At 64.7% G+C, this 226,201-nt stretch carries 209 protein-coding genes, 6 tRNA genes and 1 pseudogene (1 of these 216 running past the window's edge); 108 read left to right on the plus strand and 108 right to left on the minus strand.

Translation table 11 applies throughout. The annotated features are described in order from the left end of the window. The 4 genes from ATF69_RS14255 to ATF69_RS14270 all read right to left on the minus strand — a co-directional run. Positions 1-379, minus strand: partial view of a Bug family tripartite tricarboxylate transporter substrate binding protein gene (locus ATF69_RS14255; RefSeq protein ID WP_056064424.1) — the 5' portion only. 611 nt of this gene lie to the left of the window's left edge; the window shows 379 of its 990 coding nt (coding positions 1-379); its start codon is at positions 377-379; its stop codon lies off the left edge, out of view. Positions 380-446: 67 nt separating this feature from the next. Next, positions 447-1,946, minus strand: coding sequence for a malonyl-CoA decarboxylase (locus ATF69_RS14260; RefSeq protein WP_116747442.1), 1,500 nt, complete (start codon positions 1,944-1,946; stop codon positions 447-449). After that, positions 1,943-2,611 carry a GntR family transcriptional regulator gene (locus ATF69_RS14265; RefSeq protein WP_056064427.1) on the minus strand — a complete coding sequence of 223 codons (669 nt, stop codon included), beginning with the start codon at positions 2,609-2,611 and terminating at the stop codon, positions 1,943-1,945. The genes ATF69_RS14260 and ATF69_RS14265 overlap by 4 nt, the downstream gene beginning before the upstream one ends. Positions 2,612-2,987: 376 nt before the next feature. Then, positions 2,988-3,905 carry a LysR family transcriptional regulator gene (locus ATF69_RS14270; protein WP_146871368.1) on the minus strand — a complete coding sequence of 306 codons (918 nt, stop codon included), beginning with the start codon at positions 3,903-3,905 and terminating at the stop codon, positions 2,988-2,990. Positions 3,906-4,023: 118 nt separating this feature from the next. Between ATF69_RS14270 and ATF69_RS14275 the strand changes: the two genes are divergently transcribed. After that, positions 4,024-4,941 carry a DMT family transporter gene (locus ATF69_RS14275; protein WP_146871369.1) on the plus strand — a complete coding sequence of 306 codons (918 nt, stop codon included), beginning with the start codon at positions 4,024-4,026 and terminating at the stop codon, positions 4,939-4,941. An 83-nt stretch (positions 4,942-5,024) separates the two neighbouring features. Here the strand turns inward: ATF69_RS14275 and lgt are convergent, their stop codons facing one another. After that, positions 5,025-5,852 (minus strand): prolipoprotein diacylglyceryl transferase, encoded by an 828-nt coding sequence (lgt, locus tag ATF69_RS14280; RefSeq protein ID WP_056064434.1) that lies wholly within the window; start codon positions 5,850-5,852, stop codon positions 5,025-5,027. Between the two features lie 258 nt (positions 5,853-6,110). Beyond that, positions 6,111-7,970, minus strand: a complete 1,860-nt coding sequence (gene ilvD, locus ATF69_RS14285) for a dihydroxy-acid dehydratase (RefSeq protein WP_146871370.1) — start codon at positions 7,968-7,970, stop codon at positions 6,111-6,113. Between the two features lie 246 nt (positions 7,971-8,216). Here ilvD (ATF69_RS14285) and ilvD (ATF69_RS14290) point away from each other — a divergent pair, with 246 nt between their 5' ends. Then, positions 8,217-9,920 (plus strand): dihydroxy-acid dehydratase, encoded by a 1,704-nt coding sequence (gene ilvD, locus ATF69_RS14290; protein ID WP_146871371.1) that lies wholly within the window; start codon positions 8,217-8,219, stop codon positions 9,918-9,920. Between the two features lie 110 nt (positions 9,921-10,030). Here ilvD (ATF69_RS14290) and ATF69_RS14295 read toward each other — a convergent pair whose 3' ends face one another. The 5 genes from ATF69_RS14295 to ATF69_RS14315 form a co-directional block, all read right to left on the minus strand. Further along, positions 10,031-11,197 carry a YncE family protein gene (locus tag ATF69_RS14295; protein WP_146871372.1) on the minus strand — a complete coding sequence of 389 codons (1,167 nt, stop codon included), beginning with the start codon at positions 11,195-11,197 and terminating at the stop codon, positions 10,031-10,033. Positions 11,198-11,226: 29 nt separating this feature from the next. Continuing rightward, complete coding sequence (locus ATF69_RS14300; protein WP_146871373.1) at positions 11,227-11,988, minus strand: ABC transporter ATP-binding protein; 762 nt, start codon at positions 11,986-11,988, stop codon at positions 11,227-11,229. Between the two features lie 26 nt (positions 11,989-12,014). Continuing rightward, the gene (locus ATF69_RS14305) at positions 12,015-12,845 is read right to left on the minus strand and encodes an ABC transporter permease (RefSeq protein ID WP_121942545.1); all 831 of its coding nucleotides are present in this window, start codon (positions 12,843-12,845) and stop codon (positions 12,015-12,017) included. 11 nt (positions 12,846-12,856) lie between these two features. Beyond that, entirely contained in the window at positions 12,857-13,978 is a 1,122-nt protein-coding gene (locus tag ATF69_RS14310; RefSeq protein ID WP_146871374.1) for a glycosyltransferase family 4 protein, read from the minus strand. Between the two features lie 532 nt (positions 13,979-14,510). After that, positions 14,511-14,753, minus strand: coding sequence for a TIGR04438 family Trp-rich protein (locus tag ATF69_RS14315; protein WP_100410999.1), 243 nt, complete (start codon positions 14,751-14,753; stop codon positions 14,511-14,513). Positions 14,754-14,868: 115 nt separating this feature from the next. Here ATF69_RS14315 and ATF69_RS14320 point away from each other — a divergent pair, with 115 nt between their 5' ends. Continuing rightward, entirely contained in the window at positions 14,869-15,174 is a 306-nt protein-coding gene (locus ATF69_RS14320) for a c-type cytochrome (RefSeq protein WP_056747133.1), read from the plus strand. 164 nt (positions 15,175-15,338) lie between these two features. On the opposite strand, the gene ATF69_RS14325 is transcribed toward ATF69_RS14320, so the two are convergent. Together ATF69_RS14325 and acs are read right to left on the minus strand one after the other, a co-directional pair. Next, the gene (locus tag ATF69_RS14325) at positions 15,339-15,812 is read right to left on the minus strand and encodes a LapA family protein (protein WP_146871375.1); all 474 of its coding nucleotides are present in this window, start codon (positions 15,810-15,812) and stop codon (positions 15,339-15,341) included. A gap of 276 nt (positions 15,813-16,088) precedes the next feature. Then, entirely contained in the window at positions 16,089-18,083 is a 1,995-nt protein-coding gene (gene acs, locus ATF69_RS14330; protein ID WP_146871376.1) for an acetate--CoA ligase, read from the minus strand. Between the two features lie 213 nt (positions 18,084-18,296). Here acs and ATF69_RS14335 point away from each other — a divergent pair, with 213 nt between their 5' ends. The 6 genes from ATF69_RS14335 (at position 18,297) to ATF69_RS14355 (ending at position 22,685) form a co-directional block, all read left to right on the plus strand. Beyond that, on the plus strand, positions 18,297-18,896 hold the full coding sequence (locus ATF69_RS14335; protein ID WP_015014830.1) for a TIGR00645 family protein: 600 nt from the start codon (positions 18,297-18,299) through the stop codon (positions 18,894-18,896). Positions 18,897-19,107: 211 nt separating this feature from the next. Then, the gene (locus tag ATF69_RS14340) at positions 19,108-20,016 is read left to right on the plus strand and encodes a dioxygenase family protein (RefSeq protein ID WP_146871377.1); all 909 of its coding nucleotides are present in this window, start codon (positions 19,108-19,110) and stop codon (positions 20,014-20,016) included. Between the two features lie 53 nt (positions 20,017-20,069). Then, complete coding sequence (locus tag ATF69_RS14345; RefSeq protein ID WP_146871378.1) at positions 20,070-20,348, plus strand: hypothetical protein; 279 nt, start codon at positions 20,070-20,072, stop codon at positions 20,346-20,348. Between the two features lie 6 nt (positions 20,349-20,354). Next, the gene (locus ATF69_RS23480; protein ID WP_425291779.1) at positions 20,355-20,738 is read left to right on the plus strand and encodes a hypothetical protein; all 384 of its coding nucleotides are present in this window, start codon (positions 20,355-20,357) and stop codon (positions 20,736-20,738) included. Continuing rightward, the gene (locus ATF69_RS14350; protein WP_425291780.1) at positions 20,650-21,978 is read left to right on the plus strand and encodes an ATP-binding protein; all 1,329 of its coding nucleotides are present in this window, start codon (positions 20,650-20,652) and stop codon (positions 21,976-21,978) included. The genes ATF69_RS23480 and ATF69_RS14350 overlap by 89 nt, the downstream gene beginning before the upstream one ends. Further along, the gene (locus ATF69_RS14355) at positions 21,975-22,685 is read left to right on the plus strand and encodes a response regulator (RefSeq protein WP_121942539.1); all 711 of its coding nucleotides are present in this window, start codon (positions 21,975-21,977) and stop codon (positions 22,683-22,685) included. The genes ATF69_RS14350 and ATF69_RS14355 overlap by 4 nt, the downstream gene beginning before the upstream one ends. Positions 22,686-22,817: 132 nt before the next feature. Here the strand turns inward: ATF69_RS14355 and fumC are convergent, their stop codons facing one another. Beyond that, positions 22,818-24,227, minus strand: a complete 1,410-nt coding sequence (fumC, locus tag ATF69_RS14360) for a class II fumarate hydratase (RefSeq protein ID WP_099732164.1) — start codon at positions 24,225-24,227, stop codon at positions 22,818-22,820. 170 nt (positions 24,228-24,397) lie between these two features. On the opposite strand from fumC, the gene ATF69_RS14365 reads away from it, so the two are divergent. The 3 genes from ATF69_RS14365 (at position 24,398) to murI (ending at position 27,899) form a co-directional block, all read left to right on the plus strand. Further along, positions 24,398-25,966: a fumarate hydratase gene (locus ATF69_RS14365; protein WP_121942538.1), complete on the plus strand. Its 1,569-nt coding sequence runs from the start codon at positions 24,398-24,400 to the stop codon at positions 25,964-25,966. Between the two features lie 174 nt (positions 25,967-26,140). Continuing rightward, complete coding sequence (locus tag ATF69_RS14370) at positions 26,141-26,842, plus strand: DUF6882 domain-containing protein (protein ID WP_146871379.1); 702 nt, start codon at positions 26,141-26,143, stop codon at positions 26,840-26,842. A 166-nt stretch (positions 26,843-27,008) separates the two neighbouring features. Continuing rightward, complete coding sequence (murI, locus tag ATF69_RS14375) at positions 27,009-27,899, plus strand: glutamate racemase (protein WP_099732165.1); 891 nt, start codon at positions 27,009-27,011, stop codon at positions 27,897-27,899. Positions 27,900-27,986: 87 nt separating this feature from the next. Here the strand turns inward: murI and ATF69_RS14380 are convergent, their stop codons facing one another. From ATF69_RS14380 to ATF69_RS14440, 13 genes are all read right to left on the minus strand, one after another. Next, positions 27,987-28,511, minus strand: coding sequence for a M48 metallopeptidase family protein (locus ATF69_RS14380; RefSeq protein ID WP_056064476.1), 525 nt, complete (start codon positions 28,509-28,511; stop codon positions 27,987-27,989). 152 nt (positions 28,512-28,663) lie between these two features. After that, positions 28,664-29,296 carry a DUF6806 family protein gene (locus ATF69_RS14385; protein WP_056064478.1) on the minus strand — a complete coding sequence of 211 codons (633 nt, stop codon included), beginning with the start codon at positions 29,294-29,296 and terminating at the stop codon, positions 28,664-28,666. Positions 29,297-29,309: 13 nt separating this feature from the next. Beyond that, a tRNA-Leu gene (locus tag ATF69_RS14390) sits at positions 29,310-29,402 on the minus strand. Between the two features lie 153 nt (positions 29,403-29,555). Next, positions 29,556-29,631, minus strand: a tRNA-Gly gene (locus ATF69_RS14395). 181 nt (positions 29,632-29,812) lie between these two features. Next, positions 29,813-29,886: transfer RNA gene (locus tag ATF69_RS14400), tRNA-Cys, on the minus strand. Positions 29,887-29,944: 58 nt separating this feature from the next. After that, positions 29,945-30,020: transfer RNA gene (locus ATF69_RS14405), tRNA-Gly, on the minus strand. Between the two features lie 85 nt (positions 30,021-30,105). After that, a complete protein-coding gene (lon, locus tag ATF69_RS14410; RefSeq protein ID WP_056064482.1) occupies positions 30,106-32,544 on the minus strand; it encodes an endopeptidase La in 2,439 nt (812 codons plus the stop codon). Between the two features lie 126 nt (positions 32,545-32,670). Then, entirely contained in the window at positions 32,671-33,936 is a 1,266-nt protein-coding gene (gene clpX, locus ATF69_RS14415) for an ATP-dependent Clp protease ATP-binding subunit ClpX (protein WP_056064485.1), read from the minus strand. Between the two features lie 102 nt (positions 33,937-34,038). Continuing rightward, on the minus strand, positions 34,039-34,647 hold the full coding sequence (clpP, locus tag ATF69_RS14420) for an ATP-dependent Clp endopeptidase proteolytic subunit ClpP (RefSeq protein ID WP_015014885.1): 609 nt from the start codon (positions 34,645-34,647) through the stop codon (positions 34,039-34,041). A 134-nt stretch (positions 34,648-34,781) separates the two neighbouring features. Further along, positions 34,782-36,095, minus strand: a complete 1,314-nt coding sequence (tig, locus tag ATF69_RS14425; protein WP_146871380.1) for a trigger factor — start codon at positions 36,093-36,095, stop codon at positions 34,782-34,784. Between the two features lie 75 nt (positions 36,096-36,170). Beyond that, positions 36,171-36,257: transfer RNA gene (locus ATF69_RS14430), tRNA-Leu, on the minus strand. A 90-nt stretch (positions 36,258-36,347) separates the two neighbouring features. Further along, positions 36,348-39,530, minus strand: a complete 3,183-nt coding sequence (locus ATF69_RS14435) for an efflux RND transporter permease subunit (protein ID WP_146871381.1) — start codon at positions 39,528-39,530, stop codon at positions 36,348-36,350. Between the two features lie 8 nt (positions 39,531-39,538). Continuing rightward, a complete protein-coding gene (locus ATF69_RS14440; protein ID WP_146871382.1) occupies positions 39,539-40,762 on the minus strand; it encodes an efflux RND transporter periplasmic adaptor subunit in 1,224 nt (407 codons plus the stop codon). A gap of 243 nt (positions 40,763-41,005) precedes the next feature. Between ATF69_RS14440 and hpnC the strand changes: the two genes are divergently transcribed. The 10 genes from hpnC (at position 41,006) to ATF69_RS14490 (ending at position 52,625) form a co-directional block, all read left to right on the plus strand. Next, a complete protein-coding gene (gene hpnC, locus ATF69_RS14445) occupies positions 41,006-41,914 on the plus strand; it encodes a squalene synthase HpnC (protein WP_425291781.1) in 909 nt (302 codons plus the stop codon). 316 nt (positions 41,915-42,230) lie between these two features. Then, a complete protein-coding gene (locus ATF69_RS14450) occupies positions 42,231-43,640 on the plus strand; it encodes an L-serine ammonia-lyase (protein WP_146871383.1) in 1,410 nt (469 codons plus the stop codon). A 66-nt stretch (positions 43,641-43,706) separates the two neighbouring features. Continuing rightward, positions 43,707-44,240 (plus strand): C4-dicarboxylate ABC transporter substrate-binding protein, encoded by a 534-nt coding sequence (locus ATF69_RS14455; protein WP_099730677.1) that lies wholly within the window; start codon positions 43,707-43,709, stop codon positions 44,238-44,240. Between the two features lie 24 nt (positions 44,241-44,264). Further along, entirely contained in the window at positions 44,265-45,776 is a 1,512-nt protein-coding gene (locus ATF69_RS14460; protein ID WP_146871384.1) for a TRAP transporter large permease subunit, read from the plus strand. A 111-nt stretch (positions 45,777-45,887) separates the two neighbouring features. Next, positions 45,888-46,727: a presqualene diphosphate synthase HpnD gene (hpnD, locus tag ATF69_RS14465; protein WP_056747120.1), complete on the plus strand. Its 840-nt coding sequence runs from the start codon at positions 45,888-45,890 to the stop codon at positions 46,725-46,727. 6 nt (positions 46,728-46,733) lie between these two features. Next, positions 46,734-48,074, plus strand: a complete 1,341-nt coding sequence (hpnE, locus tag ATF69_RS14470; RefSeq protein WP_146871385.1) for a hydroxysqualene dehydroxylase HpnE — start codon at positions 46,734-46,736, stop codon at positions 48,072-48,074. 168 nt (positions 48,075-48,242) lie between these two features. Beyond that, on the plus strand, positions 48,243-49,253 hold the full coding sequence (locus tag ATF69_RS14475; RefSeq protein WP_146871386.1) for a Bug family tripartite tricarboxylate transporter substrate binding protein: 1,011 nt from the start codon (positions 48,243-48,245) through the stop codon (positions 49,251-49,253). A 226-nt stretch (positions 49,254-49,479) separates the two neighbouring features. After that, positions 49,480-50,148 (plus strand): response regulator, encoded by a 669-nt coding sequence (locus ATF69_RS14480; RefSeq protein WP_146871387.1) that lies wholly within the window; start codon positions 49,480-49,482, stop codon positions 50,146-50,148. 3 nt (positions 50,149-50,151) lie between these two features. Beyond that, a complete protein-coding gene (locus tag ATF69_RS14485; protein WP_146871388.1) occupies positions 50,152-51,540 on the plus strand; it encodes a sensor histidine kinase in 1,389 nt (462 codons plus the stop codon). Positions 51,541-51,575: 35 nt separating this feature from the next. Then, on the plus strand, positions 51,576-52,625 hold the full coding sequence (locus tag ATF69_RS14490) for a tripartite tricarboxylate transporter substrate-binding protein (protein WP_244303732.1): 1,050 nt from the start codon (positions 51,576-51,578) through the stop codon (positions 52,623-52,625). A gap of 46 nt (positions 52,626-52,671) precedes the next feature. Here ATF69_RS14490 and ATF69_RS14495 read toward each other — a convergent pair whose 3' ends face one another. The 12 genes from ATF69_RS14495 to ATF69_RS14550 all read right to left on the minus strand — a co-directional run bounded on the left by ATF69_RS14495 (position 52,672) and on the right by ATF69_RS14550 (position 62,962). Continuing rightward, the gene (locus ATF69_RS14495; RefSeq protein WP_146871390.1) at positions 52,672-53,961 is read right to left on the minus strand and encodes a hypothetical protein; all 1,290 of its coding nucleotides are present in this window, start codon (positions 53,959-53,961) and stop codon (positions 52,672-52,674) included. Positions 53,962-54,104: 143 nt separating this feature from the next. Continuing rightward, positions 54,105-54,317: a DUF2788 domain-containing protein gene (locus ATF69_RS14500; protein ID WP_056064510.1), complete on the minus strand. Its 213-nt coding sequence runs from the start codon at positions 54,315-54,317 to the stop codon at positions 54,105-54,107. After that, the gene (locus ATF69_RS14505) at positions 54,314-55,177 is read right to left on the minus strand and encodes a DUF2189 domain-containing protein (RefSeq protein WP_146871391.1); all 864 of its coding nucleotides are present in this window, start codon (positions 55,175-55,177) and stop codon (positions 54,314-54,316) included. Before ATF69_RS14505 ends, ATF69_RS14500 begins: the two co-directional genes overlap by 4 nt. A 112-nt stretch (positions 55,178-55,289) precedes the next feature. Then, a complete protein-coding gene (locus ATF69_RS14510; protein ID WP_015014902.1) occupies positions 55,290-55,997 on the minus strand; it encodes an HAD-IA family hydrolase in 708 nt (235 codons plus the stop codon). 100 nt (positions 55,998-56,097) lie between these two features. Beyond that, positions 56,098-57,174, minus strand: a complete 1,077-nt coding sequence (locus tag ATF69_RS14515) for a LacI family DNA-binding transcriptional regulator (protein WP_146871392.1) — start codon at positions 57,172-57,174, stop codon at positions 56,098-56,100. Continuing rightward, positions 57,171-58,196 carry a 2-hydroxyacid dehydrogenase gene (locus ATF69_RS14520; RefSeq protein WP_146871393.1) on the minus strand — a complete coding sequence of 342 codons (1,026 nt, stop codon included), beginning with the start codon at positions 58,194-58,196 and terminating at the stop codon, positions 57,171-57,173. Before ATF69_RS14520 ends, ATF69_RS14515 begins: the two co-directional genes overlap by 4 nt. Continuing rightward, positions 58,193-59,143 (minus strand): sugar kinase, encoded by a 951-nt coding sequence (locus tag ATF69_RS14525; RefSeq protein WP_146871394.1) that lies wholly within the window; start codon positions 59,141-59,143, stop codon positions 58,193-58,195. Before ATF69_RS14525 ends, ATF69_RS14520 begins: the two co-directional genes overlap by 4 nt. After that, a complete protein-coding gene (locus ATF69_RS14530; RefSeq protein WP_121942522.1) occupies positions 59,140-59,886 on the minus strand; it encodes a sugar phosphate isomerase/epimerase family protein in 747 nt (248 codons plus the stop codon). The genes ATF69_RS14525 and ATF69_RS14530 overlap by 4 nt, the downstream gene beginning before the upstream one ends. 62 nt (positions 59,887-59,948) lie before the next feature. Beyond that, a complete protein-coding gene (locus ATF69_RS14535) occupies positions 59,949-60,728 on the minus strand; it encodes an amino acid ABC transporter ATP-binding protein (protein ID WP_146871395.1) in 780 nt (259 codons plus the stop codon). Between the two features lie 27 nt (positions 60,729-60,755). After that, a complete protein-coding gene (locus tag ATF69_RS14540) occupies positions 60,756-61,562 on the minus strand; it encodes a transporter substrate-binding domain-containing protein (protein ID WP_015014908.1) in 807 nt (268 codons plus the stop codon). A 63-nt stretch (positions 61,563-61,625) separates the two neighbouring features. Beyond that, on the minus strand, positions 61,626-62,279 hold the full coding sequence (locus ATF69_RS14545) for an amino acid ABC transporter permease (RefSeq protein WP_146871396.1): 654 nt from the start codon (positions 62,277-62,279) through the stop codon (positions 61,626-61,628). Between the two features lie 11 nt (positions 62,280-62,290). Then, positions 62,291-62,962 carry an amino acid ABC transporter permease gene (locus ATF69_RS14550; RefSeq protein WP_146871397.1) on the minus strand — a complete coding sequence of 224 codons (672 nt, stop codon included), beginning with the start codon at positions 62,960-62,962 and terminating at the stop codon, positions 62,291-62,293. Between the two features lie 202 nt (positions 62,963-63,164). Between ATF69_RS14550 and hemH the strand changes: the two genes are divergently transcribed. Next, entirely contained in the window at positions 63,165-64,277 is a 1,113-nt protein-coding gene (gene hemH, locus ATF69_RS14555) for a ferrochelatase (RefSeq protein WP_146871398.1), read from the plus strand. A 207-nt stretch (positions 64,278-64,484) separates the two neighbouring features. Continuing rightward, positions 64,485-66,977, plus strand: a complete 2,493-nt coding sequence (locus ATF69_RS14560; protein ID WP_146871399.1) for a Lon protease family protein — start codon at positions 64,485-64,487, stop codon at positions 66,975-66,977. A 169-nt stretch (positions 66,978-67,146) separates the two neighbouring features. On the opposite strand, the gene ATF69_RS14565 is transcribed toward ATF69_RS14560, so the two are convergent. The 5 genes from ATF69_RS14565 to ATF69_RS14585 all read right to left on the minus strand — a co-directional run bounded on the left by ATF69_RS14565 (position 67,147) and on the right by ATF69_RS14585 (position 73,899). Continuing rightward, positions 67,147-70,467, minus strand: a complete 3,321-nt coding sequence (locus ATF69_RS14565) for a metallophosphoesterase (protein ID WP_146871400.1) — start codon at positions 70,465-70,467, stop codon at positions 67,147-67,149. A 169-nt stretch (positions 70,468-70,636) separates the two neighbouring features. Next, on the minus strand, positions 70,637-71,512 hold the full coding sequence (locus ATF69_RS14570; protein ID WP_146871401.1) for an alpha/beta hydrolase: 876 nt from the start codon (positions 71,510-71,512) through the stop codon (positions 70,637-70,639). Between the two features lie 71 nt (positions 71,513-71,583). Further along, a complete protein-coding gene (locus ATF69_RS14575; protein WP_146871402.1) occupies positions 71,584-72,384 on the minus strand; it encodes an alpha/beta fold hydrolase in 801 nt (266 codons plus the stop codon). A 174-nt stretch (positions 72,385-72,558) separates the two neighbouring features. Further along, positions 72,559-72,984, minus strand: coding sequence for a hypothetical protein (locus ATF69_RS14580; protein WP_146871403.1), 426 nt, complete (start codon positions 72,982-72,984; stop codon positions 72,559-72,561). Between the two features lie 216 nt (positions 72,985-73,200). Beyond that, entirely contained in the window at positions 73,201-73,899 is a 699-nt protein-coding gene (locus tag ATF69_RS14585; protein ID WP_146871404.1) for a class I SAM-dependent methyltransferase, read from the minus strand. Positions 73,900-74,043: 144 nt separating this feature from the next. Between ATF69_RS14585 and ATF69_RS14590 the strand changes: the two genes are divergently transcribed. The 3 genes from ATF69_RS14590 (at position 74,044) to ATF69_RS23110 (ending at position 75,591) form a co-directional block, all read left to right on the plus strand. Next, positions 74,044-74,925 (plus strand): LysR family transcriptional regulator, encoded by an 882-nt coding sequence (locus ATF69_RS14590; RefSeq protein ID WP_146871405.1) that lies wholly within the window; start codon positions 74,044-74,046, stop codon positions 74,923-74,925. Between the two features lie 121 nt (positions 74,926-75,046). Beyond that, positions 75,047-75,295: a DUF2805 domain-containing protein gene (locus ATF69_RS14595; protein WP_208758733.1), complete on the plus strand. Its 249-nt coding sequence runs from the start codon at positions 75,047-75,049 to the stop codon at positions 75,293-75,295. Between the two features lie 128 nt (positions 75,296-75,423). Beyond that, positions 75,424-75,591 carry a hypothetical protein gene (locus ATF69_RS23110; RefSeq protein ID WP_156379521.1) on the plus strand — a complete coding sequence of 56 codons (168 nt, stop codon included), beginning with the start codon at positions 75,424-75,426 and terminating at the stop codon, positions 75,589-75,591. A gap of 43 nt (positions 75,592-75,634) precedes the next feature. On the opposite strand, the gene ATF69_RS14600 is transcribed toward ATF69_RS23110, so the two are convergent. The 8 genes from ATF69_RS14600 to ATF69_RS14635 form a co-directional block, all read right to left on the minus strand. Then, positions 75,635-76,660 (minus strand): phosphotransferase enzyme family protein, encoded by a 1,026-nt coding sequence (locus ATF69_RS14600; protein WP_146871406.1) that lies wholly within the window; start codon positions 76,658-76,660, stop codon positions 75,635-75,637. A gap of 134 nt (positions 76,661-76,794) precedes the next feature. Beyond that, positions 76,795-77,532, minus strand: a complete 738-nt coding sequence (locus tag ATF69_RS14605; protein WP_146871407.1) for an SDR family NAD(P)-dependent oxidoreductase — start codon at positions 77,530-77,532, stop codon at positions 76,795-76,797. A 47-nt stretch (positions 77,533-77,579) separates the two neighbouring features. After that, positions 77,580-79,142 carry a cryptochrome/photolyase family protein gene (locus tag ATF69_RS14610; RefSeq protein WP_146871408.1) on the minus strand — a complete coding sequence of 521 codons (1,563 nt, stop codon included), beginning with the start codon at positions 79,140-79,142 and terminating at the stop codon, positions 77,580-77,582. Continuing rightward, a complete protein-coding gene (locus tag ATF69_RS14615; protein WP_146871409.1) occupies positions 79,139-80,455 on the minus strand; it encodes a DASH family cryptochrome in 1,317 nt (438 codons plus the stop codon). Before ATF69_RS14615 ends, ATF69_RS14610 begins: the two co-directional genes overlap by 4 nt. Beyond that, positions 80,452-80,625, minus strand: a complete 174-nt coding sequence (locus tag ATF69_RS14620) for a DUF2256 domain-containing protein (RefSeq protein WP_146871410.1) — start codon at positions 80,623-80,625, stop codon at positions 80,452-80,454. Before ATF69_RS14620 ends, ATF69_RS14615 begins: the two co-directional genes overlap by 4 nt. Before the next feature lie 3 nt (positions 80,626-80,628). Then, on the minus strand, positions 80,629-82,200 hold the full coding sequence (locus tag ATF69_RS14625; RefSeq protein WP_146871411.1) for a cryptochrome/deoxyribodipyrimidine photo-lyase family protein: 1,572 nt from the start codon (positions 82,198-82,200) through the stop codon (positions 80,629-80,631). A 23-nt stretch (positions 82,201-82,223) separates the two neighbouring features. Next, a complete protein-coding gene (locus tag ATF69_RS14630; protein ID WP_146871412.1) occupies positions 82,224-83,231 on the minus strand; it encodes an NAD(P)/FAD-dependent oxidoreductase in 1,008 nt (335 codons plus the stop codon). Between the two features lie 11 nt (positions 83,232-83,242). Continuing rightward, positions 83,243-83,809 carry a lipocalin family protein gene (locus ATF69_RS14635; RefSeq protein ID WP_146871413.1) on the minus strand — a complete coding sequence of 189 codons (567 nt, stop codon included), beginning with the start codon at positions 83,807-83,809 and terminating at the stop codon, positions 83,243-83,245. Positions 83,810-83,925: 116 nt separating this feature from the next. Here ATF69_RS14635 and ATF69_RS14640 point away from each other — a divergent pair, with 116 nt between their 5' ends. Continuing rightward, positions 83,926-84,168: a glutaredoxin family protein gene (locus ATF69_RS14640; protein ID WP_056064575.1), complete on the plus strand. Its 243-nt coding sequence runs from the start codon at positions 83,926-83,928 to the stop codon at positions 84,166-84,168. A gap of 169 nt (positions 84,169-84,337) precedes the next feature. Here ATF69_RS14640 and ATF69_RS14645 read toward each other — a convergent pair whose 3' ends face one another. The 15 genes from ATF69_RS14645 to ATF69_RS14715 all read right to left on the minus strand — a co-directional run bounded on the left by ATF69_RS14645 (position 84,338) and on the right by ATF69_RS14715 (position 101,790). Continuing rightward, complete coding sequence (locus tag ATF69_RS14645; protein ID WP_146871414.1) at positions 84,338-84,805, minus strand: DM13 domain-containing protein; 468 nt, start codon at positions 84,803-84,805, stop codon at positions 84,338-84,340. A 41-nt stretch (positions 84,806-84,846) separates the two neighbouring features. After that, positions 84,847-85,713 carry an alpha/beta fold hydrolase gene (locus ATF69_RS14650; protein ID WP_146871415.1) on the minus strand — a complete coding sequence of 289 codons (867 nt, stop codon included), beginning with the start codon at positions 85,711-85,713 and terminating at the stop codon, positions 84,847-84,849. 175 nt (positions 85,714-85,888) lie between these two features. Further along, positions 85,889-87,055, minus strand: a complete 1,167-nt coding sequence (locus tag ATF69_RS14655; protein WP_056064584.1) for an ABC transporter substrate-binding protein — start codon at positions 87,053-87,055, stop codon at positions 85,889-85,891. 100 nt (positions 87,056-87,155) lie between these two features. Further along, complete coding sequence (locus tag ATF69_RS14660) at positions 87,156-89,312, minus strand: D-(-)-3-hydroxybutyrate oligomer hydrolase (RefSeq protein ID WP_082565061.1); 2,157 nt, start codon at positions 89,310-89,312, stop codon at positions 87,156-87,158. Positions 89,313-89,405: 93 nt separating this feature from the next. Further along, positions 89,406-90,479, minus strand: coding sequence for a branched-chain amino acid ABC transporter permease (locus ATF69_RS14665; protein ID WP_056640192.1), 1,074 nt, complete (start codon positions 90,477-90,479; stop codon positions 89,406-89,408). A gap of 16 nt (positions 90,480-90,495) precedes the next feature. Then, positions 90,496-91,482 carry a branched-chain amino acid ABC transporter permease gene (locus ATF69_RS14670; RefSeq protein ID WP_056064590.1) on the minus strand — a complete coding sequence of 329 codons (987 nt, stop codon included), beginning with the start codon at positions 91,480-91,482 and terminating at the stop codon, positions 90,496-90,498. A 115-nt stretch (positions 91,483-91,597) separates the two neighbouring features. Continuing rightward, positions 91,598-92,335 carry an ABC transporter ATP-binding protein gene (locus tag ATF69_RS14675; protein WP_146871416.1) on the minus strand — a complete coding sequence of 246 codons (738 nt, stop codon included), beginning with the start codon at positions 92,333-92,335 and terminating at the stop codon, positions 91,598-91,600. Next, a complete protein-coding gene (locus ATF69_RS14680; RefSeq protein ID WP_056064596.1) occupies positions 92,332-93,114 on the minus strand; it encodes an ABC transporter ATP-binding protein in 783 nt (260 codons plus the stop codon). The genes ATF69_RS14675 and ATF69_RS14680 overlap by 4 nt, the downstream gene beginning before the upstream one ends. Before the next feature lie 82 nt (positions 93,115-93,196). Beyond that, entirely contained in the window at positions 93,197-94,681 is a 1,485-nt protein-coding gene (locus ATF69_RS14685; RefSeq protein WP_146871417.1) for an extracellular catalytic domain type 2 short-chain-length polyhydroxyalkanoate depolymerase, read from the minus strand. Positions 94,682-94,874: 193 nt separating this feature from the next. Then, positions 94,875-96,068: a substrate-binding domain-containing protein gene (locus ATF69_RS14690; protein WP_056064604.1), complete on the minus strand. Its 1,194-nt coding sequence runs from the start codon at positions 96,066-96,068 to the stop codon at positions 94,875-94,877. A gap of 151 nt (positions 96,069-96,219) precedes the next feature. Further along, positions 96,220-97,731 carry a sigma-54 interaction domain-containing protein gene (locus ATF69_RS14695; protein ID WP_099730714.1) on the minus strand — a complete coding sequence of 504 codons (1,512 nt, stop codon included), beginning with the start codon at positions 97,729-97,731 and terminating at the stop codon, positions 96,220-96,222. Between the two features lie 118 nt (positions 97,732-97,849). Further along, complete coding sequence (locus ATF69_RS14700; RefSeq protein WP_146871418.1) at positions 97,850-98,488, minus strand: DUF2325 domain-containing protein; 639 nt, start codon at positions 98,486-98,488, stop codon at positions 97,850-97,852. Positions 98,489-98,710: 222 nt separating this feature from the next. After that, entirely contained in the window at positions 98,711-100,216 is a 1,506-nt protein-coding gene (locus ATF69_RS14705; protein ID WP_056064614.1) for a tripartite tricarboxylate transporter permease, read from the minus strand. A 12-nt stretch (positions 100,217-100,228) separates the two neighbouring features. After that, on the minus strand, positions 100,229-100,747 hold the full coding sequence (locus tag ATF69_RS14710; protein WP_056064616.1) for a tripartite tricarboxylate transporter TctB family protein: 519 nt from the start codon (positions 100,745-100,747) through the stop codon (positions 100,229-100,231). Positions 100,748-100,830: 83 nt separating this feature from the next. Then, a complete protein-coding gene (locus ATF69_RS14715) occupies positions 100,831-101,790 on the minus strand; it encodes a Bug family tripartite tricarboxylate transporter substrate binding protein (RefSeq protein ID WP_116747501.1) in 960 nt (319 codons plus the stop codon). Positions 101,791-101,919: 129 nt separating this feature from the next. Here ATF69_RS14715 and ATF69_RS14720 point away from each other — a divergent pair, with 129 nt between their 5' ends. From ATF69_RS14720 to ATF69_RS14730, 3 genes are read left to right on the plus strand one after another with little or no spacing between them, the layout of a single operon-like run. Continuing rightward, positions 101,920-102,603: a response regulator transcription factor gene (locus ATF69_RS14720; RefSeq protein WP_056065161.1), complete on the plus strand. Its 684-nt coding sequence runs from the start codon at positions 101,920-101,922 to the stop codon at positions 102,601-102,603. Next, positions 102,600-104,039: a sensor histidine kinase gene (locus tag ATF69_RS14725; RefSeq protein WP_146871419.1), complete on the plus strand. Its 1,440-nt coding sequence runs from the start codon at positions 102,600-102,602 to the stop codon at positions 104,037-104,039. Before ATF69_RS14720 ends, ATF69_RS14725 begins: the two co-directional genes overlap by 4 nt. 17 nt (positions 104,040-104,056) lie before the next feature. After that, positions 104,057-104,488 carry an RNA-binding S4 domain-containing protein gene (locus ATF69_RS14730; protein ID WP_146871420.1) on the plus strand — a complete coding sequence of 144 codons (432 nt, stop codon included), beginning with the start codon at positions 104,057-104,059 and terminating at the stop codon, positions 104,486-104,488. Between the two features lie 86 nt (positions 104,489-104,574). Here ATF69_RS14730 and ATF69_RS14735 read toward each other — a convergent pair whose 3' ends face one another. The 7 genes from ATF69_RS14735 to cysS all read right to left on the minus strand — a co-directional run bounded on the left by ATF69_RS14735 (position 104,575) and on the right by cysS (position 112,419). Continuing rightward, a complete protein-coding gene (locus tag ATF69_RS14735) occupies positions 104,575-105,261 on the minus strand; it encodes a hypothetical protein (protein ID WP_146871421.1) in 687 nt (228 codons plus the stop codon). Positions 105,262-105,659: 398 nt separating this feature from the next. Continuing rightward, a tRNA-Ser gene (locus ATF69_RS14740) sits at positions 105,660-105,752 on the minus strand. Positions 105,753-106,094: 342 nt separating this feature from the next. After that, entirely contained in the window at positions 106,095-107,045 is a 951-nt protein-coding gene (tilS, locus tag ATF69_RS14745) for a tRNA lysidine(34) synthetase TilS (protein ID WP_146871422.1), read from the minus strand. A gap of 162 nt (positions 107,046-107,207) precedes the next feature. Beyond that, positions 107,208-109,058 carry a methyl-accepting chemotaxis protein gene (locus tag ATF69_RS14750; RefSeq protein WP_056747209.1) on the minus strand — a complete coding sequence of 617 codons (1,851 nt, stop codon included), beginning with the start codon at positions 109,056-109,058 and terminating at the stop codon, positions 107,208-107,210. 199 nt (positions 109,059-109,257) lie between these two features. Beyond that, positions 109,258-110,235, minus strand: a complete 978-nt coding sequence (locus ATF69_RS14755) for an acetyl-CoA carboxylase carboxyltransferase subunit alpha (protein WP_056747083.1) — start codon at positions 110,233-110,235, stop codon at positions 109,258-109,260. Positions 110,236-110,314: 79 nt separating this feature from the next. Next, complete coding sequence (locus ATF69_RS14760) at positions 110,315-110,989, minus strand: DNA-3-methyladenine glycosylase family protein (RefSeq protein WP_056747082.1); 675 nt, start codon at positions 110,987-110,989, stop codon at positions 110,315-110,317. 47 nt (positions 110,990-111,036) lie between these two features. Next, positions 111,037-112,419 carry a cysteine--tRNA ligase gene (gene cysS / locus ATF69_RS14765; protein WP_146871423.1) on the minus strand — a complete coding sequence of 461 codons (1,383 nt, stop codon included), beginning with the start codon at positions 112,417-112,419 and terminating at the stop codon, positions 111,037-111,039. 218 nt (positions 112,420-112,637) lie between these two features. On the opposite strand from cysS, the gene ATF69_RS14770 reads away from it, so the two are divergent. The 12 genes and pseudogenes from ATF69_RS14770 to ATF69_RS23490 all read left to right on the plus strand — a co-directional run bounded on the left by ATF69_RS14770 (position 112,638) and on the right by ATF69_RS23490 (position 128,830). Next, positions 112,638-113,708, plus strand: coding sequence for a YybH family protein (locus tag ATF69_RS14770; protein WP_146871424.1), 1,071 nt, complete (start codon positions 112,638-112,640; stop codon positions 113,706-113,708). Positions 113,709-113,778: 70 nt separating this feature from the next. Further along, on the plus strand, positions 113,779-115,086 hold the full coding sequence (locus ATF69_RS14775; protein ID WP_121942492.1) for a L,D-transpeptidase family protein: 1,308 nt from the start codon (positions 113,779-113,781) through the stop codon (positions 115,084-115,086). Beyond that, a complete protein-coding gene (locus tag ATF69_RS14780; RefSeq protein WP_146871425.1) occupies positions 115,083-115,664 on the plus strand; it encodes a peptidylprolyl isomerase in 582 nt (193 codons plus the stop codon). The genes ATF69_RS14775 and ATF69_RS14780 overlap by 4 nt, the downstream gene beginning before the upstream one ends. Before the next feature lie 29 nt (positions 115,665-115,693). After that, complete coding sequence (locus ATF69_RS14785; RefSeq protein ID WP_056064668.1) at positions 115,694-116,200, plus strand: peptidylprolyl isomerase; 507 nt, start codon at positions 115,694-115,696, stop codon at positions 116,198-116,200. Positions 116,201-116,282: 82 nt separating this feature from the next. Next, a complete protein-coding gene (locus ATF69_RS14790) occupies positions 116,283-117,083 on the plus strand; it encodes a UDP-2,3-diacylglucosamine diphosphatase (RefSeq protein WP_208758735.1) in 801 nt (266 codons plus the stop codon). Between the two features lie 46 nt (positions 117,084-117,129). Further along, complete coding sequence (locus ATF69_RS14795; protein WP_146871427.1) at positions 117,130-117,975, plus strand: M90 family metallopeptidase; 846 nt, start codon at positions 117,130-117,132, stop codon at positions 117,973-117,975. Between the two features lie 269 nt (positions 117,976-118,244). Beyond that, complete coding sequence (locus ATF69_RS14800) at positions 118,245-120,350, plus strand: SBBP repeat-containing protein (protein WP_146871428.1); 2,106 nt, start codon at positions 118,245-118,247, stop codon at positions 120,348-120,350. 194 nt (positions 120,351-120,544) lie between these two features. Continuing rightward, positions 120,545-122,560: an NHL repeat-containing protein gene (locus tag ATF69_RS14805; RefSeq protein WP_158641489.1), complete on the plus strand. Its 2,016-nt coding sequence runs from the start codon at positions 120,545-120,547 to the stop codon at positions 122,558-122,560. A gap of 696 nt (positions 122,561-123,256) precedes the next feature. Further along, complete coding sequence (locus tag ATF69_RS14810) at positions 123,257-125,422, plus strand: NHL domain-containing protein (RefSeq protein ID WP_158641490.1); 2,166 nt, start codon at positions 123,257-123,259, stop codon at positions 125,420-125,422. A 148-nt stretch (positions 125,423-125,570) separates the two neighbouring features. Continuing rightward, complete coding sequence (locus ATF69_RS14815; RefSeq protein ID WP_146871431.1) at positions 125,571-127,793, plus strand: NHL repeat-containing protein; 2,223 nt, start codon at positions 125,571-125,573, stop codon at positions 127,791-127,793. 216 nt (positions 127,794-128,009) lie between these two features. Further along, positions 128,010-128,578: pseudogene (locus ATF69_RS23485) on the plus strand (pyridoxal-phosphate dependent enzyme). A gap of 57 nt (positions 128,579-128,635) precedes the next feature. Continuing rightward, positions 128,636-128,830: a hypothetical protein gene (locus ATF69_RS23490; protein ID WP_425291782.1), complete on the plus strand. Its 195-nt coding sequence runs from the start codon at positions 128,636-128,638 to the stop codon at positions 128,828-128,830. A gap of 133 nt (positions 128,831-128,963) precedes the next feature. Here the strand turns inward: ATF69_RS23490 and ATF69_RS14825 are convergent, their stop codons facing one another. Together ATF69_RS14825 and mdeB are read right to left on the minus strand one after the other, a co-directional pair. Beyond that, complete coding sequence (locus ATF69_RS14825; RefSeq protein WP_146871432.1) at positions 128,964-129,197, minus strand: hypothetical protein; 234 nt, start codon at positions 129,195-129,197, stop codon at positions 128,964-128,966. Positions 129,198-129,339: 142 nt separating this feature from the next. Then, the gene (mdeB, locus tag ATF69_RS14830; protein WP_146871433.1) at positions 129,340-132,006 is read right to left on the minus strand and encodes an alpha-ketoglutarate dehydrogenase; all 2,667 of its coding nucleotides are present in this window, start codon (positions 132,004-132,006) and stop codon (positions 129,340-129,342) included. Between the two features lie 102 nt (positions 132,007-132,108). On the opposite strand from mdeB, the gene ATF69_RS14835 reads away from it, so the two are divergent. After that, positions 132,109-132,576 carry an Lrp/AsnC family transcriptional regulator gene (locus ATF69_RS14835; RefSeq protein WP_146871434.1) on the plus strand — a complete coding sequence of 156 codons (468 nt, stop codon included), beginning with the start codon at positions 132,109-132,111 and terminating at the stop codon, positions 132,574-132,576. Positions 132,577-132,600: 24 nt separating this feature from the next. On the opposite strand, the gene ATF69_RS14840 is transcribed toward ATF69_RS14835, so the two are convergent. The 6 genes from ATF69_RS14840 to ATF69_RS14865 form a co-directional block, all read right to left on the minus strand. Further along, positions 132,601-133,491, minus strand: coding sequence for a DUF3014 domain-containing protein (locus ATF69_RS14840; protein ID WP_146871435.1), 891 nt, complete (start codon positions 133,489-133,491; stop codon positions 132,601-132,603). 161 nt (positions 133,492-133,652) lie between these two features. Then, entirely contained in the window at positions 133,653-134,324 is a 672-nt protein-coding gene (locus tag ATF69_RS14845; protein WP_056064687.1) for an alpha/beta hydrolase, read from the minus strand. 58 nt (positions 134,325-134,382) lie between these two features. After that, positions 134,383-135,213, minus strand: coding sequence for a DODA-type extradiol aromatic ring-opening family dioxygenase (locus ATF69_RS14850; protein WP_146871436.1), 831 nt, complete (start codon positions 135,211-135,213; stop codon positions 134,383-134,385). Positions 135,214-135,383: 170 nt separating this feature from the next. After that, complete coding sequence (gene arfB, locus ATF69_RS14855; RefSeq protein WP_056747066.1) at positions 135,384-135,797, minus strand: alternative ribosome rescue aminoacyl-tRNA hydrolase ArfB; 414 nt, start codon at positions 135,795-135,797, stop codon at positions 135,384-135,386. Positions 135,798-135,824: 27 nt separating this feature from the next. Then, a complete protein-coding gene (aroQ, locus tag ATF69_RS14860; RefSeq protein ID WP_015014979.1) occupies positions 135,825-136,298 on the minus strand; it encodes a type II 3-dehydroquinate dehydratase in 474 nt (157 codons plus the stop codon). 193 nt (positions 136,299-136,491) lie between these two features. Further along, positions 136,492-136,827 (minus strand): hypothetical protein, encoded by a 336-nt coding sequence (locus ATF69_RS14865; RefSeq protein ID WP_056064701.1) that lies wholly within the window; start codon positions 136,825-136,827, stop codon positions 136,492-136,494. Positions 136,828-136,998: 171 nt separating this feature from the next. Between ATF69_RS14865 and ATF69_RS14870 the strand changes: the two genes are divergently transcribed. The 6 genes from ATF69_RS14870 (at position 136,999) to ATF69_RS14895 (ending at position 142,924) form a co-directional block, all read left to right on the plus strand. Then, positions 136,999-138,834, plus strand: coding sequence for a glutamine--tRNA ligase/YqeY domain fusion protein (locus ATF69_RS14870; protein WP_146871437.1), 1,836 nt, complete (start codon positions 136,999-137,001; stop codon positions 138,832-138,834). A gap of 162 nt (positions 138,835-138,996) precedes the next feature. Then, positions 138,997-140,724, plus strand: a complete 1,728-nt coding sequence (locus tag ATF69_RS14875) for an AAA family ATPase (RefSeq protein WP_146871438.1) — start codon at positions 138,997-138,999, stop codon at positions 140,722-140,724. Next, positions 140,714-141,589: a DNA adenine methylase gene (locus ATF69_RS14880; protein WP_146871439.1), complete on the plus strand. Its 876-nt coding sequence runs from the start codon at positions 140,714-140,716 to the stop codon at positions 141,587-141,589. Before ATF69_RS14875 ends, ATF69_RS14880 begins: the two co-directional genes overlap by 11 nt. An 87-nt stretch (positions 141,590-141,676) precedes the next feature. Beyond that, positions 141,677-141,994 (plus strand): DUF924 family protein, encoded by a 318-nt coding sequence (locus ATF69_RS14885; RefSeq protein WP_425291786.1) that lies wholly within the window; start codon positions 141,677-141,679, stop codon positions 141,992-141,994. A gap of 235 nt (positions 141,995-142,229) precedes the next feature. Next, entirely contained in the window at positions 142,230-142,556 is a 327-nt protein-coding gene (locus tag ATF69_RS14890) for a nucleotidyltransferase family protein (RefSeq protein ID WP_146871441.1), read from the plus strand. Between the two features lie 77 nt (positions 142,557-142,633). Further along, positions 142,634-142,924, plus strand: coding sequence for a nucleotidyltransferase family protein (locus tag ATF69_RS14895; RefSeq protein WP_146871442.1), 291 nt, complete (start codon positions 142,634-142,636; stop codon positions 142,922-142,924). 196 nt (positions 142,925-143,120) lie between these two features. Here the strand turns inward: ATF69_RS14895 and ATF69_RS14900 are convergent, their stop codons facing one another. Continuing rightward, on the minus strand, positions 143,121-143,870 hold the full coding sequence (locus tag ATF69_RS14900) for an NYN domain-containing protein (RefSeq protein ID WP_244303734.1): 750 nt from the start codon (positions 143,868-143,870) through the stop codon (positions 143,121-143,123). Between the two features lie 46 nt (positions 143,871-143,916). Here ATF69_RS14900 and ATF69_RS14905 point away from each other — a divergent pair, with 46 nt between their 5' ends. Both ATF69_RS14905 and ATF69_RS14910 read left to right on the plus strand, forming a co-directional pair. Continuing rightward, entirely contained in the window at positions 143,917-144,456 is a 540-nt protein-coding gene (locus ATF69_RS14905) for a DUF924 family protein (protein WP_146871444.1), read from the plus strand. A gap of 115 nt (positions 144,457-144,571) precedes the next feature. Then, on the plus strand, positions 144,572-144,871 hold the full coding sequence (locus tag ATF69_RS14910; protein ID WP_146871445.1) for a hypothetical protein: 300 nt from the start codon (positions 144,572-144,574) through the stop codon (positions 144,869-144,871). 55 nt (positions 144,872-144,926) lie between these two features. On the opposite strand, the gene ATF69_RS14915 is transcribed toward ATF69_RS14910, so the two are convergent. Next, on the minus strand, positions 144,927-145,868 hold the full coding sequence (locus ATF69_RS14915; protein WP_146871446.1) for a M14 family metallopeptidase: 942 nt from the start codon (positions 145,866-145,868) through the stop codon (positions 144,927-144,929). 224 nt (positions 145,869-146,092) lie between these two features. Between ATF69_RS14915 and ATF69_RS14920 the strand changes: the two genes are divergently transcribed. The 5 genes from ATF69_RS14920 to ATF69_RS14940 all read left to right on the plus strand — a co-directional run bounded on the left by ATF69_RS14920 (position 146,093) and on the right by ATF69_RS14940 (position 149,992). Beyond that, on the plus strand, positions 146,093-147,520 hold the full coding sequence (locus ATF69_RS14920; RefSeq protein ID WP_146871447.1) for a S1 family peptidase: 1,428 nt from the start codon (positions 146,093-146,095) through the stop codon (positions 147,518-147,520). After that, positions 147,517-148,515 (plus strand): FHA domain-containing protein, encoded by a 999-nt coding sequence (locus ATF69_RS14925; protein WP_146871448.1) that lies wholly within the window; start codon positions 147,517-147,519, stop codon positions 148,513-148,515. Before ATF69_RS14920 ends, ATF69_RS14925 begins: the two co-directional genes overlap by 4 nt. 37 nt (positions 148,516-148,552) lie before the next feature. Beyond that, positions 148,553-148,882, plus strand: coding sequence for a hypothetical protein (locus ATF69_RS14930; protein ID WP_015014990.1), 330 nt, complete (start codon positions 148,553-148,555; stop codon positions 148,880-148,882). 151 nt (positions 148,883-149,033) lie between these two features. Continuing rightward, positions 149,034-149,351 (plus strand): DUF2322 family protein, encoded by a 318-nt coding sequence (locus tag ATF69_RS14935; protein WP_146871449.1) that lies wholly within the window; start codon positions 149,034-149,036, stop codon positions 149,349-149,351. A gap of 167 nt (positions 149,352-149,518) precedes the next feature. After that, the gene (locus ATF69_RS14940) at positions 149,519-149,992 is read left to right on the plus strand and encodes an SRPBCC family protein (protein WP_056640307.1); all 474 of its coding nucleotides are present in this window, start codon (positions 149,519-149,521) and stop codon (positions 149,990-149,992) included. Positions 149,993-150,030: 38 nt separating this feature from the next. On the opposite strand, the gene ATF69_RS14945 is transcribed toward ATF69_RS14940, so the two are convergent. Further along, positions 150,031-150,816, minus strand: coding sequence for a transporter substrate-binding domain-containing protein (locus tag ATF69_RS14945; protein WP_208758736.1), 786 nt, complete (start codon positions 150,814-150,816; stop codon positions 150,031-150,033). Between the two features lie 353 nt (positions 150,817-151,169). Here ATF69_RS14945 and ATF69_RS14950 point away from each other — a divergent pair, with 353 nt between their 5' ends. Then, positions 151,170-151,418, plus strand: a complete 249-nt coding sequence (locus ATF69_RS14950) for a hypothetical protein (RefSeq protein WP_056064732.1) — start codon at positions 151,170-151,172, stop codon at positions 151,416-151,418. 152 nt (positions 151,419-151,570) lie between these two features. Here the strand turns inward: ATF69_RS14950 and ATF69_RS14955 are convergent, their stop codons facing one another. Beyond that, a complete protein-coding gene (locus tag ATF69_RS14955; RefSeq protein WP_146871572.1) occupies positions 151,571-152,833 on the minus strand; it encodes a phospholipase D-like domain-containing protein in 1,263 nt (420 codons plus the stop codon). A 174-nt stretch (positions 152,834-153,007) separates the two neighbouring features. Here ATF69_RS14955 and ATF69_RS14960 point away from each other — a divergent pair, with 174 nt between their 5' ends. Beyond that, positions 153,008-153,949, plus strand: a complete 942-nt coding sequence (locus ATF69_RS14960; RefSeq protein WP_146871450.1) for a M23 family metallopeptidase — start codon at positions 153,008-153,010, stop codon at positions 153,947-153,949. A gap of 88 nt (positions 153,950-154,037) precedes the next feature. Then, positions 154,038-154,574: a pseudouridine synthase gene (locus ATF69_RS14965; RefSeq protein ID WP_146871451.1), complete on the plus strand. Its 537-nt coding sequence runs from the start codon at positions 154,038-154,040 to the stop codon at positions 154,572-154,574. Positions 154,575-154,593: 19 nt separating this feature from the next. Here ATF69_RS14965 and ATF69_RS14970 read toward each other — a convergent pair whose 3' ends face one another. Both ATF69_RS14970 and gstA read right to left on the minus strand, forming a co-directional pair. Continuing rightward, positions 154,594-155,304: a glutathione S-transferase family protein gene (locus tag ATF69_RS14970; RefSeq protein WP_146871452.1), complete on the minus strand. Its 711-nt coding sequence runs from the start codon at positions 155,302-155,304 to the stop codon at positions 154,594-154,596. Further along, the gene (gene gstA / locus ATF69_RS14975) at positions 155,304-155,912 is read right to left on the minus strand and encodes a glutathione transferase GstA (protein WP_146871453.1); all 609 of its coding nucleotides are present in this window, start codon (positions 155,910-155,912) and stop codon (positions 155,304-155,306) included. Before gstA ends, ATF69_RS14970 begins: the two co-directional genes overlap by 1 nt. A 141-nt stretch (positions 155,913-156,053) precedes the next feature. Here gstA and ATF69_RS14980 point away from each other — a divergent pair, with 141 nt between their 5' ends. Next, a complete protein-coding gene (locus ATF69_RS14980; RefSeq protein ID WP_146871454.1) occupies positions 156,054-156,944 on the plus strand; it encodes a LysR family transcriptional regulator in 891 nt (296 codons plus the stop codon). Positions 156,945-156,957: 13 nt separating this feature from the next. On the opposite strand, the gene ATF69_RS14985 is transcribed toward ATF69_RS14980, so the two are convergent. Further along, a complete protein-coding gene (locus tag ATF69_RS14985; RefSeq protein WP_146871455.1) occupies positions 156,958-157,983 on the minus strand; it encodes a saccharopine dehydrogenase family protein in 1,026 nt (341 codons plus the stop codon). Between the two features lie 93 nt (positions 157,984-158,076). Here ATF69_RS14985 and ATF69_RS14990 point away from each other — a divergent pair, with 93 nt between their 5' ends. Continuing rightward, positions 158,077-158,715: a TetR/AcrR family transcriptional regulator gene (locus tag ATF69_RS14990; protein ID WP_146871456.1), complete on the plus strand. Its 639-nt coding sequence runs from the start codon at positions 158,077-158,079 to the stop codon at positions 158,713-158,715. 127 nt (positions 158,716-158,842) lie between these two features. Continuing rightward, complete coding sequence (locus ATF69_RS14995) at positions 158,843-159,412, plus strand: dihydrofolate reductase family protein (protein WP_146871457.1); 570 nt, start codon at positions 158,843-158,845, stop codon at positions 159,410-159,412. A 49-nt stretch (positions 159,413-159,461) separates the two neighbouring features. On the opposite strand, the gene ATF69_RS15000 is transcribed toward ATF69_RS14995, so the two are convergent. Beyond that, complete coding sequence (locus ATF69_RS15000) at positions 159,462-159,899, minus strand: Lrp/AsnC family transcriptional regulator (RefSeq protein WP_146871573.1); 438 nt, start codon at positions 159,897-159,899, stop codon at positions 159,462-159,464. A gap of 139 nt (positions 159,900-160,038) precedes the next feature. On the opposite strand from ATF69_RS15000, the gene ATF69_RS15005 reads away from it, so the two are divergent. Continuing rightward, positions 160,039-160,584, plus strand: a complete 546-nt coding sequence (locus tag ATF69_RS15005) for an RBBP9/YdeN family alpha/beta hydrolase (protein ID WP_146871458.1) — start codon at positions 160,039-160,041, stop codon at positions 160,582-160,584. A 62-nt stretch (positions 160,585-160,646) separates the two neighbouring features. Here ATF69_RS15005 and ATF69_RS15010 read toward each other — a convergent pair whose 3' ends face one another. Further along, positions 160,647-161,141 (minus strand): DUF2242 domain-containing protein, encoded by a 495-nt coding sequence (locus tag ATF69_RS15010; protein ID WP_056747050.1) that lies wholly within the window; start codon positions 161,139-161,141, stop codon positions 160,647-160,649. Positions 161,142-161,628: 487 nt separating this feature from the next. Between ATF69_RS15010 and ATF69_RS15015 the strand changes: the two genes are divergently transcribed. The 4 genes from ATF69_RS15015 to ATF69_RS15030 all read left to right on the plus strand — a co-directional run bounded on the left by ATF69_RS15015 (position 161,629) and on the right by ATF69_RS15030 (position 166,519). Further along, positions 161,629-162,063: a thermonuclease family protein gene (locus tag ATF69_RS15015; protein WP_146871460.1), complete on the plus strand. Its 435-nt coding sequence runs from the start codon at positions 161,629-161,631 to the stop codon at positions 162,061-162,063. A gap of 148 nt (positions 162,064-162,211) precedes the next feature. Then, positions 162,212-163,504 carry an MFS transporter gene (locus tag ATF69_RS15020; protein WP_146871461.1) on the plus strand — a complete coding sequence of 431 codons (1,293 nt, stop codon included), beginning with the start codon at positions 162,212-162,214 and terminating at the stop codon, positions 163,502-163,504. Positions 163,505-163,673: 169 nt separating this feature from the next. Continuing rightward, complete coding sequence (locus tag ATF69_RS15025) at positions 163,674-165,281, plus strand: DUF1800 domain-containing protein (RefSeq protein ID WP_146871462.1); 1,608 nt, start codon at positions 163,674-163,676, stop codon at positions 165,279-165,281. A gap of 11 nt (positions 165,282-165,292) precedes the next feature. Then, positions 165,293-166,519 carry a DUF1501 domain-containing protein gene (locus ATF69_RS15030; protein WP_146871463.1) on the plus strand — a complete coding sequence of 409 codons (1,227 nt, stop codon included), beginning with the start codon at positions 165,293-165,295 and terminating at the stop codon, positions 166,517-166,519. 98 nt (positions 166,520-166,617) lie between these two features. On the opposite strand, the gene ATF69_RS15035 is transcribed toward ATF69_RS15030, so the two are convergent. Then, entirely contained in the window at positions 166,618-167,535 is a 918-nt protein-coding gene (locus tag ATF69_RS15035; protein ID WP_146871464.1) for a DHH family phosphoesterase, read from the minus strand. Positions 167,536-167,659: 124 nt separating this feature from the next. On the opposite strand from ATF69_RS15035, the gene ATF69_RS15040 reads away from it, so the two are divergent. Further along, entirely contained in the window at positions 167,660-168,139 is a 480-nt protein-coding gene (locus ATF69_RS15040; protein WP_146871465.1) for a tellurite resistance TerB family protein, read from the plus strand. A 79-nt stretch (positions 168,140-168,218) separates the two neighbouring features. On the opposite strand, the gene ATF69_RS15045 is transcribed toward ATF69_RS15040, so the two are convergent. Next, positions 168,219-168,554, minus strand: a complete 336-nt coding sequence (locus ATF69_RS15045) for an ankyrin repeat domain-containing protein (protein ID WP_146871466.1) — start codon at positions 168,552-168,554, stop codon at positions 168,219-168,221. Between the two features lie 106 nt (positions 168,555-168,660). On the opposite strand from ATF69_RS15045, the gene ATF69_RS15050 reads away from it, so the two are divergent. Continuing rightward, positions 168,661-169,455: a pseudouridine synthase gene (locus ATF69_RS15050; protein WP_146871467.1), complete on the plus strand. Its 795-nt coding sequence runs from the start codon at positions 168,661-168,663 to the stop codon at positions 169,453-169,455. Positions 169,456-169,525: 70 nt separating this feature from the next. Beyond that, positions 169,526-170,476 carry an NAD(P)H-dependent flavin oxidoreductase gene (locus ATF69_RS15055; RefSeq protein WP_146871468.1) on the plus strand — a complete coding sequence of 317 codons (951 nt, stop codon included), beginning with the start codon at positions 169,526-169,528 and terminating at the stop codon, positions 170,474-170,476. A 34-nt stretch (positions 170,477-170,510) separates the two neighbouring features. On the opposite strand, the gene ATF69_RS15060 is transcribed toward ATF69_RS15055, so the two are convergent. Next, complete coding sequence (locus tag ATF69_RS15060) at positions 170,511-171,101, minus strand: NAD(P)H-dependent oxidoreductase (RefSeq protein ID WP_146871469.1); 591 nt, start codon at positions 171,099-171,101, stop codon at positions 170,511-170,513. A 96-nt stretch (positions 171,102-171,197) separates the two neighbouring features. On the opposite strand from ATF69_RS15060, the gene ATF69_RS15065 reads away from it, so the two are divergent. The 3 genes from ATF69_RS15065 to ATF69_RS15075 all read left to right on the plus strand — a co-directional run bounded on the left by ATF69_RS15065 (position 171,198) and on the right by ATF69_RS15075 (position 173,307). Next, the gene (locus ATF69_RS15065) at positions 171,198-171,821 is read left to right on the plus strand and encodes a DUF7482 domain-containing protein (RefSeq protein ID WP_146871470.1); all 624 of its coding nucleotides are present in this window, start codon (positions 171,198-171,200) and stop codon (positions 171,819-171,821) included. 212 nt (positions 171,822-172,033) lie between these two features. Then, entirely contained in the window at positions 172,034-172,963 is a 930-nt protein-coding gene (locus tag ATF69_RS15070) for a DMT family transporter (RefSeq protein ID WP_146871471.1), read from the plus strand. A gap of 128 nt (positions 172,964-173,091) precedes the next feature. Beyond that, the gene (locus ATF69_RS15075) at positions 173,092-173,307 is read left to right on the plus strand and encodes a hypothetical protein (protein WP_056064801.1); all 216 of its coding nucleotides are present in this window, start codon (positions 173,092-173,094) and stop codon (positions 173,305-173,307) included. Positions 173,308-173,350: 43 nt separating this feature from the next. Here the strand turns inward: ATF69_RS15075 and ATF69_RS15080 are convergent, their stop codons facing one another. Beyond that, a complete protein-coding gene (locus ATF69_RS15080; RefSeq protein WP_146871472.1) occupies positions 173,351-174,286 on the minus strand; it encodes a M14 family metallopeptidase in 936 nt (311 codons plus the stop codon). Between the two features lie 104 nt (positions 174,287-174,390). On the opposite strand from ATF69_RS15080, the gene ATF69_RS15085 reads away from it, so the two are divergent. Then, positions 174,391-177,519, plus strand: a complete 3,129-nt coding sequence (locus ATF69_RS15085) for a polymer-forming cytoskeletal protein (RefSeq protein WP_146871473.1) — start codon at positions 174,391-174,393, stop codon at positions 177,517-177,519. A gap of 384 nt (positions 177,520-177,903) precedes the next feature. Here the strand turns inward: ATF69_RS15085 and ATF69_RS15090 are convergent, their stop codons facing one another. Continuing rightward, entirely contained in the window at positions 177,904-178,926 is a 1,023-nt protein-coding gene (locus ATF69_RS15090) for an OmpA family protein (protein ID WP_146871474.1), read from the minus strand. Positions 178,927-179,234: 308 nt separating this feature from the next. Here ATF69_RS15090 and ATF69_RS15095 point away from each other — a divergent pair, with 308 nt between their 5' ends. Together ATF69_RS15095 and ATF69_RS23160 are read left to right on the plus strand one after the other, a co-directional pair. Beyond that, on the plus strand, positions 179,235-180,521 hold the full coding sequence (locus tag ATF69_RS15095) for an MFS transporter (RefSeq protein ID WP_146871475.1): 1,287 nt from the start codon (positions 179,235-179,237) through the stop codon (positions 180,519-180,521). An 80-nt stretch (positions 180,522-180,601) separates the two neighbouring features. After that, complete coding sequence (locus ATF69_RS23160) at positions 180,602-180,745, plus strand: hypothetical protein (RefSeq protein ID WP_167514358.1); 144 nt, start codon at positions 180,602-180,604, stop codon at positions 180,743-180,745. 142 nt (positions 180,746-180,887) lie between these two features. Here ATF69_RS23160 and ATF69_RS15100 read toward each other — a convergent pair whose 3' ends face one another. Then, a complete protein-coding gene (locus ATF69_RS15100) occupies positions 180,888-183,164 on the minus strand; it encodes a putative bifunctional diguanylate cyclase/phosphodiesterase (protein WP_146871476.1) in 2,277 nt (758 codons plus the stop codon). Positions 183,165-183,354: 190 nt separating this feature from the next. After that, positions 183,355-184,326: a ribosome biogenesis GTPase YlqF gene (gene ylqF / locus ATF69_RS15105; protein ID WP_146871477.1), complete on the minus strand. Its 972-nt coding sequence runs from the start codon at positions 184,324-184,326 to the stop codon at positions 183,355-183,357. Between the two features lie 85 nt (positions 184,327-184,411). Between ylqF and ATF69_RS15110 the strand changes: the two genes are divergently transcribed. From ATF69_RS15110 to ATF69_RS15135, 6 genes are all read left to right on the plus strand, one after another. Next, entirely contained in the window at positions 184,412-184,663 is a 252-nt protein-coding gene (locus ATF69_RS15110; RefSeq protein WP_121419482.1) for a hypothetical protein, read from the plus strand. 56 nt (positions 184,664-184,719) lie between these two features. Continuing rightward, positions 184,720-184,890: an oxidoreductase-like domain-containing protein gene (locus tag ATF69_RS15115; protein WP_121422635.1), complete on the plus strand. Its 171-nt coding sequence runs from the start codon at positions 184,720-184,722 to the stop codon at positions 184,888-184,890. 352 nt (positions 184,891-185,242) lie between these two features. Then, the gene (locus tag ATF69_RS15120) at positions 185,243-186,748 is read left to right on the plus strand and encodes a flavin-containing monooxygenase (protein WP_146871478.1); all 1,506 of its coding nucleotides are present in this window, start codon (positions 185,243-185,245) and stop codon (positions 186,746-186,748) included. A 49-nt stretch (positions 186,749-186,797) separates the two neighbouring features. Further along, positions 186,798-187,709, plus strand: coding sequence for an SDR family oxidoreductase (locus tag ATF69_RS15125; RefSeq protein WP_146871479.1), 912 nt, complete (start codon positions 186,798-186,800; stop codon positions 187,707-187,709). A 48-nt stretch (positions 187,710-187,757) separates the two neighbouring features. Further along, positions 187,758-188,741, plus strand: a complete 984-nt coding sequence (locus ATF69_RS15130; RefSeq protein ID WP_146871480.1) for a Bug family tripartite tricarboxylate transporter substrate binding protein — start codon at positions 187,758-187,760, stop codon at positions 188,739-188,741. 44 nt (positions 188,742-188,785) lie between these two features. Further along, positions 188,786-189,655, plus strand: a complete 870-nt coding sequence (locus ATF69_RS15135; RefSeq protein ID WP_146871481.1) for an alpha/beta fold hydrolase — start codon at positions 188,786-188,788, stop codon at positions 189,653-189,655. Positions 189,656-189,726: 71 nt separating this feature from the next. Here the strand turns inward: ATF69_RS15135 and ATF69_RS15140 are convergent, their stop codons facing one another. The 3 genes from ATF69_RS15140 to ATF69_RS15150 form a co-directional block, all read right to left on the minus strand. After that, positions 189,727-190,404, minus strand: a complete 678-nt coding sequence (locus ATF69_RS15140) for a Crp/Fnr family transcriptional regulator (RefSeq protein ID WP_146871482.1) — start codon at positions 190,402-190,404, stop codon at positions 189,727-189,729. A gap of 195 nt (positions 190,405-190,599) precedes the next feature. After that, positions 190,600-192,126 carry a glutamate--cysteine ligase gene (gene gshA / locus ATF69_RS15145; protein WP_146871483.1) on the minus strand — a complete coding sequence of 509 codons (1,527 nt, stop codon included), beginning with the start codon at positions 192,124-192,126 and terminating at the stop codon, positions 190,600-190,602. 240 nt (positions 192,127-192,366) lie between these two features. Next, positions 192,367-193,269: an SDR family oxidoreductase gene (locus ATF69_RS15150; RefSeq protein ID WP_146871484.1), complete on the minus strand. Its 903-nt coding sequence runs from the start codon at positions 193,267-193,269 to the stop codon at positions 192,367-192,369. 316 nt (positions 193,270-193,585) lie between these two features. Between ATF69_RS15150 and ATF69_RS15155 the strand changes: the two genes are divergently transcribed. The 11 genes from ATF69_RS15155 to tolA all read left to right on the plus strand — a co-directional run bounded on the left by ATF69_RS15155 (position 193,586) and on the right by tolA (position 201,642). Next, complete coding sequence (locus ATF69_RS15155) at positions 193,586-193,867, plus strand: DUF427 domain-containing protein (RefSeq protein ID WP_146871485.1); 282 nt, start codon at positions 193,586-193,588, stop codon at positions 193,865-193,867. A 566-nt stretch (positions 193,868-194,433) separates the two neighbouring features. Continuing rightward, on the plus strand, positions 194,434-195,072 hold the full coding sequence (locus ATF69_RS15160) for a DUF938 domain-containing protein (RefSeq protein WP_146871486.1): 639 nt from the start codon (positions 194,434-194,436) through the stop codon (positions 195,070-195,072). A 12-nt stretch (positions 195,073-195,084) separates the two neighbouring features. After that, positions 195,085-195,381 carry a 2Fe-2S iron-sulfur cluster-binding protein gene (locus ATF69_RS15165; RefSeq protein ID WP_056064834.1) on the plus strand — a complete coding sequence of 99 codons (297 nt, stop codon included), beginning with the start codon at positions 195,085-195,087 and terminating at the stop codon, positions 195,379-195,381. Positions 195,382-195,606: 225 nt separating this feature from the next. Next, on the plus strand, positions 195,607-196,728 hold the full coding sequence (gene ribBA / locus ATF69_RS15170) for a bifunctional 3,4-dihydroxy-2-butanone-4-phosphate synthase/GTP cyclohydrolase II (protein ID WP_099730764.1): 1,122 nt from the start codon (positions 195,607-195,609) through the stop codon (positions 196,726-196,728). 19 nt (positions 196,729-196,747) lie between these two features. Next, positions 196,748-197,212: a 6,7-dimethyl-8-ribityllumazine synthase gene (ribH, locus tag ATF69_RS15175; RefSeq protein WP_056064840.1), complete on the plus strand. Its 465-nt coding sequence runs from the start codon at positions 196,748-196,750 to the stop codon at positions 197,210-197,212. Next, a complete protein-coding gene (nusB, locus tag ATF69_RS15180) occupies positions 197,209-197,748 on the plus strand; it encodes a transcription antitermination factor NusB (protein WP_056064843.1) in 540 nt (179 codons plus the stop codon). The genes ribH and nusB overlap by 4 nt, the downstream gene beginning before the upstream one ends. Positions 197,749-197,866: 118 nt before the next feature. Continuing rightward, positions 197,867-199,051: a pyridoxal phosphate-dependent aminotransferase gene (locus ATF69_RS15185; RefSeq protein WP_146871487.1), complete on the plus strand. Its 1,185-nt coding sequence runs from the start codon at positions 197,867-197,869 to the stop codon at positions 199,049-199,051. Between the two features lie 20 nt (positions 199,052-199,071). Continuing rightward, positions 199,072-199,491 (plus strand): tol-pal system-associated acyl-CoA thioesterase, encoded by a 420-nt coding sequence (gene ybgC, locus ATF69_RS15190; RefSeq protein WP_146871574.1) that lies wholly within the window; start codon positions 199,072-199,074, stop codon positions 199,489-199,491. Next, positions 199,488-200,201 carry a protein TolQ gene (tolQ, locus tag ATF69_RS15195; protein ID WP_015015035.1) on the plus strand — a complete coding sequence of 238 codons (714 nt, stop codon included), beginning with the start codon at positions 199,488-199,490 and terminating at the stop codon, positions 200,199-200,201. The genes ybgC and tolQ overlap by 4 nt, the downstream gene beginning before the upstream one ends. Positions 200,202-200,216: 15 nt before the next feature. Further along, positions 200,217-200,639: an ExbD/TolR family protein gene (locus tag ATF69_RS15200; RefSeq protein ID WP_056064849.1), complete on the plus strand. Its 423-nt coding sequence runs from the start codon at positions 200,217-200,219 to the stop codon at positions 200,637-200,639. A 31-nt stretch (positions 200,640-200,670) separates the two neighbouring features. Then, positions 200,671-201,642, plus strand: a complete 972-nt coding sequence (tolA, locus tag ATF69_RS15205; RefSeq protein ID WP_146871488.1) for a cell envelope integrity protein TolA — start codon at positions 200,671-200,673, stop codon at positions 201,640-201,642. A 279-nt stretch (positions 201,643-201,921) separates the two neighbouring features. Here tolA and ATF69_RS15210 read toward each other — a convergent pair whose 3' ends face one another. After that, positions 201,922-203,262 carry an MFS transporter gene (locus tag ATF69_RS15210; RefSeq protein WP_056065185.1) on the minus strand — a complete coding sequence of 447 codons (1,341 nt, stop codon included), beginning with the start codon at positions 203,260-203,262 and terminating at the stop codon, positions 201,922-201,924. A gap of 260 nt (positions 203,263-203,522) precedes the next feature. Here ATF69_RS15210 and cyoA point away from each other — a divergent pair, with 260 nt between their 5' ends. From cyoA to ATF69_RS15245, 7 genes are read left to right on the plus strand one after another with little or no spacing between them, the layout of a single operon-like run. Next, positions 203,523-204,581 (plus strand): ubiquinol oxidase subunit II, encoded by a 1,059-nt coding sequence (gene cyoA / locus ATF69_RS15215; protein WP_116747559.1) that lies wholly within the window; start codon positions 203,523-203,525, stop codon positions 204,579-204,581. An 8-nt stretch (positions 204,582-204,589) separates the two neighbouring features. Beyond that, on the plus strand, positions 204,590-206,593 hold the full coding sequence (gene cyoB, locus ATF69_RS15220) for a cytochrome o ubiquinol oxidase subunit I (RefSeq protein ID WP_056064859.1): 2,004 nt from the start codon (positions 204,590-204,592) through the stop codon (positions 206,591-206,593). Continuing rightward, entirely contained in the window at positions 206,586-207,221 is a 636-nt protein-coding gene (cyoC, locus tag ATF69_RS15225) for a cytochrome o ubiquinol oxidase subunit III (protein WP_015015041.1), read from the plus strand. The genes cyoB and cyoC overlap by 8 nt, the downstream gene beginning before the upstream one ends. Next, on the plus strand, positions 207,222-207,644 hold the full coding sequence (cyoD, locus tag ATF69_RS15230; protein WP_056064862.1) for a cytochrome o ubiquinol oxidase subunit IV: 423 nt from the start codon (positions 207,222-207,224) through the stop codon (positions 207,642-207,644). Further along, a complete protein-coding gene (locus ATF69_RS15235) occupies positions 207,644-208,462 on the plus strand; it encodes an SURF1 family protein (RefSeq protein ID WP_146871489.1) in 819 nt (272 codons plus the stop codon). The genes cyoD and ATF69_RS15235 overlap by 1 nt, the downstream gene beginning before the upstream one ends. Further along, the gene (locus tag ATF69_RS15240) at positions 208,437-209,768 is read left to right on the plus strand and encodes an ATP-binding protein (RefSeq protein ID WP_146871490.1); all 1,332 of its coding nucleotides are present in this window, start codon (positions 208,437-208,439) and stop codon (positions 209,766-209,768) included. Before ATF69_RS15235 ends, ATF69_RS15240 begins: the two co-directional genes overlap by 26 nt. Positions 209,769-209,787: 19 nt before the next feature. Continuing rightward, entirely contained in the window at positions 209,788-210,333 is a 546-nt protein-coding gene (locus tag ATF69_RS15245) for a response regulator transcription factor (RefSeq protein WP_056064872.1), read from the plus strand. Positions 210,334-210,437: 104 nt separating this feature from the next. Here the strand turns inward: ATF69_RS15245 and ATF69_RS15250 are convergent, their stop codons facing one another. From ATF69_RS15250 to ATF69_RS15275, 6 genes are all read right to left on the minus strand, one after another. Further along, a complete protein-coding gene (locus ATF69_RS15250) occupies positions 210,438-211,427 on the minus strand; it encodes a putative transporter (protein ID WP_146871491.1) in 990 nt (329 codons plus the stop codon). Positions 211,428-211,577: 150 nt separating this feature from the next. Then, a complete protein-coding gene (locus ATF69_RS15255; protein WP_146871492.1) occupies positions 211,578-214,133 on the minus strand; it encodes an ankyrin repeat domain-containing protein in 2,556 nt (851 codons plus the stop codon). A gap of 144 nt (positions 214,134-214,277) precedes the next feature. Next, positions 214,278-216,869 carry a bifunctional aconitate hydratase 2/2-methylisocitrate dehydratase gene (acnB, locus tag ATF69_RS15260; protein ID WP_146871493.1) on the minus strand — a complete coding sequence of 864 codons (2,592 nt, stop codon included), beginning with the start codon at positions 216,867-216,869 and terminating at the stop codon, positions 214,278-214,280. Between the two features lie 87 nt (positions 216,870-216,956). Beyond that, the gene (locus ATF69_RS15265; protein WP_146871494.1) at positions 216,957-217,598 is read right to left on the minus strand and encodes a hypothetical protein; all 642 of its coding nucleotides are present in this window, start codon (positions 217,596-217,598) and stop codon (positions 216,957-216,959) included. Positions 217,599-217,630: 32 nt separating this feature from the next. Then, positions 217,631-218,698 (minus strand): HpcH/HpaI aldolase/citrate lyase family protein, encoded by a 1,068-nt coding sequence (locus tag ATF69_RS15270; RefSeq protein ID WP_244303735.1) that lies wholly within the window; start codon positions 218,696-218,698, stop codon positions 217,631-217,633. Between the two features lie 20 nt (positions 218,699-218,718). Beyond that, positions 218,719-219,705 (minus strand): malate dehydrogenase, encoded by a 987-nt coding sequence (locus tag ATF69_RS15275; protein WP_015015052.1) that lies wholly within the window; start codon positions 219,703-219,705, stop codon positions 218,719-218,721. Positions 219,706-219,941: 236 nt separating this feature from the next. On the opposite strand from ATF69_RS15275, the gene ATF69_RS15280 reads away from it, so the two are divergent. The 7 genes from ATF69_RS15280 (at position 219,942) to ATF69_RS15310 (ending at position 226,014) form a co-directional block, all read left to right on the plus strand. Continuing rightward, the gene (locus ATF69_RS15280; protein ID WP_056064891.1) at positions 219,942-220,730 is read left to right on the plus strand and encodes a GntR family transcriptional regulator; all 789 of its coding nucleotides are present in this window, start codon (positions 219,942-219,944) and stop codon (positions 220,728-220,730) included. Between the two features lie 133 nt (positions 220,731-220,863). Further along, on the plus strand, positions 220,864-221,298 hold the full coding sequence (sdhC, locus tag ATF69_RS15285) for a succinate dehydrogenase, cytochrome b556 subunit (protein ID WP_146871495.1): 435 nt from the start codon (positions 220,864-220,866) through the stop codon (positions 221,296-221,298). A gap of 63 nt (positions 221,299-221,361) precedes the next feature. Continuing rightward, entirely contained in the window at positions 221,362-221,727 is a 366-nt protein-coding gene (sdhD, locus tag ATF69_RS15290; protein ID WP_015015055.1) for a succinate dehydrogenase, hydrophobic membrane anchor protein, read from the plus strand. Positions 221,728-221,749: 22 nt separating this feature from the next. Continuing rightward, positions 221,750-223,558: a succinate dehydrogenase flavoprotein subunit gene (sdhA, locus tag ATF69_RS15295; protein ID WP_008906046.1), complete on the plus strand. Its 1,809-nt coding sequence runs from the start codon at positions 221,750-221,752 to the stop codon at positions 223,556-223,558. Positions 223,559-223,579: 21 nt separating this feature from the next. Then, the gene (locus ATF69_RS15300) at positions 223,580-224,284 is read left to right on the plus strand and encodes a succinate dehydrogenase iron-sulfur subunit (RefSeq protein WP_015015057.1); all 705 of its coding nucleotides are present in this window, start codon (positions 223,580-223,582) and stop codon (positions 224,282-224,284) included. 33 nt (positions 224,285-224,317) lie between these two features. Then, entirely contained in the window at positions 224,318-224,644 is a 327-nt protein-coding gene (locus ATF69_RS15305; protein WP_056064900.1) for an FAD assembly factor SdhE, read from the plus strand. Between the two features lie 59 nt (positions 224,645-224,703). Next, entirely contained in the window at positions 224,704-226,014 is a 1,311-nt protein-coding gene (locus ATF69_RS15310) for a citrate synthase (RefSeq protein ID WP_056064903.1), read from the plus strand. Positions 226,015-226,201 lie beyond the last annotated feature (187 nt).

The following is a 226,201-nucleotide window of genomic DNA, read 5'->3' on the forward strand; positions in this document are numbered from 1 at the left end:
GCAACGCCAGGGGAATGAAGTCTTTCTCGATGTCGTAGTCGAGCTTGGGGTACATCGCAGGGGCAATCGCGTGGTGCACGGCGCCCATGAACAGCGTGTAGCCATCGGGCGCCGCCTTGGACGCAATGCTGGCACCCAGCGTGCCCCCGGCGCCACCCCGGTTGTCGATCACCAGCGTCTTGCCCGTGCTTTTGGAAAACTGCGCAGCCAGCGGCCGGGCAAACGCATCGGTGCCGCCACCGGCAGGGAACGGCACCACCACCGTCACGGGCTTGCTGGGCCAGGTGCTTTGGGCCCAGCTGTTGCTGCTGGCCAAGCCCAGGCCTGCAGCCGCCGCGCCGAGCAATACACCCCGGCGTTGGATTCGCAAATCAGTCATTCCTTGTCTCCTGTCGTTGTAAAAATACGCGGTCACTGGTCCGCCCGGCATCTTGCCGGTCGCCCCGTCAGTCGCGGCAAAGGCTGTCGATGTCCCCCGACACTGGCACCTTGCCCTGCGCAAGCAAGCTGCGATGCTTGTCGATGCGCTTCAAGTCGTACAGGTAGTTCACCATGAGCCCGTACGATTGTTTCTGCCCCTTGCTGGACGGGTCACCCGCCCAGTTCAGGCGCTCTACCCGCGCGCCGTTGCCCAGGTGGAAGCGGGCCACAGGGTCTGCCGGTTTGCCCTCTTGCAGCTCGCGGCCCAGATAGTACGCGGCGCATTCCAGCAGCATCTGGCGCACGGGGGATTTGGCGTCCAGCTCCAGCGCTTTGTCCACCGCCCCGAGCAAATGCGTGGCCTGCGGCGGCTCGAAGCCCACCGCGCGGCCCAGCTCGCTGCGGCGCTTGTCGTCCAGGCGGTCCAGCATGGCCCCTGCATGTTTGCCCAGCCAAGCGCGGAAACCCGGAATGGGCGACAGCGTGGCGAAGGTGCGCAGGCGCGGGAACTCGGCCGTGAGCGTTTCCACCACATGCTTGATGAGCGAGTCGCCAAAGCTCACGCCGCGCAGGCCTGTTTGCGTGTTGCTGATGGAATAGAAGATGGCCGTGGTGGCCCGTGTGATGTCCACGGGCGCAGCGGCCTCGTCCAGCAGCGGCGTGATGCTGGACGAGATCTTGTCCACCAGCGCCACCTCCACAAAGATCAGCGGCTCGTTGGGCAGGCGTGGATGGAAGAAGCCATAGCAGCGGCGGTCGCTGTCCAGGCGGTTCTTCAGGTCGGCCCAGCTGCGGATGTCGTGCACGGCCTCATACTTGATGAGCTTTTCGAGCAGCGAGGCGGGCGAGTCCCACGACAGCCGGCGCAGCTCCAGAAAGGCCACGTCGAACCAGGTCGAAAACAGGTGCTCCAGCTCGGCATCGAGCGGCAGCAGGCGCTTGTCGGCCTTGAGCAGCGGCAGGATTTCTGCGCGCATGTCCACGAGAAAACGCATGCCCTCGGGGAACGCCGAAAACCGCTGCAGCAGCCGCGTGCGGGGCGATACCAGCGCACGGCGCAGGCTGATCTCGGCCTGCCCTTCTTCGGCCGTGCCCGCCGCCGCTTCGTAACGCTGGCGGGCCGACTTGAAGCGCGTGGCATCCGGTGCGAACTGCTCGCACATCAGCAGCCACATGTCGCGCCTTTCCTCGGGCTCGGCCTTCGCATACCAGTCGGCCACGGCCTGGGCGCGGCGGCCGCCTTCGATCTCGCTCACCTGGGGCGCCACCACCTCCTGCAGGTCGGCCAGCAGACGGCGCAATGCGCGGGGCGACAACGCCTCCTGGCCGCGCCGCAGGGTGGCCTGCAGACGCTCGTTGGTAGAACGCGGCACCGCGACCTTGGCGACCACATCGGTCACGGTTTTGTCGAGTGAGGCCTTGGCAGACTTGTCGGCGGTCTTGTCCCCCGCCTTGTCGGCGGCAGGCGCGGCAGTGCGCAGGCGTGACACGCTGCGGGTGATCCATTCGGGAGTGCTGTTGATCATGGGGTCAACCTCGATTGCTGGTTGCGGGCTACATCGCGCAGCGCATCGCGCTGGCGCAACAGATGGGTGCGCATGGCCTCCTCGGCCGCGTCGCAGTCGCGCGCCTTGAGCGCGGCAAACACGGCCAGATGCTCTGCCAGGCTTTGCTGCATGCGCCCGGGGGCATGCAGCGTCTTGTGGCGTGCCAGCCGCAGGATCTTGCGCAGGTCGCCAATCACCTGGGCCAGCCAGCGGTTGTCCGCCAGCGTGATGAAGGCCTCGTGGATGGCGTAGTTGGCTTCGTAGTAGTCGGTCATGCGCCCATCGGCCGCGCACTGTTGCAGGCGCTCGTGCAGCAGCTCCAGCGCGGCAATGTCGGCCGCCACGGCCTTGCGCGTGGCCTCGTGTGCGGCACGCCCCTCCAGCAACGCGATGACGGGAAAGATGTTGTCCAGATCGCTCTCGGTGACCTCGGCCACAAAACAACCCCGGCGCGGCTCATGGCGCAGCAGCCCCTCGGCCACCAGCACCTTGAGCGCTTCGCGCAGCGGGGTGCGCGAGATCTCCAGCCGCTCGCACAAGGCAGCTTCGTCCAGAAAGCTGCCGGGCGGCAAGGCGCCCGCAAAAATCTGCTCCCGCAGCCGGGAGGCGACTTCGTCGTGCAGTGAATTCGGGACAGGACGCATGTAAAACAAGGCTCCAGGGCACCAACCCGCGAGGCATCGGCTGTCAGCGGCAGAAGCACGGCGCAGGCCGATTGCCTGCAACACACCATTAACAGCTGACAACAGAGGCGATTGCCTCGCCATGTGTGTAATTTCTCATAATTACGCAAAATGACAAGGTGTAAACCCTGATTTGCAGGCTTTGGTTACACAAAAGACGGCGACTGCGGTGGTTGCGCAACGCTGCGTGCCAAATAGCAGCAAGGGTGGCGAACTTTGCTGCTGGACCCAAGACACCGTCGTTGGGTGATCAGCCCCGGGCCAGATGAGCTGCCGAGGGCGCAACACCCGCTGCGCCCACCGCACGGTCGCCCCGCCCTCGCGCCCCTCCCCCGCTTCACTCCACGCCCGCAAAACCTTCCACCAGGTGGTCGATCCACACCCGCAGCTTGGCGGGCAGAAACCGGTGGGACGGGTACAGCACCCAGGCCGTGCCCGCGTACGAGGTCTTGTGCTCCCAATCGGGCAACACGGTCACCAGATCACCCCGCGCCAACGCAGCGCGCGCAGTAAAGCCCGGCAGGCTGGCAATGCCCAGGTGGCTCAGCGCAGCCTCCAGTCGCACCTCGCTGTGGTTGGCCACATAGCGCCCGCGCACGGCCACCGTGGCGGATTCGCCTGCGCGCTCGAAGCGCCAGTGCCGGTCGCGCTCGTCCTCGCCCAGTGTGATGCAGGCGTGGTGCTCCAGGTCGCGCGGGTGCTGGGGGTGGCCCCGCTCAGCCAGGTAATGCGGGCTGGCGCAGGCCAGGTGGCGCAGGGTCGCCAGCGGCCGCCCGGCCAGGCCCGGGGGTGGCGTGTCGGTCACGCGCAGGGCCAGGTCGATGGGTTCCTCGAACAGGTCCACCGTGCGGTCGGTGATGAGCAGTTGCACATCGACCTCGGGGTATTTCTGCAAAAACGGCAGCACCAGGGGGTGAACGAGTTGGCGCCCCACCGCCTTGGCCATGCTCATGCGCACCATCCCCGATGGCGCGGCAGAGTGGGTGTCGCTCAGCGCCCACACCTCGCGCGCGGCAGACACCATGTCCTGGCAGCGGCTGTAGACCGCCGTGCCTGCATCGGTCAGCCGCAGCTTGCGGGTGGTGCGCTCCAGCAGGCGCACGCGCAGCGCCCCTTCCAGCCGAGCCACCTGGCGGCTGACCGCCGACGGGGTGATGCCCAGCTGCCGCGCGGCGGCCGAGAAGCTGCCCGCATCCACCACACGCGCAAACACCGCCATGTCGGGGAGGCTGTCCAGGGGTTGATTGATGCGCATGGGGAACAAGTGCAGTTCTTTGGCAGCGATTATCAATGCATGGACGCAAATTGATAATTTCCCCAGCCCATCGCCGCCACGCGCGGCGCCCCACAGCCTCCCCCCCAATCTGCGTCCCATGTCACACACCCTGCCCCTGTCCGCCCCTTCCCCGCTGGCCCCGCGCCTTTCTGACCTGGCCTTGCTGCTGGTCGCCGTGGTGTGGGGCACCAGCTATGGCGTGGCCAAGGGGGCCCTGGTGTTCTACCCGGTGCTGGGTTTTTTGGCCGTGCGCTTCCTCCTGACCTTTGTGGTGCTGCTCCCGGCCCTGCTGCGCGCCACTGCGCCCGAGCGGCGCGATGCGTTGGTGGCCGGCCTGCCGCTGGGTGGGCTGATGCTGGGCATCTTTCTGTGCGAGACCTTTGGCCTGGCGCTCACGCAGGCCAGCAATGCCGCGTTTTTGATCAGCCTGTGCGTGGTGTTCACACCGTTTGCCGAGTGGTGGCTGCTGCGCCAGCGGCCCGAGCGTGCGATGTTTGGTTTTGCCGCCGTCTCGCTGCTCGGCGCAGCCCTGCTCAGCGGGGGGTACACCGGCCAATGGGGTTGGGGCGACGCCCTGATGCTGGCGGCCGCCGTGCTGCGTGCCATCACCGTGTGCCAGACCACGCGGCTCACCCGTCGCCGCAACGCGCCCGTGCTGGCCCTCACAGCGGTGCAGTCGGGCGTGATCGGGGTGGGCTGCCTGGTGCTGGCGCTGGCTTTGCCGGGCAAGCTGCCCCCGCTGCCGTCGCTCACCCAAGCCAGCGCTTTCTGGTGGGCCTGCATTTACCTGGTGGCAGGCTGCACGGTGTTTGCCTTTGTGGCCCAGAACTGGGCACTGCGCCACAGCTCACCCACGCGGGTGGGCTTGCTGACCAGCAGCGAGCCCGCCTTTGGCGCGCTGTTTGCGGTGTTCTGGCTGGGGGAGCAGCTCAGCGTTACGGGCTGGGTGGGCGGTGCGCTCATCGTGGGCGCCGCCCTGTGGACGATGGCGCGGCGGGGGGATGCACAGCGTTGATCGCCTGCTTTCCCGCCACTCCATCCAATCACTACCAATTTGATAGCTGCTTGGAAATTAAACACCGGCGCTATCGCCCGTTTTTACCTTGAAACCAACGCCCCCACCGGCTGCCGCTGCGCCCACAGCCACATCGCTGCGCCACCCACGATCATGGGCACACACAGCCACTGTCCCATGCTCATGCCCAGCGACAGGATGCCCAGGAAGGCGTCGGGCTCGCGGAAATATTCGGCAATGAAGCGGAACACGCCGTAGCCGAACAGGAAAGCGGCCGCCACCTGGCCGGGGCGACGCTCCTTGCGCGCATACAACCACAGCAGGATGAACAGCAACAACCCTTCCATCAGGAACTGGTAGACCTGCGAAGGGTGGCGCGGCTGCATGGAGCCGCTGTGCGCAAACACCATGCCCCAGGGCAGATCAGGGCTGGCAAAGCGGCCCCACAGCTCGCCGTTGATGAAGTTACCCACACGCCCTGCCGCCAACCCCGTGGGCACGCAGGGCGCCACAAAGTCGGCCACCTGCAGCCAGGGGCGTTGGCGCGAATGGGCAAACCACAGCATCGAAACCACCACACCCAGCAGCCCGCCATGGAAGGCCATGCCGCCCTGCCACACGGCAAAAATTTCCAGCGGGTGGCTCAGGTAGTAGCCCGGCTTGTAGAACAGGCAGTAGCCCAGCCGCCCGCCAATGACCACGCCAGCCACCCCCAGAAAGAGGATGTCTTCCACATCCTTGCGCGTCCAGGCACCAGGCCCCGTGATGGAGGCAAAGGGCGGGTGCCGCAGGCGCCGGATGCCCAGCAACATGAACAGGCCAAAGGCCGCAAGATAGGTCAGGCCATACCAGTGCACAGCCAGCGGGCCGATCTGCAGGGCGACGGGGTCGATGTGGGGATAGGTCAACATGGTGGCGGGTATTGTGCCCGCGCTGGCGATGACCCCGCACGCAGGGTCGCCTGCCCCGGGCAGGACCACCGGGCGACCGCAGCCGCGCCAGGGCGATCCGCTGGAACTATACACCACGTTTCTGAGAAAAAAGCCGAGCAAGCGCTAGTCCGTCATGTGCCGACAGCTATCAAAAGTGGAGCAAAAAACAAAAAAGCCGCGCCCTCCAGGCGCGGCTTCGGTGCGGCGGCAGGGCTCCTGGCCCTGCAAAGCAACTCGTCAGTCGTCCAGCAGCGACAAATCGCGCACGGCGCCCTTGTCGGCAGACATCACCAGCTTGGCATAGGCCTTGAGCGCGGCCGACACCTTGCGCGGGCGAGGCTGCGCAGGCTTCCAGCCCTTGGCGTTCTGTGCTTCGCGGCGGCGGGCCAGCTCTTCATCGCTCACCAGCACGTTGATCGTGCGGTTGGGGATGTCGATGCGGATGCGGTCACCGTTCTGCACCAGTCCGATGGCGCCGCCCGCAGCGGCTTCCGGCGAGCAGTGGCCAATCGACAGGCCCGAGGTGCCGCCCGAGAAGCGCCCGTCCGTCAGCAGCGCGCAGGCCTTGCCCAGGCCCTTGGACTTGATGTAGCTGGTGGGGTAGAGCATTTCCTGCATGCCGGGGCCGCCCTTGGGGCCTTCATAACGCACGATGACCACGTCACCGGCCTTGACCTTGTCGGCCAGGATGTTGGCCACGGCCTCGTCCTGCGACTCGGTGACATGGGCCGTACCCTCAAACACCAGGATGCTTTCGTCCACACCGGCCGACTTGACCACGCAGCCGTCCACCGCAATGTTGCCGGTCAGCACGGCCAGGCCGCCCTCTTTGCTGAAGGCGTGGTCGTACGAGCGGATGCAGCCCTCGGCGCGGTCCAGGTCCAGGCTGGGCCAGCGCGTGTTCTGGCTGAACGCCACCTGGGTGGGGATGCCTGCGGGGCCCGCCATGTAGAAGGTGCGCACGGCGTCGTCCTGCGTGCGCACGATGTCCCACTGGTCCAGCGCCTCCTTCAGTGTGGCGGTGTGCACGGTGGGCACATCGGTGTGCAGCTTGCCCGCACGGTCCAGCTCGCCCAGGATGGCCATGATGCCGCCTGCGCGGTGCACGTCTTCGATGTGGTACTTGTTGGTGTTGGGCGCCACCTTGCACAGCTGCGGCACCACGCGCGAAAGGCGGTCGATGTCGGCCATGGTGAAGGGGATCTCGGCCTCTTTGGCAATCGCCAGCAGGTGCAGGATGGTGTTGGTGGAGCCGCCCATGGCAATGTCCAGCGTCATGGCGTTTTCAAACGCCTTGAAGCCCACCGAGCGGGGCAGCACGCGTTCGTCGTCCAGCTCGTAGTACTGCTTGGCCAGGTCCACGATGCGGCGGCCTGCGCGCTTGAAGAGCTGCTCGCGGTCGGCGTGGGTGGCCACCACCGTGCCGTTGCCGGGCAGCGACAGGCCCAGCGCCTCGGTCAGGCAGTTCATGGAGTTGGCGGTGAACATGCCCGAGCACGAACCGCAGGTGGGGCAGGCCGAGCGCTCGACCTCGGCCACATCGGCGTCGGAGTAGTTGGTGTCGGCGGCAATCACCATCGCGTCCACCAGGTCGAGCTTCTTGAACTCCATGACCTTGGTGACCGGGTTGGCCAGGCGGGTCTTGCCCGCTTCCATGGGGCCACCCGAAACGAAGATCACCGGGATGTTCAGGCGCATGGCGGCCATCAGCATGCCGGGGGTGATCTTGTCGCAGTTGGAAATGCAGACCATGGCATCGGCGCAGTGCGCGTTGACCATGTATTCGACCGAGTCGGCAATGATGTCGCGGCTGGGCAGCGAGTACAGCATGCCGTCGTGGCCCATGGCGATGCCGTCGTCCACGGCAATGGTGTTGAACTCCTTGGCCACGCCCCCAGCGGCTTCGATCTCGCGGGCCACCAGCTGGCCCAGGTCCTTCAGGTGCACGTGGCCGGGCACGAACTGGGTGAACGAATTGACCACCGCGATGATCGGCTTGCTGAAGTCATCGTCTTTCATGCCGGTGGCGCGCCACAGGGAACGCGCGCCTGCCATGTTGCGACCGGCGGTGGAGGTTTTGGAACGGTAGATGGGCATCGTGCTGGCTTCTGATAAATCGCTGGAAGGGAAGCGGGCCGGACTCATAAAGGCCCCTCGCGCGCCCGTGCAGACAACCTCTTGAGCCGTGCCGGGGGCAAACCTGTCAATTATCGCCCAGCCCCACCGGCCCGCCCGGGGCGGTGGCGTTGGGGATTGCGGGGGCAGCCCCCACGCGCTGCGACGGCGCTGGCAGAATGACCCATTCCGCTCCAGCCCCCAACCCCGAGACCAGGACGCCCCACGATGACCGACTCCAGCAAGCCCTCCGCACCCATCAACCGCCGCAGCGCCAACATCACCCAGGGCAAGTCGCGCGCACCCAACCGCTCCATGTACTACGCCATGGGCTACGAGGAAGGCGACTTCGTGAAACCCATGGTGGGCGTGGCCAACGGCCACAGCACCATCACCCCTTGCAACAGCGGCCTGCAGAAGCTGGCCGACGCGGCGATTGCCGGAATCGAAGAAGCGGGCGGCAACGCCCAGGTGTTCGGCACGCCCACAATCTCGGACGGCATGGCCATGGGCACCGAAGGCATGAAGTACAGCCTGGTGAGCCGCGAGGTCATCAGCGACTGCATCGAAACCTGCGTGGGCGGCCAGTGGATGGATGGCGTGCTGGTGGTGGGCGGCTGCGACAAGAACATGCCCGGCGGCCTGATGGGCATGCTGCGCGCCAACGTGCCCGCCATCTATGTCTACGGCGGCACCATCCTGCCCGGCCATTACCAGGGCAAGGACCTGAACATCGTGAGCGTGTTCGAGGCCGTGGGCGAGAACGCTGCGGGCAAGCTCAGCGACTTTGACCTGAAAGAAATCGAGAAACGCGCCATCCCGGGCACGGGCTCGTGTGGCGGCATGTACACCGCCAACACCATGAGCAGCGCGTTCGAGGCCCTGGGCATCAGCCTGCCCTATTCATCCACCATGGCCAACCCGCACGACGAGAAGATGAACTCGGCCAAGGAGTCGGCCAAGGTGCTGATCGAGGCCATCAAGAAGGACATCAAGCCGCGCGACATCGTGACCCGCAAATCCATCGAGAATGCCGTGGCTGTGATCATGGCCACGGGCGGCTCGACCAACGCGGTGCTGCACTTCCTGGCGATTGCCCACGCGGCAGGCGTGGAGTGGAGCATCGACGACTTCGAGCGCGTGCGCGTGAAGACGCCTGTGTTGTGCGACCTCAAGCCCAGCGGCAAGTACCTGGCGGTGGATCTGCACCGCGCAGGGGGCATCCCTCAGGTCATGAAGATCTTGCTCAATGCGGGCCTGCTGCATGGCGACTGCCTCACCATCGAAGGCAAGACGATTGCCGAGGTGCTGAAGGACGTGCCGGACGAGCCCCGCGCCGACCAGGGCGTGATTCGTCCTATCGACAAGCCTATGTACGCGCAAGGCCACCTGGCCATCCTCAAGGGCAACCTGAGCCCCGAAGGCGCGGTGGCGAAGATCACGGGTCTGAAGAACCCCGTCATCACCGGCCCGGCCCGCGTGTTTGACGACGAACAATCGGCACTGGAAGCCATCCTGGCGGGCAAGATCAAGGCCGGTGACGTGATGGTGCTGCGGTACCTGGGCCCCAAGGGCGGCCCCGGCATGCCAGAAATGCTGGCACCCACCGGTGCGCTGATCGGCGCCGGCTTGGGTGAGAGCGTGGGCCTGATTACCGATGGCCGCTTCTCCGGCGGCACCTGGGGCATGGTGGTCGGCCACGTGGCGCCCGAGGCCGCAGCCGGAGGCACGATTGCTTTCGTCAACGAAGGCGACAGCATCACCATCGACGCACGCCGGCTGCTGCTGGAGCTGAACGTGCCCGAGGCAGAAATCGCCAAGCGCCGCGCCGCCTGGACCGCCCCGTCCCCACGCTATACCCGTGGTGTGCAGGCCAAGTTTGCGTTCAACGCATCCAGCGCCAGCAAGGGAGCGGTGCTGGACGCCTATTGATTGCCGAGGCAAAAGACTGAAGGCCTGCGACGCAGCGGCCTGTTCTGCCCCAGCGAGGAATCGGCTGCGCCCTGACCCGCGTCTGACTGCAGCCGGGGCTGGAGCTCCCTTTAAATTGGGTGCTGCTTGGATCGCCACCGAATCCATTGGTCAGTCACCATCCGCAATGGTGCAGTCAGACGCCACGACCAGCTCATACGCATCAGCTCCACCTCTTTTCGGACGGCAGCAGTCACCGCGGCCTCGCGCGCGGTGACATCGCGCACCAGCCGAAGCGTGTTGACGCGCATCCGGTCTGCAGGCGTCGAATCACAGGCGTTTTCATGCCCCTGCCCCCGCGCGCCGTCTACGATCTCGCCAATATCGAAAAAGGCCAGCGGCTGCTCCGCGCAGGTGACGACCATCAAGCCCCAGGGCTCGTGCACATCAATGCCTTTGGGACCACCTTCGCGGGGGTTGTGATGGCCTTGCTGAAACACTGCGTCGTCCAGCACTCGTATCGAACGGTGCGGTTCCGGCAAATCCTGCCACCCCGGCGCAGCACGGTAGAACACCGCCACGGTGGGAGCTCCCGCGTCCGCAACAAGCAAGATGCGACCGCCCGCAACAAAGCACAGGCCATGGGGATAGTGGACTCCACCGAGTTGCACTGCCGGCTCCTTGCCGGGATCAAGAAACTCGTCATTGCGGTAGAGCGCTACTGCGTGATGATCGTGATTGCTGACGGCCACCCACTCCCCATTGGCGTCTAACGCTATCCCGTCCGGCAACTCCAGCCCCTTGTGCATGAGCTGTTGGGCGTCCAGATGGGCAAAGCCGCTCGCGGCATCCAGCAGATGATGGGTTACGTAATGGGAAAAGCCGTTGCATACCCAAAGTTCGTGTAGGTCCGCGCCCAGATCACGTACGCACAAGCTTCCAGGAGTGCTGAGGAGTTCTGTCTCACGCTTACCGATCACCGCCACCGGCCGAAGGTCGCATGCCGAGGTCAGGCCATCTGCCTCAGGCACTTTGAATAGTGAAACATTGCCCTCTCGGCTGGCTACTGCGATGACACTATTGCCCACCCAGCAAACGCCGTGGGGGCGTCTAAGACTGGTGGAGGATATCTCCACCGCATCCGTCAGACAAACCACCTGCCGACCACTCTCGAGCTGACAGTCCAGCCCCACGACAAGCAAACGATCCAGAGTGATTGCAGCAAGTACCAAGCGGCGTCCATCGGGCGACCAGCTCACATCTTCGGTTCGCCCCATCGACAGCACGGCATCGAGCAATTCTTGAGGGCCCGTACATGCTACTCTCACTACAGCACTCCTTGCTGCTGGTTATGAAAAGCCAGGGCTTCATCCACGGGCCCGTCCATCACGATGCGTCCATCCTTCATGACCAATGCGCGATTGCAGAAGCTCTTGAGAATGACCTCGTTGTGGGACGCCAGCACCAGGATGGAAACCTGCTCAATCAGGCCATTGATGCGCTCCTTGGCCTGGCTGAAAAATTGTGCGTCACCGGCACCAATCATTTCATCCATCAGCAAAATATCGGGAACGACGCTGGTGGACACAGCAAATGCCAACCGCAAGAGCATGCCCTGGGAGTACGTTCTCACAGGCAACTGCAGATGTTCTCCAAGTTGGGTGAACGTCTCTACTGAAGGGATGAGATCCATGGCCTGCCTGCGCGTCAGCCCCATGACGATGCCCCGCATGATGATGTTGTCGTAGCCGGTGGCGTCGACATCCATGCCCAGCATGATGTCGGTTAGGGCTGCCACTCTGCCACCGAAATTCAGTTCGCCTTGCATGGGCTCGTAGACACCGGATAGGACGCGCAGCAGCGTGGTCTTGCCAGCGCCATTGGATCCGATCAGGCCGACACGGTCGCCAGGTCGCAGAGACAGATTCACGTCGCGCAGCGCATGCACACTGACCTGTCGCAAACCACTGGATTCCACGCGCGCCTTCTCGCGCCGGGGCAGCCCCAGCACCGTGTTTAGCGACCCCCGAGACCTTGCGGTGAACACGGGAAAATCAATCGATACGCCAGTCAACTGGATATGGGCCATATTTGGATGCTGCAAGGGAACGGGGATTACAACCAGTACACAATCCGCCGACGGATCGCCACGTATTGCCAGAAGAAAATCAAGGCCAGCAGCAGAATCACCCCCAACGCGGCGCCCCAGCTGCTGGGACTTGGGACGGATCCCATGAGGGGGCTACGCATCAGCTCCAGAAACAGCGCCAAAGGGTTGAGATGCACCACCCACTGTGCGCGCTCAGTCAGCTGGTCGGGCACCCACAGAACAGGTGTCACAAAAAAGCTCACCTGCATCAGGCTGCCGAGCGCCACCGTCACATCACGAAAACGAGCCGCCAATCCCCCAAGGATGGCGACGGTGAAAGTGGCTGCCAGCAGAGTCATCAAGGAGGCTCCCAGCAATGCTCCCCACTGCACGTCCCCCAAGCGTCCCGCCCACAACAACACTGCAAGCACAATCACTGCACTGTGCAGCATCAAGATGGTGCATCGGAACACGGTGCGAAAGACAAAGGCCATCTTCGGGTAGGGCGTCTGCTTCAGGAAGGCATCCGACGCGATGTACGTTAGAGCGCCTTCATTGATCAGGGCGCTGAAATACCCGAACAGCACATGCCCCGCACAGAAATATGGCAGGTACCAGTCAGCCGGATACTTGAAAAGCTGCGCGCCAATCAAGCCGAATGCCACGATGAAGAGGGCCGTATTGAACGTAATCCACACTGGCCCCAGAAACGTCCGCCGATACTGCTTGGCAACATCATTCCAGCCCATGAAACACCAAAAGCGCCACGCCAACATGGCATTCCAGACATCTCGCCCAAGCAGTTGAATCTGTCGCTGGCGCGTAGATACGTTAGGTGTAGTAGTGTGTTTTGTCATCACAGAAAAACTTAAATCATCGACTCATAGACCTGCAGAGTCTTTTGAGCGCACGCTTGCCAGGTAAATCCACGCACCCTGTCACGCCCGCGAGCCCGCAATTGGCCTGCTAGTGCAGAATCTTCAATAATTCGGCACATCGCGTCTGATAGCTCATCGATACGAAGTGGGTCGACCAGGAGCGCCGCATCACCTGCGACTTCCGGAATGGAGGTTGTATTGGAAGCCACCACAGGCACGCCTGCTGCGAAGGCCTCCAGCACTGGCAATCCAAATCCTTCATGCAATGACGGAAACACCAACGCCGTCGCACGCTTTATGACTACCTGAAGCTCGGTGTCTGGCAGATGCCCCAGCCATCTAACATGCTTCAGCTGTCCGCTGGAAAGGCGTCCCACGACGTCCTCACACCCCCAGCCGGGTTTGCCGACGACGATCAGTGGACACGCCCTCTGCACGTGCTCCGGGAGGCTGGCGTGGGCAGACAAGAGTCGTCCGATATTCTTGCGCGGCTGCAACGTGCCCACACTCACCAAATAGCTTTCTGGTAGCGAATGCCGAGCCCGCACAGCAGCCCCCTGGGCAGCATCAACAGGCTTCAGCCATTGAGCCCCCACGCCCAACGGGATTGCAGTGATTCGCTCCTCCGGAATGCGAAAGTGGGTCGCAATTTCTTGTCGGGAATAGTCGGATATGGTGATGACATGCTGCGCCCATAACGCAGTCCGCCGCCACAGTTCGTTCTTTAAGCTCTTCAAACGGTATCGCACCCATTCCGGATGGGACAGCGGTATGGCATCGAAAATCGTGGCTACCGTGGGTACACCTCGCAAACGAGGGACGAGATGGTCTGTGGCATGTATCAGATCCACACCAGTACCCACCGCACGGCGTGCGTGGGCAAAGTCCATCCACGGCAACATGGCAGCCAGCGCTTGGTAACGAAACGAACCAAAGGACAGCGGAGCCGTTACGCCAGTCCAGCTGCTTTCAGGAAGATCGAAAAGATAGGGCGTCAGTTGGGCAGATTGAGGCATAGCAGCCATCAATTCGCGGGTGTAGGTACCAATCCCGTCTACCCCACCCTGCTGCATACATCGCGCCAATACGCTTACACCAAAAGCAACCTTCATCAGACTCTCTTTCTTAACCCCAACAGAACAAACCGCATACGACTACGGTTCACAGTGAGACGAAGCGCCACAGGTCGATTTTTTTCCATGTGCTTTATCTGGTCAGATACTCCTTTTCAAGCCTTCAAGGAATACGCAAAAGATCAGACGGATACGCGGCCTGCGCCGCGAAGAGCGCACCAGCGCCAATAGCCTCACCGCTCTAGTTTGTCCAAGGAATTTCGCTCGGCGAAGGATCGCTGATACCTGGATACTCAGAGGAGAGACTCCAGGCTATCTAACCACCTCGCAGATGCTGCAGGTCAATTGCAGACCCATGTGTGATTCACAATTGCCTGACGCTAACCCAGCCCCCAGCAAAGAGTAACACTCACGCTAGCGACGCGAGATTGTCGAGCGTTCGACAAGCCAGTAAAGAACGGCGAACATTCGCTAACTGGACAACAGCCGACTGACTAGCTAACGATGGACGAAGGTTAAATCGCCCTTGGCGGTGAACCCCACGGAAAACTGCTGCCAAGGCGTGACGGCTTCAACGCGGTTTGCGCGGCTGAATGCCCAGTGCTTCCTTGTTCTTGTTGATGCGGTCCTTCTTGCGCTGATCCATCTTTTCCATGGCCTTGCGCTTGGTGTAGCCGGTGGAATCAGCCCAGGCCCACCACAGCGCTGTAGCCGCGAAAGGCGCCAGCACCCACCACCACGACCACGTGGCCACGGGGCCGATCTCGAAATATTTCAGTGCCAGCATGAGAAGGGACAGACCCAGCAGATACATCGCTCTCTCCAAAGAATGCCGCGAAAAGCGGGATTGACCAGGGACAACTGCGTGTCAACCCAAGTCACTACAATCGCATTAAAAGCACTGTAACTCAACCACAGGAATTCCCACCATGAAGCGTTCCCTGATCACACTCGCCTTGACGCTGTCGGTTGCGGCACCCGCGATGGCCGACTTGGCCTTGGCCACCTCCAAGAACTGCATGGCTTGCCACGCAGTGGACAAGAAACTGGTGGGGCCGGCCTACAAGGACGTGGCAGCCAAATACGCTGGCCAGAAGGACGCCGTGGACAAGCTGGCTGCCAAGATCGTCAAGGGTGGCTCTGGCGTGTGGGGCCCAGTACCCATGCCCGCCAATGCGCAAGTGAGTGACGCCGAAGCGAAGAAGCTGGCGGCCTGGGTGCTGACGCAAAAGTAATTTGCCGCCCTTGTGGTGGCCGCGGGTTCTACCGTCCCGGCCCCAGCAAAAAGCCGCGCACGATCAGTGATGCGGCTTTTTTTATGCCTGCGGACGACGCCCGCGCCCCTCTGAGTGCGCAGACAGTACCTGCGCCTTCCAGGACATCACCCACAGGATAGGCCCTACACGATGGGGGTCACCAGCGAATTGCGGGAGCGCAGCTGCTGCTCCAACTGACCCACATAGGCCGCCGTGGTGTTGTCAGACTCCTCGGCGCGCGCGGCGAGGCGGGCCTCCAGGTGGTCCAGCCGCGCCAGAACCGCCGCATGGGCCTGACTGTGCTGGATTTCAAGGAATGTACGCAGCTCCGTGAAGCGGGACGCCTCGGCCTTGTCAGCCAGCTCGCGCTGGGCCTGCATCTCTTTGGTGTGGCGGCGGGTTTCGAGCAGTACCGAGCCCTGCAGCGACAACACGTAGGCCACGAAGAAGATGCCCAACACGGCGGTAAGCGCCAGCATGAGCAATCCGAGCGGCGCTTCAAATGACACCACCCCCAGCGATACCAGGGAAGGGGCGGCCAGCGCAGGCCAGTTCAATGCAGCCAGTGCGGCAATCACCAGCACCGTCAACAGCAAAACGATGGAACGCAAGTGCATGGGAAATCTCCGGTCAGCAGCGCCCGGCCAGGGTGGCCGGTCACGCCATGCTGCCGTTGTAACGCATACACGGGCAATTGCTGCCGGCGCAGGACTGATTGGAGATCACGTCCTACAACGCGCGCTGCAGGCCCGCCGGGTGAGCGGGCCCGCTGCTTCGATCACGTACCGGGGTGATCAACGAGTTTTGTGGCCACATCACATCGCTGCGCGATATGAGTGTCCCCGAATCCGGCAAGCGCTGCGCGCTGGCGCCGTTGCACGGCGCCTTCTTGATCAGTTGGTCTGGGCCAACTGATCCAGAATTGCCGGATTCTCCAGCGTGCTGGTGTCCTGGGTGATGGCCTCGCCCTTGGCAATGCTGCGCAGCAGGCGGCGCATGATCTTGCCGCTGCGGGTCTTGGGCAGGTTGTCGCCAAAGCGGATGTCCTTCGGCTTGGCAATGGGGCCAATCTCCTTGGCCACCCAGTTGCGCAGTTCGTTGGCGATCTGCTTGGCTTCCTCGCCGGTGGGGCGCGAGCGCTTGAGCACCACAAACGCACAGATAGCCTCACCGGTCACGTCGTCAGGGCGGCCCACCACAGCGGCTTCGGCCACGAGGTCGGTCTTGGCGACCAGGGCGGATTCGATCTCCATCGTACCCATGCGGTGGCCCGACACGTTCAGCACGTCGTCGATGCGGCCCGTGATGCGGAAGTAGCCCCGGTCGGCGCTGCGCACCGCGCCGTCACCCGCCAGGTAGTACCCCTTGAGTTCTTCGGGGAAGTAGCTCTTCTTGAAGCGCTCGGGGTCGTTCCAGATGGTGCGGATCATGCTGGGCCAGGGCTTCTTGATGACCAGGATACCGCCCGAGCCATTGGGTACGTCGTTGCCCATTTCGTCCACGATGGCGGCCGTGATGCCGGGCAGCGGCAGCGTGCAGCTACCGGGCACCAACGGTGTAGCACCCGGCAGCGGGGTGATGACGTGGCCGCCGGTTTCGGTCTGCCAGAAGGTGTCCACGATGGGGCAGCGCTCGCCGCCCACGTTCTTGTGGTACCACATCCAGGCTTCTGGGTTGATGGGCTCGCCCACGCTGCCCAGGATGCGCAGGCTCGACAGGTCGGAACGTGCGGGGTGCACCGCCTCGTCGGCTTCGGCGGCCTTGATGAGCGAGCGGATGGCCGTGGGGGCAGTGTAGAAGATGGTGCACTTGTGGCGCTCGATCATCTGCCAGAAGCGACCCGCGTTCGGGAAGGTGGGGATACCTTCAAAGATGATCTGTGTGGCGCCTGCCGCCAGCGGGCCGTAGGCCACGTAGGTGTGGCCGGTGATCCAGCCGATGTCGGCCGTGCACCAGAACACATCATCGGCGCGCAGGTCGAACGTCCAGTCCATGGTCATCTTGGCCCACAGCAGGTAGCCGCCGGTGCTGTGCTGCACGCCCTTGGGCTTGCCGGTGGAGCCGCTGGTGTACAGGATGAACAGCGGGTGCTCGGCACCCACGGCCACCGGAGCGCATTCGGTGCTTTGGCCTGCCAGTGCTTCGGCAAAGGTCTTGTCGCGCCCCGCCACCATGTTGCAGGCCGTGGCCGTGCGCTGGTAGACGAACACGTTGCGGATGGTGTCGCAACCGCCCATGGCCAGGGCTTCATCAATGATGGCCTTGAGCGGCAGCTCCTTGCCGCCGCGCATCTGGTAGTTGGCAGTGATGACGGCCACGGCACCGGCATCGATGATGCGCTCGTGCACGGCCTTGGCACTGAAGCCGCCAAACACCACGCTGTGCGTGGCGCCAATGCGGGCGCAGGCCTGCATGGCAATCACGCCCTCAATGGTCATGGGCATGTAGATCAGCACGCGGTCGCCCTTGGCCACACCATGGGCCTTGAGCGCGTTGGCAAACTGGCTCACTCGGGCCAGCAATTCCTTGTAGGTGATCTTGGTGACCGTGCCATCGTCGGCTTCAAAGATGATGGCCGTCTTGTTCTCGGTGGCGGTGCCGATGTGGCGGTCCAGGCAGTTGGCCGAGGCATTGAGTTCGCCATCGGCAAACCACTGGAAGAACGGCGCGTTGGACTCGTCCAGCGTGCGGGTGAAAGGCTTGGTCCACTGCAGATTGCCGCGTGCCTGGCGCGCCCAGAAGCCCTCGAAGTCCTTTTCGGCCTCGGCACACAGTGCGTCATACCCAGCCATGCCGGACACGCGCGCGGCTTTGACGATGGCGTCCGAGGGCGGGAACACGCGGTTCTCAACCAGCACGGACTCGATGGCGGATGTGGGCGCACTCATGGTGTTGTCTCCTGGATCTAATGGGAATTGGAATTGGGCGGTACTGTCGGGCGCGGCACTTACAGGCCACTGACTGGCGCGAAGCTTACAGAGTACGCCATTGCGGCGCGCCTGTCGCCAAGGGCCGGGCCACCGGCTGCGCAGACCCACCTGCCACCGCAGAGACATGCTGCCCCCCTAAAATCGCGCCTCCTGCAACCCTTTGCGAGTGCCATGTCCTCTCCCCAACACAAGCCCCCAGCGCCACTGCGCCCCCTGCCTTCCATGATCTTCGCCAGCCGGTGGCTGCAACTGCCCCTGTATCTGGGCCTGATCCTGGCGCAGGCGGTGTATGTGTTCCATTTCTGGGTGGAACTGGTGCACCTGATCGAAGCCGCGTTTGGCAACACGGCGGCCCTGCAGAGCCTGGTGTCCAGCATTGGCTACAAGAGTGATTTCCAGGTCACCGCGCTCAACGAGACCATCATCATGCTGGTGGTGCTGGCGCTGATCGACGTGGTGATGATCTCCAACCTGCTGATCATGGTGATCGTAGGTGGCTACGAGACCTTTGTCTCGCGCCTGCACCTGGAAGACCACCCCGACCAGCCCGAGTGGCTGAGCCATGTGAACGCCTCGGTGCTCAAGGTCAAGCTGGCCACCGCCATCATCGGCATCAGCTCCATCCACCTGCTCAAGACCTTCATCAACGCCGCCAACTACGACCTCAAGGTGCTGATGTGGCAGACCATCATCCATGTGGTGTTCCTGCTCAGCGCCCTGGCGATCGCGCTGACCGACCGGCTGATGTCGCACTCGTCCGACAGCCACTGAGCACGGCGGGAGTCCCTGGGCGGCCCTGCGCCGCTGCGCCTGCCCAGGGCAAAATATCAGTCAAAACTGCCCATAGCGCTAGTGGAATATGCGCTGGCAGCTATCAAATTTGAAGTAGGCACACTTCAGCAGGCAGCGCCCGGCGGCGCTCCCAGATTTCTCCTCAATCGGTAGGCACAGTGCGGAGCAGACCCACCCGAAGGAGAAATCCATGCCCCCTCTGTCCTCTATCGCTCCGACCGCCGCCACGGCACCTGCACCCGCCGCTACGGACTCCCCCACCCCACCCACCGCCACCAGCCGCCGCCTGGCATTGAGCGCGCTGGGCTCCCTGGGCGTTGCCACGCTGTGGGGCTGCGGCGGAGGTGGCGACAGTTCCAGCGCCGACGCTGGCACTGGCACAGACTCCGGCTCGGGCACGGGCAGCGGTACCGATTCAGGGACCGGCACGGGAACGGGCACCGGCACAACCACCACCTGTTCCGTCGTGCCCGAGGAAACCGCCGGCCCCTACCCTGCCGATGGCTCCACGGCCAGCAACAACACCTACAACGTGCTCGCGCTCAGCGGCATCGTGCGTTCGGACATCCGCAGCTCGGTGGGTTCGTCCACCCAGGTCAGCGGTGTGCCGCTGTCCATCACCATCACTTTGACCAACACCAAGGCCAGCTGCGCACCGCTGTCGGGGTACGCCATTTACCTGTGGCATTGCACGCAAGACGGCAACTACTCCGTCTATTCCTCCAACAACATCGCCGACAACTACCTGCGCGGCGTGCAGGCCACGGATGCCAACGGCACCGTGACGTTCACCACCATCGTGCCGGGCTGCTATGCGGGCCGCATGCCCCACATGCACTTGGAGATTTACCCCACGCTGGCGTCGGCGACCAAGGCCGCCAACAAGATCAAGACCACGCAGCTGGCGTTCCCCACCGCACTGCTCAGCAGCATCTACAGCAGCAATTCGGGCTACAGCGCCAGCGTGCGCAACCTGGCCTCCATGTCGTTTGCCACCGACAACGTCTTCAGCGATGGCACCACGCTGGAGATGACCACCATGCAGGCCAACACCGGTGGCGGCTACTCGGCCAGCATCACGATTTCGATCGCGGTCTGAGCCCCTCGTTTCTTCCATTCACCCTGTTGTTTCGATCTCCAGAAAGACGTCCGATGTTCAAGATCCACACCCTTTTGGCCGCACTGGCCCTCGCATCCATCGCCGCAGCATTCCCCAGCCACGCCCAGCCATCCCGCGGCACGCCGCCCGCCCCGCCACCCGAGGCCTACGCCGCCTGCAAGGGCAAGACAGAAGGCGCCTCCGTCACGCTGACCATGCCCGACGGCAGAAGCCTCGCAGGCACTTGCCGCACAATGGACGGCACCCTGGTGGCCATGCCCGCTGGCGGGCCCGGTGGCCCCGGCGCAGGTGGCCCGCCCCCCGCCCGCTGACCCACCATGCCGCCCCTGCGCTCCCTCGTCTCCGTGCCCCATCTGACGCTGCACCGCAAAGCCTTCATCGCCCTGGCCGCCCTGCTGCTGGCGTTGTTGCTGATCTTTGTGGGGTTCTCGCGCCTGGGCCTGCAGCGGGGCCTGGGGCCGTATGTGGCCGAGATCGAGCTGGCCCGCATGGACTGGCTGGCCGAGCGCCTGCAGGCCCACCACACCCAGGCAGGCGGCTGGGACAGCCTGCGGGGGCAGTCGTCCCTGTGGGGACGGCTGACCCACCCGGGCGGCGGTCCACGCGGGCCGGGTGGCGCCCGCCCCCCCCAGCGGCTCGCCGCCCGGCCTCCCGTCGGAGCCTCCTGGCACGACCACCCCCCCTCCTTCCAATGCCAGTGACAGTGGCCGTGGCGCCGACCTTGGCAACAGCCCGCCCCCACCTCCACCCGGCGACCTGCGCCCCCTGGACCGGGACCCAGCGCCACCCCAGCGCCACCCGGATGACATCTACCCCCGCCTGGGCCTGCTCGATGCACAAGATCAGCTGGTCGCAGGCACACCGCCCCAGCCGGGAGGCGCACGCCTGGCGTTGCGTGGCGCCGGTGGCCAGACCATCGGGCACCTGGTGCTGGCACCCCCGCAGGGCGTGCGCAGCGAGGCCGACCAGGCCTTTCTGGCCCAGCACCTGGGCTTCGTGGCGTGGACGGGCCTGGTCGGCCTGGCCCTGGCGCTGGTCCTGTCGGGCTGGCTCGCACGGCGCTGGCTGGCCCCGGTCGAGGCCCTGGCCACTGGCGCACGCGGCATTGCGCAGGGCCACCTGCACACCCGCGTGCCCGTGCACGGCAATGACGAACTGGCCCAGCTGGCCCGCACCTTCAACACCATGGCCGAACAACTGGGCAGCATCGAAGCCAGCCGCCGCCAATGGCTGGGCGACGTGGCCCACGAGCTGCGCACGCCCCTGGCCGCCATGCGCGCCGAGATCGAGGCTGTGCAGGATGGCATCCGCCCCTTTGACGACAAGACCGCGCTGCGCCTGCACCGGCAGGTGATGCGCCTGATCCAGCTGGTGGGCGACCTGCGTGCCAGCCTGGATGCAGTCGGCACCAGTGCACCCTCGGCCCAGGTGCCCGTGCACCCGCTGTCGCTGCTGAACGAAGCGCTGACCTCCATGCGCCCCCGCCTGGCGCAGGCGGGCATCGATGTGGACACCGGCGGCCTGGATGCCCTGGCCGCACCAGGCGCCGCCCAGCCGGCCCCCCTGGTGCGCGGCGACGCGCAGCAGCTGCACCAGGTGTTTTTGAACCTGCTGGAAAACAGCCTGCGCTACACCGACGCGGGCGGCCTGCTGCGCATTGCGGCGCGCCTGCTGCCACCGGCCGATGGAGACCCCCAGCTGCAGGTGCAGCTGGACGACAGTGCGCCCGGCGTGCCCGCGCACGAGCTGCCCCGTATCTTTGAGCGCCTGTACCGCGCAGAAACCTCGCGCAACCGCGACCACGGCGGATCAGGCCTGGGCCTGGCGATCTGCCGCGCCATCGTGCTTGCCCACGGCGGCACGCTGACGGCCGAGGCATCGCCCCTGGGCGGGCTGCGCATCACACTGAACTTGCCCCTTCTGGACAACCCGGCACCATGAGCCCACGCATCCTTGTCGTCGAAGACGAACCCGACATCGCCGCCATCGTGGTGGATTACCTGCGCCACGCGGGCTATGCGGTGGAGCACCAGGCCGAGGGCCGCGCCGCGCTGGCGAGCATGCTCACCACGCCGCCCGACCTCACGCTGCTGGACATCATGCTGCCCGGCATCGACGGGCTGGAGATATTGCGCCAGGCGCGGCGCCACACGCAGCACCCCATCATCATGCTCACCGCCAGGGTGGAAGAGGTGGACCGCCTCATCGGGCTGGAGCTGGGCGCCGACGACTACATCTGCAAGCCGTTTTCGCCGCGCGAGGTGGTGGCCCGTGTCAAGGCCGTGCTGCGCCGCACCGCCGCAGCGCAGGAGGTTTCCTCCGCCAGCACACCACTTGCCGCCTTGATGCTGGACGAGTCGCACTGGCAGGCCATGCTGCATGGCACGCCGCTGGGCCTCACGCGGCGCGAGTTCAAGCTGCTGCAGGTGCTGGCGCGCCAGCGGGGCCGCATCTTCTCGCGCGCCCAGCTGCTCGACCAGGCCTATGACGACACGCTGGACGTGAACGAGCGCGCCATCGACAGCCACATCAAGAACCTGCGCAAGAAGCTCAAAGCCGCCAGCACGGACGGCAGCGACTGGATCCGCTCGGTGTATGGCGTAGGCTTTGCGCTGGACCCGAACCACGAGGGCCCGCCAGCGGCCTGACGGGCAGGCTGCCAGCGACACCCCCGGGGCCGACAACTATCAATTTAATAGCTACCCAGGCATGTAGTACTAGCGCTACCGGCGCATTTGACTCAAAAACGCCACGGTAACCCCCCAAACAGCCCTGCAGACTCAGCGCCCCACCATCTGCGCAGGCACCACCCACTGGTCAAACTGCTCGCCCGTCACATGCCCCGAGGCCACGGCGGCGGCGCGCAGGCTGGTGCCCTCCTTGTGCGCCTTCTTGGCAATGAAGGCGGCCTTGTCGTAGCCGATGTGGGGGTTGAGTGCCGTCACCAGCATCAGCGACTGCTCCACCAGGTCGTTGATGCGCGCCTGGTTGGGCTCGATGCCCACGGCGCAGTGCTCGTTGAAGCTAGCCATGCCATCGGCCAGCAAGCGCACGCTCTGCAGGAAGTTGTGGATCACCATCGGGCGGAACACGTTCAGCTCGAAGTTGCCCGAGGCCCCGCCGATGTTGATGGCCACGTCGTTGCCCAGCACCTGCGCGCACAGCATGGTCAGCGCCTCGCACTGCGTGGGGTTGACCTTGCCCGGCATGATGGACGAGCCCGGCTCGTTCTCGGGGATGGTGATCTCGCCCAGCCCACTGCGCGGGCCGCTGGCCAGCCAGCGCACGTCGTTGGCAATCTTCATCAGGCTGGCCGCCAGGGTCTTGAGCGCGCCATGGGCATGCACCAGCGCATCGCAGCTGGCCAGGGCCTCGAACTTGTTGGGGGCGGTGACCAGCGGCAGGCCGGTCAGGTCGGCCAATTCCTTGGCCACGGCCTGCGCATAACCGGCGGGGGCATTGAGCCCGGTGCCCACGGCCGTGCCTCCCAGCGCCAGTTCGCCCAGGTGGGGCAGCGCGGCACGCACATGCTGCTCGCCATGCTGCAGTTGCGCCACCCAGCCCGAGATCTCCTGGCCCAGCGTGAGCGGCGTGGCGTCCTGCAGGTGGGTGCGGCCGATCTTCACGATGCCGTCAAACGCCTTGGCCTTGGCCGCCAGTGTGGTGCGCAGGCCGTGCAGCGCGGGCAGCAGGCGGTGCATCAGTGCGTCCACCGCCGCCAGATGCATGGCTGTGGGGAACACGTCGTTGCTCGACTGGCTCTTGTTCACCTCGTCGTTGGGGTGCACCAGCCGCGCTTCGCCGCGCGGGCCACCCAGCAGCTCGCTCGCCCGGTTGGCCAGCACCTCGTTCATGTTCATGTTGGTCTGCGTGCCCGATCCGGTCTGCCACACCACCAGCGGAAACTCCTGCAGGTGACCGCCTTCGATCACCTCGTCTGCCGCCGCCACGATGGCCGTGGTCTTGGCCGCGTCGAGCAGGCCTAGCGCGTTGTTCACATAGGCGCTGGCCCGCTTGACCTGCGCCAGCGCCCGGATCAGCTCCGGCGCCATGCGCTCGCCCGAGATGGCGAAGTGGTGCAGCGAGCGCTGTGTCTGCGCCCCCCACAGGCGCTGGGCAGGCACATCGATGGGGCCGAAGGTGTCTTTTTCGGTACGGTATGCGGTCGCGTCGGGGGTAGAGGTCTTCACGGTGGGGCCTTGCGCGCTCGGTGAGCGGATGGGAATGAATGAAACACCAGCCCGCAGCATACCCACCGAAGGCCATGGCGCGCTACCACCCCCCATCGCCCCTGACAGGCCCGCGCAAGCCCGCCGGGAGATAATTCGGGGTTCGCGTTTTCCCTAAAACCCCCACCGCCATGACCACGACGACCATTCGCCAAGAAGACCTGATCGAATCCATTGCCGGCGCACTGCAGTACATCAGCTACTACCACCCCACCGACTACATCGCCCACCTGGCCCGCGCCTACGAGCGCGAGAAGAGTCCGGCGGCCAAGGATGCGATCGCCCAGATCCTGACCAACAGCAAGATGAGCGCCACCGGCCAGCGCCCCATCTGCCAGGACACCGGCATCGTCAACGTGTTCCTGAAAGTGGGCATGGACGTGCGCTGGGAAGGCTTCAGCGGCAGCCTGGACGACGCCATCAACGAAGGCGTGCGCCGGGGCTACAACCACCCCGACAACACGCTACGCGCCTCGGTCGTGGCCGATCCGCAGTTCGCCCGCAAGAACACCAAGGACAACACCCCTGCCGTGATCTTCACCGAGATCGTGCCCGGCAACACTGTGGACATCACCGTGGCAGCCAAGGGCGGCGGCTCGGAGAACAAGTCCAAGATGTACATGCTCAACCCCGGCGACAACGTGGTGGACTGGGTGCTCAAGACCGTGCCCACCATGGGCGCTGGCTGGTGCCCGCCCGGCATGCTGGGCATCGGCATTGGCGGTACGGCCGAAAAGGCCGTGCTCATGGCCAAGGAAAGCCTGATGGACGACCTGGACATGTACGAACTGCAGGCCAAGGCCGAAGCCGCCAAGACCGGCGGCCCCGCGCTCGACAAGGTCGAAGAGCTGCGCCTGGAGCTGTTTGAAAAGGTCAACGCGCTGGGCATTGGCGCGCAAGGCCTGGGCGGCCTGACCACGGTGCTGGACGTCAAGATCAAGATGTACCCCACACACGCAGCCAGCAAGCCGATTGCGATGATCCCCAACTGCGCCGCCACACGCCACGCGCACTTCGTCATGGACGGCTCGGGCCCCGTGTACCTCACGCCCCCGAGCCTCGACCTGTGGCCCAACGTGAACTGGGCGCCCGACTACAACAAGAGCAAGAAGGTCAACCTGGACACCCTGACCAAGGAAGAAGTGGCCAGCTGGAAGCCCGGCGACACGCTGCTGCTCAACGGCAAGATGCTCACGGGCCGTGATGCTGCGCACAAGCGCATCCAGGACATGCTGGCCAAGGGCGAGAAACTGCCTGTGGACTTCACCAACCGCGTCATCTACTACGTGGGCCCTGTGGACCCCGTCAAGGGCGAGGCCGTGGGCCCTGCAGGCCCCACAACCGCCACGCGCATGGACGGATTCACCGAGATGATGCTGGCCCAGACTGGCCTCATCGCCATGGTGGGCAAGGCCGAGCGCGGCCCGGTCGCCATCGAGGCCATCAAGAAGCACCAGAGCGCCTACCTGATGGCCGTGGGTGGCGCCGCCTACCTGGTCTCCAAGGCCATCAAGACCGCCAAGGTCGTGGGCTTTGAAGACCTGGGCATGGAAGCCATCTACGAATTCGACGTGGTGGACATGCCCGTGACCGTGGCTGTGGACGCCGGTGGCACCAGCGCCCACATCACGGGCCCTGCCGAGTGGCAAAAGCGCATCGCCTCGGGCGAGTTCAAGGGCATCGGCGTCGCCGCAGCCTGATGCGCGTTGGTGTGGCAGGGCCCGCGAGGTGCCCGCCACAACACAAGGTGCAATGACAAGGAACCGCCTTCGGGCGGTTTTTTTGTGGCCGCCCCGACGCACATCCCTGCATACTGTTCGGCAAAAATACGGGCTCGGCCCGACTCCTCTTAATCGGCGTTTGCCGCCCCCACCATGCTTTTGAACCACGGGTTTGCACAGACCCTTCGACAGCCCCTCTACGCCCTGCTGCTGGCCACGCTGATCGGCGCCCTGCCCCTGTCCGCCAGTGCCAACCCGCCCATGGTTCCGCAGCGCGACGCACAGACCGCCTTTGGCGGTGCACTGCCTGCCCGCGACGCAGCGCTGCTGGACGCCAGCCTCGCATCCCACATCGAACGCCAACAGCTGCTGAACAGCCAGCACCTGGTGGGCAGCCAACTACGCACGCTGGACTTTTTCCACAAGACCTTCACCGTACTCCGTGGCGGCAAACGCACGGTGTTCGATGCGGAGCTGCTGGGCACGTGGTGGCCCGAAAGCCGGCGCTGGGCATGGGAGGCCGTTGAACGCGTTCCCGACCTGAAAGACCCGAAGCGCAAATCGTTCGCCACGGGCAGCGCGCTCACGCGCCTGTATGGGCGCGAGCACAGCATCGACATCCTGCAGACCGATACCGCGCAGTTGGCGAGCGAAGAGGCTGCCTGGTATCTGTGCGCGTTTGCCGCGCAACTCAACCAGGCCACCGGCGTGCTGGTGAGCATCGGCAGCGAGCTGGTCGCCGGGGGCCAAGAGGGTCAAAAGGCCGTGGTCAAACGCTACTACCTGCTGTCGCACCCGAAAGTTGCAGAAGCAACGCCCAGTGGCAACGGCAAGGCCAAAGCACCCGCGCGCTGATCCCTCCGGTTTCTCTTGTGCTCTGCAGCGACGTATGTGGCGGCACAGCACCGGACTCATGGTCAAAATCCATGGTCTTGTCCCAGCGCAGCGCCCCCGGTGCACACGCTACAGACATACGCTCATTTCCTACAATCCAGCCTTTTGTCCAACCATGGGCTCCCTGATGCAGTCGGCCTCTTCTCCTATCGGTGTATTTGACAGCGGCGTCGGGGGGCTGAGCGTGCTGCGCGCCCTGTTGGCCGCGATGCCCCACGAGCGCTTCGTGTACCTGGCCGACAGCGGCAACGCTCCCTACGGCGAGCGTGGCGACGCCTATGTGGCCGCCCGCACCCATGCCATCACCCAGTACCTGTGCGAGCAGCACCACATCAAGGCCCTGGTGGTGGCGTGTAACACGGCCACTGCGGCTGCCATTCATGAGGTGCGAAGCAGCCACCCGGAGTTGCCCCTCGTGGGGCTGGAGCCGGCCGTCAAGCCCGCTCTTGCAGTGACAAAAACAGGGCATGTGGGTGTCATCGGCACGCGGGGCACATTGACCAGCGCCAAGTTCGGCAAGCTCATGGCCTCACTGGCCGATCAAGCCCACTTTGTAGTGCAGCCCTGCGATGGTCTGGCGCACGCCATCGAGCGCAGCGTGGCCCTGCCACCTGCCGCCCCCGGCAGTCCTGTCGGTGCCACGGAGACTGGCGCACTGTGCGAACGTTATCTTCAGGCGATGGGCAGTTTTGGTACAGGCCCTGGGCAGATGGACACCCTGGTGCTGGGCTGCACCCACTACATCTTTGTGGCCCACGAGTTGCGCGCACTGGTGGGGCCTGAGGTCCAGGTCATTGAGACTGGAGAGCCCGTGGCGCGCCAGACGCGGCGGCTGCTGGAGACCGCAGGTCTGCTCGCTGTGCCCGAGCCATCCAAACCATGCAATCAACCGCCGCCCCTCCAAAGCAACCCATCGGTGCAATTGCTCACCACGGGGCCGGTGTCCATGCTGGAGGCAGCAGCCCAGCGGTGGCTGGACCTGCCCCCCAGCCAGTGCCGGAGCGTTTCAGTTCCCTGATTCAGCCTCTATCTGCTTCTGGCGCATGATCCATATGCGCCAGTCGCTATCATTTATGAAGCAACTGGGTGTGGCGGCTCTGTGCCGTCAGGACGCGTCGCTGCCCCAGAGCCGGGTGCCTGCCTGCTCCACGTGGGTGAGGTACAGGCGCAGGTCGAACTCGTACTGGTGGTACTGCGGCTCCATGTGGGTGCAGAGCTGGTAGAAGGCTTTGTCATGGTCCTTCTCGCGCAGGTGGGCCAGCTCATGGACAACGATCATGCGCAGGAACTCTTCGGGCGCCTGCTTGAACATCGCGGCAATGCGAATCTCATGCTTGGCCGCCAGCCGGTTGCCCTGCACACGCGACACCGCCGTGTGCAAGCCCAGCGCGTGGCGCACCACGTGGATCTTGTTGTCGAACAGCACCTTGTTGACCGTGCCCGCATTGCGCAGGTAGCGTGCCTTGAGCTCCTGCGCATAGTCGTAGAGCGCCCTGTCGCTGCGCACGGCGTGCGCCTGCGGATACTTGCGCTGCAGAACCGCACCGAGCTTTCCCTGTGCCAGCAGATCGCGCGCCTGGTCCTGCAACGAAGCGGGGTAAGAACGCAGATACGGAAGATCAGTGCTCATAGGCAACAAGGCAGCGACGCGCAGGGCATGGAGTGGCGCGACCACACAGAGGCATCGAAGCGTTTGGAGAGTTGACCCAATGCATGAGAGATATCGGAGGGCGATGCGCGGAATGGCGCGCACCACCACTCAGCGCAGCACGCTCACGCAGGTCAGTGCAAGTGGCGCGGACGACGGCCACCACCACCGCCGTGACCACCACCTGGGCCGCCGGGGCCACGCGGGGGCTTGCCGATCTCCAGGGAGTTCACCAGGGCATCAAAACGCTGACTGAACAGCTTGTCGATCTCTGCGACCACGCCCCCTAACTCGGCGCCATCAAAGTGGCGCTCCATCATGTTCACCACGTCTTGCACCAGCAGATCACGCTGCACCTGCATGATGGCAGCGGGCGTGGGGCCGACGAAAAGCATCACAAAGTCATCGCGCGACTCGGCACCCTGCTCTTCTTCGTCTTCATCAAAGTCGGTGTCGTAGAAGGTGACCTCGATGGCCGCGCCTTGCTCCGCCAGCTCATTGAGGCTCATGCACATCTCGTCGAGCGACTGGCGGAAATCCTCGTCACCCCGTACCGTCCAGCACATCTGCAGCAAGTGCTCCTGCGCGTCGTACTTGATACCAGGTTCTTCCTCATAGGCACTGGCCGCGCCATCGGCCAGCGAACGGGCTCCAGCGTACTTCCACAGGGGTTTGAGCGCCTCCTGGAGCTGGTCAAAACTGACATCAGCGCGCAAGAGAACCTGTCCGTGGACGTGGATTTCGAAGGGAGCGTTGTAACTTGACATGATTGAATCGTAGTGGTGCCCCGAGCCGGGGTCGAACCGGCACGCCCCTTTTCAGGAAAGCGGCGGATTTTAAGTCCGCAGTGTCTACCAATTTCACCATCGGGGCGCCGGCTGCTGAGCGCATACCTGCGTTGCAGCGTAACCCGGGCAGCGCGTGCGCGCAATGCCCTGTCGCATCTCTGGTCGGGGCCGCAGTTTGACAACAGCACGCGCCGTACCACCAAGAAAAAAGGGAAGCCTAAGCTTCCCTTTTCAAATATGGAGCGGGAAAAGAGTCTCGAACTCTCGACCTCAACCTTGGCAAGGTTGCGCTCTACCAACTGAGCTATTCCCGCATTTTCTGATTTCCCTAACGTTTCCGTTAGTGCTTATCAGCAAGCCTCAAATTATATAACTATTTTTGGCCGTATTCGATTGCGAGCCAAAAAATTTCCATCCAACTACCATCCATCGACACGATCTCTGCGAGCGTCTCGGCCCAGAGGCTTTCATCGCTTCACTGCGGCAGACCATATCTGGAGGCGCGGTCCGGAGTCGAACCGGACTAACCGGATTTGCAATCCGGGGCATAACCGCTTTGCTACCGCGCCAGGAACTCTCATTCCTCTGACAAAAAAGGGAAGCGACTGCTTCCCTTTTTGTGGAAATTGGAGCGGGAAAAGAGTCTCGAACTCTCGACCTCAACCTTGGCAAGGTTGCGCTCTACCAACTGAGCTATTCCCGCATTTACCGAAGCCTTACATTGTACAACGTTTGCTGCGATGGAGTGAATTGTAGCGCATTTTTTGGGAGTTCCCAAAAAAATTGCGTCAATGTTTCAATCCATCGGCCGTGGCGGACGACACCGCTGCCTTGTCCGTCGACACAGGCACCGCAGCAGCCACTGCAACCTCTTCATCCGTCAGCGGCACGGGTTTGCTCTCCAAAGCAACTTCCAGCACCTTGTCGATCCACCGCACGGGCACGATCTCCAGGCCGCTCTTCACGTTGTCCGGAATCTCGGCGAGGTCCTTCACGTTCTCTTCAGGGATCAGCACGGTCTTGATGCCACCGCGCAATGCGGCCAGCAGCTTTTCCTTGAGGCCACCAATGGCCGTCACCTCGCCACGCAGCGTGATCTCGCCTGTCATGGCCACATCGCCGCGCACAGGGATACCCGTGAGCGCAGAAACAAACGCGGTAGTCATCGCAGCCCCCGCGCTGGGGCCGTCCTTGGGGGTGGCACCGTCTGGCACGTGAATGTGGATGTCGCGCTTTTCGAAGGTTTCATCCTTGATACCCAGCATGCGCGCGCGGCTGCGTACCACCGTACGGGCAGCCTCCACGGATTCCTTCATCACATCACCCAGCGAACCCGTGCGCGTAATCACACCCTTGCCCGGCATGATGGCCGCCTCGATGGTCAACAGATCTCCACCCACCTCGGTCCAGGCCAGGCCCACCACCTGCCCCACCTGGTTTTGCAGCTCCGCACGGCCATAGGTGTACTTGCGCACGCCCAAAAAGTCCGGCAGATTGTCAGCCGTGACCACCACCTGCGGCTCCAGTTTCTTGAGCTGCAGGCCCTTGACCACCTTGCGGCAAATCTTGGACAGCTCGCGCTCGAGCGAACGCACACCCGCTTCACGGGTGTAGTAACGCACCATGTCGCGCACTGCAGGCTCGGTGATGAGCAGTTCTTCGTCCTTCACGCCATTGTTCTTGAGCTGCTTGGGCAGCAAGTACTTCATGGCGATGCTGGTTTTCTCGTCTTCGGTGTAGCCCGACAGGCGAATCACCTCCATGCGGTCGAGCAATGCAGGCGGGATGTTCATCGAATTCGATGTGGCGACGAACATCACATCGCTCAGGTCGAAGTCCACCTCGACGTAGTGGTCGCCAAAGGTGTGGTTCTGCTCAGGGTCCAGCACCTCCAACAGAGCGCTCGACGGATCGCCCCGGAAGTCAGTACCCAGCTTGTCGATCTCGTCCAGCAGGAACAGCGGATTGCGCGTGCCCACCTTGGACAGGCTCTGCAGCACCTTGCCCGGCAGCGCACCGATGTAGGTGCGGCGATGCCCGCGGATCTCGGCCTCGTCGCGCATGCCGCCCAGGGCCATGCGCACGTACTTGCGGCCGGTGGCCTTGGCGATCGATTGCCCCAGCGAGGTCTTGCCCACGCCAGGAGGGCCCACCAGGCACAGGATGGGCGCTTTCACCTTGTCCACGCGCTGCTGTACCGCGAGGTATTCAAGGATGCGGTCCTTGACCTTGTCGAGGCCGTAATGGTCTTCGTTGAGGACGCCCTCGGCATTCACGAGGTCGTGCTTGATCTTGGTCTTCTTGCTCCAAGGCAGCGCGGTGAGCACGTCGATGTAGTTGCGCACCACCGTCGCCTCAGCCGACATGGGCGACATCAGCTTGAGCTTCTTGAGTTCGGCGTCAGCCTTCTTGCGTGCCTCGGCCGGCATCTTGGCGAGCTTGATCTTTTTCTCGATCTCCTCGATGTCGGCGCCTTCGTCGCCCTCACCCAGTTCCTTCTGGATGGCCTTGACTTGCTCGTTCAGATAGAAGTCGCGCTGGTTCTTCTCCATCTGGCGCTTCACGCGGCCACGGATCTTTTTGTCGACGTTCAGGATGTCCACTTCGCGATCGAGCTGCTCGAACAGGTTTTCGAGGCGCGCCTTTACATCCGAAAGATCCAGCACCACCTGCTTGTTCTCGAGCTTGAGAGGCAGGTGTGCAGCAATGGTGTCTGCCAGTCGACCTGGATCGTCAATGCTGGAGATGGAAGTCAGGATCTCGGGCGGGATCTTCTTGTTGAGTTTGACGTACTGGTCAAACTGCTGCATCACTGCGCGACGCAGGGCCTCGATTTCGCTGGGCTTATTGGCGTCGGGGGTTGCCTCCACCGGTGTCACGGTGGCCATGAAATGCGTTTCGGCATCTTCAATGGAAGCCACCAGAGCACGCTGCTGGCCTTCCACCAGCACCTTCACGGTGCCGTCGGGCAGCTTGAGCATCTGCAAGATGGTGGAGACACAGCCCACATCGAACATGTCAGCCACCGAGGGCTCATCCTTGGCGGCAGCTTTTTGGGCCACCAGCATGATGCGGCGATCAGCCTCCATGGCCATCTCAAGGGCCTTGATGCTCTTGGGGCGGCCCACGAATAGCGGGATCACCATGTGAGGGAACACCACCACATCGCGCAAAGGCAACAGCGGCAGGTCAATAGGGGTGGCTGGCAGGGGGGTATGTCCGGACATGGAAATCCTCAAAGTGCTCTGTGGAAGTGGGTCCACATGTGGGGATTTTCAACCCTTGCACGCAGCCGTACTGGCGCAAGGGTTGATGGTTCAAAGGGCGACAACATGGCGCCCGCTCCGGTCTTCTCAGGCCTTCTTGGCCGCTTCGCGGTACACGAGCAGCGGCGGCTTGTTTTCTTCGATGGTGGATTCGTCCACCACCACCTTTTCGACGTTGCTGGTGTTGGGCAGGTCGAACATCGTGCCGATCAGCGATTGCTCCAGGATGGAACGCAGACCTCGCGCGCCCGTCTTGCGGGCCAGCGCCTTGCGGGCAATGGCTTTCAGGGCAGCGGGGCGAATTTCCAAGTCCACGCCTTCCATGGCCAGGAGCTTGCTGTACTGCTTGACCAGCGCGTTCTTCGGCTCGGTCAGGATCTGCACCAACGCATCTTCACTCAGTTCAGCCAAGGCAGTCACCACAGGCATACGGCCCACCAGTTCAGGAATCAGCCCGAACTTGATCAGGTCTTCGGGCTCGATCTCGGTGAACACTTCGGTCAGCGAGCGCTGCTTCTTGCTTTTGACCGATGCGCCAAAGCCGATGCCTGAGGCCTCGGTGCGGTTCTCGATGACCTTTTCCAGCCCTGCAAACGCGCCACCGCAGATGAACAGGATGTTGGTTGTGTCGATCTGCAGGAAGTCCTGGTTCGGGTGCTTGCGCCCGCCCTGGGGCGGCACGCTGGCCATGGTGCCCTCGATGAGCTTGAGCAGCGCCTGCTGCACGCCCTCGCCCGACACATCGCGCGTGATGCTGGGGTTGTCGGATTTGCGCGAAATCTTGTCGATTTCATCGATATAGACAATACCGCGCTGGGCGCGCTCGACTTCGTAGTTGCAACTTTGCAGCAGCTTCTGGACGATGTTTTCCACGTCCTCGCCCACATAGCCGGCTTCGGTCAGCGTGGTGGCATCGGCCATCACAAAAGGAACATCCAACATGCGTGCCAGGGTCTGCGCCAGCAAGGTCTTGCCCGAGCCCGTAGGGCCGATCAGCAGGATATTGCTTTTGGACAGCTCCACATCGTCCTTGTGGGCCTTGTCCTTGTGGCGCAGGCGCTTGTAGTGGTTGTACACCGCCACCGCCAGCGTGCGCTTGGCAACATCCTGGCCAATCACATAGTTGTCCAGATTGGCCTTGATCTCGACCGGCGTGGGCAGGTCACTGCGGCCTTCGCGGGCCAAGTCCCCAGCAGGCAGTTCGTCGCGGATGATCTCGTTGCACAGGTCAATGCACTCGTCGCAGATAAAGACCGACGGACCGGCGATCAGCTTCTTCACTTCATGCTGGCTTTTGCCGCAAAAAGAGCAGTAAAGGGTTTTTTCGCTGGAAGAGCCTTTTTTCTCGGCCATGGGGGCAATGCCTTGCTTGTTTCGGAAAGTTGTCGGGATGATAACCAAATAAAAAACGGCGTCTTCCCCTCGGGAAAACGCCGCTTCGTCGCCCTCGGGCGATCAGGCGCGTTGGCTGATCACTTGATCGACCAAACCATAGTCCTTGGCCTCGTCGGCCGAGAGAAAATAGTCACGCTCGGTGTCTCGCTGGATCTTCTCCAGCGGCTGTCCGGTGCGCTCAGCAAGGATCTTGTTGAGCTGCTCGCGGGTCTTGAGGATCTCGCGGGCGTGGATCTCGATCTCGGTGGCTTGGCCCTGCATGCCGCCCAATGGCTGATGGATCATGACCTTGGAATTGGGCAGCGCAAAACGCTTGCCCTTGGCGCCCGCCGCCAACAGGAACGCACCCATGCTGGCCGCCATGCCCGTGCAAAGGGTCGAGACATCGGGCTTGATGAAGTTCATGGTGTCAAAAATCGCCATACCGGCGCTCACCGAACCACCGGGCGAGTTGATGTAGAACGAGATGTCCTTGTCCGGGTTTTCACTTTCCAGGAACAGCAGCTGTGCCACCACCAGGTTGGCGGTCTGGTCATTGACCGGGCCCACCAGAAAAATCACGCGCTCCTTGAGCAGGCGCGAGTAGATGTCATAGGACCGTTCGCCACGGCCCGACTGCTCGATGACCATGGGGACCATGCCCAGGCCTTGTGTTTCCAATGCGCTCATGTATTTCTCCAGTCAAGCAGGTACTGTACCCAGAAATGAATTGGGGCTTGTGCACGAAAGCACAAGCCCCTGGTGTGTCTTGACAACCAGAACCAGGCAGTTGCACGAGGCAGGCCACCCGGCCCGAGGGCCTATCAGCCCTGCTGCGCCATCAGGTCGTCGAAGGAAATGGCCTTTTCGACCACCTTGGCCTTGGACAGCACGAATTCGGTCACGTTGTTTTCGATGACAACGGCTTCGACTTCGGCCAGGCGCTGGCGGTCGCCGAAGTACCAACGCACCACGTCTTCGGGCTTCTCGTAGCTGGCGGCCAGCTCGTCGATGTGGGCCTTGAGCTGCTCGGGCTTGGCCTGCAGCTCATTGGCGCGCACCAGCTCGGCCAGCACCAAGCCCAGGCGCACACGGCGCTCTGCCTGGGGACGGAACACATCTTCAGGGATCTCGGCATTGTCGGCGTCCTTGATGCCGCGTTGCTTGAGTTCAGCGCGGGCACCTTCCATCAGGCGGGCGATTTCAGCCTGGATGCTGGAATTGGGCAGATCCAACTCGGCCTTGGACACCAGGGCGTCCATCACGGCAGCCTTGTTGCGAGCCAGCAAGCGGAACTTGACTTCGCGCTCCAGGTTCTTCTTGATGTCGGCGCGCAGGCCATCGACGGAACCGTCGGCAATGCCCAGCGACTTGGCCAGAGCGTCATTCACTTCGGGCAGGTGGGCCGCTTCGATCTTCTTGATGGTCACCAGGAAGTCGGCGGTTTTGCCAGCGACGTCCTTGCCGTGGTATTCGGCAGGGAACGCCAAGGGGAAAGTCTTGCTTTCGCCGGACTTCATGCCACGCACCGCGTCTTCGAACTCCTTGAGCATCTGGCCTTCGCCAACCAGGAACTGGAAGTCTTCGGCCTTGCCGCCGTCAAAGGGTTCGCCGTCGATCTTGCCTTCGAAGTCCACGGTCACGCGGTCACCGTCTTGGGCAGCGGCGTCAATGGCGCGCTGGGCGAAGCTGCGGCGCTGCTTGCGCAGGATGTCGATGGTCTTGTCGATGGCGCTGTCGGTCACTTCGGACGACAGTTTTTCAACTTCGGCGTCCGACAGGTCAGCGATCTTGACTTCGGGGAACACTTCGAAGATGGCGTCAAAAGTCACCTGGCCTTCGGGAGCGCCTTCCTTTTCAGTGATGCGGGGCTGGCCAGCAACACGCAGGTTGGCTTCATTCGCAGCCACAGCAAAGGCCTCACCCACCTTGTCGTTCAGCACTTCGTACTGCACCGAGTAGCCATAACGCTGGGCCACCACGTTCATGGGCACCTTGCCGGGACGGAAACCGTCCATCTTGACCGTGCGGGCCAGGCGCTTGAGGCGCGTGTCCACTTCGGACTGGATCAGGGTGACGGGCACGCTCAGCGTGATCTTGCGCTCGAGCTTCTCAAGGGTTTCAACAGTAACGGCCATGGCTATTCCTCTTATGAATGTGGATCGTGCTGGCTGCAGCGCAGCAGCGCCGTGTTCCGCAAAGTCTCACATGGGTGGTGCGCGGGGGGGGACTCGAACCCCCACACCATTGCTGGCGTCAGGACCTAAACCTGGTGCGTCTACCAATTTCGCCACCCGCGCGGTTCTACAAACAAACAGGCGGCAACCTCAGCTGCCGCCTGTGTGAAATCGGTCAACCTTCTATTTTACCTGATGCGGACGCCCTGTCGGTCAAGCAGCACCAGGAACCTCTGGCGCAGGTCGTTTGACACGGAACCAGGCCGCATACATAGCAGGCAGTGCCAGCAGCGTCAGCACCGTGGCCACCACCAGCCCGCCCATGATGGCCACAGCCATCGGGCCCCAGAACACGCTGCGCGACAGCGGGATCATGGCCAGCACGGCAGCAGCGGCGGTGAGCACGATGGGGCGCAAACGGCGCACGGCCGATTCCACAATGGCATCCCAGGCGGGCACGCCCCGGGCGCGGTCCTGCTCGATCTGATCGATCAGGATCACCGAATTGCGCTGGATCATGCCCATGAGCGCGATCACCCCCAGCAGCGCCACAAAACCAAAGGGACGATTGAGCAGCAACAGCGCCGCCGCCACACCCGCCAGCCCCAGCGGCCCGGTCAGGAACACCAGCATGGCACGGCTGAAGCTGTGCAGTTGCAGCATGAGCAGCGTGAAGGTGATGAACAGCATGATGGGGAGACCCGCCGCGATGGACGCCGAGCCCTTGGAGCTTTCCTCCACGGCGCCTGCCACCTCGATGCGGTAGCCCGTCTGGCCCGCCAACCGCCACTTGGCCTCAATCTCCTTGAGGGATGGCAGCAGCGCCGCCGTCACCGTGGCGCCCTGCAGGCCCTCGGTCACGTCGCCCTGCACGGTGATGGCGTAGTCGCGGTTCTCGCGCCACATCACGCCGGGCTCCCAGGTGAACACGGGCTTGGCGATCTGCGTGAGCGGGATCGACTTGCCCGAGGCCGTGGGCAGATAGGCGTTGGCGATGTCGGTGATGGCGTTGCGCTCATCCAGCGGCTGGCGCAGCAGGATGTCGATGAGCTTGTCGCCCTCGCGGTACTGGCCGACCTGCGTGCCCGACAGAATGGTCTTGGACGCCTGTGCGATGGACTGGCTGGTCACGCCCAGGGCGCGTGCCTTGGACTGGTCGACTTCCAGGCGCAGCACCTTCACGGACTCGTTCCAGTTGTCGTTCACCCCGCGCATGTTGGGGTTCTGGCGCAGCTGGGCCTTGACCTCATCCGCACGCTCGCGCAGTACCAGCGGATCGGGTCCCACCACACGGAACTGAACAGGATAAGGCACGGGCGGCCCGTTGGGCAGCAGCTTGACGCGCCCGCGCACTTCCGGGAACTCCTGCGCCAGCAGCGCAGGCAGCTTCACACGCAGCGATTCGCGCACCTTCAGGTCTTGGGGCACCACGATGAACTGCGACACGTTGCTCTGCGGGAACACCTGATCGAGCGGCAGATAAAAACGCGGTACGCCAGAGCCTACCCAGGTGCTCACCGTGTTCACGCCTGGCTCGGACAGCAGGCGCTGCTCCACGCGTTTGGTGACGGCCTCGTTGCCCGCAAAAGAAGTGCCTTCCGGGAACCAGATGTCCACCAGAATCTCAGGCCGGCTGGAATCCGGGAAGAACTGCTGCTGCACCTTGCCCATGCCGACAATGCCCAGGGCAAAGGTCAGCACCGTGGCGCCAATGGTCAGCCAGCGGTGCTGCACGCACCAGTCCACCAGACGGCGGAAGCTGCGGTAGAACGGGCTGTCAAAAACCTCGTGCGGGTCGTCCGTGATGCCCTTGTTGGCCTGAGCGGCCAAGACGTGAGGCGGCACCTTGAGCAGCAGCGTGCCGAGGTAAGGAACGAAGTAGACCGACACGAACCAGCTGAGCACCAGCGCAATCACCGTCACGGCAAAGATGGCAAAGGTGTATTCACCCGTGGTGGACTTGGCCAGGCCGATGGGCAAAAAGCCCGCCGCCGTGATCAGCGTGCCCGTGAGCATGGGCATGGCCGTGATCTCGTAGGCAAAGGTGGCGGCGCGCACCTTGTCATAGCCCTCTTCGAGCTTGAGCACCATCATCTCCACCGCAATGATGGCGTCGTCCACCAGCAGGCCCAGCGCGATGATGAGCGAGCCCAGCGAAATCTTGTGCAGCCCGATGCCCCAGTACCACATGGCCAGGAACGTGACGGCCAGCACCAGCGGGATCGTGATGCCCACCACCAGCCCCGGGCGGGGGTCGATGTACCAGCGCTTCCACAGCGGGTTGTTGCCGGGCCGCTTGTGGACGCCCAGGCTGATGAAGCTCACCGCCAGCACGATGACCACGGCCTCGATCAGCACCTTGACGAACTCGTTCACCGAGGTGGACACCGCCTTGGGCTGGTCTTGCACGTTGACCAGTTTCACGCCCGCCGGCAATGTGCCAGCGATGCGGTCGGTGGTGGTGTGCAGGGCCTTGCCCAGCGCAATGATGTCGCCGCCCTTGGACATGGAGACGCCCAGCGCAATCACCTCGCGCCCCTGGTGGCGCACCTTCACGCCCGGTGGGTCCACATAGCCGCGCTGCACTTCGGCAATATCGCCCAGGCGCAGTTGCGCGCCCGAGGGGCCACGGATCGGCATCGCGCGCAGGTCCTCGATGGCGTTGAACTGGCCTTGCACACGCACCTGCACCTGGTCTTGCGGGGTCTGGATGGTGCCCGCGCTTTCCACAGCGTTCTGCTGGCCCAGCTGGGCCAGCACCTGGTTCATGTCCAGGCCCAGTTGCGACAGGCGCTTTTGCGAGATCTCGATGAAGAGCTTTTCGTCCTGCACGCCAAACAGCTCGACCTTCGCCACATCGGGCACGCGCAGCAGCTGCTGGCGCGCGTCATCGGCAAACTGCTTGAGCTCTGCGTAGCTGAATCCCTCGGACTCCAGCGCGTAGATCACGCCATACACATCACCAAAGTCGTCATTGAAGAACGGGCCCTGAATGCCCTGGGGCAAGGTGTAGCGCATGTCGCCCACCTTCTTGCGCACGCTGTACCAGACGTTGGCCACGTCGCCAGGCTTGGAGGAGTCCTTGATCTGGAAAATGATCTGCGACTCGCCGGGCTTGGAGTAGCTGCGGATCTTGTCGGCGTACGGCACTTCCTGCAGCGTGCGCTCGATCTTGTCGGTGACCTGCTCGGCCACCTGCTGGGCCGTGGCACCGGGCCAGTAGGTGCGCACCACCATGGCACGGAAGGTGAACGGCGGGTCCTCGTCCTGCCCCAGCTGGAAGTAGGCCGCAAAGCCCAGCAGCATCAGCACCACCATGAGGTAGCGGGTGAGCGCGGGATGGTCGAGCGCCCATTTGGAGAGGTTGAACCCCTCTTTGGGTTGGATTTGCGTCATGGCGGGCCTCAGTTGGCGGCAGAGGCCGTGGCGGTGGCGGGTGCAGCAGCGGTTGCAGGAGCCGATGGCACCGCCGGAATTGCTACAGATTCAGGAGCTGTCTGTGCTTTATTCACTGGCGCCTGGGCCACTTTTGGCTGGTATACCGTCACTTTTTGGCCGGGAGACAGCACATGCACGCCGGTGGCCACCACCTGCATGCCGGGGGTCAGGCCCCCTGCCACCACCGCATCGTTGCCGTCGGCCGTGGCGATCTGCACCACCTGCGACTTGACGGTGCTGGTCGCGGGGTCGTACACCCACACGGCGGTGGACTGGCCCTCCTGCCGCAGCGCGCTGGTGGGCAGCTTGATGGCGGCAATGCCAGCATGGCTCAGTGCCTTGGGCGTGGCGTACACGGTGGCGCCCAGCGCTGGGGCGTCCGCAGCGTCAATGGCCACCTTGACCTGGAAGGTACGGGTCGCAGCGTCGGCGCTGGCAGCCACTTCGCGCACGCGGCCCGTCAGGGTCGCGCCGCCAGACCAGCCGCGCACAGCCACCTCGGAGCCCGCCGTGATCTGCGCCACCTTGTCCTCGGGCACGGCAAACACCACGTCGCGCGGGCCGTCCTGCGCAATACGCGCCACCGGCGCACCGGCCGACACCACCTGGCCCGGCTCGGCATCGATGCCCGTCACCACGCCCGACACGTCGGCCACCAGCGTGGTGTAGGCCGCCTGGTTGCCCTGCGACGACAGCTGCGCGCGCGCCTGGTCCAGCGTGGCCTGGGCCGCTTTGAGCGTGGCCTCACGGCGTTCCAGCTCGGCACCGCTGATGAAGTTCTGGTCCTTGAGCGCCTGGTAGCGCTTGAGGTCCGCCGCCGCCAGATCACGCTGCGTGGTGGCCGATGCGAGTTGCGCACGCGCCGCATCAGCCGCCAGTTGGTAGTCCTTGGGGTCCAGTTGCGCCAGCACCTGCCCGGCCTTCACGCGCTGGCCCAGCTCGGCCTGGCGCTGAACGATCTTGCCCGCCACGCGAAAGCCCAGGCGCGACTCCACCCGCGCGCGCACCTCGCCCGAATACTCCAGGCTGGACTGCAGCGCGCCCACGCCCACCGTCATCAGCTTGACGGAGCGCACGGGCTCCTCAGGCGGTGCGGGACGCGAACAGGCGGCCAGCACGGTAGCGGTGGCCAGCACCAGCAAAAGCCTGGAATGCCGTGAAGAGGGCCGCAGGGCGGAGGATGTGCGCATGGGAAATCCGGTGAAAAAAGAAGGGGCCACAAGGATCAGCAAGCAAGACGCAGGCCGGAGCGCCCGCGCAGCGACAGTACACCAGACACCCGCCAACCAGCCACCCGCAGCCATGCAGGGCGCTTGTGAACAGATGCAGGGGCCAGCCGCCTTGTCCCCCACTGGATTGGTCTTTATGATTACTGACTGACCGGTTAGTAATCTATGAGAAGCCCTTGAGCTTGTCAAGCGACAATCCGGGGTGTGAACGACCGTCCCAGCCCCTCTCCCCACCCCGGCGCAGCCTCCGCGCCACAGCCCACTGCGACTGATGCGGTGGCGCCTCCTGTCACCCATTACGAAAACTTCCCCGTAGCATCCCTGCTGTGCCCGCCCCACCTGCGCCAGCCTATTGCCGCCATCTACGGCTTTGCGCGCACGGCGGACGACATTGCCGACGAAGGCGATGCCCTGCCCGCCGCCCGGCTGGCGGACCTGGCGGCCTACCTGGCCGATCTGCGCGCGATTGCCCAGGGCCAGGCGCCCTCGCCCCGCTGGGCCAGCGTGTTTTTGCCGCTGCAAGGCGTGTTGCGCAGCCACCATCTGCCCGTGCCCCTGCTGGAAGACCTGCTGAGCGCCTTTGCCCAGGACGTGGAGAAAACCCGTGACGGCGAGGGCTACGCCGACCGCGACGAGCTGCTGGACTACTGCCGCCGCTCGGCCAACCCCGTGGGCCGGCTGCTGCTGCACCTGTATGGCGTGCACGACGCCGAGGCGCTGCGCCAGAGCGACGCCATCTGCACGGCGCTGCAGCTCATCAACTTCTGGCAGGACCTGTCCGTGGACATTCCCCGGGGCCGCCACTACCTGCCGCGCTCCGACTGCGTGGCGTATGGCGCCTGCCAGTTCGAGCTGCTGGCGCTGCAAAGCACCCGCGAGAACGCCCGCCTGATTGCCGACTGCGCCCACTGGGCGCGCACCACCATGCAAAGCGGCGCCCCCCTGGTGCACCGCCTGCCCGGCCGCGCCGGCTGGGAGCTGCGGCTGGTGGTGCAAGGCGGCCTGCGCATCCTCGACAAGGTCGAGGCCCTCAAAGGGGGCAGCCTGCACACCCGGCCCAAGCTCCGTGGGTGGGACTGGTGCGTGATGCTGGGCCGCGCGCTGGTGATGTAAGAAAGATTCATGGGCCACAAGGCGGGCTCACACATTGGCCTGCCAGCGCACCACGCAGTGCCCAAACGGCCTGTAGCGCATGATTCATGTGCACCAATAGCTACTTAATTGATAGCAAATTATTGGGATGCCTCTCGCCCTTGACCCGGCAGGGGCAGGGATTGCGAGCATGCCCCGGCCACCGCACCCGGTTAGCCTCGCGGCCACCGTGGCAGGGTGGCGGCCAACACCCCCACCCTGCCGGCCCGTGCCCGCGCGCCACAAGCGCAGGGGCACCTTTAAAACTGGTTCTCAGAGCCCAGGGTCACCCCCCACTATGTCCGTCAGCGTTTTCGACCTCTTCAAGATCGGCATCGGGCCGTCCAGCTCCCACACCGTGGGGCCCATGATTGCGGCGCGGCAATTTGCCTGCCATGTGCGCGACACCGTAGGCCTGGCGGCGGTGCACCAGGTGAGCGTGGAGCTGTTCGGCTCCCTCTCCGCCACCGGCGTGGGCCACGGCACCGACCGCGCCGTGCTGCTCGGTCTGGCCGGGCACGAGCCAGACCACATCGACCCCGACCAGATCGCACCCGCCATCGCACAGATCCGCCAGAGCGGCACGCTGGCGTTGCTGGGCGAGCATGCCGTGCCATTTGTCGAAAAGGACCACCTGCTGTTTCGACGCAAAAGCCTGCCGCTGCACCCCAACGGCATGGCGTTCCATGCACTGGATGCGCAGGGCAACGACATCGCCATGCGTGAGTACTACTCGGTGGGCGGCGGCTTTGTGGTCGATGCGGCGGGCCAGCGCGTGCTCAACACGCCCGCCAGCGCTGGCGCCGATACCGCAGGCCATGGCCAGGGCCTGCCACACCCGTTCCGCACCGGGGCCGAGCTGCTGGCGCAGTGCCGCACTACGGGCCTGAGCATGGCCCAGCTCATGGCCGCCAACGAACAGCACTGGCGCAGCCCGGCCGAGGTGCGGCGCCAGCTGCTGGCCATCTGGCAGACCATGGCGGGCGCCGTGCAGCGCGGCTGCGCCAGCACCGGTACGCTGCCCGGCCCCATGCATGTGCGCCGGCGTGCGGCCGAGCTGCACAAGAACCTGAGCCGCTCGCCCGAGGCCGCCCTGCGCGACCCGCTCTCCATGCTGGACTGGGTGAACCTGTACGCCATGGCCGTGAACGAAGAAAACGCCGCGGGCGGCCGCGTGGTGACGGCGCCCACCAACGGTGCGGCAGGCGTGATCCCGGCCGTGCTGCACTACTACGTCAACTTTCTGCAGGGCCCCATCCCGGCCAACGACGACGGCATTGCCACCTTTTTGCTCACCGCAGGTGCCATCGGCATCATCTACAAGGAAAACGCATCGCTCTCCGGCGCCGAGGTGGGCTGCCAGGGCGAAGTGGGCGTGGCCTGCTCCATGGCCGCTGGCGCGCTGGCCGCCGTGATGGGCGGCACGCCCGAGCAGGTGGAGAACGCGGCCGAGATCGGCATGGAGCACAACCTGGGCATGACCTGCGACCCCGTGGGCGGGCTGGTGCAGATCCCCTGCATCGAGCGCAACGCCATGGGCGCGATCAAGGCCATCAACGCCGCCCGCATGGCGCTGCGTGGCGACGGGCAGCACGTGGTCTCGCTCGACAAGGTCATCAAGACCATGATGCAGACCGGCGCGGACATGAAGGTCAAGTACAAGGAAACGTCCCGCGGCGGGCTGGCGGTGAATGTGGTCGAATGCTGAACCGAGCCGCCCAGCGGCCCGTTGTGCAGCCTGTTTCGCAGCCCATTCCGCCGCCCCTTCATCTGCATGCATTTGCCGCCTGACCTGCCCACCCCCTTGCCACTGGAGCGCTGGCTCAACCGCCTGGGCGCACTGGTGATGCCGCTGGCGCTGCTGGTCGTGCTGCTGCTGTTTTTGCAATGGCCGTTGCGCGACGGGTGGGGCGCGGGGTCCAGCCAGGCCAACGACCTCGCGCAGGTGCTGTTTGCGCTGTATGTGGCCGTGGCCCTGCGCCATGCCGACCGGCGCGGCGCCCACCTGGTCAGCCGCCCCGATCTTGCCCATGCGGGCCGGGGCCCGGTGCGCGCCATGCGCCTGCTGGGCGCGCCCCTGGCCGTGTTGCCGTGGGCGGTGTTTGTGTGCATCAACGCCGCGCCCACGGTGTGGCGGTCGGTGCGGGGGCTGGAGAGTTTTCCTGAAACCGCCAACCCCGGCTACTTCGCCATCAAGCTGGCCTTGCTGCTGCTGGCCGTGCTGCTGGCTCTGCAGGCCCTGGCCGACCTGTGGCGGGCCGTGCACACGCTGCGCGCGCCCACTGGCGCACCGGCGGACCCTGCATGAGTCCCGTCCCATGAGCGCCATACCATGAACGCCATCGGCCTGTTGCTGCTGGTGCTGGCCCTGGTGCTGATGATGACCACCGGCTGGGCCACCTACGCCGTGCTGCTGGGCGTCAGCACCCTGGGCGCGATGGCGGGCCTGGCGCTGGGCGCGTTTGATGGCGCGGTACTGCGCAGCCTGCCGGAGCGCGTGGTGGGCCTGCTCGAACACGATCTGCTGCAGGCGCTGGTGCTGTATGCCGTGGTGGGTGCACTGCTCAACCACCTGGCACTGGTCAACGGCCTGTACAGCGGGCTGCGCAAGCTGCTGGCGCGCGTGGTGGGGCTACGGGCCGCGCCCGACATGGCGGGCCTGGGCGTGGGCATGCTGATGGCGCCCATGAACGGATCGGTGGGGGCCAGCCTGGTGACCCTGTCGCACACCGCCGGGCAGGCCTGGGCCCGCGAAGGCATGCCGCCCGCCCGCCGCACCGCCCTGGTCGCCGTGGCCAGCACGCTGGGCATCATCGTGCCGCCGTCGCTGGTGCTGTTGCTGCTGGGCGATGCCATGCTGCGCGCCCACACCGAGGGCCTGACCCTGGCCACGCAGTTGGGGCTGGCCAGCGCCCGCGCAGGCACCCGCATCATCAATACCCAGGATGTGCTGCAGGCCGCCCTGGCCCCCGGTGCGCTGCTGCTGGTGTTGTGGATGGGCGTGACCTGGTGGCTGGCCCAGCGCCGCGCTGTCGGCATCGCCGATCAAGGGGTCGCGTCCACAGCACCCGCGCCGCTGACCCGCAGCGAGCGCTGGACGTTGGGCGTGGTGCCCACGCTCATCGTGGCCCTGCTGGCACTGGTCACCACCGGCCGCGTGCGGGCGGTGGAGGCCGCCGCCACCGCCGGGGTGCTGCTGCTGGTGTGGGGCATGGCGTCGCGCCAGCTCACACTACGGCGGCTGGCGCAGGTGCTGGACGACGCCATGGCGCTCACCGGCGCGCTGTTTGCGCTGCTGGTGGCGGCCGTCACGTTCTCGCTGGTGCTGCGCGCCTACGGCACCGATGTGCTGGTGGCCGAATGGATGCGTGCCCTGCAGGGCCAGCCCCTGCTGGCCATGGGGGTGGTGCTGGCCGTGCTGCTGGGGTCGGCGTTTGTGCTAGATGCGTTCGAGCTGATCTTTCTGATCATTCCCATCGTCATGCCCCCTTTGCTGGCACTGGTGGACGACGCGGCCTGGGTGGCCGCGCTCACCTTGCTGGTTCTGCAGGCGGGGTTCCTGCTGCCGCCGCTGGGCTACGCGCTGGTGCTGTCCCGCGCCCAGGTGGCTCCCCGGCCCGCCATGGGCGCGGTGGCGCGTGCGCTGGCGCCCTACCTGCTCTGCCTGGCCGGCGTGATCGCCCTGGTGATGGCCGTGCCCGCCACCACGCAGTGGCTGCGCAGCACGCCCGCCACGCTGCCCGAGATGTCGATCCAGGGCGACGACCTGGACGCGCTGATGCGCGAGATGTCGCAACCCGAGGCGCCAGCCCTTGCACCCGCCGCCTCCGCAACACCTCCCTGAAGCTATCATTTGAATAGCAACCAGGGCATGCGGCACTAGCGCATCCGCCCGAAAACACCTCAAACCCCGACAACCGGCCCGCCCCGGTGCGCCATGGGACAATCTCGCCCCATGACACCGCAGCAGTACGTACAGCAAAAAGCCGTGGCCTCGGGCAGCAGCTTCTATTACGCCTTTCTCTTTCTGCCTGCCCCGCGCCGCGCGGCCATCACGGCGTTCTATGCGTTTTGCCGCGAAGTGGACGATGTGGTCGATGAAGTGAGCGACCCTGGCGTGGCCCGCACCAAGCTGGCCTGGTGGCAGGCCGAAGTGACCAAGGCCTACGCGGGCCAGCCCACGCACCCCGTGATGCTGGCGCTGATGCCGCTGGCGGCCGACTACGGCATCGAACAGCGCCACCTGCAGGCCGTGATCGACGGCTGCCAGATGGACCTGGAACAGACGCGCTACCTCGACTTTGCAGGTCTTCAGGGCTACTGCCACCTGGTGGCGGGCGTCGTGGGCGAAGTCGCAGCGCGCATCTTCGGCCAGACCGACCCGCGCACCACCGAATACGCCCACCGGCTGGGCCTGGCGTTCCAGCTCACCAACATCATCCGCGACGTGGGCGAAGACGCCATGCTGGGCCGCATTTACCTGCCGGTCAGCGAGCTGCAGCAGTTCGACGTGAAGGCGCACGAGATCTTGAAGCGCCAGTACTCCGACCGGTTCACCGCACTCATGCGTTTTCAGGCCGAGCGTGCGCACCGGCTGTACGACGAGGCCTTTGCCATGCTGCCCGACGCGGACCGCCGCACCCAAAAGCCCGGCCTGATGATGGCCAGCATCTACCGCACCTTGCTGCGCGAGATCGAGCACGAAAACTTCCAGGTGCTGCACCAGCGCATCCGCCTCACGCCGCTGCGCAAGTTCTGGCTGGCCTGGAAGATGCAAGCCCTGGGCAGGATGTAGCCCGGCGTGGCACCGCAGAAAGTCGCCGTCATCGGGGCTGGCTGGGCCGGCATGGCTGCGGCCATCGCCCACCGGCAGGCCGGCCGCCAGGTCACCGTGTTCGAGGCCGCACGCACGGTGGGCGGCCGCGCCCGCGCCGTGCCGGGCGTGCTGCCCGATGGCACAGTGGCCACGCTGGACAACGGCCAGCACATCCTGATCGGTGCCTACACTGAGAGCCTGCGCCTGATGCGCCTGGTGGGCATGGACCCTGCCACCGCGCTGCTGCGCCTGCCGCTGACCCTGCAGTTCCCCGATGGCCAGGGCCTGCAACTGCCCGACCTGCCCCCGCCGCTGGATGCGCTGCTGGGCATCGCGCGCGCCAAAGGCTGGGGCTGGCAAGACAAGATCGCTCTGCTGCGCACGGCCACGGCCTGGCAGCTGCGCGGCTTTCGCTGCGCGCCCCACACCTCGGTGGCAGACCTGTGTGCCCCGCTCACGCCCCGGCTGATGGCCGAGTTCATCGACCCGCTGTGCGTGTCGGCACTCAACACCCCCGCACGCGAGGCCAGCGGCCAGGTGTTTTTGCGGGTGCTGCAGGACAGCCTGTTCAGCGGGCGCGGTGGCTCCAACCTGCTGCTGCCCCGTACCGACCTGGGCGCGCTGTTCCCCGAGGCTGCGGTGCGCTGGCTGGTGCAGCAAGGCGGCCAGGTGATCACCGGCCAACGCATCCAGCGGCTTGTGCCTCTGGCCAGCGGGCGCTGGCAATTGGTGGGGGCTGTGGGCGCCGTCGGTACAGCGCAGGGCGCCGAAGCAGCCGAACCCTTCGACCACATCACCCTGGCCTGCCCCTCGTGGGAGGCCGCGCGCTTGGTCGAGGGCCTTGCCAGCACGGCGGGCCTGGCCGCTGCCGCCCGCTGGGGCGCCACCGCCAGTGCCTTGCGGTTTGAGGCCATCACCACCGTTTACGCGCACGCCAGTGGCGCGCGCTTGCCCCTGCCCATGCTGGCGCTGCGCAACACGGCCGAGCACCCTGCGCAGTTCGTGTTCGACCGGGGCCAGCTCGACGGCCAGCAGGGGTTGCTGGCCTTTGTGGTGAGCGCCAGCGATGGCGACCGGGCGCTCATCGAGCAACAGGTGATGCAGCAGGCTGCCGCGCAGCTGGGCCTGCCGGGCCTGCGCCCTGTGCAGACCGTGGTCGAAAAGCGCGCCACGTTTGCATGCACCCCCGGCCTGCAGCGGCCCGCCATGCAGGTGCTGCCGGGGCTGACGGCCTGCGGCGACTATGTGGAGGGCCCCTACCCGGCGACGCTGGAAGGCGCGGTGCTCTGCGGCACCGCAGTGGCGGCCTGCGCAGCAGCGGGCTGACACAACACCACCCGGGCCAGCAGGCCACCCCCGGGTAACTACCAAGCCCGCTGACAGCATTCCGAAAGCACGACCCAGGCACCATGGCGCCACTCGCATACCGCATGCGCCTTGTTCGCCTTTGGGCGCGCTGGCCTTTCGGCCTTTTGTTTTGACGGAGACACCCCCATGCTTTCACACGAACACCCCGCCCTCTGGTCCCCCACCCGCCGCCATCTGCTGGGAGCCAGCGGCGCACTGGCCCTGGGCGGTCTGCTGCCCGCTAGTGCCTCGGCCCAGGCGGCCTGGCCGTCCAAGTCGGTGCGGTTTGTGGTGCCGTTCGCGCCGGGCGGCAGCTCGGAGATCGTGGCCCGCTCCACCGCTGCCGAGCTGGGCAAGACGCTGGGCCAGAGCGTGTATGTGGACAACAAGCCGGGCGCCGCAGGCAACATCGCCATGGGTGAAGTGGCACGCTCGGACGACCAGCACACGCTGATCCTGGGCCACATCGGCACACTGGCCGTCAACCCCTTCATCTTCGACAAGCTGCCCTACGACGCCAACAAGGACTTCAAGCCCGTGAGCCTGCTGGCCAAGGTGCCCAGCCTGTACGTGGTGCACCCCGACGTGCCCGCCAAGAACCTCAAGGAGTTCATCGCCTACGCCAAGAAAAACCCGGCCAAGCTCAGCTATGGCTCGGCGGGCAACGGCAGCGCAGGCCACTTGGCGTTTGAATACCTCAAGATGACCGCCGAGATCTTCATGCTGCACGTGCCATACCGTGGCACCGGCCCCATGATGACCGACCTGCTCTCGGGCCGCCTTGATGCCGCTGCCGTGGGCGCTGCCGCCCTGCTGCCTTTCATCAAGGCCGGCAAGGTGCGCTGCATTGCCACCGGCTCGGCCAAGCGCCTGCCCCAGCTGCCCGACGTGGCCACGGTGGCCGAACAGGGCTTTCCGGGCTTTGAGATGACGCAGTGGTACGGCATGCTGGCGCCCGCCAACCTGGCCCCGGCCAACCTCGACAAGCTGGCGGCCGAGACCGCCAAGGCCGTCAAGGCCCCCGGCTCGCTGGAGCGCCTGAATGCGGATGCTGCCGAGGCCATTGGCGGCACACCAGCGCAGTTCGCGCAGTTCATCGCGTCCGAACAAGAGCGCTGGAAGAAGGTGCTGCTGCGCGCGAAGGTGAAGCCAGACTAACCCCCTGAGCCGCTTCGCGTCTTCCCCCTTTCTCTCGCCCCGCTGCGCGGGTCGGGATGGGGGACGCAGCCAGTGCGGCGGGGCGGCCCTTGCACGGCTGCCTGGCCTGGGCAGTGCGTGCTCGCAAGCTGACTGCTGGCGCTTGCGCGCCGTGACCGCTCCGCGTTGAATGGCTCAATGCTGAAGGCAAGCCCTGCGCCTTCCGCACAAACGGTAGCATCCCTCCATGCGCATCCTTCTGGCCGAAGACGACCACAACCTGGGCACTTGGCTGAGCCGCGCGCTGGAGCATGCGGGCATCCAGGTCGAATGGGTGAACGACGGCCGCCTGGCCGACCGCGCGCTGCAGCAGCACGACAACTACGACGCACTGGTGCTGGACCTGGGCCTGCCCGGGCTGGACGGGCAGGCAGTGCTGCAACGCCTGCGCGACCGCGACCAGCGCCTGCCCGCGCTGATCCTGACGGCACGTGATTCGCTGGACGAGCGCGTGCGCTCGCTCAACGCGGGGGCCGACGACTTTCTGGCCAAGCCCTTCGAGCTGGCCGAGCTGGAGGCACGCCTGCACGCCCTGGTGCGCCGCGCGCGTGGCAACGAGCACCAGCGCCAGGCCTGCGGTGCGCTGGTGTACGACAGCGCCCGCAAGCAGTTCAGCCTGCGCGGCGAGCCCCTGGCCCTGTCCCCGCGCGAACATGCCGTGCTGCGCGTGCTGGTGCAGCGCAGTGGCGAGCCGTTTTCCAAGCAGCAGATCCTGGACCGCGTGTTCACCGACGATGACGATGTGCACCCCGAAGCCGTCGAGGTGTTTGTGCACCGCCTGCGCAAGCGGCTGGACGGCAGCGGTGTGCGCATCACCACGCTGCGCGGCCTGGGCTACGCGCTAGAGGCTGACTGACCGATGGGCCTGACCGCACGCCTGCGCCGCGCCAGCCTGTGGCGGCTGCTGGCCATGCTGTTGCTGCCACTGCTGGCCGTGGTAACGGGCGTAGAGCTGTGGATGACTCGGCACGATGCGCTGGAGGCCGCCAACGCGGCCTACGACCGCTCGCTGCTCGGCGCGCTCAAATCCATCGACGCCAACATCTCCACCGCCTCGGGCGGCCTGTCGGCCGAGTTGCCGTACAGCATGCTGGAATTCTTTGAACTCACGGCCAGCGGCAATGTGTACTTTCGCGTGGCGTCGTCCGACGGGCTGGTGGAGCTGGGCAATGCCGACCTGCCCCTGCCCGCTGGCTCGCTGGAGCCCGGCGTGCCGCGTTTTTATGACGCCACCTACTTTGGCGAATCCGTGCGGCTGGCGGCCTACCGCCGCGCGCTGGACCGCGCGGAGCCCGCATCCACCGTGCTGGTACAGGTGGCCGAAAGCACGCGGTCGCGCCAGGACTTCACAGCCCGCTTTGTGCGCCGCGCAGTGCAGCGCGATGCGCTGGTGCTGGCCCTGATGGTGCTGGGCACTGCGGCACTGCTGGCTGTGGCGCTGCGCCCGCTGGCGCGGCTGGCGCGCGAGGTGCAGGCCCGCAGCGGCGACGACATGACCCCGCTGGCATCCAACGACCTGCCCGCAGACATCCGCCCGCTGGTGGACGCGGTCAACCAGCAGATGGCGCGCACGCAAGACCTGGTGGCGCAGCAGCGGCAATTTCTGGACGATGCCTCGCACCAGCTGCGCACCCACCTCACCACGCTGCAGATGCAGATCGACTACGCACGCCGCGAGGGCGACACCACGCAGGTGCAGCACACGCTGGCAGCCATCGGAGGCGAGATCGCCCGCGCCACGCGCAGCACCCAGCAACTGCTGGCGCTGGGCCGCAGCGACACAGCGGCGGTGGAGCTGACGCCCTTTGACCTGGCCGCGCTGCTGCGCACGGTGGCGCTGGAGCTGCTGCCCCAGGCGCGCGCCAAGCAGATCGACTTTGGCATCCATACGCCCTCCGCTGGCATCGAGGCCGTGGGCGACAGTGGCCTGCTGCGCGAGGCCCTGACCAATCTGGCAGCCAATGCCATCGCCTACACCCCCGCGCAGGGCACCGTCACCGTGTCAGCCGCGGGTGACAGCCTGGGCTGGAGCATCTGCGTGGAGGACAACGGCCCCGGTCTGCCCGCCGAGGAGCGCGACGCACTGGGCCAGCGCTACCGGCGCGGCTCGCAGGCCACGGCAGGCGGCTCCGGCCTGGGGCTGGCGATTGCCCGGTCGATTGCCGAGCGGCACCGGGGCAGCCTGCGGCTGCAGGCGCGCGCTGAAGGGCCAGGGCTCCTGGCAATACTCTGGTGGCCCCGCGCCTGACACAGTCTGTTGAACAAGTGAACGCTCCACACCCCATGCCGCAGCCCTTGCCCACCACAGACCGCCCGCTGACAGCGCCTTGCAGCCGCCGCCAGCTGCTGCAGACGCTCGCGGCCGCCGCCAGCGCTGGCGCGGGCCTGGCTCCCTTCCCGGCGGCGGCCGACGCATCCCGTGAGCCGGCGGAATGCATTGCACCTTCACGCCCCGGCGGCGGATTTGACCTGACCTGTGGTCTGGCCTCGCAGGCACTGCAGGCCGTGCGCCCTGGCCGCACGCCGCTGCGCACCCGCTACCTGCCCGGCGGCATTGGCGCGGTGGCATTTGACCAGGTGGCCACCGGCCGCCTGGGAGGGCCCGGCACGCTGGTGGCGTTCTCCAGCGGCTCGCTGCTCAACATGGCGCAGGGCCGCTTCGGCCCACACCCGGTGAGCGCCGTGCGCTGGATAGCGACGCTGGGCAACGACTACGGCGTGGTGGCTGTGCACCGCGACGCCCCCTACCAGCGCTTGCAGGACGTGGTCACCGCCTTGCAAAAAGATTCGGGCCGCGTGGTGTTTGGCGCCGGCGGCACGCTGGGCAGCCAGGACTGGGTCAAGGCCGCGCTGCTGGTGCGCGCAGCGGGGCAAGACCACAAGCGCATGCGTTTTGTATCGTTTGAAGGCGGCGGCGAAGCGCTCAAGGCGCTGGGCGGCCGGCACATCGACATCTTCACCGGCGACGCGGCCGAGGCCACCCGGGCCGCTGCAGAAGGCCTGCCGGTGCGCATCCTGGCGGTGCTGGCACCCGCGCGGCTACCCGGTACCCTGGCCGCCCTGCCCACGGCACGCGAGCAGGGCATTGACCTGCAATGGACCACCGTGCGCGGCCTCTACATGGCTGCCAGCGTGCCGGACGCGGCTGCCCACGCCTGGACGACCGCCCTGCAGGAAGCCCAGGCGGCGCCCGGGTATGCCGCGTTGTGCGCCCGCCATGGGCTGTACCCCTTTGCGCTGAGTGGCACGGCCCTGGACGACTATGTGCAACGCAGCCTGGCCGACTATCGCCGCCTGGCGCAGGATCTGGGGCTGCGGTCCTGGCCGCGTTGATCTGCGCTGCGCACCACCTCCTGAGCGATTGGTCCGCTGACCGTCCCTACGCGGGCAGGGCACCCACTCCTTGTAGTCCGGGCAACCCAGCAGGCCGGTCATCGGCAGGTAGCACTGCTGTGCGGCGCTCGGCCTCGGCGTCTCCCGCTGCGGGCAAGGAAGACTGCACCACATAGGCCGTCAGGGTGTTGCGCCACTCTTCGTTCGATGCATCCATGGCGTGTCGCATGCGCGCCAGCAGCCAGCCTGCTGCCCCGACCGTCAAGGCCAGCATAGCCAGAAGCCCATACACCAAGGACGCCGGGAAATGCCCTGCATTCAGCTGTTCCACACGGGCCAGCAATGCGAGCGTGGCCTGATGGTCTTGCTCGGCCTGCGCGCGCATGCGATCCACTTCCACCTGCAAGGCCTGCATGCGCGCGCCGGGGGATCCCGCGCCGTCCGGCGCGTTGACCTCCGCAGCCGAAGCCGCCACCGGCATCAATGTTGCGCCGTCGGACGGAGCCCCTTCGCCCGAGGCGGGCGGCGTGACCAGCGCCGTCAACGGCTCCATCACCAGCCGGGGCTTGGAAGGTCCAGGCGCAACAGATGCCGCTGCTGGAGCCACCGAGGCGGTGGACGATGCCGACGCCTGTGCGGGGGGCGCTGCTGCGGCCTCAGGCGCCATGCTGGGCGCGGTGCTGGCTGGCTCCTGAGGCGCCGTCTGCGCAGTGCTGGTCGCGGAAGCCACTGCCGCTGTGTCAGCGGACCGGCTGCGCGCAACGGGAGCCCCGGCAGACTTTGCGGCCAGTTTCGTGCCCTTGCGCTCTACCCGGCTGGCGGCCGACGCCTTGCGCGGCCGCGAGGGGCCCATTGCGGGTACAGACGACGCTTCTCCGGCAGCCACCCCAGCCGCCCGTGAGGGGGAGGCATCCGCCAACGGCACCTCCCAGGGAATCGCCACTGGCTTCAGCCCGGCCGCAACGGTGGCGGGCAGATCGGCCAGAAAGGTGTATTCGCGCGTCACCCGGCCCGTGCAATGCACGGAGACCTGGGCTGTCAGCACCGGCTCGTCGGCCAAGTGGGAGGACTGCACCCGCAGCACCGGGTTGCGCTCTTGGTCGCCCGGCCGCACGCTCAACTGGACACGGCCCGCCGGCACAGCCACATCGCCGGACACCAGCCGCACTTGCGGGCACAAGGCGTCTACCGACATGCCAGGGTCCAGCTGGACTTCAAAGCCCAGGTCGATGGGCTGCCCCAGCCACACCTTGCCTTGCGGCGCGCCCAGGGACAGGGCTTCCGCCGCCTCGGCCAGCAGCCCCAGCAGGGCGACGATCAGGGAGTTACGCAGCATCACAACCACCTCCTGCCATTGCAATTAGTTTCTACATGAAACAAAACACAACGGAAAGAAATGAATGCGCAGGTCTCAGTGCCAGACCCCGGACAGATCGCGGTTGGGTGCGCCTGGCGTTGAGCAACGGGCCGTGTAGCCCGCTACCGCTCCAGCCACCACTGAATCACCACCTTGGCCAGGAAACCCAGAAAACCCACGCCAAGGCCCAGGAAGAGCACGAAGGTGCCAAAGCGTCCGGCCTTCGATTCCCACGCGAGCTGCCCGATGATGAACAGCATGTAGGCGATGAACGCCCCCACCCCGTAGGTGAGGAAGAAGCCCGAGATCTGCGCCTCGGTAAATCCAAAAATCACGATGTCCCTCCTGGCCGACGCACAGGGGCCGCCGGTACAGCAGGGGCCACCAGGTCACGCTCGGGCAGGCTGGATGCATCCACCAGGTCGCGGTACGCGTGCCAGCTGGCGTGGCCCAGCATGGGCATCACAGCGATCAGGCCCAGCAGCAGGGAGCCCAGGCCCAGTAAGGTAAAGCCCAGGATGATCGCGGCCCAGAACGCCATCGGCAGCGGGTTGGTGATGACCGCCTGCCAGCCGGTGAGCACCGCCTGCAGCAGCGTGGCGCGGCGGTCCAGCAGCAGGGGCATGGCCACCACGCTGGACGCAAAAATGGGCGCGGCCATCAGGCTGCCCAGCGCCAGCCAGATTTCAAACAACCAGCCGTCACGCGCCATGACCACGTGGCGCAGAAAGTCGAGCGGCGTCTCGATGGGCACGGGCGCCAGCAGCGTGATGAGCGCCGCAGATGTCATGACCCAGCCCGAGGCGGCCAGCGCCAGCAGGGCCCCGAACTGCAGCATGCACCAGTAGTCGCTGCCCCATTTGTTCACATGGCTGTTCTGCCAGTTGAGCCAGGTCTTGAGCACCACGCCCAGGTTGGCGGCTTCGCCACGCTCCAGCGCGCGGCTCAGCGCATACAGGCTGGTGGCCAGCACCGGCGCCACCACCAGAAAGCCCGACAGAGCCCCCGCCAGCAGCCAGAAGCGGTGGTGTGCCACTGCAAAGATGGCGGCCCCAAACAGTGTGAGCGCCAGGCCATGCGCAAAACTGATCCAGCCCGCCCGTGCCATGTCGCGCCAGGCCAGCACCAGCCAGGTCATGGGCTGCATCAGGCCGATGGTGCGGATGGCGGGCAACGGGGGGGGAGTACGGGGCATGGTGGGAGGGGTCGCTGAGCGACGATGGAGTGTGACCTGATCAGGCAGCGGCTTCAACCGCCGCGCGCCCAAACCTTGACCTGAGGCAAGAAACCGAACCCAGCGAAACCGGTCAGGCCAACAGCCGGCACAGCGCGGTAAGGCTGTCCACCGTGGCATGGGGCGGTGTGTCGTCGTGCGGCCAGGGGTGGTTGGCACTGTTGATCCACACCGCCTGCATACCCGCGTTCAGCGCGCCCTGCGCATCCAGTGTGGCGTCGTCGCCCACGTGCAGCACCTCGTGGGGCAACACATCCACGGCCGTGGCGGCCGCATGGAAGATGCGCACATCGGGTTTGGCGATGCCAAAGTCCGACGCGCTGATGCTGTGGCGAAAGTAGTGGCCGATGCCGATGCGGTGAATATCGGCATTGCCGTTGGACACCGCCACCACCGGGTAGCGCGCTGACAAGAAAGCCAGCGTGTCGTGCGCATCGTCAAACAGCTCCACCCGCTGGCGCTCTGCAAAGAACAAATCAAACGCCGGTTCGGCCAGCGCGGGCTCGTCACCGGCCTGCGTCAGCGCCAGCCGGATGGACTCGCGCCGCAGCGCGCTCAGGTCGCCCTTCAGGTCAGGGCGCAGGGTCACCATCTGGTTGCGGATGGCGCGCAGCGCCTCGGTGTCCGAGAAGAGTGCCGCCGTGGCAGGCGCGTGGTGGGTCAGCCAGTCCAGCAGCACACTCTCGGCCCGCGTGATGGTGGGCCAGATGGGCCAGAGCGTGTCGTCCAGATCGATGGAGATGGCGCGGATGCGGGAGGTGTCCAGAGAGGGATTTGGCACAGGGCGCACCTGAAGGATGAAGGCGAAAAAAGAGGCCCCGGCGATGCACCGGGACGAGGGCCGCAAAGCATACCGCAGGCCTTTGCGGAATGCAGTGCGTTCAACCCGGGTCTGGCGCGCCCCCAGGCCCCAACGAAGATCCGCGCACCACCAGCAGCCCGGGCAGCAGGCTCTCGCGCGCAGGGCCTTCCAGGCCGTTGATACGCTCCAGCAGGCACTGCGCAGCACGTTGCCCGATGGCATCGGTGGGCTGGGCCACCGCGCTCAGGCCAGGCCGGATCAGCGACGCCCATTCGGGGTCGTCAAAGCCCACAAAACCCAGCTGTTGCCCAAACGTCCACCCCAGGCGCGAGACGGACGCTGCCACCCGCAGCGTGACCACCGAATTGCCCGCCACCACCGCGCAGCGCTCGCCGGGCCGGGCCTGCTGCAGCAGATCGGTGAGTGCCTGGTCCAGCACTTCGTCACCCTGCTCGGCCGCCAGCTGCAGCACCGCGCCGCGCACCGCCGAGCCCTTGGAGGACACCAGCGCACGGAAGGCCTCCGTGCGCTCGATGCGGGAACTCACGCCCAGCAAGGGCTGGCTGATGTAGAGCAGGCGCTGCCAGCCTTGCTGCTGCAGGTGGGCACAGGCTTCGCGCATGGCGCCCTGGTTGTCCAGCGAGACGAAGTCTGCCGCCAGCCCGGCGTGGCGCCGGTCCACCAGCACGGCGGGCTTGCCGTGCAAGGTGTTCACATCCGCCTGCCCCTCGCCCTGCCCCAGCGTGTTGAGGATGAAGCCATCCACCTGGTAGCTGGCCAGCGCGTCGATGGCCGCGCGCTCGCGCTCGCGGTCGTTGCCCAGGTTGAACAGCATGACCAGGTAGCCCGCGTCCTGGCAGGCTTTCTCGGCGCCCCGCAACACGGCCACCGAATAGGGGTTGGTGATGTCGGCCACCACCAGACCAATGAGCCGTGAGCGGCCATGGCTCAGCGCCTGGGCCATGGGGCTGGGCACATAGGCCAGCTTGGCGATGGCCGCCTCGACCCGCGCTGCAATGTCGGGGCTGAGCAGGCGTTCGCGGTGGTTGAAGTAGCGCGACACCGTGGCCTTGGACACACCGGCCTCGGCCGCCACATCTGCGATGGTGGGGCGGGCGCGCAGCGTGGCGGAGGGTGGGGGTGTCGGCGGGCTCATGCGGGTACGGCGTTGTACACGGCGGCGGGCCGTTCGCCCGCCAGGGCCTGCAGCAGGTTGGTGGTGGCCAGCGCCGCCATGGCATGGCGCGTGTCGTGCGTAGCCGAGCCGATGTGGGGCAGCGGGGTCACGCGCGGGTGGGTGCGCAGGGGCGACGCCAGCGGCAGCGGCTCGGTGGCAAACACATCCAGCCCCGCTGCGCGCAGCGGGCCATGGTCCAACGCGTGCAGCAGGTCTTGTTCCACCACGGTGGCGCCCCGGCCGCCGTTGATGAAGATGGCGCCGGGCTTCATGGCTGCAAACAGTTCGGCGTTGACCATGCCCCGTGTGCTGTCCGACAAGGGCAGCATGGCCACCACAAAGTCCGACTGCGCCAGCAACGCGGGCAGAGGCTTGTGGATGGCCTTGCCCTGCAACTCAGGGGCCTGGGTCGCCAAGTCCACCGGGCGGCGGGCGTGGTACATCACGGGCATGCCAAACCCCAGTGCGGCGCGGCGCGCCACGGCCTGGCCAATGCGGCCAAATCCGAGCAGGCCCAGCGTCTTGCCATGCACATCGCTGCCAAACAGGTCTTCTCCAATATTCTTGGTCCACCGGCCCTCGCGCACCAGTTGCGACAGCTCCACCAGCCTGCGGCTGGTGGCCATGATGAGGGCAAACACCGAGTCTGCCACCGTTTCGTCGAGCACTCCGGGGGTATGGCACAGCATGATGCCGCGCGCCTGCAGCACGTCCAGCGCGTAGTTGTCCACGCCCACCGAAATGCTGGACACCACCTGCAGCCGGGGCGCACGCGCCAGCACGGCGGCATCGATGGGAAAGCTGGAGCCGATGAGCCCGTGCGCCTGTGCCAGCGCGGCATCGAACCGCGCGCGCTCGTCAGGCTTGCGCGGGTCGGCCACGGTCACGTCGTGCATGGCGGTCAACCGCGCGAGCTGGTCGGGCGGCAGCTCGCGAAACACCAGCACTTGCTTGCGCGCTGGGCTTGTGCTGCCGTCTGCTGAAGGTAGCGCCAGGCTCACAGGCCCGCCTCCTGCAGTTGTGCCCGGGTGGGCAACCCCTCGGTGTCGCCCAGCACCTGCACGGCGCGGGCACCAATCCAGGCGCCACGGCGCACGGCGGCGGGCACAGTCAGGCCTTCCAGCAGCGCGCTGATCACGCCCACCGCAAAGCCGTCGCCCGCGCCCACGGTGTCCACCACCTGGGCCACGGGCACGCCGGGCACGCGGCCGGTGCCGGCCACGTCGCTGTCGTAGTACGCGCCCTCGGGCCCGAGCTTGACCACCACCAGCTTGGCGCCCCGCTCACGGTAGAACCGCGCCACACCCTCAGGGGTGGTTTCGCCGGTCAAAAACACGCCCTCTTCCATGCCCGGTAGCACCCAGTCGGCATAGGTGGCCAGGGTGTTGATCCAGTGGCGCATGGTCTCGGGCGACGACCACAGCGTGGGACGCAGGTTGGGGTCGAACGAGATGGTGCGGCCTGCAGCACGCATCACCTCCAGCGTGCGGATGGCAGCCTGCAGGCTGGTGTCGGAGATGGCGGCAAACACGCCTGTGGCATGCAGGTGGCGCGCGGACCGCAGCCAGGGCTCGTCCACATCGGCGGGCACCATCTGGCTGGCGGCAGAGCCCTTGCGGTGGTATTCGACCTGCGGATCTCGCCCGTCGGTCACGCGCTCCTTGAACTGGAAGCCCGTGCGCTGCGTGGCATCGCACACCACGTGCGAGCAATCAATGCCCTCCCCCTGCATGGCGGCCAGCAGCGCGCGGCCCATGGAGTCGGTGCCCAGGCGGCTGGCCCAGCCCACCTTCAGGCCCAGGCGCGCCAGGCCAATGGCCACATTGGTCTCGGCCCCGGCCGTGCGCTTGTGAAAGCCGGTGGCGTTCTCCAGCGGACCGGGCTCGTTGGCCACCAGCAGCAGCATGGCCTCGCCAAACAATGCAACGTCGAAGACTGAATCGCTCATGCAGCCTCCCGTGCAGCGCGGATAAAGGCCACTTGCTCGCGCGTGACAGCCACCAAGTCGTCGCCCACCAGCGGGTATTCAATGGCATGCGGTACATCGGCAGGCAAGGCACGCAGCACGGCGCGCCAGGGCGCCACCGAATCGGCCAGCGGCACCGCCACCCACTTGGCGGGCAGGCGCTGCACGCCCTTGCAGTGCACATAGCGCACATAGGGTGCCAGTGCCTGCGCGGCCTGCAGCGGGCATTCGCCCTGCCAGTGCCAGTTGCCCATGTCAAAGGTCATGCCCAGGTCGAGCCCGGCCTGCGCCTGAGCTGCAAAAAACGCCTGCATGGCGGCCAGCGTGCCAGCGGTGGCGGTCTGGTCGTTCTCGATCACCAGCTCCACCTGCGGGGCGGCCTGCAGCACGGCCTGGAGGCGGTGCAGCGAGGCATGCGACGGCGAGCCAAAGCCGCCAATCGACATCTTCAGGCGCGGCGCACGCAGCACCTGCGCAGCCTGCACGCCGCGTGCCAGGGCTGCTTCGTCCAGTTCGCCCTGCGCGGTCCACAGGCCTTCGGGGCTGGAGTACACCGCCGCCCGGCCCGCCAGCGCTGGCAGCTCGGTGGCCGCATCGCGCAGCAGTTCGCCACGCACCTCCACGCCATCCGCGCCCGCTTGCTGGGCCAGGTCGGTGCACCACAGCTGGCCGTGGCGACCGGTTTCGGCCGCGCCGAAGGAGGACAGGGAAATCAATACCTTCATGTGTTTCTTTCAGGCCGCGCCCCCACGGGGCAAAGGCCATCAACCGCACGACCTGCCAGGTCTCAATGTGCGTGGTGGGAAGTCAGGATCTGGCCCAGGAACTGCCGCGTCTTGTCGTGCTGCGGCTGGCCAAAGAACTGCTGCGGTGGCGCCTGCTCCAGGATCTTGCCGTCGGCCATGAAGATCACCCGGTCGGCCACGCTGCGGGCAAAGCCCATCTCGTGCGTCACGCACAGCATGGTCATGCCGTCTTCGGCCAGGCTGATCATGGTGTCCAGCACTTCCTTGACCATCTCGGGGTCGAGCGCCGAGGTAGGCTCGTCAAACAGCATCACCTTGGGCGCCATGCACAGCGCCCGCGCAATGGCCACGCGCTGCTGCTGCCCACCCGACAACTGGCTGGGGTGCTTGTGCGCCTGCTCGGGGATGCGCACGCGGGTCAGGTACTTCATGGCCACTTCTTCGGCCTGCGCCTTGCTCATGCCGCGCGATCGCATGGGGGCTAGCGTGCAGTTTTCCAGAATGGTGAGGTGTGGGAACAGGTTGAACTGCTGAAACACCATGCCCACTTCGGCGCGCACGACATCAACGTTCTTGCCGCCAGCGGTCAGGTCGATGCCATCGACCTCGATGCGGCCCTTTTGCACCGTCTCCAGCCGGTTGATGCAGCGAATCAGCGTGGACTTGCCCGAGCCCGATGGCCCGCAGATCACGATGCGCTCGCCGGGCCGCACCGACAGGTTGATGTCGGTGAGCACCTGGAAGCTTTCGTACCACTTGTTGACCCCTTCCATGCGGATGATCGGCGGTGTGCCGGGGGCGGTCGTGACTGCGTCGCTCATCAATGGCTCCTTATCGTTCAGGCAGGCTTACTGCAGCTTGGGCAGGTCGGCGCCCAGCCACTTCTGGTACAGCTTGTTCAGCTCGCCATTGGCGGTGTTGCGTGCCACAAAGTCGTTCACGGCCTTGGTCAGCTCGTCCTGGCCGGGGCGCAGGGCAATGCCCATGGCCTGCTGCAGCAGGTTGAACTTGTTCTCAAACGTGTTGGCGGGCACGCGCTTGGCGATCTGCGCCGCCACCGTGACCGAGCAGCCAATGGCATCGACCTGGCCCGAGATCAGCGCCTGCATGGCCGATGCATCGTCGTCAAAGCGGCGGATCTCGGTGCCCTCAGGCGCGGCCTTGGTCACGGCCACATCCTGCGTGCTGGCGCGGGCCACGCCCACGCGCACGGTCTTCAGGTCTGCCGCGCTCTTGATGTTGGCGCCCGTCTTGCCGTACAACACGATGGTCGCGGCCGCATAAGGCTGCGAGAACTGCACCTGCTTGGCACGCTCGGGCGTGATGGCCAGCGAGGCCACCAGCACATCAACCTTGTTGGTCAGCAAGAACGGGATGCGGTTGGGGCCGGTGACGGGCACGATGTTGGCCTTCACGCCCAGGTCCTTGGCCAGCAGCTTGGCCACGTCGGCGTCGTAGCCGTCGGGCTGGTTTTGCGCGTTGGTGGTGCCGTAGGGCGGAAAGTCCACCAGCATGCCGATGGTGATCTCACCCTTCTTCTTGATGTCCGCCACGGACTGGGCCGAGGCCAGCGGCGCAAAGGCCGTGAGCGCGGCACCCAGGCCCAAGGCAGCCAAAGCGGCGGTGGCGGTGCGGCGTTGCAAAGAAAAAGTCATCGCATGTCTCCTGGTGGTTGGTGTGAACGAGAACAGAAAGAAAAGAGGACGGCGGCGCGTGGGTCAGCGCGCCAGAGCACGTGCGCGCTTGCGCTCCATGCGTGCGGCCAGCAGCGACAGCGGCCAGCAGATCACGAAGTACAGCGCAGCCACGGTGGTGAACACATGCAGCGGCTGGAAGGTGGCGTTGTTGATGATCTGCCCCGCCCGCGTGATCTCGGTGAAGCCGATGATGGCCGCCAGCGATGTGCCCTTGATGATCTGCACCACGTAGCCCACCGTGGGCGGCAGCGCAATCTTGAAAGCCTGGGGCAGCACCACAAACCGCATGCGGGCCACGTACTTGAGGTTCAGGGCCTGTGCCGCCTCCCACTGTCCACGTGGCACCGCCTCGATGCAGCCGCGCCAGATCTCGGCCAGAAACGCCGCGCTGTTCAGCACCAGCGCCACACCCGCGGCCACCCAGGGGTTGATGTCAAACCCCAGCACCGGCGCACCAAAGAAGATGAGGAACAGCTGCAGCAGCAGCGGCGTGCCCTGGAACACCTGGATGAACACGCGCGCCGCATTGCGCGCCGCCGCGTTCTCTGAGGTGCGCGACAGCGCCACCACCAGCCCCAGCAGCGCACCGCCCACGAAGGCAATGGCCGACAGCGCCAGCGTCCACTGCGCGGCCTGCACGATGAAAAGGAACTCGGAGAGTCCGAAGGTACGCATGGTCGGTCTCCTTATCGGCGGTCTGGGTAGTTAAGGACGCGCTGATAAATCAGCTTGAACAGCGCCGAGAAACTCAGCGCCAGCGCCAGATAAATGGCCGTCACCACGATGTAGATCTCAAAGCTGCGGAAGGTCTGCGACTGCAGGTTGGCCGCCACCGAGGTCAGGTCGTCCGCCGAGATCACCGACACCACGGCCGAGCTGAGCATCAGCAAGATGAACTGGCTGGTGAGCGCCGGGTAGATGGCCTTGAGCGCGGGCTTGAGGACCACAAACCGGAAGATCTCCCACGGCTTGAGGTTGAGGGCCTTGCCCGCCTCGATCTGCCCCTTGGGGATGGACTCGATACCCGCCCGCACGATCTCGGCCGCATACGCCCCCAGGTTGACCACCATGGCTGTCAGCGCCGCCGTGTAGGGCGACCAGCGCAGGCCGATGGATGGCAGCGCAAAGAAGAAGAAAAACAGCTGCACCAGAAACGGCGTGTTGCGGATGACCTCGATGTACGCGTTGATCAAAAACCGCAGCCAGCCCGGCCCGCCGGTCTTGCCCCAGGCGCAAAAGATGGCCACCACCAGCCCCAGCAAAGTGGCGGTGAGCGACAGCTGCACGGTGATCCAGGTGCCCTTGAGCAACAAGGGCCACGCGGCAAACACGGCATCGAACTGGAACTGGTAATTCACGGTGAACAGCGGTTATTCCAAAGTGGCGTCAGTTTATGAAACCGGTTTCATAACCACATCAGGGAATACCCGATGCACCCCCAAAAGGGGCTGAAAACACCTGAAGACGCCATGCCCGGCGCTGATCTCGCAGGCGGTGGTGTGCCGGGCGGCAAATAGGCTCCCAGCCCGCACTGGCCCGGCGCGTGGGTGAAAATGCCGCATGCCTTCCTTCCACCCCGAACCCCCTTTCACCCACGGCCAGGCCGACCGCACCGCTGTGCTGCTGTGCAACCTGGGCACGCCCGACGAACCCACGGCCCCGGCCGTGCGCCGCTATCTGGCGCAGTTTCTGGGTGACCACCGCGTGGTGGAGATCCCCAAACTGCTGTGGATGCCTATCCTGCACGGCATCATCCTGCGCACGCGCCCGGCCAAGTCGGCCGCCAAATACGCCAGCATCTGGACGCCCGAGGGGTCGCCCCTGGCGCACTGGACGGCCAAGCAGGCCACGCTGCTGCGCGGCTGGCTGGGCGAGGCAGACCACGCGGTGCTGGTGCGCCACGCCATGCGCTACGGCAACCCCTCCATCGCCAGCCAGCTCGATGCGCTGAAGGCCGAGGGCGCCACGCGCATCCTCATCCTGCCGCTGTACCCGCAGTACTCCGCCACCACCACAGCCAGCGTGTTTGACGCCGTCTACACCTGGGCCGCCGCCACCCGCAACGTGCCCGAGCTGCGGTTCGTCAACCACTACCACGACGCCCCCGGCTACATCGACGCGCTGGCCCGCACCATCGAAACGCACTGGAAGCACCACGGCCAGCCCGACCAGCTGGTGATGAGCTTTCATGGCGTGCCCGAGCGCACCCTGCACCTGGGCGACCCCTACCACTGCGAGGCCCGCAAGACCGGCCGCCTGCTGGCCGAGCGCCTGGGCCTGCGCGAGGAGCGCTACCGCATCACCTTCCAGTCGCGTTTTGGCAAGGCCAAGTGGCTGGAGCCCTACACCCAGCCCACCATCGAGGCGCTGGGCAAGGCGGGCACGCGGCGGGTGGACGTGGTGTGCCCCGGCTTCACCAGCGACTGCCTGGAGACGCTGGAAGAAATCAACATGGAAGTGCGCGAGGCCTTCTTGCACGCGGGCGGCAAGGAGTTTCACTACATCCCCTGCCTGAACGACAACCACCACTGGATCACCGCGCTGAGCCGCGTGGCACAGCAGCACCTGGCGGGCTGGCCCACCGAGGCCCCCACCGCCGCCGCACTGGCCGATGCGCGGAGCCACGCGCTGGCCGGTGGTGCGCCTGCCGGGGTTTGCCCGGTGGCGCACTGATACGCATGCCCATGCCATTACGCATGCGAACGCAAAAGCGAATGGCACTGGGCGGCCTGCGCGCCCATGGTCATTCACTACATTATTGATAGCACCCAGGGCATATTGCACTAGCGCATCAGCCCGTTTTGGCTCATATTTTGGTCGCCAGGTGCTGCATGGCTGCCTGCCACGCACTCCGCACCGCCCCCTCCTACACCCACATCAATGCCCGCTTTTGCCCTTGCCCCCCACCAGTTGCGTCTGACCATTGACCCCGCCACGCTGGGCTTTGCCAGCACCGCCGAGCTGCAAGACCTGCCCCTGCCCTGGATCGGGCAGGAGCGTGCCCAGGCCGCCGCGCAATTTGGCCTGGCGATGCAGCAGCCGGACTACCACCTGTTTGTGCTGGGCGAAGTGGGCAGCGGGCGGGCGTCACTGCTGCGCCAGGCCATGCAGGCCGAGGCCGCAAAACGCGCGGTGCCGCCCGACCTGTGCTACCTGCACCACTTTGACCAACCCGACCGCCCCCGCGCGCTGCGCCTGCCCGCAGGCGAGGGCCGCATGCTGCGTCAGGGTCTGGCCGACATGGCACGCAGCCTGCAGGCCGACATCCCCAAACGCCTGACCAGCCCCGACTTCAAGGCCGAGGCCGAGCGCATCGAGAAGACCTGGCAAACGCAAGAGAGCGAAGCCTTTGCAACGCTGGACGCATTTGCCGAGGCCCGCCAGTTCCGCCTGAGCCGCGAGGCCGGGCACATGGTGTTCACCCTCACCGGCCCCAAGGGCCAGCCGCTGACCGAAGGCGAGGCGCGCGCCCTGCCCCGCGAGCGCCGCGCCGAGATCGACGCCGCCGAGCAGGAGCTGCGCGCCGAGATCGCCAAGTTTCTCGAAACCACCCGCCCGCTGGAGCGCGCGCGCGACGACGCCCTGGCCGCCCTGCGCCGCCAGACCATCAAGCCGCTGGTGGAGCACGCGCTGCACGGCATCCGCCAGGGCCTGCGCAAGCAGATCAAGGACACCGTCAAGCTCACGCACTGGCTCGACCAGGTGGAACAGGCCGTGCTGGGCGACATCGACCTGTTCGAGCCCCTGGACGCTGAACGAGGTAGCGACCAGGGCGCCGATGCCGAAGACGACCGCAAGGACGCGCTCGACGACCTGCTGGCCCGCTGCCAGGTGAACCTGGTGGTGGACAACCACGGCCGCACCGCCGCGCCCGTGGTGGTGGAAGACAACCCCACCCAGCGCACGTTGTTTGGCAGCATCGAACATGGCTCGGACGCCGATACCGTGCAGGCCGACCACACCAGCATCCACGCGGGCAGCCTGCTCAAGGCGCACGGCGGCTTCATCCTGCTGCACCTGCACGACCTGGCCGCCGAAGAAGGCCTGTGGCAACGCCTGCGCCGCTTTTTGCGGTGCGGCCGCCTGCAGATCGAGGAAGGCGGCGGCGGCCCAGGCCATGGCCCCGGCGGCGCCGTGGCGCTGCAGCCCGAGCCGGTGGATGTGGACGTGAAGATCGTGCTGATCGGATCGGTGGACGAGTACTACGCCTTGCAAGACGCCGACCCCGACGCCGCACGCCGCTTTCGCGTGAAGGTGGATTTTTCAGACCACTTTGCCGCCACCCCCGCCACCCACCACGCCACCGCCATCCTGGTGGCCCAAGTCTGCAAAAAGCGCGGCCTGCCCCACTTCGGCCCCGACGCCGTGGCCCTGGTGCTGGAGCAGACCCACCGCGAGGCCGACGACCAGCGCCGCCAGAGCGCACGCTTTGCCCACACCGAAGCGCTGGCCATTGAAAGCGCCGCCCTGTGCAAGGCACACGGAGGCACCCTGGTGCAGGCCGCCGATGTGTTGGCCGCCCTGGCCGCCCGCACCCAGCGCCACAACCAGCCCGAAGAAGAGCTGCACGACTCCATCACCGAGGGCGAGCGCCTGATCTCGCTGGCAGGCTCCATCACCGGCCAGATCAACGCCATGACGCAGATCGACCTGGGCGACTACCGCTTCGGCTTTCCGGTGCGCATCACCGCGCGCACCTTTGCCGGGCAAGAGGGCCTGCTCAACATCGAGCGCGAGGTCGATATGTCCGGCCCCATCCACGACAAGGGCGTGCTCATCCTGCACAGCTACCTCACCGCGCTGTTCAGCCACGTGGCGCCGCTGGCACTCAACGCGTCCATCGTGTTCGAGCAGGAATACAGCGGCGTGGAAGGCGACTCGGCCTCGTGCGCCGAGCTGTACGCGCTGCTGTCCAGCCTGTCAGGCCTGCCACTGCGCCAGGGCATTGCTGTGACCGGCGCACTGAACCAGCACGGCGAGGTGCTGCCCGTGGGCGGTATCAACGAAAAGATCGAAGGGTGGTTCCGCGCCTGCGCGACGGCGGGGCTGGACGGCACCCACGGCGTGCTGATCCCCGCCCGCAACCAGCGCCACCTGATGCTGGACCGCAGCGTGCTGGACGCGGTAGAGCGCGGGCTGTTCCACGTCTACACCATGGTGCATGTGAGCGAGGGGATTGCGCTGCTGACGGGGGAGGCGTCGGGGATGAGCCCGGCAGAGTTGCTGCAGGCGCAGGCGGATGAACTAGCCGGAGGCGCGGCCACGGTGGAGGACACGGTGATGCAGCGGGCAGAGGTGACGCTGCGGGCGTATCGGAGGGCTTGTCAGGTGGCGGGGGGTGCGCGGAGAGGGCAAGGGGCTCGGGGGCGATAGGTGGCGCAGCGGCCCCCAAGATTGAATTCTCTAAGTCCCGCTGCTTGACAGCGATTTCGGTCATACGCGTCTCGGATATGGACGCGTACTATCGGCCAAAAGCGGTCACCTATGCAGCCTGATGAAAATCATGTGTTTTCATTTCTAGAAAAATAATCTATATAGGTCATTAGGATATCTCTTGAGGATTTTCCCCGGAATTTCCTATCTCGCGTGTGAGTTCGCCTCCTCGGGCAATGAAATAGGCAATTTCGCGACTAGTGAAGACGGTCAGCTTCTCACTATTTTCCGCAATGAATTTTCCCAGTTTTCTAAAATAGTCAATTTCCATTTTTTTCTCATCCCGAAGTCTCCATACAAGCGAACTGTGACGAAAGAGACTGAACAAGTTATCGTTATGCTCAGTTCTTGAAAATTCTTTCCACAACACGGCCGTACATTGATCAAACAAATTCGGCAAAGTTTCGTTGTACAAATAATGATAGGCTTCAATCAACTTGTTTAGGTCGCGAACATCCATTGCATGCCCCTCGCCATCGTCAATCTGAGCAATTTGCAGCATTGCCCGCATAATATTATATTCATTACCAACGGCATTTCCATCAACGATTTCCTGAAGTATTTTTTTCTTTTCATTGGATTCCGTTGTACGTGTTGCACGGGCCAATGCTAACGTACTCGCTAGATTGTGATGCTTCTTCGTTCTTGCAGACATTTCCAGCTGAAGAAGCTTTCCATCTTTGTTTTTCTCTGTGTCGTCAATCGAAACATATATGGATTTTGCCTGCAGTCCCGAGGAAGTTTTTGTGGAAATATCCATGCACTCTTTTGCAGCATCCATCGCCTTATTTTTTTCCTCTAGGCGCTCGTAACACATTGCAAGATTTAAGAGATATTCTTGCCTTGAGGGGCCCGGAATAGATGTTTTTGACCCCATCAATTGCACATAAATATTCTTAGCCTTCTCCGCCTCGCCTGTCATTCGAAGTGCTTTTGCATACAGCCCATTTATAACCCAGAGATCTGAGACATCAACTTGGTAATCATCAAAGATAGGCATCAAATCACCACAGAGGGAAACTATATCGCTCCAGCGATCCCCCGACATTAGTGCCGCACAGAATGATCCAGCCAAATCGATTGCCTTTTTTTCTTCGGCCTTTCTTCTCCCCGCCAGTGCATTTCTAATATACCTCAACACTAAGACGGAAGCATTTCCAAGCCTCCATGCACCAAGATTTCTATCATCGAATTTGAAGCCTTTTTTTGATGATATTCCTTTTAATGACCAGTTATCTCCAAAATATAATGAAAAGGCTTTTGTATTTAATTTCTTTAGTTCCGTCGCGCTTAAAATGCTTGTTAAATAATCTCTGACCAGTCTTTTGACAACTAACGCACTACCCTCAGCCGCAACCTCACTTCCAACATTGGGAACCTCAACGGAGTCAACAAATGCCGATTCCACCAATATTATTGCGTGCTGCATGAAGAAGGGCGTTGCTCCATTAAATCTTTTTACCGAACTTAGCAATTCGCCTCGGGGAAATTGAGCAAGTGCTTTGAGAAGTTCGAATGATCTTTTGACGCTTGGATCTGGAGACATGCGCAATTCGTCTATGGCATCTACAAGTCCCTGAGGGGCTAAATCCGACGAACTCCGCTTACCCGCCACATCCGCGTCCAAACTTAAGAGCTCATTGGTCCCAGTGAACTGCAAATTTCGCAAAGCTGCGTCAATTCGAGACGGCAGTCCATCTGTGTGGCGATGCAACTTCGCTATCAAGGCTGCCTGCGAGCCTTGTCTAGCCCAAGCCGCGTGGGTTGAAACATATGTGGCCGTGTCTGCAAGATCTAGTGCCTGAAGTCTCACACACTTAATAGTGCTAGATGGCGGCTGTATTCTAGATTTCACAACTATGCGGAGGTTCGGACAATATTGAAGCAACATGGCGCACATTTGCTCAACATCACCTTGAAGTTTTTTCCCCTCTTTGTCTCGCCCCTCATTTAAAGGCACATCGGCAAGCAGCAATATGCAGTCGAGCTCTGCTGAGAGAAGGTCGAAAAATTTGGTAAATGAAACACCGATCTGCTCTTCGACAGCCACCCGAATATCGCTAGTTTCATAGCAAGCCTGCAAATCGAGTTGATAAACTGAAGCGGTGTCCAGGCGAGTTTTTATGAGAATAGATCTTAAAAATTCATCAGAACCCTGACCCCAATCAGCACTAATCCATACTGGATGGCGTTGTTCAAGGCTTGCAATACATATTGCCTGCTCAGTCTTCCTAACTCTAGCATGAGCAGCACTTTCAGGAAGAATTTTCCTTATGATTTGCAAAGCGCCAGATGAGTTTTCGGAATGGATTTTTTCACTTAAATTCACAGCTGCGTATTTTGAATCACCCGCAGTTGAATCGAAATCAAAATCAACAGCGCCGGTCTCATGGTCTATATTCATTTGAAAATTCGGAACGATTTTCAAAGTGCCATCTTGACCCTTAATAGCAATTCTAGGCCACTGCCTAAAACATTTTCTTGAATTATTCTCTTCAATCCTAAAAACAGAATAGCCATGCAGTCGAGATGTTCCATTAGCGATCTCTTCTAGACCAAAGAGGGATGCAGATTGAATAAACCGGCGCGATGCTGAACCGCCCTCTGAAGTGGATACTAGTGCAGTGTCATGCATATGACCAAACATATGAGCATCGAAGCGGTGCGGCAAATAAATCTCAGAGCGCCACTCCGACTGACTTCGATGACTCAGCCAGTCCAATGGGTGGTGGGTCACCAACACATTTGAGGAATTTTTTGCCGCCCACTCATCGGGCTGATTGTCAGTTACTGCAAGTAGTTGCCGTATATCAACATCCAGCTTACCCTTATAGTCGCCTCCGCGAAGTTGAAGCCATGCAGAGTTAAGCCCGACTAGGCCGATATGCCTTTCGCCCATCGGAACGCGCAGAGAGATATCTCCAGGCAGAAGTCCATGTTTGGCATCGCCGGTAGAAATTCCGATCTCTGCAAGGCCTTCAAACCAATTTTTATAATTTTCAAAAGCCTTTGCAATGCAATCAAAATACTGTGGTGGCTTCTTGCTCCAAAATGCCTCGCGCAACAAACCATCTTCTTCCCAATCTTTAAATGCACGCACAGAAGGGTCCATTGATTCCGGCCGTTGCAGATCATGGTTCCCGGGGATGGGAAAAAACAGAGGTTCGGATCCAAGAGACTTTAGCTCTGAAAATATTTTTTTCAGTATTTCATTTAGTCTTGAGTACTCTCCGCCAATTGCCTGCTGGACTAAGTCGCCAGAAAATATGACGACGTCCCAATTTCCTGTCTTGCCATGCAAGCGACGAATGTCTCTAAAAAATTCTGTCTCCAGTGTTGGCCACAACCAAGATTGCGAGTGCACCCCTACATGCAAATCACTAAGATGAAGAATATTAATGCCATTAGAAAAATTTTCTTTGCCCCCCATGCCGACTCCCTATTGCGAAATTATTGAAATTCGCTAATTAACTGACTATGATTTATCTCATCCCAGCATGAATATGCTGCCGGTAAAATTTTATAAATCGCTTGCGCTACCTCTAGCCACTGCATTTGCGCTGAACTGACTGCAGGGCAGAGGGCCGGTGATGCATTAACTACGCCACACGCCCCCGCAACCAAGCCACAACATCCCCCGTCACCTCATCCCGATTCGTCTCATTCAAGATCTCATGCCGCGCCGCCGGGTACAGCTTGACCGTCACATCGGCCACACCGGCATCCCGATACCGCTGCCCCAGTTGCTCCAATAAGACCCCGCCTGCGGCCAGCGGGTCCGCATCGCCGGATGCAATCAGGATGGGCAAGTCACTGCGGATGCGCGCGAGCAGCGCGGGATCGGCCAGCCGGGGCGCGGGTGCGAAGAGCGAGGGGATCACGTCGTCCGGCATGTCCCAGCCGCACCACGGGTCGGCCACGTAGGCATCGACCTCTGCGGCGTCGCGCGACAGCCATTCGTAGCCGGTGCGGTGCTCAAAGCCAGCGTTGAATGCCGCGAGCCCGGCGGGCGCGTCGGCCGGGGCGTTGGCCATGGCGGCGGCAAACAGGTCGAGGGCGGTGGAGCCTGACAGGATGACGCCGGACCAAGTGGAAGAGTGGTCGAGGATGGCCGCCTGCGCTGCGAACGAGCCCATGGAGTGGCCGAACAGGAAGAGCGGCAGGCCGGCGTGCTGCGCACGCAGCAGCGCGCCGAACTGGGCCACATCGGCAATGAGTCCGCTGAAACCAGCGCTGCCAAAGTCGCCCAGCTTGCCACCGGCGGTGCGCCCGTGGCCGCGATGGTCCACGGCGTGGACGATGAAGCCTGCGGCGTTCAGCGCCCGCGCAAAGCGGTCGTAGCGCTCGCCATGCTCGGCAAGGCCGTGGGAGATTTGAACGACGCCCACTGGTTGACCCGGGGTTTGGGCCCAGGTGTAGGTGGTGACCTGGGTGCCGTCTGCGTTGGACTTGAAGGAGGAGGTGGTGGTGCTCATCGTTTCATTCTGGCACGGGGTTTGGTTGCCACGCCACGATGAAATTGCCACTGGCGTGGCCGCCACCGCTTTCAGCGTGGCGCGCGGGCCGCCTGCAATGCTGCGCGAATTGCGCTGACCACGGCTTCGGGCTTCTCCAGCGGAATGCCGTGCCCACTGTCCACCCACACCTGGGTGGAGCCGGGGTAGAGGTGGGCGAAGTCGGCGCGTTTTTGGCGCACCTCTTCGGCCAGCGCAGATGACGCCCCCGGGGTTTGGAGTGCGCTGAGCACAAACACGGGCACAGCGGGATCAACCGGCAGGCTGACAACGCGCTGCCCCGTGGCGTCCAGCGCTGCCAACTCTTGTTTGACCACGTCAGAGGTGCCCAGGCGGAAGGCCACTTTCAGCCATGTCGGCCACAGGTCGGGGTTGCCAGCCCCGCGCATCTGCTCGGGGTGGGTGGAGTCCACCAACACCAGTGCCGCCACCTCTGCGGGGTATTGGCGCGCATACAGCTGCATGTACAGGCCGCCCAGCGAGTGGCCGACCAGCACATAGGGCGGCGGTAGCTGGCGGGCCCTGAGCAAGGCCCGCAGCTCTTGCACTACCTGCGCCCCATCGCGCGGCTGGGGGGACGCGTCGCTGCGGCCATAGCCCGCGCGGTTGTAGGCCAGCGCGCGGGTCTCTGCCACGGTGTCGGGCCAGACCTTGGTCCACCAGTCCAGCCGGGCGCCCAGCCCGTTCTCGAACACCACCACCGGGGTGCCCTGCCCTGCCTGCACGTATTCCACCGTGCGCCCGTCCACCGTGTCGGTGGTGGCGCCGGGCAAGCTGGCGCAACCGCTCAAGCAGACTGCCAGCAGCAAGCTGGCCCAGTGCCATCGGTTCATGGTCTCAAGTCCTTTGCATTCAGGTTCGTGGCCCGAAGGCCAAAGCAGCGCGGTGCCATTGAGAGCGGCTAACAAAACTCAGCGAAGCGGTTCTGGCCAGGCGCTGTGTCGCATGCAGTACGAGCAGTACGACAAGACACAGCAACGACGCCAGAAGAGTTTTGTTAGCCGCTCTTAGCAGCGCCCCGCCGTGCGCAGCAGCGCATTGCATTCCTTGGGCGCAGCGCGGCCCTGTGGCTGAGCGGCTGCTGCCGGCGCCTGGGCGCCACCATTGCTCGCGCCGCCCACCATGGCGGTGCAGACGGCGTCGGAATGGGGTGTCTGGCCGAAGCTCATGGCTTTCTGAAAGCCCGTTGCACCGTACAGATAGCACCGGTAGCTGGCGCCGTCACGGGTGTTGACGGTGTAGTTGATGCGGCCGCCGGTTTCCTCCTGCCGGTCGGTGATGGTGAACTGGCCTGCCGTGCGGCCAATGGCTTGCGCCGTGCGCTGCTCCAGGCCCGCCTGGTCGAGGGTGGACGCGCAGCCGGTGAGGAATGCCACGGCTGCGACAAGGCCAGCGGCGGAAGTGAGAGACAGGGGGTGGTTGCGATGGTTCATGGTGTGAGTGGCAGTGATGGGGGGTTGTGGGTGAGCGAGCGAAACAGTGTGTGCAACAAGATGGGTGATGACGGCAGGACCGCAGCAAATCGAATATCTGGGGACCCTTCTGCGGCGCGTGGGATGAACGCAGTGGACCGGCAGCACATCCGTGGGCAAAGCTCCGCCCGGCGGCCTTGTAAAGCCGCCAGCCTGTGTGAAGTGGGTGGGTAAAACTCAGCCCGGTTTGCGGGCCACGATGAAGGCGCGGATGTCCTTGCCGCGCGTGCCGTGCCGCTCGGTGCAGACGATTTGCAGGCCCTGCTGCACCATGGCCGAGCGGAGCCGCTGTTCGTCAAAGGACAACACCGGAGGGGCCTTGCCGATGGCGCGCATCAGGGGCACGGCCAGGTAGGGGATCAGCGGGTTCATCTCTGCGATGCAGGCGGTCTTGGAGATCAGGAGCCCACCCGGGCGCAGCACCTTCACCAGTTGCCTGAGCGCGTCGTCCAGATCGCTCATCAGGTGCAGCACATTGAAGGCAAGCACCGCGTCGTACACCTCTGGCCCTGGGGCCATGGCCTCTGCGTCGGCCACGGCGAAGCGTAAGGCGGCAGAGGGTTGCGCGGCCAGCCGCTGGTGGGCGATGGTGATCATCTGCGACGACACATCGGTGGCCAGCAGGCTGCGGGTGAATGGCGCCAGCCGCAGCGCCGTGCTGCCGGTGCCGCAGCCAATCTCCAGCACGTCATGCTGGGGCGACAGCAGGCCTTGCACGCGCTGCAAGGTGGCCTCGTACCCTGCCAGGTCGGCAATGGGGTCGGCGGCGTACTTGGGTGCAATGCGGTCCCAGAAGCGCGCTTTGGCTGACGCAGCCGGCGGGGTGGCGGCGGAGGGCAATGCGCGGGAGACGGGAGCAATGGCAGAAGACGACATGGTGTGCAAACCGGGTGAAGTGCTGAAGCAGCGAGGTACAGAGGCAGTTTGTGGAGGTAGGTCCAATGAGCAACACCCAGATGCTATCCATGCATTGAAGCTCAGGAAACTGCGGTAAATTGCAGTGAACATATACGTTTACGCATGGATAACCTCGACTGGAACCAACTGAAGGCGTTTTTGCAAACGGCGCAGACCGGCTCGCTGTCGGCCGCCGCGCGCAAGCTGGGCCTGACCCAGCCCACCCTGAGCCGGCAGGTGGCGGCCATTGAGCAGCAGATGGGCGTGACGCTGTTCGAGCGCGTGGGCAAATCCATGGTGCTCACGCCCACCGGGCTGGACCTGCTGGAACACGCCCGCGCCATGGGCACTGCTGCAGAGGCCCTGGGCCTGGCCGCCAGCGGGCGGTCAGAGGCGGTGGGGGGCGTGGTGTCGGTGTCAGCCACCGATGTAGTGGCGACGCACTTGCTACCCCCGATCTTGCAACGCCTGCGGGCACAGGAGCCAGGCATTGCCGTGGAAGTCATTGCCTCCAACGCGCTCAGCGACCTGCTGCGCCGCGAGGCCGACATTGCCATCCGCCACGTTCAGCCCGAGCAGCCCGAGCTGATCGCGCGGCTGGTGCGCGAGGCCCGGGCTTGCTTTTACGCGTCGGAGAGCTGGGTGCAGGCCCACGGCCACCCGCGCAGCGCGGAGGACGCTGTGAATGCGGAGTTTGTGGGTTCAGACCGCAACGGCCAGTACCTTGCGTATCTGCGTCAGTACGGTTTGAGCCTGAGCGAAGACAACTTCACCTGCTACGCCGACCACACCGCGGCCCACTGGGCGCTGGTGCGCCAGGGCATGGGCATCGGCGCCATGATGGACGAGATCGCCCGCGAAACGCCGGGCATCGTCCGCGTGCTGGACGAAGTGGCGCCGGTGCGTTTTCCCGTCTGGCTGGTGTCGCACCGAGAGCTACGCACATCACGGCGGATTCGATTGGTGTTTGAGGCGCTGGCCGAGGGGCTGGCGTTAGATCGCTGAACGCCCGCACCAAGTGGTCGTGGAGGGCTTGCATGACAAGGGTGAAGGGATGAAAGGGCCACCGCAGCGCAAGGTGAAAGCAGGCGCACTACCCTCGCGTCACCACCTGAACACACTGACCATGACCACACCGCGCGCCGCCGACTTGCCGAGCACCCACCCGAGCGCGCCGCTGGACGCCGCGACCGTGGGCGAGATCATCCAGATGGCGCTGAGCGACCACGTGAGCTTTGCGCAGATCCGCGCCGTCCACGGCCTGCACCATGATCAAGTCAAGGTACTGATGCGCACGCACCTGGCGCCGGGCAGCTACAAGGCGTGGCGCAAGCGGGTGAGGGAGTTTGGAGAGCGCCGGGAGAACTACAAGTAGGCGGTGGGCAAGCGCCGCCCAGCACCTGTTCAGCACCCGTTCAGCCTGGTACCGGCAACATGGCGGCAAGGGTCAAGGCGGCATCTGACCCCGACCCTTCTCCACCTCTAGCCGCTGCAGGAACCACCATGAACACCGACCTCAAGAACTTTGTGCTCCCCATCGCCCGGGCCGTGTCCGCCACGCTGTTTTTTGTGTTCAGCGTGGCCTTTCTCTCGGTCCCTTACAGCCTGGAGCAAGACCCCAGCGATGCGCAGCAACTGACGCACCCAGTGGCCCCACGCCACATGACCTGAGCATGGGTGCCTGCGCAACGCATGAGGGCTCAGTGCAGGCCCATCAAGCGGGCAAATCCAGGCGGGCCCAGGCGGCCATCACATCCGGCTGCTTCTTGATCCAGTCGGCAGACATCATGTTGGCGCCCCAGTGGTGGATACGCGCCACGCCCTCCCCCATGTTCCACAGGTGCCTCAATTGCACGAAGAGCGGCAGGGCGGCGAGGTCAGCATCGGTGACATGGCCGCCGCCTGCGCGGTAGCCAGCCAGGTACTGCTGCCAACGCTTCAGCAAGGCTTCGTCGGGCTCCATGGGGGCCTTGCGGGGCAGGTTCGACCACAGCCACACACACAGGTCATAAGCCAGGAACCCCGGCCCGGCGTCGTCAAAGTCGAAGAAGGCGGCCCGGCGCACTCCCTCGGCATCGGTGTACACATGGTTGTTGAAGCCATGGGTGTCGCCGTGGCACATCACACGGGTCAAGGTGCTTTCAACATCCGCCAGCTCACCCAGAAGGCGGTGGATCAGTTCGCGGTAGGCATCCAGCACGGTGGGGGCCAGCTCGGGATGGGCGGCAAGGTAGTCCAGCGTGCGGCCCGCCAGATGGTGGCCGTCCAGCACGTAGAGGCTTGCGGGGCCGGTGTAGCTTTGCGCGGCGCTGTGAATCTGGGCCAGCGTGGCGCCGGTCAGGTGCAGGTCTTCGGGGGTATCGGGCACAGCGCCTTCGCAGTGGCGGAACAGGACCAGCACACGAGGGCCCTCCGGGAACGAAAGGATCACGCTGGTCGTGCCGTTCGCAGCCAACACCGGAGAGGCCACACCCACGCCCTGCGACTCCAAGTGGGCCAACAATGCCAGCTCAAAATCCACGTTGAACGGACCGCGCGGTCGGATGGCGCAGAGCCTTGCCACGTAGCGGCTGCCGTCCGCTGTTCGCACAGCGTAGTTGTCATTGAGGTTGCGGCGGATCAGGTAGCACTGCTGCACGGGCAGGCCGTAGTGGCGCTCTACCCACTGCGCCACAGACGCGGCTGCGGCCGTGGTGTGGGAGGCAACCAGTGTTGTGTCGGGCGATGGGGTTGAATGCATGCGGCATTCTGCATGCAAGCAATACGGCGGTCGCGCACGGACAGTGGCACATGGCATGCCTTTGAGCAAAAGGCCCGACAGCGCTTACTGCTGGTACGCAAGCAGTATCAAAACCATAGCACCGCGCGCCACGCTTACCAGGGGAGTGGCGCGCCACTGTAGGCGTAGAAGCTGCCCGTCTCCTCGGGCGCGAGTCCATCCAGCACCCGCAGCATGTCGCCCGCTGCATCCGCCGCCGGGCGGCCTATTTCTGCGCCATTGAAAGGGGCCGACAACGCCGAGTTAACGGTGCCCGGGTGCAGCGCCACCAGCACGGCCTGCGGGTGGGTGCGGGCCACTTCGATGGACGCCGTTTTGACCAGCATGTTGAGCGCGGCCTTGCTGGCGCGGTAGCTGTACCAGCCGCCCAGGCGGTTGTCGCCAATGCTGCCCACCTTGGCCGAGAGCACGACCAGCAGGCCACGGCCCTGCTTGGGCAACAGCGGTGCAAAGTGGGCCAGCACCAGCGCGGGGCCCAAGGTGTTGATGCGGAAGGTGGCTTCCATCTGCGCGTAGTTCAACTGGCCCAGGCGCTTTTCAGGCATGCCGTGGGGCCCGTGCAGCAGGCCTGCGGCGTGGATGATGCAGTGCCACGGCCCCTGGGCCTTGAGCTGGTGGGCGGCGGCGGCAATGGTGGCTTCGTCATCCAGATCGACCGCTGGACTGGTGTGGCGGCCCAGGCCCACGGCCAGGGCGCAGCGCGGATCGGCCTGCAGGTGGGCGAGGAAGGCACTGCCGATGGCGCCGGTGGAGCCGATGACCAGGGCGCGGTAGCCATCAGGCAGCGACTGCAAAGAAGTGAACGACGTTGCGGTGGGTTGTGCTTGAGACATGGCGCGGTCCTGCGGTGAGGGTGTCGTGGGGTGGTTCGGCAAGCGGGCTACAGCGCATCCAGCCGCGTGCGCAGGCTGGCCGCATGCTCGCGCAGCGCATCGAGCTGCGGGCCCTGCATCTTCTGCAACTGGCGGAACACCATGCCAAGGCGGAAGTTGTTGCCCAGCGTGCCTTCGTTGCGCGCAAAAAAGTCCCAGTACAGCGCGTTGTAAGGGCAGGCCCGCTCACTCACTTTTTGCTTCTTGTCGTAGTGACAGCCGCTGCAGTAGTCGCTCATGCGGTCGATGTAGGCAGCGCTACTCACATAGGGTTTGGTGGCCAGCAGGCCGCCGTCGGCAAACTGGCTCATGCCCACGGTGTTGGGCACTTCTACCCATTCAAAGGCGTCGATATACACACCCAGGTACCAGCGGTGCACGGCGGCAGGGTCGAGCCCCGCCAGCAGCGCAAAGTTGCCGATGACCATGAGGCGCTGGATGTGGTGGGCGTACGCATGCTCCAGCGACTGGCCCACGGCGTGCTGCATGCAGCGCATGCGGGTGTTGCCCGTCCAGAACCACTCCGGCAGCGGCGTGCTGTGGCCCAGGGCGTTGCGCTCGTCGTAACCGGGCATGTGGGCCCAGTAGATGCCGCGAACATATTCACGCCAGCCAAGGATCTGGCGGACAAAGCCCTCCACCGCAGGCAGGGGCGCAGCGCCTGCGTGGTACGCGGCCTGGGCGCGCTGCACCACCTCGTGTGGGCGCAGCATTTTGGTGTTGAGCGCAAAAGACAGCAGGGAGTGAAAGAGCCGCGCGCTCTTTGTGCTCATGGCGTCTTCATACGCGCCAAAGTGCGGCAGCGTGGTGGTGATGAAGTGATCGAGCCACGCCAGTGCCTCGGCCCGGTTCAGCGGCCAGCGCAGCGCGCGGGCCTGCGGGTTGCCAAAGCTTTGCACGCCCGCGGCCTGGATGGTGGCCCACAGGGCGCTGTGGTCGTGCGTGGGGCGCGCGTCGGGCGGCAATTCGGGCGTGCCGGGCCAAGGCTTGCGGTTGTCGTGGTCGTAGTTCCATTGGCCGCCTTCAGGCTCTCCGGCTTCATCGATCAGCACGCTGTGGCGCTGGCGCATGCGGCGGTAGAAGTGCTCCATGAGCCATTGCTTACGGCCTTGGAACACCTCGGCCATTTCGGTGCGGGTGGTGTAGAAGTGCTCGCTGCTGACGGCCTGCACGGCAAAGGCTTGCTTTGCGCCCCAGGTGCGCAGTTGCTCGTCCAGCCGCCATTCGTCGGGGTGCTGGTATTGCAGCGTGTGCGCACCGTAGTGGGCCATGAGGGCGGCCAGGTTGTCGGGCATCGACTGGCGGTTGCTGGCGTCGTCAATCGCCACATAGCGCACGCGGTGCCCGGCCTCGCGCAGGTGGCGGGCCAGGTCGCGCATGCCGGCAAAGATGGCGAGGATTTTTTGCGCGTGGTGCAGCACGTAGTCGGTCTCTTGCCGCACTTCCATCAGCACGTAGACCACGCCTTCGTCCGGCGTGGCAAACCATGAATGCTCGGGGTTGAGCTGGTCGCCCAGCAGCAGGCGAAGCGTGTGGGCACGCTGTGGGGTAGAGGGTTGTGGCGTGCTCATGCCGTGCCCCATAGGCGGCGGTAGCTGCCGTCGGCATCGTGGTCTTGCGCCTGCTTGGTGGGGTTGAAGCGCCGCCCCCCGCGCGGGTCGGTGCCGCGCCCGGCGATGTAGAGCCAGTTGGCCTGGTTGCTGTACACGTCGTAGTCCACCAGTTGCGATTCAAACCACGCAGCACCCGCGCGCCAGTCGCTGTGCAAGTCGTAGATGAGGTAGCTGGCCACCACCTGGCGCAGGCGGTTGCTGAGGTAGCCGGTCGCAGCCAGCTCGCGCATGGCGGCATCGACCAGGGGCTGGCCCGTATCGCCCCGGCACCAGCGATCAAAACCGCGCGGGTTGTGCGGGGCGGGCGGCAGTTCTGACAGCCCGCGCGCCCGGTACAGCGCTGCACCGTATTGCAGGTGCAGCAGCCGGAAGTAATCGCGCCACAGCAGCTCAAACCACAGCCAGTAGGTGCCGTCATTGGCGCCGTGGTCGCGCTCGAAATTTTTCAGATCGGCATAGATCTGGCGCGGAGACAGCGCGCCCGTAGCCAACCAGGGCGAGAACTTGCTGGAGTAATGAAGCCCCGTGAGCCCGTTGCGCGTGTCCTTGTAGCTGTGGGGCAACTTGCGGGCCAGGTACTGCGCCAGGTGGGCCAGCGCAGCGGCCTCGCTGCCATCACAGGCAGCGGTGCCGTAGGGGAAGGACGAGCGGGCATCGCTGCCCTGCGGCGGCGCGGGTTGCAGGATGGCTGCGGTGCCCTGCTCTGCCCCTAAGGCCTGCCGCACATGCGCGGGCACATCGGGTGGCGGCGGCAGTTTGGTCGGTAACGGCAATGGTGCGGCGGGGGCGATGCCCGCGCGCTCTACCTTCTGGCGAAAGCTGGTGAACACGCCGGGCAACTGGTCCACCGGCCAGGGCATACGCGCCGGAGGCAGCAAGCTGCTGTGCCACACGGTACGCACCTGCAAGCCAGCGGCGCGCAGTGCGGCCACCTCGGCCTGTTCGTAGGGGGCGGCAATGTCTTCACACACCACGGTGGTGGCACCCACGGCCTGGGCCAGTTGGGGCAAGGCGGTGGCAGGCGGTGCCTGGCAGATGAGCAGTGGGTTGCCCAGCGCGCTCGTTTGTTGATGCAGCCCGCGCAGCGCAGCGGCGGTGAAGGCGCGGCGGTGCGCGCCCACGCGGGCAAACCCCCACGGTGCGGATTCATCAGGCGCAGGCAGGCACACCACGGGTAGCAGGTGGGTGGCACCGCTGGTGAGGGCTGAACGCAGCGCGGGTTGGTCGTGCAGGCGCAGGTCGTTACGAAACCAGAACAGCACGGTGCTCATGCAGCGCCCTCCCCTGAGGCCTTGTCAGTGCGTTTGCGTTCGCTGCGGCAGCGGTCGGAGCAGTACTTCACCTCGTCCCATACCTTCTCCCACTTCTTGCGCCAGGTGAAGGGTAGGCCGCAGTGTTGGCAGGTCTTTTGCGGAAGGTCGGATTTTTTGCGCATGCGCATGGTTCAAAAGTCCAGGGTTTGCTGCTGGGGATGCTGGGCGGCATTGCGTGCGCGAGCCCGGGCGCGTGCCTGGGGGCTGCCGCCATCGCGAAACTGGCGGGAGCCGTGCTTTTCCACAATCGCAGCCTGGGCGGCGCGCACGGCGGGCTGGGCGCGCAGGCTGTGCACGCGGCCCTTGGCGGTGCGGGTGGCGGTGTCCAGGTCTACCAGCGGCACGGCAATGTCGTGGCCCACGCGCACGCCGCAGCGGGCCTGCACATCGGGCGGCATGCGCCAGGGCTCCAGCAGCCAGGCATCGGGCACGCGGCGCAAGGCGGGCAGCCACTGGCGCACAAAGTGGCCGTGGGGGTCGTGGTCTTGCGCCTGCTTGATGGGGTTATAGACGCGGGTGGTATTGATGCCGGTGGTGCCCGCCTGCATTTGCATCTGACTCCAGTGGATGCCGGGCTCATAGTCCAGAAACTGGCGGGCCAGCCATTCGCCCACGGGCCGCCAGTGCAGCCACAGCGGGTACGAGGCCACCGACACCAGCATGGCCCGCATGCGGAAGTTGACCCATCCCGTCTCGCGCAGCATCGCCACGCAGGCATCCACCATGGGCCAGCCGGTGCGCCCGGCCACCAGGGCCTCGAAGTGAGCGGGGTTCCATTCCGCTTCGCGCAGACCGTTGTAGCCCCGGTGCAGGTTGTGGTGCTCCAGCGCGGGTTCCGATTCAAGCTTCTGGATGAAATGGCAATGCCAGTGCAGGCGGCTCATGAAGGCCGTCAAGCCTTTGCGCTGCCACGCAGCTCCAAAGTCGGTGCTGGCCTTGAGTTGCTGCTGGCGCCGCTGGGTGGCCTGCACCACCTCGCGCATGCCCAGGCAACCCAATGCCAGGTAGGGCGACAGGCGCGAGCAGGCGCTGGGCGCTGTCAGCGGCGACGAAATGCCGCCCCGGTAGCCCTGGCTGCGCTCCGCCAAAAAGTCTTGCAGCACGCGCAGGCCTTCTTTGCGCCCCCCGCGCTGGCGCTGGGGTGGGTCATGCGCGGGCAGGCCCAGTTCAGCCCCGCTGGGCCAGGGCTGTGCAGGCCACGGCAACGTACGGGCCTGCAAGAGATCAGGCCCGGGGGCGAGCACCACCGGTGCGTGCATGTGGGCCTGCCAGTGTCCCTGCCAATCATCGCGTGAGCGCAGGCGGCGCACCACGCCGTGCTGCGGCCATTCGCGCCATGCCACGCCCTGCGTGCGGCACCACCGGACCACGGCCAAGTCGCGGGAATAGGTGTGGGCGTTGCCGGTTTCCTCATGCACCGCCAAGGTGTGAAAAGGGGCCAGCGCATGCAGGCGGGCCAGCACGTCCACCACCTCGCCCACGGCCACCTGAAGCGTGGCGCCGCGCCGTTGCAGGGCCAGGGCCAGGTCGTGCAGGCTTTCTTGCAGAAAGTGGTAGTGCTGCAGGGCGGCATCAGGCTGCGCCCACAGGCTGGGCTCGACGACGTACAGACACAGCACCGGGCCCTGGGCGGCGGCGTGCTGCAGCGGGGCGTGGTCGTGCACGCGCAAGTCACGCTTGAACCAGACCACGGTGTAGCTCATGGCACAAGCCCTGTGCGCACAGATCAGGCGGCTGCGACCTGTCGCGCCAGCGCCAGGCCGCTGAGCCAGGCGCCCTCGACCTTGCCGCCATTCAGCCAGTCACCACACAGCCCCAGGCGGGCATTGGCGTCCCACCAGCAGCCCAAGGTCAGTGCGGGTTCGGTATCCGCATAGCGCCAACGGTGCGCCGTGGCAGCCAGGGGTGTGGGGCCGCCCAGGGCCGCAAAGGCGGCGAGCAAGGCAGCGGTGACGCTGTCCGCGCTGTCTTCGATATGCGCCTCGCTCCACTCGGCACTGGCGTGCAAAAGCCACGTTTCTGGCCCCGTACGGCCGGGCTTGCTGCTATCACGCGCCACCCAGCGCAGCGGGCCGGTGTTGATGAAGGCGCCGTCCCACGGCAAGGCCACAGGCGAGGCATAACGCAACATGACGGCCCAGCTGCCCCGCATGCGGGCACTGACTGCGACCGCAGCGCCGACGGGGGCCACCTGGGTCAACAGCGGCGGCACCTGAGGCGCGGGCACAGCCAACAGCACAGCGCGGTAGCGCTGCGCATGCAGCCCCTGCTCTGCGCAAGTGATGGCCCATCCTTCGGGGTGCCTCTCCAGCCGCTGCACGGTGGTCTGCCACTGGGTGTGGGTGCGCTCGCCGGCCTGTGCCAGGCCCTGCACCAGCCAAGCAGCGGGCGATGTCATGCGCGGTGTACCCACAAAACGCTCAAGGGGCGTGTGCGGGGTGGTCCAGCCAGTGCCATCAAAACTTGCCAGGCGTGCACCCCACGGGGCGGCCACACCGGCCTGCTGCCACCGGGCAACTTCTGAGCGAAAAGCGGCGTCACGTGCGGTGAAATACTGCGCGCCGTGGTCGCACTGCCAGGGGCCGCTTTGGTCCTCCGCGCGCCGAGTGCTCATGCGGCCCGACGGCCCCCGGCTCTTGTCGAAAACATGCACCGTATGTCCCGCCTGCAGCAGCGCCTGCGCACACGATAGGCCCGCCAGACCTGCACCGATGACGGCGATGGGTTGTGACATCGTCAAAACACTCATGGCTGCGGGTCGGTGCGTTCTTGGGCTACCCAGATCAGCGCCTGGGTATCGATGCCCAATGCCTGTGCGCGGGCCAAAAGTTGCTCGCGCACAGCAGGCTGAAGCTGCTTCGTCCGTGACAGGATCCAGCAGTAGCTGCGGTCCGGCCCCACCACCAGCGCCCATTGGTAATCGGCATCCAGCGCGGCCACGTGGTAGCCGCCGTAGAACGGGCCAAAGAACGAGACCTTGAGCGAGGCGGTGTTGGTGTCGCCGGTGAACTTGGCTCTACCTTCCGCCTGACGCCAATCGCCCTTGCCCGTATCAAAACCGCGATTGAGCACACGCACGCTGCCATCTGCCTGGCGCTGGTAGGTGGCGCTCACGTCCGTCATGCCGCGCTCGAAAGAATGGTCGAGCCGCGCCACTTCGTACCAGCGGCCTTCGTATCGGGCCATATCAAACGGGGTGACGGGGGTGACACCGGGAGGCGGCGAGGTGGATGAGCAGCCCACCAAGGCCAACACAAAAGCTGCCGCAAAAAGCAGCACCGAACGGCGGACCCAAGGAAATAGCAGAGCCATAAATTACCAATCAGTCACAAAACAAACCGAATAGTAAACTACTCCACTACAGCAACGGTACAAGCCTGAGGTCGGCGCGGTCTCATGACCCACTCCACGCCCCGTAAACTCGCACCATGACCCTTCAAATCACCGTGTATTCCAAGTCTGCCTGCCCGCAGTGCGAGTCGGCCAAGATGCTCCTCAAATCCCGCTCCCTGCCCTACGAGGAAATCAAGATCGATGACGAAGCCGAGCGCCTGGCGTTCTATGCCAAGTGCGGGCCATCGGTGCGGCAGATGCCACAAATTTTCATCAATGACCAGCGTGTGGGCGGACTCGCCGGGTTGCAAGCCGCGCTGGCGCAGCTGGGCGCCTGAACGCCTTTTCCGACATCAGCGGGCAGTGCAATCGGGGGGCGTGGATGCCCTGGACGCCCCGCATGGGCTGATGCACATGCCACTAGCCGGGGCGCCCATTACCCCTTCGTGGCTCCACGCCTTCCGGCAGAGCACTTGCACACACCTGGCATGACCTTGAACAGTCGTTCTACCGGTACTGCGCGGCCGTGATGAACTGGCCGAAGGTCTCACACCACACGATCACGGTGTTGAACCGTGCGGGGTCCACGCCCTGCGGCACCGGAACGATGAAGTTGTTAAACGTCTTCACATCCCCCACCCGCAGCATTTGTGGCTTGAGGCGCTGAAAGTCCGCCTCTGTCTCCACAAACGCAGGCGACAGGTACAGCTTGTAGTCGGGCCCCGGTGCCAGCTTGCCTGCCAGGCTGATGGCTTGTGGGCCAACGGACACCACGCCCTCGCCCCAGTGCAGGGCGTCGCTGTCCTTCAGATCGCGGCGAAAGGTGGCTTTCCATGCTGCCGTGGGCAGGCTTGCCTGCACCTCCTGCAGCGTAGGGGCTGCGGGCGCGATCAGGATCGGCAACCAGTACACACCTGCAGCGAACCCCACAGCCAGGGTGAGCAAATGCGAGGCGATCAACAAGAACGGTTTCATGGCGGTAGGCAACAGTTGGAGCCAATGTACCGCCAGTCGCGTCACCCCGCCCGAGCCAAAAACCCGTCTACCAGTGCGTAATGCTCGGGCACGTTCAGTGCTGGCGCATGGCCGCAACCGGGCACCTCGACCACCTGGGCCAGCCCCCGGGCACCCGGGCCGCGCGTGAGCATTTCGGCGGTGACATCGGGGAGCACCAGGTCAGACTCCGCCCCGCGCAGGCACAGCACTGGAATGCTGAGCGCGTCGTAGTGGTCCCAGATCAGGTAGTCATTGGCATGGTGCGTGAACTGCTGCACCATGGCGGGGTCGTAGTGCGGCGTCACACGTCCGTCGACAAGGCGGCGCGTGCTGCTCTCGGTCAGCAGACGCCACTGCGCGTCGCTCAGCCAGCCGTAAGGCTTGTACACCTGCCTGAAGAACGCCTCCAACTCCATCACCGTATCGAACGCGGGTGGGTGGCCCGCGTAGGCCTTGATGCGCTCCAGCGCGGCATCGGCCAGGCGCGGCGCGTTGTCGTTGAGCAGCAGGCTGGTGATGCGGCCCTTGAGTTGCGGCTCGAACAGACCCGATGCGCACACCGTGCCGATGGCTCCACCCATCGACGTGCCCACCCAGTGCGCTTTCTCGATCCCCAACTGGTCAAACAGGCTGGCCGCAATGCGCGCGTAGAACGACAGGCGGTACTCGTCCTGCGGCGCGCGCGCCCACTGGCTCAGGCCCCGGCCCAGGGTGTCGGGGCAGATCACGCGGTAGCGCGGTGCCAGGTGTGCGGCCAGCTCGTCCATGTCGCGCCCGGTGCGCGCAAGACCATGCCATGCAATCACCACGGGCGCGTCACGCGCACCCCACTCCATATAGTGGATTTCATAGCCAGCACAGGTGGCGTAGCGCGATAACGGAGTCATGGTGGACAACCTTGTGAGTCGGTGGAGGGATGCAGGCTGCGTACATAACAACCTGAGGACGGGTAGCGGCTCACAAAACTCAGCGAAGCGGTCCTGGCTAGGCGTTGCGTCGCAGACAGTACTGCAAGTACGGCAAGACGCAACAACGACGCCAGGAGAGTTTTTTGAGCCGCGCTCATTTCATGAGGCGGCCGTTGCTGCCGATAACGGTAACCTCGACATAGCGCGAGCCGATGCGGTTGGTGGGCGAATAGCCCAGCGTGATGCCGCCGAGGTCATAGCTTTGCAATGACTCCAGCGCCTTCACCACCTTGGCGCGTGTGGGCGCAGGCCCGGCGCGGCGCAGGGCCTCGACCAGCACCTTGGCACCCAAAAACTGCTCGAAGCTGGTGTAGTTGACCTCGGCCTCAGGCGCGTACTTCTTCAGCAACGTCTGGTACTCGCGCACCACGGGCAGTTGCGGGCGGTAGGGGTACGGCACCACCTGACTGATGCCCAGGCCGTGGGCGTTCTTCAGGCCCGCGAGCTTGACCAGCTCCGTTGGGTCCACCACCGAGATGTTGTACAGCTGCGCGCCGCCGCCCTGCTCGCGGTAGCGCTGGATGAAGGCCGCCGCAGGCTTGTTCACCGCAATCATGATGACCGCATGCACATCGGCGGCCTTGATGGCCTTGACGGCGTCATCTACCTTGTCGGTATTGCGCTCATAGCCTGCTGACACCACGAGCTTGAGGCCACGCTTGGCCAGTGCCGCCTCCACGCCCGCCAGGCCCGCCTTGCCGAATCCGTCGTCCTGGTACATCACGGCCACGCGGTTCATGCCCAGGGTGGTGAGCTGCTGCACCATGTGCTCAGTTTCGTCCACATAACCCGCACGCACATGAAAGATCCAGGGGTTGAACGGGCTGCGCAACGATTCGCCACCGGTGTACGGCGCCACCAGCGCGGCGCCGCCCTGCTCCAGCACGCCATCGGACAGCAGCTGGGTGATGTTGGCCGTGCCTGCAAAGCCGTAGAGCGCCACCACCTCGGGCTTGGCCAGCAGCTCGCGGGTGCGGGCCACCGTGTCTGCCACCTTGTAGCCATCGTCGGCCACCGCCTGGCGAATGCTGGCGCCGTGCACGCCACCCTGTGCATTGACCCAGTCAAAATAAATCTTGCCGCCCAGCACCATCTGCGCGCCGGTGCTGGCCAGCACGCCAGACAGCGGGGCCACCTGCCCCACCACCACATCGGCAGCCCTCGCTGGCACCGAAACGCCTGCGGCCAGTGCCACCATCAGCGCGCCACTCCACCTCAGGGCGGCCGACGCGCGGCGTGCCCAACTCTTCACAGTGTTCATTGGTTTCATCCTTGTGATGACTGCGCCTTCAATGACCCGGGCGGCATGCACCGGCAGTGCACGAGTCCCGGGCTTCCACATAGGTCGTTCAGCGTCCCGGTCAGTCGGGGATGGAAATGGCGCCCGCCGTGATGGCAATGGCGTTGGCGGCAGCGGGCGTGGCGGCCAGCGGCGGCACGTTGGCGGCGGTGATGGCCGGGGCGCTGCCCGGTGTGCCGCCACGTGGCACCGTGCGCACCACCTGGCTGGCGGGCAGCGCCTTGCCGTTGGCGAGGTGGTCGTACACGGCGTCGAGCGCGTGGTTCAGGTACACGTGCAGCGGTACGTAGCGGCTGTCATAACCCGGCAGCACGGTGGGCAAGCCGATGAAGCTGTCGAAGTGCTGGGCATTGGCCACTTCCACATAGCTGAGCTTGCTGGCGGCGCCTTCGACCTTCTTGTTCAGCGCAGCGTAGGGGCGCGACGTATGGCTCACCGGCAGCAGTGCGTCGGCACGGCCATGCACGATCACAGCGGGCTTGCCGCGCAGGTTGCCGTTGCGGCGGGTTTCGTCCACACCGGCCTGCAGCTTCTTGGCAGCAGCGTCGTTGCCGGTGACGAGGTTGCGCAGGCACTGCGCACCGCTCAGGTTCCAGTCGGCCACGCCAGCGTCCGACACCGACAGGAAGTCGCGTGCCGGCCCCAGTTTGCCCAGGTTGTTGACCAGGTTGATGCCGCCCGATGGAGGCACACCATTGCCGGTGGCAAACATGCCAGCCAGGGCTGCGGGTGCCAGTGATGTCACCGCGCCCGTAGCCGCTGTGGCCGCGTAGCTGAAGCCGCACAGGTGGTCCTTGACACTGGCACGCGACAGGCTGTTGGCGAACGTGACGGCCACCGCCGGAGCGACTTCAAAAGCAGCCAGCGATGCATGCAGGTCGTTGGACTCCGGCTCCCAGCCGTAGGCGCGCAGCTTTTGCAAAGCCTCTTCGGCCTGCGTGGCCGTGGTGGAGGCCGTGAGCAGGCCTGCCGCCTTGAGCGACGCACAGCGATTGGGCGCAATCGGCAGGGCCGCACTGCCGAAGCCCGCTGCAAAAGCGGCTGCGTAGGGGCTGGTGCTGACCGAGGGCGCGAGCGATGCGCAGGCCTGGTACAGATTGGCGTAGGTCGTGAAGTCCACCAGCGTCTTGCCGGTGACGGCCACATCGGCGCTGCCACGGCGCACCGTGATGCCGGGGTTGGCGGGCATCTCGATGGCAGGCTCGGACACGGCCACGCCGCTGATGAGGCCCTGGGTGTCCAGCTCGGCCGCAGCAATCGCGGAGCCGCCACCGTTGGAGATGCTGGACGCTATCACGATGGTGTTGGCCGGGGTCAGCGTCTTCAAGCGCTGGCCCGCTGCATCGGTGGCGCCATAGCGCTGGTTGAGCACGTAGTAGCCAAACTCCACCGCCTGCAGGGTGGTGGTGCCCCAGTCCTTCTCGGCATTCTGACCCGAGTGCGCGTGTTTGAAGGCAAAGCGGTTGGGGGTGGCGGTGTTGAAGGCTGCCAGCTCGGTAGCGGTGAGCCCTGCGTTGAAGGCCGCCGCCTTGCCCGCTGTCGTGGCTGTGGTGCGGGTGCCGTCGATCAGCGGCACGGTGTCGTTCTGCAGGTCGTGCGGAGCACCGCCCGTGCCCTTGTCAGAGTACGCCACGGCGCAGCCCTTCTTCAGGCCCCACTCGCCCGTGGAGATGCCGCCGTACACGCCGCGCGACCCCGAAGCCGTGGCGGTGATCATGCAGGGTTTCTTGGGGTCGAAGATGGCAGGCACCTGCACCATGAGGGTGACGTTCTTGCGGCCCGTGCCGTCGTCGGCAAACGCGATGTATTCGGTGCCCGCCACCTTGCCCTCGCCGGTGGTGACCTTGCCCTGCGCATCCACATTGGGGCCATACAGCGTGCCGTAGCCGCCCGCCGCCGTCATGTCGAGCATGGCGCGGTAATTGGTGTGGATGGCGGTGCGGCGCAGCTCGGCCGCCGTGGGCTTGAGCGGGTCGGCGTAGGCCGGCGGCACGGCGGCGGCCAGGCCCGTGGCGCCCAGACCCGCGGTGAGCAGGTCGTTGCTGCTGCCGTCGTACGTGGCCTCGCTGATCGCACCCAGGTAAGCGGGCTTGGTGTTGAGTGCGGCGCTGTCGCCATCACTGCCGCCGCAGGCGGCCAGCACGGCTGCAGCCAGCACGGCGGGAACGAACGGACGAGAAAAGGGACGAAAACGCGGGTTCTTCATGCTCATCTTCATGTGCTTGTCTCCTGGAGTTTTTTCTTTGCGTCTTTGTTGCACAGCTCACCCACACACCCAGGCCACGCCAGTCAAGCGGCGCGGCTGGGCCACTCACCCCACCTTGCGCGCAGCTGCCGCGCGCAGGCGCCCCACCACACCGGTGGGGAAGTAGTAAACGGACAGAACGAACAGCACGCCCAGCCACAGCAGCCAGCGGTCGGGCGACAGCAGGGCCGACAGCCAGGGCAGGCCCGACGTGGCCTCGCTGCCCAGGCGCAGCAGATCCTGCAGGTAGCTTTGCGCCACCAGGAAGAGCACGGCCCCAATGGCCGAGCCGTAGATGGTGCCCATGCCGCCGATCACCACGATGAGCAGGCAGTCCATCATGATTTCGAAGCTGAGCGAGGTGTCCGGCCCGTTGTAGCGCAGCCAGAGCGCCAGCATGGCTCCTGCCATGGTGGCAAACAACGCCGACAGCACGCTGGACGTGGTGCGGTACACCACCACGCGGTAGCCAATGGCCTCGGCGCGGAACTCGTTCTCGCGGATGGCCTGCAGCACGCGGCCGAAGGGCGAGTTGACGATGCGCAGCAGCGCCAGCACCAGCGCCACGGCCGTGACGAAGAGCAGGTAGTAGCAGATCAGCCGCCCATCGATGCTCACGCCCAGGAAGGGGTCGTCAAACGGCTCGAAGCTGGGCGACAGGAACTCGGGCACCTTGAAGGTCAGGCCGTCTTCGCCGCCGGTGATGTCCGACAGCTGGGAGGCCAGCGTCTGGAACGCAGCCGCCACGGCCAGCGTGATCATCGCAAAGAAGATGGCCCGCACGCGCAGCGAGAAGAGCCCCACCGCCAGCGATAGCAGCAGCGAGAGCACCAGCGCGCCGGCCAGCCCCACCAGCAGCGCAGACCAGGTGGGCCCCATGCGCGTGGTGGCCACGGCAATGCCGTAGGCCCCGATGCCAAAGAACATGGTGTGCGCAAAGCTCACGATGCCGGTGTAGCCCAGCAGCAGGTCAAAGCTGGCAACCAGCACCACAAAGATCAGCACCTTGGCCGCCACGGACAGCGCCTTGACCCCGGGGAAGAGGAAAGGTGCAAAAGCAAGGCCCACAAAGATGGCCACCAGAATCACCGCCAGCACCTTGCTGCGCGGATAGTCGCCGGAGAGAAGTCGGTTCAGCATGTCAGTCGGCTCCTCATCAGCGGTTGGCCACGGGATAGACGCCCTGCGGGCGCCACAAGAGAATGGCCACCATCAACGCGATGTTGGAGAACAGCGCCACCTTGGGCACCAGGAAGCCGGTGTAGTTGGCCATCAGCCCCACCAGCAGCGCACCGATGAGCGCGCCGCCGGTGCTGCCCAGGCCGCCGATGATGATCACGATGAAGATCAGCACGTTGACCTGCGCGCCCATCTGGGGCACCACGTTCTGCTGGTACAGGCCCCACATCACACCGCCCAGGCCCGCCAGGGCCGAGCCCACCACGAACACGCCCACAAACAGGCGGCGGATGCGGTAGCCCAGGCTTTCGACCATCTCGCGGTCCTGCACGCCAGCGCGGATCAGCAGGCCGACCTTGGTGCGCGACAGCGTCCAGGCCAGCACGCCAAACACCAGCAGGCCCACGGCCACCGCGACGAGGCGGTATTTTTCGATGGCAGCATCGCCCACCAGCAGCGAGCCGCGCATGCCCTCGGGCAATGGCAGCGGGATCTGCGCGGGGCCCCAGATGACCTTGATGAGCTCTTCACCAATGATCATGCCGCCCATGGTGATGAGGATCTGCTTCAGGTGCTGGCCGTACACGGGCCGCACGATGAAGCGCTCGAACGCCAGGCCCACGGCCCCGGCCACTGCCATGGCCACCACCATGGCGGGCAGCACGGCCATCAGGTTGCGCCACAGCTCGGCACTCTGGGTGTAGTCGCCCATGGCGCCCAGCACGCTGGTGGCCACAAACGCACCCAGCGCAATGAACACGCCATGGCCAAAGTTCAGCACATCCATCAGGCCAAACACCAGCGTGAGGCCGGAGGCAATGATGAAGATGATCATGCCCATGGCCAGCCCCGCCACCGTGAGCGTGAGCCAGGTGCTGGGCGAGCCGATGAAGGGCAGCACCAGCAGCGCCAGCGCCGGCACCAGTGCCAGGGGCTTCCAGTCGAAATCGCGGGTGACGCTCATGCCCGACCTCCAGCGGCAGTCGCCGCACTACGTACATCAGCTACACATTTGATAGCTATCAGGGCAATAGATACCTGCGCTACCGCCCGAAAACATCTGAAATTGCTCACACAACTCATAGCGCCAACCCCAGCAGCGAGCGCTGCAGTTCTTCGTCTTGCGCCAGCGCGGCCATGCTGCCCGCATGCACCACCTGGCCGTTGTCCATCACGGCCACGGTGTCACCCAGCCGCTTGGCAAAGTTGATGTTCTGCTCGACGAGCAGGATGGTCACGCCGCTCTTCTTGAGCTGGTCGAACGCGTCGATCATGTTGTTGATGATGGCGGGCGCGAGGCCCTTGCTGGGCTCATCCACGATGAGCAGATCGCGCGGCTCAACGATGGCGCGGCTCACGGCCACCATCTGCTTTTGGCCGCCGCTGAGCTTGCCGGCGGGGTGGTTCCAGAACTTCTCCACGGCGGGGAAGAGCTTGAAGATCCACTGCAGCCGCGCCTCGTCCATCTGCGCGGCGTTGCGCGCGCTGCGTGCGGCCAGCAGCATGTTTTCCTTCACCGTGAGGTCGGCAAAGATGCCCATGTTCTCGGGCACATAGGCGATGTTCAGGCCCGCGATGGCAGGCGTATTCATCGCGGTGATGTCTTTGCCACCAAAGTGGATGGAGCCCTGCGACGCACGCCACAGGCCCATGATGGTGCGCAGCGTGGTCGTCTTGCCTGCGCCGTTGCGGCCCAGCAGCATGGTGAGCTGCCCTTTGGGCACGGCCAGGTCCACGCCGTGCAGGATGTGGTACGCCCCGATGTGCGTGTGCACACCCTTGAGTTCGAGCAGGTTGGTCGTTGGCGTCGTGCTCATGCTGCCTCCTTCTCTGCGTCCTTGGAGACGCCCAGGTAAGCCTCTTGCACCACGGGCGATGCGATCACCTCGGCTGGCGGTCCATCGGCCACCAGCGTGCCGTTGGTCAGCACGATGATGCGGTCGGCCAGCTCGCGCACCACGTCCATCTTGTGCTCCACCAGCAGGATGATCTTGGTCTTGTCCTTCTTCAGCTCGCGGATCAGGTTCAGGATCACGGGCGCCTCGTCGTGGCTCATGCCGGCCGTGGGCTCGTCGAACATGTAGACCTGCGGCTCCAGCGCCATGAGCAGCGCCACTTCGAGCTTGCGCTGGTCGCCGTGCGGCAGGCTGGCCACGGGCGTATCGGCCCGGTCGGTCATGGCCACGGCCTGCAGGATCACGCGGGCGCGCTGGGTCAGCGCGCTGTGGTCGCTCCAGATGCTCCACAGGTTCATGCCCCGGCGGTGCTTGCCCTCCTGCGTGGCCTGCACGGCCAAGCGCACGTTCTCCAGCACGCTGAGGTTGGGGAACAGGTTGGTGAGCTGGAAAGCACGGCCCAGACCCGCGTGTGTGCGTGCCGAGACGGACTGGCCCGTGAGGTCCTGCCCGCCCAGCGTGACGCTGCCGCTGGTGGCCTTGAGTTGCCCCGAGATCAGGTTGAAGTAGGTGGTCTTGCCCGCGCCATTCGGGCCCACGATGGCGGTCAGCGTGCCGGGCTCGAAAGAGCAGGTCACGCCGTTGACCGCCACGTGGCCGCCAAAGCGGATGGTCAAGTCCTTGGTGGCCAAGGTGCTCATGGGTGGGGGTTCACTTTCACGGTCTGAGTCAATCGATGGAATGGGTGGGGCGCCCTGCCCTGCGGCAGCGCGCCCCGGCACTTTAGGGGCAGGTGCCGATCACGTAGTAGTTGGTGCTGGTCTGCTTCAAGGTGTTGGTGACGAACACGTTCCACAGGCCCATGCTCTGGTTGGAGCCCAGCGCATAGGTGTAGCCCCCGGCGGCATACGCGCGCCCGGCCAGGGTGTGTGCATAGTTGCTGGCGGTGGTGCAGGTGGCCGTGCCGCCGCCCGATGCGGCCAGCGTAGTGCCCGAAGCTGCGGCCGATGTGGCGCCCTCGGCCCCGTTGGCATCGGCCGCGCGCACCGTCCAGCTGTAGGTGGTGGACGCGGCCAGGCCGGTGTCGGTGTAGCTGGTGGCAGTCACAGGCAGCGCGTTGACCTTGTTGGCATTGCGGTACACGTTGTAGCTGGCCGCGCCCGTGACGGCGGCCCAGCCGATGGCCATGCTGCTGGCCGTGGCGCCCGACGTGCTCACGCCCGTGGGGGCGGACAGGGCCACAGGGTCGGGGGGCGTGGTGCCGCCCGTGCCGCTGGAGACGCGGTCCACCATGGCCTTGACGGCCGCCATTTGCGGGCCCGACTTCTTGGAATAGTTGGCGCTGTCATACCCCCACCAGTCCCAGCAGCTGTTGGTGGCTGCGGTGCTGGTCTGCGGGTACAGCATCACGATGTTGTTGGTGTCAGCCCAGCGGTTGTAGCCGGTGTTGCGCACGTACTGCTGCTGCACATCGCTGATGTTCTGCTTGCAGCCATGCAGCACCACATGCAGCTTGCAGGTGGCTGTGCCGCCAGCCTGGCAAGCCTGGGGCACATAGGCCCAGCCCGTGGTGGCCATGCCATGGTTGGTGATGAATTCGCTCTGGTTGAACTCGATGTAATTGCCGGCGGGCAGGGTGGCGTTGTTGCGGGCGTTCAACGTGCCGTACAGGTGCTGCAGCACGGCACCGGCGAGGTCGAAGTTGCAGTCGCTGATGTAGGGCGCGCCCTTGGTGGAGCAGCCGTTGCCGTAGTCGTCCGTCACCATGGCGTGTTCGGCCGCGATGTCCTTCTTGTAGACCACGTTGGCGGCGGGCACGAAGCTGTTGTAGTAGGTGCGCAGCGCGTCCATCACCCCGGTCTTGACCACACTGTCGAGCGAGCCCGAGAACAGGTAGACCTTGGAGTTCTGCAGGTTGGCCACGGGGTCGATCACGCCCTGGCTGGCCCAGGTGTTGGTGGTGCTGACCAGCGTGCTGGTGGGGATGCCTGCGGGGCTGGCCATGCAGCGCCCGGTGGCGTTGACGACCGAGCCCTCCGCGCAATAGAACGGGCCGCCCGCGACCACGCCGGCGCCCTTGGCAAACGTTGCCGAATACGCCACGTGCAGCTGCACGGCCATGAAGCCGCCCGAGGACAGGCCCGATACCGTGGTCTGTGTCTTGTCGATCTTGAGTGCTGGCAGGTTGACAGCAGCGTGAACACTGCCCACGCCACACAGTGCCATCGCAGCCCCTGCTGCTGCCGCCCGGATGAAATTGAAAGCCATGTTGTCTTGTCTCCAAATAATTTTTGAGAAAAACCGACCCAGCCCCCGTGTACACCCGGGGGTTCATGCATCAATTCACTGGAAAAAGAGGGGCGGCCGCCCCTGCGGGATGGACCCCGAAGGAGCAGGACGGTGGTCCTGTCCGACGGGCCTCGCTAACTCGCCAACTCGCTAGCGGAGTCGAAAGACCGGCTTATCGCTTGTTGCGAATCGGCACGTTCATTTCTTCAGGCTTGATCTCGCGCACCAGTTCGGGCACGCCCCAGGCAAAGGCCGGATCCACCTTGATCTTGAAGTGGTACATGCTCTGCATGGCCTGGTGGTCTTCCTTGCGGAACGTCATCTTGCCCTTGGGCGTCTCGAAGCTCATGCCCTCCATGGTCTTGATGAGCTTGTTGGTATTGGTGTCGCCGTTCGTGGCCTTGAGGGCCGTGACCAGCGCCATGGCAGAGCTGAAGCCGCCGGCCGTGAAGAAGTCTGGCGGGGTCTTGAACTCCTTGTAGTGCGCAGCCACCATGGCTTCGTTCACGGGGTTCTTGGGGATGCCGAAGTAGTAGTACGTGGCGCCTTCCATGCCCGGGAAGTTCTTGTAGGCCGCCATGGCGGGCAGGATATTGCCGCCGGTGGCGATCTCGATGCCATAGCGCTTGAGATCCATGTCAGCGATCTTGAACGGGTTGCCTGCACCGGCCCAGATGATGAAGATGACCTTGCGGCCCGGCACGTCCTTGAGCTTGTCGATCAGGCGCTGGGCACCGGCGGTGAAGTCGGTGGTGGTGGTGGGCAGGTATTCCTCGTGCACCAGCTTGGCGTTCTTGAGCGCGTCCTTGAAGGCCTTCACGCCATCGCGGCCGAAGGCATAGTCCTGCGCCAGCGTCGCCACCGTCACGCCCGCCTTGTCGATGGCCACGGCGTTGGAGATCGCGTCCTGGCTGCTGTTGCGGCCAGTGCGAAAGATGTACTTGTTCCACTTGTCGCCGGTGATGGCGTCGGCCACGGCGGGCTCCACCAGCAGGATCTTCTTGTATTCCTCGGCCACGGGCAGCAGGGCCAGGGCAACGCCGCTGGAGGTGGGGCCGACGGCAATGTCGGCCTTGTCATCCGAGTAGGCCGAGGCCAGCAGGCTCTTGCCCAGGTCAGGCTTGCCCTGGTCGTCCTTCTCGATCACGACGAGCTTCTTGCCATTGACGGTCATGCTGCCGCCGGTGGCGTAGTTCAGGCCCATCATCAGGCCGGTCTGGGTCTGCTTGCCATAGGCCTCCAGCGGACCCGTCTTGCTGTACACGTGGGCAATGCGGATTTCACCGGTCTGCGCGAACGCGGGGGCAGAAAGTGCGGCGGCGGTAACGGCTGCGGAAGCGAGGGCGACCAGAGTGCGACGGTGCATGGCGATGTCTCCTGTTGTGATGCTTCTTTATTGCACAGTCTGTGCCAGCAGCCAAGTGCTTGATTTCAAAGATACTTTCTCTGACACCCTGGCGACACTGCCTGATTTCAATACACATTGAATGTCTAATTTTCAGACATTTGCCTGATTTTTATTCAGGGTTTTCCAGACGTCCATAGAGCGTGGCGCGCGAGATGCCCAGCTGGCGAGCAGTGGCCAGCTTGTTGCCGCCATGGGCTTTGAGCGCAGCCGCGATGGCCTTGCGCTCCAGCTCTGCCACCTGCTCGGCCAGCGGGCGCAGGTATCGGCTTTCGTCCTCGGCATCGGGGCCGTGGCCTGGGTCCTGCACCGGGGCAGGGGCGGCGGGCTCCACGCCCGCCTCGCGCAGGATGCGTTCGAGCTGCGCGGCGTCGATGGACTGCGAGTCGCTGCGCATCACCGCCTGCTCCAGCACATTGCGCAGCTCGCGGATGTTGCCGCGCCAGGGCTGGCCCGCCAGCAGGGCCATTGCATCGGGCAGCAACTCGGGCGGCGCGGTGCCGTTGCGCAGGGCCAGGTCTTCGCCCAACGCTTCGACCAAGGCAGGGATGTCGCTGCGCCGCACGCGCAGCGGCGGCACACGCACCGGCAGCACATGCAGGCGGTAGAACAAATCCTCGCGGAATTTGCCCTCGCGCACCAGGGACGCCAAATCGCGCGACGTCGCGGCCAGGATGCGCACATTGAAAGGCACGAGCTTGTTGCTGCCCAGCGGCTCGATCTCGCCCTCTTGCAGCGCCCGCAGCAGCTTGGCCTGCAGGCTTTGGGGCATGTCGCCAATTTCGTCGAGGAACAGCGTGCCGCCATCGGCCAGCTTGAACTTGCCGTCGCGGCCCTTGCGGTCGGCGCCGGTATAGGCGCCAGGCGCCACGCCGAAGAACTCGGCCTCGAGCAGCGTGTCGGGCACGGCGGCGATGTTGACGCTGACGAACGGACCACTGGCGCGGCTGGACGCTGCGTGGATCGCGTGGGCCAGGAGCTCCTTGCCGGTCCCCGTCTCCCCCAGCAGCAGCACAGGGCTGCTCGACTGCGCCGCACGGCGCGCCTGGCGCTTGACCTCGGCCGCAGCGGGGCTGGAACCGATGAAGCTGGCAAAGGTGTACTTGGACCGCCGCTCGCCGTCGCCCGCCACTGCCAGGCTGCGGCGGCGCTGGCTGGCCAGCTCGCGCCGGGCGTCATCGAGATCGCGCTGCAGCAGCGCAAACTTGCTGATGAGCGGCTGCAGCGTGGTTTCGGGATGGTCGAACAGCACGATGCCAATGGCGCCGATCACGCGGTCCGCGTCGTCGCGCAGCGGAATGCGGCTGACCACAAAGGTGCCCGCCTTGTTGGTCAGCAGGTCGATCAGCACGGGCTGGCCCGTTTCGAGCACGCGGCGCATCTGTGTGTTGGGGATGACCTCTTCCACCGTGCGGCCCACGAACTGGTCCACCGACGAAAAACCCAGGTCCGGCAGAAAGCGCTGGTAGCCCTCATTCACCCACACGATGCGCCCACTGCGATCCACCAGGAACATGCCCTGGCTGACGCTGGAGAACAGCTGGAACATGGAGCGTGCCGCCAGTTCCAGAATGCCCTGGGCATCCAGCGGCAGTGCGGGGGCGTCATCAGCGAGCAAAGGCATCCGCGGATGGTAGCGCGCTGGCGGGGCGCAGGATCTGCCCCCACAGGCAGCAGACGCCCGGCATGGAGCCATGACGCTACAAATTGGATAGCTACCTAGGCAAATGGCACTAGCGCTATCAGGCGTTTTTATCCAAAACAGGAGTCAAAGAGGTGTACAGGGACGCCTCACATGCTGCCAGCGGCTGGTCCACCAAGATGCAGGGCTTGCCCGTGCGGCGGCACTGGTCCTGCACCCGCCAGTAGGCGTCGTGGCTGATGCAGCCCGTCTGGCAAATCACCAGGTCAGCGGCGGCCAGGCTGGCGTCAAACGTCGCACCCGCGTCTGCGTCCGGATGGGCCTCGACCACCACCGGCACGCGCACCCTGCGGGGGTGTGCCGAAGCATCCGTAGGCGCGGTGCTGGTTACCCCACCCTGCTCCGGGTGGCTCACTGCCCTGGTGTCTGACTGCGCCGCCAGTCGCCAGCGCAGGCATTCCCGCGACAAGGTGGCAATACGCTCCGCCAGCACAGCGATGTGGCGTGCCATGGTCTGACGGCGGGATAGCCCCGGCACAGCAGCCCGTAGCTGCGCCAGCTCGTCGTACGCCATGGCCAGCCGCGTATCGCGCACCACCAGCGCTCCACGCAGCCGCACCACCTCGGCCTGCAGCGTCTGGATCTCGGCGGCCTGCGCCGTCAGGGCCGCGCTGCAACGCCGCTGGGCTTCGCCCCACTGACGACAAAGCACCAGAAACTCCTGCGGAAATGAAGACATGCGCCATCCTGCAAATAAGAACTATTCGCATTTTATGGTACGATTCAGCCCGAGTTCACAGCAAGCCACCTGGTGGGGAGGGCTCCGGGAGCACAGCGCCTGGGGGTCTGGCTTGCCAAGAAAATCGTCGGCACGGATCTGCCCGCGCCGTCTGGACGAAAAAAAACCGCGCCCGATGGCGCGGTTTTTTTATGGGTGCGAGCCTGGGGCCTCGCCACGGTTTCAGGCCTCTGCCAGCGCCATCTTGCGGGCAGCCCAACGGCGCAGCAGGCGCGGAACGATCAGCACGGCCAGCACGATGACGATCAGGGTCACCGAACCGGGGCGCTCCAGGAAAATCGTCCACTTGCCTTCGCCAATCGACACCGCATTGCGCATCTGAGCCTCAGCCAAGGGGCCCAGGATCATGCCCACCACCACCGGCGCGGCGGGGAAGTCAAAGCGGCGCATCACCACACCCAGCAGGCCGATCGCGTACAGCAGCACCAGGTCGAATGCGCTCTGGCGCATGCCATACACACCCAGGGTGGAGAAGACCAGAATGCCCGCGTACAGGTACGACTTCGGGATGTTCAGCAGTTTCACCCACAGGCCCACCAGCGGCAGGTTCAGGATCAGCAGCATCACGTTGCCGATGTACATCGACGCGATCAGCGCCCACACCAGCGCGCCGTTGGTGTCGAACAGCTGCGGGCCGGGCTGGATGCCATAGTTCTGGAACGCGCCCAGCAAAATGGCCGTGGTGTTCGACGTGGGGATGCCCAGCGTCAGCAGCGGGATCAGCGTGGCCGTGATGGCCGCGTTGTTGGCGGCCTCGGGGCCTGCCACACCTTCGATGGCGCCCGTGGTGCCAAACTCTTCCTTGTGCTTGCTCAGTTTCTTCTCGGCGGCATAGCTCAGGAAGGTTGGAATCTCGCTGCCACCGGCAGGCACGGTGCCAAACGGAAACCCGATGGCCGTGGCGCGCAACCATGCGGGCCAGGAGCGCTTCCACTCTTCCTTGGTCATGTGGGTGCTGGTCAGGCGGTTCTGGGTTTCGTCGGACTTGCCTTCGTACATCACGTTGTACAGCGCCTCGCCCACCGCAAACAGGCCCACGGCGATCAGCACCACTTCGATGCCATCCATCAGCTCAGGCACCCCCCCGGTGTAGCGCGCCTGGCCCGTGATCTGGTCAATGCCAATCAAGCCCATGGCCAGGCCCACAAACAGCGCCACCATGCCACGCAGCGTGCTCTTGCCCAGCACCGCACTCACGGTGGTGAAGGCCAGCACCATCAGCATGAAATACTCAGGCGGGCCAAGGCGTATGGCGTATTCGGCCACCAGCGGCGCGCAGAAGGTCACCAGCACCGTGGCGATGGTGCCCGCCACAAACGAACCGATGGCGGCCGTGGCCAGGGCCGCACCGGCGCGGCCATGCTTGGCCATCTTGTTGCCCTCCATGGCCGTGACCATGGACCCGGCCTCACCCGGGGTGTTGAGCAGGATGGACGTGGTGGAGCCGCCATACATGGCGCCGTAATAAATGCCTGCAAAGAAGATCATCGAGGCCGTGGCCTCGACCTTGACGGTGATGGGCAGCAGCATGGCCACTGCCACTGCGGGGCCGATGCCTGGCAACACGCCCACAGCGGTGCCGATCATGCAGCCCACAAAGGCCCACATCAGGTTGATGGGTGTTGCCGCGGTGGCAAAACCCTGCATCAAAAGGTTTAAGGTTTCCATGGCGTGCAGGCTTTACAGCCACCCCGTGTTGGTCAGGCCGGGCAGGTTGATGGCCAGCAGTTGCGTAAACATCCAGTACACCGGGGCCGCTACCGCGATGCCGATGAAGGAATCCTTGATCCAGGCCTGCAGGCGCAGGTCGAGTTCACCTTCCGAGCTCTTGAAACCCCGCACCGACAGCACGAAGCACAACGCACAGCTCAGGATGAAGCCCAGCGTGGTGATGAGCAGGGCGTTGAGCAGCAGCCCTGCCGACACCCAGATGAAGCCCTTCCAGTGGGCGCGCTCGTCGCCGGAGCCCTCTTCCAGCTCCCGAAACCCTCCGCTCAGCGCATGTGCCACGCACAGCACGCCGCAGATCAGGATGGCAATGCTGACCACCCAGGGAAAGAAGTTGGGGCCCACGCCACCGTAGCCCGCTTCTGAACTGACCGAGCTGGCCCCCCAGGCCAGACCCAGCGCGAGCACCACCAGCCCGACCCCGATCAGGGTCTGCAAGGGCTTGGAGCGCGATGAATGTTGTTGTGTCATGTTTTTTCCTTCGCACCAACCAATGCACGGCCAGGCCGCCTGCCCAGAGGCAGAAATGACGGCTGCCGCGCCTTGCTTCGGGATCAGATCATTCCGGACTTAGCCATCGTGGCGCGCATGCTGGCGAACTCGGCATCCACGAAATTGCCGAACTCGTCGCCGGCCATCCATGCGGGGGTCCAGCCGTTCTTTTCCATCGCGTCCTGCCAGGCCTTGTGCTTGAAGGTCTTGGCCAGCGCATCGATCAAGGCCTTGCGCTGTTCTGGCGTGATGCCAGGCGCGCCGTACACGCCGCGCCAATTGCCGATTTCCACGTTGATGCCCTGCTCCTTGAGCGTGGGCACGTTCACGCCCTTGAGGCGGGTGCCCGAGGTCACGCCCACTGCGCGCATCTTGCCGGCAGAGATGTACTCGGAGAACTCGCTGTAGCCGCTGCCACCCACCGTCACGTTGCCACCCAGGATGGCGGCAGTGGCCTCACCGCCCCCACGGAACGCCACGTAGTTGATCTTGGCGGGGTCCACGCCCACTTCGCGGGCGATCATGGCGGCGGCAATGTGCTCGGTAGAGCCGCGCGAGCCGCCACCCCACTTCACGCTGCCGGGGTCCTTCTTAAGCTGTTCCACCACGTCCTTCATGGTCTTGAAAGGCGAGTTGGCGGGCAGCACAAACACGTTGTATTCGCTGGTCAGGCGCGCCAGGGGCGTAACCTTGTCCAGGCCCACCGGTGGTTTGCCGGTGATGATGCCGCCCAGCATCACGGCGCCCATCACCATCAGCGCGTTCGGATCGCCCTTGCTGGCGTTGACGAACTGGGCCAGGCCAATCGCGCCCGCTGCGCCGCCCTTGTTGTCGTAGGACACCGACGATGCGGCGCCCGCATCCTGCATCGCCTTGCCCAGCGCGCGACCGGTGGAATCCCAACCGCCCCCAGGGTTGGCGGGAATCATCATCTTGAGGGCCGCTGCCGACTGGGCCGACACGGGCAACGCACCCGCAGCGGCCAGGGCGGCCAGTGATTTCAGAAAGGTATCGCGACGCATGGTGTCTGTCTCCTGATAAGGTTTGCGAACCGCCCGATGATGCGCGCGCTGCCTGTCAAACGGCTGTCCTCAGACTCAGGGAAAACACTCATGCACCCGGCCCAATGAGACGGTGCTATGGTGCCGCGCATGCAATTGCTCCTTGTAGAAGACGACCCCACCATGCAGGCCACGCTGCACCGCGCACTGACCCGGCGTGGCATGGAAGTGACCGCAGTGGGCGACGGACGCGCAGCGCTGAGCCAATGGACCGCCCTGCAGCCCGACGCCGTCATCCTGGACCTCACCCTGCCGGGTCTGGACGGCTTGCAGGTGCTGCAGCAGGCGCGATCACGTGGCCTGCGCACCCCCGTACTGATCCTGACGGCACGTGGCACCGTGGGCGACCGCGTAGTGGGGCTGAACGCTGGCGCCGACGACTACCTGCCCAAGCCGTTCGATCTGGACGAGCTGGAGGCACGCCTGCGCGCACTGGTGCGCCGCAGCGCAGATCCCGCCGTAGCGCCGCTGGCACCCAGCACCGTGCAGATCGGAGCCATCCGCTACGACAAGGACAGTGGCGCGCTGTACCTGAACGGCGAGGTGATGGAGCTGACCCCGCGCGAGCTGGCACTGATGCACGCCCTGCTCGCGCAGCCGGGGCATGCCGTGACCAAGGAGCGACTGTATGAGCTGGTGTTTCCGGGCCAGCTCGACGTGCAGTACGAAGCCATCGAGGTCGTGGTGTACCGGCTGCGTAAGAAGCTGGCGGGCACAGGCCTGACCCTGATGACACTGCGCGGCCTGGGCTACCTGCTGCGGGCCGACGCATGAGCGAGCATGGCGTGCGCCACCACTCGCTGCGGCGGCGCCTGCTGCTGGGCATCTTGCTGCCTGTAGCCCTGTTCATCGGCTTCAACACCTGGAGCCTGTACCACCAGACGCTGGCATCGCTCAACACCGCGTATGACCGCACCCTGCTGGCATCCGCCAAAAGCATCAGCGAACAGCTCGATGTGAAAGGCTTTGACGACGCAGCGCAGCTGCGCGCCATCGTTCCTTATTCGGCCCTGGAGGCCTTTGAGGCTGACAACCAGAGCCAGATGTTCTACCGCGTTTCGACCCTCAAAGGCGAGATCGTGTCGGGCTTTGAGGACCTGCCGGTGTGGCACGGCAGCATCCCTGCCCGCCCTCCCTATGCGGCTCTGGTGGACTTTTACGATGACCGATTTCGTGACCGCGATGTGCGCGTGGCGGTGCTGCTGCAACCGGTGGCCAGCTCCGAAGGCCGGGCGATGGCCGTGATCCAGGTGGCGGAGACGCTGGAGGTGCGCGAAACCCTGGCACTGCAGATCCTGTGGAACACCCTGTTGCGACAGGCGCTGTTGATCGCCGTGGTGGCCTTTACCGTGGTGTTGGTGGTGCAGCGCGCCACCCAGCCCGTGCGGCAACTCAGCCAGCAGTTGCAGGCCCGGCGCGAGGGGGATCTGAGCCCCATCGCAGCCCCGCTCGCCCCACGCGAGCTGCAGCCGCTGGTGGACGCCACCAATGAGGTCATGCAGCGCCTGCGTCACCTGCTGCGGCACCAAAAGCGCTTTGTGCGCGATGCCTCCCACCAGCTGCGCACACCGCTGGCCGTGCTCAAGACCCAGGTGCAATCGGCGCTGCACGGCGACGTGGAGCCGCAACAAGCCCTGCACGAGATCAGCGACACCGTGGACCGCGCCACCCAGCTCGCCAACCAGATGCTGGCCCTGGCCAAGGTGGAGCAGCTGCGCCAACAAAGCGCTCCACCAGCCACCCGCTTTGATGACATTCTGCGTGCCGTTGCGCTGGAGATTTCGCCACTGATTGCTCAGCGCGATCTGGACTTTGGCATCCACACCGAGCCAACCCTGGTGCAATCGCATGAATGGATGCTGCGCGAACTGAGCCGCAACCTGCTGCACAACGCCGTGCGCCACGCACCGCCCGGCAGTGAGTTGACCGTGGACTTGCGCAGCGACGGGCGGCATGCGGCGCTGACGATCAGCGACCACGGCCCCGGCATTGATGACGAGCTGGCGGCACGCCTGTTCCAGCCCTTTTCTGCAGGAGACGTGCGCACCGGCAGCGGCCTGGGCCTGGCCATTTGCCATGAGATCGTGCAGGCCCTGGAAGGCAACATCACACTGACAAACCAGGTGCAAGGCCACAAGGTGACAGGGCTGGACGCCGTGGTTCGCCTGCCACTGCCTGCGCCCTTGACCGACAGCACACCCGCGGCCTAGACGGCACAATCTCGCCCATGAATACCTTGGAGACGATGCGCCTGGACAAGTGGCTCTGGTGCGCCCGCTTTTACAAGACCCGCAGCCTCGCCACCGAAGATATTGGCAAGGGTCGGGTCACTGTCAATGGCCAGCTGGCCAAACCTGCACGCGACCTGCGCTGCGGCGACACCGTAGCGCTGCGCCAGGGCCCCGTGGCACGCACCGTGCTCGTACGGGGCCTGAGCGGTGCCCGGGGCCCCGCGCCAGTGGCCCAGCAACTGTACGAAGAAACCCCGGACAGCATCGCCGCCCGCGAAAAGGCCGCAGAACTGCGCCGCTTGGCCCCCGAGCCAGCGGCGACATTGCAAGAAGGTCGCCCAACCAAACGCGACCGTCGCGAGATTGACAAGGTGAGCAACAAGGGAAACGATTGGGGCAGCCGGTGGAGTGCTTCGATCGACGAGTGAGTAACGAAGGCGCCGACCATTTCACGGCACCGAGATAGGTGCTTGCGCGTGTCCATGCTGAGCCACTCACGCCTGCGATTTACTGACTAGGGGGCCGTACTGGGTGGATGTATCCTGAATTTGAAACGGGACATCACCAGCGCAGCATGAGACGCACTGCGTGGCAGCAATTCTTCCACGCAACCGGTGGCAACTGGAGGCACAAAGCCGGCAGCGATGCCCCCCATGGCAGCCTTGGAGCCGCCCCTCCAACTCAACCCCCACGCGGCCCCGTCAATGCCTCCAGCAAACAGCAAAGCGCCCTTTGCTGATTCACCCAAGCGGATCTCAATCCGCATGCTGTTCGCAAAAGCACCGCGCCGATAACCTGCGGTGATGCGCAGCGTAAACACCGGGTGTCGAACTGGATCGAAACCCGCGCCTACGGTATCGGCAATGACGGCCAATGCCGGCATGGCGGTACCGTTCCACCCCTCCGCCATCACCGCACCATCGCCAAAAATGATGAAACCACGCGCAGCCGACCACAGGTTCTTGCCGTACCGCAAGATGGGCCCGCAGTGGGGGTTGTAGCCGCCCTGCCCACCCTCGCAATCGAGCGCAAAAACGATGTGATGGCCTCCGTTGGAAAAAAACCTGGAAGCATCGACCGTGCACAAAAAATCGGCGCAATGAGAAGGCGCGGAGCCCGCAGCCCTGGGTAGATAACAAAAGTCGAGATCGTTGAATGCCAGGCTGAGCTCGCGAACTTGCACGTCACGATGGTGAGTCATGGGGGCCCTTCTTCCCTGTAGGCATCAGTACCAGTGTCAGCATACAGGGCCACTGGCCAGCACTTGCGCGCTCCATGTCGGCTTTGGGCCGATATCAAGGCGCAGCGCCCTCGGCCTGAAGTAAACAATAAAAAAAAAGCCCGCACAGGGCGGGCTGAAACCTTGCCAGAGTTCACCAGGACACAGGCCCTCCGCAATCCAAACAGCGGGCGGAATCTAATCCATGTCCCCAAGAAAGCGAGCAAGGCTCTTAGGACCCTCCGATTGGGCGCGAAACATGATCGGTTGGGTATTCGGGAATCACCTATGCGCAAGGCAATTCCTCAACCGAACTGCGGCGAACAGACAGATTTGACAAAGAAAAAGCCCCAAGCGCGTTGAGCGCTTGGGGCTTATCTTGGCGGAAACGGAGGGATTCGAACCCTCGATGAGGCTCTACACCCCATACTCCCTTAGCAGGGGAGCACCTTCGGCCACTCGGTCACGTTTCCAATCCCGCTATTATGCCTCATTTCAGGGGCTGTTCCGCTGGTTAAAGCAGCATAGGTGGGCTGGTCCAAAGTCCTCGTGCACGCCGGGCGCTGATAGCTGGAGTCACTTATTCGCCGATTGCCGCCCAGGTTTTGATGTCGCATATGGAGGCCATCCGAGCGCGGATGGCTTGTGTGTTGAGCCTGTTGGACAGGGGGCAAGGACGGACTCGGGCTTTCTATTGGACGCACCGAGCGCATAGAGCTGGCAATCTTCGCGATTGGCCAACGTGCCGGATACGGCGGTTTACTCCCGTGTTTGTGGGCGTCGTCCCGTGACGCGGGCAAAAAGACACCTGAGAGCTACTGCCTGAGCCATTCCAGCGTAAGACCAGACCGCACGACAAAGCCGCTTCCTACCTTGATGCGGATGTGGTGACCCCGTGTGGTGCAGGCCTGGATCTGATCCAGCAGCTCGCCCAATTGCGCGGCTCCCGGGGTGGTTTGGTGGGCATGGCGCAGCCAGTGGCGCACCACGTTGGCCTGGCGCGCGCGGGTGAGCCCCTGCAGCGCCTTGATACCGGGGGGCACGCCCACCAAGGACAGGTCCTGCTGTGCCATCTCGTTCAGCAGCTCGGCAGCCTGGGCTGCATTGGCGGCCGACCGTGCAAAGGTATCGCGAAAGGACGGGAATGCGGCATGCAGCGCAGGCAGCAGTTGCGCCCGAATGCGGTTGCGCGTGAAGCGCTCATCGGAGTTGGTGGGGTCTTCCACCCACGCCTGGCCTTGTGCCTTCAACCAATCGCGTACGTCCGCCGCAGACACCTGCAACAAGGGGCGGTGCCAGACCAGACCAGCACGCGTCCACTGGGCGGGCATGGCGGCCAGGCCGGCCACTCCCGCTCCGCGCGACAGGGCGAGTAGCAGGGTTTCGGCCTGATCGTCGGCGTGCTGTGCAATTGCTATGGATTGAATAGCACCCAAAGCATGATCCTCTAGCGCTACTGCCGTCAAAGCCTGGTATCTGGCTTGCCGAGCGGCATCCTCGGGGCTCTGGCCGGGCGCGGGGCGCGCGTCCAGCCGCTGCACACGCAAGGGCACGCCCAGCTTGCCACACAAGGCCACGCAATGCTGCTCAAACCCATCGGCGGCCGCCTGCAGCCCATGGTGCACATGGACCGCCAGCACCTGCCCGGGCCAGCGGCGTGCACAGCCCAAGAGCAATGCGGTCGAGTCTGCGCCCCCGCTCAACGCCACAGCCATCGGTAACGCGGGCGCAAAGGCCCGCAGGGCGGCGTCCATTGATTGCGTCATCGCATCCGCCCTTCAGGCCCTGCATCTGGACCCGTCGCAACCGCCGGACGTGCCCGGAGGGCGTAGAGAACAAGGGAGAAATGGCGGCGCATGGGCGCCGATTATCACGGTGCCCCGCACTCCGGCAGTAAGGTGCATGGGGGGCGCGCCGCCCCTTGCAACTTAACCGCCCGGCGATGACAGCCGCGGCGCAGCGTGGGCAGGGTCGGTGGACAGGCGGAAGGTGCCCACCACCTCCGACAGCCGCACCGACTGGTCCTTGAGGCTCTGTGCCGCGGCAGCGCTCTCCTCCACCAGCGCTGCGTTCTGCTGGGTCATCTGGTCGAGTTGGGCCACGGCCTGGCCGACCTCGTTGATGCTGGTGCTTTGCTCATTGGTGGACGCCGTGATCTCGGCCATGATGTCCGTCACACGCTGCACCGAGGTCACGATCTCGGTCATGGTGGTGCCCGCGTCGTGCACCAGCCGCGAGCCGTTTTCCACCTGCTCGACCGAGGTATTGATCAGGGTCTTGATCTCGCGTGCGGCCTCGGCGCTGCGCTGGGCGAGGCTGCGCACCTCGCCTGCTACCACCGCAAAGCCCCTGCCCTGCTCGCCCGCGCGGGCGGCTTCCACCGCAGCATTGAGCGCAAGGATGTTGGTCTGGAAGGCAATGCCGTCGATGACGCCGATGATGTCGTTGATCTTGCGCGAGGCCGCATTGATCTGGTCCATGGTGGTCACCACATTGCCCACCACCTGTCCACCATGTTGCGCCACGCTGGACGCCTGGGCCACCAGCTGGTTGGCCTGGCGTGCCGAGTCTGCGTTGTGCCGGACGGTCTCGGTCAGCTGCTGCATGGAGGCTGATGTCTGCTGCAGGCTGGATGCCGTGAGTTCGGTGCGCCCGCTCAGGTCATGGTTGCCGGTTGCAATCTCTTCGGCGGCCACGCGTACCGAGCTGCTGGCGTCACGGATCTGCGAGAGCACACCGGAGAGCTTGCCCGCAAAGCTGTTGAAGCTACCGGCGATCTGGGCCAGCTCGTCCTCACCGTGGGCGTCGATGCGGCGCGACAGGTCGCCGTCACCGGCGCCGATTTCATGCATCGCGTCACGCACCAACGTGAGCTGGCGCAGGCGCCGCGTCAGAACCACGCCCAGCAGCCCTACGGCCACCACCAACACCAAAACGCTGGAGATCAGCGATGTGGCCAGCATGGCCCGGATCGGTGCCATGGCCTCGCTTTCATCCAGGGCCACCACCAGCATCCATGAGGTGCCCGCGATCGGCACCACGCTGAGTAACCGGCTGCGCGACGCAATGTCCGCCTGCAGCAAGCTTTTGTCCTTGGATGCAGCGAGCAGCTTGTCGGTCACGAGGTCCTTGGACAAATCGGCAATGGGCTTGAGGGTCAGCGCCTGGTCGCGGTGGGCGATGATCTTGCCGTCGGCAGACACCAGAAACCCGAAACTCTGCGGCGTGGGCTGGATGGAAGCCACATTGGCAACCACTGACTCCATGTAGACATCACCAGCCGCCACGCCTTTGAGCGCTGCGCCGGCGCCCACCGGGGTCGCAAAAGTCACCACCAGTTTCTGGTCGGACGCCGAGATGTAGGGCGGCGTGACCACAGACCCGCCCGCTTGCGCGGCCTGCTTGTACCAGGGACGTGCGGTGGGGTCGTAGTCGGCGGGCAGGCTACGAGTCTCTGAAAATACGTACTTCTTGTCCGCGTAGCCAAAATACGCCGTGCTGAACTTGCCCGCGTCGCGCAGCATGGCCAGTGACTTGGCAGGTTCGGGATCTTCAAAGGCGGCGACGGAGGCCGCAATGATCGTGGCCTTGGCCCGCGCCCACTCCTCGATGGTTTCTGCATGGCTCTTGGCGGTCGCCATGCCCTCTTCGGCCAGTGAAACCTGCGCCTGTGCACGCGCCGACAGGTAGTTGACCAACGTCAACACCATCAGGGCAGCCACCATGCAGGTGGCAGAGAGGACCAGGATCTGGCCCTTGAGCGTCTTCAGAAGCGACATGAAGCCCTCCTTGAACCGCCCGCGCAGGCGGTCTGCAGGCATGTTACATCCGGTAGCAGTCCATGCGCCAGTGCGGGTTTGTGCGCCCCTGCAAGGCGTCGGCCAGAAAAACAACAACGGCCCCGAAGGGCCGTTGGAACCGCACCAAGCTGGTGCATTTGGTGCCAGCAACGACAGGCCTGAACCTGCCTCAGCGGGCTTAGCGGGCGTCCGCCTTGGTGTCGCTGAAGCGGCCGTAGCTCTGCAGACGCTCGTAGCGACGGTCCAGCAAGTCTTTGGTCTTGAGGTCTGCCACCTGGCGGAAGGCATCGCCCAAAGCGCGCTTCAAAAATGCGGCCATCTGCTTGTGGTCGCGATGGGCGCCGCCCACGGGCTCGCTCACGATCTTGTCCACCAGGCCCAGGGCCTTGAGGCGGTGGGCGGTGATGCCCAGGGCGTCAGCGGCCTCTTGCGCCTTGTCGCTGGTCTTCCAGAGGATGGACGCACAGCCTTCTGGGCTGATGACCGAGTAGATGGCGTATTGCAGCATCACAACCTGATCGGCCACGCTGATGGCCAAGGCGCCGCCGGAGCCGCCTTCGCCAATGATGGTGGTGATGATGGGTACTTCGAGCTGCGCCATCTCGAAGATGTTGCGGCCAATGGCCTCGGACTGGCCGCGCTCTTCGGCGTCAATGCCCGGGTAGGCGCCGGGCGTGTCCACAAAGGTGAACACGGGCAGCTTGAATTTCTCGGCCGTCTTCATCAGGCGCAGGGCCTTGCGATAGCCTTCGGGCTTGCTCATGCCAAAGTTGCGCATGGCGCGCTCCTTCGTGTCGCGGCCCTTCTGATGGCCCAGCACCATGCAGGCGTGGCCGTTGAAGCGCGCGAGGCCGCCCACGATGGACAGGTCGTCCGCGTAGTGGCGGTCGCCGTGCAGTTCGACGAAGTCGGTGAAGATGTCGCGCACGTAGTCGAGCGTGTAGGGACGCTCAGGGTGGCGGGCGATCTTGGTGATCTGCCAGGGCGACAGTTCGCTGTAAATGTCTTTGGTGAGCTGCTGGCTCTTCTTGCTCAGCTGGTCGATCTCTTCCGAGATATCGACGGCACTCTCGGTCTGCACGTAGCGCAGTTCTTCAATTTTGGACTCCAGCTCGGCAATGGGCTGTTCGAAATCCAGAAAGGTCTTTTTCGCCAACGTTTTTCTCCTAGGGGGATCGCACCCGGCGGGGTTGCCACGAATGGCACGCACTGTAACCGGCGTGCCTGCAGTGGTGTCAATAGGTTACAGGCAGGGGGTCCAGAGACCGCCAAATATACCAAGTCGCGACGCTGCACCAGGGCTTCCAGGCCTCGGCCACCTCGCGGGCGTCACTGCGGCTCACGGGGTCGCCAGAGAAGTAATTCTGGCTGATCCCGCTGATCAACCCTACGTCGTCGAGGGGCAAAACATTGGGCCGCATCAAATAGAAGATCAAAAACATCTCGGCCGTCCATCGGCCGATGCCACGGATGGCCACCAGCTCGGCAATGATGGCCTCATCATCCATGGCGGCCCAGTCCTTGACGTGCAGCTTGCCGCCTTCAAAGTGCATGGCCAGGTCCACCAGGTAGTCCACCTTGCGGGCAGACAGGCCTGCGGCCCGCATGTCGTCGATCTTGAGCTTGAGCACGCTGGCGGGCTTCATGCCGCGCGGCAGCAGCGCCACAAAACGCTCCCATACGGCCTGTGCTGACGCCACTGACACCTGCTGTCCCACGATGGAACGCGCCAGTGTGATGAAGGGGTCGCCCTTGGTTTGCAGCGCGGCGTCGCCAAACTGGGGGATCAGGCGCTTCATCACCCGGTCTTTTTTCACCAGGTGCTTGCAGGCCTCGGCCCAGTAGTCGGGCGTGGCCAGCACCAGCGACGGCGCCACAGCGTCACCCGCTATCTTTTTAGAAGCTGCCACCGCTTATTCCACCTGCACTACTGGCATATTTGGCATCAAAACCATGCTCATTGGGCAGCTTCCCATGTGGTGCCGGCGGCAGAGTCCTTGAGCACAATGCCCTGGGCCAGCAAGTGGTTGCGGATGCGGTCGGCCTCGGCAAAGTTCTTGGCCGCCTTGGCTGCGGCCCGGGCAGCAATCTGTGCCTGAATCTCAGACTCATCCACACCGGCGGCCCCGGACTGAAGAAAAGCCTTGGGGTCACCCTGCAAGATCCCCAGGCAGCCACCCAGCGCCTGGAGCAACCCCGCCAGCTCGACGGAGCGGGTCTTGTTGACCTCACTGGCCAGGTCAAACAGCACTGCCACGGCCTCGGGAGTGCCAAAGTCCTCGTCCATCGCGGCCTTGAAGCGGGCCGCGTAAGGGTTGGTCCAGTCGATGGAAGCCGCTTGTGAGGGAGTCACCAGGCTCAGCGCGGTGTACAGCCGCTTGAGCGCCTGGCGCGCGTCATCCAGATGCGCATCGCTGTAGTTCAGCGCGCTGCGGTAGTGGGCGCGGACGATGAAAAAGCGCACGGTCTCTGCGTCATACGTCTTGAGCACGTCGCGGATGGTGAAGAAGTTGCCCAGGCTCTTGGACATCTTCTCGTTGTCCACGCGCACAAAGCCGTTGTGCACCCAGAACTTGGCCAGCGGCTTGCCCGTGGCACCTTCACTCTGGGCGATTTCGTTCTCGTGGTGGGGGAACTGCAGGTCCGCGCCGCCGCCGTGGATGTCGAAGGTTTCACCCAGCGTGGCGCCGCACATGGCCGAGCACTCGATATGCCAGCCGGGTCGGCCCGAGCCAAAGCTGCTGTCCCATTTGGCCTCGGGGGGTTCCTCGGGCTTGGAGGCTTTCCACAGCACGAAGTCGAGCGGGTCTTCCTTGCCGTCCAGCACTGCTACGCGCTCGCCGGCGCGCAGCTCGTCGAGCGACTTGCCCGAGAGCTTGCCGTAGCCATCGAACTTGCGCACCGAGTAGTTCACGTCGCCGTTGCTCGCACGGTAGGCCAGGCCCTTGCCCTCCAGCTGACCGATCAGCGAGAGCATCTGCGGCACGTATTCAGTGGCACGCGGCTCCACCGACGGTGGCTCGATGCCCAGCAGGCCGATGTCCTGGTGCATGGCGGCAATCATCTCGTCAGTGAGCTGGCGGATGGTGATGCCACGCTCCAGCGCACGCTTGATGATCTTGTCGTCGATGTCGGTGATGTTGCGCACGTAGGTCACGCGCAGGCCGCTGGCCTTGAGCCAGCGCTGCACGACGTCGAACGCCATCATCATCCGGGCGTGGCCGATATGGCACAGGTCATAAATGGTCATGCCGCACACATACATGCGCACATGGCCAGGTTCGAGCGGGGAAAAGTCTTCCAATGCACGCGACAGCGTGTTGTAGATGCGCAAACTCATGGGATTTCAGTAACGGGAGACTTGATGGGGTGGGCGAGGCAAAGAAACTCACCCGGCAGCAGCGGAACTCGGCCCTTGACAGGGGGTGGCCCGGCAAGGGGCGTCCAGCAAAATCACCAGCGGCAACAGCGTACCGTCATGACAACCCCCTCAGCTACAATCCGCCGCAGTATAAGCCCCCGCCCGGGCTGGCTGCCGCCCAACTCCTTTGTACCCCCATGAAGCAAGTCCGACGCACACTCCCACGCCTACTGCGCCTTCTGGCACTGACCGCCCTGATGGGCACGGGCGTGGTCCACGCGGACGACTATGCCGACATCACCCAGTTGCTCAAGGCTGGCAAGGCGTCCGAGGCGCTGGCCAAGGCCGAGCAGCGCCTGGCCGCCAACCCACGTGACCCGCAGCTGCGCTTCTTGCGCGGCGTGGCCCAGACCGACTCGGGCAAGCAGGCCGACGCCATCGCCACCTTCACCAAGCTCACCGAAGAGTACCCAGAGCTGCCCGAGCCCTACAACAACCTGGCTGTGCTGTACGCCAACCAGAACCAGCTGGACAAGGCCCGCACGGCGCTGGAAATGGCGATCCGCACCAACCCCAGCTACGCCACCGCGCAGGAAAACCTGGGCGACATCTACGCCAAGCTGGCCAGCCAGGCCTACAACAAGGCGCTGCAACTGGATGCCAACAACGCCAACTCGGTCAAGCCCAAGCTGGCGCTGATCCGCGAATTGTTCTCCAACGAACCCGGAAGCAAAACCGGTCGCCCTGCCGCCGCAGCGCCCGCGCCCGCGGTGGTGGTAACCCAGCGCCCTGCACCCGCTCCAGCGCCCGCCGCTGCGCCAGCAGCTGCAGCCCCGGCGCCAGCGCCTGCCGCCGCTCCAGCTGTCAGCCCCGCTCCCGCTGCAACGGCTCCGGCACCTGCCCCAGCTCCTGCAGCTGCCAGCGACGCGTCCACTCAGGCCGTTACCTCCGCCGTACAGGCCTGGGCTGCGGCCTGGTCGTCCAAGGACATGAAGGGGTACCTGGGCGCGTACGACAAGTCGTTTGATCCACCTGGTCGCCAAGGCCGCGCTGCCTGGGAGAAGGAACGCGAGGCGCGCATCGTCGGCAAATCCAAGATCAGCGTGAAGCTTTCTGACATCACCGTGTCCGTACAAGGTGACAAGGCCACGGCCCGGTTTCGCCAGGCATACAGTGCCGACTCGCTCAACGTGAGCAGCCGCAAGACGTTGGACCTCGTCAATAACAACGGCCGCTGGACCATCGTTCGCGAATCCACAGGCGGTTAACCATGGCCCCCGATGCGGCGCCTGCGCCTTCCGCGCGGGCTTTTTTTTTGCCCTGACAGTCAGCTGATAGATGGTTTGCATGTTTGTGCCCCTGACCAACGCAGGCCGCAGGGCAGCATCGGCGGTGCTGTTGCTGCTGGGCCTCTCGTTGGCCACGCCAGCCCTGCCGCAGGGTGCCAAGGCCCGCCGGGCGGCTGCTGCGCATGCGGCATCCACCACGCCCCCAGTGGCGCCCACACCTGCTGAGCTGCGCGACGGCCAAGCAGAGACGCGCCTCATGGCGGTGTACAAGCTGGTGGCCGAAGGCCGGGGTCGCGAGGCGCTGGCCCAGGCCGAGAGCCTGGCGCGCGACTACCCCAATTTCCAGCTGGCGCAACTGGCGGTCGGTGACCTGCTCATGTCGCGAACCCGGCCACTGCGGCATATGGGCGATGTGGCCCCTGAGCCGGACTCGGCCCGCAGCATCCAGGCCGCTGCGGCACTGGCCGAACTGCGCACCGAATCGCGCCAGCGTGTGGATGCACAACGCAGCCGCCCCCCGGTCAATGCCATCCCCGCACAGTTCCTGGAGCTATCCCCTCGCTCGCGCCACGCGATTGCGGTAGACACCTCGCGCTCTCGCCTGTATCTCTTTGAAAACACCGCCCAGGGCCTGCGGCTGGTGGCCGACTACTATGCCTCCGTGGGCAAGCTCGGCATCGAAAAAGAGGTGGAGGGTGACCAGCGCACACCGCTGGGGGTGTACTTCATCACCAGCCGCCTGGACCCGGCCAAGCTCAAGGACTTCTACGGCGCGGGCGCCCTGCCCATCAACTATCCCAACCCCCTGGACCAGAGCCGGGGCAAGACGGGCAGCGGCATCTGGCTGCATGGCACGCCGCCCGACCAATTCTCGCGCGCGCCACTGGCGACCGACGGTTGCCTCGTGCTGGCCAACCCCGACCTCGAACGCATCCTGCGCACGGTGGAGCCCCGCTCCACCCCCGTGGTCATTGCGCGCCAGTTGCAATGGGTGCAGCCTCACAGCGTGGCGGCCGACCGCAAATCGTTCGAAGCGGTGCTCAACGCCTGGCGCACCGCCAAGACCGAGGGCGACATGAAGCGCCTGCTGGGCTTTTATGCGCCCGACTTCCAGAGCTACCGCAAGAAGCCGCTGGAGGAATGGACCCAGGTGCTGCAGGCCGAGGCCCGCGCCCTCAAGGGCCGGGAACTCCAGCTCAAGGACAAGTCTTACCTGCGGTGGACAGACTCGGCCGACACCATGGTGGTAACGTTCGGCGAAGTCGCCGAAGGCGCCCGCACGGGCCCGGTCAAGCGCCAGTACTGGACGCGCCGCGGCCAACAATGGCAGATCTTTTTCGAAGGAGTGATTGGATGATTTCCAGAAGAAATTCGACGGTAGCGCTTGCAAGTATTGCCCTGGCTGCTATGTTTACAGTAGCACCCGTACAGGCGCAAGATGCCCCCAAGGTCAAGCTGGCCACGTCGATGGGCGACATCGTCGTGCAGCTCGACGCCGCCAAGGCCCCCAAGACGGTCGAGAACTTCCTGGCCTACGTGAACAGCAAGCACTACGACGGCACGATCTTCCACCGCGTGATCGACGGCTTCATGATCCAGGGCGGCGGCTTCACGGCTGACATGCAGCAAAAGCCCACCAAGGCCCCCATCCCGCTTGAAGCCAAAAACGGCCTCAAGAACGACACGTACACCATCGCCATGGCGCGCACCGGCGATCCCAACTCGGCCACTGCGCAGTTCTTCATCAACGTGAAGGACAACGGCATGCTCAACGCTCCCAACCCCGATGGTCACGGCTACGCCGTGTTCGGCAAGGTGGTCGAAGGCACCGCCGTGGTGGACAAGATCAAGGCCGTGGCCACCGGCAACAAGGGCGGCCACCAGAACGTGCCCACCACCCCCATCACCATCAACTCCGCCACCGTGGTGAAGTGAAGAGCCCATTTTTTGAAAGAAGCAAAGCCATGAGCAACCCACAAGTCGAACTGCACATCGCCGGCTACGGCGTCATCACCCTCGAACTCGACGCCGCCAAGGCACCCAAGTCGGTCGAGAACTTCCTGGCCTACGTGAACAAGGGCCACTACAACAACACCATCTTCCACCGCGTGATCCCCGGCTTCATGGTGCAAGGCGGCGGCTTTGAGCCCGGCATGACCCAAAAGGGCACCGACGCGCCCATCGAAAACGAAGCCAACAACGGCCTGAAGAACGCCAACTACACCGTGGCCATGGCCCGCACCAGCGACCCGCACTCGGCCACCGCCCAGTTCTTCATCAACGTGGCCGACAACGGCTTCCTGAACCACACCGCACCTTCGGCCCAGGGCTGGGGCTATGCCGTGTTCGGCAAGGTCGTGTCGGGCACCGACGTGGTGGACAAGATCAAGGCCGTGAAGACGGGCCGCAAGGGCTTCCATGACGACGTGCCGAAGGAAGACGTGATCATCGAGAAGGCCGTCGCCCTCTGAGCATGGCATCCCCCTGTGGCGCTGCGCGCCCCGCTGAGGCCACACCAATGTCGGCCGCCCATTGCAGGCCGCAGCGCAAGGGATGAACCACCCAGCCTCCCCCGTGACCACGACCGTGCCCCGGTTCGAGGAGCTTGTCGCTCCCTCGCATTGGCGCACGGTCGATTTCATTTCAGACCTGCACCTGCAGGCCAGCGAGCCCGCCACGGTGGCCGCATTCCAGCAGTATCTGGAAGGCACCACGGCAGACGCCCTCTTTATCCTGGGCGACCTGTTCGAAGTGTGGGTGGGCGACGATGCCATGAGCGAGCCCAGCAGCTTCGAAGCCCGGGGCTGCGCCCTCCTTCGGGCCGCCGCGCAGCGCCTGCCGGTGTACTTCATGCATGGCAACCGCGACTTCCTGGCGGGCCCTGCCTTCCTGGCTGGGTGCGGCATCACCGGCCTGGCAGACCCCACAGTCCTGGTCTTTGGCGGCCAGCGGTATGTCCTGAGCCACGGCGACCTGCTGTGCCTGGACGATGTGGACTACCAGCGTTTTCGCCTGCAGGCCCGCAGCGCCGCCTGGCAGCAGCAATTTCTGACCCAGCCTTTGGCCACGCGCCGCGTGCAGGCGCGCGGCATCCGCCAGGAAAGCGAGGCGCGCAAGCAGTCTGGGGCCACGTACGCCGATGTGGACAGCCCCGCCGCCATCGCCTGGATGCAGGCCGCAGGCGCCCACACCCTCATCCACGGCCACACCCACCGGCCAGCCGACCATGTGCTGGCTGCGGGTCTGCAACGCGTGGTGCTGAGCGACTGGGATGCTGCAGCATTGCCCCCCCGGCTGGAAACACTGCGTTTGTCCAGCGCGGGCTTGGAACGGCTGCCCCTGGCCCCCAAGTAACAGCGGTCATGAACTGAGCGGGCCCACCTCCCGCAGCCCGATCGCCATGCCCCCCTTGCTCAACCGCCTCTGGCGCCGCGTGCGCGCCACCGTGGCCCCGGTGCCGGACATCTCCGCCACGCTGTGGCTGCAGACCGTGCAGCGCTACCCATTTCTGGCCGCACTGTCGCTGCACGACCAGGCCAAACTGCGTGTGCTGAGCGCGCTCTTTTTGCATCACAAGGAATTCCACGGTGCCCACGGCCTCATGGTGACCGACGCCATGGCCATCGACATTGCCGCGCAGGCCTGCTTGCCCCTTCTGCACTGGGGCGACCCCGCCAAGGCACTCGACTGGTACGACGATTTTGTGGGCATCGTGCTGCACCCCGGCGAGGCCGTGGCCCGCCGCCAGACGATGGACGAAGCGGGCGTGGTGCACGAGCACACCCAGGTGCTGCTGGGCGAGGCCATGGAGCGCGGCCCCATCATGCTCAGCTGGCAGCATGTGAGCAACGCCACCGAGAACACCGCGCGGGGCCACAACGTGGTGGTGCACGAGTTTGTGCACAAGCTGGATATGAAGAACGGCCAACCCAACGGCTGCCCTCCTTTGCCCGCAGGCTTCATGGGCACACGCACCGGCCGTGCGGCGTATGAAGCCTGGTGGGCAGCCTGGGAGCCCGCCTACGAACAGTTTCGCGAAAGCGTGATCATGGCCGAGCGCTTCGGCGCCGAACGGCCCTGGCTGGACGCGTACGGCGCCACCTCGCCCTCCGAGTTCTTTGCCGTGGCCTGCGAGGCGTACTTTGTGAATCGCGAACGGTTTGCCCAGGAGTTTCCGGGGCTGATGCCGGTGCTGGATGCGTTCTTCGCAACGCAAACAACGCCAACCCATAAGACCATGTCTTGACCCGTTCCCCTCCCATTTGCGCAGTCTGTTGCACTTGCATTTCGTTACCTCCAACTGCGCCCACTCGTGGACTAGACTGGGGCGGCTTTCAATGGGTCCAAACAATAGTCCTGACACGCAAGGAAGGGAAAACGGAGTTTATGCAACGTAACGTTTTCAAGAGTCGGCCTGCGCTGCCCCTGCTGCCCGTCACCGTCGCACTGCTGGTTTTGTCTGCGTGTGGAGGAGGCTCCTCCGATACGCCAGCCCCCCCAACCCGCCCCGCGACCATGTCGCTGCTCGCAGGCAGTACCGATGGTCTGGGTAACCAAGACGGTGCTGCAACTGTTGCACGCTTTAGCAAAGACATCAAAGGACTGGCTGTGTCGCCGTCCGGTGATGTGGTGATCGCTGACGCGGGCAACAACGCCATCCGCAAGATTTCCACAACGGGGCAAGTCAGCACGGTCGCGGGCGGCGGCGTGACAAACATCAGCATCTATGCCACCCCCATCGTGAACTACGCGGATGGCACTGGCACGGCAGCCCAGTTCGGCGCGCCCGAAGCCGTGGCAGTGGACAGCGCAGGCAACACCTACGTAGCGGACACGAAAAACCACGTGGTGCGCAAGATCGATGCTGCGGGCAAAGCCACAACCCTGGCCGGCCAGCCGGGAAAATGCGGCAATGCCGATGGGTCGGCACCGGCCGCGACCTTCTGCAATCCATCAAGCATCGCCGTGGATGGCGCAGGCACCGTGTACGTGGCCGAGATGGGCAGTGCCAATGGTCGAATTTCCCAAGTCTCGGGCAATCCCATCCGCAAAATCAGCGCTACCGGGGAAGTGACTACGGTGGTCTTCAAAGCCAGCCAGATGCCAAGCCGGCAACACTTTTCGGGCGGTGCCTACGTCTACTTCTACATACCCGTGCGCCTTGCCGTCGATGCCGGTGGGACGCTCTACGTAGCGGATCCCAACGATCACGTCGTGCGCAAGTTCGAACCGAATGGCCAGGTCACAGTGCTGGCTGGCACAGTGAGTGAAAACAACGCGGGCTACATGGACGGCGCGGGGACAGCCGCCAAGTTCCACGGCCTGGACGCCATTGCGCTGGACCGCCAGAACCAAGCGTATGTGTTGGACGGCGATGGCGTCAACAAACGGATCCGCCGGGTCGGCAGCGATGGCACTGTGTCCACAATCGTGCAGTCCCCCCGATGCAGCATGTTTGAAACCCTGGGCCAAAGCCCCTGCTCGGCAACTCACCTGGCCGTTGATGCTGCCGGCGGCCTGCTGGTGAACGAATTCGGTTCAATGGACGGCAGCGCCTACGTTACCTACTCCTCGGTCCGGCGGTTTACCGCCGACGGGCTTACATCCAGTGTGGTGGCAGGTTCACTCTCCGGCTTTGGAGCCCTCGACGGCACGGGCGGCGCTGCGCGCTTTGCACTGCCTACCGGACTGGCCTTCGGCAAGGGCGGCACGCTGTACGCGGCGGACAGCCTCAACCACACCCTTCGCACCATCTCTGCCGAGGGGGTGACGCGCACTATCGGTGTGCCGACCCAATCCTGCTATCGCGCTGAGCCCGGCAGGGTCACCGAAACCAGCTTCTGCTACGTAACGACGCTGGCGCTGGACGGTGCTGAAAACCTCTATGTACCCACCGGCAACAGGATCATGAAGGTCACGCCCGCCGGGGACGTGAGCCTCCTCGTCGACCTGACGGCCTGGGTCTACAGCCCGGGCGGGGCAGGCTACGACCAGGTGCAGGGCATCGCCTTGGACAGTGCCGGCAACGTGTATGTCGCGATGGAAACCAGCGGGGTCATCTTCAAGATCAGCCCCACCGGGCAACCTGTGGTGTTCGCGGGCAGTCTGCATGTACGAGGGCATGCGGACGGGCAAGGCAGTGCCGCACGGTTCTCGGCCCTCGGCAACATGACGACCGACGCTAGCGGCAACTTCTACGTGGTCGACGGCAAGGACTACCCAAGCCAGGGTATCGGCCCGACCGTGCGCAAGATCACGCCCGAAGGCGTGGTCAGCACCATCGCGGGCAAGGCGGACGCCGCCCCCGGCTGGGTGGACGGTGCCAGGGACGTTGCACGTTTCAGGGTTGCCGACGAACCTCTCATATCTTCGCTGCAGAGCGCCCAGTTGGCGGTGGACGGCTCAGGCAATGTGTATATCACCGACCCGATCACCAGCGTCATCCGAAAGATCGCGGCGGCCGATGGCCAAGTCAGTACGCTGGTGGGCCAGCCGGGGCGCTACGGTTTCACCGCAGGCCCCCTCCCAGGTATGGTCAACCGCCCCGTGGGTATTGCGGTGCGCAACTCCACGCTGTACATCTCGATGCCCAACGCTGTGGTGCAGGTGCACTTGCCGTGAACGCACCGCATGTCCGATGAGAGGTTGGTATTCGCTGTGACTGCGCAATCAGCGAGCATTTGAGGCCCCAGCACGTTTCTATCCATGGCACCGCTCTGGCGATCCCGACACACGTCTTCAACGGGCTGATGGCCATCCTTGCCAAACTGCGATCCAGGCGCAGATTTGTAGGGAAGTTATATGCAAAGCAAACCATGCACTCCAGACCGAGGTCGCTGGAGGCTGCTGGCCTCGCTGGCAATCCCTGTGCTTGGATCCTGCGGCGGAGGTTCCAGCGATACACCAGCCCCGCCACCGCCGCCCGCTTCAGCCTCTCGGTCCGCGGCCTAGCTGTTGCACCTAATGGAGACTTGGTAATAGCGGATGCCGGCAACAACGCCATCCGCAAGCTGTCTACCGCAGGGCAGGTGAGCACACTGGCCGGGGGTAGCGATGTATTGCCACAGATACCCGTTGCAACGCCCGCCGCGAACCACGCGAACGGAACGGGTGGAGCTGCAAAATTCAAGGCGCCTCAAGCGGTGGCTGTGGACGCAGCGGGCAACACCTATGTGGCAGACACAGACAACCATGTCGTACGCAAGATCGATCCGGCTGGCAACACATCCACCCTCGCAGGTCAGCCAGGGGTGTGCGGCAACACAGATGGATTCGGCTCTTCGGCAACGTTCTGCCTACCAACAAGCATCGCAGTAGACGGCTCAGGCAACGTGTACATCTCTGAGAGCATGGGGCTCAACGGCATCACCGGCAACCCCATTCGAAAAATCACGGCGGCGGGTGCCGTCAGCACCGTGACTTCCAAGGCAAGCCAAAAGACAAGCCGGATTCACTTTTCAGCAGGTACATACATTTATTTTTATGCGCCTGTTCGCTTGGCCATCGACACCTCAGGCACCCTTTACGCAGCAGACCCAAACGACAAGGTCATACGTAAATACTCTCCTCAGGGATCGGCAACAATCGTCTCCGGCACGGTGGCCGAAGACTACGGATACCACTATGCCGATGGACCGGCCAACGTCGCCAAGTTCGGGACCATGGACGCCATTGCCCTTGACAGAAAAGACCGGCTGTACGTGCTGGACGCAGGAATCGGTGGAAAGCGTATACGCCGCATAGAAAGCGATGGCTCCGTATCCACCGTTGTGGGTCCGACCCCCTCCTGCGACGATTCAAATGCACCATACTTATGCTGGGGTCAGGATCTTGCAATCGACGCTTCTGGTAATTTTTTGGTGAACGAGTCGCCATCCATCACTGGAAGTCCGATTCAGCAATACTCGCTCATCCGCCGTTTCACCTCCGATGGAGCATCTTCCAGTGTGGTAGCCGGTTCCACGACGGGCGTCGGCTTCGCTGATGGCACAGGCGCGGCGGCTCGGTTCTATATGCCATCGGGACTTGCCGCAGGCAAGGCAGGCAAGCTGTATGTAGCGGACACTGGGAACAATGTGATCCGCGTTGTTTCACCCACAGGGGTCACTCGTACCCTGGGAGCATCGGGCAAGCCTTGCGCGTCATCGGGTGGTAAGGTTTCCGAATTGAGCTTCTGCTTTGTTCAAATGCTGGCGGTAGACGCCGCTGAAAGCCTCTATGTGCCCAATGCCGCCCGCATCGTCAAAGCGACACCGGCCGGCGATGTCGTTTTGGTAGCAGATCTTGCTGCCCTGATGTACGACCCGCAGATGCGAGCCAACGACAACATCGCAGGCATCGCTGTCGACAGCGTTGGTAACGTGTACGCGGCGGCCGCTTCGGGGAGTGCCATTGTCAAGATTCCCCTGGTTGGCGAGCCTGTGGTGTTTGCAGGGGCCCTGCGCGCATTGGGGCACGCCGATGGACAAGGGAACACCGCCCGTTTTTCCAGGCTCGGCAACATGGCCATCGACTCCAAAGACAACCTGTACGTCATCGACGGCATGGGTGACGATAACAGTGTTGGCCCCACCGTGCGCAAGATCACGCCTGCCGGAGTGGTCAGTACCATCGCTGGCTCTGCGACCGAAGCACCGGGCCTGGTGGACGGGAGCCGGGCAGATGCCCGCCTGACGGTATCTCAGCCTGGCTTCGGTTCAATGCAAAGTGCTCGCCTGAGACTAGACGACCAAGGAAATGTGTACGTCAGGGACTCCGTTCATAGTGTGGTGCGTAAAATTGCCGTCGCGGATGGCAGTGTGAGCACGCTGGCGGGGCAACGGACTCGTTAGGGTTTTACCCCCGGCGATTTGCCAGGCATGGTCAACCGGCCCGTTGGGGTTGCGGCGCAAGGCTCCACACTCTACGTGACAACGTCAAACGCGGTGGCCGCTATCAAGCTGCCCTGATGCCATTGCGGGGCCATACCGCCATCAGGAAGCGGGCTTGGCGATAAGCGAGCAGACAGGCCACAGTCGCCTGCCTCATCGACTCCCACGCGGCCGCCCATGCACAGCTTTGACACCAGCCTCCGGTGCCTAAGGTTATGCGAGGGCGACCTTCGGGTACCAGTGGCCTCATCTCCTCGGGCATTGCCCGTGCGCATCATGGATGCGTTGGGTGGGCCAGTCGCAGACGCAACCGACGCAGGCATGACACAGCTGCAAACGCTACCGATAGCCACTAGCCCCTGGGCTGGCCCGTTTCAGCGCGCTACGCGAAGCCTGCACCGTTGATGGCACATAGGGCAACGACCCGCTGCAGGCATGCCAAGTCTTGGTGAACGATATGCACTAACCAACTGTTACTTGGCAGTAGTAATACAAGCCCCATAGACTCGCTTCATTACATTTTTTCAGCAATCAATATTCATCCACGGGAGTTTCATGGGGCACATCAGATCCAACGAACGACTGCGACGCGTCAGCCTGCTGGTTGCGTTGGTAGCCACCACTGTCACCGCTTGCGGGGGGGGCTCTGGCGGCTCCGTGGAAACGCCTGCACCGCCGCCATCGCCGCCAGCCGTTCCGGCTACAGCCCTATCAGTCCTGGCTGGAGATCCCAATGGCGACGGCAATCAGGATGGCGCAGCGCTCAGCGAAGCCCGTTTCAACGTCGACATGGGTGGGATGGCGGTGACCACATCAGGCGACGTCGTCATAGCGGACACAGGTAACCATCGCATCCGCAAACTGAGTGCCACCCAGGACCAGATCAGCACCTTGGCCGGTGGTGGAGGTCCAGCACCTGAGGTTGGCGTCAATTTTGCCGACGGTAACGGCCCTGACGCACGTTTCCGCAGACCCATGGCAGTCGCCGTCGATGGGGCAGGAAACACCTATGTTGCAGATACAGGAAACAATCTGGTCCGCAAAATCAGTGCAGCGGGCAAAGTCACCACGCTGGCCGGTAAACCGGGCGTCTGCGGCAACCAAGATGGCCCCACTGGCATCGCGACCTTGTGCAATCCCAGCAGCATCGCTGTGGACAAGGCTGGCAATGTATTTGTGGCACAAGGTAACTCCGCAGCCAACGCCATTCGCAAGATTACTGCCGCAGGGGAAGTGAGCACGTTGGTCAGCAAAGCCAGTTTGTACGCAACCGCCCGGCCCGGTCCTTGGGGACCGACCTACTACTACGACCCTGTGCTCTTGGGGACCGACTCGACGGGAACGCTGTACGCCGCAGACCCCAACGACCACGTAATCCGGAAGTACACAGCCGACGGGCAAGCCACCTTGGTATCTGGTAACGCAACTCAGAGTAATGAAGGGGATTCGGACGGCACGGCTTCTGCCGCGCAGTTCCGCACCTTCCGCGCCATGGCATTCGACGCCGCAGACCGCCTGCACGTCCTGGGCCCCGACAACACGGGCTACCCGACCATCCGTCGTATTGCAAGCGATGGCGCTGTGACGACGCTCTTTCGTGCGAAGTCTTGCACCACCCAAACTGGTTTAGCTGTGGGCGCCCCAGGAACTCTGTGTACTGCAGCCCAACTGGCCGTCAAGGCCAGCGGCGAGTTTCTCGTCACCGAATATGGGTACCACGATGGCTCGTACAGGTACGCACAGCTGCGCAGCTACACACCGCAAGGCACTTCAACCATGGTCGCGGGACGGCCTTCCGCCGAAGGTTCTGAAGATGGACAGGGTAGTAGCGCTCGCTTTGACCGGCCCGGTGCGCTGGCCTTCAACCCATCTGGGTCTCTGTACGTGCGGGACAACGGCAACATGTGGACGCGGGACAAAGGGAACAACACCATCCGCACAGTGCAAGCAGACGGCCTGGTGCGCACCTTGGGCAAGCCGGGCGGGCATTGCACGGCAGTCACTGGTATGGCCAGCGAATTTCTGGCTCTTTCGGGCCCGACCAGTGGGTACTTGCGGTACAACGGTGGCCCGCTGGCCACCGACAGTGCTGGAAACCTGTATACCGTCCATGAGACGCTCGTCCTCAAGATGCGCAATTGCGAGGTCACACTCCTGGCGGACTTGACGTCGCTGCTGACCACGTCCACTTACATATTCATGGGCAACAATGCGTCCGGTATTGCAGCGGACAGCAAAGGCAATGTCTACGTTTCCACGCTCAAGGGCGCAATTTTCAAGATTGACACGAATGGCGCCCTCACGCTGTTTGCAGGTACCGTTGCCACGATAGGCCATGTTGACGGGCAAGGGGCCGCAGCACAATTTGCGGCGCCGGGCTACATGACCATCGATGCAGCAGACAACCTGTATGTGGTCGACGGCCTGTCTGCTGTCAACGTCAAAGTCGGGCCCACCATCCGCAAGATCACGCCAGCCGGGATGGTCAGTACGTTGGCGGGCAATCCCAACACCGCTGCTGGCTACGCTGATGGCCCCGCGGCAACTGCGCAATTCACGGTGGGCTCCACATCGTCCGGTGAGACAGCCAGCCTCGCAGTGGACAGCAAGGGCAACGTGTATGTCACAGATCCGGTCAACAGCGTGATCCGCAAGATTGCCCCTGACGGTCAGGTCAGCACACTGGTGGGGCAGCTGTGGAAGAACGGGTTTGCAGCAGGCGATCTGCCCGGCATCATCAATCGCCCGGCCGGAATCGCGGTGCGCAATTCAATGATGTACATATCGATGCCGAACGCGGTGGTGCAGGTGCAGTTGCCGTGATCAACCCGCAGCCAGCTGCCGTGCACCGCGCTAGCGCTGGGCGTGCCGCAGCCATGGCGCCACCGCCAATCCTTGTGCAGTATCGCTGCGGCACGCTAGCCAGCGGCGGCACCCCACCCGTTCATTGTTATTCCTGAGGTACGCAACCATGCCCGATTCATCCACGTGCAGCCGCCGTCGGCTGTCCCACTCGCTCTGGACCTCGCTGGCCATGTCTGCGCTGGTATCGTGCGGTGGAGGGTCAGGGGGTGATGCGCCGCCGCCGCCGCCTCCGCCTCCGCCCGCCACGCCCCTGGCGTTGCTGGCTGGCACTACCGAGGGGCCAGGAACGCAGGACGGCCTGGGCACTGCGGCCAAGATCAGTACCGAAAGCGGCGGCATGGCACTGGCACCCAACGGCGATGTACTGATTACCGACCCGGGAAACCAGACCATTCGCCGGCTAGCGCCCACCGGGCAGCTCAGCACCTGGGCGGGCGGAGGTCCCACCCGCAGCGACGCCAGCAGCGAAGGGCCGCGCTACCTGGATGCCGCGGGCACTGCAGCCCGCTTTAATGTCCCTCTGGCCGTGGCGGTGGATGCGGCCGGCAACGCCTATGTGGCAGACGCCAGCAACCACCTGGTGCGCAAGATCGATGCCGCGGGCAACGTCACCACGCTGGCCGGTAAGGTGGGCGTGTGCGGCAACGCCGATGGCACCGGTACGGCGGCCACGCTGTGCAGCCCAACCAGCATTGCGGTGGACCGGGAGGGCAATGTGTTTGTGTCCGAATGGGCGCCAACCTTGCAAGACATCTCCCTGACGCCGACAGGCAATCCCATTCGCAAAATCACGCCCGCAGGAGTGGTCACAACGGTCATCTTCAGGGCCAGCCAGTACGCAACTCCGGGCTTCGGGAGCTACAACCCAGACCGCCTGTACCCCGTCAACCTGGCGACCGACTCTGCAGGAACCCTGTACGCTGCAGATCCCAACGATCATGTGGTGCGCAAGTACGCGCCCAACGGTCAGGCCACAGTGCTGTCGGGCACGGTGGCTCTCAATAACGCCGGCTACGTGGATGGAGCGGCTAGCGCGGCCAAATTTGGTGCATTGCAGGCCATCGCGATAGACCGCTCCAACCGAGTGTTCGTCCTGGACCGCTATGAGGGCACGCCCGTGCGCGAGATCGCGGCCGATGGCTCCGTCACAACCGTGCGGCGCGCGGACAACTGCAGCTTTGGACCCAACATGCTGCCCCAACCCTTCTGTGCGGGCAAACATCTGGCGGTGGACGCCGAAGGCCGCTTCCTCATCACGGAAAACGGTCCCTCCGACGCCTATCGAACGTATGCGGTTGTCTACCGCGCTCCGCGCGCCGGCGCGCCCGACCTGCAGGTGGGCACCGCCTCGCTGGCAGGGCACACCGATGGCCGCGGCAGCGCCGCGCGCTTTGACAGCCCTGGCGCGCTGGCGGTGGACAAGGCAGGCACGCTGTACGTGCGCGACCGCAACAACGCCGCGCTGCGCACCGTCACATCCGATGGCACGGTGGCCACCCTCGGCCGCGCCAAGAACCCGTGCGCACAGATGACAGGTCCGATCAACGACGTGGCCTTCTGCGGCTCGGCTCCGCTGTCCATCGATGGAGCGGGCAACATCTATTCTTTCGACTTCAAGCGCATCCTCAAGACAACCCCTGCAGGCAACGTTACTGTGCATGCCGACCTCTCCGCCCAGCTAGACGCGATACCGGGCTTTCTGCTGCAGGGACTGACTGGCATGGTCGCCGACATTGGCGGCACCGTCTATGCGGTTTCCCTGCAGGGCGTGGTATTCAAGGTCACCCCGGCCGGCGCCGTCAGCGTGTTTGCGGGGAATCCCAACGCGCGCGGACACGCGGATGGTCCGGCAGCCTCGGCGCAGTTCTCGGCCTTGGGCCAGATGACCATCGATGCCGCGGGCAACGTCTATGTGGTGGACGGCCGCTACCACAACATCACGGGCATCGGCCCCACCGTCCGCAAGATTACGCCCGCCGGGGTGGTGAGCACGATTGCGGGGCGCCCGGACCTGCCGCCAGCGCTGGTGGACGGTCCGGTGGCCTCGGCGCAGTTGACCGTGGACACCGGCGCAGCCATCTCGGACTCCCACGCCTGGCTGGCCGCCGATGCCAGCGGCAACGTTTACGTGACCGATCCGCGCAACCGCGTGGTGCGCAAGATCGGCGCCGACGGCCAGGTGAGCACCCTAGTAGGCCAGCGCTGGAACAAGGGCTTCGCGGCCGGCCCGCTGCCGGGCTTCATCGACGAACCCACGGGCATCGCAGTGAATGGGTCTACGCTGTACCTCTCCACCTCAAACGCATTGGCGGCCGTGAAGCTGCCCTGACACGCTAGGCGCGGCCGCCAACGCCTTCTTCACTCGCACTGAGCCCCCTGAACGAAGACTCCCATCGCGCCCCCACGGCCCTGCACACCTACGTCGACGTGGTGGCCACAGCCGGCCGCATCGCAGGGCACGCCCACCGCCCCATGCTCGCCTCGCGCAGCATCGACGCGGAATGGGGTGCGCAGGTGCTCTCCAAGTGCGAGAACCATGCCGCGCATGGGCGCCTTCAAGTTCCGGGGGGCGTTCACCGTGCTCTATCGCATCGATGCAGCCCGGCGCAAGGCGAGTGTGGTGGCGCTTTCGTCCGACAACCGCGCCCAGCGCATCGCTCTCGCAGCGCGAGAGCTGGGCATTCCGGCCACCATCGTCATGCCGCGGGAGGTGCCCGCCGCCGAGGTCGCCACCACTCAGGGGTATGGCGCCACGGTGGTGCTCTATGGCCGCTACATCGAGGACCGCGAACAGAGCACCCGCGCCGTGGCGCCGCAGTACGGCCTCAAAGTGATTCCCCCGTTCGACCATGCCGACGTGCTGGCAGGCCAGGGCACGGCACGGCGGCGAAGGAGCTGTTCGAGGCAGTCGGCGCACTCGACGCGCTGTTCGTGTGCCTGGACAGCGGCGGGCTCCTGTCGGGCGCGGCACTGGCCACGCGGGCCCTGCCGCCCCGCTGCAAGCTCTACGGCGTAGTGCCCGCTGCGGGCAACGACGGCCAACAGTCCTGGCGCACCGGGGCCATCGCGCACATCGATAGGACCAAGACGATTGCCGATGGCGCGCAGACGTAGCACCTGGGGCAAATCAGTTTTGCCATCATCCGGCGCGATACGGACGACATCCTCACGGTGACGGACGAGCAACTGGTGGACGGCATGTCCATTTTTTGCCGAGCGCATGCACCCGGTGGTGGAACCCAAGGGTGCCTGGGCTTTGCAGCGGCAAGCGAGATGCGCGTCGAGCTGCGCGGCCAGCGTGTGGGCGTGGTCATCAGCAGCGGCGGCGTGAACCTGGCACGCCTCGGCGCGTTGCTGGTCGGCTGAAGGCAACACCATGCCTCACGCGCCATACTTTGGCAATTTTCAGCCTCCAGCGCTTGCTGGTATTGCGCAATAAGCTATCAAACAAATAGCATTGATTCACACTGCGGCACCCTGGCCGCAGCCGTGGCCAATTTCAGGCTGCCAGCACCTGCTCTACCGCCAGCTTGGCTTCTTCAAGGCTGCCAAAAAAACGCGTGGGCTGCGGCGTCGCCCTGGGCAGGTGGGTGGGCGCGGGCCACAGACGGTCGTCCGTCCAGGCAGCCGTCCACCCGCCAATGTCCTTGCGTTTGACAGAGCACACGGCGTGGCCGTTGACCATGGCGTTCCAGGTGGTCGGGGGACTGTGGTCCCAGGTGATGTCGGCCATGGCGCCCTCCAATCAGTATGTAACCCATTGTAGGAAGGGGATGCCGCTGCGCAACAGGGACATCACCTGGCAGCAGCGCCAGCGCCACACCGTGGGCCTGCAAGGTGGCGCCGGCGCGGCGCGCGGGTGTCCCGTGCGGCCGTCAGCCCGCAGACAGTGTGCGTCGCGCTGCGTGCGCCACGGCCTGCGCATCTACGTCAAAGAACTGGCGCAGCGCCGCGCGGGTGTCGCTGCGGCCAAAACCATCGGTGCCGAGGGTGACGAACCGCCGCCCCTCCGGCACCAAGGCGCGCACGGTTTCCGGCACGGCGCGCACGTAGTCGGTGGCGGCGATCACTGGTCCACGGGTCGTGGCCAGTTGCTGAGTCAGCCATGCGGGAGCAGGCTGGGCATCGCCCGCCAGCCAGCGCTGCTCGCAGGCCACGCCGTCGCGGGCCAGTTCGCTCCAGCTGGTGACGCTGAGCACGGTCACATCCACGCCCTCGCTGGCAAGTTGTTCTGCGGCCTTGACCACCTCGGTCAGGATGGCGCCAGAGCCCATTAGGGTGACGCTTTTGGACGAAATCGCGCTGTCGCGCTGGTGTATATTGCCTGGATAGCTCCTGAAAATATAGCATCCACGCAGCACACCCTCTGCTGTACCGGCGGGCAGGTCGGGCTGGGCGTAGTTCTCGTTCATCAGCGTGACGTAGTAGAAGACGTCGCGCTGCTCGGTCACCATCTCGCGCATGCCGGCGTCGATGATGACGGCCATCTCGCCCGCATAGGCCGGGTCGTAAGCCTTGCAGTTGGGAATAGTGGCGGCCACCAGGTGGCTGCTGCCGTCCTGGTGCTGCAGGCCCTCGCCGCCCAGTGTGGTGCGGCCCGAGGTCGCGCCCAAGAGGAAGCCGCGCGCACGCTGGTCCGCCGCAGCCCAGATGGCATCGCCCACGCGCTGGAAGCCGAACATCGAGTAGTAGATATAAAACGGTAGCATGGCCAGGCCGTGCACGCTGTAGCTGGTGGCGGCCGCCGTCCAGCTTGCGATGGCGCCGGCCTCGCTGATGCCTTCTTCCAGGATCTGGCCGTCCAGCGCCTCGCGGTAGCTCAGCACCGAGCCGATGTCCTCGGGCGCATAACGCTGGCCCACGCTGCTGTAGATGCCCACCTGCTTGAACAGATTGGCCATGCCGAAGGTGCGCGCCTCGTCGGCCACGATGGGCACGATGCGCGGGCCCAGCGTGGCGTCTTTGAGCAACGTGCCCAGCATGCGCACGAAGGCCATGGTGGTGCTCATCTCCTTGCCATCGGCCTGCAGCGCGAACTGCGCGTAGCTATCGATGGATGGGACGGGCAGCGCGTCGCACGCCGTCTCGCGGCGCGGTAGGTAGCCGCCCAGTGCGTCGCGGTGGCTGCGCAGGTAGCGCATCTCCGAGCTGTCTTCGGCGGGCTTGAAGAAGGCCAGGCTGGTGGCCTGCTCGTCGCTGAGCGGCAGATTGAAGCGGTTGCGGAATTCGATGAGGTCGGTCTCGTCCAGCTTCTTCTGGCTGTGCGTGGTCATCTTGCCCTGGCCGGCAGTGCCCATGCCGTAGCCCTTCTTGGTGTGAGCCAGTATCACCGTGGGCTGGCCCTTGTGCGCAGCGGCTGCGGCGTAGGCGGCATGGATCTTCACCAGGTCGTGCCCGCCGCGCTTCAAGCGGTCGATCTGCTCGTCCGTCATGCCCTGGGCCAGGGCCGCCAGCTCAGGGTTCTGACCGAAGAAGTTGTCGCGGTTGAAGCGGCCGTCCTTGGCCGCGAAGGTTTGCATCTGGCCGTCCACCGTGCCTTCGAGCGTGCGCACCAACGCACCGGTCAGGTCGCGGGCGAACAGGCCGTCCCAGTCGCTGCCCCACACCAGCTTGACCACGTTCCAACCCGCGCCGGCGAACAAGCGCTCCAGCTCGTCGATGATGCGGCCGTTGCCACGCACCGGGCCATCCAGGCGCTGCAGGTTGCAGTTGACCACCCAGACCAGGTTGTCGAGGCCCTCGCGCGCGGCCAGGGTCAGCGCGCTCATGCTCTCGGGCTCGTCCATCTCGCCGTCACCAAACACGCCCCACACCTTGCGCCCCGCGCAGTTGAGCAGGTTGCGGTGCGTGAGGTAGCGCATGAAGCGTGCGTGGTAGATGCTGCTGATAGGGCCGATGCCCATCGAGCCCGTGGGGAACTGCCAGAAGTCGGGCATCAGCCAGGGGTGCGGGTAGCTCGACAGGCCCTGCGCGCCTGCACCCGGCGCCGTCAGTTCCTGGCGGTAGTGCATCAGGTCCTGCTCGGACAGGCGCCCTTCCAGGAAGGCGCGGGCATACACGCCGGGCGCGCTGTGCGGTTGAAAGAACACCAGGTCGCCCCGGTGCTGCCCTTCGCCCAGGCCTTCACGGGCACGAAAGAAATGGTTGAACCCGCTTTCGAAAAGATCCGCAGCACTGGCGTAGCTGGCAATGTGCCCACCCAGCTCGCCATACGCCTGGTTCGCGCGCACCACCATGGCCAGCGCGTTCCAGCGCACGATGGAAGCCACACGCTCCTCGATGGCTAGGTCACCCGGGAACACAGGCTGGTCCTGCACCGCCACGGTGTTCACGTACGGCGTGTTCAGGTCGGGCTGCCAGCCAATGCGCTGCGCACGCGCCACCCGCACCAGCTCCTGCAGCATGTGCCGCGCTCGCTCGGGGCCTTCGGTGGCGACGAGTGCCAGGAAGGCATCGCGCCACTCGGCGGTTTCTTCGGGGTCGGCGTCCAGGGGGGCGCCGGTGGCTTGTTGCAGCAGGGCGTGGGGTGTGAGGGCGTTCATGGATGCCACTGTAGCGAGGCTGGCTCCAAATGAGTTGCCGTTTTGCCTTTCGTGCCGCACACCTATAGCACTTTATGCCGCCAAAGCCATAAACTGCGGCATATGAAACTGGATACCCTCGATTTGCGCATTCTGGCCGAGCTGCAGGCCGATGGATCTTTGTCCAACGTGGAACTGGCGCGGCGCGTGCACCTGTCGCCCTCGCCCTGCCTGGCGCGGGTGAAAGCACTGGAGGCAGCAGGCGTCATCAGCCGCTATGTGGCGCTGGCCAATGCAACGGCGCTGGGACTGGGCCTGAATGTGTTCATCAGCATCAGCCTCAAGGCGCAAAGCAAGGAGGCCCTGGCCGACTTTGAACGCCGCATTGCCGAACACGATGAGGTGATGGAGTGCTACCTGATGAGCGGCGACAGCGACTACCTGATTCGGGTAGCGCTTGCCGACATTGGGGCGTTGGAGCGTTTCATTCTGGAGCAGCTGTCGCCCATTCCGGGCGTGGAGAAGATCCGGTCGAGCTTCGCACTCAAGCAGGTGCGCTACAAGACCGCCCTGCCTTTGCCCAGCGCCTAAGCATGCACGGCAGCGCAGCGAACGCTATTTGCGCGCCACGCCGCTCGTGGCCACGCGCTTGCGCAGCTCGCGGATCAGCGCCTTGGCACGCGCCTCGTTGGCGGGACCCATGCGCAGCAGGATCTTCTGACCGCTGGGCAGCGCCTCCAGCGCGGGGTCCACAAACTCGTAGCGCACCCAGGGCCGCAGGTTGGGCACTTCGGTGTTCACGGGCGTGAGCTTGACCTGCAACGGGCCCGCAGGCTCGGGCGCCAGCAGCAGTTGGTCCAGCACCGCCACCAGGCGGTCGTTGAAGTAGCGCCGGGGGTAGCCCAGCTCTTCATACGCTTGCTGAAACAGCGGGTACAGCCGCGCGTACAGCGCCACGGCGGCCTCCATCGGTACCGCTTCAGCAAACGCCAAGAAGGTGCTGTAGCGTGCGGCATTGCCCGCCGCAACGGTGGTGGGCGCGTCGCCAGTGCCATCCACCACAAACCGCTGCGGCGTAGGTTGCACCGGCCACATGCTTGATGGCGCGTGGGCACGCCCCAGGTTGTCTACGGTAGCCACCACGCGGCGAACAAAACCATCGGTCTGCAGAAACACCGCCAGCTTGTCGCGGCCCAGCAGCTGGGCCAAAAGTTCTGCCACCCGGGCGTCGGACTCGGCCAGCGCAGGCAAGGCAGCGTCGGGCGGTGCCAGCGCATCCACCGGGTTCTGCGGCCCCGACGCCTCGGGAGCGGGCGTGGGCGCTGCCGGTGCTGGTGGAGCGGCCACCACAGGGGGTGGCGCCAATGCGAGCTCCACCGGCCGCAGCCAGAACCACCATGCCGCGCCAGCCGCCACGGCGCACACCAGCGCGGCCAGCAAGACCCAGAGTGCGGCGGAGGTGCGCTCTGGCGCGGGGCGGAATTCTGCGGTGTCTTGATCGGGCATGGGCTCTCCTTCAACACGGGAACAACCCTTGTCCGAGCCTCCATGGCGTCAGTCGTTCCCTCTCAGTCCCACATGGGGCGTGCACGATTGGACAACCGCACACCCAGACCCCGGTAACGCGATGTAGCCCGCCCCGGGGCCGGCCCGGGAGAATGCCCTGCTTAAAACGCCGTCGGTGTGGTGGACAGCGACTCCAGCCAGGCCACGGTGGCGGCCAACTCGGAGGGGCGAATCTCGTGTGCGCTGGGGAACTCGCGGTACGTCACCGTCACCGGCAGTGGCGCCATGTGGTGGGCGATGGCCTGGGCGTTGGCCAGCGGGATCACGTTGTCGTGGGTACCGTGGCTCAGCCACAGTTGCTTGCCGCGCAGCGCATCTGCAGGTGCGGTGAGCGGCACCACCTGCGGCAGCAGGCGGCTGTGCCACACCAGGCCCGCATGCATCAACGCGGGCCGGGTGAGCAACAGCGACAGCGCCATGATGCCGCCCTGGCTGAAGCCGCCCACCACCACCCGCTCGGGCGGAATGCCCAGCTGCTCGGCGGCAGACTCGACCGCCTGGGCCACCAGGGCGCGGCTTTGCGCCTCCTGCTCTTCGTTGATGGTGCGCTCGCCGCTGGGCTCGATGGAGAAATCAAACCACGCGTGTGAGCCCGGCCCCATGCGAAACGGCGCCCGCAGGCTCAGCACATGAAACCGGTCTGGGATCTGCGGGGCCAGACTGAACAGGTCCTGCTCGTTGCTGCCCACGCCATGCATCAGCACCAGCAGCCAGGGCCGAGGTGCGGTGGCGGCAGCGGGACGCTGCAAAAATGTGAGCGGCAAGGTAAGCATATATGTGCGCCTCGAATGGTTTAGGGCCAAAAACGGGTGGAATGCAAGGAGTTCCGTGTCAGTGCGCCGGCTCCAGGGCAAAAGCGTCCATCGACAGCATGCTGTACATCACCTCGCGGCTCAAGTAGTTTGCGTGCAGGTCGTCGCCTGCTGCACCCAGTGCAAAGAAGATCGGCAAAAAGTGGTCTTCGGTCGGATGTGCGCGGTGGGCGTGAGGCGCCTGGCTGCGGTAGTTGAGCAGTGCTGCCATGTCCCCACGGGCCAGAGCGTCCTCGATCCAGCGGCTGAACTCCAGCACATAGGGCGCGGGCGCGCGCTCGCCGCCAAAAAACTCGGCCAGGTTGTGCGTCATGCTGCCCGACCCCACCACCAGCACGCCCTGGCTGCGCAGGCTGCGCAAGGCGGCTCCCAGTGCATACACATCGGCCGGGCCCGCGCCCACGGGCAGCGCCACCTGCACCACAGGCACGTCGGCCTGCGGGAACAAGTGCATCAGCGGCACCCAGGCGCCGTGGTCAAAGGGACGCGCGGCATCGCCCTGGGCCGCCACACCAGCGGCCTGCAACAGACCCAGAACTTCCTGCGCCAAAGCGGGTGAGCCTGGAGCGGGGTACTGCAGCTGGTACAGCGCGGGAGGGAATCCGCCAAAGTCGTGCCAGGTGGCAGGCTGCGGCCCGGTCATCACCTGCACCGAGCGCGCCATCCAATGCGGCGACATGACCACCACGCCACGCAGGCCGGGGTACTGCGACTTCAGGCTCTGGCCCCATTGCGTGAGCGCAGGGCCGGTGGTGCCCGCATCCAGCGCAAACAAGGGCGCACCATGCGACACAAACAGCGCGGGGACTGCGGCAGAAACAGGAACGGGGGCTTGGGCAGAGGCAGACATGACAACTCCAACAAGGAACACCATGAATGTAGGACTGATAGCCCGTGATACCAAGCCCTGCAAGGCAGACAGATTGTTCTACGGATGATGCCAATCAAACATTGACAGCGCCTTGGCGCACAGCGCGCAACGCCCGCCAGCCCCTACGCAGGCCTGCTCTGGCCCGCAGGTCAGGAGCCGTCGCGCACCCTGCCCCGCAGTGCCTTGGTCTCGCCCCGCTGCGTTTTGCTTTGCAAGCGCCGCTGTTTCGACCCATAGGTGGGCTTGGTGGCCCGGCGCACGCGGGGCGGCACGGCCACGCTGTTGACCAGCGCATTGAGCCGCTCCAGGGCATCGGCACGGTTTTGCTCCTGGCTCCGGTACTGCTGGGCCTTGATGACCAGCACACCGTCTTGCGTGATGCGGGTGTCGCGCAGGGCCAGCAGGCGCTCCTTCACGCCCTCGGGCAGCGACGACGCCACCACGTCAAACCGCAGGTGGACGGCACTGGACACCTTGTTGACGTTTTGCCCGCCCGCGCCCTGCGCGCGCATGGCGGTGATTTCAACCTCGTCCTCAGAAACTTGCAGGGGCAGCGGGGCCATGGCCGTGGAATCCCCCGCGCCCAGCCATCAGGCCGCTGGCTGCTGGGCCAGCAACTGCGCCAGCCCGTCAATCGCCAGGCCATAGCCCAGCACGCCAAAGCCACACATCACCGCCTTGGCGGCGGCTGCCATGTACGAATGGTGGCGGTAGGCCTCGCGCGCATGCACATTGCTGATGTGCAGCTCGATCAGGGTGATGCCCGTGCCCTTGATGGCATCGTGCAGTGCAATGCTGGTGTGGGTGTAGGCCCCGGCGTTGATGACCACGCCCGCCAGCTCGCCCGCTGCGTGCAGGCGGCCCGCCTCGTGAATCCAGTCCACCAGCGCGCCTTCGTGGTTGCTTTGGTGAAAACGCAGCGCAAAACCGTGGCGGTTGCAGGCGTCGGTGCAGAGCTTTTCCACATCGGCCAGGGTGGCCGCGCCGTAAACGGCAGGCTCGCGCGTGCCCAGCAGGTTCAGATTGGGGCCATTGAGGACAAAAACGGTTTTATTGGCAGTCACAGACAAAGTCTCCGGGGCAATGCGCCTGCCACGCTGGCAGGCCAGAGTGCGGGATTATGCGGCGCCCCAGCGCAGGGTCCGCCCCAATAAAAAAGCGGCCCCGAAGGACCGCTGTAAAAGGCAGCCTGTGCAACGCTGCCTGTGAGCGACTCGCGCCCAAGAGGTTGGTGACAAACCAGCCGTTGGGGGCTGATCAACGGTCCCAGTGGCGACCGTGGCCGTGCCCGTGGTGGCGGTGGCCGTAGCCATAACCGCCGTAATACACCGCTGGGGGTGGCGTGTAGTACACCGGGGGAGCGTTGTAGTACACAGGGCGTGGAGGGGGAGCGTAGTACACCGGTGGGGGCGGTGCCACATACACCGGGGCGGGGGCGTAGTAGCCATTGCTGGCACCCACCACCACGCCGGGCACGCCAATGCCCACAGACCAATTGACATCGCGGGCCTGGGCGGAGCCAGCACCGGCCAACAGGGCCAGCGCCACACCCGCCACAGCGGCCGCAGTAGAAACAGAACGGGTTTTCGTCATGGAAATCTCCTAGTGAATGAGGGCGGCCAGCCAAAAGGACACGCCTCACCGGTACACAACGCACCAAGTGCCTAAAAGGATGGCACAAAATCGTCTTTACGTTGTGTCTGAACGTACACGCGCTGGTTTTAATGCGTAAACCGTCACGAAACCGCCGCCTAAAATGGCTGGATGAGCACCCCCTCCCCCGCCAATACCGCCGCCACTGCCACTTCTGCGGCCCCTGAAACCGTCAAGCCCAGCAATTTTTTGCGCCAGATCATCGAACACGACCTGGACAAAGGCACCTACGCCACCCGCCGCTGGGCTGGCACCCCCGGCGACGCCGCCCACCACACGGCCGGCCAGCCCGACCCCGCCAAGATCCGCACCCGCTTCCCGCCCGAACCCAACGGCTACCTGCACGTGGGCCACGCCAAGAGCATCTGCATCAACTTTGGCCTGGCGCGCGACTACGGCGGCGTGTGCCACCTGCGCTTTGACGACACCAACCCCGAAAAAGAAGACACCGAATACGTCAACAGCATCATCGACGCCGTGAAGTGGCTCGGTTTTGACTGGACACAGATCGGCCAGGCACCCGGCAGCGCTGCCCCCTACCAGGCCAGCGACTACTTCGGCTTCATGTACCGCGCGGCCGAATACCTGATCGAAGCTGGCCACGCCTACGTGGACGAACAGACCGCCGAACAAATGCGCGTAAACCGGGGCGACTTCAGCAAGCCCGGCGTGGACAGCCCCTTCCGCAGCCGCACCCCGGCAGAGAACCTGCGCATCTTCCGCGAGATGAAGGACGGCCAGCACGAAGACGGATCGATGGTGCTGCGCGCCAAGATCGACATGGCCAGCCCCAACATCAACATGCGCGACCCGGCCATCTACCGCATCCGCCGCGCCACGCACCACAACACGGGCGACACCTGGTGCATCTACCCCATGTACACCTACGCGCACCCCATCGAGGACGCGCTGGAGCAGATCACCCACAGCCTGTGCACGCTGGAGTTTGAAGACCAGCGCCCCTTCTACGACTGGTTGCTGGAACGTTTGACCGAAGGCGGCCTGCTGGCCAGCCCGCCCCCCCGCCAGTACGAATTTGCGCGCCTGAACCTCACCTACGTCATCACCAGCAAACGCAAGCTCGCCCAGCTGGTGTACGACCACAAGGTCAGCGGCTGGGACGACCCCCGCATGCCCACCATCGTCGGCCTGCGCCGCCGTGGCTACACGCCCGCCGCCATCCAGACCTTTGCCGAACGCATTGGCGTGACCAAATCCGACAGCTGGATCGACTACAGCACCCTGGAAGGCTGCCTGCGCGAAGACCTGGAGCTGAAGGCCCACCGCGGCATGGCCGTGCTCAACCCCGTCAAGCTGGTGCTGACCAACTGGGACGACGTGATGGGCGCAGGCCACCTGGAGCCCTGCAGCCTGCCCGCCCTGCCCCACCCACCCGAAGGCGTGGAAAGCCCCGTGCGCCACTTCACCATCGGCAAGGAAGTCTGGATCGAGCGCGAAGACTTTGAAGAAGTGCCCCCCAAGGGCTACAAGCGCCTGTTCCCCGGCAACAAGGTGCGCCTGAAGGGCGGCTACGTTATCGAATGCACCGGCTGCACCAAGGACGCTGACGGCACCATCACCGAAGTGCTGGCCACCGTGGTGCCCGACACCAAAAGCGGCACCCCCGGCGCCGACACCGTGAAGGTCAAAGCCGCCATCACCTGGGTGGGCGTGGCCGACGGCGTGAACGCCGAAGTGCGCATGTACGACCGGCTGTTCCTGGACGCCCAGCCCGACGCGGGCGGCAAGGACTTCATCGAAAGCCTGAACCCGAACAGCCTGAAGGTGGTGACGGCCATCGTGGAGCCGTCATTGGCCAATGCCAAGCCAGATGACAAGTTTCAGTTTGAGCGGCATGGGTACTTTGTGGCGGATCGTATGGACCACTTGGTAGGGAAGCCGGTGTTTAACTTTGCGGTGGGATTGAAGGATTCTTGGGGGAAGTGATTTCCCGTGAAGTAATAAAAAGGCCAGCAAAGCAAAAAGTTTGCTGGCCTTTTTGATTTGGAATGTTGACGGAGTTCGACCCGAAGCGGACTTAGTAGGCAATCAAACACGTCCTTCGTGCATGATTGAACGGAAATTTCAATAAGACCAAGGGGAGGCAGCATGGCAGGGACACAACTCAAAAAAATAACAATCGAGAAATTTCGCGCGCTAAATGGCGTCGAAGTTGAGTTCGGTAACTACATCACTGTTATTTGCGGAAAAAATGGGACATCCAAGTCCTCAATCCTTGGGATCGCGGCGCAAATTTTTAGTTTTGAAAAAAACTATGTCACCGGCGCAAGTCTTCGCGATTTCAAACAAATCAGCGGTCAAGGTTTCAAGTCTCAGTACAAAGAACATATCAGAATTTCTGAGAAATTTGACGTACCGGGATCGCTGTCCGCCGTCATCCATATGCATGATGGTTACACCAACCAAGCCGCAACAGCCAATTTGGAACTGATGACTCGCGGCGTTACCGAAAATGAAACGAAGAAAATACTGCCACGCCCGGTCATCAGGAAAAACAGTATCGCCACCGGGAACACCAGTAGAAATTTCACACATCCTGTGATTTTCTTGAGCTTGAAGCGGCTTTATCCGATTGCAGATCGTGACTACAAAGCAATAGATTTCGATTATCTGAAAGCCCATGAGCAGGAATTCATTTCTCTGACCAACGAATTACTCAACCGGAGCTCAACCAAGGCCACCGGCACGCACGGAACAATCAATTCCGCCGTAGCCCATGGTGACAACTACAACCATGAGTCAGTTTCCGCTGGTGAAGACAATGCGGGTCAGATCATCATGGCGCTCCTGTCGTTTAAAAAACTCAAAGCTGAATATGCAGACTACAAAGGCGGTTTGCTGCTGATTGATGAAGCTGATGCTGGCCTATTTCCAACTGCGCAAGTCAACCTGCTGAAGATTCTTGAACGTGAATGCAGAAAGCTCAATCTGCAAGTTGTTATGACATCTCACTCACCTGTAATGATTGAGTACGCATATGAGCAGAGTCAGCATGAACATAGCAAGAAATTTAAAACAATCTATTTGAGCAATACATATGGATCAGTTCAGGTCATGCAGGACTGGTCTTGGGCGAAGATCAGCGCCGACATCCACACGAGAACTGTAAGCGCTGGACGAACCGCCACGCTACCCAGCGTTAATGTCTATTTTGAGGACAAAGAGGCGGAAGATTTCTTCTCGGCATTAATCTACCGACAGCCAATAAAGAAATTTCTAAATCAAATGTCGGGCATCAAAATGGGCTGCCCAAATTACGTATATCTTCTTGACAAGAAGGTCCCGGAATTTGCCGCAAACAGTGTTGTTTGTTTGGATGCTGACGCCAGGCCCCTCTTAAAGGGAAAAGGGTTTAAAACTGTCGTATTGCTCCCGGGTGATTTACCTCCAGATCAACTAATCTTCGAACATCTATACAACCTGCCACCTGATGATGCTTTTTGGGAAAACGACTTGCAGTTTTCTCGTGATGTCTTTACCAATTCAGCTGGGCGCGAGGCAATTAGGGAGTTGGGTATCAGTGGAAACATTGTTGATCTAGAGGAGCGCCTCGCTGCTTACAGCGGCAACAAGACAAAACGGGACATTTTCAAGAATTTTTACAATTCTGAAGATTTCCAATTGCTGATTTCCACGAGTGTTAAACCGTTCAGTGCGTGGCGTCATTGGGTAGAAAATAATCCAAAGGCAACTAACGCTTTCTTAGAAAACTTCAAAGCTGCATTATTCGATATCATGAAGAACGGCTACGCCGTGGACGATGCCAAACTAGCAACACTGGAAGTCAAACTGAAGAAGGTGCCCAATGTTCTCTAATAGGCTATACAGCCCACTTCGCTACCCTGGTGGTAAAGCGCCTTTTGCACCTTTCATTGCCAAATTGATGGAGGTCAATGGAGTTGCGGGTGGGCATTACCTGGAACCTTACGCAGGCGGGGCAGGGGTTGCTCTCGATCTCTTGTTTCAGGGTCATGCGGGTCACATTCACATCAACGACGCAGATCCCGCAGTATTTGCGTTTTGGGTCGCTGTAACACAGCATTCTGAGGAGTTGCTTGAGCTGCTTGCATCGACACCTATTACCATCGAAGAATGGTTTAAGTGGCGCTCTGTACTCCGTGAAGACGGCCAAGCTAGCTTGGTCGAGAAGGGGTTTGCCACGTTGTTTATGAACAGAACCAACCGCTCTGGCATATTGAAAGCGGGCGTTATTGGCGGGAAGAGACAAGAAGGTGCCTACAAACTGGACGCCCGTTTCAGAAAGGAAGTCATAGCCGCCAGGATTGAAGCGATCGCTAAACGTTCGAAAGACATCACCGTGTATAGCGAAGATTCTTTGACTCTTCTGAAGCGATGCAAAGAGTTTCTTCCTAGAGAGTCGTTGATCTATCTTGATCCTCCTTACTACGTCAAAGGCAAGGGGCTGTACCGCAACTATTACGAGCACGACGATCACGTTGCTATCGCTAAAACTATCAAGGCTAAAGGTTTCAAACGGCATTGGGTGGTGTCTTATGACAACGTAGATGAAATACGCACTATGTACCAGCTAGTGAATACGAAGACATACGGACTCAACTACACGGCCCAACGGCGGTATGTAGGCAATGAAGTTATGTTTTTCAGTCAAGACTTGATCGTTTGTGATGACGTTATCCCTCAGACGAAGAAAGTCGCCTGATAACTCTCTTTTCGAGAAAAACGTTCGCCAAAGGAACTTCCGACCCTCGATTGCACTTGGAACGTTACTTTTTCAATTCAAGATGCAATCCTCTCAAATCCTCACTTCTGGTTCACCGAGCTAACCCTCAAGCAGCACTTCGCCAAAGATGCTGCCTTGGACGAAGCCATCCGCACCCGCTTCGGCGCCGCGCTGGAGGCTGCGGCGCAGTGCGAACTGTTTACCTGGCGCGACACGCCCAAGGAGAGGCTGGCGGAGGTGTTGCTGCTGGACCAGTTCTCGCGCAATGTGTATCGCGACACCGCCCGCGCCTTTGCGCAAGACGCGCTGGCCCTGTGGCCAGCGGGCAGGATCGCAGCCTGCGCAGCGCGCGAGCGGGGTCAGGTCTTGCCTTTTACCGAGTAAATCCATGAGCATCATCGCGGACCCACATCCGAATTCGGCCCCGCCCAGGCCGCATTGGCAGCCCTCTCACGCACAGGTTTACGTGCTGCCGAAAATGCCCGTCGGACAAACACCTACAGGTGGTAGAAGAAAACGGCAAAGTGCTGCGTGAAAGCCCGGAAGAGTATTTGCGCAAGCGCACCGAGGCAGCCTCGCAGTCAAGCTTCAAGCACAGCACCTGATCGGAAGGACCAGCATGCACCCCGCCATCGCCCAACATCGCCCCGGTATTGCCGCCATCTGCCAGCGCTACGGCATTCAGCGACTGGAGGTGTTTGGCTCGGCGGCGCGGACCACTGACTTTGACCCAGACCGCAGCGACGCCGACTTTCTGGTGGAGTTTGCGCCGGGCGTTGAACCCGGGCTCCACGCGATTTTTAGCGCAAAGGCCGATCTTGAGGCCCTGCTAGGCCGGGGCGTGGATCTGGTGGAGCCCGGTGCGGTGCGCAATCCCTATGTGCTGGACGGCATCAACCGCCACCGCGAGATCATCTTTTCAGGCGATCATTTGCTATCGTTTTAGTAGCATCTAGCGTAATCCCTGAAAGCGCTAGAGTCCAATTTTCTCCATTAACAAGCACCGCCGCTACACTCCAAACCATGCGCCCCTCCGAAGCCCTGTCCCTGCACCGCTCGCAAATCCGCGAGATCGCACTGCGCCACCGCGTGAGCAGCGTGCGGGTGTTTGGGTCGGCGCTGCATGGGGACGACACAGCCGACAGCGACCTGGACCTATTGGTAGAGCCAACCGCGCAAACCACGCTGATGGACATTGGCGCGATCCGGTTTGAACTGAAGCAGTTGCTGGGCATGGAGGTGGATGTGCTCACCCCCAACAGCCTGCCCGCCAGCTTTCGGGACCAGGTGCTGCGCGAGGCGGTCACCGTATGAGCCGGGCGCACCCGCTGTGGGTGCAAGTAGCAGCAATCTCGCTTTAGTTTGCTTTCATTTCGATAGCTGGCAGCGCTTATCCATCAAGCGCTGGATGCCGATTTGGTCTGTGAAGGTGAGTTGGCTCGGCATGGTGGCGCACTCCGCGAGGAGTTCATCGGCCCGCGCGTCCACACAAAGCAACTCGCCAAATTCCTTACGCAACCCGTTTGATCCGGATTTGCACGTTCGACAAGGTCACTCCATCCGGCCTGACTAGTGGCAGTTCCTTGACCTCCAGATAGGTCAGTGAACGCACCAATTCACTGAGTTTCTTGAAGCCATAGTTGCGGGCATCAAAAGCAGGGTTGATCTTGCTGATGTGGCTCCCTACTCCACCCAACGCAGCCCAGCCGTCTTCGCGCGCATTGGCATCGATGGCGGCAATGATCAAGGGCTGTAGGGTCCGCACATCTGCCACGGCAACCGCCTCCGCCTTGGGTGCATCCTTGGCTGGCGTGGGCTCTGTCCTGAGGATTTCGGTGTAGATGAATTTGTCGCACGCAGCCACAAAGGCTTCTGGCGTCTTGCGCTCACCAAATCCGTAGACGACCTTGCCTTCCTCCCGGATGCGGGTAGCTAGGCGGGTGAAATCGCTATCGCTGCTGACCAGGCAGAAACCGTCGGCCGTGTTGTCGTGCAGCACGTCCATCGCGTCGATGATGAGCGAGGCATCTGTAGAGTTTTTACCGCTGGTGTAACTAAACTGCTGGATGGGCTGAATCGCCAACTTGTGCAGCACTTCTTTCCAGCCCTTCAAATTGGTCGTGGTCCAGTCCCCATAAGCGCGCTTGATGGTGGCCGTGCCATAACGAGACACTTCTGCCAGAAGCTCCTGGATGACGGACGCTTGCGCGTTGTCTGCATCAATGAGAACTGCGAGTTTTTGGTTGTTGCCGTTAGCCAATGAACTGTCCCTCCTGGGTCGCATGCTACAGCGCTATCCTCGTGGAATGCAGCCTCAAAACGTCCTCCAGTTCTGGTTCACCGAACTCACTCCCCAGCAGCACTTCGCCAAAGACGCTGCCCTCGACGAATCCATCCGCACCCGCTTCGGCCCCACGCTGGAGGCCGCAGCGCGCTGTGAACTGTTCACCTGGCGCGCCACCCCAGAAGGCCGATTGGCAGAAATCCTGGTGCTGGACCAGTTCTCGCGCAATGTGTACCGCGACACCGCCCGCGCCTTTGCACAAGACGCGCTGGCGCTTGCTCTGGCGCAAGAGCTGGTGGCCAGCGGGCAGGACCGCAGCCTGCCCACCGCGCAGCGCGTGTTTGCCTACATGCCATACATGCACAGCGAATCTGCCGTGATTCATGAGCAAGCCCTCACGCTGTTTGCGCAGCCGGGCATGGAAAACAACCTGGACTTTGAGCGCCGGCACAAGGCCATCATCGACCGCTTTGGGCGCTACCCGCATCGCAACGCGGTGCTGGGCCGCACCTCCACGGCCGAAGAGCTGGCGTTTTTGAGCGAGCCGGGGTCATCGTTCTGACTCGGGCGCTATCTCGGCCCAAAACGCTCCTCTATTGATAGCTGCCAGCGTATATCCTTCTAGCGCTACAGGCCCATTTCATCCCAAAGTGCTCCCGCAGCAGCAAAGCCCATCCATGACGCCTCCGTTCTCCCCCACCTTCGCCCATGTGCCGCCCGGCCCGCTGGCAGGGCCATTGCAGCTATTGCCCGTCAACGCCGCCGTGGTGTCCGTGCACACGGCCGATGGCGCGCATGTGGGCTCGCTCAAGCTGGTTGGCGGGGTGTGGAAGTTCAAGGCCATGGGCTACGACGCCGCAGGCCGCATGGAGCCGGGCCATGGGCCGCTGACGGAGCAGCACAACATGGCGTTCGCGGCCCTGGATGAGGCCGAGGTGAGCGCCCGGCTGCTGGGCGCTTTGGGAAGCGCTGGGTAACGAGCGCCAAGAAAGCATCAAAAATACGAAGCCGTGCCGCTGGGGGCCATAACCCTCAGTGTTGGGAGTCGGCCAGCACAAACTCCACCGCCGCACACACCGCCGCCACCTGCGCCTCAATGCACTGCTCGGGCGTGGCGCGGGGGCTGTCGGGGTAGACCTCCGTTGTGGTGGTGTAGCGCGCGCCGCTGATGCCCGCGCACAGGCCCCACTGCTTCATCGGGTAGTGGATGACGCCCGGCGCCGCCACGGGCGTGCCGATGATTTCGTTTTTCTCGTCCGCTGGCGCAATGTGTGTGACGCGGCTGACGGCCTCGATGATGGCTTGCTGGAAGGCGGGCTGCGGGTTGTCAGTGTCGTCCACCAGGTAAAAGCCGTCGGGGATGCTGCCGGGCTCGAACACCTTGCCGTCGCGCGCGGCCACGGCGGGGCGGTATTCGGATTCGTCGGTGTTGGTGGTTTCGTGCAGGTCGATGTGGGCGGCAAACTGGCCGTGCAGTGGCGCCACCAGGCGCATGAGGGCGGCGGACTCTTGTGCGGGCGAGCCGTCGCGGAACGACCGGTTGGGGTCGATGGCGTCAAAGTTCCAGCGCTGAAACCGCTCGTACGCCCAGGGGCTCACGCACGGCACCACCAGCAGGTTGGCGCGGCCTGCAAAGCGCTCGGCCTGCGTGTCCACAAACCGCAGTGCGCCATGCACGCCACTCGTCTCGTAGCCGTGCACTCCCCCTGTGACCAGCACAGTGGGCAGGCCGGGCTGCCAATCGCGGCTGCGCAGGGCCCGCAGGGGAAAGCGCTCTGCCGGGTGCTGGGCGTCGCCATAAATCACGTCGCCATACATCTCCACGTCAAACCGGCCCCGCAGTGCCTCGATGGCCGTGAGCACGTCGTCGGCGTAGCTGCGCTGGCGCACCTGGCGTGCGCGCCACTGGTCGCGTTCTGCCGCGCCCCAGGGCTGGCCGGGTGTGCCGATGGGATAGGTGGAGGTGGGTTGCATGGGTGCGTGGGATGGAGTGGCAGGTGAATGGCAGGCCCGGCGGCAAACGGGGCCGACGGAACGGACAACGCCAACAAGAGCGGCTAACAAAACTCAGCGAAGCGGTTCTGGCTAGGCGCTGTGTCGCAGGCAGTACGAGCAGTACGACAAGACACAGCAACGACGCCAGAAGAGTTTTGTTAGCCGCTCTAAGGCTTGTCGCAGGGCGTTCATAGAATACCGCGATGCCCTTCCCTTCGATTCGGCCCTTGCGGCTGGCGACCTCGTCGCTGCTCTTGCTGCTGTGTGCGCTGGCGCACGCACAGCCCGCCCCCCAACCCGCAGCTGCCAGCACCCCGGCCACGCGCCAGGCGGGCAGTGCCCCTGTGGATGGCACAGCACCCACACCAGGGAGCGCTGCAGCCGCCGCGCCCACAGCGGCCGATGCAGCCCTGCTGTCGCGCGATGCGCGGCGCATTTACGAGCTGTCGCGCGACAAGCTGGTGCAGATCCGCACGCTGCTGCGCAACGCCAACACGCAGGCGTCGATTGGCTCGGGCTTTTTTGTGTCGGCCGATGGGCTGATCGTCACCAACTTTCACGTGGCCAGCCAGCTCGCGCTGGAGCCCGAGCGCTACCGGGGCGTGTACGTGACGATGGAGGGGCAGGAGGGCGAGGTGGAGCTGCTGGCGTTTGACGTGCAGCGCGACCTGGCCGTGCTGCGCGCCAAAGGGCGCACGGCAGCGGCGCCTGTGCTGGGCTTTCGGCCCACCACCGACGCGCTGGCGCAAGGCGAGCGCATTTACTCGCTGGGCAACCCGCTGGACATCGGCTTTGCCGTGACCGAGGGCACCTACAACGGGCTGGTCAAGCGCAGCTTTTACCCGCGCATCTTTTTTGGCGGCGCGCTCAACCCCGGCATGAGCGGCGGCCCCGCCGTGGACGACGCAGGCCGGGTGTTGGGTGTGAACGTTGCCAAGCGGCTCGATGGTGAGCAGGTCAGCTTTTTGATCCCTGCCGAGTTTGCGCTGGCGCTGGTGCAGCGCGCAGCCAATGCCCAGCCCATCACGCAGGCCGCGCACGCCGAGATGACGCGGCAGCTGATGGAGCACCAGCAACTGCTGACGGACCGCTTTTTGAAAGCGCCGTTTCGCGAGCAGCGCCATGGCAACTACCGGCTGCCCGTGCCCGACGATGCGCTGGCGCGGTGCTGGGGATCGGGGCGTGACCCGGCCTTTCCGGGCCTGAACCTGGAGCGCACGCAGTGCCAGGCCGACAGCGATGTGGTGGCGGGCGACTTCAGCACGGGGGCGGTGCGCCTGTCTTACGAGGCCTACAACGCGCCCACGCTGGGCGCAGCCCGGTTTGCCCGCATGTACTCGCAAAGTTTTGCGAATGAGCGCCTGCCCACACGGGGCAACCGCCACCAGACGGCGGCCGAGTGCACCGAGCGGTTTGTGGACCCCGGCACCGTGCCGCTGCGTGCGGTGGTGTGCCTGTCGGCCTACCGCAAGCTGACCGGCCTGTACAACATGACGGTGCTGGCCACTTCGGTCAACCAGCCCACACGGGGCGTGCTGGGCCGCCTGGATGTGCAAGGCATTGCGTTTGACAACGGCATGAAGCTGGCCAGCCACTACCTCAAGGCCTTTCGCTGGGAGGCCGCACCATGAGCGCGATGCCAACCACCACCCTGGGGCTGATCGAGGCGTTTGACCGCCACGGCGCGCTGCTGGCGCGTGCGCCCATCACCCGCTGGCCCGTGACGGTGGGCCGCGCGCTGGACTGCGACCTGGTGCTGGACGACCCGTTTGTGGCGCCCCGGCACCTGCGCATTGACCGCGCGGTGGACGAGCCCCGCACCGTACAGGTGGAGGTGCTGGAGACACGCAACGGCGCACGCCTGCAGCGCAAGCAGCATGCCCAGGGCGAACGCTTTGACTGGCCCGATGGCATGCCCGTCGACCTGGGCCACACCCACATCCACCTGCGCCTGGCCGATGCGCCCATTGCCGAGGAGCAGGCGCTGCCGCAGTTTCCGTGGCGCACGGTGGGCACCACGGCCGCGCTGGCGGTGCTGGTGCTGCTGGCCGGACTGGGAGAGTCGTGGCTGGAGGCCCGCGACGTCGCGCAGTACCTGAAGTCGCTGCCCCTGTTGCTGCTGACCACGCTGGCGGTGGTGGGGGCCTGGGCGGGTCTGTGGTCCGTGGCCAACAAGCTGTTTGGCAGCCAGCTGCGGTTCTGGCGCCACGTGCGCATCGCGTGCGCCGCAGTGCTGGTGGCCGACGCGGTGCAGCTGCTGAGCTATCTGACGGCGTTCACGTTCTCGCTGGAGTCGCTGTCGCGGTTTGCCCCGGTGCTGATGGTGCTGGTGCTGGCCGGCGCGCTGTACGCCCACCTGGCCACCGTGCTGCCCCGCCGCCGCGTGGGCCTGGCCTGGGCCATGGCGGCTGTGGTGCTGCTGGGTGTGCCGTCGTGGTTGGGCGCGCAGTGGCTCAACCGCATGCGGCTGGGCAACGAGCTGTACATGAGCAGCCTGTTTCCGCCCGCCCTGCGCGTGGCCCCTGCGGTGCCGGTGGACCAGTTCCTGCAAGACGCCGATGCGCTGCGCGGCAAGCTGGACCGGCGCCTGCGGGATGACGGGCTGGCGGATGAGGACGACGAGTAGGCGACCAGACGGCCTGCTTCTACCCTGCCATTGCCCCATGCGCCGCCGCAAGCCCCACCACCACGTCTACGTGGTCGAGCTCTCCAAAGACGTGCTGCTGGAGCCGCGCTTTCGCAAGTGCAACCCCGGCTACATCGACGGCAAGCCCTGCGTGTACGTGGGCATGACGGGGCTGGACCCGGATGTGCGGTTTGACAAGCACAAGGCGGGCATCCAGGCCAACCGGTTTGTGACGCAGTACGGCCTGCGGCTGCTGCCGGACCTGTACGAGGGCTTCAACCCCATGACCTACGAGGAGGCAGTGGACCGGGAGATCGAGATTGGCATCGACCTGCGCTCGGCGGGGTTTGGGGTGTGGCAGGCGTGAGCGCCTAGTCAAGGGAGGCGCCTGTTCTAAGTCTGGGCCCCACGCGCATCATCTAAGATTCCGCCCCGCTGATTCAACCACTCACTTTTTTATAGCTGCTCGCGCATGATCTTCTAGCGCTTGCGGCTCATTTCACTTGAATTTGACCGCCATGAACTTCGCAGACCGCCTCAAGCAACTCCCCTCCGCCAGCCACCTCGCCGCCCTGCAACTGCTGGGCGCGGACGGCCAGGTGCAGGCCACCATCGAGAACAAGCCCGGCCAGACCGGGTCGCTGGTGGTGTATGCCGCACTGGCGGCGCTGTATGGCGGGCAGATCACGCCTGCAGCCGCCAGCCTGGGGCTGGAGTGGTATGCGGAGCATGTGGCGGATGCGCACGCCTTTCCGGGCAAGCACCCCAACATCGACCGGCTGCTGGCCTGGGCGCAGGGCAGCGAGCGCTTTGCGGTGCGCACCGTCGCAGCCTGAGCCGGCGCCACAAAAAAATGTGGTGATGCAAAGGGCCGGTTGTCGAAAACGCACCGGCCCGTTCGTCGTAGAGGTGTGAACGCGTTGACGCCCCAGGCCATTGACCATCATGGCGTTGGGGCGCACGCTGTCATCCATCCACCCCGATTCCCGCAAGGAGACCCTGCATGACCACCCCCAACCCCTCCGCAGCCGCTACCGGCACCGTCACCCTGCACCGTGTGCTGCGCGCCCCGGCCGAGCGCATCTACCGCGCGTTTCTGGATGCCGATGCCATGTGCAAGTGGCTTCCGCCCCATGGCTTTACCGGCCGGGTGCTGAGCCTGGATGCGCGCGTGGGCGGCAGCTACCGCATGCAGTTCACCAACCTGAGCAGTGGCGGCACGCACGCGTTTGGCGGCGAGTATGTGGAGCTGGTGCCGGGCGAGCGCATCGTGCACACCGACCGGTTTGACGACCCCAACCTGCCCGGCGAGATGCGCACCACCATCCAGCTCAAAAAAGTGATGACGGGCACCGAGGTGTCCATCGTGCAGGCAGGCATCCCGGCGGTGATCCCGACCGAGATGTGCTACCTGGGCTGGCAGGAGTCGCTGCAGTTGCTGGCGCTGCTGGTGGAGCCGGAGATTCCAGGCGAGTAACGCCCACAGCCCCCCCAGCCCTGGTCACTTCAGCAGCGTCACTTCAACCACTTGTCTGCGGCCTGCTTGATGGTGCCCCGGCTGTCCACCAGGCCCCACACAAAGCCCATCACGCGCACGTAGTCGGCGTCGTCGGTAGGCAGCATGAAGCCCAGGTAGTTCTTGGGCGTGAGCGGCGCGTCCACAAACGCGGCAGCCAGGCGCGGGTCGGCCTTGGCGTAGTGCAGGGCTTCATACGTCTCGGTGATCATCACGTCGCCCTTGCCCTCAGCGATCAGCGCGGGGATCTCGGCGTTCTTGTCGTGCGTGCTGACCTGGGCGGCCTTGAGGTTGGCCAGCACATAGGTTTCGTTGGTGCCGCCGGGGTTCTTGATGACGCGCACGGTGGGCTGGTTCATGGCGTCCACGCTGGTGTACTTGGCCTTGTCGGCCGCGCGTACCAGGGCCACTTTGCCGAACGGGGCGTAGCCGGGCAACATGTCAAAAATGCGCATGCGGTTGACGTTGCGGGTGATGCCGCCCACGGCCACGTCAAACTTGTCGCCCTGCAGGTCCTTCACCAGGTTGGGCCAGGTGGTGGGCACGTATTCGATCTTCACGCCCAGCTCCTTGGCCATGGTTTCGATCACATCGATGTCGTGGCCGCTGTAGCCCGCGTCGGTCTTGATGGCAAACGGGCGGTAGTCGCCGGGCGTGCCCACGCGGATGACCTTGGCCTCCATGATCTTGTCGAGCCGGGGGCCTGCCTGCGCGGCCGGGCTGAAGGCGAGGCTGGCGACCACGGCGGCGGCTGCGGCAAGGGCCAGGGTTTTCTTGATGATCATGGGCAGGTTCTCCAGTGGGTCAGAAGATGGGACAAGAACAGGCATTTCCGTGGCCCGCAGCGAATGCGGACGCACAGGGGCTTGGGCCAGACACGTTACAACAAACGGCGCGCAGTCCAAGGGCACATCGGCGGCCCACGGTCCGCATCGCGACACGTTGCGCCCTGCATGACGCAAAGCCCATGCCAGACGCGAGAGCACGGAGTTCGCCCGGCGCAGGCATGAGCGCCTGCAGCCACAAATCCTTCGGATGCTCTAATTTTTATAGCGCATTAGGCATATCCGTTCGGCGCCAGACATCCATCTGGCACCAAACTGGGTTACCCTGACCGGTTCTGCAACAAGGATTCGCCATGAAAAAACTCAACGTCACCATCCAGCTCGAAATGACCGTGCCCGACAACTGGGAGCTGGTCGATACCTCTGAGGGCACGCCGGTCATCAAGCTGCCCGATGGCAAGTTCATGGACATCGCCATCGAACCGCTGTTTGCCACAGACCCCGAAGACCTGTGGGCCAGCACCGAAGACGAAGACGTGCTGGACGACATCCTCGACATGGTGGACAGCGAAGCCGTGACCTACGAGTTCGTGACGCACTGATCCACAAGCACGGCGGAGATGCCCGCCAGGGCAAACACTGCCCCGGCGGCGCACCGCAACCACCGCCGCGCATCCACTACCAGCAACTACACTTTTGATAGCGCCTGGCGCATTGTTCACTGGTACCAGCGGCTGATTTCATTCAAACATCGTCACAGCTGCGACCGCATCCAGCCGGTCAAGGTCTCGTGCACTTTCTCGCGCAGCGGACGGTCCCGCCAGGCCTCGTAGGTCACGCGGCGTGACCGTCGGATGTCGTCTTCAAACACCTGTGTCTGGCGCTGCGCAAAGGCAGCGTCGTACACGTTCAGGTTGGCCTCATCGTTCAGGCGGAACGAGCGGTTGTCAAAATTGGTGGAGCCCACCGACACCAGCAGCTGGTCCACGATCATGACCTTGCAGTGGTACATGGTGGGCCCATATTCATAAATCTCGGCCCCGGCCTGCAGCAGCTCGCCCCAGGTGGCGCGCGATGCGGCCTTCACCGTTTCGGTGTCGGTGTGCTCGCCGGGGGTGACCAGGCGCACGCGCACGCCGCGTGCCAGCGCATCCATCAGCAGCTTGCGGGTCAGGTCGTCGGGCACAAAGTAGGCCACCGACAGGTCGATGCTGCGCTCGGCCGCCGTGATGGCCAGGTGGTACATCAGCTGCATGCTCTCGCTGCCGCTCGATGGCGAGCTGGAGAACATCTGCGCCTTCTGCCCACCCGCCGGTGCAATGGCCGGAAAGTACGCCTCGCCATGCAGCACCTTGCCGGTGACCTTGAGCCAGTTGTCCAGAAACGTGGCCTGCATCTGCGCCACCACGGGGCCACGCACCAGGTAGTGCGAGTCGCGCCAGTGGTCGGGGTCTTGCGCGTGGCCCGTCCATGCCGGGGCAATGCCCACGCCGCCGGTAAAGCCCACCTGCCCGTCCACCACCAGCAGCTTGCGGTGGGTGCGGTTGTTCAGCCGGGCCAGGTTGTACCAGTGCGGTTTGTGGAATTTTTCAATCAACACCCCGGCCTCCTTCATCTCGGCCAGGTAGCTCTCTTCCATCTTGGCGCTGCCCACCCAGTCGAGCAGCACATGCACGGGCACACCGGCGCGGGCGCGCTCGCTCAGGGCGTCGGCAAACTGCTTGCCAATGTCGCCCGACCAATAGATGTAGGTTTCGAAGGTGACGCTTTTCTGAGCGGCCTTGATCGCGGCCAGCATGGGCGGAAAGATCTGGTCGCCGTTGAGCAGCTCCGTCACCGCATTGCCGCCCACAATGCCCGGGCCCAGCAGGCTGCCCAGGGCACGCTCAAACTGCGGGTGGGCGGTGTTGTACAGGCGCGGCAGCTGTTGCTGCACCTTTTTCTCGCCCGCCGTGAAGTTGAGCGCCAACAAGACAAGGGCCCCCGTGGCCAGGGCCGTGAGCAAGACAGTGAGCATGGTGGAACGGCGGCGAGGGGCGGCGGGTGGCATGGCGCGATGGTAGGTGCCGACATGCAGGCGCGATGTAGGCGGACGCCGCCAACACCGGGGGCACAATCGCCCTTGTCGGCCGCGACAGCGGGGCGCTTTGCACCCGTACCAGTCCCTCGCGCAGCCACTTTGTTTTTGTTCATGCCTTCCTCTGCCGTGTCTGAATCTGCCCGCCCTGCTTCCGCCCGCCCCGCCCTCTCCATCACCCGCCGCAGCGCCTTGATCGGCACGGCGGGCCTGCTCGTGCAGCCTGCCCTGGTGGCCCCTTTGCATGCCAAGCCTGTGCCACCCGCGCCCACGGTGTGGCCCCAGGCGCTACAGGTGCCCGGGGGCGTGGCACGGCTGTCGCTGGGCCCGGCGGCCACGCGGCCGGTGGCGCAGGTGCGCCAGGGCGAGGTGGATGTGCCGCTGCGGGTGGTGGGCGATGCCATCGAGTGGACGGCCATCGTGGGCATTCCACTGGCAGCGGCGCCGGGCGATGCATTCATCAGCGTGCTGCCCGAGGGCGGCGGCAGCCCGCGCCTGGTGCACTACAGCGTGGCCCCCAAGCAATACAAGGAGCAGCACCTGAAGGTGTCGCCCCGCACGGTGGACCTCTCGCCCGAGGACCAGGCCCGCTACGAACGCGAGCGCGACCACCAGGCCCAGGTGATGGCCACCTTTTCCGAGCAGCCCGCCGGCGTGGCGCTGGCATCGCTGCGCATGCGCGTGCCCGTGCCGGGGCGGCGGTCCAGCTCGTTCGGGCTGCGCCGCGTGTTCAACGGCCAGCCGCGCAATCCGCACAGCGGCATGGACATTGCCGCCGCCACCGGTACGCCCATCGTGGCGCCGCTGCCGGGCCGGGTGATTGACGTGGGCGACTACTTCTTCAACGGCGGCACGGTGTGGCTGGACCACGGCCAGGGCCTGCTCACCATGTACTGCCACCTGAGCAGCATGGAGGTGCGGGTGGGCGATGTGCTGCAGGCGGGCGACGCGTTCTGCAAGGTGGGCGCCACTGGCCGCGTGACCGGCCCGCACCTGCACTGGGGCGTGATGCTGAACCGCACCATGGTGGACCCGGCGCTGTTCGTGCCGGCCTGATGGCGCAGAGCTTCATTACTATGCATTTGATAGCACCCAGTGCATATTGCACTAGCGCATCCGGCCCTTTTTGCTTGAAACCGACCCCATGACCTCGCGCCTGATCCGTTTCAACAAACCCTACGGCGTGCTGAGCCAGTTCACGCCCGAGGGCAAGTGGCAGGGCCTGAAGGACTACATCGACCTGCCCGGCGTGTACGTGGCCGGGCGGCTGGACGCCGACAGCGAAGGGCTGCTGCTGTTGACCAACGACGGCAAGCAACAGGCCCGCATTGCCGACCCGCGCTTCAAGATGGAAAAGACCTACTGGGTGCAGGTGGAGGGTATCCCCAATGAGGCCGCGCTGGCCGCGCTGCGCAGCGGCGTGGTACTAAACGACGGCCCCACCCTGCCCGCCCGTGCGCGGCTGCTGGAGCCCCCCCCTACGGTGTGGGACCGCACCCCGCCCATCCGCGAGCGCAAGGCCATCCCCACCGCGTGGATCGAACTCATCATCCGCGAAGGCCGCAACCGCCAGGTGCGCCGCATGACGGCCGCCGTGGGCCACCCCACGCTGCGGCTGATCCGCGCGGCCATCGGGCCGTACACGCTGGACGGGCTGGCGCCGGGCACCTGGGCGGATTGAGCTGGCAGGCGTGCGGGGTCTACGCGGCCACCGCCTGCATGCGCCGCGACAGGGCTGACCCACGCGCGCGCAAAAAGGCCCGCAAGCCCTCGGCATAGTCCGCACCCACGGCCTGCTGCACCGAAGGGCGTGCCGCCAGCGCAGCCCGCCACTGCTGCACCAGCGGCAAGCCGTGCCAGAGCCCCAGGCCATCCACGCCCGGTAAGGTGTCGATGACGTCGAAGTACCGGAACACCGGGCCGAACACCACATCCACCATGCCAAAGTCCGGCCCGGCAAAGTACGGCCCCGGCACGCTGCGCTGGCCCAGGGCCTCTTCGATCTGCACGAAGCGGCTGCGCAGGTCCTGCGCGCGGGCCTGCAGCGTGGCCTCATCCGCTGCGGCGTAGAAGGCGCCGATGGTGTTCAGCACCGCAGAGCCAAACTCCATCCAAGCCCGGTGGCGTGCGCGCTGCAGCGGATCTGGCGGGTGCAGCACGGGCATGGCCACCTCGTCCAGGTATTCGCAGATCACGGCCGACTCGAACAGGCTCTGGCCGCGCACCTGCAGGACCGGGGTCTTGCCCAGCGGCGAGAGGGCCAGGAACCAGTCGGGCTTGCGGGCCAGGTCGATGGTGCGGCGCTCGAACGCCAGGCCCTTTTCGTGCAGCACGATGGCCACGCGCTGCACATAGGGGCACAGCGCGTGCGAGACCAGAGTGAGCGCAGCGGGCGCTGTGGTCTGGGCCATCACGACAACAACCCCTCAGCCCGCAGCGCAGCCTGCACCTGCGGGCGGGCCGCCACGCGTGCCATCCAGGCCTGCAGGTGCGGGTAGGCGGTAAGCGGGATGCCCAGCAGGTGGGACCAGTTGACGATGGTGAAGCCATACGCATCGGCCACGCTGTAGCCACCTGCCAGAAAATCGCTGCGCGACAGCATGGTATCCATCTCGGCAAAACGCACGGCCAGCTTGGCCTTGACGGCCTGGCGCGTGGAGTCGGCCGTCTCCTTGTGCCACAGCCAGGGGCTGAAGCCCTTGTGCAGTTCGGTGCTGACGAAGGTGAGCCACTCCAGCACGGCCAGCCGCTCGCTGGAGCCGGGCTGGCCGATGAGTGCGCGCGCCGGGTCCAGGTCGGCCACGTACTGCAGCAGCGCCGCTGCTTCGGTGTGGCGCGACTGGTCGGCCAGCTCCAGCAGGGGCACATAGCCGCGCGGGGAGATGTCGAGGTAGTTGGCGCCGGTCTCGGTGGTGTGGCGCACCAGGTCCACCTTGACCAGATCGAACGCAACGCCGACCTCGCGCAGGGCAATGTGGACGGCGAGCGAGCAGGCACCGGGGGCGTAGTAGAGCTTCATGGGAACGGGGCTTTCTGTAAAAACGGTTGGAATGTGTCGCCGTTGCTACCCACTAGCAGCCATAGACACCCATCGGTACACGGCAAGGCCCGGCGACAGGCAGAATCTATGCTTGCAACAACGCAAACAAAATAAGCACACATGAAATCAACCGTTGCATCAGCGCAATACCAACTGGGCGCGGCCGAGCTGGAAGTGCTGCTGGCCATGGTGCGCACCGGCACCCTGGCGGCCGCCGGTGAGCGGCTGGGTGTGGATGCGTCCACGGTGTTCCGCGCCATCCAGCGCATCGAACGGGGGCTGGGCCAGTCGCTGTTCGACCGGTCGCGCGCCGGCTACCGTCCCTCGGAACTGGCCCAGGCATTGGCCGAACAGGCCGAGCGGGTGGAAGCCGCCCTGGAGGCCGCGCGCTCTGCCGCACAGGCGCAGCCCGAACAGGTGTCGGGCACGGTGCGCATCTCCACCACCGACACCATCCTGCACGGCCTCATCGCCCCGGCCCTGCAAATGCTGCAGCCCCGGCACCCGGCCCTGGTGTACGAGCTGCACGCCGGCAACGAGCTGGTGAGCCTGACGCGGCGCGACACCGACATCGCCGTGCGCGCGACCAAGCGCCCGCCACAGCACCTGGTGGGGCGGCAGCTGGGCATGATCCGCTCGGCCCTCTACGCAGGCACCGCCAGCACCCTGGCCCTGTCGGATGTGGAGGCGGGCCGCGCCGCCTGGATTGCGCCCGACGACGCCCTGCCCGACCACCCCTCGGTGCGCTGGCGCAAGAGGCAATACCCCAGGGCACAGCCCACCTACCGCGTCAACAGCCTGCTCACCGTGATGGAACTGGTGGCCCTGGGCATGGGCGTGGGGGTGCTGCCCCTCTTTCTGGCCCAGGGCCGCAGCGACCTGCGCCCGCTCACGGGCGCGCTGGCCGACGGCGAGACCGAGCTGTGGCTGCTGACCCACCCGGAGTCGCGACACCTGCGGCGCATTGCAGCGGTATACGGGCATCTGGCGGAGACGGTGCAGCTGCCCTGAGCGCCCCTGGGCATCAGCCGGGCAAGGCGTCCCCGAACACCTCCAGCGCCGTGCCGTGCAACGCGCGCAGCATGTCCACCGGGTCCACCGCCTGCGCCACGGCCAGTGCGCCGCTGTGGGCGTAGGCAGGCGCCAGCAGGCGCTGGGCCACCTCGACCACGATGGGCGCCGTCACGGCATAGATGTCCTGCCCGCGCACGCCGGCGGTGCGGGTCTGGCCACCTTGCACCAGTTGCACCATGAGCTCGAAGCGCTGCGCAGAGCGTCCGCTGTCGTCCGTGGCCGTGGGCGGCGGGGTGCCGCTGTCGCGGATGTCCTGCAGCGCCGAGCGGTTGAGCAGCGAGCGGATGTGGCCCACAGGCAGGTGGTGGGCGATGGTGATGACCTCGCTGAACGGGATCTCCACCATGGCCTGGCTGCCCAGGGGCGCGGCAAACGCCCAGTCCGGCACGTGCTCGGACGGCACCAGCGGCACCAGGCGCCCGTGGGCCACCACCTGGCGCGGCACGGTGTTGCGCTCGCCTGTCTTGCGCGTGCCGGCGGTGGGCCACCAGCGGTCCAGCCCGATCGCCACAGTGATCTCGTCGACGGTGCCGGCCCTGGCCAGCGCGCTGGCCAGCAGGTCGGCAAGGCCGCCATAGAAGGCGGCCGCCGGAATCACCACCTTGCCCGCAGCGCGGGCCGGAGCATCGAAATCGGCCAGGCTGGCCTGCGCACTCGCCTGCTCGGCCGTCACATCGATGTAGTGGCAGCCTGCCCGCAGCGCGGCCTGCGCCACCGGGGCAGCCGTGTCGAGAAAGGGGCCCGCGCAGTTGATGACCACGGCGCAGCCGGCAAACGCCTGTTCCAGGCTGGTGGGGTCGGCCAGATCGGCGATGCGCCGGGTCACGCCAGGGGCAAACACCTCGTCCAGCCGGGCGGCGCTGCGCCCCACGGCCACCACGGGCAGCCCGCGGCGCTGTGCTTCCTGCACGACAAATTGGCCGGTGTGGCCGGTGGCGCCGTAAACGGCGATGGGGCGGTGTTGTTGCGGGTTCATGGTCATCCTTTGCGTTGGGCGGGTGGTTGAAATTTAACGATACAGACCTGTCTGTTTTTTGAAGATTACAGACAGGTCTGTATCATGTCAAGCATGCGCACCACAAATTCCCGTTCCACCAGAGACCTCTCCCCCACCAGCGGCCCGGCCGCTGTGGCCGAGCCCGCCGCCGATGTCCGCAGCCGCATCCTCGACACCGCGTCCCGGCTGTTCTATGAACGCGGCGTGCGCGCCGTGGGCGTGGACCTGGTCGTGCTGGAAGCCGCCGTGGCCAAGACCAGCCTGTACCGCTACTTCCCCACCAAGGACGACCTCATCGTGGCCTTCCTGGAGCGGGAAGACGTCGAGTTCTGGGACCAATGGGACAGCATGGCGGCCCAGTTCGCCGATGACCCCGCCGGGGAGCTGGAGGCCCACATGCGCTGGATTGGCGAGCGCCTGGCCCGCTCCAACTACCGGGGCTGCCCCCAGATCAACGTGGCCGCTGAATTTGCCGAGCAGGACCATCCCGCACGGCACGTGGCCCAGCGGCACATGCAGGCGCTGCGGGGCCGCCTGCACGACATCGCGGTGCGGTTGAAGGCACCCCGCCCAGAGCAACTGGCCGCCCAGCTTGCGGTGGTGGTGAACGGCGCATTCGTGAGCGCCGGACTGCTCAGCGCCGAAGAAGCCACCGGCGTGCTGGTAGCTGCCGTGCAGGCCCTGCAGGCCGGTGCCCGTAGCCCGGGCTAACCCCGGGGCTGACATCTGCTGCCAGGCCGTTGTCAGCAGCCCTTCTCTACAGTGACCGTGCCCCACCGTGCCCGCTGCACCTGCACCGGGCCCGCGCACCTACCCACCCTCAGAGAGGAGCCCCCCCATGCCCCCACAAGGCAACCACCCCCGCCCCGGCAAAACCCAGTTTTACGGCGCATCCAGCCTCGACGGTTTCCTCGCCACGCCCGACCATGACCTTGGCTGGCTGCTGCAATTTGGCGAGATCGAGGGCTCCAGCTACCCCGCGTTCATCCGCGACGTGGGTGCGCTGGCGATGGGATCGCACACCTACGAATGGATACTGAAACATGCCATCGACGCGGGCCAGCCCTGGCCTTACACGCCGCCGACCTGGGTGTTCAGCGCACGCACGCTGCGCGGCATTGCAGGCGCGGATGTGCGCTTTGTGCGTGGCGATGTGCGGCCCGTGCACCAGGCCATGGTGCAGGCTGCAGCGGGGCGCAACGTGTGGGTCGTGGGTGGGGGTGATCTGGTGGGGCAGTTTTACGACGCGGGCCTGCTGGACGAGCTGATCGTGCAGATCGCCCCCGTCACGCTGGGCGCAGGCACGCCGCTGTTGCCGCGCCAGATCATGCGGCCCCCGCTGCAGCTCAAGTCAGTGACCACGCTGGGCGGCATTTTTGCGGAGCTGCGGTACCTGGTCACCCGTTGAGCAGACTCGCCCGCGCGGGTCAGCCGCGGGGTTCTGCTGACCCGCCGCGTCATGCCAGCGGCACCATCTTGCTCACGGGGTGCGACAGCACCAAGGCGGTAGATACGCTGCCAAACGCCGCCAGGGCATCCACCACGCGCTCCAGGTCTGCCGGCTGTCCAAATGCGCAGCGCACCACAAAGCAGTCCTCTCCCGTCACGCGCACGGCGTCCAGCACCTCGGGCATGGTCTGAAACAGCTGCACGTAGCGCTGAATGTGTTCGTGCGTGGTGCGCACCCGCACCACGGCCTGCAAGCCCAGGCCAGCGGCAGCCAGGTCGATGCGGGCCTGGTAGCCCACGATCACACCGGCGTCTTCGAGTTTCTTGACGCGCTCGCTCATCGCAGGCTGCGACAGACCGATCTGCTTGCCCAAGGCAGACAGGCTCTGGCGAGCGTCGTCCTGCAGGGCCATGAGGATCTGTCGGTCTTTTTTGTCCAGCTCCACGGTGCAATGCTCCCTTTGCGATGACTTCAAGGTTTGGAGGGCCACTTTCCGATGATGCCCCCTGGCCATCCACAGGCGCGGCACCTATCGTTGGCGAGCAGTGACACCACTGCTTTTTTGACCCGAAGGAATTTTGACGATGAGACCTGTTTTGCTTGTTCCCGGCATCTACAACTCCGGCCCCCGCCACTGGCAATCATTGTGGCAAACCCAGCACACGGGCGTGGTGCGGGTGGAGCAGGCCGATTGGGCACACCCGCAATGCGACGCCTGGGTGCAGGCCATTGACGCGGCCATCACCGCAGCAGGCCAGCCCCCCATCGTGGTGGCCCACAGCCTGGGTTGCCTGGCACTGGCGCGGTGGGCTGCCAGCGCGTTGACCGCTGTGCATGCCCTGCTGCTGGTGGCCGTGCCAGACCCCGATGGGCCCGACTTTCCACCGGATGCCAAAGGCTTCACGCCCGTGCCTGCGGCGCTGACCGCCCCGGGTCAGCCTGCGCGGCAGGCCATGCTGGTGAGCAGCAGCGACGATCCGTATTCCACTGCATCCTTCTCGGCCCATTGCGCGGCCGCCTGGGGTGCCCAGCAGGTGGACCTGGGGGCCAAGGGGCATATCAATGCCGACAGCGGCCTGGGCGACTGGCCCGAAGGATGGGCCTGGGTACAACGCTGGCGCGCCGCCTGACAAAGCACCGGCGGGAAGTGGGCCGAGAGACGAGCGAAAAAGCCGGGTACGCCCCCGGCCGCTCAGTCCGCCAGCGCCTGGTCGATGACCAGGTAGCGTTTGACCAGATCAAAAAAGCTGTCGTAGAAGGTGTCCTTGGCAATGGTCTCGCTGCCCACCTTGACCAGGGACTCGCTGCTGGATGAGAACGGCAGCGACACCGAGCCGATGGCGCCCACGCCCACGCTGGCGGAGTTGTTGGTCTTGCGCAATGCATAGGTGTCCTGGGTGGCCGTCACAAAGCCCAGGCTGACCTTGCCGTCGTTGGCCTCGGGCACACACACCACGCGCACCACCATCTGCAGGTGCGACTCGGGCTCGGGCTGAAAGCTCTTCTTGCCTTCCACCAGGTCGGCCGCGCTGGACGAGATGACGTAGCCCTGGCTGAGCAGCGCGCGGCGCGAAGCTTCACACGTCTGGGCCGGCGTGGCATCGAACAGGCGCGAGTACGTGGCGACCGAGCCAAAGTTCTCCTGCACGCCAAACGTCTTGGCCCCTGTGCCGGCACAGCCTGCCATGACCAAAGTCGCGCCACAGGCCAGAGCCACTGCAGCGGTGCGCAGGGGCGATGGTTGGGGGGCATGGGATTCTGTGGACCAGGGGAAACGCAAAACCGGGACTCCTTGGGGTGGGCGGCTATCGCCGACGATAACAAGCGCGAAGCAAACGCGACGCGAGCGCATTGGACAATGCACCCATTGTCACAGCGCCTGGGGTGTCTGACGGCAGTAACCGCTCCCGGTTCCCCAGATTCTTCATGCCATGCACACCACGGCGTGGTCACACCTTGAAGCAAAGCAGACCGGTGGCCCGCCAGGTGCTACGCAGGGCGGCGGCATGCGCATGCCCCTATAGCAGCCCTCGTTGTGTCATCGTGATCACGCAGCACACCGCTATACTATTAATAGCTACAAAAGCATGCTGTTGTAGCGCACCCAGCCAAATCGCTCCATTTTTGCAAGAAACACTGGCGCCAGTGCCTGCAAACACACACCCAAGCTCCCTGTGCCCCTCGCTTCCCTGTTTTGCCTGGTCGTTGCCATCAGCGACGGCGACACCCTCACTGCCCGCTGCGGGCCACCTGGTGCCTACCAGCAGGTGAAGGTGCGCATCGCCGCCATCGATGCGCCCGAGTCGCGGCAGGCGTTCGGGCAGAAGTCGCGGCAGCACCTGGCACAGCTGTGCTTTCGACAACGGGCCACACTGCAACCCGTGGATGAGGACAGCTACGGACGCATGGTGGCGCAGGTGCGTTGTGGTGGCACCGATGTCGCCACGGCACAGGTGCGCGCAGGCATGGCCTGGGTGTACACGCCCTACGCCAGCCACTACCCGCACCTGGCGCCCTTGCAGCGCTCTGCACAGGCACAACATGCGGGCCTGTGGTCCCAGAAGCGGCCTTTGGCGCCCTGGGACTATAGGCACCGGCAGCGCCGTTGACGCCATCGAATGCTCGTCATGAGCGCGCCCACTGCGAGGCTTTACCAACGCTTGACTGCAGCCCGGCGCAACAATCGCTAGCATCTGGCCTCCCGCCGTTTGGGAGCATCGCCTCATCGGGCGGATGCTTCCCCCGCTGACCCTATCCATGCCCACCCCTGAGCCCCTCACCCCGAGCGCTGCTGTTGCCGCGCCCGCCGAACCTGCCAACGTCTACCGCCATACCGGTTTTGTTTCATTTCTGGTCGCCCGCGTGGTGGCCGTCATCGCCACCCAGGTACAGGCGGTGGTGGTGGCCTGGCAGGTGTACGACCTGACCCGGCAGCCGCTCGCGCTGGCCTATGTGGGGCTGGCGCAGTTTCTGCCCATGCTGGCTTTGTTGCTGCCCGCGGGCGACCTGATCGACCGCTTTGACCGCAAGCGCATCCTGGCGATCGCCTGGTCGGTGGGCGGCCTGTGCAGCGCCCTGCTCTGGTGGCTGTCTGGCCACGGCAGCAGCGGGGTGGCGGGCATTTATGCCGTGCTGGTGCTCTATGGCTGCGCCCGCGCGTTCTCGGGCCCGGCCATGCAGAGCCTGTTGCCACAGATCGTGCCCCGTGCACAACTGGCCCAGGCCATCGCCGCCAACAGCATGCTGATGCGTGTGGCCAGCATTGGCGGGCCGCTGCTGGGCGGGCTGCTGTATGCGCTGGGCGGCGGCGAGCTGACCTATGCCATCTGCTGCGCGTGTTTTGTGCTGGGGGTGGCCCTGCTGCTGCGCGTGGTGGTGGCCCATGCCACGGCACCCGGCCCCGCGCAAGGCACGATGTTCGAGCGCTTTGGCGCGGGCATCACCTTCATCCGCACGCGGCCCATCATCCTGGGCACCATCTCGCTGGACCTGTTTGCCGTGCTGCTGGGCGGCGTGGTGGCGCTGCTGCCCATCTATGCGCAAGAGGTGCTGCATGTGGGCCCGGCGGGCCTGGGTGCGCTGCGCAGTGCCATGGCTGTGGGCGAGGTCAGCGCCGGGCTGTACCTGAGCATGCGGCCCTTCAACCGCCAAGTGGGCCGCACCATGTTCATCGCGGTGGCGGTGTTTGGTGTGGCCAACCTGGTGTTTGCGCTGTCCACGCTGTTCTGGCTGTCGTTTGCGGCTCTGCTGGTGGCGGGCGCGGCCGACATGGTGAGCGTGTACATCCGGGGCGCTCTGGTGCAGTTCTCCACGCCCGACACCATGCGCGGGCGGGTGAACGCGGTGAACATGCTGTTCATCGGCTCGTCCAACGAACTGGGCGAATTCCGCGCGGGCACCAGCGCCGCATGGCTGGGCGTGGTGCCCGCCGCCATCGTGGGCGGCCTGTGCACGCTGGGTGTGGTGGGTGGCTGGATGATGGCTTTCCAGACCCTGCGCAAGGTAGACCGTTTTGAGGAGGCGGCGCAGGCCACGGGCGCAGCGCCATAGCACCCAGAACCTTTTCTCAGGCGATCATGTCTAGGGGTTTGGAGATACCCCTCGATACATCCTCCCTGGCGTTTGTGTCGCGCAGGTAAAACCCGCCGTGCGGGCTTGCATGCGGGTGGTGGCAGCGGCACCATGCGGACAGCCATTGGCTGGCTGCCCGCGAGGCCCCATGACCCCCACTAACCCACTGCACCTCCACCGCCGCACCCTGCTGCTCGGCCTGGCGGGTTGCGCCGTCTTTGGCGCCCCCCTTGCCACACAAGCCGCGCCCCCCGCCGCCGCAGTGCCCCACACAACAGGCCCGGGCACCTGGAGCGCAGCCGACGAACCCACCCTGGCCCGCCTGCTGGACCGCGTGACCTGGGGCTACACCGCCGGCACGCAAGCGCTGGGCGGCTTGGGCATCAGCGCGTATCTGGCTGCGCAGCTGCGCCCAGGTGCCAACGCCGCACTGCCCCGCGAAGCCCAGGCGCAGATCGACGCCATGGCCATTTCGCGCACCCCCATCGAGGCACTGGCGGCCGACATGGAAGCCCGCAACCGCGCCGCCAAGGCCCTGCCCACCGAGGACGAGCGCAAGGCCGCGCTCAAGGCCTGGCAGCAGGACATGCGCGTCCTGCAGCAAGAGGCTGCCGCCCGGTTTGTGCTGCGCGCGCTGTATTCGCCCAGCCAGTTGCGCGAGAAGATGACCTGGTTCTGGATGAACCACTTCAACGTGTTTGCAGGCAAAGGCAGCCTGCGGGCCCTGGTGGGCGACTACGAAGAGCGTGCGGTGCGCCCCCACGCGCTGGGCCGCTTTCGCGACCTGCTGGGCGCCACCGTGCGCCACCCGGCCATGCTGCGCTACCTGGACAACGCGCAGAACGCTGCAGGCCGCATCAACGAAAACTACGCGCGCGAGCTGATGGAACTGCACACGCTGGGCGTGGACGGTGGCTACAGCCAGCAGGACGTGCAGGAGCTGGCCCGCGTGCTGACCGGCGTGGGCGTGTCGCAGCGGCCGCCGGGCGACGAGCCCCCGCGCATGCGACCCGCACTGCTTCGCCACTACGTGCGCGAGGGATTGTTTGAATTCAACCCGCAGCGGCATGACTGGGACCCCAAAACACTGCTCGGCCAGCCGCTCCGCGCCCAAGGCCTGGCCGAGGTGGACGAAGCGCTGGACCGCCTGGCCCGTGCACCTGCCACCGCGCGCTTCATCACCCGCAAGATCGCGCTCTTTCTGGTCGGAGACAACCCGCCGCCCGCGCTGCTGCAGACCCTGGCCCGCAGCTTCGAGCGCACCGACGGCGACATCGCAGCGGTGCTGGAAACGCTGTTCCACACACCAGAGTTCCGTGCGTCCCTGGGCCAGCGTTTTCGGGACCCGGTGCACTACGCGCTGGCGGGCCTGCGCCTGGCCCACGGCGATGCCGTGCTGCCCAACACCGACACTGCGCTGGCGTGGCTGCAACGGCTGGCCGAGCCTTTGTATGGCCGTGTCACGCCCGATGGCTACCCGCTGGACTCCACGACATGGTCAGGCTCGGGGCAGATGAGCACGCGCTTTGAGATGGCGCGGGCCTTGGGTGCAGGCGCCATGGCCGCCCCACCAGCGAGCGATGACGCGGCACCCCGCGCCGCGCCGCGCATGCCGCCCGGCCTGGCGCAGACCGCCTACGTGCGTACGCTGGAGCCCACCTGGTCCCCGGCCACGCGCAGCGCCCTGGCGCAGGCCACCTCACCGCGCGAATGGAACCTGCTGTTCCTCGCATCCCCCGAGTTCATGCACGGATGAGGAGAAGATTCATGCTGCACAGACGACACCTTCTCCAGGCCCTGGGCGCCGGCGCACTCGGCACGGGCCTGGGCGTGCACAGCGCCAGCGTGCTCGCCGCACCCCGCACGCAGGACGCGCGCTTTCTGCTGGTGTTCTTGCGCGGTGGCTACGACTGCGCCAGCCTGCTCGTGCCCACAGCCAGCAGCTACTACTACGAGACGCGGCCCAACATCGCCATCGCCCGGCCGGGGCAGGAGGGCGGGGCCCTGCCGCTCACCCCCGACTGGGGCCTGCACCCGGCACTCGCTGAATCGATGCTGCCGCTTTACCAGCAGCGCCAGCTCGCCTTTGTGCCGTTCGCGGGCACGGACGACCTCTCCCGCAGCCACTTCGACACCCAGGACAGCATTGAGCTGGGCCAGCCCCTGGGCGGGCGGCGCGACTACCGATCGGGCTTTCTGAACCGGCTGGTGGCGGAGCTGAACCCGCGCGCCGACAGTGCCCCGGTGGCGCTGCAGCCGATGGCGTTCACCAGCACCCTGCCCCTGGTGCTGCGCGGGGCGGTGGATGTGCCCAACACCGCCCTGAGCGCAGGCGCGGGGCGCGGTGGTGTGGATGCGCGGCAGGCCGAACTCATCGCCTCCATGTACCGGGGCACACCGCTGGCCACGCCCGTGAACGAAGGCTTTGCCACCCGCGACGAAGTGGCACGCACCATGCAGGGCGAGATGGAAGCCGCCAGCCGCAATGCGCTGAGTACCAAGGGCTTTGAGGGCACGGCCCGTCGCATGGCGCGACTCATGCAGTCGCGCTACCAGCTCGGCTTTGTGGACGTGGGCGGCTGGGACACCCATGTGGGCCAGGGCGCCGCCACCGGCACGCTGGCCAACCGCCTGGAGGAACTGGGCCGGGGCCTGGCAGGCTTTGCCGACGAGATGGGCCCCGCGTGGAAGTCCACCGTGGTGGTGGTCATCAGCGAGTTTGGCCGCACCTTCCGCGAGAACGGCAACCGGGGCACAGACCACGGCCACGGCACGGTGTTCTGGGTGCTGGGTGGCGGGGTGAATGGCGGCCGCATCGCGGGCGAGCAGCAGGCGCTGACCGCCACCACGCTGTTCCAGAACCGCGACTACCCCGTGCTCAACGACTACCGCAGTGTGTTGGGGGGACTGTTCGCCCGCATGTATGGGCTGAACGCGGCGGCCGTGGCGCGGGTGTTTCCAGGGACCCAGGGGGCCGACCTACGGCTGGTTTAGCCGCGCTGGCGCCCCACATCATTCACTATATTTTTGATAGCTACTCAGGCATATATTTCTAGCGCTACAGGCGATTTATCCTCTAAATCGCCCGGGCATCACGCGTTGAAGGTACCTGTCAGCAGCTCTGGCAGGCGCTCCACCTTCATCTTGAAGCCGCAGGCCTGCGCATGGCCACCGCCGCCCATGCTTTCGGCCAGCGCGATGCAGTCAAAGTTGCGCTGCGCACGCAGCCCCACCTTCACGCCCTTTTCGCCTGCACTCCACATCAGCGCAAAGGTGCCCGTTTTGGCCGAGAGGATGTCGCCCACCAGGCTGTGGAACATGCCAGGTGCGTTCACCATCAGCCCGGTGATACCGTTGAACACCAGCGGCTGCGCGCCTTCGGCGATGTCGGCGCAGAGCTTGCGGTACTTCTGGTCCATGGCCTCGCCGCGCACCATGAACTGTTGGAGCTGCTCGGGCGTGAAGTCGGCAATCTCGCGCCAGCGCGCAAAGCCTTGCTCTTCCATGTCCAGGGCTGACAGGAAGGCAGCGCTCTCGGCAAACTCCCACTTCCAGATATCGCGGTCTTCCACGTATTTGAACAGGGCAGGCATCGGTTCGTGCGGATGGAAAAACTCCCACGCCAGCCGCGCGCCCGACTTGTTCATGTCAAAGTGCACCACACCGCAGCGGCAGGCAAAGCCGGTGAGCTTTTCGGCCGCGCTCTTGTGGTGGTCCAGCATGACCAGCTTGGCGGCGCGCTCGTCGATGGCGGCCATCACCTCGTTGGCAAACGAGAAGTCGAGGATGTAGACCGCGCGGCCTTGCAGGGGCGGCAGGTCGTCCACGGTCTTGACATCACCGTGGTCCAGCCCCACGTATTCAGCCTGGTCGCCGTAGTACAGCCATGCCGCCAGCGCCGCGCCAAAGCCATCGGGGCAGTTGCGCCCGTGGTACAGGATCAGCGGTGCGGGGTCGTTCTTGTCGGGGGCAACCAGCAGTTGCAAGGGGAGTATGGTTTTCTTCGTCATGGCCCCCGATTGTCGCCGGGGCTTTGTGCCGCAGCGAGCGCAACGTGCGCAGCCAGCACATGTCAGCGGAACCAACCCCACCCCCCACGCCTCCACCCTACTGACGCAGCCAGCAAACCACACGATGTTCCAAGCCCTCAAAGACCTGCTTGAAAGCCTCACCCCGTTCAACCCCGTGCCATCTCCTGCAGAGCGTGCGCGGTCTGTGCAACTGGCAGCCGCCGTGTTGCTGGTGGAGGTGGTACGGACCCAGTCGGCGGTGGGCGATGCGGAGCGCAGCGTGATGCAGACTGCACTGCACCGGCAATTTGCACTAAGTGACGATGAACTGCAGCGCCTGCTGGAACAGGCCGCAGCCACCTCCAGAACCGCCTACGACTACCAGCGCTTCACCAGCCAGCTGAACGAGCATTTCACGCAGGACGAGAAAATCCAGCTCGTTGAAGCCATGTGGCAGGTCGCCTACGCGGACGCACGCCCGGACGAGAACGAGATGCACACCATCAGCAAGGTGGCCGGCCTGCTGCATGTGACGCACGGCGAGTACATCGGCGCCAAGCTCAGGGCGAAAGAAGCAGCACACGCAGGCCAGTCACCCCATTGAGACGGACTCGGCCCCGGTGAGCGCCACAGCGCACGGGTGGCGTCCCTTTGGGAAAAAGGACGCCAAGCAACCCAGGGGGTTAAAGGGGCAACCAGCGCCACCAGAACGGCGTGCGCTCTTCCTGGGCGCCCTGCGCCTGCAGCAAGGCGATGAACTCGGTGCGCCGGTAGCGGCGCGCGGCCTCCAGTGGGGTCATGTCGTCGAAGTCCGACCGCAGCCCCGGGTCAGCCCCATGCGCCAGCAGGTAGTGGGCGATCTCGTGGTGGCCGTGGATCAGGCTCGCCACCAACGGCGTGCAAAGGATCTCGGGATGCTGGTAGTTGGGGTTCACGCCCGCACTGATGTGGTGGCGCACCAGCGCCAGGTCGCCCGCCACGGCGGCGGCGTACATGTCTTTCCAGTCTCCAGCGGACATACCTGGGCATCCTTTGCAAAGGTTGAACGGGGCCAGTGTAGGCAGCGGCGCGTGCGGCACAATCCGCGCCTTCCCCTAGCCCGCGATGGCGCACACACATTCCTCCATGCCCCCTCCCCTGCACATCCTCTGGCGCGACGAGCACCTGGTGGCCGTTTACAAGCCCGCAGGCTGGCTGGTGCACCGCACGGGGCTGGACGCGGGCGAGACGCGGTTTGTGATGCAGACCCTGCGCGACCAGCTGGGCCAACATGTGTTCCCCGTGCACCGGCTCGACAAGGGCACCTGCGGCGTGCTGGTGATGGCGCTGCACAGCGATGCGGCGCGCGCGCTGTCACAAGCGTTTGAGCATGGCGCCACGCACAAGCGCTACCTGGCGATGGTGCGCGGCTGGGCGCCTGAGGCCATCGAGGTGGACCACGCCTTGAAGCCCGACGATGCGCCTGCGGACGCCGCCGTGCAGGACGCCCACACACGCTTTCGGCGCCTGGCGCAGCTCACGCTGCCGGAGGCCAGCGATGCGCGTTTTGCCACCACGCGCGCCTCGCTGGTCGAGGCCCTCCCGACCACGGGGCGGCGCCACCAGATCCGCCGCCACCTCAAGCACCTGGCGCACCCCATCATTGGCGATGCCACGCACGGCAAGGGCCCGCTCAACCGCTGGTGGGCCGAGCGGCTGGGCCAGCAGCGGCTGTGGCTGCATGCCTGGCAGCTCACGGTGCCCCACCCGGTGACGGGGGCGGCGATGACCTTCGACAGCGGGCTGCGCTGGCCGGGGCCCGCGGACTGGGACTGCGGGCACTCCCCCGCCGACGACTCCACCGTGCCATGCGCCGACTGGCAGCGCCTGTTTGCCAAGCTGCCCTGGCACGAGACCCCCGCCCCCGCCCCGGCCCCGTAACGCGGGCGACACGGCGACGGCATGCCCGTCGAAATAATGGGCGCTCTCAAAAAATCAGGAGACCTTGCCCATGACCGCACCCACCACCAACCGCGTCCTGGCCCACACGGGCGCGCGCTACCCCATCATCCAGGCGCCCATGGGCTGGATTGCGCGCACGCAGCTGGCCTCGGCGGTGTCACGCGCGGGTGGGCTGGGCATCATCGAAACATCCTCTGGCGAGACGGCCAACTGCCAGGCCGAGATCACCAAGATGAGCGCGCTGGGCCTGCCGTTTGGCGTGAACCTGCCCATCCGCTTTTTGAAGGACGACGCCATGCTGCGCTTTGTGTGTGCATCGGGCGTGAAGTTTGTGACCACCTCGGCGGGCAGCCCGGCCAAGTTCATCGCGCCGCTGAAGGACGCGGGCATCACCGTGTACCACGCGGTGCCCACGGTGGACGCAGCGCTGAAATGCGTGGACGCAGGCATTGACGGCCTGGTGGTCGAAGGCGGTGAAGGCGGCGGCTTCAAGAACCCCGAAGAGGTCTCCACCCTGGTGCTGCTGCAGGCCATCCGCGCACGGGTGGACGTGCCGCTGGTGGCGGCAGGTGGCATCTGTGACGGGCGCGGCATGGCCGCAGCCTTTGCGCTGGGGGCCGAGGCGGTGCAGATGGGCACACGGTTTGTCAGCTGCGCAGAGAGCCCCGTGCATGCCAACTACAAGCACGCCATCGTCGATGCGGGCGTGACCGGCACCTGGATGCTCAACACCAAGGCCAGCCCCTGCATCCGCGCGCTCAAGTCGCAGCGCACCCAGGCCATCCACGAGGCGGGCCTGATGCCCGCCGACAGCTTTGCGGGCATCCAGCGCGTCTACTTTGACGGTGACATGGAGGCGGCCCCTGCGCTGGCTGGGCAGACCGCGGGATTGATTGACTCCGTCAAGACCGCGCAGCAGATCATTGAAGACACCGTGGCGGAATTTTTTGCCATCAGCCAGCGCATGGGTGCCATGGGCATGGCGCGCACGTTTGGCTGAAGAACGCGGCGATGCGGCCAGCCGCGCCTGTGGCCTACGCCGCCTTGGCCCCCAGCGCGCGCATGCGCGCCTTCCACTTGGCAACCCCACCCTCGCCCAGTTGATCCACGCTGCCCACCAGCGTCTCATGCACCGGCGCAACGCCCACAAAGCCCAGGATATTGCGCTCCAGCGACTTCACGCTGTGTGCACGGAAGTACCAGCGATAGACGAGCGCCGGCATGCCCATCGTGACCACCACCCGCGCACTGCGCCCGGTGAGCCCTTTGCGGCCAAAGGGGTTGCCGCCTTCGGGGTTGAAGGCAAAACCAGGCCTTGCCACCTGCTCCAGAAAACCCTTGAGCAAGGCTGGCATGTCGCCCAGCCACAGCGGAAAGAACAGCACGATGTGCTGCGCCCAGCCGATGTCAGCCTGCGCAGGCTTGAGAGACGCGGGCAGCAGGCCCAGTTCCCACTCGTGCTGGCTGCGCAGCAGGGCAAAATCAATGGCGGCCACATCCACCTGCCTCACCACGTGGCCCGCCGCTACGGCCCCTTCGGCGTAAGCCTGGGACAAGGCGTGGCACAAGTGGGGCGCCAGGGCATCTGGGTGTCCCTGGATCAACAGAATGCGCATGGGGTCCATGTTCGTTCTCCTCATCCACATCGATGCGGAAAGCCTGCAAGCACTATCGTCTGACTCTACGCCTTCCCGCAACATTCCACGATCCTGGGCCCGACCATGCGCACCATTCTCCGTTGCACCACGTTGTCCCCGCAGTTCCTGCAGTCCCGGCTGCGAACGGGTACATCGGCAGTGGTCCTGGTCACCCTGGTGGCGTGCGGCACGGCTCCAGCCCCCATCGATCCCCCTGAGAAGGCACACCTGCCATTGCTTCGTGGCTGGTTCGAGGGGCAAGAGGTCCTCTATGTGACCACCGATGCATCCGATGCCGACATGGCCCGCGCCAAGCATGCGAACTACGCGCCGCTGCTGGCCAACGCCCTGCCCGCCCCACAGGCATCAACATCCTCTGGCATGCAGCGCATGCAGCGCCTGGGGGCGACCGATCGCGTCTACGGCACCACCAACTTCGAGCAGGCCAGCGTGTTTGCATCCGCTCCCCGCCCTGTGGGGCCTGCAAATGCCTACACGGCTTACAGCCCGTTGTGGCAACTGGTTCAGGTCACCTGGGTCGATGCCACGCAGGCTCGCACCCTGCGGTCCGAGGAAGAAGTGCTGGACGCGCAGGACAAAGGCCAGATCACGCTGCAGATAACGCGGGTGGTGCTCAACTGCCCCATCATCCACCGTGGTCGGCTGGGGGCACTGCCGGGTGTTTCAGTTGATGGGCGCACACCCTGAAGCAGACCGCCACGCAATACAAGCGGGACTGCGTTCCGCGGCAACTCACTGCCATCCCCTGCGCTACACTTTTTGCCCCTGCTCTGCGCGGCGGCCGCCATGGCACCGACGCACTCCCGCAATGCCTTCCCTATTCGGCAGCTGTGAGCCCCCTTCCGCACCCAACGCCGTGTCGGCCGTGGCGCACGCTCTGCAACCTCTAAAGCATCCCCATGGCTGAAAACGCCCCCTCCCAGTCCTCCGCATCGCCCGCCCCGCCCATACAGGCTACACCGTCCAGCAACCTGCGGGGCATCATCGCCATGGTGGCTGCGGTGGGTTTCTTTTCGCTGATGGATGCGCTGCTCAAGACGCTGAGCGCCCACTACCCCGCCATGCAGGTCGCGGCGTTGCGGGGCTGGGCTGCGTTGCCGCTGGTGGCGCTCTATGCGCTGTGGCGTGGCGAGGTGCCACGGCTGCTGAAGGTGCGCTGGCCCCTGCACTTGCTGCGTGGCGGACTCAACGTGGCCATGCTGGCACTGTTTGCATTTGCCATCCGCGAACTGGCACTGGCCGAGGCCTACACACTGTTCTTCATTGCGCCGCTGCTCATCACTGCGCTGTCTACCGTGGTGCTGCGCGAGAAGGTGCGCGCTGCCCACTGGGTCGCCATTGCGCTGGGCATGGTGGGCGTGCTGGTGGCGCTGCGACCCAATCAGGAGGCGTTCTTTACCCTGGGCGCACTGGCCGTGCTGGCGGCAGCCACCTGCTATGCGGTGTCGGCCATCACGGGGCGCATGCTCACCCGCACCGACTCCAGTGCCAGCCTGGTGTTCTGGACCACCACGCTGCTGGCACTGGGTGCCGGCGCGCTGGCCTGGCCGCACTGGGTGGGCGTGGCGCAGGTGCATTGGCCACTGGTGGCAGGGCTCGCCATCACAGGGTTTGCAGGCCAGTTGGCGATCACCGAAGCCTTTCGCCACGGGCAGGCTTCCGTGGTGGCGCCATTTGAATACACGGCGCTGGCCTGGGGCATGGGGCTGGATTGGGTGCTGTGGCAGACGGTCCCGGGCTACAGCACGCTGCTGGGCGGCGCAATCATCATTGGCAGCGGCCTGTACCTGGTGCGCCAGGAGCGCACGCAGGCAGTGGTGCCACCCTGACCGGCGCGAACCGGTGCGAAACCGGCCACTTGCCGTCGCTCCGGCGCGGCATGCGCTGACACGGCAGTCAGGCCGTTCACCCTGTAATGAAGCGATGAACACAGCGGCACTGCCGCAAGGAAATCGCCATGACACAACACGCCACCGTCCACGGCCACGTGACCTACACACCGGGCGACGGCGCCCCGATCGCCATCCCCGAGGGCCCGATCGAGGTGACCACCAGCGCGGACAGCACCACGCTGAGCTGGTCGGTCGAAGAAGACATCGTCGGGTCTGCGGCACTACCTCCCGACCAGTTCAACCAGTACGTCAAGGACGGCAAGATCCGTTTCAAGAAATAGCCCGGGCGCCCACGCCCCGGACCTCCCTGCCGCCCCAGCCGGATCAGATCGGCCGCGTGAGGTACACCGCCTCGCGGCCCACGATGGGCTCGCGGGTGGGCATGAGGATGGTGCAGTCGTCGCACAGCGCGCGGATCTCATACGGGCCATCGGTGGCGATGAGGTCACCCTTGGCAAACACCTCAAACCCTTGCACGGGCTTTGTGAAGCGGAAGTCCGACGTGCGCACCATACAGGTCTCCAGCAGTTCGTAGCGGCGCTGCTCGGCGGGCGTGGGCCGGTCGGCCATCGGTGCGATGAGGCCAAAGTGCGCCAGAAAGTCCAGCGCCACCGCCGTGGCCATGTCGGCCGCCGATTGGCGGAAGTGCTGGCCACATTCCACCACCAGCGCAACCCCATCTCCCTCGGCCTGCCCGTGGCGACCGTGCTGGATGAGCGGCGTGCCCGAGCCCAGGCCGCTGGGCATCACCAGGTGCACCGGTGGGCGGCCGATGGCCAGCGCCACCTCCGCATTGCGCGGGTAGGCTGGGTACACCCAGAACGGCTGCACGTCTTGGCTGGTGGAGTGGATGTCGAGGATGTGATCGGCCGCAGCCACCACGGGGCGCAGGATGCGGGCACGCTGCAACTCGGGGCTGTCGGCCGTGCCGTCCAGCTCGGCCGCCGACCAGATGCGGTTGAGGTTGTGCACCAGCTGTCGGCTCTCGAACGGACGGCTCTGGTCAAACGATTCGTAGGCGGCCACGTTGGCAAAGCTGACGGTCAGCGTGCCGATGAGGGGACGCACACCCGTGTCCAGCAGGTGGGTGGCCGCCACCATGCCGCAGATCTCGTTGCCGTGCGTGAGTGCATTGATGAGCACATGCGGGCCAGGCTTGCCCGACTCGAAGCGGTGCACATAGTCGATGCCGACATTGCCCTGGCGGTAGGCAGAGAGGTCGCGGGGGAGGACTTCAAAAACGGGGGGGTTCTGCGTCATGGCAATGAATTAATAAGATGACACATCATTGTCTGCGCAAAGCCGGATCATTGCTGGGCGCGGTGTACGATGCCCGCCGGTTGAGTCCCTCCTGCGCCCCTCCCATGCCCACTGCCCGACTTTGCCCACTGGCCGATCTGGCCCACCGCATTCCCCGCGACTGCTGGATGGCCGAGCGTCTGGCGCAGGACCCTGAGGCCCTGGCCGATGAAACCGCGCTGTGGATCACAGGCGACGCGCACTGGCCTGCGCTGCACCTCGACGCCCCCCTGGCCCAGGGCAGCCCGCTGCGCCAATGGCTGCAAGAGCAACCCGACGGCCCCAATGAGGCCTCCGTACCCCGTGCGCCCTTTGTGATCGTGGTGGATGGAGACCTGCGCATCGACGGCGCCTTGACCAGCGCCGACACCGATGGCACGACGCACCTGGTCGTCAACGGCAACCTGCACGTGCAGAACGCCGTGATCGGCGGACAGCTGGTGTGTGTGCAAGGTGCGCTGCAGGTGCATGACCTGCTTTGGGGCCACTACAACCATGGCGAGCTGCGCGTGCGTGGTGGGCTGCAAGCCCGGGTGGCGCTGTTCACCGACGAGTACCACCTGCACATCGAAGGCCAAGAACAGGTGGAGTGTTTGCTGGACGAGGTGCGCGGTGTGCCCCACCGTGCGGAGTTCTCGGCCGAGATCGTGGGTGCCGTGTTCTCCCCCGAGTTCCACGAGGGCGTGGACGCCGGCGAAGACGGCCTGGCCGCCATGATCAGCCGCCGCCAGGTGCTGGCCGCCGTGCGGGCAGGCCAGAGCGCGGTGCGCAGCAGCGCAGACATCCACGCCGACCAGCCTGTGGCCGACGACCTGTGCGCAGACAACTCCATCAGCATCGACAACATCCTGGCCGTGGTGCACACGCCAGTGATCGCGCACAAGGAACACAAAGCCTACGGCTGGTTCCAGCAGACTGATTTCTCACTGTGCCAACGGCATGTGGACGAAGAAGGCGACGCGCGCGACGACAACGTGTTCATTACGGTGTGGAAAACCTGGGACTTCTACCTGTCGGTGGAGCAGGTGCCCGCGCCGCGCAACTGGCTGGAGCGCCTGGCCACCAAGCTGTGGCGCCACGCGGCCCCCACGGTCGCACAGCGCACGCTGCTCTATCGCCGCTACACGCAGGGGGAGCCCGGCGACTGGCAGGTGCTGGCGCCCCCCGCCGAGCCCGGCCACGACCCCGACGCCTGGAAGGCCTGCGAACACGCCTGGCGCGGAGTGCTGGACTATGTGCGCAAGGCCGTGGGCCAGCACCGTGCGCGTTACCCCCTTTACCAGAGCCTGCAAGCCACGATGACGGCCGAGCACATCGAGGCCTTCACCAGCCTGCCCGTGTTCACCGAGCAGTACAACGACTGGTGGGACAGCAACCGCAACGGCTACTGGGAGGGCGAGGTCTGGGTGGGGGCGCGCCAGCCCTGCATGCACGACGGCGAACCCTGGGGCCGCGCGCTCAAATACAGCTGGCGCAACGGTGATGACGCGCCGGGCGATGACGAAGACAACGCCCACAGCGCCTACCAGATCCATGTGGACGAGGCGCGCGAGGGGCCGGCCGCTGTCGAGTTCAGCTACGCCCAGCGCCAGAGTGACAGCCGCGCCCCCCTGCCCCGCTGCGCCGCCGACCACATTGCCCGCCTGCTGCGCTTTCACGGTCTGGTGCAGGCCCGCATCCGCGCGCGGCACGAAGAGGCGCAGGCCCAGCAGGCCGAGGCCCGCCGCATCGAAGCCGCCGTGCAACTGCTGGCCACCCCACCCTTGCCGCCCGACCTGCCCGATGCGGCCGTGTTTCCCGTCGAACTCATGACGCTGTCGGAGCAATGGCAGGCCGATGGGCAAGCCTACGTGGCGGCCATCCGCGCGCACCAGCTGGCCAACGATGCCCACCGCGCCGAGGCCTCGGCAACAGCCGGTGGCGGCGATGAGGAGAACGGCGCCGAAGAACACGACAACGCCCTGCCCGAAGACCCGCGCAAGGCCGATGCGCCCACCGTGCTGCAACTGGCGCGCGTGGTGAGCCACTGGGCCGACGAAGATCTTGCCACGCGGTTTCGCCAGCGCTTTGCCTTTGCTCCGGATGCCTATGTGGCGCGTGCCGCCCAGGCCGGCCAATTCATCGGCCCCGTGTTTGTGCTGGACGATGACCGTGTGGTCGCCCGCATCGGCGCGGCCCATGACGACGACGCCCGCTGGGTGTTGCTGCATGGCACAGAGCAAACGCCCCTGCCCGCCATCCAGGGCCTGGGCCGCTCGCCCGATCGCCGGTGCTTTGCCCAATGCGACGGCCTGCACATCACCACCCACCACGGATGGAATGGCCCCGTGATTGCGCAATTTGCCCTGCCGCGCGGCAACGAAGGCCTGCCCCCGCAGGTGCTGGTGTCGGCAGGCCCGCTGGGGCAGCGCTGCGATGAAATCATTCCCTTCAACGATGGCCTGCGCGTGCTGCTGCGCAACCCCACAGGGGTGTATCTTCTGCACCCCGCAGCCCAAGGTGCCGACAGCCCAGTGCAACGCCTGCACCCGCAGACGTTTGAAGAAGATGGCCCCTACACCTGGCCCAAGAACCAGATGGATGAAAAGGTCGATGGTGAGACCGTCACAGTGCTGGCGCTGGACATGCTGCACATGGCCCTGTCGCCTGATGAGCGTCACATCGCAGTAGGCGACCAGGACAGCTGCCACATCGTGCTGGACGCGCACGGCGCTGTGGTGACCGAACACGAGCCCCTATCGTCTTACCCCCACCACGCGATGTTCTCGCACGACGGCACACGCCTGTTTGCCAACTCATGCCATCTGTATTGGGGCAATACCTGCTCGATCCCCATCGGGGCGGCAACGCCGGAAGGGACCGATGAGGACACCCCACCACTGGACGAACGCTGCCGCGTGTACGCATCTGTGACCTTGCCGGGCCTGGTGATCCTGGGCGATGCGGACGGCTACCTGCACTCCATCAGCGACGAGGGACAAGCCCTGTGGCGCCACCACATCGGCAGCACGATCAGCGCTGTCGAGGCATCCCCCGATGGAGAAACCCTGTGGGCGGCCAGCTATGGCGGCTACCTGGTGCGGCTGCAGCGCAGCGAGGCGGGCATGGACCCTTACTCCATCAGCACGTCACTGTATGTGGAGACGCGGCGGTGGATATTCTGGCGGGATGAGGTGGGGCCGGTGCGGTGGTAGCAGAGCAAGTCTGCCCACGGCAGCCACACCAGACTCTCATTTTGATCTGCAGGAAAACACATACCGACCAGGTCCGCGAAAGCGCTGGAACACGGCTTCCCGCCCTCGTCCACATGCTGCGTTGGCCAGATTATTGACGTCCTCTTCTGTCGCAAAAGCGGGCCTGGCGATCTGAACGCCGAAGTCATAAGACTCCACAACTCGCGGTTGGCAACCTGTCAATGCTGCCAAAATGCCCAAGCCCCATCCGGGCCCAAGAAGTCTCATGCAGATGTTCTGCCCACGCGGCGAAGGCGTGACGTTGGATGAGTGGGCACCGACAAGTGCAGTGCCCAGGTTAGGTTGAAGGAGCCCAACCCAGCTGCATGCATCAGCGACAAAATCTCACTGCGGCACCAGCTCCACGCGCCGGTTCTTGGCCTTGCCCTCATCGCTGTTGTTGCTGGCTACAGGTGCGAGCGACGCGACGCCATTGCCCACCAGGCGATTGGCCGCAATGCCGTAGTCCTTGGCCAGCACGGCGGCCACTGCGTCGGCGCGGCGCTTGGACAGCGCCAGGTTGCTATCGAAACTGCCCACGCTATCGGTATGGCCCACTACATGCAGCTTGACAGTGGGCTCGGCCTTCAGGAATGCGGCGATCTGCTCCAGCGAGGGTTTGGACTCGGGCTTCACGTCGGCCTTGCCAGTGTCGAACAGGATGCCGTAAATGGCGACCTTGCCATTGGCCGTGATGGACTTGCTGATGTCCGATGCGCTGACCACCACCATGTTTTGCTCCATGGCTTTGGTTTCCAGGATGTCCACTGCGATGTAGGCGCCCTGCCTGGATTTGTACGTAGCGTCTTCCTTAGGCCAGTCGATGGAGATCAGGCGCACGGTAGTGTTGCCCTTCTGGAAGGTCCCCGTGCGCACGGTGCTCGCATCGGCGCCATACATCACGTATTCGCTGCGGTTGTTCTTGATGAAGTCGCGCTGGCCACTGCTGAAGTTGGCCAAAAAGTTGGTGTAACTGCCCGCCGCACTGTCACGGGTGGAGTCATACAGCGCCGTGAAACCGCTGGCCGTAAGGTCGTTGGCATAGTTGCGAAACAGCTCCAGCGACCGCGTGGCACCGGGGGCCTCGTACCACAGGCGGGTGAGCTTGCCTTCCAGAGTAAGTGGCGGCTGCACGTAGCGCCGCTTGTAGGTCTGCAGGTCGAACTCCTTGAACGTGGAAGTCTGGAACTCCACGGCGTCGAAGTTGCGCACCTCGTAGCCCACGATGGTGCTACCACCAAAACGCTTCACGGCGGGGTGATCCTTGGCGCCGGCAATGTCCTGTGCAAACGTTGGCCACACGCTGACCGAGGCCAGGAACCCGAGGCACAGCGATGCGCCCCACTGACGAAACAGCTTCATGCTCATGGGCAATCTCCGGTTGAATACACGCATCGCTGACTGAGCTGCACCCGGCGTTGCGACAGGCGGCGGGCTCGCATCCATCATAGGCGAGCACCTGGCTGCAGGCCACCCAGCCTTCATGCGACGCCATGGCGCAGCGCGCCGCTTTCGCGAAATGCATCACGGTTTCACACCGGCTTTGTGTTGGACACCTCCCGCAAGCTTCATGTCACTTGCCAAACGCCGAACCGGATCCCACAGGAAATTGAGACCCATGCACTGGCTCATGGCATGAGCGTTGCATGCGCCCCCTGCACGCACTTGCACCCTCCATGACTTCATCCCACCGCTCCGCCCGCTCCCGTGCACCCGCTCCTCCAGATGCGCCACCACCCAGCGCCCCTGACCTCAGCACGCCGGTGCTCTTGCTCATGGCCGTGGCCTGCGGCCTGTGTGCGGGCAGCAACTACTTCAACCAGCCGCTGCTGCACTCCATTGCCACGCAGCTGCAAGTGCGGGACGCGTCGGCGGCGCTCATCGTGACGCTGGCGCAGGTGGCGTACGCGGCAGGGCTGCTGCTGTTGGTGCCGCTGGGCGACCTGCTGGAGCGGCGGCGGCTTATCACCACACTGATGCTGCTGGCCGCTCTGGGACTGTTTACCAGCGGGTTTGCGCACAACTACGCCATGCTGGCGCTGGGCACGCTGCTCACCGGCCTGTTTTCGGTGGCGGCACAGGTGCTGGTGCCGCTGGCAGCCACCCTGGCAGCGCCGGGCCGCAGCGGCCGGGCCGTGGGGCTGGTGATGAGCGGGCTGCTGACCGGGATTCTGGCGGCGCGCAGTGTGGCAGGGCTGCTGTCAGAGGTGGGCGGCTGGACGCTGGTGTACCGGGTGGCGGGCGTCGCCATGGTGGCCGTGGCGTTGGCGCTGTGGTGGGTGATGCCCATGTCGCGCAATACGACCTCAGCACCGACACAGGGGTATGGACAGGTCTTGCGGTCGCTGGGCACGCTGGCCTTGCACCACCCCCGGTTGCGCAGCCGGGCCTTGCTGGGAGGGTTGTCGTTTGCCTCCGTCAGTGTGTTGTTCTCCACCATGGCGCTGCTGCTGGCGGGGCCTGCACACCGACTGGGCGACGCCGGCATTGGGCTGGTGGGGCTGGCGGGCGTGGCCGGTGCACTCATGGCCAATGTGGCAGGCCGCATGGCTGACCGTGGGCAGGCGCAGGTGGCCACCGCCGCATCGGTAGGTTTGCTGCTGCTGGGCTGGGGCGCGCTGTGGCTGGGCGCCAGCAGCCTGGTGTGGTTTGTGGTGGGCATGCTGGTGGCCGACCTGGCGCTGCAGGGCGTGCACATCAGCAACCAGAACGTGATCTACCGGCTGGACCCCACCGCCCGCGCGCGGCTGAACGCGGTGTACATGACCAGCTACTTTGTGGGTGCGGCCACGGGCTCGGCGATGGGGTCGGTGGCCTGGCTGTGGGGCGGATGGGGCGCCACCTGCGCGCTGGGCATGGGCATTGCCGTGCTGAACGCGCTGGCACTGGCTTACGACCAGCGGCTGGCTGTGCGGGCGCTGGGTGATGGTGTGCGGCAGGCTACAGAAGGCGCAGGTGCGTAGCCCCCGGCAGCTGCCAGCGGCGTAATTTGTGACGTACCATCCTCGCACGGTCCCATCCCGAGACCTTTCAAGGAGGCCCCATGGCCAAAGGCGAACAGCGCAGCAACAAGATGGCGAAGAAACCCAAAAAGGACACCTCGCCGCCCAAGGAACACAGCGCATCGGACCGGCCCATGCCGCCGATGACCACCGTCATGCCCAAGGGCAAAGACAAAAACAAATAGGTCACACCAGCACTCCGCCTGCCCCGGCGAATACGCTACCAAAACAATAGCTTCAGGCGCATATTGCATAAGCGCCTGCAGCTATTTTTGTTTGAAATTCCGCATCAGGCAGCCCTTCATTCGGCGCTCGCCGCCGCCGGGCTCAGGCAGGCTGGGCCCACTGCGCCAGCCACTGTGCATCGGGCTCTGGCCGGCCAAACAGGTAGCCCTGGTACACGATGTCCGGGGCGCGCTGGCGCAGGAAGTCGGCCTGGGCCTGGGTCTCCACCCCCTCGGCCACCACACGCAGGCCGAAGTGCCGTGCCACCGACAAGATGCCTTCGACCAGCACGCCATCGTCGGCATTGGTGGGGGCCTCGTGCACGAACGACCGGTCGATCTTGATCTCCTGGATGGGCAGGCGCTTGAGGTAGGCCAGCGATGAGTAGCCGGTGCCAAAGTCGTCCAGCGACATGTCCACGCCCAGCGCGGCCAGGGCACGCATCTTGGCCACCGCGTCATCAAAGTCGTCGATCACCAGGCCTTCAGTCACTTCCAGCGTCAGCAGCCGGGGGTCTGCCCCCGTGGCAGCCAGCACTGCCCGCAGTTGCCCCACAAAACCCGCCTGCCGGAACTGCCGCGCGCTGAGGTTGACCGAGAGCCGCAACCGCCGCTCGCGGAACACCGGCTGCGCCAGCAGCGCGCAGGCATGGGCCAGCACCCACTCGCCCAGGCTGACGATGAGGTCGGACTCCTCGGCCACCGGAATGAACACGCCCGGCGCCACCAGGCCGTCACGCGGATGCTGCCAGCGCACCAGCACCTCGGCACCCGTGACCTGGCCCGACACATCCACCTGCGACTGCAGGTGCAGCCGCAGCTCGCCTGCGCCAATGGCATGGCGCAGTTCGCGCTCCACCCGAAAGCGCTGCTCGGCGGCCTCGCCCATGCCCTGCTCAAAAAACGCAGCCCGTCCGCCCCCGGCCTGCTTGGCGCGGTGCAGGGCGGTGCCCGCGCGCCGCAGCGCATCGTGAGCACCGTCGTCCGACGTTTGGGGGTACAGGGTGATACCCACGCTGGCGCCCAGTTGGGCGTCCTGCGCATCGCCCTCCAGACGCAAGGGGCGCAGCAAGGCGGCCTGCAGTTTTTCGGCAAAGGCCAGCGCATGCCGGCCCGCCAGCGAGGCATCCACCCCCAGGCCATGCAGCACCACGGCAAACTCATCGCCCGCCACGCGCACCAGCAGGTCTTGGGGCGGCAGGATCTCGGACAGCCGCAGCGCCACGGCACAGAGCAGTCGGTCCCCCATCTCGCTGCCGCGCGCATCGTTGAAAGTGGTGAACCGGTCCAGGTCCAGCAGCAGCAAGGCATGCTGGGTGGAAGGCGGGCGACCTGCACGCCCGCGCAACACGTGCAGCCGCTCCATCAGGGTGGACCGGTTGGGCAGGCTGGTGAGGCCGTCGAAATGCGCGAGGCGGTGAATTTCGTCGGCAGCGCGCTTGCGTTCGGTGATGTCCTGCTTGAGCTCCACATAGTGGCTCACGCGGCCGTCGGTCTGGCGGATGGGGGCCACCACTACAGACTCGATCAATTCCTGCCCGTCCTTGCGGTAGTTGACCTGTTCGCCTGCCCAGCTGTCACCGCGCGCCAGTGTGGTGCGCAGGCCCTCGCGCTGCGCGGGCGCCAGGCCGTTGCTGGAATAGTCTGCCGAGGCGCGGCCCACCACCTCGTCGCGCGCGTAGCCCGTGCGGCGCACAAAGGCCTCGTTGACGTACTCGATGTCCTCGCGCAGATCGGTGATGACGATGGCCTCTGGACTTTGCTCCACTGCCCGCAACAGCTTGCGCAGCGACGCCTCGCTGGCTGCCAGGTTGGCCGCAGTCTGCTGGGCCTCACGCACCCGGCTCATGTAGTTGCGACGCGACAGCAGCGTGGCTGCAGCGGTCAGCACCAGAATGCCCGCAAGGTACACAGCACCCGCCACGCGGTTGGCCACCTGAACGGGCTTGAGCAACCCCTGAACGTCCGCCCAGATGAAACCCAGGAACAGCAGGGCCGTGAGCCCCACAAGCGTTAGCGTGGCACGCGCGCCCAGCAGCCATCCGGCCAGCACAATGATCACGGGGTAGTTCAGCAGGTTGGGGCCGTTCACGCCGCCATTGCGAGCCGCCACCAGCGACACCGATACCCACACGCCCCACACCAGCAGATAGGTGGCCAGCGTCCACCGCCGCCAGCGGGCCAGCAGAAGCGCCGTGCCGCCAATGCAGCCAGCGACAAAGTTGAGCGCCACGCGCACTGGCTGCACGGGCTGATCCCACAGCAGCAGAAAGCCGATGACAAAACCCAGCAACATCACGGACCAACCCGCTACGCGCACCAGGTGGCGCGTTGTAGCGTCTTCGTGGTCTGGCAGCGGAACAACGGGGGCTTCGGCCATGGCGACGGGAATTACGGGGGAGGAAACCATCGTAACCGCAGGCATAGAAAATGCCTATGAACAAAACGCCGCTGGAGTGGCTGCGGCGCCCATCCATCGGCATCTGCATCGGTGTCACCAAGAACCGTCGCCAGCTTCGGCCCAAAATGGCCGCCGCAGCCTACAGGCCCGCAGGCGCAGGCCTGATCAATCAGTCCGCGTCGCTGCCCGGCGCAGGCTCGCGCACGCCAGAGCCCTTGCCCTTGGCCTTGGCACGCGCGTCTTTCTTGGCCTGGCGCTTGGCGTCTTCGGCCAGGCCTGCAGCACGCCAGGCTTCAAACTCGGCGGGCGTTTCCAGAGTGATGCGGCCCAGGATGGCGGTGCGAAAGTCCGTCATCACAATCTCGGCCGTCTTTTGCAGGTTGACCTTGCCGCCACCCAGCATGGCGCCGCGCTTCTTGCCGATGGCTGCGAGCAGTTCCTCGTCGTGCATCGTGGCCACGGCCCCCGCAGGCAGGCCCAGCTTGTAGCGGGACTCCAGCAAGGGGGCGTAGTGTTTTTGCAGGCGGCGCAGCAGCTCCAGCGCCACCAGTTCCTCGTCGTAGGCATTGCGGCCCACGGCGCCGCTGGCGGCCAGGTTGTAGCCACTTTCGGGCACCACAATGCGCGGCCACAGCATGCCGGGCGTGTCCCACAGGTAGAAGTCGTCGGCCAGGGTGATGCGCTGCTCCAGCTTGGTGATGCCCGCCTCGTCGCCCGTCTTGGCATGGCGCTTGTTGGTCAAGGTGTTGATCAGCGTGGACTTGCCCACGTTGGGCACGCCGCAGATGAGCACCCGCATGGGCTTGGCCATGCCCCCGCGGTTGGGCGACAGCAGATGGCAGGCGTCGATGAGCTTGCGCGCAGGGGCGGGGTCGGACGCATCGAGCGGCACGGCGCGCGTGTCGCTCTGGGCGTTGTACCAGTCCACCCACAGCGCAGTGCGCTCGGGGTCGGCCACGTCCTGCTTGTTGAGCACCTTGAGCGTGGGCTTGTGGCCCGTGATCTCGGCCAGCAGCGGGTTGGCGCTGGAGCCGGGCAGGCGCGCGTCCAGCACCTCGATCACCACGTCAATGTCCTTGATGCGTTCGGTGATGGCTTTGCGGGTCAGGTGCATGTGACCGGGGAACCACTGGATGGCCATGCGGGGGGTACTTTCTTCTGTGTTCTAAGGGTGGCAAGGATAATCGCGGTCTTCCTTCTGCCCACGCCCCGGCGTTTTTATCTGCATGCCTGCACCTCTCGACACCCCGCGCAAGCCCAACGCCACCAAGGCCGACAAGGAGCTGCTGTTCAAGAGCGTGACCCTGGCCCTGATTGGCCTGGTCATCTTGCTGGCGCCTCATGTGGCCCGCTCCGCCAGCGTGCGCGATCTGATGAGCCAGGCGGCCCTGGTGGGCTGGTTTGCGCTGGTGCTGGGCATCGCGTTTGGCGTGCAATACGGCCTGCGCCGCGCCAAGGCGGGGCGCCGCCAGCCGTGACAGCGCCTGAACTGATAGACCCAGCCCCGGCGGTGGACGGCGCCACTGCGCAAGCCATGTTCGCGGCGCTGCAGCAGCGCGCGGCTGCTCTGGGCATCACGCTGCGCAACCCGCCGCCCGAGCCCACGACCTGCTGCGGGCGCGGCTGCAACGGCTGCGTGTGGGAAGGGTTTCTGAGCGCCGCCGAATACTGGCGGCAAGAGGCCTTGCTGCAGCTGCAAGACTGACTTTGAAGCGTTTTGGGCTGGTAGCGCCAGTGCAATATGCCTGAGCAGCTATCAATTCAATAGCAGATCAATCGGATCCCGCCCCGCGACCGCGAACTCAGCCCAGCTGCTCCACCGCTATGGACTGCTGGCGCGCAAAGGCTTCAAGGCGGTGCTGGTGGCTTTGCACGTGCTGCACAGCACGCGGACTGACGGTGTGAGTTCAGGTGTGACCGTCAGTGCACAGGCATCTGCGCACTTCGACGTTTTTCCCCAGCACACGAAGACTGCCCAAAGCCGACAGTCTTGCATCCATGCGCTGCACACAATGACCTGAAGGACGCAAGCCCCACCGTCAAAGTCAGGAGAAAAAATGCTTTCACCCCGCCAGGTTTCTGATCCCGCAACCGGCACTGCCCAGCGTTATGACGTGGTCATTGTGGGGGCCGGCATCTCCGGCATCTGCAGCGCCACCCTGCTGCGCAAGCATTGCCCGCAATTGAGCTTTCTCATCGTGGATGCCATGGAGGCCCCCGGGGGCACCTGGCTGATTCACAAATACCCGGGCGCACGCTCGGACAGCGACCTCTTCACTTTTGGCTATGACTTCAAGCCCTGGAAGGGCAAGCCCATTGCCTCGCGCGAGGAGATCCTGGACTACCTTGCATCGACCATCGAGGACGAACAGCTGGGGCCGCACATCCGCTACCGGCATCGCGTGCAGTCGGCCTCGTGGTCCAGTGCGTCCAGCACCTGGACGCTGGACCTTGCCATGGGCGACGCCCGGGAACCGGCGCAGATCCAGGCGGGCTTTCTCTGGATGTGCCAGGGCTACTACCGGCATGGCAAGGGGTATACACCCTCCTGGCCGGGGCTTGAGCAGTTCAAGGGTGAGGTTGTGCATCCGCAGCATTGGCCCGATTCGATCGATCTCGCCGGCAAGCGCGTGACCGTGATCGGCTCCGGGGCGACGGCGGCGACCCTCATACCGGCGCTGGCCGACCGTTGTGCGCACGTCACCATGCTGCAGCGCACGCCCACGTATTTCGCCACCGGCCGCAATGCCGATGCATTGGCCGACGAGTTGCGCAAGCTGGAAGTCGACGAGGCATGGATCCACGAGATCATGCGCAGCAAGGTTGTGCGGGATCGGGCCGACCTGATCGAGCGCGCGCGAACCCACCCGGACGCCCTCAAGCAGCAGCTCATCGCCGGCGTCAAGGCCTGCCTGCCCGAGGGCTACGACGTGGAGCGGCATTTCACCCCCCCGTACAAACCGCTTCAGCAGCGCGTGGCCTTTGTGCCCGACGGTGACCTGTTCAAGGCCATCAGCGCAGGCAAGGCGTCCGTGGTCACCGATCAGATTGCGCAGTTCGACGAAAAGGGCATTCAGCTGCAGTCCGGGGACCGCGTCGACTGTGACGTGGTCGTCACCGCCACAGGCTTCGAGTTATCGGTCATGGGCGACATACCGTTCTCGGTGGACGGGCGTGCGGTGGACTTTGCCCAGACGGTGAGCTATCGCGGAATGATGTTCTCCGGCGTGCCCAACATGGCCTGGGTGTACGGCTATGGGCGCTACAGCTGGACGCTGCGAGCCGAGCTCGTGGGCCAGTTCGTTTGCAGGCTGCTGCAGCACATGCAGACCCGCAAGGCCCGGCACGTGACCCCCGTGACGCGCCCTGAGGATGCCGACATGGCGCTTGGCGCCTGGGTCGACGCGGAGGACATAAACGCCGGGTACATGTTGCGCGGCCTGCATCGCCTTCCCAAGCGCGGCGACAAGCCCGAGTGGCAACACAGCCAGGACTATCTCTATGAACGCAAAGTGCTGCCCAGCGTGGATCTGACGGATCCGCTGTTCTCCTACGCAGACTGACAACGCAACCTCCACGGTGCAAGGCACCACACAACCAAGGAAATTCACCATGAAGACATTCAATGGCCGTGTCGCAGTCATCACCGGCGGCGGTTCGGGTCTCGGCAAGGCATTTGCCATGGCGGCTGCCCAGCGCGGCATGAAGCTGGTGCTCGCCGACATCCAGGCAGACGTTCTGGAGCAGACCGTCCAGGCCCTGCAATCACAGGGAACGGAGGCGGTCGGCGTGGTGGTCGATGTGTCCGATTCCGCGGCGGTGCAAAGGCTGGCCGATCAAGCGCAGCAGTCGTTTGGCCCTGTGCATGTGGTGTTCAACAACGCGGGCGTCACGGCAGGCGGCCTGGTCTGGGAGCACTCGGAAAAGGACTGGGAGTGGCTGCTCGGCGTCAACCTCAAGGGCGTTATCAACGGGGTTCGCTGCTTCGCGCCGCAAATGCTGGCCGCTGCCGCGGCAGACCCCGCCTATGAAGGCTGCATTGTCAACACGGCATCGATGGCGGGCCTGCTCACCTCCCCCGGAATGGGCATCTACAGCGTGTCCAAGCATGCCGTGGTGGCGCTCTCCGAATGCCTGCGCCACGACCTGGAGATGGTGACGCCGCAGGTGCACGCTGCACTTCTGTGCCCGTCGTATGTATCCACCGACATTGGCCAGTCAGAGCGCAACCGGCCCGCCCATCTCATGGATGACGGCGGCCTGACGAAATCCCAGCTCGCAGCCCGCAAAGCCTCCCAGCAGGCGGTGATGAATGGCGCCATCTCTGCGCAAGCGGTGGCAGAGATCACCTTCCAGGCAATCGAGCAAGACCGCTTCTACGTTTTCCCCAGCCCTGAAGCCCTCCCGCTGGTCAAGTCCCGCATGGACCACGTTCTGGATCAGACCAACCCCGATCTTCCGTACGAAATGGTCCCCGCCCTGAAAGCCCGGCGCGATCGGCTGCTGGCGGCCATTACGCACTGAGCAACATTTACCCCACCTACAACATAACGACTGTTTGGAGACAACACCATGAAGATGATTCGACGCGCATTGCCCGCTGCCACGCTGGCCCTCCTGACCAGCAGCCCATGGGCGCTCTCTAGCGCTGTGGCGCAACCTGCCTACCCCAGCGCCCCCATCAAGATCATCGTTCCGTACCCTGCCGGAGGTGCATCGGACGCCGTGGCGCGAATGATCGGCGAGAAGCTGCAACAGGCGTGGGGACAACCCGTTTACATCGATAACAAGCCGGGAGCCTCGGGAATCATCGGCACGCAGGCCACCATCAAGTCCCCGGCAGATGGCTACACGCTGCTGGCCCACAACGTCGTGCTGATCCAGCAACCCGCGGTGATGGAGAAACTGTCCTTCAATGCCTTCAAGGACCTGCTCCCGGTGGTCATGACGATTCGCACGACCAACCTGTTCGTCGTGCCCAATGACTCGCCAGTGAAGTCCGTTGCAGAGTTCGTGGCCCAGGCCAAGGCCAACCCCAACAAGCTCAGCTACGGCAGCTACGGCATCGCCAGCGGCGCCCATTTCCAGGGCGAACTGCTCAAAATGCAGGCGGGTGTCGATCTGGCGCATGTGCCGTTCCAGGGGTCGGCACCCATGATCACCAACATCGTGGGCGGCCAGTTGCCGAGCGCGTTCATTGATGTTCCGTCTGCGCTTCCGCACATCAAGTCGATGCGGCCGCTGGCGGTCGGCGGCCCGCAGCGCCTTCAGGAACTGCCGAACGTGCCCACCTTCGCCGAACTGGGCTACAAGTCGTTCGAACCCATGGGATGGCACGGCCTGTTCCTTCCGGCGGGGGCGCCTCCTGCCGTTGCGCAAAAGATTGCCAACGAGGTCAGCAACATCCTGCGCATGCCCGATGTGCTGGCAAAGCTCAAGACGCTCGGCGTCATCGCCGGCGGCGGGACGCCCGAGGAATTTGCACAACAGATCAAGGCCGACGCACCCGTCTATGCGGAGATCGCCAAGGCGGCCAACATCCGGCTGACGCAGTGAGCGTGCATCCCGTGTCCCCGTCAGCGATCGAAAAGGCGGCTCCCATGGCAGCGCAGCCCAATGAACGTGAATGCTCCCGCGAAGCGGTCATGGACCATGACGGCAGGCAGCTGCGCATCCACTACACGGACACCGGCAGCAGCACGCCCCACGCACCGGTGGTTGCGCTGTTGCATGGCTCGGGGCCCGGCACGACGGGGTGGAGCGCATTTGCCCTGCAGCGCCCGGCCCTCCAGGATGCGGGATTTCGCCTGATCACGCCAGACCTGCCGGGCTGGGGCCGCAGCGACGGCGTGGTGTGCAAGGAGGATCGTTCGCAGCTCAACGCCCGGGCACTGCAGGCGGTGTTGGACGCAGCCGGCATCCACGAGCCTGTGCATCTGGTGGGCACTTCCATGGGCGCCCACAGCGCAGTGGCGTTTGCGCTGCTATGGCCGGGGCGTACCGCACGCATGGTGCTGGCATCGGGCGGCACGGGGGGCCGCAGCAATTTCCATCCTGCCTTGCCCGAGGGCGTGCGGTCCATGCTGGACTTCTACCAAGAACCCACGGCGGCCCGCATGCGCAGCTTCCTCGAATGCGTTGTTTTTGACTCCAGCGCCCTCACCCCGGAGATGGTGCAGCAGAAGCTGGCGGCGGCCATGGCCTGCCCCCAGCACCTCACGAACTTTGCGGAAAGCCTGCGCCAGTACCCCACCCAGTTTGGCGACGTCACCCACAGGCTGGCAGGGATCACGATGCCCACGCTGGTGATCTGGGGCGGCGAAGACCGGGTGGTGCCGCTGGACATTGGCCTGCAGATCGCGCAGCGCATCCCGGGCGCCGACCTGCACGTGCTGGGCCGTTGCGGCCATGTGCCCCACCTGGAGCGGCCCCACGACTTCATCCATCTGTTGACGCGGTTTCTGGCATGAGCAGAGCCTGTCAACCTGAAAACGGCTGCGGGACGCGCCCGCCGGCGCAGTGACCCAGCAGCCCCCGCGCCTCAGGAGACACGCCGCAGAGCCTCCGGATCCAGCAGCGTGACCCCTCCGTACACCAGGCGCAGCAGGCCCTGGGACTCCCATTCCTTGAGCTGCCTGTTGACGCTTTGCCGCGAGGCGCCCAGCCGCTGCGCAAGCCCTTCCTGGGACAGGCGTAGCTCGGGCTGCTGCGCGGCACCCTCGCGCATCGCCATTTCCCGCTCGGCGAGCAGGCGCTGGGCCAGCCGCACGGACAGCGGCTGCAGGATGCTGGCGTCGATCCGCTCGATGGCCCACTTGTACCGGTAACACACCACGCGCAGGAACTCGCGAAGGTAGTCGGCATTGCTGTCCACCACCTCATGAAGACGCGAGGCCGGCACCACGAGCAGCTCGGTTTTCACCAGCGCCTTGGCGTCATGGACCCGGGGAGCATTGATGAACAGGGTCAGCTCACCAAACCATCGTCCCTGTTCAGCCACGCCCAGCACCGCTTCCCTGCCGTTGACCGAAGTGGCGCTCAGTTGAACGGCACCCGATTCGACGTAAAACACCGAGTCAGGCGCCGAACCCCGCGTGTAGAGGACCTCGTTTTTCGACAGGTGTCGCCGGCGGGCGCCGACCCGCAACAGACGCTCCAGTTCGGGAGACAGTCTGTCTGGAGCACTGCCCGAAGGGATTTCCGGAGTCTGTTTTCGCATCCCATCGTCTCCAAAATGACGCCAGCGCGGACGCCGCATAGTCACTGACCACCAACACACCGCTGAGGGGAGGTCCGGCGGGTGTCTTCCCTGGAGAATGCCGCCGCTGCGCGTGCCGTGGTGGAGACCAGCGTCCCCTTTGCTTCAATAAATATAGCTGTCAGCGCTTATGCAGACAGCGCAAAACCCCAAAAACTAGCCCAGCTGCTCCACCGCCATGTACTGCTCGCGCCATTCCTCAAACGGCAGCGTGTCGGCGGCCTCGATGGCCTTTTGCGCTGCGATCGATTCATCGGCCATGGCCACATAGCGCGCCTGCTGATCGGCCATCCAGGGCAGAGCCAGCAGCGCGTCGCGGGCGGCCATGGACTGCTGGCGCGCAAAGGCTTCAAAGCTGTGCTGGTGGCTTTGCACGATGCAGTCCAGCACGCGGGCTGAGGGTGTGCGCTCGGGCGCAGCCATCAAGGTGCGGGCATCGCGCAGTGCGGTGCTGTAGTCGTCGGTGCCATGGGTGGCATCCAGGGCTGCGGCCAATGGCTCGCAAGCGGCCAGCACTTCAGTGCCCCATTCGGTCAGCGGCACGCTCTGGCCGTTGCGGGACAGGCGCAGGCCGGGCTCGCGGCCCCGCTCGGCGGTGAGGTGCTGGTTCTGCTTGAGTTCGGCAATTTCTGCGGGCGTGTCGGGCGGGCTGTCGGACAGCAGGCAGTGCAGCAAAAACACGTCGAGCAGGCGCATGGTGGGTGCGGTGATGCCCACGGGCACGAACGGGTCCAGGTCCATCAGGCGCACTTCGACGTATTCGACCCCGCGCTCGCGCAGGGCATGCAGCGGGCGCTCGCCCGTGCGCACCGTGCGCTTGGGGCGGATGGTGCCGTAGAACTCGTTTTCGATCTGCAGCAGGCTGGTGCCGAGCTGGTTGTAGTCACCGCCGGGGTTGCGCACACCCACCGTTTCGTAGGCGGGGTATGGCTTGGTCAGTGCCTCGTGCAGCGAGTTGGCGTAGCCCGTGAGGCCGTTGTAGCTCACGGCCAGCGTGGCTTGCGCGTCGCTCTGGTAGCCCAGGCGGCCCATGCGCAGCGATGTGGCGTGGGGCAGGTACAGCGCGCTGCCGCCCTCCATGCGCTCCAGGCGGTGCTCGCGCCCCTCCACAAAACAAGGGCACAAGGCGGGTGAGGCGCCAAACAGGTACAGCAGCACAAACGCGTGGCGCCGGAAGTTGCGAATCAGCGCGAAATACTGCTCGCTGTCCACGCCCGGCAGCGACCAGTTGTAGTGAATGCCCGAAATGGTCTGCATGCGCCGGCCATAGCGGTGGCCCAGGCCCATGCGGTACACGCTCTTGGCGCGGCCCACGTTGGAGCTGCCGTAGCGGCCGATGGGAATGGTCTCGTCCGTGGGCAGGCCGCAGGGCATGCTGGAGGCCCACAGCAGCTCGCCGCCGCTGTCTTTCAGGGTGTGGTGCACGAACTGGTGCACCTCGGTCAGCTCATCCAGGCACTGCTGCACGCCCTTGTGGGCGCCAGTGATCAGCTCCAGCTGCGACTCGCTGTAGTCCGTGGTGATCAGGGGATGTGTGAGGGCCGAGCCCAGCGCCAGCGGGTGGGGTGTGAGGGCCAGGCCACCGGTGGGCAGCACGCGCAGCCCTTCCTTTTCGATGCCGCGGCGAATCCCCCCCAGGGCGTCCGCCGGGTAGGCGGCCAGTCTCTCGTGCAGTTTGCTCATATGTTTATACCGATCCAACTTCTGTCGGCCCGGAACTTAGCACGTTGAGCGCTGGCCCGCCCACGGGGGTGTCAAGCCCTTGCGGCTGCGGGCTGAATCGGCGGGACGGCAAGCGAAGATCGCGCCATTCGGGATGCAGTGCCAGGCGCAAGGCACAGCGATACCTTGACGGTATCGCGAGCACTTGCAACGCAGCAATGCGCCCGAATGGCGCAAGAAGCGCATGCCTGTCCCGCCGATTCAGCGCGCTAAAGCCTTTCCAACTTCGTTGGTTCCTTGCGCTGCGCCACTTTGTGGTACTTGCTCGCCCGCGCGCTCGGTCACCTCGGCCAGGCGGGCCGCCAGTTGCTCGGGCACATCGGCGCCAATACCCAAGTGGATGCCCTGTGTGAGGGTGATATGGGCCGCTTCAAACGTGCCCGCACCGGCACACAAAATGGTGCGCGAAGGCGCGCTTTCGTGCGCCAGCACCAGCATGGCGGGCACCACGGCCTCGGGCTTCAGGGCGTCCAGCACCTCCTGGGGCATCAGGCCCTCGGTCATGCGCGTGGCGGCCGTGGGGGCCAGGGCGTTCACGTGGATGTTGTACTTGGCGCCTTCGATGGCCAGGGTCTGCATCAGCCCCACCTGGGCCAGCTTGGCTGCGCCGTAGTTGGCCTGGCCAAAGTTGCCGTACAGGCCGGTGGAGGATGTCGTCATGACGATGCGGCCGTACTGCTGGGCCACCATGTGCGGCCATACGGCCTTGCAGCAGTTGGCGGCGCCCATCAGGTGCACGTCCACCACCAGGCGGAAGTCGGCCATGTCCATCTTGGCGAACGACTTGTCGCGCAGGATGCCTGCGTTGTTGACCAAGATGTCCACCCGGCCCCAGGCGTCGATGGCCTGCTGCACCATGGCCTCGACGGCCGCAAAGTCGGTGACCGACGCGCCATTGGCCAGCGCCTCGCCGCCTGCGGCGCGGATCTCGTCGACCACGGCCTGCGCGGCCGTCACCGTGCCGCCGCTGCCGTCCACCGCGCCGCCCAGGTCATTGACCAGCACCTTGGCGCCGCGCTGGGCCAGCGCCAATGCATGCTGGCGGCCCAGGCCACCGCCTGCGCCCGTCACGATGGCCACGCGGCCTTGGAAATCAATACCCATGGTGAAGGTTCTCCTGTTGTCTTGGTCGATGAATGTGTGGAACGCAAAAACCCCTGGCACCTCACCGCAGGTGCGGATGCCGCGCGCTGCACTGTAAGCCACTGCGAGGCCCGTGCGCGTTGCGCAGGCGACTGGATATGGCACCAACCCATTCCAGGGCCAGAACATAGCGCGCGGTAACGCGGCACATTGGGAATAATGGGTAGCTGCGCAGGTCCCCAAGAGTGGCTGGCGCATCCCTCCTTCACTCATTTTTTGATAGCTGCTAGCGCTTGCAGTACTAGCGCTACCGGCCACTTTGACCCAAGGATCTCCCATGAAAGCCATCTGGAACGGCGTAGTGCTTGCCGAAAGCGATGACACGGTGGTGGTGGAAGGCAACCACTACTTTCCCGAAAGCGCGCTGCACCGCGACTACTTCACGTTCAGCAACCACAAGACCACCTGCGCCTGGAAGGGCCAGGCCAGCTACCTGTCGCTGCTGGTCAACGGCGAGATGAACACCGACGCTGCGTGGTTCTATGCCGACCCCAAGCCCGAGGCCGCTGAGATCAAGGGCCGCGTCGCGTTCTGGAAGGGTGTGAAGGTCACGGCCTGAAACGGCCTGCCAGCACGCTCAGCAGGTTATCCCTGCGCGCGCTGGACAATCATGTGGATAAGTTTTGGCAAGTCCTGTATGACAACGCCAAGTGCTTGATTTGCAAGGGAATGCACTGCATTGCCTCATTTTTAGGCAATTTACAAAATCGTGGTGCGGGTTATCCCAACAGGCACTGGACAATGGTGTGGATAACCTTGGATAAGCCTTGCATGACACGTTTAAGTGCTTGATTTACAAGGATTATCCTTGTGTCGCTCAAAAAATAGGCACTCACAACCCGCTGTGGGTGGACCGTATCCACCGCCCCACGGAAGGCTCCAAAACCCCTGGTTATCCCTGTCCGCACTGGACAATCTTGTGGATAACTGTGAACAAGCCTTGTATGACAGTCTTAAGTCATTGATTTACAAGGCAACTTCTTGTGCCGCTGAAAAAACAGGCAGCACGGGTGGGTAAATCGTCTGCGGTACAGTGCACGTCGGCCCCTGGTTGGCCGCTCTTTATTTCATAGCTGCCCCCGCATGATCCACTGGCGCTAGCGGCCATAAACACTCCATCTACCAGTGTCCACCACGTACCTTCAGCACAGTCCCGCCGCAGAGCGCAACCAGGGGCCCATCCTGGCGCAGCTGCTGGCGTTGCTGCCCAACACCGGCGCCGCGCTGGAGATTGCCAGTGGCACCGGCCAGCATGCCGCGCACTTTGCAGCCGCCCTGCCCAGCTGGACCTGGCAGCCCACCGACCTGCAGGACACTCACTTCGCCTCCATCACCGGCTGGGCCGCGCAGGCCGGTGCCCGCAACGTGCAGGTGCCCCGGCGGCTGGACGTGCTGCACGACCAGTGGCCCAGCGACGGCCCGGCATTCGGCGCCGCGTCGTTCGAGCTGGTCTACTGCGCCAACATGCTGCACATCGCCCCCTGGGCCTGCTGCACCGGGCTGATGCAGGGCGCCGCCCGCCACCTGGCGCCGGACGGCCACTTGGTCACCTACGGCCCCTACCTGGAAGACGGCGTGCCCACCGCCCCCGGCAACCTGGCCTTTGACGCCAGCCTGCGCGCGCAAGACGCCGCCTGGGGCATCCGCCGCATCGAAGACGTGATGGCGGTGGCCGCCCAGGCCGACCTGCAACTGGCCGCGCGACACGCGATGCCCGCCAACAACCTGCTGCTGGTGTGGACCCACGCCGCCCACCAACCCTGAAGAGACACGTCCATGACGACACCCACCGCCGCCCCCTTCTTCATCGCCAAGGTCGAGCCCGATGGCACCCAGTGCGACGCCTGGCCCGAGCAGCCGCTGCTGCTGTCCATGGAGCAAGGCGGCATCGACTGGCCCAGCTCCTGCCGCAACGGCACCTGCCGCACCTGCCTGGGCCAGCTGGTCGAAGGCACGGTGCGCTACGCCATCGAATGGCCAGGCCTCACGGCCGAAGAAAAGGAAGAAGGTTGCGTGTTGCCCTGCGTGGCCTACCCCACGTCGGACGTGGTGCTGCAGGGCAGCGCCATCTGATCTGCGTCAGGCACCGCGCCTTTCAAACACCAAGCAGGCCCCGGTGCACTAAAATCCAGGGCTTTGGGGGCACGATGCCCCTTTGACGTGCGGCAGCGCCGCATCGCATGTTCTTTGGGGCGGTTTCTTGGAGGCACCACAGTTGCCTTCGGCCACGGGGACCTGTGCTGCAGCACACCGCCAGCTGGCAACCGCCAGAGGCTCCACAGAAAGCCCCGACCTTCCATGAACACCCCCCTCACCCCCGTGCCGATCTCGCCCGTCGAGGACATCGTGGCCGAGATGCGCGCCGGGCGCATCGTCATCCTGGTGGATGAAGAAGACCGCGAAAACGAAGGCGACCTCGTCCTGGCCGCCGACCATGTGACGCCCGAGGCCATCAACTTCATGGCCCGCTTCGGCCGGGGCCTGATCTGCCTGACATTGAGCCGCGAGCGCTGCGAGTTCCTCAAGCTGCCGCCCATGGCAGCGCGCAACGGCACGGTGTACAGCACGGCGTTCACCGTCTCCATCGAAGCCGCCGAGGGCGTGACCACCGGCATCTCGGCCGCCGACCGCGCCCGCACCGTGCAGGTGGCGGTGGACCGCAACAGCCAGCCCAGCGACCTGGTGCAGCCCGGCCACATCTTCCCGCTGCAGGCGGTGGACGGCGGCGTGCTGATGCGCGCCGGCCATACCGAAGCCGGTTGCGACCTGGCCGCCATGGCGGGCTGCAGCCCCGCATCGGTGATCTGCGAGATCATGAAGGACGACGGCACCATGGCCCGCCTGCCCGATCTGCAGCTGTTTGCCGCCGAGCACGGCCTCAAGATCGGCACCATCGCGGACCTCATCGAATACCGCAGCCGCAACGAGTCGCTGGTCGAAAAGGTCGGCACGCGCACACTGCAGACGGCGTATGGCGAGTTCACCGCCCATGCCTTCCGCGACAAGCCCAGCCAGGCCGTGCACCTGGCACTGGTCAAGGGCCAGTGGAGCGCCGACGACGTGGTGCCCGTGCGTGTGCACGAGCCGCTGTCGGTGTTCGATGCGCTCGAAGTCAACCGCTCCATGCACTCCTGGGGCCTGGACACCAGCCTGCAATACCTGGCCAAACAAGGCAAGGGCGTGGCCGTGCTGCTCAATTGTGGCGAAAGCGCCTCCCAGCTGCTGGCGCAGTTTGAAGGCACCGCCCGCTCCGCCCAGGCGCCCGAGCGCGGCCGCATGGACCTGCGTACCTACGGCGTGGGCGCGCAGATCCTGCGCGAATGCGGCGTGCACAAGATGGCCCTGATGGGCCAGCCACGCCGCATGCCCAGCATGACAGGCTACGGCCTCGAAATCACCGGCTTCATCCCCAAAGAATAAAGACAGGAACAGGATCACTATGTTTGGCGCAGACAAAGGCACCGCAGACAAACTGGACGGCAAGAAGCTGCACATCGGCATCGTACAGGCCCGTTTCAACGAGAGCATCACCAACACCCTGGCTGCTGCCTGCCGCGCAGAGCTGCTGGCCCTGGGCGTGCAGGAAAAGCACATCAAGCATGTGCTGGTGCCCGGCGCGCTCGAAGTGCCCGTGGCCCTGCAGGCCATGGCCGAGAGCGACGAGTACGACGCGCTGATCGCGCTGGGCTGCATCATCCGCGGCGAGACCTACCACTTCGAGCTGGTGGCCAACGAATCCGGCGCGGGCGTCACGCGCCTGTCGCTGGACTACCAGATCCCGATTGCCAACGCCATCATCACCACCGAGAACATGGAACAGGCCATCGCCCGCCAGACCGACAAGGGCGTGGACGCGGCCCGCGTGGCGGTGGAAATGGCCAACCTGCTGGACGAACTGTCATGAGCGAAAACACCCCTACGCCATCGTCGGCACGTCCGCCCAAGCAAACCCGCACCGGCCTCAAAAGCACGGGCACCCGCAAGGCCGCCTCCAAGTCCAACCGCAGCCGTGCGCGCGAATTTGCGCTGCAGGCGCTGTACCAGCACCTGGTGGGCGGCAACGACGCTACTGCCATCGATGCGTTCACGCGCGACCTGGCGGGCTTCCACAAGGCTGACTCGGCGCACTACGACGCGCTGCTGCATGGCTGCATCGAGCATGCCGCCAGCATGGACGCATTGATCACCCCATTGCTGGACCGCAAGATGGCCGAGATCTCGCCCATCGAACACGCCACCATGTGGATCGGCGTGTACGAGTTCCAGAACTGCCTGGATGTGCCCTGGCGCGTGGTGCTCAACGAATGCATCGAACTCGCCAAGGAATTTGGCGGCACGGACGGCCACAAGTACGTGAACGCCGTGCTCAACGGCCTGGCCCCCCAACTGCGCGCCGTGGAAGTGGCAGCCGACAAGGCCGCAGGCGCGGGCGCTGCCTGACCTGCCACCGCCCCGCTGCCGCCCTGCCCGTTGAAGCGGGGCGGCTTGGTTTCTTTTCTCTCTACGCCCTCACGCCACCACGTCCACAAGGGGCCCGGTCGGGGCAGGATGCCATTCCATGAAGTTTTCCACGCGCGCCGAGCGCATTGAACCGTTCTATGTGATGGAGGTCGCCAAGGCCGCGCAGGCCCTGGCCCGCGAGGTGGCGGGCACGCGCGAACCGATGATCTTCTTGAACATCGGCGAGCCCGACTTCACCGCCCCGCCCCTGGTGCAGGAAGCCGCCGCCCGCGCCGTGCACAACGGCGCCACCCAGTACACCAACGCGCTGGGGCTGGATGCGCTGCGCGAGCGCATCAGCGGCTGGTACCAGAGCCGCTTTGGCGTCAACGTGCCTGCGCGCCGCATCGTGGTCACCGCCGGTGCATCGGCCGCGCTGCAGCTGGCGTGCCTGGCGCTCATCGAGTCGGGCGACGAAATTTTGATGCCCGACCCGAGCTACCCCTGCAACCGCCACTTTGTGAGCGCCGCAGAAGGCAAGGCCGTGCTGCTGCCCACCACGGCGGCAGAGCGCTACCAGCTGAGCGCCGACAAGGTGCGTGCGGCATGGAATGAAAAAACGCGCGGCGTGCTGCTGGCCTCGCCGTCCAACCCCACCGGCACCTCGATAGCGCCCGACGAGCTGCGCCGCATCCATGACGTGGTGCGGTCGCACGACGGCATCACGATGATCGACGAGATCTACCTGGGCCTGTCGTACGAGGAAGAGTTTGGCCACACCGCACTCGCCATCGACGACAACATCATCAGCATCAACAGCTTCAGCAAATACTTCAACATGACCGGCTGGCGCCTGGGCTGGATGGTGGTGCCCGAGGCCATGGTGCCGGTGGTCGAGCGCCTGGCGCAGAACCTGTTCATCTGCGCCAGCACCGTGTCGCAGCATGCAGCGCTGGCCTGCTTCGAGACCGAGAGCATTGCCGAATACGAACGCCGCCGCGCCGAGTTCAAGGCGCGGCGCGACTTCTTCATCCCCGCGCTGCAGTCGCTGGGTCTGAATGTGCCCGTGATGCCAGATGGCGCCTTCTATGCCTGGGCCGACTGCACGCAGGCCGCGCAGCGCCTGGGCGTGAGCGGCAGCTGGGACTTTGCGTTTGAGCTGATGCGCCGCGCGCACATTGCCGTGACACCGGGGCGCGACTTTGGCACGGCCGAGCCCGAGCGCTTCATCCGCTTCTCCACCGCCAACTCCATGGCGCAATTGCAGGAGTCCGTGGAGCGGCTGCGCAAGCTGCTCGGATGACCAAGGCGAGCGACCCCACGATGGCGTTTGAATTTCCGATCCGGATTTACTGGGAGGACACCGATGCCGGTGGCATCGTGTTCTACGCCAACTACCTCAAGTTCTTCGAGCGCGCGCGCACCGAATGGCTGCGGTCGCTGGGTGTGGGCCAACAGCAGTTGCGGGAACAAACCGGCGGCATGTTTGTCGTAACCGACGCGCAGCTGCGCTACCACCGCCCTGCGCGGCTGGACGATGAACTGATTGTTACCGCCGCCCTGCGAAGCAGTGGCCGCGCATCGTTGACAATAGTGCAGCAGGCGCTCCTGAAACCAGAGCAGATGACCGACCAGCCCCCGACCTTGCTGACCGAAGGCACCATCCGCATCGGATGGGTGGATGCCGCCACCCTGCGCCCCGCCAGAATTCCAAGCACCCTCCTGGAACAACTCACACCATGAATTCCCAAAACATGTCCATCATCTCCCTGGTGCTGCACGCCAGCTGGGTGGTGCAACTCGTGATGCTGCTGCTGCTGGGCGTGTCGGTGGCCAGTTGGGCCGCCATCTTCCGCAAGCTGTTTGCCTTGAAGCGCGTGAAGACACTGAACGAGGATTTCGAGCGCGAGTTCTGGTCGGGTACCAGCCTGAACGACCTGTACGCAGCGGCCGCCCAGAACGCCAAGCAGGCCGGCCCCATGGAACGCATTTTTGCCAGCGGCATGCGTGAGTACCAGAAACTGCGCGAGCGCCGCATCACCGACCCGGGCACCTTGCTGGACGGCGCCCGCCGCGCGATGCGTGCCAGCTTCCAGCGTGAGATGGATGTGGTCGAGTCGAGCCTTTCCTTCCTGGCATCGGTCGGCTCCGTATCGCCGTATGTGGGCCTGTTCGGCACCGTGTGGGGCATCATGCACGCCTTCACCGGCTTTGCAGGCATGGAACAGGTCACGCTCGCTACCGTGGCCCCTGGCATCGCCGAGGCGCTGGTCGCCACCGCCATCGGCCTGTTCTCGGCCATCCCGGCCGTGATCGCCTACAACCGCTTTGCACGGGACATTGACCGCGTGGCCACGCACCAGGAGACCTTCATCGAAGAGTTCTCCAACATCCTGCAGCGCAACCTGGGCGCCCAGCCCGCGTCCACAGGCCACACGGCCTCGGGCCACTGATCCGGGAGGCGCCCCATGCCCGCCATGGCATCCCGCGGCCGAGGCCGCCGCACCATCAACGAGATCAACATGGTCCCGTTCATTGACGTCATGCTGGTGCTGCTCATCATCTTCATGGTGACGGCGCCCATGCTCACACCCGGCGTGGTCGACGTGCCCAGCGTGGGCAAGAGCAAGAACATGCCCAAGGTGGTGGCCCAGGTCATCGTCAACAAGGACGGCACGCTGCAGTTCAAGACCCCCGAAGCCACGCGCAGCCTGAACCAGCGGGAGATTGGCGATGCCGCCAGCCGCTGGCAAAAGGGCCAGGGGCCCGAGAGCGCCGTGGTCATCAGCGCCGACAAGGGCGTGCAGTACGAAACCGTGGTGAAGGCGATGGACGCCCTGCAAAAGGCAGGCGTGCAACGCGTAGGCCTGTCGGTCAAGCAAGGCGGTTGAACCGAACCCGCCCGGCACCGCTCAGACGCCCATGCACGCCCACACCGACCGCGACCAGTTTGCCCCGCCCCGTCCACCGGCGCGCCTGCGCGCCATCACGCTGGCGGTGCTGGTGCATGCAGTGCTGATCGGCGCGTTGACCTGGGGTGTGAACTGGAAGAACACGGCCGACCAGCCCGCCGTAGAAGCTGAGTTGTGGGCCGCCGTGCCCACCCAGGCTGCGCCCCGCGCCGTGGAGCCCCCACCGCCCCCGCCACCACCGCCTGTGCAGCAGGTCACCCCTCCCCCGCCCCCTGCCCCCCCAGTGCGTGCGGCCGAGCCGCCCGATACGCGCGAGGCGGACATCGCCATCGAGCGCGAGAAAAAGCGCCTGGAGCAGGAAAAGAAAGCCCGCGAGCAACAGCAGCTGCGTGAAAAGCGCGAGCGTGAGCGCAAGGAAGAAGAACGCCGCGACCGCCTGGAGCAGGAGAAAAAAGAGCGCCTGCAAAAAGAACGCGACAAAGAAAAGGAACAGCGCGAAAAGCAGCTGGCCGAACAGAAAAAGGCCGAGCAGGACAAGCAGAAGAAGCTGGCGGAAGACAAACGCAAGGCCGACGAGGCCGCCAAGCGCAAGGCAGAAACCGAGGCCAAGCAACTGGCCGAACAGCGCGAAGCCAACCTGCGCCGCATTCAGGGCATGGCAGGAGCCACAGGGGGCGAGAACGCCACGGGCAAAGACAAGGAGAGTCGCAGCCCCTCGGGCAGCTACGGAGACAAGGTCGCGGCCAAGGTCAAGCCCAACATCGTGTATCCAGACGCCATCTCGGGCAACCCGCGCGCCGAGGTGGAAGTGCGGCTGTCACCCGACGGCACCATTGTGGGCAAGCGGCTGGTGCAGTCCAGCGGCAACAAGGCCTGGGACGACGCGGTGCTGCGGGCCCTGGACAAGACCGAGACACTGCCGCGCGATGTGGACGGGCGCGTGCCGCCCTCCCTCACCATCGGCTTCAGGCCCCAGGACTGAGCGGGCCCCGAGCCCCGCCCTCACGGGGCTTGCACTTCTGCCGTGGTCCCTCGCCTCGTTGCTGAGGCGCTGCTGGAGCCCACGCCGCAGCAACGCTGACCGCCTGCGTCTGAGCCCTTGTGGCAGTGTGCCCCGGTACGATGGACTGAGCCGTGGATTGCAAGCCCCCCAAAGCAAAGCGCCCGGCAGAACCGGGCGCTTTTTGAGCCTTTTATGCTGGTAGCGCTAGTGGAATATGCGCTACAAGCTATACATTCGATAGCAATTCGCCGGCATGCATCAGCGGTCACGCCGCTCCATGCGGCGGTTCAGGTTCAGCGCGCCCAGCGTGCAGGCCACACCCGACAGCAGATACACCGTCACTGCCAGCAGACCGAACTGCGATGACAGATACAGGGCCACCAGCGGTGCGAAGGCTGCACCAATGATCCAGGCCAGGTCGGCCGACAGGGCGGCGCCGGTGTAGCGATACTGCGGCGAGAAGTTGGCCGTGACCGTGCCCGATGCCTGGCCGTACGACAGGCCCAGCAACACAAAGCCCAGCAACAGGAACATGGTGCTACCCACCTCGCCGGTGTTGAGCAACACCGGCGCCATAAAGCTGAACACGCCAATCAGCACGGCCATGCCGCCCAGCAGCTTGCGGCGGCCCAGGTGGTCCGACAGCCAGCCCGACACCATGATGGCGCCCGCCGCGAGGAACGCGCCGACGATCTGCACGCCCAGGATCTGGGTGACAGGCTGGTCGGAGTACAGCGTGATCCATGACAGCGGGAAAACCGTGACCAGGTGGAACAGTGCAAAGCTGGCCAGCGCCGCAAAGGCGCCCAGCAACACGTTGCTGCCTTCATCACGCATGACGCGGCTCACAGGCACGGGCTGCAACTCGCGGTCCTTGAGCAGTTCGGAGTACGACTGCCCCACCACCAGACGCAGGCGGGCAAACAGGGCCACCACGTTCACGGCAAAGGCCACAAAAAACGGATAACGCCAGCCCCAGGCCAGAAACTCTTGCACCGTGAGGCTGCTGTACAGGTAGGCAAACAGGCCCGCAGCCAGCACAAAGCCCAGAGGCGCGCCCAGCTGGCCGATCATGGCGTACCAGCCCCGGCGCTCCTTGGGGGCCGACATGGCCAGCAGCGACGGCAAGCCGTCCCACGAACCACCCAGCGCCAAGCCCTGGCCCACACGCAGGATCAGCAACGCCACGATGGCTGTAGTGCCCACATCCTTGTAGCCCGGCAAAAAGGCCATGCCCACCGTGCAGACGCCCAGCACGAACAGCGCAATGGTCAGCTTGGTGCCCCGCCCCCAGCGCCGCTGGATGGCCATGGAGATGGCGGTACCCACCGGGCGGACCACGAAGGCAACGGCCAGCAGCGCAAAGGCCATCAGCGTGCCGTCCAGGCGCGACAGGAAGGGAAACAGGAAGGACGGGAAGACAAGAACGCAGGCGATCCCGAAAACGAAGAAGTCGAAATACTCGGACGAGCGTCCGATGATCACGCCCACAGCGATTTCGCTGGGGGTGACGTCTTCATGCGTATCAGCCCGCGAGAGAGAGGCGGCGCTTTCGTGAAAACCGGCCGCGGGGTAAGTGGCAGTGGCGGGGCTGCTCATGAACATGGCTCCTTGACGTTGTGTAGCTAACTCAGACCATTCCGTTCTACACGCAACTTCTGTGGGCGACAAGTGCGGTTTCACTATGCCAGCTGCAGGAAATGTCCTTCAACGCTCTAATTGCACCAACTTGGTGCAAATACTGCCCGTGCGTTTGACCTTGGACAAAATGTCCAATCGACAAAAAAGCTAGCGCTAGTACATTCGCACACATCCCGTTATCCGCGTTTACCCTGAAACGCATTGATCGCGCTCTACACATGCTCAAACTTCCCCAACTTCGTGGGCCCACCTGGCTGCTCGCCCTGACAGCGCTGGGTAGCCTGGCAGGCTGCAGCAAGGCTGTCGTGCTCAACCCTGCCGGTGACGTCGCTGCCCAGCAGGGCCAGATGGTCATCACCGCCACGCTGCTGATGCTGATCATCATCGTGCCCGTGATCGCGCTCACCCTGCTGTTTGCCTGGAAATACCGCCAGGGCAACACCGAGGCCGAGTACGACCCGGAATGGCACCACTCCACCACGCTGGAGCTGGTGATCTGGACCGTGCCGCTGCTGATCATCATTGCGCTGGGCGCCATCACCTGGATCGGCACCCACAAGCTCGACCCCTACCGTCCCCTGGACCGCATCGACGCGCAGCGCGCCGTCCCCGCCGATGTGAAGCCGCTTGAAGTGCAGGTAGTGGCCATGGACTGGAAGTGGCTGTTCTTCTACCCCGAGCAAGGCATCGCCACCGTGAATGAAGTGGCGGCCCCGGTGGACCGCCCGATCCTGTTCAAGCTGACGGCCACGTCCACCATGAACGCGTTCTACGTGCCAGACCTTGCCGGCATGATCTACGCCATGCCCGGCATGCAGACCGAGCTGAACGCGGTGATCAACAAGCCTGGCGTGTTCAAGGGCATGTCGTCGCACTACAGCGGCGCGGGTTTCTCGGGCATGACGTTCAAGTTCCATGGCCTGAGCAACGAGGACTTTGCCCAGTGGGTGCAAAAAGCCAAGACCGAAGGCAAGCCCCTGGACAAGGGCACCTACCTGAACCTGGTCAAGCCCAGCGAACGTGATCCGGTGCAGCGCTTTGCCTCGGTGGAAGAAGGCCTATATGACAAGGTGCTCAACCGCTGCGTCGAAGACGGAAAGATGTGCATGCACCACATGATGGCCATCGATGCCCTGGGTGGCGACGCTTACATGCGCGCTGCAGGGCTGAACCTGCCCCAGGACGTCTGCACTGTGCAAAACGCCGCCCAGGTGGTGGCCGCACTCGAAACCCGCAACGCACCGGCACCAACGACTGGCGCCAGCATCCGTCAATGAGCACTACTATGTCCTCCGAAACCCTTTCTCCATCCCACTGGGCGCTGGGCCGCCTGAGCTGGGACGCCGTACCGATGGCGCATGAGCCCATCGTGCTGGCCACCTTCATTGCCGTGGTGTTGGGCGGCCTGGTCGTTCTGGCCGGCATCACCAAGTTCCGCCTGTGGGGACCCCTGTGGCGCGACTGGATCTGCAGCATTGACCACAAACGCATCGGCATCATGTACATGATCCTGGGCCTGGTGATGCTGCTGCGCGGCTTTGCCGACGCCGTGATGATGCGCCTGCAGCAGGCCATGGCCTTTGGCGACAACATGGGTTACCTGCCTCCGCACCACTACGACCAGATCTTCACCGCCCACGGCGTGATCATGATCTTCTTCGTGGCGATGCCGCTGGTCACCGGCCTGATGAACTACCTGGTGCCGCTGCAGATCGGCGCGCGCGACGTGTCGTTCCCGTTCCTGAACAACTTCAGCTTCTGGATGACCACGGCCGGCGCCGTGCTGGTGATGGTGTCGCTGTTCCTGGGCGAGTTCTCCACCTCCGGCTGGCTGGCACTGTCCAACCTGGGGGCGCAGAGCCCCAGCACCGGCCTGGACTACTACATCTGGGCGCTGCAGATCGCGGGGGTGGGCACGACGCTCTCGGGCATCAACCTGATCGTGACCATCATCAAGATGCGCGCGCCGGGCATGAGCCTGATGAAGATGCCCGTGTTCACCTGGACCGCCCTGTGCACCAACGCACTGATCGTTGCGTCGTTCCCAGTGCTCACGGCCGCGCTGGTGCTGATGTCACTGGACCGCTATGTCGGCACCAACTTCTTCACCAACGAGCTGGGTGGCAACCCCATGCTCTACGTGAACCTGATCTGGATCTGGGGCCACCCTGAGGTGTACATCCTGGTGCTGCCCGCGTTCGGTGTGTTCTCCGAAGTGGTCGCCACGTTCAGCAAAAAGCGCCTGTTCGGCTACACGTCCATGGTGTATGCCACGGTGTGTATCACCATCCTGTCGTACCTGGTGTGGCTGCACCACTTCTTCACCATGGGTTCGGGTGCCAGCGTGAACACCTTCTTCGGTATCACGACGATGATCATCTCGATCCCCACGGGCGCGAAGATCTTCAACTGGCTGTTCACCATGTACAAGGGCCGCATCCGCTTCGAGCTGCCCATGATGTGGACCGTGGCATTCATGGTCACGTTCGCCATCGGCGGCATGACCGGCGTGCTGCTGGCCGTGCCCCCTGCCGACTTCGTGCTGCACAACAGCCTGTTCCTGATCGCCCACTTCCACAACGTGATCATCGGCGGCGTGGTGTTTGCCATGTTTGCCGGCATCAACTACTGGTACCCCAAGGCGTTTGGCTACAAGCTGGACCGCACCTGGGGCGTGCGCTCCTTCTGGCTGTGGCTGGTGGGCTTCTGGGTGGCGTTCACGCCGCTGTATGTGCTGGGCCTGATGGGTGTCACCCGCCGTGCCAACCACTTCGAAGACCAGTCGCTGCAGATCTGGTTCGTCATCGCTGCCATCGGCGCGGCCATGATTGCCGCCGGCATTGGCTGCTTCCTGATCCAGCTGGTGGTCAGCTTCCTCAAGCGCGAACAACTGCGCGACTGGACGGGCGACCCCTGGGACGGCCGCACGCTGGAATGGGCCACCTCTTCGCCTCCACCCAACTACAACTTCGCCTTCACCCCCGTGGTGCACGAGATCGACGCGTGGTGGGACATGAAGAAGCACGGATACAAGCGTCCTCTGGCGGGCTTCCAGCCCATCCACATGCCTGCCAACACCGGCGCTGGCGTGGTGATCTCGGGGCTGTCGCTGGTGTTCGGCTTTGCACTGATCTGGCACATGTGGCTGCTGGCGGGCGTCTCGTTTGCGGCCGTCGTTCTGGCCGCCATCATCCACACGTTCAACTACAAGCGTGACTTCTACATCCCGGCATCCGAAGTGATCTCCACCGAAGAAGCCCGCACACTCCAACTGGCCCGCCATGTCTGATATCCGCATCCACGCTGGCGCCGCAGCAGGCGCCCTGGCCCCGCGCGAGTACCACCTCGCGCACGAGCCCCATCCTGAAAACGGCACGGCCCTGGGTTTCTGGCTGTACCTGATGAGCGACTGTCTCATCTTTGCAGCACTGTTCGCCACTTACGGCGTGCTGGGCCGCAGCTATGCCGCAGGCCCCACGGGCGCGCAGCTGTTCGACCTGACCCTGGTGGCCATCAACACCGCCTTCCTGCTGCTGTCGTCCATCACCTTCGGTTTTGCCATGCTGCGCAAGCAGCTGGGCGACGTGAAGGGCACGCTGCTGTGGCTGGCGGTCACGGGCGTGTTTGGCCTGTGCTTCCTGGGCCTGGAGCTGTATGAGTTCTCACACCTGCTGCACGAGGGCGCAGGCCCGCAGCGCAGTGCCTTCCTGTCGGCGTTCTTCACGCTGGTGGGCACCCACGGCCTGCACGTCACCTTCGGCCTGATCTGGCTGGTGGTGCTGATGGTCCAGATTGGCAAGCATGGCCTGATCCCCGAGAACAACCGCCGCCTGATGTGCCTGTCCATGTTCTGGCACTTCTTGGACGTGGTCTGGATCGGCGTTTTCACCTTTGTGTATCTGATGGGGGTGCTGTAAATGAGCGCACAACACGCAACACACGCGCACGATGCGCATGGGCATGACGATCACCACCACGACGCAGGCCCCCACAGCACCTTTTCGGGCTATGTGATGGGGTTTGTGTTGTCCGTCATCCTCACGGCCATTCCCTTCTGGCTGGTGATGGCCAAGGTGATTGCGGACCGCAACACGGCTGTGCTGGTGCTGGGCGGCTTCGCCGTGATCCAGATCCTGGTGCACATGGTGTTCTTCCTGCACATGAACGGCAAGATCGAAGGCGGCTGGACGCTGCTGTCCACCATCTTCACCGTGGTGTTCGTGGCCATCGCCATCGCGGGAACCTTGTGGGTGATGTTCCACATGAACGCCAACATGATGCCCGAGCACCCCACGCCCACGCCGCCCACGCACGAGGCGCCAGGACACTCCACGCCCTGATGCCTGCAGCCCCCACCACCATGGCACTGCCGCGCCGGGGGTTGCGCCGCGCAGTCCTGCTGGTGCTGGGCATGGCCCTGTTTCTGGGCTTTGTGTCGCTGGGCACCTGGCAGGTCCAGCGCCGTGCCTGGAAGCTGGACCTCATCGAAAGAGTAGACCAACGGGTGCACGCCGCACCAGCCGCACTGCCCCCTGTGGAGCAATGGTCTGACATCCGTGCCGCACAGCATGAGTACCTGCCGGTGGTCTTTCAGGGCCACTGGCTGCCCGGCAAAACGGTGCTGACGCAGGCGGTCACCGAGCTGGGCGCGGGGTTCTGGGTAATGACTGCCCTGCAACGGGATGACGGTACCCAGGTGCTGGTGAACCTGGGCTTTGTGCCCCAGGAGCAACGCGCCCAATGGCTGGAGGCTCAGCCACCCGCCGATGGCACGGCCACCGTCCAGGGGCTGTTGCGCATGGCAGAGCCGGGCGGCGGCTTTCTGCGCACCAACGACCCGGCGCAACAGCGCTGGTACTCGCGCGACGTGGCGGCCATCAGCAGCGCGCTGGGTCTGACCCGGGCGGCTCCATTTTTTGTGGACGCAGGACTTCCGGGTACCGCAGCGGCGTCTTCAGCCGCCTCCGGCTGGCCCCGCGCTGGCCTGACCGTCATCCGGTTCCACAACAGCCACCTGGTGTACGCCCTGACCTGGTATGGTCTTGCGCTCATGGTTGTCGTTGCCGGCTGGTATGTGGCACGCTATGAGCGCCGCCTGGGCGCACGGGCCACCAGCCGCCTCCCGACCCACGATGAACACCCTCCCACAACGCCCTGACCCTGCGCTGGCCACTGCGCCGCGCAATGCACGTTCCGCCGACGCCGCCGCCGGGATCAAGAACCTCCAGCAACTGATCGAGCTGCGCTGGATTGCAGTGGTGGGCCAGGTGTTCACCATCGAGATGGCGCACTACAGCCTGGGCTTGAAGCTGCCGCTGCAGGAGATGCTGCTCGTGGTCGGCTGCCTGGCGGTCTTCAACGTGGTGAGCCTGCTGCGCCTGCGCACGGGCCGCGCGGTGCGCAATGTGGAGCTGTTTCTGGCGCTGCTGATCGACGTGGCGGTGCTCACGGTACAGCTGTACCTGAGCGGTGGCACCAGCAACCCCTTCGTGTTTTTGTACCTGTTGCAGATCACGCTCGGCGCCGTGCTGCTGCGCGGTGCCTACATCTGGTCCATCGTGATCATCACCGTCCTGTGCTTTGCGGCGCTGGCAGACCACCACCTGCCACTGGCCCTGCCCCAGGATCTGCACCAGGGCCTGTCGAGCCTGTATGTGCTTGGGCTGCTGGTGTGTTTTGTGCTCAACGCCACGCTGGTGATGGTGTTCATCACCCGCATCAACCGCAACCTGCGCGAGCGCGATGCCCGCCTGGCGGCCGCACGCCGGCGCCGCGTGGAAGAAGAGCACATCGTGCGCATGGGCCTGCTGGCGTCGGGGGCCGCACACGAGCTGGGCACACCCCTGTCCACCCTGGCGGTCATCCTGGGCGACTGGCAGCACGACAAGCGGCTGACCAGCAATGCTGCGCTCAAGGAAGACATTGCCGAGATGCAGACGCAGGTACAGCGGTGCAAGAGCATCGTGAGCGGCATCCTGCTGTCGGCGGGTGAAACGCGCGGCGAGGCGTCGGTGCAGACCACTGTGCGCAAGTTTGTCGACGCGCTGGCACAGGAGTGGCGCAGCACTCGTACGATCCCCCAGTTCGACTACGACAACGACTTCGGCACCGACACGCCCATGGTGTCGGACACCACCCTCAAGCAAATGGTTTTCAATGTGCTGGACAATGCACGTGACGCCTCGCCAGGCTGGGTGCGGCTGGCGGTCACGCGCAATGCCGACGCCTTGTGCATGACTGTGACCGATGCCGGCCCCGGCTTTGCACCCGACATGCTGTCCAAGCTTGGTACTCCCTACCAGTCCTCCAAAAACCGCCCCGGCGGTGGTCTGGGCCTGTATCTGGTGCTGAACGTGGCCCGAACCCTGGGCGGCAGCGTGGAGGCGCGCAACCGTTCCGAAGGGGGGGCACAGGTGACCATCGAATTGCCCCTGGCCTCGATTGCGCTCCCCCCGAAGGTATGAATGAACGAAAGAACCCACCGTGGACACTGAAGAAGCGCAACGACAGCTGCTGATCGTCGAGGACGACGAAGCCTTTGCGCGCACGCTGGCCCGCTCGTTTGAACGGCGCGGCTACAGCGTGTTGCAGGCAGCGAGCCTGGCCGACGTAGAGGTGTTGCTGGAGCAGCACCAGCCCGGGTATGCGGTGGTGGACCTCAAGCTCAAGGGAGAGGCCTCAGGCCTGGCCTGCGTGCAGACACTGCACGCCGCTGACGACGAGATGTTGATCGTGGTGCTCACGGGTTTTGCCAGCATTGCCACCGCCGTGGAAGCCGTGAAACTGGGCGCGTGCCACTATCTCGCCAAGCCCTCCAACACCGACGACATTGAAGCTGCATTTGGGCTCAAAGAAGGCAATGCCGAGGTGGAACTGACCAATCGCTCCAGTTCCATCAAGACACTGGAATGGGAACGCATCAACGAGGTACTGGCTGAAACAGGCTTCAACCTGTCAGAGGCCGCGCGGCGCCTGGGTATGCACCGCCGCACCCTCACACGCAAGCTCGAAAAGAAACAGGTGCGTTAGCCGCAACGGCTTTGGACCCGCCCTCCCCTGTTTCGGTGCCGATCCATCTCGCGGGGCGCAATCTGCACGGCCGGTCACGCGCTCCTGCGGCTCCCAAACAGCACTCAGGCAGCCTCAGGCACCGCCTTCAGCATCTGCTGCTCGAAAGCGCGCAAACGCTTGTAGATCGATATCTGTTCCACCACCGTGCTCCAGTTCAGCACCAGAAACTGGAACGACTCCAGCACCTTGTCAAAGGCCCGGGCAATCTGCTGCATCACCCCCAGGGTGATCACCCCCGCGATCAGCGTGGGGCCCAAAGCCACCAGGGGCACCAGCACACTCACCTGCAGGTAAGACCACTTCACCACATCGAAGTACAGGTAGTGGAAAAACAGCCGGAAGTAATTGCGGCGCACGCCCGCGAACAGCTCAGCCGCCGTGGGCGGAGAAGCCCGGTTCGGGTCGTCCTCGCCCAGCACCAGCTCCTTGCGGGACGCCGCCTCCACCCGCTGGTTGTGAAACTCCAGCCCCGGTAGCTTCACACCCACGCAGGCCAGCAGCAGCGTGCCCCCCAATGACCAGGCCAGCGCGACCCAGACCAGGGAATGCGGAACGGCACCGATGAGGGGCAGCGCAGTGACTTTGTCGGACAGCGTCCAGAGCACCGGCAGAAAGGCCCCGAGCGTCATGAGGCTGCGCATGAAACTCAGGCCCAGATCTTCCATCGTGCGGGCGAAACGCATGGTGTCCTCCTGCACACGCTGTGCCGCACCCTCGATGTGCCGCAGGCGTGGCCAGGCCGCCATGTAATGCTCATTCATCGCCTGCCGCCAACGAAAGATGTAGTGTTTGCTGAAAAAATCCGCCAGCACCGCCGTCGTCACATAGATCATGGCAATGCGCGCGAAGGTTGAAAGCTGTCCCCAGAACTGCTCTGCGGTGATGCTGCCAGGCTTACCCAGAGCCTCCTGTATGAGATCGTAAAAGCTGCCGAACCAGTCGTTGATCTGCACGTCCAGCTGCACACGGTAAGCCGTGGCCAGAAGAATGACGAGAGAACCCAAGATGGACCAGGCCCACCAGCGGCGGGCGAAAAAGAAGGACTTGAACATCGTAGTGCCGTGTTGGAATGGTTCTGCGAATTCTGAGTGCCACACGCAATGATCGTTCCGCAGTAAACAATGCCACTGATCGCCTGCCGCCGGGGCAGACACCGGCCAACCAGCCTTCGCACCGCGCGCAGACCCGGCGCCAGCCTCTGGCTAGCGCGGCCGGGCCCTTTGCTCCAGCCATTCCTGAGCCGCCTGCTGCCCACCCCAGCGCGACCAATCCAACGCGCTCTTTCCGTGCGGGTCTTTCTGCGAAAGATCCACTCCCTGCTCATCCAGCCAACGCAGCACGGCCACCCGCCCTTTGGCTGCGGCCAGCATGGCGGGGGTCTCGCCTCGGCTGGCGGGCGCGGGTTCGGTCAGCGATTGCCCTTGCTCTTTGAGCCAATCCAGGCAAGGCACGCAGCCGCTTTGCGCGGCCATGTGCACGGTGCCCCAGTCCCAGCGGTTGCGGGCTTGCAGGCTGGCGCCCGCCTGCGCCAAGCGTTGCGCCACCGCCAGATGGCCGCCATAAAAGGCCCGCAGCAGGGCCGTATCGCCGCGCTCGCTGTCCTTGGCCGTCTGCCGCAGATCGGGCTCGGCCCCGGCTTGCAGCAGCGCCTCCACATGCGCCAACTGCCCCCGGTGGGCGGCCAGCATCAGCACGGAGGAGCCGGTGTCTGCCAGCAGGTTGGGGTTGGCGCCATCGCGCAGGGCCTGCGCCAGTGCGCTGGCATCGCCCGTGTTCTGAGCGTCCATCAGGCGGGCATCTGCAGGCGCCCAAATGCGCGATGAAGCCACTGCCGCAGGGGCTTGCAGTACAGCGCTGCGACCTGCCCCCCACACCGCACGCCCGCCATGGGCCCACCACACGAGCAAGCCAAAGGCCAAGAGCCATGCCCAACCACCCCAGGCTGGGCGTGAATGGGCAGCCACCTGGGGCCGCTGCGCCCCTGGCGTGAAGCGCCCCCGACGATCCAGCCACGCACGTGCCACGGCCTGGCCCACGGCCTGCGCGGCAGCCGTGCCGCTCAGCCCTGGTGTCAGCGTTTGCGAATGCCCTGATGCATCCTTGCCCAGCACCGCGTGGTAGGCCTGGGTCCCCGCCGCGAACTGCAGCTTGTGCACCAGCGACTGGCTGGACTCGCCTGGCAACGTCGCCACGCGAGACCAAACCCAAGAGCCGCGACGCACGACCAGGCCATCGTCCTGCACCCGCAGCGTCCACCGCCGGGTGGCGGCATGCAAGGCCCAGGCAGGTAGCACCAACACAGCCAACCAACCCCAAAAGCCGCTCGGCAGCACCAGGGCGCGGGGCTGGATGCGGTCGTTCACCCACCATTCCAGCGCCAGCAAAGCCAGGGCCACCGCCGCGGACCAGCGCCAAGCGGTCTGCGTGAACGCGAGGGACCAGGCATCTGGCGTCTCGGTCAAACGCACGCCAGGGGGAAGAAAGCCTGGGGAGTCAGCAGACTTCCCCATGCCCGGTAGATCCAACGGCTGAGAGGCGGCATCGCGGCCCAAGACGACCGGCTCGATGGGGACTTCCTGCGTCCACTGCGCCCGCCGGTCAAAGCGGTCCGGCACCGAAGCGGCCTCAGCCCAGGACGGGGTGGCGGCCTGGACCGCCAGGTCATACGCCAGCTCCAGCGCACCATCGGCGCGCACCAGTTCCAGTCGCCAGTCCACCCGCTCGCCACCGCGCCGCGAACCATGGGTGGGGGAGTCATCAGGCAGTTCAAAACGCGCTACCAGTCGCATGCCGCCATCGCCCGTCGGCTGGTGCCGCGCCGTGGCCTTCAGCACTTCCACCTGGCGCTCGGGCGAACCGGAGCTGGATTCGTCCACACGGTATTGCGCCAGCTGCATGCGCAGGTTTTCGGACCCCGCTTGCTGCACAGCCCGCGCAGGCAACACCAGCGTGATTTCGACCGACCGCCCCGCCATGGGCCACGATGGCAGGGCCGTCATACCAACCCCCTGGTAGCGCCAGGCCTTGCGGCTGTTCTGCCAGGCTGCAGCGACCAAGCCCACGCCGATCACCACAAAGACGCCTATGAAGCCCTTGGCCCACCAGGGCCCTTTGCCGTCCGACCAGAACAAGGCGGCCATAGGGAAAGCGATGCCACACCAGAATACCGCGAAGAACCACAACGCCCCCTGCCCCTTGGCCAGGGAATGCGTTGGCTCCAGGTCTGGTACATCGTCCTGGGGGCGCCTCAAGATGCGCAGAAACATCCATGCAGCAGTCACCCCGACGCCGGTGAACACCAGGGTAAACGGCAGCCGGAAAATTTGCAGCCGCCAGCGGATGCTGCGGTCCAGCAGGGCTTGAGCAGGGGCCTGTGGGTTAACCCAGGCTGTGATGGATTCGCCCCGCTCCTGCGCTTGGCGCAGGGCGCGGTGCCATTGCGCCTGCCAGTCGCCCACGTTGTCGGCACTGGGGTGCAGGTCCAGCCCCACACGCTGCGCTTCGTACGTTTGGCCCACCACGGTGTAGCGGTACCGGGCAAGCACCTGATAGGTGGTACCGCCCTCGCTGCCCGCGTGCTGCTTCAGTTGCACATCTAGCACCTGGGCCGGCACGGGCTGCCATGAGCGCACGGTCCAGGCTGCCAGCGCCGTTTCAGCTAAGGGCCGCAAACCTGCCCAATACCCACCAGCACCGAACACCACCGCAAAGATGGCGCAGAAAACCAGCAATACCCCTCGGCCCATGGTGTTGCCCATGGCTCCCTCCTTTTGTTGTTGTTATGGATGTCTTGTTATGGGCTCCAGAATAGTGACGAATGGATGACGTTTGTGTGACACCCAAGGTGGGCCAAAAAAAAGCGGCCCCTGAGGGCCGCTTCTGTTGCGCAAAGAACGCGAGGATCAGGCGGTGACGCCCTTGGCGGTTTCTGCGTACTCTTCGATCTGGTCGAAGTTCAGGTACTTGTAGATCGAAGCGCCGTCCTTGTTCACGATACCCATGGCTTCGTGGTATTCGGCCACCGAGGGGATCTTGCCCAGCTTGGACGCGATGGCGGCCAGCTCGGCGGAGGCCAGGAACACGTTGGTGTTCTTGCCCAGGCGGTTGGGGAAGTTGCGGGTGGAGGTGGACACCACCGTAGCGCCTTCGCGCACCTGCGCCTGGTTGCCCATGCACAGCGAGCAGCCGGGCATTTCGGTACGGGCGCCGGCAGCACCAAAGTTGGCGTAATGACCTTCCTTGATCAGTTCGCTCTCGTCCATCTTGGTGGGCGGAGCCACCCACAGCTTGACGGGGATGTCACGGCTGCCGCCCAGCAGCTTGGCTGCTGCCCGGAAGTGGCCGATGTTGGTCATGCAAGAACCAATGAAGGCTTCATCGATCTTGGTGCCAGCCACTTCCGACAGGGTCTTGGCGTCGTCGGGGTCGTTGGGGCAGCACAGGATGGGTTCCTTGATGTCGGCCAGATCAATCTCGATGACGGCGGCGTATTCCGCATCCTTGTCGGCTTCGAGCAGGTTGGGGTTGGCCAGCCAGGCTTCGACCTTCTCGATGCGGCGTTGCAGCGTGCGGGCGTCGGCATAGCCGTCAGCGATCATGTTCTTCATCAGCACCACGTTGCTGGTCAGGTATTCCTTGACCGGCTCGGGGTTGAGCTTGATGGTGCAACCAGCGGCGGAACGCTCTGCCGAAGCGTCCGACAGCTCAAACGCTTGCTCGACCTTCAGGTTGGGCAGGCCTTCGATTTCGAGGATGCGGCCCGAGAAGATGTTCTTCTTGCCCGCCTTGGCCACCGTGAGCAGACCAGCCTTGATCGCGTACAGCGGAATCGCGTGCACCAGGTCGCGCAGCGTCACGCCCGGTTGCATTTCGCCCTTGAAGCGCACCAGCACCGACTCGGGCATGTCCAGAGGCATCACACCCGTCGCAGCGCCGAAAGCCACCAGGCCAGAGCCTGCCGGGAACGAAATACCGATGGGGAAACGCGTGTGTGAATCGCCACCCGTACCCACGGTGTCAGGCAGCAGCAGGCGGTTGAGCCAGCTGTGGATCACGCCGTCGCCGGGGCGCAGGGCCACGCCGCCGCGGTTGCTGATGAACGCGGGCAGTTCGCGGTGGGTCTTCACGTCCACAGGCTTGGGGTAGGCAGCCGTGTGGCAGAACGACTGCATGACCAGATCGGCCGAGAAGCCCAGGCAGGCCAGATCCTTCAGCTCGTCGCGGGTCATGGGACCCGTGGTGTCTTGCGAGCCCACGGTGGTCATCTTGGGCTCGCAGTAGGTACCGGGGCGCACGCCCTGGCCTTCTGGCAGACCGACAGCACGTCCAACCATCTTCTGGGCGAGGGTGAAGCCGGCCTTCGAAGCGGCAGGTGCCTGGGGCAGGCGGAACAGCGTGGATGCTGCCAGGCCCAGGAACTCGCGGGCCTTGGCCGTCAGCGAACGACCGATGATGAGGTTGATACGGCCACCGGCACGCACTTCGTCAAACAGCACATCGCTCTTGAGCTTGAACTCGGCCACGGTGGCGCCGTTCTTCACAATCTTGCCGTCGTAGGGCAGGATGTCGACCACGTCGCCCATTTCGAGCTTGGATACATCGACTTCGATCGGCAGCGAGCCCGAATCTTCTTGCGTGTTGAAGAAGATGGGAGCGATCTTGCCGCCCAGCGTGACACCACCAAAACGCTTGTTCGGCACAAACGGGATGTCCTGGCCCGTGGCCCAGATCACACTGTTGGTCGCCGACTTGCGGCTTGAACCGGTGCCCACCACGTCGCCCACGTAGGCCACGAGGTTGCCCTTCTTCTTGAGGTCTTCGATGAACTGCATCGGACCACGCTTGCCGTCTTCTTCGGGCTTGAACGCCGCATCAGGGCGGGTGTTCTTCAGCATGGCCAGGTAGTGCAGCGGGATGTCTGGGCGGCTCCAGGCATCCGGTGCGGGCGACAGGTCGTCGGTGTTGGTCTCACCGGGCACTTTGAACACTGTGACGGTAATCTTCTTCTCGACCTCAGGACGGGTGGTGAACCACTCGGCATCGGCCCAGCTCTTGATGACTTCCTGCGCCTTGGCGTTGCCTGCCTTGGCTTTCACAGCGACGTCATTGAAGAAGTCGAACATCAGCAGCGTCTTCTTCAGACCCTCTGCGGCCACACCAGCCACTTCGGCATCGTCCAGCAACTCGATCAGCGGGTGCACGTTGTAGCCACCCACCATGGTGCCCAGTAGTTCCGTGGCCTTGGCCTTGGAGATCAGACCCACGGTGATGTCGCCGTGCGCCACGGCAGCCAGGAAGCTGGCCTTGACCTTGGCAGCGTCGTCCACGCCAGGCGGCACGCGATGGGTGAGCAGGTCCAGCAAAAAGGCCTCTTCACCAGCGGGTGGGTTCTTGATCAATTCGATCAGCTCAGCCACCTGCTTGGCGTCCAGGGGCAGAGGGGGGATACCCAGTGCGGCGCGTTCGGCAGCATGGTCTCTGTAGGCTTTCAACATTGTTTTCTCCAGTTGCGTTCTAAAGTGGGGCGTAGCGTGTAGCGGTCGGCTCGGCACACACCAGTCGTTGATGGGTGCGCGCGGTTTTTACTTGGTGGCGGGCAGCGGGTCCAGCACGCTCACAGGCGGGTTCTTCTTGATGGCTTCTGCCACCACCACCTGCTCAGGGCTCATGCACTCGTCAGCCAGACGCTGACCAGCGCGCTGGTTCATCAGCATGGATTTGTTGGCGATCTGCAGCCACACGGCACCACCCTTGACGTCCTCCAGGCGCACAGTGCCCGTGGTCGTGGCCACCGGCGACATGTAGTACTTGAAACCCTTGCCTTCCACATGGAAGTGGCCTGGGGTGGCGGGATCGGCTGTCACCGTGACAAAAGCACCGAGCTCGCAGGGCATGCGCCCCACGTGCACGCGCTCTGCAATCGCCAGTTCGGCGGGCGACAGGGCTGCTTCAGCGGCGATGATGCCGGCCGCAACCTGGTTGGTGGCGCTCTTGAGCTGGGTACGGCTGCTGGTGGGTTCGGCCTTGGCAGTGGCATGGCTCTTGGCGGGAGCCTTGGCTGCGGTCTTGCCATCTGCTGGCTTGGCGGCCGTCTTGGCGGTTGGCTTGGCAGCGGGTTTGGCTGCAGCTTTGGTGTCGGACTTGGCCGCAGGCTGAGCTGTAGTTTGTGCCAAGGCAAAGGCTGGAGCCAGCAACATGAGAGCGGAGGCAATGACGAATTTCATGGGAAGTCCTGCGTGGAAATGTCCAGGGGTGTTCACGATGGAACGAGAGTCGATGCGTCAAACCAGTGACGCACCGCCAAGGGTAGTGCGCGCCCAGTGCTGTGGGCGCGCTCCAGAATCTGCCAATAAAAGCGGTAGCTGGCACGGTCATGCAATACCCCATCCACACTGATGGGTGCCCAGTCCTCCAAGGCTGCCGCCGAAATGATCCGGGCTGCGGTGTCGATATCGTCCTGCAGGGGCGCAAAGGCCTGCAGGATGGTGCGGATCTGCGCCGGATGGATGCTCCACATCCGTGTGTAGCCCAGCTCGCGCGATGCGCGGCCGGCAGCACCTTGCAGGGCTGCCATGTCCGAAAACTCGGTGACCACGCAATGGGACGGCACCTTGCCGTGCGCGTGGCAGGCCGAGGCAATTTCAAGCTTGGCTCGCACCACCAGCGGGTGCGTGAACTGCCCGGCAGAGGTCATGGCCTGCGCAGGAATGGCACCGCCATGGGCCGACACAAAATCCATGAGCCCGAAACTCAGGCTCTGCACGCGGGGGTGGGCCGCGATGTCAAACGCGCGCTGCACGGCGGCAGGAGACTCGATCAGCACGTGCAAAGGCACATGTGCCGCCGACGCGCGCTCCAGCGCACGTTCAGCCAGCAGAACATCGTCTACCGACTCGACCTTGGGAATCATGATGTGGCACAGCCTGTGCCCAGCCTCGCCTGCAATAGTGGCCATGTCATTGGCAAATGCAGGGTGGTCCACTGCGTGAACGCGGGCCGCAACCCGTGCGCCCGGGGCAGCATTCAGTGCCAGGCTTGCCACCAACGCTGCATGCGCGGACTCCAGCCCGACAGGGGCTCCGTCTTCGCAATCGAGGGTGACATCAAAGACGCAGGTGCCAAACTCCTGCGCCATCTCGGCCTGCAATTGCAGGCTCTTGCGCATGCGCGCTTCGACGCCGCTGTAGTGGTCACAAACCGGCAGAAAACCGGTCTGCGCCTGGGCGCCGAGCAACACATCGCGCGGATGGACGGACGCAGCGCCCTGCCCTGGTGCGGGGGCTTGGGCGACCCGAAGGCCCGATGCCACAGGCGTCGGCTGCATTGCGTCGTTCACCAGCTTGTTTAGAGCAGGTGCTTGACGCCGTCTTGCTCGCCTTGCAGTTCGGCCAGCGTGATGTTGATGCGCTCTTGCGAGAACGCGTCGATGTCCAGACCTTCAACGATCTTGTACTCGCCGTTTTCGCAGGTCACGGGGAAACCGAACATCACGTCCTTGGGAATGCCGTATTCGCCGTTGGATGGAACACCCATGGTGACCCACTTGCCGTTGGTGCCCAGGGCCCAGTCGCGCATGTGGTCGATGGCTGCATTGGCTGCAGACGCTGCCGACGACAGGCCACGGGCTTCAATGATGGCGGCGCCGCGCTTGCCAACGGTGGGCAGGAATGTGTTGGCGTTCCACTCCTGATCGTTGATCATCTTGGCCACGCTCTCGCCCTTGATGGTGGCAAAACGGTAGTCAGCGTACATCGTGGGCGAGTGGTTGCCCCACACGGTCAGCTTTTCGATGTCGGCCACGGCCTTGCCGGTCTTGGCAGCGATCTGGCTGGCAGCGCGGTTGTGGTCCAGGCGCAGCATGGCCGTGAAGTTCTTGCGTGGCAGGTCAGGGGCCGACTTCATGGCGATGTAGGCATTGGTGTTGGCAGGGTTGCCCACCACCAGCACCTTCACGTCGCGCGAAGCCACGGCATTCAGGGCCTTGCCTTGTGCCGTGAAGATGGCGCCGTTGACGGCCAGCAGCTCGGCACGCTCCATGCCAGGGCCACGTGGGCGCGAGCCGACCAGCAGTGCGTAGTCGGCATCCTTGAAGGCTGTCATGGGATCGCTGTGGGCGGTCATTTCGACGAGCAGCGGGAAGGCGCAGTCGTCCAGCTCCATCATCACGCCCTTGAGCGCCTTTTGAGGGCCTTCGACAGGGACTTCGAGCAATTGCAGAATGACCGGCTGGTCCTTGCCCAGCATTTCGCCGGAGGCGATACGGAACAGCAGTGCGTAACCGATTTGACCGGCGGCGCCGGTGACAGCAACGCGAACGGGCTTCTTGCTCATGGTGAAAACTCCAGGAAGTGAGGAAAACAGGTGTGTGTGCAACGCAAGCACCAGCGCCTGTCACCAGTAGCCCGTGCCCCGCAAAACAGCATTGGAGTTTACCCCTGATTGGACACCCCGGTCAATTTGTCTTATGTCTTATATAAGATATGATTGCACCACGTTTGTCGTTCGATTGTCATGTGGCAACCGCACTGCCGCACCACAACACACGCACAACTTACAGATCCCACACCATGTCATCGCTTCCGTTCGCAGCAGACAGCCCCGCGCCCCCGCAGAGCGCAGCGGGAGCCGCCACGCCAGCGTTCAGCCCGCTGTACCAACAGATCAAGGGACTGATCCTGCAAAGCCTGCAGCAGGGCGAATGGAAGCCTGGCGAGGCCATTCCGAGCGAAATGGAGCTGGCTGCACGTTTTCGCGTCAGCCAGGGCACCGTACGCAAGGCGATTGACGAACTGGCCGCAGAGAACCTGGTGATGCGCCGGCAGGGCAAAGGCACTTTTGTCGCCACCCACGCCGAGCAGCATGTGCAGTACCGATTTCTCAAGCTGTTACCCGACACCGGAGACGCCCGCGTGGAAGGCCCTGCGCAGCGCCGCGTGATCGATTGCCGCCGCGTGCGGGCCAACGCCGATGTGGCCCGCGCACTGGCGCTGCGCAGCGGCGATGCCGTCATGCAGGCCCGGCGCATCCTGTCGTTTGCAGGAGTGCCCACCATTTTGGAAGACATCTGGCTGCCCGGACAAGCCTTCAAAGGCCTGACGGCCGAGCAGCTCGCCAACTACCAGGGACCGACCTACGCCATGTTCGAACTCGACTTTGGCGTGCGCATGGTGCGGGCCGAAGAAAAAATCCGCGCCGTGCTGCCCGACGAGGAACAAGCCCAACTGCTGCAAATCACACCCGTGACACCGCTGCTGAGCGTCGAGCGCATTGCCTACACCTACAACGATGTTCCCATGGAGTTACGCCGCGGGCTGTATCGCACCGATACCCACCACTACCGTAATGAATTGAGCTGACAGCAGGCTGGCACCCGAGCATTAACGTCGAAAATTTCAAGCCCGGCTAAACCCTTGTGTTGCGTTGCAATAGAATTTTGCGTTCTTTGCATCTTCAAATTACAAAGCAGTTACATCCACGAAAGCACCAGAAATGACAGAACTAGCCAAAAAACGGCCTGAATTCCGCAACATCAATGCCTTCAAGGACTTGACGACCTACCGCATGACGCCTGCCGCGTGGGTTTCGATCTTGCACCGCGCCAGCGGACTGATCATGTTCCTGCTGCTGCCTTTCATCATCTGGATGTTCGACACCTCGGTGTCTTCCGAAATCTCGTTCGCCAAATTCTCGGCGGCCTTCAATATCGGCATCGGTTTTGTGCCTGGCTGGTTCATCAAGCTGGTCGCTCTGGCCCTGATCTGGGCCTACCTGCACCACTTCACTGCCGGCCTGCGCCACCTGTGGATGGACGTGAGCCACAGCGCCGTGAACAAGCAATTTGGCAAGAGCTCTGCCCTGACCGTTCTGGTCATCAGCATTGGGCTGGCCCTAGTGCTGGGCGCCAAGCTTTTCGGCCAGTACTGATCAACCCACAAAAACGGCGGTCGCTGCCAGCCAGCGCCTGTTGAAGAACGAGAGGAAATTTCCATGTCCGTCAATTACGGTTCCAAGCGCGTCGTCGTCGGCGCCCACTATGGCCTGCGCGACTGGCTCAGCCAGCGTGTCACGGCAGTCCTGATGGCACTGTTCACCCTGGCCCTGCTGGCCCAGGTCATCTTCTCCAAAGGCCCCATCGGCTACGACAAATGGGCGGGCATTTTCTCGGCCCAATGGATGAAGGTGCTGACCTTCTCCGTGATCGTCGCGATTGCCTGGCATGCGTGGGTCGGCCTGCGCGAAGTCCTGATGGACTACATCAAGCCCGTGGGCCTGCGTCTGGCACTGCAAGTGTTCAGCATTGTCTGGCTGGTCAGCTGCGCCGGCTGGGGCATCCAGGTTCTGTGGCGTCTCTGATTCCCGCGATTGAAGGTACACAATGAGCTACACACAAGCCAACATCACCAAGCGCAAGTTCGACGTCATCATCATCGGAGCCGGCGGCTCCGGCATGCGGGCATCCCTGCAACTGGCCCGCGCGGGCCTGAACGTTGCGGTTCTCTCCAAGGTATTCCCCACCCGTTCGCACACCGTCGCTGCCCAAGGCGGCATCGGCGCTTCGCTGGGCAACATGTCCGAGGACAACTGGCATTACCACTTCTACGACACCATCAAGGGCTCCGACTGGCTCGGCGACCAGGATGCGATCGAGTTCATGTGCCGCGAAGCCCCCAAGGTCGTGTACGACCTGGAACACATGGGCATGCCCTTTGACCGCAACACCGACGGCACGATCTACCAGCGCCCCTTCGGCGGCCACACCGCCAACTACGGTGAAAAGCCCGTGCAACGCGCTTGCGCTGCAGCCGACCGCACCGGCCACGCCATGCTGCACACGCTGTACCAGCAAAACGTCAAGGCCCGCACCAACTTCTTCGTGGAGTGGATGGCCCTGGACCTGATCCGCGACGCCGACGGTGACGTGGTGGGCGTGACGGCGCTCGAAATGGAAACCGGCGACCTGCACATCCTCGAAGCCAAGACCACGCTGCTGGCCACTGGCGGCGCAGGCCGCATTTTTGCTGCCTCGACCAACGCCTTCATCAACACCGGTGACGGCCTGGGCATGGCCGCACGCGCAGGCATTCCGCTGGAAGACATGGAGTTCTGGCAGTTCCACCCCACCGGCGTGGCCGGCGCGGGCGTGCTGCTGACCGAAGGCTGCCGCGGTGAAGGCGCAATTTTGCTCAACAGCAATGGCGAGCGGTTCATGGAGCGCTATGCGCCCACCTTGAAGGACCTGGCACCGCGCGACTTCGTGTCCCGCTCGATGGACCAGGAAATCAAGGAAGGCCGTGGCTGTGGTCCCAACAAGGACTACGTGCTGCTCAAGCTGGACCACCTGGGCGCAGAAACCATCCACAAGCGCCTGCCCTCGGTGTACGAAATCGGCGTCAACTTCGCCAACGTGGACATCACCAAGGAACCGATCCCTGTGGTGCCCACCATCCACTACCAGATGGGCGGCATCCCCACCAACATCAATGGTCAGGTGGTGGTGCAGCAAGGCGGCAATGACAACCTCGTGGTCAACGGCCTATACGCGGTGGGCGAATGCTCTTGCGTATCGGTGCACGGCGCCAACCGCCTGGGCACCAACTCGCTGCTGGACCTGCTGGTGTTCGGCCGCGCAGCCGGCAACCACATTGTCGAGTTCAACGACAAGAACAAGAACCACAAGCCCCTACCCAAGGATGCGGCCGACCGCACCCTGGAGCGCCTCAACCGCCTGCAAGGCGCCAGCAGCGGCGAATATGCCCAGGACGTGGCCAACGACATCCGCGCCAGCATGCAACTGCACGCCGGTGTGTTCCGCACGCAAGCGAGCATGGACGAAGGCGTCAAGAAGATCGCCGAGCTGCGCAACCGTGTGAACAGCGTGGGCCTGAAGGACCACTCCAAGGTGTTCAACACCGCGCGCATCGAAGCGCTGGAAGTCGAGAACCTGATTGAAGCTGCGCAAGCCACGATGGTGTCTGCTGCTGCCCGCAAGGAATGCCGTGGTGCCCACACCGTGAGCGACTACGAGCGCCCCGCCGACGACCCAGTGGCACCACTGGGCCGCGATGATGCCAACTGGATGAAGCACACCCTGTGGCACAGCGAGAGCAACAGCCTGACCTACAAGCCCGTCAAACTCAAACCCCTGACCGTGGACTCAGTTCCGCCCAAGGTTCGCACGTTCTAAACGGATACAGGAGCACCCACCATGGCAAAACGCACCTTCCAAATCTACCGCTACGATCCTGACAAGGACGCCAAGCCCTACATGCAGACCGTCGAAGTCGAACTCGACGGCAGCGAACGCATGCTGCTGGACGCCCTGATGAAGCTCAAGGCGCAAGACCCCACCCTGTCGTTCCGTCGCTCCTGCCGCGAAGGTGTTTGTGGCTCGGACGCCATGAACATCAACGGCAAGAACGGCCTGGCCTGCCTGACCAACATGAACACGCTGCCCGGCACCGTGGTCCTGAAGCCCCTGCCCGGCCTGCCAGTCATCCGCGACCTGATCGTGGACATGACGCAGTTCTTCAAGCAGTACAACTCCATCAAGCCGTACCTCGTCAACGACAACGTGCCGCCCGAAACCGAGCGCCTGCAGTCGCCTGAAGAGCGTGAAGAGCTGAACGGCCTGTACGAGTGCATTCTGTGCGCCAGCTGCTCGACCAGCTGCCCCAGCTTCTGGTGGAACCCCGACAAGTTCGTGGGCCCCGCCGGTCTGCTGCAGGCTTACCGCTTCATCGCCGACAGCCGCGACGAAGCCACCACGGAGCGCCTGGACAACCTGGAAGACCCGTACCGCCTGTTCCGCTGCCACACCATCATGAACTGCGTGGACGTGTGCCCCAAGGGTCTGAACCCCACCCGGGCCATCGGCAAGATCAAGGAATTGATGGTGCGCCGCGCCATCTGAGCGCGGCCCGTTCATCGTCCTACACACCGGTCCATGCAAACGCTATCCACCCCATCCATCGCGCCAGAGGCGGCTTCGCCGCTGCTGGACGAACGCGAGCTGAGCAAGCTGCACTGGCGCTGCCGGCGCGGCCTGCTGGAGAACGACTTGTTCATCGAGAAGTTCTTCCACCGCTTCGAATCGACGCTGACGCGGCGCCATGCCCAGGGCCTCAACGCGTTGATGGATCTGGCGGACAACGACCTGCTGGACCTGCTGCTGCGGCGGCGAGAGCCCTCGGGCGAACAAGACACACAAGAAGCGCGTGAAGTGCTCGGCATGCTGAGACAAAGCGGTGGCGCCACGGCAGTGCATGCCTGACACCCAGCCCTCGCACCAAGACCGGATTCGTATCGGCAACCTACCCAAGGAAAGTAACAATGAAGCTAGCTGACAACAAAGCCACCCTGTCGTTCAGTAACGGCAGCCCCAGCGTGGACCTGCCGGTCTATCAGGGCAGCATCGGCCCGGACGTCATCGACATCCGCAAGCTGTATGCGCAGACGGGCATGTTCACCTATGACCCGGGCTTCCTGTCCACAGCAGCCACCCAGTCGGCCATCACCTACATCGATGGCGACAAGGGCGAGTTGCTGTACCGCGGCTACCCCATTGAGCAGTTGGCCGAAAACTGCGACTTCCTGGAAACCTGCCACCTGCTGCTGTACGGCGATCTGCCCAACGCTGCACAAAAGACCGACTTTACCAGCCGCGTGACCAACCACACCATGGTCAACGAGCAGATGCAGTTCTTCCTGCGTGGCTTCCGCCGCGACGCGCACCCCATGGCTGTGCTGACCGGTCTGGTGGGTGCCCTGTCGGCCTTCTACCACGACAGCACGGACATCAACAACCCGCAGCACCGCGAGATCGCCGCGATCCGCCTGATCGCCAAGATGCCCACGCTGGTCGCCATGGCCTACAAGTACGGCATGGGCCAGCCCTACATGTACCCGCAGAACCACCTGAGCTACGCAGGCAACTTCCTGCGCATGATGTTCGGTACGCCCTGCGAAGAGTACAAGGTCAACCCCGTGCTGGAACGCGCGCTGGACCGCATCTTCATCCTGCACGCTGACCACGAGCAGAACGCCTCGACCTCCACCGTGCGCCTGTGCGGCTCGTCGGGCACCAACCCGTTCGCCGCCATCGCCGCTGGCGTGGCCTGCCTCTGGGGCCCTGCCCACGGCGGCGCCAACGAAGCTGCACTGAACATGCTGTACGACATCCAGGCCCAAGGCGGCGTGGAAAAGATCGGCGACTTCATCAAGCAGGTCAAGGACAAGAACTCCGGCGTCAAGCTGATGGGCTTTGGCCACCGCGTGTACAAGAACTACGACCCCCGCGCCAAGCTCATGCAAGAGACTTGCAATGAAGTGCTGGCCGAGCTGGGCCTGGAAAACGACCCGCTGTTCAAGCTGGCCAAGGAACTGGAAAAGATCGCCCTGGAAGACGACTACTTCGTGCAGCGCAAGCTCTACCCGAACGTGGACTTCTACTCCGGCATCGTGCAGCGCGCCATCGGCATCCCCGTGAACCTGTTCACCGGCATCTTCAGCCTGGCCCGCACCGTGGGCTGGATTGCCCAGCTGAACGAAATGATCGGCGACCCCGAGTACAAGATCGGCCGCCCCCGCCAGCTGTTCACCGGCTCCGTGCGCCGCGACGTGCCTCCCCTGGCCAGCCGCTGATCGGTGCGGCGCCCTGCGCCGCTCCCGCACCCCACAAAGCCCGCAGGCAGTGCCTGCGGGCTTTTTTCATGGTTCATCGAGAGGGATTCACTGCCAATTCCTGAATACTCCCCCTGAGTAACAGACTTTTTAATGCCTGTAGCGCAATCAGCATATGTGCTTGTCTTTTATACTGCCACCCAGTACA

Origin of the sequence: Acidovorax delafieldii (assembly GCF_007993815.1) — a bacterium.
Classification (GTDB): domain Bacteria; phylum Pseudomonadota; class Gammaproteobacteria; order Burkholderiales; family Burkholderiaceae_C; genus Acidovorax; species Acidovorax delafieldii.

Excerpts from the sequence above, each read along its gene's own strand:
- ATF69_RS14635 (WP_146871413.1), bottom strand. The coding sequence starts at position 83,809 with ATGGCTCTGCTATTTCCTTGGGTCCGCCGTTCGGTGCTGCTTTTTGCG.
- ATF69_RS14435 (WP_146871381.1), bottom strand. The coding sequence starts at position 39,530 with ATGACGCAAATCCAACCCAAAGAGGGGTTCAACCTCTCCAAATGGGCG.
- ATF69_RS15085 (WP_146871473.1), top strand. The coding sequence starts at position 174,391 with ATGCCCACTGCCCGACTTTGCCCACTGGCCGATCTGGCCCACCGCATT.
- ATF69_RS14950 (WP_056064732.1), top strand. The coding sequence starts at position 151,170 with ATGAAAAAACTCAACGTCACCATCCAGCTCGAAATGACCGTGCCCGAC.
- tig (WP_146871380.1), bottom strand. The coding sequence starts at position 36,095 with ATGGCCGTTACTGTTGAAACCCTTGAGAAGCTCGAGCGCAAGATCACG.
- ATF69_RS14920 (WP_146871447.1), top strand. The coding sequence starts at position 146,093 with ATGCCCTTCCCTTCGATTCGGCCCTTGCGGCTGGCGACCTCGTCGCTG.
- ATF69_RS14670 (WP_056064590.1), bottom strand. The coding sequence starts at position 91,482 with ATGAGCGTCACCCGCGATTTCGACTGGAAGCCCCTGGCACTGGTGCCG.
- ATF69_RS14785 (WP_056064668.1), top strand. The coding sequence starts at position 115,694 with ATGAGCAACCCACAAGTCGAACTGCACATCGCCGGCTACGGCGTCATC.
- ATF69_RS23110 (WP_156379521.1), top strand. The coding sequence starts at position 75,424 with ATGAACACCGACCTCAAGAACTTTGTGCTCCCCATCGCCCGGGCCGTG.
- ATF69_RS15310 (WP_056064903.1), top strand. The coding sequence starts at position 224,704 with ATGAAGCTAGCTGACAACAAAGCCACCCTGTCGTTCAGTAACGGCAGC.
- sdhC (WP_146871495.1), top strand. The coding sequence starts at position 220,864 with ATGACAGAACTAGCCAAAAAACGGCCTGAATTCCGCAACATCAATGCC.
- ATF69_RS14545 (WP_146871396.1), bottom strand. The coding sequence starts at position 62,279 with ATGCGTACCTTCGGACTCTCCGAGTTCCTTTTCATCGTGCAGGCCGCG.
- ATF69_RS15255 (WP_146871492.1), bottom strand. The coding sequence starts at position 214,133 with ATGGGCAACACCATGGGCCGAGGGGTATTGCTGGTTTTCTGCGCCATC.
- ATF69_RS14685 (WP_146871417.1), bottom strand. The coding sequence starts at position 94,681 with ATGGCTTTCAATTTCATCCGGGCGGCAGCAGCAGGGGCTGCGATGGCA.
- ATF69_RS15080 (WP_146871472.1), bottom strand. The coding sequence starts at position 174,286 with ATGACGCAGAACCCCCCCGTTTTTGAAGTCCTCCCCCGCGACCTCTCT.
- ATF69_RS14535 (WP_146871395.1), bottom strand. The coding sequence starts at position 60,728 with ATGAGCGACGCAGTCACGACCGCCCCCGGCACACCGCCGATCATCCGC.
- ATF69_RS14775 (WP_121942492.1), top strand. The coding sequence starts at position 113,779 with ATGGTTTGCATGTTTGTGCCCCTGACCAACGCAGGCCGCAGGGCAGCA.
- acs (WP_146871376.1), bottom strand. The coding sequence starts at position 18,083 with ATGAGTGCGCCCACATCCGCCATCGAGTCCGTGCTGGTTGAGAACCGC.
- ATF69_RS14845 (WP_056064687.1), bottom strand. The coding sequence starts at position 134,324 with ATGCTTACCTTGCCGCTCACATTTTTGCAGCGTCCCGCTGCCGCCACC.
- ATF69_RS14530 (WP_121942522.1), bottom strand. The coding sequence starts at position 59,886 with ATGAAGGTATTGATTTCCCTGTCCTCCTTCGGCGCGGCCGAAACCGGT.
- ATF69_RS14490 (WP_244303732.1), top strand. The coding sequence starts at position 51,576 with ATGCCGCAGCCCTTGCCCACCACAGACCGCCCGCTGACAGCGCCTTGC.
- ATF69_RS14825 (WP_146871432.1), bottom strand. The coding sequence starts at position 129,197 with ATGGCCGACATCACCTGGGACCACAGTCCCCCGACCACCTGGAACGCC.
- ATF69_RS15040 (WP_146871465.1), top strand. The coding sequence starts at position 167,660 with ATGTTCCAAGCCCTCAAAGACCTGCTTGAAAGCCTCACCCCGTTCAAC.
- ATF69_RS14495 (WP_146871390.1), bottom strand. The coding sequence starts at position 53,961 with ATGCTGCGTAACTCCCTGATCGTCGCCCTGCTGGGGCTGCTGGCCGAG.
- ATF69_RS14725 (WP_146871419.1), top strand. The coding sequence starts at position 102,600 with ATGAGCGAGCATGGCGTGCGCCACCACTCGCTGCGGCGGCGCCTGCTG.
- ATF69_RS14370 (WP_146871379.1), top strand. The coding sequence starts at position 26,141 with ATGCTTTTGAACCACGGGTTTGCACAGACCCTTCGACAGCCCCTCTAC.
- ATF69_RS14675 (WP_146871416.1), bottom strand. The coding sequence starts at position 92,335 with ATGAGCACGACGCCAACGACCAACCTGCTCGAACTCAAGGGTGTGCAC.
- ATF69_RS14665 (WP_056640192.1), bottom strand. The coding sequence starts at position 90,479 with ATGCTGAACCGACTTCTCTCCGGCGACTATCCGCGCAGCAAGGTGCTG.
- ATF69_RS15060 (WP_146871469.1), bottom strand. The coding sequence starts at position 171,101 with ATGGACCCCATGCGCATTCTGTTGATCCAGGGACACCCAGATGCCCTG.
- cyoA (WP_116747559.1), top strand. The coding sequence starts at position 203,523 with ATGCTCAAACTTCCCCAACTTCGTGGGCCCACCTGGCTGCTCGCCCTG.
- ATF69_RS15150 (WP_146871484.1), bottom strand. The coding sequence starts at position 193,269 with ATGGGTATTGATTTCCAAGGCCGCGTGGCCATCGTGACGGGCGCAGGC.
- ATF69_RS14275 (WP_146871369.1), top strand. The coding sequence starts at position 4,024 with ATGTCACACACCCTGCCCCTGTCCGCCCCTTCCCCGCTGGCCCCGCGC.
- ATF69_RS14585 (WP_146871404.1), bottom strand. The coding sequence starts at position 73,899 with ATGTCGTCTTCTGCCATTGCTCCCGTCTCCCGCGCATTGCCCTCCGCC.
- ATF69_RS14605 (WP_146871407.1), bottom strand. The coding sequence starts at position 77,532 with ATGTCTCAAGCACAACCCACCGCAACGTCGTTCACTTCTTTGCAGTCG.
- ATF69_RS14365 (WP_121942538.1), top strand. The coding sequence starts at position 24,398 with ATGACCACGACGACCATTCGCCAAGAAGACCTGATCGAATCCATTGCC.
- ATF69_RS14790 (WP_208758735.1), top strand. The coding sequence starts at position 116,283 with ATGAACCACCCAGCCTCCCCCGTGACCACGACCGTGCCCCGGTTCGAG.
- ATF69_RS14570 (WP_146871401.1), bottom strand. The coding sequence starts at position 71,512 with ATGAGCACCACCACCTCCTCCTTCAAGTCCAACGCAGACGGCACCCAG.
- ATF69_RS14750 (WP_056747209.1), bottom strand. The coding sequence starts at position 109,058 with ATGTCGCTTCTGAAGACGCTCAAGGGCCAGATCCTGGTCCTCTCTGCC.
- ATF69_RS15275 (WP_015015052.1), bottom strand. The coding sequence starts at position 219,705 with ATGAGCAAGAAGCCCGTTCGCGTTGCTGTCACCGGCGCCGCCGGTCAA.
- ATF69_RS14735 (WP_146871421.1), bottom strand. The coding sequence starts at position 105,261 with ATGACTCACCATCGTGACGTGCAAGTTCGCGAGCTCAGCCTGGCATTC.
- cyoB (WP_056064859.1), top strand. The coding sequence starts at position 204,590 with ATGTCCTCCGAAACCCTTTCTCCATCCCACTGGGCGCTGGGCCGCCTG.
- ATF69_RS14260 (WP_116747442.1), bottom strand. The coding sequence starts at position 1,946 with ATGATCAACAGCACTCCCGAATGGATCACCCGCAGCGTGTCACGCCTG.
- ATF69_RS14840 (WP_146871435.1), bottom strand. The coding sequence starts at position 133,491 with ATGCCCGATCAAGACACCGCAGAATTCCGCCCCGCGCCAGAGCGCACC.
- ATF69_RS15020 (WP_146871461.1), top strand. The coding sequence starts at position 162,212 with ATGCCCACCCCTGAGCCCCTCACCCCGAGCGCTGCTGTTGCCGCGCCC.
- tolQ (WP_015015035.1), top strand. The coding sequence starts at position 199,488 with ATGAATTCCCAAAACATGTCCATCATCTCCCTGGTGCTGCACGCCAGC.
- ATF69_RS14335 (WP_015014830.1), top strand. The coding sequence starts at position 18,297 with ATGTCCTCTCCCCAACACAAGCCCCCAGCGCCACTGCGCCCCCTGCCT.
- lon (WP_056064482.1), bottom strand. The coding sequence starts at position 32,544 with ATGTCCGGACATACCCCCCTGCCAGCCACCCCTATTGACCTGCCGCTG.
- ATF69_RS15200 (WP_056064849.1), top strand. The coding sequence starts at position 200,217 with ATGCCCGCCATGGCATCCCGCGGCCGAGGCCGCCGCACCATCAACGAG.
- ribBA (WP_099730764.1), top strand. The coding sequence starts at position 195,607 with ATGAACACCCCCCTCACCCCCGTGCCGATCTCGCCCGTCGAGGACATC.
- ATF69_RS15185 (WP_146871487.1), top strand. The coding sequence starts at position 197,867 with ATGAAGTTTTCCACGCGCGCCGAGCGCATTGAACCGTTCTATGTGATG.
- ATF69_RS14580 (WP_146871403.1), bottom strand. The coding sequence starts at position 72,984 with ATGAACCATCGCAACCACCCCCTGTCTCTCACTTCCGCCGCTGGCCTT.
- ilvD (WP_146871371.1), top strand. The coding sequence starts at position 8,217 with ATGACCGACTCCAGCAAGCCCTCCGCACCCATCAACCGCCGCAGCGCC.
- ATF69_RS14355 (WP_121942539.1), top strand. The coding sequence starts at position 21,975 with ATGAGCCCACGCATCCTTGTCGTCGAAGACGAACCCGACATCGCCGCC.
- ATF69_RS14980 (WP_146871454.1), top strand. The coding sequence starts at position 156,054 with ATGAAATCAACCGTTGCATCAGCGCAATACCAACTGGGCGCGGCCGAG.
- ATF69_RS14970 (WP_146871452.1), bottom strand. The coding sequence starts at position 155,304 with ATGGCCCAGACCACAGCGCCCGCTGCGCTCACTCTGGTCTCGCACGCG.
- ATF69_RS15140 (WP_146871482.1), bottom strand. The coding sequence starts at position 190,404 with ATGCGAAAACAGACTCCGGAAATCCCTTCGGGCAGTGCTCCAGACAGA.
- ATF69_RS14690 (WP_056064604.1), bottom strand. The coding sequence starts at position 96,068 with ATGCACCGTCGCACTCTGGTCGCCCTCGCTTCCGCAGCCGTTACCGCC.
- gshA (WP_146871483.1), bottom strand. The coding sequence starts at position 192,126 with ATGAGCAAACTGCACGAGAGACTGGCCGCCTACCCGGCGGACGCCCTG.
- ATF69_RS14995 (WP_146871457.1), top strand. The coding sequence starts at position 158,843 with ATGCCCCCACAAGGCAACCACCCCCGCCCCGGCAAAACCCAGTTTTAC.
- ilvD (WP_146871370.1), bottom strand. The coding sequence starts at position 7,970 with ATGCCCATCTACCGTTCCAAAACCTCCACCGCCGGTCGCAACATGGCA.
- ATF69_RS14385 (WP_056064478.1), bottom strand. The coding sequence starts at position 29,296 with ATGTCAAGTTACAACGCTCCCTTCGAAATCCACGTCCACGGACAGGTT.
- ATF69_RS14455 (WP_099730677.1), top strand. The coding sequence starts at position 43,707 with ATGCATTTGCCGCCTGACCTGCCCACCCCCTTGCCACTGGAGCGCTGG.
- lgt (WP_056064434.1), bottom strand. The coding sequence starts at position 5,852 with ATGTTGACCTATCCCCACATCGACCCCGTCGCCCTGCAGATCGGCCCG.
- ATF69_RS23480 (WP_425291779.1), top strand. The coding sequence starts at position 20,355 with ATGCCGCCCCTGCGCTCCCTCGTCTCCGTGCCCCATCTGACGCTGCAC.
- ATF69_RS14800 (WP_146871428.1), top strand. The coding sequence starts at position 118,245 with ATGTCGCTGCTCGCAGGCAGTACCGATGGTCTGGGTAACCAAGACGGT.
- ylqF (WP_146871477.1), bottom strand. The coding sequence starts at position 184,326 with ATGGCCATCCAGTGGTTCCCCGGTCACATGCACCTGACCCGCAAAGCC.
- ATF69_RS15005 (WP_146871458.1), top strand. The coding sequence starts at position 160,039 with ATGAGACCTGTTTTGCTTGTTCCCGGCATCTACAACTCCGGCCCCCGC.
- ATF69_RS14310 (WP_146871374.1), bottom strand. The coding sequence starts at position 13,978 with ATGAAGGTTGCTTTTGGTGTAAGCGTATTGGCGCGATGTATGCAGCAG.
- ATF69_RS14595 (WP_208758733.1), top strand. The coding sequence starts at position 75,047 with ATGACCACACCGCGCGCCGCCGACTTGCCGAGCACCCACCCGAGCGCG.
- ATF69_RS14695 (WP_099730714.1), bottom strand. The coding sequence starts at position 97,731 with ATGCCTTTGCTCGCTGATGACGCCCCCGCACTGCCGCTGGATGCCCAG.
- gstA (WP_146871453.1), bottom strand. The coding sequence starts at position 155,912 with ATGAAGCTCTACTACGCCCCCGGTGCCTGCTCGCTCGCCGTCCACATT.
- cysS (WP_146871423.1), bottom strand. The coding sequence starts at position 112,419 with ATGAGTTTGCGCATCTACAACACGCTGTCGCGTGCATTGGAAGACTTT.
- ATF69_RS14380 (WP_056064476.1), bottom strand. The coding sequence starts at position 28,511 with ATGAGCACTGATCTTCCGTATCTGCGTTCTTACCCCGCTTCGTTGCAG.
- nusB (WP_056064843.1), top strand. The coding sequence starts at position 197,209 with ATGAGCGAAAACACCCCTACGCCATCGTCGGCACGTCCGCCCAAGCAA.
- ATF69_RS15210 (WP_056065185.1), bottom strand. The coding sequence starts at position 203,262 with ATGAGCAGCCCCGCCACTGCCACTTACCCCGCGGCCGGTTTTCACGAA.
- ATF69_RS15265 (WP_146871494.1), bottom strand. The coding sequence starts at position 217,598 with ATGAAATTCGTCATTGCCTCCGCTCTCATGTTGCTGGCTCCAGCCTTT.
- ATF69_RS15050 (WP_146871467.1), top strand. The coding sequence starts at position 168,661 with ATGCCCCCTCCCCTGCACATCCTCTGGCGCGACGAGCACCTGGTGGCC.
- ATF69_RS14650 (WP_146871415.1), bottom strand. The coding sequence starts at position 85,713 with ATGACTCCGTTATCGCGCTACGCCACCTGTGCTGGCTATGAAATCCAC.
- ATF69_RS15125 (WP_146871479.1), top strand. The coding sequence starts at position 186,798 with ATGAAGACATTCAATGGCCGTGTCGCAGTCATCACCGGCGGCGGTTCG.
- murI (WP_099732165.1), top strand. The coding sequence starts at position 27,009 with ATGCAGTCGGCCTCTTCTCCTATCGGTGTATTTGACAGCGGCGTCGGG.
- ATF69_RS14600 (WP_146871406.1), bottom strand. The coding sequence starts at position 76,660 with ATGCATTCAACCCCATCGCCCGACACAACACTGGTTGCCTCCCACACC.
- ATF69_RS14565 (WP_146871400.1), bottom strand. The coding sequence starts at position 70,467 with ATGGGGGGCAAAGAAAATTTTTCTAATGGCATTAATATTCTTCATCTT.
- ATF69_RS14680 (WP_056064596.1), bottom strand. The coding sequence starts at position 93,114 with ATGAGCACCTTGGCCACCAAGGACTTGACCATCCGCTTTGGCGGCCAC.
- ATF69_RS14645 (WP_146871414.1), bottom strand. The coding sequence starts at position 84,805 with ATGAAACCGTTCTTGTTGATCGCCTCGCATTTGCTCACCCTGGCTGTG.
- hpnD (WP_056747120.1), top strand. The coding sequence starts at position 45,888 with ATGACACCGCAGCAGTACGTACAGCAAAAAGCCGTGGCCTCGGGCAGC.
- ATF69_RS14315 (WP_100410999.1), bottom strand. The coding sequence starts at position 14,753 with ATGTATCTGCTGGGTCTGTCCCTTCTCATGCTGGCACTGAAATATTTC.
- tilS (WP_146871422.1), bottom strand. The coding sequence starts at position 107,045 with ATGACGCAATCAATGGACGCCGCCCTGCGGGCCTTTGCGCCCGCGTTA.
- ATF69_RS15070 (WP_146871471.1), top strand. The coding sequence starts at position 172,034 with ATGGCTGAAAACGCCCCCTCCCAGTCCTCCGCATCGCCCGCCCCGCCC.
- ATF69_RS14710 (WP_056064616.1), bottom strand. The coding sequence starts at position 100,747 with ATGACACAACAACATTCATCGCGCTCCAAGCCCTTGCAGACCCTGATC.
- ATF69_RS15095 (WP_146871475.1), top strand. The coding sequence starts at position 179,235 with ATGACTTCATCCCACCGCTCCGCCCGCTCCCGTGCACCCGCTCCTCCA.
- ATF69_RS14440 (WP_146871382.1), bottom strand. The coding sequence starts at position 40,762 with ATGCGCACATCCTCCGCCCTGCGGCCCTCTTCACGGCATTCCAGGCTT.
- ATF69_RS15250 (WP_146871491.1), bottom strand. The coding sequence starts at position 211,427 with ATGTTCAAGTCCTTCTTTTTCGCCCGCCGCTGGTGGGCCTGGTCCATC.
- ATF69_RS14915 (WP_146871446.1), bottom strand. The coding sequence starts at position 145,868 with ATGCAACCCACCTCCACCTATCCCATCGGCACACCCGGCCAGCCCTGG.
- hemH (WP_146871398.1), top strand. The coding sequence starts at position 63,165 with ATGCCTTCCTTCCACCCCGAACCCCCTTTCACCCACGGCCAGGCCGAC.
- ATF69_RS14935 (WP_146871449.1), top strand. The coding sequence starts at position 149,034 with ATGAACTTCGCAGACCGCCTCAAGCAACTCCCCTCCGCCAGCCACCTC.
- ATF69_RS14930 (WP_015014990.1), top strand. The coding sequence starts at position 148,553 with ATGCGCCGCCGCAAGCCCCACCACCACGTCTACGTGGTCGAGCTCTCC.
- ATF69_RS14625 (WP_146871411.1), bottom strand. The coding sequence starts at position 82,200 with ATGAGCTACACCGTGGTCTGGTTCAAGCGTGACTTGCGCGTGCACGAC.
- acnB (WP_146871493.1), bottom strand. The coding sequence starts at position 216,869 with ATGTTGAAAGCCTACAGAGACCATGCTGCCGAACGCGCCGCACTGGGT.
- ybgC (WP_146871574.1), top strand. The coding sequence starts at position 199,072 with ATGGCGTTTGAATTTCCGATCCGGATTTACTGGGAGGACACCGATGCC.
- ATF69_RS14985 (WP_146871455.1), bottom strand. The coding sequence starts at position 157,983 with ATGAACCCGCAACAACACCGCCCCATCGCCGTTTACGGCGCCACCGGC.
- ATF69_RS14450 (WP_146871383.1), top strand. The coding sequence starts at position 42,231 with ATGTCCGTCAGCGTTTTCGACCTCTTCAAGATCGGCATCGGGCCGTCC.
- ATF69_RS15110 (WP_121419482.1), top strand. The coding sequence starts at position 184,412 with ATGCCTGCACCTCTCGACACCCCGCGCAAGCCCAACGCCACCAAGGCC.
- ATF69_RS14305 (WP_121942545.1), bottom strand. The coding sequence starts at position 12,845 with ATGACAAAACACACTACTACACCTAACGTATCTACGCGCCAGCGACAG.
- ATF69_RS15130 (WP_146871480.1), top strand. The coding sequence starts at position 187,758 with ATGAAGATGATTCGACGCGCATTGCCCGCTGCCACGCTGGCCCTCCTG.
- ATF69_RS14505 (WP_146871391.1), bottom strand. The coding sequence starts at position 55,177 with ATGCCCCGTACTCCCCCCCCGTTGCCCGCCATCCGCACCATCGGCCTG.
- ATF69_RS15030 (WP_146871463.1), top strand. The coding sequence starts at position 165,293 with ATGCTGCACAGACGACACCTTCTCCAGGCCCTGGGCGCCGGCGCACTC.
- ATF69_RS14990 (WP_146871456.1), top strand. The coding sequence starts at position 158,077 with ATGCGCACCACAAATTCCCGTTCCACCAGAGACCTCTCCCCCACCAGC.
- ATF69_RS14875 (WP_146871438.1), top strand. The coding sequence starts at position 138,997 with ATGGCAGGGACACAACTCAAAAAAATAACAATCGAGAAATTTCGCGCG.
- clpX (WP_056064485.1), bottom strand. The coding sequence starts at position 33,936 with ATGGCCGAGAAAAAAGGCTCTTCCAGCGAAAAAACCCTTTACTGCTCT.
- ATF69_RS14850 (WP_146871436.1), bottom strand. The coding sequence starts at position 135,213 with ATGTCTGCCTCTGCCCAAGCCCCCGTTCCTGTTTCTGCCGCAGTCCCC.
- ATF69_RS15075 (WP_056064801.1), top strand. The coding sequence starts at position 173,092 with ATGACACAACACGCCACCGTCCACGGCCACGTGACCTACACACCGGGC.
- ATF69_RS14770 (WP_146871424.1), top strand. The coding sequence starts at position 112,638 with ATGAAGCAAGTCCGACGCACACTCCCACGCCTACTGCGCCTTCTGGCA.
- ATF69_RS14560 (WP_146871399.1), top strand. The coding sequence starts at position 64,485 with ATGCCCGCTTTTGCCCTTGCCCCCCACCAGTTGCGTCTGACCATTGAC.
- ATF69_RS15120 (WP_146871478.1), top strand. The coding sequence starts at position 185,243 with ATGCTTTCACCCCGCCAGGTTTCTGATCCCGCAACCGGCACTGCCCAG.
- ATF69_RS15270 (WP_244303735.1), bottom strand. The coding sequence starts at position 218,698 with ATGCAGCCGACGCCTGTGGCATCGGGCCTTCGGGTCGCCCAAGCCCCC.
- ATF69_RS14835 (WP_146871434.1), top strand. The coding sequence starts at position 132,109 with ATGAAACTGGATACCCTCGATTTGCGCATTCTGGCCGAGCTGCAGGCC.
- ATF69_RS14270 (WP_146871368.1), bottom strand. The coding sequence starts at position 3,905 with ATGCGCATCAATCAACCCCTGGACAGCCTCCCCGACATGGCGGTGTTT.
- ATF69_RS14895 (WP_146871442.1), top strand. The coding sequence starts at position 142,634 with ATGCGCCCCTCCGAAGCCCTGTCCCTGCACCGCTCGCAAATCCGCGAG.
- ATF69_RS14945 (WP_208758736.1), bottom strand. The coding sequence starts at position 150,816 with ATGATCATCAAGAAAACCCTGGCCCTTGCCGCAGCCGCCGCCGTGGTC.
- ATF69_RS14805 (WP_158641489.1), top strand. The coding sequence starts at position 120,545 with ATGCACTCCAGACCGAGGTCGCTGGAGGCTGCTGGCCTCGCTGGCAAT.
- ATF69_RS15065 (WP_146871470.1), top strand. The coding sequence starts at position 171,198 with ATGCGCACCATTCTCCGTTGCACCACGTTGTCCCCGCAGTTCCTGCAG.
- ATF69_RS14910 (WP_146871445.1), top strand. The coding sequence starts at position 144,572 with ATGACGCCTCCGTTCTCCCCCACCTTCGCCCATGTGCCGCCCGGCCCG.
- ATF69_RS14325 (WP_146871375.1), bottom strand. The coding sequence starts at position 15,812 with ATGCACTTGCGTTCCATCGTTTTGCTGTTGACGGTGCTGGTGATTGCC.
- ATF69_RS14715 (WP_116747501.1), bottom strand. The coding sequence starts at position 101,790 with ATGCGTCGCGATACCTTTCTGAAATCACTGGCCGCCCTGGCCGCTGCG.
- ATF69_RS14475 (WP_146871386.1), top strand. The coding sequence starts at position 48,243 with ATGCTTTCACACGAACACCCCGCCCTCTGGTCCCCCACCCGCCGCCAT.
- sdhA (WP_008906046.1), top strand. The coding sequence starts at position 221,750 with ATGAGCTACACACAAGCCAACATCACCAAGCGCAAGTTCGACGTCATC.
- ATF69_RS15090 (WP_146871474.1), bottom strand. The coding sequence starts at position 178,926 with ATGAGCATGAAGCTGTTTCGTCAGTGGGGCGCATCGCTGTGCCTCGGG.
- ATF69_RS14320 (WP_056747133.1), top strand. The coding sequence starts at position 14,869 with ATGAAGCGTTCCCTGATCACACTCGCCTTGACGCTGTCGGTTGCGGCA.
- ATF69_RS14865 (WP_056064701.1), bottom strand. The coding sequence starts at position 136,827 with ATGACGAAAACCCGTTCTGTTTCTACTGCGGCCGCTGTGGCGGGTGTG.
- ATF69_RS14590 (WP_146871405.1), top strand. The coding sequence starts at position 74,044 with ATGGATAACCTCGACTGGAACCAACTGAAGGCGTTTTTGCAAACGGCG.
- ATF69_RS23160 (WP_167514358.1), top strand. The coding sequence starts at position 180,602 with ATGGCCAAAGGCGAACAGCGCAGCAACAAGATGGCGAAGAAACCCAAA.
- ATF69_RS14780 (WP_146871425.1), top strand. The coding sequence starts at position 115,083 with ATGATTTCCAGAAGAAATTCGACGGTAGCGCTTGCAAGTATTGCCCTG.
- ATF69_RS15240 (WP_146871490.1), top strand. The coding sequence starts at position 208,437 with ATGAACACCCTCCCACAACGCCCTGACCCTGCGCTGGCCACTGCGCCG.
- ATF69_RS15045 (WP_146871466.1), bottom strand. The coding sequence starts at position 168,554 with ATGTCCGCTGGAGACTGGAAAGACATGTACGCCGCCGCCGTGGCGGGC.
- ATF69_RS14705 (WP_056064614.1), bottom strand. The coding sequence starts at position 100,216 with ATGGAAACCTTAAACCTTTTGATGCAGGGTTTTGCCACCGCGGCAACA.
- ATF69_RS15010 (WP_056747050.1), bottom strand. The coding sequence starts at position 161,141 with ATGGCAGGCTGTGCCGGCACAGGGGCCAAGACGTTTGGCGTGCAGGAG.
- ATF69_RS15055 (WP_146871468.1), top strand. The coding sequence starts at position 169,526 with ATGACCGCACCCACCACCAACCGCGTCCTGGCCCACACGGGCGCGCGC.
- ATF69_RS14265 (WP_056064427.1), bottom strand. The coding sequence starts at position 2,611 with ATGCGTCCTGTCCCGAATTCACTGCACGACGAAGTCGCCTCCCGGCTG.
- ATF69_RS14660 (WP_082565061.1), bottom strand. The coding sequence starts at position 89,312 with ATGAAGATGAGCATGAAGAACCCGCGTTTTCGTCCCTTTTCTCGTCCG.
- ATF69_RS14620 (WP_146871410.1), bottom strand. The coding sequence starts at position 80,625 with ATGCGCATGCGCAAAAAATCCGACCTTCCGCAAAAGACCTGCCAACAC.
- ATF69_RS15305 (WP_056064900.1), top strand. The coding sequence starts at position 224,318 with ATGCAAACGCTATCCACCCCATCCATCGCGCCAGAGGCGGCTTCGCCG.
- ATF69_RS14575 (WP_146871402.1), bottom strand. The coding sequence starts at position 72,384 with ATGAACCGATGGCACTGGGCCAGCTTGCTGCTGGCAGTCTGCTTGAGC.
- ATF69_RS15135 (WP_146871481.1), top strand. The coding sequence starts at position 188,786 with ATGGCAGCGCAGCCCAATGAACGTGAATGCTCCCGCGAAGCGGTCATG.
- ribH (WP_056064840.1), top strand. The coding sequence starts at position 196,748 with ATGTTTGGCGCAGACAAAGGCACCGCAGACAAACTGGACGGCAAGAAG.
- ATF69_RS14905 (WP_146871444.1), top strand. The coding sequence starts at position 143,917 with ATGCAGCCTCAAAACGTCCTCCAGTTCTGGTTCACCGAACTCACTCCC.
- ATF69_RS15115 (WP_121422635.1), top strand. The coding sequence starts at position 184,720 with ATGTTCGCGGCGCTGCAGCAGCGCGCGGCTGCTCTGGGCATCACGCTG.
- ATF69_RS15280 (WP_056064891.1), top strand. The coding sequence starts at position 219,942 with ATGTCATCGCTTCCGTTCGCAGCAGACAGCCCCGCGCCCCCGCAGAGC.
- ATF69_RS15165 (WP_056064834.1), top strand. The coding sequence starts at position 195,085 with ATGACGACACCCACCGCCGCCCCCTTCTTCATCGCCAAGGTCGAGCCC.
- ATF69_RS14485 (WP_146871388.1), top strand. The coding sequence starts at position 50,152 with ATGGGCCTGACCGCACGCCTGCGCCGCGCCAGCCTGTGGCGGCTGCTG.
- ATF69_RS14340 (WP_146871377.1), top strand. The coding sequence starts at position 19,108 with ATGCCCCCTCTGTCCTCTATCGCTCCGACCGCCGCCACGGCACCTGCA.
- ATF69_RS14965 (WP_146871451.1), top strand. The coding sequence starts at position 154,038 with ATGACCTCGCGCCTGATCCGTTTCAACAAACCCTACGGCGTGCTGAGC.
- ATF69_RS15235 (WP_146871489.1), top strand. The coding sequence starts at position 207,644 with ATGCCTGCAGCCCCCACCACCATGGCACTGCCGCGCCGGGGGTTGCGC.
- mdeB (WP_146871433.1), bottom strand. The coding sequence starts at position 132,006 with ATGAACGCCCTCACACCCCACGCCCTGCTGCAACAAGCCACCGGCGCC.
- ATF69_RS14815 (WP_146871431.1), top strand. The coding sequence starts at position 125,571 with ATGCCCGATTCATCCACGTGCAGCCGCCGTCGGCTGTCCCACTCGCTC.
- ATF69_RS14460 (WP_146871384.1), top strand. The coding sequence starts at position 44,265 with ATGAACGCCATCGGCCTGTTGCTGCTGGTGCTGGCCCTGGTGCTGATG.
- ATF69_RS15100 (WP_146871476.1), bottom strand. The coding sequence starts at position 183,164 with ATGGCCGAAGCCCCCGTTGTTCCGCTGCCAGACCACGAAGACGCTACA.
- ATF69_RS14615 (WP_146871409.1), bottom strand. The coding sequence starts at position 80,455 with ATGAGCACCGTGCTGTTCTGGTTTCGTAACGACCTGCGCCTGCACGAC.
- ATF69_RS14640 (WP_056064575.1), top strand. The coding sequence starts at position 83,926 with ATGACCCTTCAAATCACCGTGTATTCCAAGTCTGCCTGCCCGCAGTGC.
- ATF69_RS15035 (WP_146871464.1), bottom strand. The coding sequence starts at position 167,535 with ATGACGAAGAAAACCATACTCCCCTTGCAACTGCTGGTTGCCCCCGAC.
- sdhD (WP_015015055.1), top strand. The coding sequence starts at position 221,362 with ATGTCCGTCAATTACGGTTCCAAGCGCGTCGTCGTCGGCGCCCACTAT.
- ATF69_RS14300 (WP_146871373.1), bottom strand. The coding sequence starts at position 11,988 with ATGGCCCATATCCAGTTGACTGGCGTATCGATTGATTTTCCCGTGTTC.
- ATF69_RS14700 (WP_146871418.1), bottom strand. The coding sequence starts at position 98,488 with ATGTCTTCATTTCCGCAGGAGTTTCTGGTGCTTTGTCGTCAGTGGGGC.
- ATF69_RS14540 (WP_015014908.1), bottom strand. The coding sequence starts at position 61,562 with ATGACTTTTTCTTTGCAACGCCGCACCGCCACCGCCGCTTTGGCTGCC.
- ATF69_RS15025 (WP_146871462.1), top strand. The coding sequence starts at position 163,674 with ATGACCCCCACTAACCCACTGCACCTCCACCGCCGCACCCTGCTGCTC.
- ATF69_RS14480 (WP_146871387.1), top strand. The coding sequence starts at position 49,480 with ATGCGCATCCTTCTGGCCGAAGACGACCACAACCTGGGCACTTGGCTG.
- tolA (WP_146871488.1), top strand. The coding sequence starts at position 200,671 with ATGCACGCCCACACCGACCGCGACCAGTTTGCCCCGCCCCGTCCACCG.
- ATF69_RS14955 (WP_146871572.1), bottom strand. The coding sequence starts at position 152,833 with ATGCTCACTGTCTTGCTCACGGCCCTGGCCACGGGGGCCCTTGTCTTG.
- ATF69_RS14610 (WP_146871408.1), bottom strand. The coding sequence starts at position 79,142 with ATGAGCACGCCACAACCCTCTACCCCACAGCGTGCCCACACGCTTCGC.
- ATF69_RS14515 (WP_146871392.1), bottom strand. The coding sequence starts at position 57,174 with ATGAGCCCGCCGACACCCCCACCCTCCGCCACGCTGCGCGCCCGCCCC.
- ATF69_RS14870 (WP_146871437.1), top strand. The coding sequence starts at position 136,999 with ATGAGCACCCCCTCCCCCGCCAATACCGCCGCCACTGCCACTTCTGCG.
- arfB (WP_056747066.1), bottom strand. The coding sequence starts at position 135,797 with ATGGCCCCGCTGCCCCTGCAAGTTTCTGAGGACGAGGTTGAAATCACC.
- ATF69_RS14655 (WP_056064584.1), bottom strand. The coding sequence starts at position 87,055 with ATGAACACTGTGAAGAGTTGGGCACGCCGCGCGTCGGCCGCCCTGAGG.
- cyoC (WP_015015041.1), top strand. The coding sequence starts at position 206,586 with ATGTCTGATATCCGCATCCACGCTGGCGCCGCAGCAGGCGCCCTGGCC.
- ATF69_RS15155 (WP_146871485.1), top strand. The coding sequence starts at position 193,586 with ATGAAAGCCATCTGGAACGGCGTAGTGCTTGCCGAAAGCGATGACACG.
- ATF69_RS14525 (WP_146871394.1), bottom strand. The coding sequence starts at position 59,143 with ATGAGCGATTCAGTCTTCGACGTTGCATTGTTTGGCGAGGCCATGCTG.
- ATF69_RS14345 (WP_146871378.1), top strand. The coding sequence starts at position 20,070 with ATGTTCAAGATCCACACCCTTTTGGCCGCACTGGCCCTCGCATCCATC.
- ATF69_RS15300 (WP_015015057.1), top strand. The coding sequence starts at position 223,580 with ATGGCAAAACGCACCTTCCAAATCTACCGCTACGATCCTGACAAGGAC.
- cyoD (WP_056064862.1), top strand. The coding sequence starts at position 207,222 with ATGAGCGCACAACACGCAACACACGCGCACGATGCGCATGGGCATGAC.
- ATF69_RS14720 (WP_056065161.1), top strand. The coding sequence starts at position 101,920 with ATGCAATTGCTCCTTGTAGAAGACGACCCCACCATGCAGGCCACGCTG.
- ATF69_RS14925 (WP_146871448.1), top strand. The coding sequence starts at position 147,517 with ATGAGCGCGATGCCAACCACCACCCTGGGGCTGATCGAGGCGTTTGAC.
- ATF69_RS14880 (WP_146871439.1), top strand. The coding sequence starts at position 140,714 with ATGTTCTCTAATAGGCTATACAGCCCACTTCGCTACCCTGGTGGTAAA.
- ATF69_RS14795 (WP_146871427.1), top strand. The coding sequence starts at position 117,130 with ATGCCCCCCTTGCTCAACCGCCTCTGGCGCCGCGTGCGCGCCACCGTG.
- ATF69_RS14630 (WP_146871412.1), bottom strand. The coding sequence starts at position 83,231 with ATGTCACAACCCATCGCCGTCATCGGTGCAGGTCTGGCGGGCCTATCG.
- clpP (WP_015014885.1), bottom strand. The coding sequence starts at position 34,647 with ATGAGCGCATTGGAAACACAAGGCCTGGGCATGGTCCCCATGGTCATC.
- ATF69_RS14890 (WP_146871441.1), top strand. The coding sequence starts at position 142,230 with ATGCACCCCGCCATCGCCCAACATCGCCCCGGTATTGCCGCCATCTGC.
- ATF69_RS14960 (WP_146871450.1), top strand. The coding sequence starts at position 153,008 with ATGCCTTCCTCTGCCGTGTCTGAATCTGCCCGCCCTGCTTCCGCCCGC.
- ATF69_RS14730 (WP_146871420.1), top strand. The coding sequence starts at position 104,057 with ATGAATACCTTGGAGACGATGCGCCTGGACAAGTGGCTCTGGTGCGCC.
- ATF69_RS14940 (WP_056640307.1), top strand. The coding sequence starts at position 149,519 with ATGACCACCCCCAACCCCTCCGCAGCCGCTACCGGCACCGTCACCCTG.